A 228641-nucleotide genomic window follows, 5' to 3' on the forward strand; every position below is an offset into this window, starting at 1 on the left:
CGCCGCCGGTGAAGGCGAGGCCCGCGGCGGTCAGGGCGGTCTTACGGATCAGATCGGTACGCATGATGGCGTGCTCCTCTGCATCGGGGGTGCCCACACCACACACCTGGGGGTGTGGTCGTGCGGGAAAGTTCGAGGGGATGTTCTTGCCCGGCGACCCGCAATGGGGGTCGGCGTCGGGACAGGGTGTAACGGTCCGCGGTGGCGGGTCATTCCGCCTACCCGCCGGCCGGCTGTGCTGCTGGGCCGTGCGGGGTTGGCCGTTGTGGTGCTCGGCCGTGCGGGGGATGTAACCGGGGCGACCTGCCGGATGTTCCCTGGCGGCTGCCGCGCCCCACGACCCGAGAGTCGCGGTGGCATGCCAGGTATAACGACCCCGGCCGGCCCCCGATTCCGCCGCCGGGGTGGCCCCGACCACCCGACACCCGGGGTCAAACCCGACAACCCGCCCACCCCGCCCAGCCGGAAAACCGGACAGGCCGGCCACGACGGCGTGATCGACTCGGGTTCACGGAAAACGCGGTGTCCGGGTGCCGGGGATACCCCGACATCATGAAAGCCGAGTGGATCATGCTCGACCGCGCCCCGCAAGATCGTGCTCGATCCAGGAAGCAGGCCCCTCCCGACGCTGCGAGGCCACTACATCCAGGATCTAGCACGATCATGGGGCGCGACCGCCCACTCAAGGGACAAGCGAGGACAGCCGGCGTGAATGGTCGGCTGAGCGCCGGGTGGGCCGGTCCGAGTCGGGGGTCAGGGGGTGGCGGTGTCGGGTTGGGGCACGTTGCGCTGTGTCGGAATGGTTGGCGTGGTCGGCCAGGGGATCTCGGGCGCGCGGTGGAAGGTGATCCCGGCTGTCGTCCAGCGCGGGCCCTGGCCGGCCAGGCGGTCGCGGAAGGCGGCCCAGTCGTGGCTTGCCCGGGGTGACCAGCCCAACTCGGCGATGGCCGGGAGGCGGGGCAGGAGCAGGAGCTCGATGTCGGCCAGCGAGGTGACCGATTCGGTCCAGAGCGGGGCCTCCACACCGAGCACGGCCTCGGCGGGTACGCCGGCGACGTGCGTACCCGGATCCCAGTCGTAGGCCTTTCGTACGTCGATGAGGCCGGCCCAGTCGTGCCCGATCGGGGTGTCCGGGGCGTACTTCATGTCCAGGTAGGCGTGGTTTCCGGGGGAGAGGATCAGCCGGGCGCCGCGGCGTACGGCGTCGACGGTGGTGGGGTCGTCTTCGCCGTTCGTGCCCCACCACTGCAGGACTCGCCCGTCGAGGTGGGCGGCGGGTGCGAGCTGGTGCCAGCCGACGACGGTCTTGCCGAGGTCGGCCACGATGCGCTGGACCCGCTCGACGAAACCGGTGTAGACCTCGCCCTTCACCTTGAACGCCTCGTCGCCGCCGATGTGCAGCCAGGGGCCGGGGGTGAGCGCGGCGACCTCGCCCAGCACGTCTGCGACGAAGTCGTACGTCCGCTCGTCGGCCGGGTCGACGTAGCTGAAGCCGACCTCGGTGCCGGTGTACGGCGGTGGTGCGATCTTGTCGGGTGCCAGCTCCGGGTACGCGACCAACGCCGAGTTCGTGTGCCCCGGGAGGTCGATCTCCGGTACGACGGTGATGTGGCGGTCGGCGGCGTAGGAGACGATCCGCGCGTAGTCGGCCTTCGTGTAGTGCCCGCCGGGGCCGCCGCCGACCTCGGTCGTGCCGCCGACGGCGGTCAGCTTCGGCCAGGAGTCGACGGTGATCCGCCAACCCTGGTCGTCGGTGAGGTGCAGGTGCAGGTGCAGGTGGTTGAGCTTGTAGCGGGCCAGGTGGTCGATCACCCGCAGCACGTCCTCGACGGCGAAGAAGTGCCGCGCGACGTCGAGCATCGCGCCCCGGTAGGGGAAGCGGGGTGCGTCGGTGATGGTGCCGCCGGGCAGCGCCCAGCGTTCGGTGACCGGGGTGGGGTTCTCGATCGACGCTGGTAGTAGCTGGCGCAGCGTCTGTACGCCGTAGAAGAGGCCGGCGGCGGTGGTGGCGGTGACGCGTACCCCGTCGGTGGTGGTGTCGAGCCGGTAGCCCTCCGCTCCGAGGTCGGCGCCGTCGTCCAGCACCAGCGCGATGCCAGCCGCGGGTTCCGGCGTGGTGGCGTCGGTCACCGGCAGCGGGTAGCCGGTGGCCGGACGCAGGAGCTGGGCGAGCTGCTCGGCGACCGCCAGCGCGGCGGGGTCGGCGCTGGCCACGATGACCGCTTCGGCCGGGAGGACCCAGTCGGCGGCCGGGTCCGGCTGGACCTGCCGCGGGGCGGGGACGACGTCGGCCAGCCGGTGCGGGGCCGCCGGGGCGAGCAGCGAGCCCGCGGTCTGCTCGGCCGCGCGCGCCAGCGTGGCCGCGTCCGGTTCCCCCGCCGGCAGCGGCGCGGGGACGGCGGTGGGGCCGGGGGAGGGGATGGTCGACACGGCGGCGACTCCGGGGGGTGTATTCGCGTCGGTTATGGCAAAAGTGAGGTTCACCGGCTGGCGTGGCGTCAAGCGTACGACGCTCGGCCGGGATGCGTGATGGTGCGCATGGAAGCGTTCCCAAAAACCGGTACGAACACGGATAGTCGTGATGGCTGTGCCAATTGTCACCGAACGGTCCCAGGTCACTCGATGTTCGCTTAACCTTCGCCCACCGATCGGCGTTGACCCCGGGATTACCGGCGGTCCGTCCCGGGGAAGAAGAAAACTGAACCTTCGTTAAGTGTCAATCCGGCGCGTGTGTTGTGGAGGCTCTGGTGGCAGCGCAAGAGACCGTCGATCACAAGTACGTCTACGACTTCTCCGAAGGCAACAAGGACCTCAAGGAACTGCTCGGCGGCAAGGGGGCAAATCTCGCCGAGATGACCAACCTGGGCCTGCCCGTCCCACCCGGCTTCACCATCACCACCGAGGCCTGCCAGGCGTACCTCGCGACGGGACGGGAGCCGGATGGGCTCGCCGGGCAGATCGAGTCGCACCTGGAAGCGCTGGAGCGCGCGATGGGCAAGCGTCTCGGGGACCCGCAGGACCCACTGCTGGTGTCCGTCCGCTCCGGTGCCAAGTTCTCCATGCCCGGCATGATGGAGACCGTCCTCAACGTCGGCCTCAACGACCAGAGCGTGGAAGGACTAGCACGACAGGCGGGAGGCTCGGCTGGCCAGGCCGCCTCCGGCGGCGCAGACAGGTTCGCCTGGGACTCCTACCGGCGACTCATCCAGATGTTCGGCAAGACCGTCTGCGACGTGCCGGGTGAGGAGTTCGAGCACGCGCTCGACGAGGCCAAGCACGCCAAGGGCACCCACAACGACCTGGATCTGGACGCCGACGACCTGCGCGGGCTTGTCGACGCGTACAAGAAGATCTTCTTGAAGCACACCGGCCGGGAGTTCCCGCAGCAGCCGCGCGAACAGCTCGACCTGGCCATCCGCGCGGTCTTCGAGTCGTGGAACGCCGAGCGCGCGGTGCTCTACCGCCGCCAGGAGCGGATCCCGGCCGACCTCGGCACCGCGGTCAACGTGGTGACCATGGTCTTCGGCAACCTCGGGCCCGACTCCGGCACCGGCGTCGCGTTCACCCGCGACCCGGGCAGCGGCGCGCAGGGCATCTACGGCGACTACCTGGCCAACGCCCAGGGTGAGGACGTGGTCGCCGGCATCCGCAACACCGTGCCGTTGCAGGAGTTGGAGCAGCTCGACAAGTCCTCCTACGACGAGCTGCTCGGCATCATGGCCCGGCTGGAGGAGCACTACAAGGACCTGTGCGACATCGAGTTCACCATCGAGCGCGGCAAGCTGTGGATGTTGCAGACCCGGGTCGGCAAGCGCACCGCCGCCGCCGCGTTCGTCATCGCCGGGCAACTCGTCGACGAGGGTCTGATCGACCTGGACGAGGCGCTGCACCGGGTCAACGGCGCGCAACTGGCCCAGCTGATGTTCCCGCGTTTCCAGCTCGACCACGAGTTCCAGCCGGTCGCCAAGGGCATCGGTGCCTCGCCCGGCGCGGCGTCCGGCACTGTGGTCTTCACCTCCGCCCGGGCCGTCGAGCTGGCCGCCGAGGGGAAGTCGGTCATCCTGGTGCGCCGGGAGACCAACCCGGACGACCTGAACGGCATGATCGCCGCGCAGGGCATCCTCACCTCGCGCGGCGGCAAGACCAGCCACGCCGCGGTGGTGGCCCGGGGCATGGGCAAGACCTGCGTCTCCGGAGCCGACGAGATCGAGGTGAACGTGCCGGCGAAGCGGTTCACCGTGGCCGGGCGGACCGTCAACGAGGGCGACGTCGTGTCCATCGACGGCACCACCGGCAAGGTCTACCTCGGCGAGGTACCGGTCATGCCATCGGAGGTCGTGCAGTACTTCGAGGGCAGCCTCGACCCCGAGCACATCGACAACGCGCTGGTCCGGGCCGTACACCGGATCATGACGCACGCCGACGGGAAGCGGCGGCTCGCGGTCCGCACGAACGCCGACACCGGCGCGGACGCGGCCCGGGCCCGGCGCTTCGGCGCCGAGGGCATCGGGCTGTGCCGCACCGAGCACATGTTCCTCGGCGATCGGCGGGAGCTGGTCGAGCGGCTGATCCTGGCCCGGGCCCCGGGTGAGCGGGAGGCGGCGCTGGCGGCGCTGCTGCCGTTGCAACGGGCCGACTTCGAGGAGATCTTCCGGGAGATGGACGGCCTGCCGGTCACCGTCCGACTCATCGACCCACCGTTGCACGAGTTCCTGCCGCCGTTGGAGCAGCTCGCCGTCAACGTGGCGGTCGCCCAGGAACGCGGCGAGGACGTGGCCAAGGAGGAGGCGCTGCTCGCCGCCGTCCGGCGGATGCACGAGGAGAACCCGATGCTCGGGCTGCGCGGCGTACGCCTCGGCCTGGTCATCCCCGGCCTGTTCGCGATGCAGGTCCGGGCCATCGCCGAGGCGGCGGTCAGTTGCGCCCGTAACGGCGGCGTGGCCAAGCCGGAGATCATGGTGCCGCTGGTCGGGGCGGTGCAGGAGCTGGAGACGGTTCGCGCCGAGGCCGAGAAGATCATTGCCGAGGTGGTCGGGGACAGCGGCGTCGAGGTGCTGATCGGCACCATGATCGAGGTGCCCCGGGCGGCGCTGACCGCCGGGCAGATCGCCGAGGCAGCCGAGTTCTTCTCCTTCGGCACCAACGACCTGACCCAGATGGGCTGGGGCTTCTCCCGCGACGACGTCGAGGGAGCGTTCTTCTGGCGCTACCTGGAGCTGGGCATCTTCGGCATCTCGCCGTTCGAGTCGATCGACCGTGACGGCGTCGGCCGGCTGGTGCGGATCGCCGCCGAGGAGGGCCGGGCCGCCCGCCCCGGGCTGAAGCTCGGCATCTGCGGTGAGCACGGCGGCGACCCGGACTCGGTGCACTTCTTCCACGAGGTCGGCTTGGACTACGTGTCCTGCTCGCCGTTCCGGGTGCCGGTGGCCCGGCTGGAGGCCGGTCGGGCGGTCGTGGAGAGCGGCGGGTCGGACAGCCGCTGACGCACGTCGGCGGCGGCCTGGTCACCCGGGTCGCCGCCGGCGCTCAGATCGGCGGGCGACGCCAGGTGGGTCGGGACGAGCGGCGCAACTGCGCCGGCAGCGTTGCCATCGGGGTACGCGTGGCAAGCGGGGCGTGCGCGTCCGGCACCGAGGTAGCGCCGATGCCTCCGCCGCGAACGTCCAGGAACGAGCCCGCCCGACGGGCCACCGCCCGCGCCTCCTCGTGCAGCGCCTCCAGGTCCCCGGCCGTCGACACGGTGACGAGGGTCAGCAGGGCGCTGCGCCCGGCCGGGTAGGTCACCACGCAGCCGGCGGTGGTGGACACCACTGACTCCCGGAACTCACCCCGCCGGACGGTGTCGGCCACCCGGTGACCGAGCCCGAAACTCGCGGCGGCGAGCGCGGCGAGATGGGTGGCGTCGGTGCTCGGAAGGTCGCTGGAGATGAGCAGGCCGTCGGTGCCCGCCAGTACCGTCCCGGCGATGTCGGGTCGCCGCTGGCGCAGCCCGCGTAGCTCCGTTCCCATCACCGTGTCTGCGTCCACGAGCGTTACCCCTCACCGGTTGGCTCTGCGTATCGGTCGGCTGGTCACGTTCCGCGCTGGGAACGCTACCGCTGGCCACTTCCGGCCGCGAGCCCGTAACCCTCGGCGATCGGTCGGCAACTGCGAGCCAATCGGTGGTTGTGTGCCCTTCGTCGATGCGTCGTGAGCGGGTCGAGCAACGGGGGCGGGCGTAATCTTGGCTCGCTCGCACACGGCCGATTGGGCGCCGCGTCGAACGGGAAGAGGTGACTGCATGACCAGTGTCTGGGAGAGCCTGACTGTGGACGCCCGCGATCCGGCCCGACTGGCCCGTTGGTGGGCCGAGGCGCTCGGCTATCAGGTCGTCACCGAGACTCCGAGCGGCGTGGAGATCCGCCAGTCCCCGGACCAGTTGCCCGCCCTGTTCTTCGGCCCGGTGCCCGAGGGCAAGGAGCGCAAGAACCGACTGCACCTCGACCTGCGCCCCGCCAACCAGGAGGCCGAGGTCGAGCGCCTGGTCGACATGGGCGCCCGGCACGTCGACATCGGTCAGGGCGACGTCGAGTGGACGGTGCTGAGTGATCCGGAAGGCAACGAGTTCTGCGTCCTGCGTGAAAAGTAAGCCGGGGGCGGCGGACGCGCGGTTGGTCGAGGAGCCGCCCAAGGACACCGGGCACCGCCGGTCGCCGTACGAGCGCGACCGGGCCCGGGTGCTGCACTCGGCGGCGTTTCGCCGGCTGGCCACCAAGACCCAGGTGCACACCGCCGGCACGGACGACTTCCTGCGTACGCGGCTGACCCACTCGCTGGAGGTCGCGCAGATCGCTCGGGAGATGGGTGCTCGGCTGGGCTGCGACCCGGATGTGGTGGACGTCGCGGGGCTCGCGCACGACCTCGGGCACCCGCCGTTCGGGCACAACGGCGAGGCTGCGCTGGACCTGCTCGCCACGCCGTGCGGTGGCTTCGAGGGCAACGCGCAGACCCTGCGGGTGTTGACCCGCCTGGAGGCGAAGGTGCTCGCTCCGGACGGCTCGTCCGCCGGGCTGAACCTGACCCGGGCGTCGCTGGACGCGATCGGCAAGTACCCGTGGCCGCGCCGGCCGGGGGAGCGCAAGTTCGGGGTGTACGCCGACGACCTGGCCGTCTTCGACTGGATCCGGGCCGGCGCGCCCGGCGACCGGCGCTGCCTGGAGGCCCAGGTGATGGACTGGGCGGACGACGTCGCGTACTCGGTGCACGACGTGGAGGACGGCATCCACGGCGGCTACGTCACGTTGCGCCCGCTGCTCACCGACGCCGACGAGCGCGCCGCGCTCTGCGCCGACGTGGCCGCCGCCTACTCCGGCGAGTCCGCGGCGGACCTGACCGAGGTGCTCGTCGACCTGTTGGCCGGTCCGCTGCTCGCCCCGTTCGCCGGGTACGACGGCAGCCATCGCGCGCAGGTCGCGCTGAAGGCCACCACCAGCGGGGTGACCGGGCTGTTCGTGTCCGCGGCGGTGGCGGCCACGGAGGAGCGCTTCGGGCCGGGCCCGCACCGCCGCTACGCCGCCGACCTGGTGGTGCCTCGCCTGGTCCGGGCGCAGTGCGCCCTACTCAAGGGCATCGCGCTGCGTTACGTGATGCGTCGCAGTGGCTTCCGGGGCCGATACGAGCGGCAGCGGACGATGCTGGCGGAGCTGGTCGCCGCGCTGGTCCGGCGTGCCCCGGAGGGGCTCGACCCGATCTTCGGCCCGCTGTGGCGGGCCGCCCCGGACGACACGGCCAGACTGCGCGTCGTGATCGACCAGGTCGCCTCGCTCACCGACCCGGCGGCGGTGACCTGGCACACCCGGCTGGTTGGCGGAGGCACACCGCCGACCGGCCACGAGCCAGCTTAGGCTAACCTAACTGACATGACGGAACGCCCCAGGAACGTCACCTCGGCCCGGGTGCTGCGCACCGAGCGGCCCACCCCGCACCTGATCCGGCTCGTCCTCGGTGGGGACGAACTGGTTGGCCTGCCGGTGGGCGAGTTCACCGACCACTACATCAAGGTGGTGTTCCCGCAGCCGGGTGTCGCGTACCCGCAGCCGTTGGACCTCGCCGCGATCCGCCGCGACCTGCCCCGGGAGCAGTGGCCCCGGCTGCGCGCGTACACGGTGCGGCGCTGGGACCCGCTGGCCGGAGAGTTGACCGTCGACGTGGTGCACCACGGCGACGAGGGGTTGGCCGGCCCGTGGGCCGCCGCGCTGCGCCCCGGTGACCCGGTGCACTTCGTCGGCCCCGGCGGGGCGTACGCCCCGAACCCGGACGCGGACTGGCACCTGCTGGTCGGTGACGAGAGCGCCCTACCGGCGATCGCCGCCGCGTGCGAGCGCCTACCGCTGGGCGCCCCGGCCCACGTCTTCGTGGAGATCGCCGACCCGGCCGAGGAGCAGAAGCTGCTCAGCCCCGGGGCGGTCGAGGTGACCTGGCTGCATCGCGGCGACCGCCCGGTGGGCGAGGCGCTGGTCGAGGCGGTGCGGGCGTTGGAGTTCCCGGCCGGCAAGGTGCACGCGTTCGTGCACGGCGAGGCCGCGTTCGTCCGGGACCTGCGCCGGCTGCTGCGCGGCGAGCGGGGCATACCGCTCGGGCAGCTCTCCATCTCCGGCTACTGGCGGCGTGGCATGGACGACGAGGGTTGGCGCTCCACCAAGGCCGACTGGAACCAGCAGGTGGCGGCCGAGGAGACAGGCAACCCGGCGCCTGCCGCGGCGGCCTGAGCGCCGCTCACCCCTCGGGCGTCCGGTTCGACTCGCCGGCCCTGGCGAGTCGACGGCTGAGCAGCACGGCGTATCCGACGATCGCCACGGCGAGCAGGGACAGCATCAGCCTCGGCTCGTGCACCGTCCCGGTGATCACGCTGACCGAAACCACCCCGTAGACGGCGATCGCCAGCCGGGCGAGACTCGGTCGGGTCCACAGCCAGTACAGGGCCAGGCCGCACACCGTCCAGATCACCATCGAGGCGGCCAGCAGCAGCCGCAGCTCCAACGGCAGTCGCGGCGCGTCGGCGTCGACCAACCGGACCACCTGCCCGAGCGCCCAACCGAGCAGCAACAGTGCACCGCCGAGCGGAATGTGCAGGTAGCTGTACGCCTGCCCGCCCCGCAGATGACTCTGGGTCAGTCGGGTGGTGACGAAGGTGGTGTAGACCCACCAGACGGCCGCCGGGATCAGGAAGGCCAACCCGGCGGTGAGGATCATGTGGGGCGGTGGGTGGTCGGGCACCGCGAAGAGCAGGCTGGCCAGGGCGCTACCCAGCACGATGATCGTGAATTGCCCGATCCGTTCCGGCAGGTGCCGGTTGTCCACCGGCCAGCGGTTGAGCCAGCGCGCACCGACCCAGGGCGTGGCCAGTTCGATGACCATCGCGACCACCCACAGCACCGGGCGCTGCCGGGTGGGCACGGTCAGCGAAACCAGCCAGATCAGCCAGCCCGTCCCGAAGCCGATCAGGTAGATCGTCGTCACCAGGCGGGCCATCGAGCTGGTCGGCCGGGCGCGCAGGTACAGCAGGAGCAGCACCCCCCGCACGATCAGGTACCCGACCGGCAGAAGCACGCTCTCCGGCACCTCGTCGACGCCGAGCGTCATCGCCCCCGCGCCGACCAGCGCGAAGAGCACCAGCACCCGGTGCAGCGCGTCGTCCGGGTCGAACCGGGTGTCGTAGAAGACCTGACCCACCCAGGCCCACTGGATCACCACGAACAGCCCGATCACGGCCACCACGGAGTGTGGGGACGGGGTCGGGTCGACGCCCAGCCGGGCCACCACCGCCGCCAGCGCGTACACGAAGATGAGGTCGAGGAAGAGCTCCAACCAGGTGGCGTGGCGGTGTCCGGCCTCGTCCGCTGGCGGGGCCTGTCCGCTCAGCCCGATCCGACCGGCCAGCCATCTGGGCAGGCGGGGGAGGCCGGTCCGTACCCTGCGCATCTGGTCATGGTCCCCGCGCGGACCCGGCCTGCGGGCCGGAACCGCCCAGCCCGCAGCGGCCGCCGCCACACCGGCGTCCCCCGGCCGGCGTGTCGTCGGTCCGGCAGGGCAGGATGTACGGCGAGGGGGTGGCGCATGGCTGGGCGGATCCGGGACGAGGACATCGCACTGGTCCGGGAACGCACCTCGATCGGGGATGTGATCTCCGAGACGGTCACCCTGAAGTCCGCCGGCGGCGGCAACCTCAAGGGTCTGTGCCCGTTCCACGACGAGAAGAGCCCGTCGTTCAACGTGTCCCCGGCCCGCAACGTCTGGTACTGCTTCGGCTGCGGGGCCGGCGGGGACGCGATCAAGTTCCTGATGGACGCCGACCACCTCAGCTTCGTGGAGTCCGTCGAGCGGCTGGCCGGCCGCGCCGGCATCCAACTGCGCTACATCGAGGACGACAAGGGCACACCGCGCCCCCGCCCGCAGCAGGGTCAGCGGCAGCGCCTGGTCGCCGCGCACGCCGCAGCCGTCGAGTTCTACCGCGCGCAGCTCAGCACCGCCGGCGCCCGGCCGGCACGGGAGTTCCTGGCCCGCCGGGGCTTCGACCGGGCCGCCGCCGAGCGCTACGGCTGTGGTTTCGCGCCCGAGGGCTGGGACCTGCTCACCAAGCACCTGCGCCAGCAGGGCTTCACCCACCAGGAGCTGGTCACCGCCGGGCTGTCCCGGGAGTCCCGCTCCGGCACCCTGATCGACAGGTTCCGCCGTCGGCTGCTCTGGCCCATCCGCGACCTCGCCGGCGACGTGATCGGCTTCGGCGCGCGCAAGCTCTTCGACGACGACGACGGCCCGAAGTACCTGAACACCCCCGAGACGCCGATCTACAAGAAGTCGCACGTGCTCTACGGCATCGACCAGGCCAAACGGGAGATCGCCAAGCAGGGTCGGGCGGTGATCGTCGAGGGTTACACCGACGTGATGGCCTGCCACCTCGCCGGGGTCACCACGGCGGTGGCGACCTGCGGCACCGCCTTCGCCGCGGACCACATCTCGGTCCTGCGTCGGCTCCTGTTCGACAGCGACGAGGTGGCCGGCGAGATCATCTTCACCTTCGACGGCGACGCCGCCGGGCAGAAGGCCGCGCTGCGCGCCTTCGAGGACGACCAGCGCTTCGTCGGGCGCACGTTCATCGCGGTCAGCCCGGACAACATGGACCCGTGCGACCTGCGGCTGGCCAAGGGTGACCTGGCGGTGCGTGACCTGGTCGCCCGCCGCGAGCCGCTCGTCGACTTCGCGCTGCGACACGTGATCAGCCGCTTCGACCTGGACACCGTCGACGGCCGGGTCGAGGCGATGCGGCACGCCGCGCCGCTGGTCGCGCGACTCAAGGACCGGGAAAAGCGCCCCGAGTACGTCCGCAAGCTCGCCATGGACCTCGGCATGGAGATCGAGCCAGTGCAGCGGGCGGTGCTCGCCGCCGGCAACACCGCCCCAACCGGCGCCCGCGACGCCGCCCCCGCCGCCCGGCCGACCTCGGCCCGCCCCGAGCCGGCGGTGGACAGCCCGCAGTCGATGGTCGAACGGGAGGCGCTCAAACTCGCCCTCCAGCAACCCGTCCTGGCCGGGCCGATGTTCGACGCGGTCGAGGCCACCGAATACCGGCACCCGGTGCACGTCGCGGTGCGCACGGCCATCGCGGCGGCCGGTGGGGCCGCGTCGGCGACCGGCGGCGCGGTCTGGATCGAGTCGGTCCGCGACGCGTGCGACGACCTGGCGGCCGCGGCGCTGGTCGGTGAGCTGGCCGTCGAACCACTGCGGATCGACGGCGAACCGGACCCACGCTACGTGGGGATCACCATGGCCCGGGTGCAGTTCGGGTCGGTGACCGCCCGGGTCCGGGACCTCAAGTCACGCATCCAGCGGATCAACCCGGTCAACAACAAGGACGAGTACTTCGCCGCCTTCGGTGAGCTGCTGTCCCTGGAGCAGCACGCCCGGGCGCTGCGCGAGCAGGCCGCGGGAGGCCTCTAGATGGGACTGTTCAGCCGTAAGCCGAAGCTGCCGCCGGCCGACCGGCCGCCGCTGACCGCTGACGAGCGGGTGTTGGCCTGGGCCGCCGCCGGCAACGGCGAGGGCGACGGGGTGGTGGTCGCCACCAACCTGGGGTTGTGGCTGCCCGGTCGAGGGCACCGGCTCGGCTGGCACACCATCCTCAAGGCGGTCTGGTCCGGCCGGGAGCTAACCGTCACCCCCGCCGAGCAGCTCGTCGAGCGGGACGGCTACACGGTGGTCGCCGACGGTCCAGCCGAGACGTACCTGCTGCTCGACCCGGGCGAGTTGCCGCACCAGGTGCGGGCCCGGGTGACCCGCTCGGTCGCGTACACCGAGCACCAGCCGGTGCCCGGCGGCGCGGCGCGGGTCGCGGCCCGGCGCGTGGCCGGGGTCGACGGTCTGACCTGGACGGTCCGACTCGACCCCGGCACTCCGGCGGACGACGAGGCCCTGCTCGCCGAGACCGACCGGCTGGTCGGCGTGGCCCGCGCCGCCACCGCGCCGGCCGACGTCTGACTGGCCGGGTCAGTTCGCGCCGAGGTCCTTCAGCGCCTTCTCGGCGCCGCGGTGCAGCGGCACCGGGTCGGTCTTGCGGGCGGTCTCCAGCGAGATGCCCCGGGCCGCGGGGTTCGCCTGGGCCAGCGTGTCCCGCTTGTCGAAGACCGTCCGGGTGATCGCGCAGGCGACGTTGGCGTCCAGGTTTTTGCGGACCAACAACACGTTGGGTACGACGATGGTCGGGGTGTCGGTCGCCGTCCGGTACGCGTCCCGGCCGATCGTCCCGGCCTGGTAGGCGGGGCTCAACGCGGTCATCTTCGGCAGCAACGGCGAGATGTCGACGAACTTCACCGAGTCGCCGGCCGTGGTGAACAGGTCGGTGAGGCCCCCGGTGGGCAGGCCACCGGACCAGAAGAAGCCGTCGACGCTGCCGTCCTTGATCCCCTCGACCGTCTTGGTCAGGTCCAGTCGCTGCGCCCGGATGTCCTTGGCCGGGTCGAGACCGGCGGCCTCCAACAGCCGGTTGGCGATCACCTCGGTGCCGGACTTCGGTGAGCCGGTGGAGATCCGCTTGCCCCGCATGTCGGCCACCGAGGTGATCCCGGAGTCGTTGCGGACCACCACCTGCGTGTAGTTGTCGTAGATGCGGGCCAGCGCCTCCACCGGCTGCGGCGCGGTGAAGCTGCCCTTGCCCTGCACCGCGTTGACCGCCGTGTCGAAGAGCGAGAACGCCACGTCGTACTGGCCACCGACCAGTTGCTCGACGTTCTGCACCGAGGCGCCGGTCTCGGCGGCGGTGCCGGTGAGCTTGCCGCCGGTCGTCCCGGACAACTGCCCGGCCAGGGCGTTGCCGACCACGTAGTAGACGCCTGTCGCGTTGCCGGTGGCGATGCCGACGCGGGTCTCCTTGGTCACCTCGCAGGTGACCTCGCTGGCCGTGTCGTCAGTGGCCGCGCCGCCCTGCTGACCTCCACAACCCGTGACGAGGGCGAGCACGCTCAGGCCCGCCGCGAGCCGTACGTCGATTCGTCTCACAGTTGTTCCTCCACAGGGTTGGCTGGTGATCCGGACGATGACCGGCCGGCGCGTCGGATGAACACACCCGCCGCCGCGACGGCGGCCAGCGCCGCGCCGACCGTGACCGGCACGGGTTCGAGCCAGAGCAGGGTGACGCCGGCGAGGGCGCCCAGCACCCGTTCCGGGGCGCCGGCCGGGCCCACGCCGGGCAGCCAGCCACCGGCGGCGACGGCGAGCACCGCCACGCTGAGCGCGGTGACCACGGCGGCGAAGGCGATCCGCTGGATGCCACCGATGCCGAGCAGGCCGAGGCCGGCCGGCGTGATGACGAACGCGATAGGGATCAGGTACGCCGGCAGCGCGTACCGCAGGGTCTGCCACATGGTCGGCACCAACCGGCCGCCGGTGACCGCGGCGGCGGCCACCGCGGCGAGCGCGGTCGGTGGGGACACCTCGGACAGCACCGCGAAGTAGAAGACGAACATCGCCGCCGCCGGTGCGGTGACGCCCAGGTCGAGCAGGGCCGGACCGACGATCACCCAACCGATCACGAACGACGCGGTGACCGGCACGGCCAGGCCCAGCAGGGTGAGCGCGACGGCGGCGAGCAGCGCGGTGAGCACCAGCACCAGCGTCGGGTCCGAGGTGGCCGCCTGCGCCCCGCCGATCAGCAGCGCCGCCGCCTGCGGCCCGAGGCCGGTCTTCGTGGTGGTCGCCGTGATGATGCCGGCGGCGGCGCAGACCGCGGTGACGGCGAGGACTCCGCGTACGCCGGTGACGAGCGCGGTCACCAGCCTGGCCGGGGTGAGCCGGTGGGTACGGTCCAGGAACGACAGCGCGACCGTGAGCAGAATGGCGAAGACGACAGCCCTCGTCGCGGACACGCCGACCGCCAGGAACACGATGATGGCGATCAGCGAGGCGAAGTGGTAGCCGAACCGGGCCAGCAGCCGCCAGGGCGAGCCGACGTCGATCACCACCGGGCGTACCCCGGAGCGGCGGGCGTCGATCTCCACGGCGAGCAGGATGCCGAGGTAGTAGAGCACCGTTGGCACGGTTGCCCAGCCCAACACCTGGAGGTACGAGACGCCCAGGTACTCGGCGATGATGAACGCCGCCGCACCCAGGGTGGGCGGGGAGAGGATCGCGCCCACCCCGGCCGCGGCCAACATGCCGCCGGCCCGCTCCGGCGGGTAGCCGGCGCGACGCAGCAGCGGCCAGGTGACCGCGCCGATGCTCACCGTCGTCGCCGCGCCGGAACCGGAGACGGTGCCGAGCAGGAAGCCCGAGGCCACCGCCGTCCGCCCGGCGGCGGTACGCGAGCGCCGGAACGCCGCGGCCGACAGCTCGACGAAGAACCGACCGGCCCCGGACAGCTCCAGCACCGCGCCGTAGATGGTGAACAGCACGATGTACGAGGCGGCCACGTCGAGTGGCGTGCCGTAGAAGCCGCTGTCGGAGTTGTAGAACGCGTCGACAAGTTGACTGAAGTCGAGCCCGGCGTGCGCGACCGGCCAGGACTGCGGCAGCAACCCGCCGTAGTAGCCGTAGCCGAGGAACAGCAGGCAGACCGCGGGCAGGATCCAACCGGTGGTGCGTCGGCAGGCTTCGAGCAGCAGGAGCAGCAGGACGGTGCCCAGCACCAGATCCGTCGGTGCCAGCAGGCCCTGCCGGTCGAGGAACGCGTTGTAGCCGCCGCCACCGCTGCCGATCCGGATCGGCAGGACGGGATAGAGACAGGCCGCGACCGCCAGGACGACCAGAACCCAGTCGGTCACGGTGGGCCGCGCCGAGGCCGGTCGTCGCCGGGCGCGTAGGCGGGTCGGCAGCCGCAGGTCGGCCGGGTAGGCGAGGAAGACCAACGGGAGTACGCCGGCCAGGAAGATGATCAGGTAATACTTGCTGCCCTGCGACAGCGGGCGGAACACCTGCCACAGGGCGAGAGCGCCGACCGCCAGCGCCGCCGCGGTGAGGAGCAGCCCCGCCGGCCCGGAGAGCACCCGTCCCGGCTTCTCGTCCTCGAACTGGGCGGCCAGGTCCCGGGTCGCCCGCTCGGCCACGCTCGGCTCGCTCGGGTCGGGCTCGCTCGGGTGGGCCTTGCTTGGGTCGGGCTCGGTCGCGAGGGTGGTGGGGTTGGGCGGGTGGGTGCCGTCGCGTTCACCGGGCTCCGTCGGCTCGGCTTCCGGTCGTGGTCGGGGTGGCCCGCCGCCGGGGCTCGCTGCGGGCCCATCAACGGGAGAGTTGGCTGGTCGGGCAGGTAACGGCGAACCATCGGGCGAGCTGATGGGCGACACAAAAGGACGATACACGTCGATTGGCTGACGGGTGGGGCATCGATCGGCGTTTCGCCGCCGGTGGTACGGACACCGGGGTGACCGGCTGGTCGTCGGCGGATATTTGCGTGGAGGGCTGTCGGACCGGGCGGTTAGGGTCGGGCGGTGACTTCGGGGCGACCACTTATTCAGGCTCGCGGGCTGGTGAAGCGGTTCGGCGATTTCACCGCCGTGGACGGCATCGACGTCGAGGTGCGCCCGGGTGAGGCGTTCGGATTCCTCGGGCCCAACGGCGCGGGCAAGTCGTCCACCATGCGGATGGTCGGCTGCATCTCCCCACCCAGCGGAGGTGAGCTGCGCATCCTCGACATGGATCCGGTGGCTGACGGGCCGGCGATCCGGGCGCGCCTCGGGGTGTGCCCCCAGCTGGACAATCTCGATCCGGAGCTGACCGTCCGGGAAAACCTGACCGTCTACGCCCGCTACTTCGGCATCTCCCGGCGGGCGGCCCGGGAGCGCGCCGCCGAGCTGCTCGACTTCGTCCAGTTGACCGAGCGGGCCGACAGCAAGGTCGAGCCGCTGTCCGGTGGCATGAAGCGTCGGCTGACCATCGCCCGCGCGCTTGTCAACGATCCGGAGATCGTGCTGCTCGACGAGCCGACCACCGGGCTCGACCCGCAGGCCCGGCACCTGGTGTGGGAGCGGCTGTTCCGGCTCAAGCAGCAGGGCGTCACGCTGGTGCTCACCACGCACTACATGGACGAAGCCGAGCAGCTCTGCGACCGCCTGGTGGTGATGGACGGCGGCCGGATCGTCGCGGAGGGCTCACCCCGGGCGTTGATCGAGCAGCACTCGACCCGTGAGGTGGTCGAGCTGCGCTTCGCCGCCGAGTCGCAGGAGCCGTTCGCCGGCAAGCTCGACGGGCTGGGGGAGCGGGTCGAGGTGTTGCCCGACCGGGTCCTGCTCTACGTGCCGGACGGCGACGCGGCGGTCGCCGAGGTCACCGCGTTGGGGCTCCAGCCGGCGAACGTGCTGGTCCGGCGCAGCGGCCTGGAGGACGTCTTCCTGCACCTGACCGGCCGCACCCTGGTCGACTGACCGCCCCCGATCACCGCTCGACTGTCTTTGATCTTGGGCGTAACATCGCCGAGCCGAATCAGTGAACTCACCGAGTCGGCTTCCGACCACGGGGGGTTTCATGTCCGATCTGGTGACCGCCAACCGACGTCAGGCCGGGCTCACCGCCCTCTACCTGGGCATCTTCGCGATGGTCTGGTTCAGTGTGCCGGCGGCGGAGCAACCGCTGCGTGCCCTGCTCGTGGTGGGCAGCCTCGTCGCACTGCTCACCGCCGTGCTGGGTGGCGTGCTGTTCGCCCGACTGCGGGGTGCCGGCAGCCGTCGGGACCGGGCCGCCGACCGCCCGTACGTGCTCATCGTCGTGGCCGAGTTCGCGGCCGCCGGGCTGGGTGCGGCCGTGCTGGTCGCCGCCGGCTGGTCCGAGTACGTTCCGGTGCTGGTCTGCCTGGTGGTCGGTCTGCACTTCTTCCCGCTCGCCCCGCTCCTGCGGGATCCGCTGCTTCGCCCGCTCGGTGTCGCGCTGTGCCTGGTGGCGGCGCTGGGGCTCGTCACCGGTCTCGCCTCGGGGGTCTCCGCCGGTCTGGTGGTCGGCGTCGGCGCGGGATTGGTGCTGCTCGGTTACGCCGTGCAGGCGCTGGTCCGCGGTTACCGACCGGCCTGACCTGCTGCCAACGAATCGCCGTTCAACGGGCGCGGGCCCAGGTGATGAATCGGTCGGTCAGACGGTCCTGACCGGCCTGGCCGGCGAGGTCCCCAGTCGCCTCGTACAGCAACGTGGCGAGGTAGATGAGCAGGCCGATCCGGTTCTCGCGGTACTCGCCGAGCAACGCCAGTCGGGCCGGCGAGCAGGGCCACGCCGCGCCGCAGGTCCGGCAGCGCCAGGACGGGCGGGCCGCCACGTGTGGGCGGTACCGGGGCATCAGTGCCCGCCACCGTCACGAGCCGACCAGGTGAGCCGCACGAGGGAACCTCCATCGGGTGGGTGGGGAGCGCCCCGGATCGGGGGGTCACGGGGCGCTCCCGGCCTGGTTCCGCCCGCCGTCTGATCCTGTGAGCGGTTCCGCTGCGTGACAGTCTGGTGAGCATCCGACTACGGTGGGAGGTTCCGCACGCCGACGACCAGCGCGTACGGCGGTCGGCCCGGCGCGGTACGGGAATGTACGGAGGTTGTCCGTGGAGAGTTCGTCCATGCTGGAGCACTTCGCCGAGGAGCTGCGGCTGGCCCGGGCCACCAGCGGGATGTCGCAGACCGCGCTGGCCGAGGCGTTGAGCTATTCCGGGGCGCTGGTCGCCAAGGTGGAGACATCCGAGCGCCGGCCGAGTCTGGACTTCGCGCGCCGGTGTGACGCCGTGTTCGGGGCCGACGGCCGGTTCGAACGCATCCAGCGGCGGATCAGCCGGGAGGCCGTGGTGCCGTGGTTCCGCGACTGGGCCGGCGTCGAGCAGGAGACCACCGCGCTGCGGTGGTTCGAGCCGCTCTACGTGCCGGGCCTGGTGCAGACCGAGGGGTACGCCCGCGCCATCCTGGCCGGTGCCGGGCTCTTCGCGGCGGACGAGGTCGAGCAGCAGGTGACCGCCCGGCTCGATCGGCAGGACGTGCTCACCCGGGACCGGCCGCCGCTGCTCAGCGTGGTCGTCGACGAGTACGCGTTGCGCCGCCACATCGGCGGGCCGGAGGTGATGCGCGAGCAGTTGCGTCACCTGGTGAAGCTCGGCTCGGCCCTGCCGCGGGTCCGAATCCAGGTCGTGCCGCTGTCCGCCGGTGCGTACGCTGGGCTCGATGGTCCCTTCGTGATCGCCACCACCGCCACCGGTGAGGACGTCGTCTACCTGGACGGGCAGCGCCACGGGCAGGTGATCGACCGCGCCGAGTACGTCCGGCAGATGGTCGAGGTGTGGGAGTCGATCCGGGGTGAGGCACTATCGCAGCAGCAGTCCCTCGACCTGATCACGGAAGTGGCGGAGACATGGAGCTGACCGGCGCCCGCTGGCGCAAGAGCACCCGCAGCAACGGCAGCGGTGGTGCCTGTGTCGAGGTCGCCGCCAACCTGCCCGGGCTGGTGGCCGTCCGCGACTCCAAGGACCCGGTCGGTCCGGTGTTGGTCTTCCCGCCCGACGCGTGGCGCGCGTTCGTCGGGTCCGACACCGTTGGCCGGTAGCTAGCGGCCACGTCACCTAGATCCACTCGGCTTTCAGGAAGTCGCGGCATCGCGGTGGCGTTGACACCGCGACTTTCAGGAAGCCGAGTCGATCAAGGTTGACGCCGCGACTGGGCGACGCCGTGACCGGGCGACGCGGGGAAACCCGGGCGACACGTCGGCCGGGTCGTCGTAGGGTGACCGGCGGTCTGTCGTACCCCGGGGGTAGACAGGTCGTGGTGGCCGACGCGGCGGGCGGGGTGGTCGGGTGAGTGTGACGAGGTCGGCGCGGTTCCCATGGGTGCCGGCGTACGCGGTGTTCGAGCACTACCTGGTGGGTCTGCGGCGCACCTGGCGGGCCGGGGTGTTCTCCTCGTTCCTGCTGCCGGTGCTCACCGTGCTCGGCTTCGGGCTGGGCGTCGGCGCCTACATCGACCAAGGCGTCGGCGGGGTGCGTTACCTCGACTGGCTGGTCCCCGGGCTGATCGCCTCGACCGCGCTCCAGGTGACAGTCGGAGACTCGACCTGGCCGGTGTTCAGCAACTTCCAGTGGGTCAAGACCTACTTCGCGCAGGGCGCGTCGCCGCTGCGGGTGGGTGACATCGTGGCCGGGCACCTGGCCTTCGTGCTGTTCCGGGTGCTCACCACGATTGCGGCGTTCCTGCTGGTCACCGGGCTTTTCGGGGCGTTGCGGTCGCCGTGGGCGGTGGCCACCCTGCCGGTGGTGGCGTTGCTCGGGCTGGCCGTCGCCGCGCCGACCTTCGCGTACGCCGCGTCGGTGTCGAGCGACAGTTGGCTCGCGATGCTGTTCCGGTTCGCGGTCATCCCGATGACGCTCTTCGCCGGGGTGTTCTTCCCGGTCGAGTCGTTACCCGAGGCGCTGCGCTGGCTGGCGTACGCGACGCCGTTGTGGCACGCCGTGGACCTGTGCCGCGCGGCCACGCTCGGCGTCGCCCCACAGTGGTCGATCGCCGGGCACCTGCTCTACCTGGCCGCCTGGGCGGTCGCCGGCTGGTTGCTGGCGGTGCGCGCGTTCCGGCGCAAGCTCGTCGTCTGACGAACCTGAACAGCAACTCGTCGTCTGAAGAGCAAGCAGAGAGGGTGTCGTGGTCACGCTGATCCTGCCCCGACTGGTCGACGTCTCCGCCGCGTCCCGGCGTTCGGCGTCGGTGGTCGAGCGCAACGTCGCGGCGCTGAAGTCGGTCTACTGGCTGCTGCTGCTCTCCGGTTTCGTGGAGCCGCTGCTCTACCTGCTGTCCATCGGGGTGGGTGTCGGCGCGCTGGTCGGTGACCTGCCGCTGCCCGACGGGCGGCTGGTCTCGTACGCCGAGTTCGTGGCCCCGGCGATGCTGGCCTCCTCGGCGATGACCGGGGCGCTCGCGGAGACCACATTCAACTTCTTCGGCAAGATGAAGTACATGAAGCTGTACGACGGGATGATCGCCACCCCGGTACGGCCGTTCGAGATCGCCCTGGGCGAGTTGGGTTGGGCCATGCTGCGGGGCAGCGCCTACTCGGCGGCGTTTCTCGGGGTGATGGTCGCGCTGGACTTGACCAGCGTCACCCGCGCGTTGACCGCCCTTCCGGCCGCGGTGCTGGTCGGGTTCGCCTTCGGGGCGCTCGGCATGGCGATCTCCACCTTCATGCGCAGCTGGCAGGACTTCGACCTGATGGGCTCCGCACAGTTCACGCTCTTTCTCTTCTCGGGCACCTTCGTGCCGGCGCAGGCCTATCCGACAGTGCTGCACTGGCTCGTGGAGGTCACCCCGCTGTACCGGTCGGTGCACCTGATCCGTGGCGTCGCGCTGGGCGGCGGTGGCTGGCTCTGGCTGCTCGACGTGCTCTACCTGCTGGCGATGGTGGCGGTCGGCCTGCTGGTGGCTTCCCGCCGAATGGCGAGGTTGCTCTACAAGTAGGGGTTACCCGCGCCCGTCGACGGGGCATGTCCGGAGGTGACACCGCCGACCAGGAGGAGGGGCGATGGCCTCGGACGAGTCTTCCGCCCAGCGTGAGCGTGATCCCGCCACCACGCCGGTCGGGCCCGACGCGGGCCCGGACAGCCCCACCGACCTGCCCGGCAGTGGGTGGAAGGCGGCGTTGCGCCGGACGATAAGCGAATTCCAGGACGACAGCCTGACCGACTGGGCGGCGGCACTCACCTACTACGGGGTGCTGTCCATCTTCCCCGGCGTGCTGGTGCTGATCTCCCTGCTCGGCCTGCTCGGCGAGAGCGCCACGGAGGGCGTCAAGGACACCGTCAACCAGGCGGTGCCGAACGACAGCATCCGGCAGATCATCACCGAGGCGATCGGCACCGCGGACAAGAACGGTGGCCTGGCCAGCCTCGCCGCGATCATCGGTCTGGTGGCGGCGTTCTGGTCGGCTTCCGGCTACATCGGCGCGTTCATGCGCGCTTCCAACACCATCTACGACGTGCCGGAGGGCCGGCCGATCTGGAAGACCCTGCCGATCCGACTCGGCGTCACCGCGGTGATCGGGGTGCTGTTGCTGGCCAGCGCGGTGATCGTGGTCTTCACCGGCCGCCTCGCCGAATCGGTTGGTGACGTGATCGGGCTCGGCTCGACGGCGGTCGCGGTGTGGGACATCGCCAAGTGGCCGGTGCTGCTGGTCCTGGTCAGCCTGATGTTCGCGATCCTCTACTGGGCCTCACCGAACGCGCGGCACGGCGGCTTCCGCTGGGTCAGCCCGGGCGGGGTGCTGGCCGTGGTGATCTGGCTGGTGATCTCCGGCCTGTTCGCCTTCTACGTGAGCAACTTCGGTTCGTACAACAAGACGTACGGGACGCTGGCCGGGGTGATCATCTTCTTGGTCTGGCTCTGGCTGAGCAACATCGCGATCCTGCTGGGGGCGGAGTTCGACGCGGAGTTGGAGCGCGGTCGCGCCATCTCGGCCGGCCACGCGGTGGACGACGAGCCGTACGTCGAGCTGCGCGACGACCGCAAGCTCAAGAAGAAGCGCAACGCCGGGGGTCGCCGCTGACGGTCCCGCGCCAAACGCCCCGCCACCGAGGATCGGCTGGCGGGGCGTTTGCGTGTCCGTCGATGGAACTGGGGGCGAGGGGCCATGGGCGGTCCGTGATCCTTTCCTTGATCGACTAGTAGCTTTTGTTCTTTCGGACAAAAGTTGGTCGCAAAACGGTTGAAGCTCTGGACAGGCGGCGTAGAACGCTCTTACTGTGTCGGACACAACACATCGGCATTGCGTCGATGTGAACGCTGCCAATGAAGAGGGGGCCCCGGGTGCGCACCGTCGACCCCCTACACGTGCGACTTTTGCGGTTGCTCCGCGACGAGGGCGCCGTGTCCCGGGCCGAGCTGGGCGACCGACTCCAGATGCCGCGTCCGCGCATGCTCGCCGAGCTGGATCGCCTGGTGACACTGGGTTACGTCGCCGAAGCCGGGCTCGCCGCATCCCGAGGTGGGCGTCGCTCGACGCTCGTCGAGCTGAACCCGAAGCTCCGCTTCGCCGCCGTCGACCTCGGTGCCAGTTCGATGGACGTCGAGGTGGTCAACGGCCGCCTCGAACCGGTGGCCCACTACGCCGAGGCAGCCGACATCCGCAACGGCCCGAAGGTGACCCTGCAACGGGTCAACGAGCTGCTGCACAAGGCCCGGGTCGACGGCGCCTACGAGCGACTGGACGCGGTCGGCATCGGCGTGCCCGGCCCGGTCAGCTTCCGCGACGGCGTTCCGGTCTCACCACCGATCATGCCGGGCTGGGACCGGTACCCGGTGCGTGAGCTGCTCAGCCGGGAGCACGGCTGCCCGGCGGTGGTCGACAACGACGTCAACATCATGGCGATCGGCGAGCGGCACGGCGGGGTGGCCCACTCGGTGGACGACTTCCTCTTCGTGAAGATCGGCACCGGCATCGGGTGCGGCATCTACCTCACCGGCGAGGTCTACCGGGGCACCGACGGCTGTGCCGGCGACATCGGCCACATCCAGGTCGACTCGCACGGTCCGATGTGTTCCTGCGGCAACGTCGGCTGCCTGGAGGCGCTGTTCAGCGGTGCCGCGCTGGCCAAGGACGCCGCTGCCGCCGCCCGCAGTGGGACGTCTCCGGCGCTGGCCGAGCGGCTGGCCCTGCGCGGTGTGGTGACCGCGCTGGACGTCGCCGAGGGCGCCGTCGAGGGCGACGTGACCTGCATCCAGCTGATCCGGGACGGCGGACGGCGGGTCGGCGGCGTGCTCGCCGGCCTGGTCAGCTTCACCAACCCGTCGATGATCGTGATCGGCGGTGGGCTGGCCCAGCTGGGCCACATCCTGCTCGCCGAGATCCGCAGTGTGGTCTACCGCCGGTCACTGCCGCTGGCCACCGGCAACCTTCCCGTCGTCCTGTCCGAGCTGGGCGGCCGTGCCGGTGTCACCGGCGCGGCGGTGCTCGCGAGCGACGTCGCCTTCGGGGAAGCCGCATGAAGCTGTTCGAGATTCCGTCGTGAGCGAGGAGGAGACTGTGGCTCTGCCCGAGGATGACCCCGCCACCGCGTCGGCCGAGGCCGTCGCCGAGGCGCCGCTGGTCGAGGCTCCCGCCGACACCGTCGCGGGCGAGGTGGTCCTGCGCCTCACCGATGTGGTGAAGACCTTCCCCGGCGTACGCGCGCTCGACGGCGTGCAGCTGGAGGTGCGTGCCGGCGAGGTGCACTGCCTGCTCGGGCAGAACGGCGCCGGTAAGTCCACCCTCATCAAGGTGCTCGCCGGGGTGCACCAACCGGATTCCGGGCAGGTGGAGTGGCGGGGTGAGCCGGCCACGTTCACCAACCCGCAGGCCGCCATGAAGGCCGGCATCGCCACGATCTACCAGGAGCTCGACCTCGTCGAGGATCTGTCGGTCGCGGAGAACGCGTTCCTCGGGCACGAGTACCGCAGCTTCGGGTTCGTCCGGCGCGGCCGGATGGCCCGGCACACCCGGCAGATCCTCAGCCGGCTCGGCCACGGTGAGATTCCGCCGGGGCGGATGGTCCGGTCACTGCCGGCGGCGGGCAAGCAGATCGTCAGCATGGCGCGTGCGCTGTCGCACGAGGCCCGACTGATCATCATGGACGAGCCGAGCGCGGTGCTGGCCCACGACGAGGTCGGCAACCTGTTCCGGATAATCCGTGAGCTGACCGCGCAGGGCATCGCCGTCATCTACATCTCCCACCGGTTGGAGGAGATCCGCGAGATCGGCGACCGGGTCACCGTACTCAAGGACGGCCGGACCACGGCGGCGAACCTGCCGGCGCGCGACACCCCGACCCGCGACCTGGTGAGCCGGATGACCGGCCGCACCATCGAGTACGTCTTCCCGGACCGGCCGGCCGACGACTCCGCGGGCGCCGACCTGCTCCAGGTGGAGGGGTTGACCCGTACGGGCGAGTTCGCCGACGTCTCCCTGAGCGTGCGTGCCGGAGAGATCGTGGGCATCGCCGGGCTGGTCGGCTCCGGTCGTTCCGAACTGCTGGAGACGATCTACGGTGCCCGCCTCCCGGAGGCCGGCACGGTGCGGATGGACGGAAAGGCCCTGCGTCCCGGCGTCGGCGCGGCGGTTCGCGCCGGCATGGGGATGGCCCCGGAGGAACGCAAGAGCCAGGCGCTGCTGCTCGGCGAGCCGATCTACCGCAACGTCACGCTGGCCACCTTCGGTCGGTACGCGCGGCTCGGCTTCACCAACGCCAGCAAGGAACGCGCCGAGGCGGACCGGATCGCGGAGACCCTGGAGCTGCGGCCCCGGGACGTCGACCGGCCGGTACGCACGCTGTCCGGCGGCAACCAGCAGAAGGTGGTGGTCGGGCGTTGGCTGCTCGGCGGCACCAAGTTGCTGCTTCTCGACGAGCCGACCCGGGGCGTGGACGTGGGCGCCCGGGCCGAGCTCTACCAGGTCATCCGGGCATTGGCCGCTCAGGGCGTGGGGGTGCTGCTGGTCTCCAGCGAGGTGCCCGAGGTGCTGGGTCTGGCCGACCGGGTGCTGGTGATGCGGGAAGGGCGGGTCGTCCGCGAAGCCGCGGCCGGCGAACTCGACGAGAACACTGTGCTTGACCTCGTGATGGCGGGGTCCTTGATGGAAGGCGCACCGGCATGAGCGACGCGACTCCCACTCCCACCGCGACACCGGAGCGCCCGCAGCTTCCGGCGCAGTCGCCGCCGGTGGACCCGGCGGAGACGGCGGTGGCCCATAACAAGGCAGGATCCGGGGGCAAGCTCTCCTGGTGGCGGGGTGACGGTGGCGACGGCGCCAAGCGCAACCTCGGTCTGATCGGGGTGCTCGCCGCGCTCATCGTGGTCGGCGCGGTCACCAAGCCCGACCTGTACGGCGACCCGAACTGGGTCTGGAACAACGTCCTGGCCATCCTTCAACTGGCCTCGGTCGTCGGCGTGGTCACGGTCGGGATGACATTCGTGATCATCGGTGGTGGCATCGACCTGTCGGTAGGCGCGATCGTCGCGCTGGCCGGGGTCTGGTGCACCACGGTGGCCACCCAGAGCTACGGCGCCGGCGGCATGATCTTCGCCGCCCTCGCGGTCGGCATCTGCGTCGGCCTGGTCAACGGTGTGCTCATCTCGTACGGGCGGCTGGTCCCCTTCATCGCGACGCTCGCGATGCTGGTGGCCGCGCGTGGGCTCGCGGCGTCGATCTCCAACAAGCAGACCCAGGTGTCGAGCAGCACCTTCATCAACGACATCGCGGCGCGCAAGGTGATCGGGATCCCGATCCTCGTCTACATCCTCGGCGCGGTCGTGCTGGCCGGTTGGGTCGTGCTCAACCGCACGACCTTCGGCCGGCGGACCATCGCCGTCGGCGGTAACCCGGAGGCGGCGCGGTTGGCCGGCATCAACGTCCGGCGGCACACCATGCTGCTCTACGCGCTCTCCGGTCTCTGCTGCGGCATCGCCGCCATCATGCTCACCTCGCAGGCGACCTCGGCGCAGGCGGCGATGGCCAACCTGTACGAGTTGGACGCGATCGCCGCGGCGATCATCGGCGGGACGCTGCTCAGCGGCGGCCGGGGCACGATCGTCGGCTCGCTGCTCGGCGTCATCATCTTCGCCACCATCACGAACCTCTTCGCCATCAACGGCCTCTCCATCGAGGCGCAGAACATGGTCAAGGGCGGCATCATCGTCGCCGCCGTCCTGGTCCAGCAGTTCCAGTTCAAGTCAGTCACTCGGCTCCTCGCGCGGAACAGGGTCACCACCGCAACCTGACGCACCGCACCGTTGTCCTGGCGACGTCGAGAAATTCGACGCTGGCCGGGCCTCGCACACCCTCAATAAGTCAAATCCCGCTCCCAGGAGGTCATTCATGACCCAGCACAGTCGCGACCTGTCGCGCCGCCGGTTGCTCTTCGGTGGAGCCGCAGTGGGCGCTGCCACCCTCCTCACCGCCTGCACCAGCAACGACACCCCGGCCGCCAGCACGCAGACCAAGGCCGCCGGAAACAGTGAAGGCAACAACGCCCCCGGCAAGAAGGTCGTCATCGGCTTCTCCGCCCCGGCCGCCGACCACGGCTGGATGGGCGCGATCCACGCCAACGCCAAGGCGCAGGCCGCGGCGTACTCGGACGTGGAGTTCAAGGAGGTCGACGGTGGGTCGAACTCCGAGGCCCAGCGCTCCACGCTCGGCACGCTGATCGCCCAGAAGCCGGACATCATCGTCGTGCTGCCGCACGACGGCAAGGAGGTCAACGCCGTTGCCCTCCAGGCGATGCAGGCGGGCATCCCGATCGTGAACCTCGACCGGGCGTTCCCCGACGCGCTGGCCTCGCGGCTGGTCATCAAGGGCGACAACTACGGCATGGGCGTCTCGGCCGGGCACTACATCGGCAAGATGCTCAAGGACAAGGGCGTCGCCAACCCGGTCATCGGTGAGATCGCCGGTCTGGAGATCCCGCTGACCGTCGAGCGCAGCGAGGGCTTCAAGGCCGCCCTGGCGACGTACGGGTTCAAGGTGACCAACCGTCGCTCGGCCGAGTTCACCTCGGACAGCGGCCAGCGTGAGGCGTCCCAGCTGCTCCAGGCGCTGCCGAAGATCGACGCCATCTGGAACCACGACGACGACCAGGGCATCGGTGTGCTCGCGGCCATCAAGCAGGCCAACCGGTCGGAGTTCTTCATGGTCGGCGGCGCGGGCTCCAAGCTCGCGATCGACGCGATCAAGGCCGACAACACCGTGCTGAAGGCCACTGTCACCTACAACCCGTCGATGGCCTCCTCGGCGGTCTCGCTCGCGCGGCTCATCGCGCAGGGTCGGGGCCTGGGCGACCTGACGGAGCTGCAGGTGCCCAAGGAAGTGACCCTGGCCTCGGAGACGATCACCAAGGAGAACGCGAGCAGCTACGACAAGCTCGGGTTCTGACATACCGGGGGGAGACCCACCTTGTCCACGACAGACAAAGAACTGCGGGTCGGCATGGTCGGCTACGCGTTCATGGGCGCCGCGCACTCACAGGCGTGGCGCACCGTGAACCGCGTTTTCGACCTGCCGGCGCGGGCCCGGATGGCGTTGATCTGCGGCCGAGACACAGCGAAGGTGGCCGACGCCGCCGACACACTCGGCTGGGACGCGTACACCACCGACTGGCGTGACCTGATCAACCGGGACGATATCGACGTCGTCGACATCTGCACCCCGGGCGACAGCCACGCCGAGATCGCTCTCGCCGCGTTGGCCGCGGGCAAGCACGTCCTGTGCGAGAAGCCGTTGGCCAACTCGGTGGAGGAGGCACGGGCGATGACCGCCGCGGCGGACGTCGCCCGGGCCGCCGGAGTGCGGTCGATGTGCGGGTTCAACTACCGCCGGGTCCCCGCGGTCACGATGATGCGCCAGTTGGTCGCCGACGGACGGCTCGGGGTGATTCGACACGTCCGTGCGACGTACCTGCAGGACTGGATCGTGGACCCGCAGTTCCCGCTGGTCTGGCGGTTGCAGAAGGACAGGGCGGGCTCCGGCGCGCTCGGTGACATCGGTGCGCACATCATCGACCTGACCCAGTTCGTCACGGGTCAGCGGATCAGCGGCGTCAGCGCGGTCACCGAGACCTTCGTCAAGGAGCGGCCGTTGCCGGCCGAGTCGAGCGGTCTGGCGGCCTCGGTCGACGGCCACTCGGCGCCCACCGGGACTGTCACCGTCGACGACGCCGCGGTCTTCGTGGCGCGGCTCGACGGTGGCGCCCTGGCCACGTACGAGGCGAGCCGGTTCGCGACCGGCCGTAAGAACGCGCTGCGTGTCGAGATCAACGGCTCGCTGGGCAGCGTGGTCTTCGACCTGGAGCGCCTCAACGAGCTGGAGTTCTACGACGCGACCCGTCCGGCCGTGGAGCAGGGCTTCAGCCGCATCCTGGTGACCGAGGGCGAGCACCCGTACATGTCGGCGTGGTGGCCCCCGGGCCACATCATCGGCTACGAGCACTCGTTCACGCACGAGATGCGCGACTTCATCGAGGCGGTCGCCACCGGCGTCGACCCGACTCCCTCCTTCGCCGACGCGTTGCAGGTCCAGCTGGTGCTGGACGCGGTGGCCCGTTCGGCGGAGCTCGGCTCCTCCTGGGCCGAGGTGGAACCGACGCTGACCGCGGCGGTCGTCTGACACTGACCATCCGCGACGGCGGTGTTCGCACCGCCGTCGCCCGACCGGCTTTCCGAAGCCGACCGGCGAGGGACCAGCCACGGATTGCGCCCCGTGGCCGGGCCAGAGGTCGGCATCGGAGAGCGTGCAGCCGGGCCGTACGGCCCGGTGGCGCACGAGCAGGACGGTCGTCCGGTGCGACCGGACCGGGATTCCCCGGCCGCACCGGAGGACCGCCACCACCGGTGACGTTCCGGAGGACCTGATGACACCGCCCGCCGTCGCCCCCACCCGTACCGCACCCGCTCGCCGGTTCCCGGCGGGTCGTGGTGCGGTCGGTTCTCCGGTGGGCGCGGCGGCCTGAGACGCCCGGCCGGGGCATGCCAGACGCCCCGACCGGCCGGATGCGGGGGAGGCAGGGTCGAGACGCCGACCCGACCCTGCCTACCAGCCCCGTCTGCTCGCACCTGCCGGGATCCGGTCCGGCGTCGTCGCCGCCGACGCCGACGTCGGATGCCGGTGCTGTCCCGGTGCGGGGCGGGCGGACGGGGCCCATCCACCCGGCCCGAAACTTTCCGAAACCCGGCCGTATCTTTCCGAAACATATTCTGATATTCCTATATTTAGCGGTACCGACGGTTCCTCGTGGACGGGGAAGGAGCACCATGCGAACAGGTGTCTGGCTGGTAGGAGCGCGCGGATCCGTCGCGACCACCAGCATCGTCGGGGGGCTCGCGCTGCGGGCCGGCCTGGCCGGGCCCACCGGCTGCGTCACCGAGCTTCCCGAGCTGCGTGGCCCGGCCCTGCCGGCCTTCGCCGATCTGGTCTTCGGCGGTCACGACCTGGCCACCACCCCGCTGTGCAAGCGCGCCGAGGCCCTCGCCGACGCCGGTGTCATCCCCTGGCGGCTGGTCGCCGCGCTCCGCGACGAGCTGGGCGTCGTTGATCAGGAGTTGCGCCCCGCACCGACCGGCGTCACCCAGGCCGATCGGGCCGCCGCCGTGGTCCGCGACCTCACCAGCTTCCGCGAGCGACACGACCTGGACCGGGTGGTGGTGGTCAACGTCTCCGCCACCGAGCCGGCCCCGCGACCGCACCCCGGGCACGCCGACCCGGCCGCGCTGCGCGCCGCCCTCGACGGGCCGGACGAGGTGCTGCCGGTCAGCTCCCTCTACGCCTACGCGGCAGTGCTCGCCGGCTGCCCGTACGTCGACTTCACCCCCTCCACCGGGCTGCGGCTGCCGGCGCTGGCCGCGCTGGCCGAGGAGGCCCGACTGCCGTACGCCGGGCACGACGGCAAGACCGGGGAGACCCTGGTCAAGTCGGTGCTCGCGCCGATGTTCGCGATGCGCAACCTGGACGTGCGCTCCTGGTCCGGAACCAACCTGCTCGGCGGTGGCGACGGCGCCACCCTCGCCGACCCGGCCGCGAACGCGGCGAAGGTGCAGAGCAAGCAGCGGGTGCTCGGCGAGACGCTGGGCTACGTCCCGCAGGGCGGCACCCGCATCGAGTACGTGGAGGACCTGGGCGACTTCAAGACCGCCTGGGATCTGATCACCTTCAGCGGCTTCCTCGGCACCGGCATGCGGATGGAGTTCACCTGGCACGGCTGCGACTCCGCGCTGGCCGCGCCGCTGGTGCTCGACCTGGCCCGACTCACCGCCGCCGCGCATGCCGCAGGGCAGGTGGGGCCGCTGGCCGACCTGGGCTTCTTCTTCAAGGACCCGCTGGGCTCGCCCACCCACTCGCTGGGCGAGCAGTGGGCCCGGTTGAGGGCCTTCGCCCGGCACCTGCACGACGGCGGGGACGGTATCCATGACAACGTTGGCTGATCTCGCCGAGCTGGTCCGGGCACCGGCCGCGCTCTCGGTGCCCGGCGACGTGATCGCCGGAGCCGCGGCGGCCGGCGCGTTGAGCCCGCGTACCCCTGCCCTGGCCGGCGCGTCGGTGCTGCTCTACTGGGCCGGCATGGCCGCCAACGACTGGGCCGACCGGCGCCTGGACGCCGAGGAACGGCCCGAGCGGCCGATCCCGAGCGGACGCGTCACCCCGGCCGCCGCGGTCGGTCTCGCGGCGGGCCTCACGGCCGCCGGCGTGGGCCTGGCCGCCGCCGTGGGCGGTCGCCGCGCCGCCGCGCTCGCCGTGCCGCTGGCCGCCACCATCTGGGGGTACGACCTGCTGGCCAAGAACACCGCCGCCGGCCCGGCCGTGATGGCCGCCTGCCGGGGGCTGGACGTGCTGCTCGGCGCGTCCGGCGGCCGGATGGCCCGGGCGTTGCCGGCGGCGGCGACCGTCGCCGCGCACACCTGGACGGTCACCGCGCTGTCCCGCCGGGAGGTCACCGGCGCCGACGCCACCCTGCCGATGCGCACCCTCGCCGGCACCGCGTTGGTCGCCGCCAGTGCCGCCGTAGCCGTGCCGGGCACCCGACGCGCCGCCCCCCGAACGGCGGACCGGGCCGGGGTCACCGACCGGGCCGACGCGGGCCCCGAGGTCGCGGTACGCCCGGCTCGCAGCCGCTCGGCCACGATCGCCGCGGTGCTGCCCGCCGTGCTGGCCGGCTGGTACGCCGCCCGGTACGGCGCGGCCCAGGCCGAGGTCGTCCGCGACCCGTCGGCTGGACGGGTCCGCGCGGCCGTCGGCGCCGGGATCACCGGGCTGCCGGCCCTCCAGGGGGCCCTCACCGCGCGCGGTGGAGCGGGGCTGCTCGGGGTGGCCGTCGCGGCGGCCGCGCCGCTGGGCCGACGGTTGGCCCGGAAGGTCTCCCCGACATGAGCGTTCCCGAGCCCCGGCCGGGTGCGCCGGCCGCCGACGCCACGACGCTGCGCCTCGGGTACGGCACGAACGGCTTCGCCAACCACCGTCTCGACGACGCGCTCGCCGTCATCGCCGACCTCGGCTACGACGGGGTGGCGCTCACCCTGGACCACGACCACCTGGACCCGTTCGCGCCCGGGCTCACCCGCCGGGTCGCCGCTGTCGCTCGACGGTTGGAGTCGCTGGGCCTGGCGGTGGTCATCGAGACCGGGGCCCGCTACCTGCTCGACCCGTGGCAGAAGCACGCCCCGACGTTGCTGCACGACGACCCGACCCGGCGGATCGAGTTCCTGCGCCGGGCCGTGCGGATCGGCGCCGACCTGGGCGCGGAGGCGGTCTCGTTCTGGGCCGGTGTCCGACCCGAGGCGGTGTCACCGCAGTGCGCCTGGGACCGGCTGGTGGCCGGCTGCGCCACAGTGGTCGACGCGGCCGACACCGCCGGCGTCACCCTCGGCTTCGAACCGGAGCCGGGCATGTTGGTGCAGGACATCGCGGACTGGCGTCGGCTGCACGCCGCTCTCGACGGCCCGACGCGCTTCGGCATCACCCTCGACATCGGCCACTGCCGGTGCCTGGAGCCCTGGCCGGTGCCGCAGTGCGTCGCCGAGGTGGCCGGTCACCTGGTCAACGTGCAGATCGACGACATGCGCCGGGGTGTGCACGAACACCTGGAGTTCGGCGTCGGCGAGATCGACTTCCCGCCGGTGCTGGCCGCGCTGCGCGACGCCGGCTACCGCGGCCTGGTCGCCGTCGAGCTGCCCCGCGACTCGCACGCCGCACCCGCCGTGGCCGCCCGGTCGATCGAGTTCCTTCGTGCCGCCGCACTGGCCGGCCGCACGAAGGACGAACTGCCCGCAGACATTCCTGGGGTGCCTGCGTAGCAACAAGGGGAGGAGACGGGATGACACCGGATTCACTACGGGCCGCGCTGGGAGGCGTACCCGATCCCGATTGGCTGGACACGGCGCTGCGCCGGGTCACCACCGAGCCCACCGCGATCACCCGGCTCTTTCCCGCCGTCGGCCGACGCTGCGGTCGGGCCGCGCTGCCCGACGCCCCCGGCTGGACCGCCGACGACGCGGCCCGGGTGCTGCTGCTCACCAGCCTGCCCGGTGACCACGCGGCGTACGCCGAGCGCCTCTACCAGCACGGTGACGCGGCCGAACGACGAGCCGTGCTGCGCGCCCTGCCGCTGCTGCCGATCGGCGCCGACGCGGTGGCGTTGCTGCACGACGCGATCCGGACCAACGACACCCGGCTGGTCGCCGCCGCGCTCGGCCCGTACGCCCGGCACCTCGACCCGGCCGCCTGGCGACAGGCGGTCCTCAAGTGCGTGTTCAGCGGAGTACCCCTGGCCGCCGTGGCCGACCTGGACACCCGGGCGGACGGCGAGCTGGCCGCGATGCTGGCCGCGCTGGCCGCCGAACGGCACGCCGCCGGCCGGGAGCTGCCCGCCGACGCCACCGACCTGCTCGACCGGCTCACCGCCGCACTGCCCCGGGAGGCGTGAATGCGCATCTTCGACCCCCACATCCACATGACCTCACGCACCACCGACGACTACGAACGGATGGCCGCCGCCGGGGTACGCGCGGTGGTGGAGCCGGCGTTCTGGCTGGGTCAGCCCCGCACCAGTGCCGCCTCGTTCACCGACTACTTCGACTCGCTGATCGGCTGGGAGCCGTTCCGGGCCGGGCAGTTCGGGGTGCGCCACTTCGCCACGATCGCGCTGAACCCCAAGGAGGCCAACGACCCGCGCTGCCGCCCCGTCCTCGACCTGCTGCCCCGCTACCTGGACAAGGACGCGGTGGTGGCGGTCGGCGAGATCGGGTACGACTCGATGACGCCCGAGGAGGACGAGGCGTTCGCGGCGCAGCTCGCCCTCGCGGTGGCGTACGACCTGCCGGCGCTGGTGCACACCCCGCACCGGGACAAGGCGCGCGGCTGCGAGCGGACCCTCGCCGTGGTCGCCGAGTCCGGCATCGACGCGGGTCGGGTGGTGGTCGACCACCTCAACGAGGTGACCGTCAAGCTGGTCCGCGACAGCGGCTGCTGGTTGGGTTTCTCCATCTACCCGGACACCAAGATGACCCCGCAGCGGATGGTCGAGCTGCTGCGGGAGTACGGCACCGAACGGATGCTCGTCAACTCGGCGGCCGACTGGGGGCGCTCCGACCCGCTACTGACCCGGGCCACCGGCGAGGCGATGCTGTCGGCCGGCTTCAGCGACGACGACGTCGACAAGGTGCTGTGGCGAAACCCGGTGGAGTTCTACGGGCAGTCGGGGCGGCTCGACCTCAGCGACCTGGACGTCGCCGCCGCCGTGGACCCGCAGACCGGCAACTCGATCCTGCGCGGCGGCAGCTGATGCGGCTGCGACATGCCGGCGGCGAGACCGTCCACCTGGGCTACTGCACCAACGTGCACCCCGCCGAGGACCTCGCCGGCATCCTCGGTCAACTGGACACCTACGCGGTGCCGGTCCGCGAGGCGCTCGGCAGCGACCTGCTCGGGCTCGGCCTGTGGCTGGCCGCCCCGGTCGCCGCCGAGCTGGCCGCCGACCCGACGCTACGCCGCCGGTTGCGCACCGAACTCGACGCGCGCGGGTTGGAGGTGGTCACCCTCAACGGCTTCCCGTACGCGGCCTTCCAGGCGCCGGTGGTCAAGCAGGACGTGTACCACCCGGACTGGACCACCGAGCAGCGCCTGACGTACACCCTGGACCTGGCCCGGGTGCTCGCCGACCTGCTGCCCGACGACGCCGCCCGGGGCTCGATCTCCACCCTGCCGCTGGCCTGGCGGCAACCCTGGGACACCGGCCGGGCCGACGCGGCCCGACGCCGGCTGGACCAGCTCGCCGCCGGCCTGGCCACGGTGCAGCGCGACACCGGCCGCGAGGTGCGCATCGCCTTCGAGCCGGAGCCCGGCTGTGTGGTGGAGAGCACCGGTCAGGCGGCCGAGCTGCTGTCCGGGATGGACACCGACCGGCTGGGTGTCTGCGTCGACCTGGCCCACCTGGCCTGCGCCTGGGAGGAGCCGGCCGAGGCGTTGGACCGACTGCGGGCGGCCGGACTGCCGGTGGTGAAGGTGCAGGTCTCGGCCGCCGTCGAGGCCGCCGACCCGGAGGGCGGGGCCGAGGCGTTGCGCCGCTGGGTGGAGCCACGCTTCCTGCACCAGACCCGGGGCGCCGGTTGCGCCGGTCTGGCCGACCCGGCCGACCCGGCGTACGCGGCCGACGACCTGGACGAGGCACTGGACCGGGCGCTGCCCGGCCCGTGGCGGGTGCACTACCACGTGCCCCTGCACGCCCCACCCGAGGAACCACTCGGCTCGACCCTGCCGGTGCTCCGCGCGGCCTTGAGAGCGCTCTTCGACGGCCCGACCGCCGGGTGCGACCACCTCGACGTCGAGACGTACACCTGGGGGGTGCTGCCGGCCGCACGACGGCCCGGCACCGACGCGGAGCTGGCCGCCGGCATCGCCGCGGAGCTGGCCTTCGCCCGGGACGAACTGGTCGGCCTCGGGCTGACCGCAGAGCGAACCGTGAGCATGGGGGTGACGCGATGAGCCGGCGACTGGTGGTCCTCGACGTGGTGGGGTTGACGCCCCGACTACTGGCGCACATGCCTCGACTGCGGGGGGTCGCCGACGGCGGCTTCCGGGCCGAGCTGGGCACCGTACTGCCCGCGGTGACCTGCTCGGTGCAGTCCACCTTCCTCACCGGCGAGCCGCCCAGCGGGCACGGGATCGTCGGCAACGGGTGGTATTTCCGGGAGCTGGGCGAGGTGCTGCTGTGGCGGCAGCACAACGCGCTGGTCGGCGGGGACAAGCTCTGGCAGGCCGCCCGTCGGGCCGAGCCCGGCTACACCGTGGCCAACGTCTGCTGGTGGTACGCCATGGGCGCGGACGTCAACTGGACGGTGACGCCCCGCCCGGTCTACTACGCCGACGGGCGCAAGGAACCGGACTGCTACACCGACCCGCCGGAGCTGCACGACGCGCTCACCGGGCGGTTGGGCACGTTCCCGCTCTTCACCTACTGGGGGCCGACGGCCGGGCTGCCGTCGTCGCGGTGGATCTGCCAGGCCGCCGAGCAGATCCTCGCCGACGTGTCACCCGACCTGACCCTGGTCTACGTTCCGCACCTGGACTACGACCTGCAACGCTTCGGTCCCTCGTCGGCGCAGGCCGCCGCGGCGGCAGCCGAGCTGGACGCGGTGCTCGGCCCGCTCCTGGACGCCGCCCGGGCGCGGGACGCCACAGTGGTGGTGCTGTCCGAGTACGGCATCACCGACGTGTCCCGGCCGGTGGACGTCAACCGGTTGCTGCGCGCCGAGGGGCTGTTGCACGTGCACACCCAGGCGGGCATGGAGTACCTCGACCCGTGGACGTCGAAGGCGTTCGCGGTCGCCGACCACCAGATCGCGCACGTCTACGTCAAGGATCCGGCCGACGTGCCGGCGGTGGCGAAGCTCTGCGCCGGCCTGCCCGGGGTGGCCGAGGTGCTCGACGCCGAGGGCAAGGCCGCGCACGGGCTGGACCATCCGCGCGCCGGTGAGCTGGTGCTGGTGGCCGAGCCGGACGCCTGGTTCACCTACTACTACTGGCTGGACGACGCCAACGCGCCCGACTTCGCCCGGCTCGTGGAGATCCATCGCAAGCCCGGTTACGACCCGGCGGAGCTGTTCTTCGACCCGGCCAACCCCGGTGCCGCGAAGGCCCGCGCCGGGGTGGCCCTGGCCCGCAAGAAGCTCGGCATGCGCTACCTGATCAGCGCTGTCGGCCTGGACGCCGGCGCGCGGGCGGTGCGCGGCTCGCACGGGCGGCTGCCGGACGACCCGGCGGACGGCCCGGTGCTGCTCTGCTCCGACCCGAGCGCGGCCCGGGACAAGATCGCGGCGACCGAGGTCAAGGCGCTGCTGCTGGAGCTGGCCGGGCTGAGCCCCGGCGGTGCGGGCGGCTCGGGGGAGGGGGCATGACGGTCACCGTCGCGCCCACCGACGCCAGCGAGCTGCGGGCACGCTTCGACGCCGAACTGGCCGGGTTTCTCAGCCGGCAGGGCCCGGACTGGCCGGATGGAGCGCCGCGAGGCGTGTTCACCGCGCTGCAACGGTTCGTGCTGGCCGGTGGCAAGCGGTTGCGACCGCTCTTCTGCTACTGGGGCTGGCGCGGTGCCGGGGCGGCCGACGGCACCCCGATCGTGGTGGCCGCGGCGGCCCTGGAGCTGTTCCACGCGTTCGCGCTGATCCACGACGACATCCTGGACGGCAGCGACCGCCGCCGGGGTGAGCCGTCGGTGCACCGGCTCTTCGCCGACCTGCACGCCCGCTCGTCGTGGCGTGGTGACCCCGAGGCGTACGGCCGCAACACCGCGCTGCTCTGCGGAGACCTCTGCGCGGCCTGGTCGGATCAGATGTTCCACGAGTGCGGCCTGAGCACCGAACAGGTGCACCGGGGGTACGGCGTGTTCGCGCTGATGCGTACCGAGGTGATCGCGGGGGAGTACCTGGACCTGGTGTCGGGCGTGGGCGACGGCTCGGTGGCCAGCGCGCTCACCGTGATCCGGATGAAGGCTGCCCGCTACACCGTCACCCGGCCGTTGCAGATCGGCGCGGCCTTGGCCGGCGCGGGGCCGGAGCTGATCGCCGCGCTGGGCGAGTTCGGTGACCCGCTGGGTGACGCGTTCCAGCTCCGCGACGACGTCCTGGGCGTGTTCGGTGACCCGGCGGTCACCGGGAAGTCGGTCCTGGACGACCTGCGTGAGGGCAAGCCCACGGTCATGATGGCGCTGGCCCGCAGCGCCGCCGACCGGCCGCAGACCATCCGGCTGCGGGAGCTGTTCGGCAACCCGGCGTTGGACGCCGACGGCGCGGCGGAGCTACGCGACATCATCGAGGCGACCGGTGCGCGGGAGCGGATCGAGCAGATGATCCGGGTCCGCACCGAGGCCGCGCTCTCCGCCCTGCAGAGCGCCATGGTGGCCGACGAGGCCCGCGCGGCCCTGGTTGCGCTGGCCGGGCAGGCGATCGACCGACGCGCCTGACCGGCGACTTTCGATCAAATCGACAAAAGTTGATGCTGAACCGCCGGAAGGTATGGACACATCGACACGTGCGACTTAGTGTCGTGACCAACACGACAATGTTTCGTCGAGGTGAACCGGCGGCGCGGTAACCCATCGACCCCCATCACCGCTACGGCATCCGGCGCGACGGCGCGCGCCCGGCCTGGCAGTCACTCGTCAGGAAGGGACAGCACAGATGTCCATGAAGGACGCTCCCAGACAACGGTCCCGACGATGGTTCTCCGCCGGATCAGCGCTGCTGCTGGCGGTCGCCGCCGGCACGGTCACACTCGCCGCCGGGGCGGCCCCCGCCCAGGCGCACACCATCGTCGCCAGCGACTTCCAGCAGGTCGAGCTGGCCCGCGGTGTGACCGACATGGGTGAGCCGATGTCACTGGCGGTGCTGCCGGACCGCTCGGTCCTGCACACCGCCCGCAACGGCACCCTGCGCCGCACCGACGCGAACGGCACCACCTCCGTGGTCGGCACCCTGTCGGTCTACCAGCACGACGAGGAGGGGCTGCAGGGCGTCGGCGTCGACCCGGGCTTCGCCAGCAACCGCTACATCTACCTCTACTACGCCCCGCCGCTCTCCACCCCCGGCGGCGACGCGCCGGCCACCGGCACCGACTTCTCGGCCTTCGACGGGGTCAACCGCCTCTCCCGGTTCACCCTCAACTCGGACTTCACGCTCAACCAGTCCAGCAAGGTCGACGTCCTCGACGTCCCGGCCAGCCGTGGCATCTGCTGCCACGTCGGCGGTGACATCGACTTCGACGCCGCCGGCAACCTCTACCTGTCCACCGGCGACGACACCAACCCGTTCGAGTCGGCCGGCTACTCACCGCTTGACGAGCGGACCAACCGCAACCCCGCGTACGACGCGCAGCGCAGCGCCGGCAACACCAACGACCTGCGCGGCAAGATCCTGCGGATCAAGGTGAACGCCAACGGCACCTACTCCATCCCGTCGGGCAACCTGTTCGCCCCCGGCACGGCCAAGACCCGGCCGGAGATCTACGCGATGGGGTTCCGCAACCCGTTCCGGATCAGCGTCGACAAGGCCACCGGTGTGGTCTACGTCGGTGACTACGGGCCGGACGCCGGCTCCACCAGCTCCACCCGGGGGCCGTCCGGCCAGGTGGAGTTCAACCGGGTCGCCGCGCCGGGCAACTACGGCTGGCCGTACTGCACCGGCACCAACACCTCCACCGAGACGTACAACGAGTTCGACTTCGGCACCAACGCCAGCGGCGCGAAGTACAACTGCACCGGCGGGCCGACCAACAACTCGTTCCGCAACACCGGCCTGACCACCCTGCCGCCGGCCCAGCCGGCCTGGATCCGGTACGCAGGCGACGCCGGCACCCCGACCGAGTTCGGCGGTGGCTCCGAGTCGCCGATGGGCGGCCCGGTCTACCGGTACAACGCCTCGTCGACCTCCACCACCAAGTTCCCGCAGTCGTTCGACGGGCAGTTCTTCGCCACCGAGTTCGGCCGGGGCTGGATCAAGCCGATCCACGTCAACTCCGACGGCTCCCGGGGCACCATCGACACCTTCCCCTGGGTCGGCAAGCAGGTGATGGACTCGGCGTTCGGTCCGGACGGCGCGTACTACGTGCTCGACTACGGCACCGGTTACTTCAACGGTGACGCCAACTCGGCGCTCTACCGCTTCGACTACGTCGGCGGCGGCAACCGGGCGCCCACCGCGAAAGCCAGCGCCAACCGCACCTCTGGTGCCGCCCCGCTCGCGGTGACCTTCTCCTCGGCCGGCTCGTCCGACCCCGAGGGCGGCGCGTTGACCTACTCGTGGGCGTTCGGCGACGGGACCACCTCGACCGCTGCCAACCCGACGAAGACCTACAGCGCCAACGGCACCTACACCGCCACGCTGACCGTGCGGGACCCGCAGGGCGCCACCGGCAGCAGCAGCGTGCAGATCAGCGTCGGCAACACCGCGCCCACCGTCACGATCAACAACCCGGGCAACGGTCAGCTGTTCAGCTTCGGGGACACGGTGCCCTACAGCATCACGGTGACCGACCCGGAGGACGGCACCATCGACTGCACGAAGGTCAAGATGACCTACGTGCTCGGGCACGACCAGCACGGGCACCAGATCACCTCGAAGACCGGTTGCTCGGGTTCGATCACCATCCCGGTCGACGGTGAGCACGACGACGCGGCGAACATCTTCGCGATCTTCGACGCCGAGTACACCGACGCCGGTGGGCTGACCACGCACACCCAGCACACGCTGCCGCCGCGGCACCGCCAGGCCGAGTTCTACGGCACCTCGTCCGGTGTCAACGTGTTCAGCAAGACCCCGGCCGAGGGTGGCAAGACCGTCGGTGACATCAACAACGGCGACTGGATCGCGTTCCAGCCGTACCGGCTGGGCAACGTGACCTCGTTCAACGCCCGGGTCTCCTCGGCGGGTGCCGGTGGCACCCTCCAGGTCCGGGCCGGCTCGGCCACCGGCACGGTGCTCGGCTCGGCCACGGTCCCGGTGACCGGCGGCTGGGAAACGTTCACCACGGTCACCGGGACGATCACCAGCCCGCCGACCGGCACGACCACGCTCTACCTGACCTTCGCCGGGTCGGGCACCGGGGCGCTGTACGACCTGGACGCCTTCACCTTCGTCACCGGGACGCCCCCGGCCGGTGGGGCCGGGCCGATCACGGGCCTGGGCGGCAAGTGCCTGGACGTGCGCAACGCCGCCACCGCCGACGGCACGCAGATCCAGATCTACACCTGCAACGGCAGTGCCGCGCAGACCTGGGCGGTCACCCCCAACTCCACCATCAAGTCGTTGGGCAAGTGCCTGGACGTGTCGGGTGGCGCCACCGCCGACGGCACCAAGATCCAGCTCTGGACCTGCAACGGGACCGCGGCCCAGAACTGGGCCGCCCAGGCCGACGGCACGCTGCGTAACACGTCGTCGGGCAAGTGCCTCGATGTCTCCGGCAACAGCTCCGCTGACAGCACGGTGGTCCACCTCTGGACCTGCACCGCCGCCGCCAACCAAAAGTGGACCCTGCCCTGAGCTGGCTGGAGGGGCCCTTCGACAGCGCCTAGTGTGGTGCGAGGGGCCCCTCCTAACCGCAATTAGGAGAGCGATATGCGCAGACGCCTGCGACCCGTCCTCGGTGCGGCCATGGCCGCACTAGCCGTCATCGCCTGTACCACCCCGGCCACCCCGGCCAGCGCCGCCGACGCCCCCTACGACGTGCTGGTCTTCTCCAAGACCGCCGGTTTCCGGCACGACGCGATCCCGGTCGGCATCCAGACCATCCGCGACCTGGGCGCGGCGAACAACTTCACCGTCACCGCGACCGAGGACGCCGCCGCGTTCACGACGAGCAACCTCAACCAGTACGAGGCTGTCGTCTTCCTCAACACCACCGGCGACGTGCTCAACGCCAGCCAGCAGACCGCCTTCGAGTCGTACATCGGCTCGGGCCGCGGGTACGTGGGCGTGCACGCGGCAGCCGACACCGAGTACGACTGGCCGTTCTACGGCAACCTCGTGGGGGCGTGGTTCGCCTCGCACCCCGCGATCCAGCAGGCCAACATGAAGGTGGAGGACCGGGGTCACGCGGCGACCGCGCACCTGCCGCAGACCTGGATCCGCACCGACGAGTGGTACAACTACCGCACCAACGCCCGGTCGAGCGCTCACGTGCTGGCCACCCTGGACGAGTCGTCGTACTCCGGCGGCGGGATGGGCGCCGACCACCCGCTGAGCTGGTGCAAGAGCTACAGCGGCGGCCGGTCCTTCTACACCGGCGCGGGGCACACCCAGGCGTCGTACGCGGAGTCCGGGTTCCGGAACCACCTGCTCGGCGGCATCCGGTACGCCTCCGGTCGGAGCAAGGCCGACTGCCGGCCCGAGACCGGCTACACCCCGCTGTTCAACGGCTCGACGGCCGGTTGGTCTCAGGCCGGCCCGGGCAGCTTCACCAACTCCGACGCCACCCTGACCTCGGTCGGCGGCATGGGGCTGTACTGGTACAACGCCAAGCAGTTCACGAACTACTCGTTGAAGCTGGACTGGAAGCTGGCCGGTGACGACAACTCCGGCATCTTCATCGGGTTCCCACCGTCGAGTGACCCGTGGTCGGCGGTGGACAACGGTTACGAGATCCAGATCGACGCCACCGACGCGGCCGACCGCACCACCGGCGCGGTCTACACCTTCAAGTCCGCCGACATCGCCGCCCGTGACGCGGCGCTGAACGCGGCGGGGGAGTGGAACACGTACGAGCTGCTGGTCGAGGGCGAGCGGCTGCAGATCTTCCTCAACGGGGTGAAGATCAACGACTTCACCAACACCAACCCGGTCCGCTCGCTGGCCGGTCACATCGGCATCCAGAACCACGGCACCGGTGACGACGCCTCCTTCCGCAACATCCGGATCAAGGAGCTGGGCACCACGCCGCCGCCCACCGGCACGATCCAGGCCGAGGCGTTCAGCTCGGCCAACGGCGTCTCCGCGTTCACCAAGGCGGGCGCCAACGGTGGGCAGACCATCGGCTACATCGACCCGGGCGACTGGGCCGCGTACAACGGGGTCGACCTGACTGGGGTCACCTCGTTCACGTCCCGGGTCGTCTCCGGGGGCGCGGGTGGCACCATCCAGGTGCGCACCGGCTCGGCGACCGGCCCGGTGCTCGGCTCGGTCGCCGTGCCCAACACGGGCAGTTGGACGACCTACGCCAACGTCACCACGGCGCTGTCCAACGTCCCGTCCGGCACCCAGAACCTCTACCTCACCTTCACCGGTAGCGGCACGGGGCTGTTCGACGTGGACGACTTCACCCTGGTCAAGGGCAGCGGGGGCGGCACCGGGGTCGGCCCGATCAAGGGTCTCGCCGGCAAGTGCCTGGACGTGCGCAACGGCGCCACCGCCGACGGCACCCAGATCCAGATCTACACCTGCAACAGCAGCACGGCGCAGACCTGGACCGTGACGCCGAACTCGACGATCAAGGCGCTCGGCAAGTGCCTGGACGTCTCCGGCAGTGGCACCGCCGACGGCACCAAGATCCAGCTCTGGACCTGCAACGGCAGTGGCGCGCAGAACTGGGCGGCCCAGTCCGACGGCACCCTGCGCAACCCGTCGTCGGGCAAGTGCCTGGACGTCTCCGGCAACAACTCCGCCGACAGCACCATCGTGCACCTCTGGACCTGCCTCAACGCGGCCAACCAGAAGTGGACCCTGCCCTGACCGACTGAGCCTGGAGGGGCCGCCGCTTCCGGCGTCGGCCCCTTCGGGCACCCGGCCCGGGTGCCGACGTAGCCCGGCCGGCGTGCCCTGGCGGCCGACGCGACGGCGGGTCGGGAAGCGGTGTCCCGCACGAGCGTGATGCCTCTGAGTCATCTTGATGACTCAGAGGCATCACGCTCGTACTTATTCGCCCGCCGACCCGCGGATGCCCGCGGCCCGGCTCACAGCCGGCTGCCGTACCTTGACCTGCATGGGGTTGTTGGCGCAGTGGCGTGGGACGGTGCTGGCGCGGGGCCATCAGCTGCTCGGTGCGCTGGGCCGGCCTGACGAGCCCGACGACCCGTCCGAGCCGGCGCCCAGCCTGAACCGTCTCGGCGCGTTGGTGGAGGGCTTCACCGCCGGTCAACCGGTGCGGTGGTCCATGGCCGGGCAACCCCGGCCGCTGCCCGGCCCGGTCGACGTGGTGGCGTACCGGATCATCGAGGAAGCGCTCACCAACGCCTGCCGGCACGCGCCGGGCGCCCCGGTCGGGGTCCGCCTGCGCTACGACGCCGCGGGCATCACCATCGAGGTCCGCGACGAGGGCGCCGGTCCCACTCCGTCCGGCGGTGGCACGCCGGCCGCCGGTCGTGGTCTGCTGGGGGTACGCAGGCGCGCCGAGCGGCTCGGCGGCACGTTCTCGGCCGGCCCGCGCGCCGGTGGCGGCTTCACCGTACGGGCTGTCCTGCCCGCACCCGAGGAAATGATCGGATGATCGGCCGACCCCAGGGCTTCCCCGATGGGGTAGTGCGGAAATAGGGTGGGGGGCGGCTACCGTGCTGGTGGCCGGTGACCCGGTGGGAGGCGCAACCCGCCGAGCTCAGGTGTGTTCCGCACCCACCGGTGACCGCCCGCGTGCCGCGTACGTCCGGTCACCCTCGCCCCGGTCCGCACATGGAATCCCCATCACAACAGGGGAGAAGGACAATGGCGCGACCCATCACGCTCTTCACGGGCCAGTGGGCCGACCTTCCGTTCGAGGAGGTCTGCCGGCTCGCCTCCGAGTGGGGCTACGACGGTCTGGAGATCGCCTGCTGGGGCGACCACTTCGAGGTCGACAAGGCGCTCGCCGACGACTCGTACGTCGAGCGCAAGCGGGAGACCCTCGCGAAGCACAACCTTGAGGTCTTCACGATCTCCAACCACCTCGTTGGTCAGGCGGTCTGCGACCACCCGATCGACGAGCGGCACCAGGACATCCTGCCCGGCCGCATCTGGGGCGACGGGGAGCCCGAGGGGGTTCGTCAGCGGGCCGCCGAGGAGATCAAGGACACCGCGCGGGCGGCGGCGAAGCTCGGGGTGAAGACGGTCGTCGGCTTCACCGGTTCGTCGATCTGGCACACCCTCGCGATGTTCCCGCCGGTGCCGCCGTCGATGATCGAGCGCGGCTACCAGGACTTCGCCGACCGGTGGAACCCCATCCTCGACGTGTTCGACGAGGTGGGGGTGCGGTTCGCGCACGAGGTGCACCCGAGCGAGATCGCGTACGACTACTGGACGACGAAGCGGACGCTGGAGGCGATCGGCAACCGGCCCGCGTTCGGGCTGAACTGGGACCCGTCGCACTTCGTGTGGCAGGAGCTGGACCCGGTGAACTTCATCTTCGACTTCGCCGACCGCATCTACCACGTGGACTGCAAGGACGCGAAGGTGCGTACCGGGGATGGCCGGCGTGGCCGGCTCGCCTCGCACCTGCCCTGGGCCGACCTGCGGCGCGGGTGGGACTTCGTCTCCACCGGCCACGGCGACGTGCCCTGGGAGGACTGCTTCCGCGCGTTGAACGCGATCGGCTACACCGGCCCGATCTCAATCGAGTGGGAAGACGCCGGCATGGACCGGCTGGTCGGCGCCCCGGAGGCGTTGCAGTTCGTCCGCCGGCTCGCCTTCGACGCACCGAGCGCCGCCTTCGACGCGGCGTTCAGCAGCAAGGACTGACCGCACGTCGGACAGACCACGGGCCGGTCGCCCTGCGGCGACCGGCCCGTCGACGTGCGATGGGTCAGAGCGTGCTGGCGTTCGTGCCCGAGCCGGACGGCTTGGTGCGGGGGTTCGTGGACGACGGCGACCCGGAGGTCGTGCCGACCGTGCTGGTGCCCGCCTTGGCGCCCACGGTGGCGGGCGTGCCGGCGAACGCGTCGTCGGCGGCGGTCAGCTCCTGCTTGCCGGTGCTGCCGTTGCCGGTGCCCAGCTTCTCGCCCAGTTTGGTCTGGCCGAGCTTGTCCTTGCCCTCGCTGTAGAGCTTGTTGGCCTGGGCCTGCGCGACCCCGGCCGCCTCCTGGACGGTCGGGTGGTCGAGCACCTTGCGGCCCCGGACCACGAGCTCTTCGTACTTTTCCCGGCCGGCACGGGCGCCCAGGACGAATCCCGCAGCCAGCCCGCCAAGAAACATGATCTTTCCGCGCATGGCGGCTCCTTCCGTACCTGACGCGCCGTCGCCGCCGGCGAGTTGCCCCGTCGGAAGGCGACCTGTTCGCGCCTGCGTCCTCTGTCCGCAGCTAACTACCCATCCTGCTCTCCGCTCAAGCATGCTTGTGCCGGGATGGCGATTTACCCCTATTGTCAATGCGACGGCGGGGAGGGAACCCACTGGACCACCACCGGGGGAAGTCCTGTACTCTTGTCCCGTCGCACGGCGTCGGGGAGATCCGAAGTCGGGCGGAGCACGATCCCCTGTAGCTCAATTGGCAGAGCAGCCGGCTGTTAACCGGCAGGTTATTGGTTCGAGTCCAATCGGGGGAGCTTTTCCCACGTACGCCCGTCAGCCAACCGGCCGACGGGCGTTTTCGTGTGTGTGACCCGGTTTCACCCACCTGCGACCTGCTTGCCCGGCAGGATGGTCGATGTCGACTGAGGCTCCCGCTGCGTCGATTGATGCGTCGATCCTTGGGGTGAGTGCATGTCCGGACGAGGCGGCAAGGCCACGCTGATCGCGGTGGCGGTCGTGCTGGCCTGGCTGGTGATCGGCGGCGTGGCCGGCCCGTACGCGGGGCGCCTCAGCGAGGTCGCCACCAACGACAACGCCGCCTTCCTGCCCACCGACGCCGAGGCGACCCGCGCCCAGGACCTCGCCGGCGAGTTCGTCGACCGGCAGACCATCCCGGCGCTTGTCGTCTACGAGCGCCCCGCCGGGATCACCGACACCGACCGGCAACGGGTGAGCGCCGACGCCGCCCGGTTCGCCCAGATCCCCGGCGTGGTCACCCCCCTGCCCCCGCCCATCCCGAGCGACGACGGCCAGGCACTCCAGGTCGTCGTACCGGTGGACGACGCCGAGGGCGAGGAGATCGGCGCGGTCGTCGAGCAACTGCGCGACATCGCCGGCGGTGACCGGGGCGGCCTCACCGTGGACGTCGCCGGCCCGGCCGGCCTGCTCGCCGACCTGATCGAGGTCTTCTCCGCCATCGACGGACCACTGCTGCTGGTCACCCTGGTCGTGGTGCTGGTCATCCTGCTGATCGTCTACCGCAGCCCGGTCCTCTGGATCTTTCCGCTGCTCGCCGCCGGGATGTCGTACGCACTCGCCTCGGTCTTCGTCTACCTGCTCGCCGACGCCGACGTGGTCAAGCTCAACGGGCAGGCCCAGGGCATCCTCACCGTGCTGGTCTTCGGTGCCGGCACCGACTACGCGTTGCTGCTGATCGCCCGCTACCGGGAGGAGTTGCACCGGCACGACCGCCCGTGGGACGCCATGAAGACCGCCTGGAAGGGCGCCGCGCCGGCCATCATCGCGTCCGGCGGGACTGTCATCGTCAGCCTGCTCTGCCTGCTGCTGTCCAGCCTCAACTCCAACCGGGCGCTCGGCCCGGTCGCCGCCATCGGCATCGCCGCCACCCTGCTGGTGATGCTCACCTTCCTACCCGCGCTGCTGGTGCTCGGCGGGCGGTGGGCGTTCTGGCCCCGCCGGCCCCGAGCCGACCAGGCCGACCCGCGGGCCGAACACGGCATCTGGAGCCGCGTCGCCGGCTTCGTGGCCCGGCACGCCCGCCCGATCTGGCTGAGCACCGCCGTCGTGCTGGCCCTGCTGACGCTCGGCCTCACCCAGCTCGGCGCCACCACCCTCGGCCAGTCGGATCTGTTCACCCAGCGCACCGACTCGGTGGACGGCCAGGAGGTGATCTCCCGGCACTACCCGGCCGGCACCGGCAGCCCGGCCACCATCTTCACCACCGAGCAGACCGCCCGACAGGTCGCCCAGGTGGCGAAGGACGTGCCCGGCGTTGCCGACGTCCGCCCCCTCACTGCCGGCCCGCAAACCGGCCCGCCCGATCCGAGTGCCGCCCCGAAGGTCGTCGACGGGCGGGTGCAACTGGACGCGACCCTGGCCGACCCACCCGACAGCGACGGCGCCGAGCGGACCATCCGCGAGCTGCGGGTGGCCGTACACCAGGTGCCCGGCGCGGACGCGGTGGTCGGCGGCTTCACCGCGATCAACGTGGACACCTCGGACGCCGCGAAGCGCGACCAGAACGTCATCATCCCGGTGGTGCTGGTGGTCATCGCGGTGATCCTGGCCCTGCTGCTGCGTGCGCTGCTCGCCCCGCTGCTGCTCATCGCCACCGTGCTGCTCAGCTTCGCGGCGACCCTCGGCCTCTGCGCGCTGCTGTTCCGCCACGTCTTCGACTTCCCCGGCGTGGACTCGTCGTTCCCGCTGTTCGCGTTCGTCTTCCTGGTCGCGCTCGGCATCGACTACAACATCTTCCTGATGAGCCGGGTCCGCGAGGAGTCGGTCAAGCGCGGCACCCGCGCCGGGGTGCTCGCCGGCCTCGCCGTCACCGGCGGTGTGATCACCTCCGCCGGCATCGTGCTCGCCGCGACCTTCTCCGCCCTCGCCGTCCTGCCCCTGGTGATACTCGTCGAGTTGGGTACGGCCGTCGCGATCGGGGTACTGATCGACACCATCATCGTCCGGTCGCTGCTGGTACCCGCACTCGCGTACGACATCGGGCCGAAGATCTGGTGGCCGGGCCGGTTGTCCCGGGCGACCGGTGAGCGGGAGGCGCGCGGTGCTGGCTGAAACCGATGTGGTCATCGTCGGCGGCGGCCTGGCCGGCCTCGCCGCCGCCCGCCGGCTGCACCGCGCCGGCGTGCCCTGGCGGCTGGTCGAGGCCGACGGCCGGCTCGGCGGCCGGGTCGCCACCGACGTGGTCGACGGTTACCTCATCGACCGGGGCTTCCAGGTGCTCAACACCGCCTACCCCCGCCTCGGCACGCTGCTCGACACCGACCAGCTCAACCTCGGGTACTTCACCTCCGGTGTGCTGGTCCGCAAGGGCGACAACCTGCTGCGGCTGGTCAACCCGCTGCGCGAGCCGACCGGCGGGCCCGGCACGGCGCTCGCCGGCGTCGGCTCCCTGCTCGACCGGCTGCGCTTCGCCGCGCTCGCCACCGGCAGCGCCACCCTGCCCGCGTCCCGGCTGCTCGCCGCGCCGGAGACCAGCACCGAGACGGCGCTGCGCCGCGCCGGCCTCTCCGACGCGATCATCGAGGAGCTGCTGCGACCGTTCCTGTCCGGTGTGTTCATCGAACGGGAACTCTCCACCTCCAGTCACGTGCTGGCGATGGTGCTGCGCTCCTTCGCCCGCGGCCGGATCGGCCTGCCCGCCGAAGGTATGGCCGCGCTGCCCCGGGCCATCGCCGCACCGCTGCCCGCCGACCTGCTCGACCGGGACACCCCGGTCGCGGAGGTCACCTCGGGCCGGGTCCGCACCCAGGCCGGCGACATCCGCTGCCGGGCCGTCGTGGTCGCCGTCGACCCGCCCGCCGCGGCCGCGCTGCTGCCGGCCCTGGCGAGGGTACGCATGCACAGCTACACCACCTACTACCACAGCGCCCCCGAGCCGCCGCTCACCGAGCCGATCCTGCTCGTCGACGGCGACCGACGCGAACTCGTCGCCAACACGGTGGTGCTCAGCAACGCCGCCCCGACGTACGCGCCCACCGGACGGCACCTGATCGCCACCTCGGTGGTCGGCCCGACGGCCCCACCCGAGCCGACCATCCGGGCCGAGCTGACCCGGCTGTACGGCCGCTCCACCGCCGACTGGACCCACCTCACCACCGTTGCCATCCCGGAGGCGCTACCCGCCGCCCCACCGCCGCAGGGGCGGCTGCGCAAGCCGGTGGCGATGGGGGAGGGCCTGTTCGTGGCCGGCGACCACCGCGACAGCCCATCGATCCAGGGCGCCCTCACCAGCGGCTGGCGCGCCGCCGGCGCCGTGCTCGACGAGCTGCGCGCCGGCTGACAGGCGTACCCGAGCACGCTGTTATATTCCTGTTGCCCATCGTGCTGGTGCAGGCGTGGGCGCCGGCCGGCTCGGTGCTGGCTGCTGACCGCCGAGCGGGATAAGATCCGGCGCGGTGTTCGGGGCGGTAGCTCAGCCGGTTAGAGCAGGGGACTCATAATCCCTCGGTCGCGGGTTCGAGTCCCGCCCGCCCCACCAGCCGTTCTACCTGGTCAGCCATGCTGCCACCGACCCGGACGGACCGCATCAAGGTCCGGACCAGCGCCCTCAGGCCGCAGCAGCACGACCCGTAGCCCTACCGGAAGCCGGGCAATCCGGGACCTCGCCAGCCTCTTCACATACCGAGGATCACCGGGGGCCGCTGTCGTCCCTGCGGCCAGCTCCCGACAAGCCACACCCCGCACCGCAGCTTGTCGCCCGGCATTGTCCGCGCTCACGGTGCCAGGAGCCTGTTCAGCGCAGCGCCCAACTCAGCGGGGTCGCTGAACCGTATCGCGGTAATGCCCAACTCCTGGGCGCCGGCAACGTTCGCGGCCTTGTCGTCGATGAACACCGCCTCGCTCGGGGCGCTGCCCATCAGGTCAAGTGCCCGGTTGAACACGCCCGGATCGGGCTTGGTAGCTCCAAGCCGACAAGAAAAGAGCAGGGCATCGAAGCGGGAGGCAACCTGGGGGAGCACATCCGGGAGCGCATCCAGAAGCAGCGGATCATTGTCCGTGAGCAGGGCCGTTCGCAGCGGGCGCAGGCCGTCCACCAGTTCCAGCACCTGCGGATCCGGATCGAAGGCACGGCACCAGATCTCGTGGAGCTTCGCGAGATCCCCCCGGTATCCCAGACCCTCCCGAACTGTGCGGTGGATCTCCGCCGACGAGCCGAGGCCGCGATCCCACCGTTCGATGAGCCCGGACGCGTACAGCACGCTCTCGACCTGTTCGGCACTTACCCCACACGCCTCGCCGAGAGCGGCCAGTCGCAGTTCTGGACGGAACCGGCAGACCACACCTCCGAGGTCGAAGAAGATCACCTTTGGCGGCATGCGCTGACGATAGGCCCCACCACGCGTAGCGCGGCCAGTTCGCCCCAGCGCAGGATGCTCCGAAACGCGACGCGCGATTGTCAGGCGTGTCAGGACCAGTTGAACATTCGCACTGGCAGGAGTACGAGAACGACGGTCGCAGCGATGGCCAGCAGAACGCGCACCGTGCGAAGACCTCGCCACCACGGGATAACCCAGAGCAGCAACCACATGGCGCCCGAGATGACCACATGTGCGCCGACCACCCCGAGGCTGGTCTCCTCGCACATGTTTTCAGCGATGGCCTTCTTGCACAGCGCCGGCGGGCCGTTGTGGTCCACGAGGCTTCCCAACACCCCGATGAAGCAGGCCAATACTGGAGCCGTTACCAGGGTGAGCAGCGGCGTGACCAGCCACCCGGCGAGGTCACGGTGCCGGTCCACCAGCCGTCCCACTGGCGGAACGCTACAGCCAGACATCGACAATTCTCAAGCTGCTGATGCTTCGGCCCCCCCGCGCCAATAGACCCGGCAGGATGGTGGCATGGTCCAAGGCACTCGCGACGAGCTGATCGGGCGTTTGGCTGAGGCAGTCGGGGCCATCGCAGTCGCCCACCCGACGAGGGTTGCCGTCGACGGACCGCCCGCCGCCGGCAAGACCACCCTCGCCGACGAGTTGGCCGTCGTCCTGCGCGAGCAGGGCCGTGACGTCATCCGCGCCACGATCGACGATTTCCTCTTCCCCCGGGCGCAGCGCTATCCGCGCGGCGAGTACTCGGCCGAAGGCTGTTACCACGACGCCCACGACAACGACGCGCTGAACAGGGTCCTGCTCGATCCGCTCGGGCCGGAGGGGGATCGACGCATCCAACCCGCGGTCTACGATCGCGCCTCGGATGCCGTGCTGTCCCCGCCGGTCATGACTGCCCCGGCCGACGCCGTGCTCGTCTTCGACGGCGTCTTCCTCCTGCGCCCCGAACTGATCGACCGGTGGGACCTGCGCATCTTCGTGTCGACGGCACTGGAGAAGACAGTGGATCGTGCCCTGATCCGAGAGCGCCGGGCGTCAACTCGGGCCGACATCGAACGACGCTGGCGCGAGCGGTACATCCCCTCGCAGCAGCTCTACTTCGCTACGGCCCGCCCGACCCAGCATGCCGACATCGTCGTGCACAACGACGAGCCCCAGCGGCCGGTCTGGGAGACCGCCCGACGAGAAGCGCCGGCAGCCGGTGAGTGAGAGCCACGCCGATGGGAGATCCACATACTCGCCGAACGGCTCGATGAATCCATCCCAACCGTTCCAACTCAGCCGACGATGAGCAGCAACACCTGGTCGTCGCGGAGGTCGGAGATGCAGTCGCGCAACAGCCTCAACGTTTCCAGACCGGCTGTGCCGCTCTCCTCGAAGTCCATCCCCATCTCCTCGAAGTGGGCGACCAACTCCTCCTCGCGGTGCTGGGCGGGGTCGAGCTGATCCAATAGCCCTGGGGCGGGAGTGATGAGCGTGGTCAGGCCGTACGCGCTGGTGATGGCCTCCGACTCGGCATTGAACTCCGGCGGCTCCAGGTCGATGCCGCGCTCCTCCAGATAGGTCAGGACGTAGAGCATGCAGTACCCGGACCAGTCGTACTCCTGCCGCGTCTTGCTCCCGTGTTCCGCCAGGTACGCGCGGAACGACGATGGCGATGTGCGGGCCAGGCGGGTCAGCTCGGTGATGCCCTCCCTGGGGACCACTGTCAGTGACGCGATAGCAGACAACGCATCCTCCGTCGTACGACTCTGCCGCTCCGGCTTGCCGCCGGCTCGTCGGGCAGGCTACTGAGGGGGAGTGACGAGCACGCGGTAGGTGACGTGCAGGACGGTGCTTGCCGCACGCGCCGTCACATGTTCGAGGTTCAGCGGCGGGACGCCCTCGAACAGCCGCACGCCGGCGCCGAGGGTGGCCGGCACGATGTGCAGCCGCAGTTCGTCGACCAGACCGGCGGCGAGATACTGGTTGATGGTGGTGGCACCGCCGTGGATCGAGACGTCGCCGTCACCGGCCGCCGCGCGGGCCTGTGCGAGCGCCGCCTCGATGCCGTCGGTGACGAAGTGGAAGGTGGTGCCGCCCTTCATCGGCTGCGGCTCGCGCGCGTGGTGGGTGAGCACGAAGACCGGGGTGTGGAACGGCGGATCCTCACCCCACCAGCCGTTCCACTCCCGATCCCACTCGCCACGGATCGGGCCGAACATGTTGCGCCCCATGATGACGGCGCCGGCGGCGCCGATCTGGTCGACCTCGGCCCGGTTCTCGTCGCCGAAGTCGAACATCCAGGAATGCAGCCGGCCGCCCCAGCCGTCACCGCCGTCGTCACCGAACGGGCGTTCCTCGCTCTGGTTCAGCCCGGCCGAGTACCCGTCGGCCGATATGGTCTGGTCGACGATCACCTTGCCGTTACGTGTGGTCATTGCGCACTCTCCATCGACGTCGGTGTGTGCCGGGTAGTCAGCGTATGGCCGCGATGATCAGTGCGATGCCCACGCCGACGTCGACGACCGCGCAGAACTGCGCCCACGAGCGACTCACCACCAGGTTGACGCGGTAGTGGTAGGCGTCCCAAAGGCCGTGTGCCAGGAAGCCGACACCCGCCACTGCGGTGCCGACCTGCGGTTGCGTCGCCGCGGTCAGCAGAGTGATCGCGCCGAAGACCACCATGCCGGCCGTCTGCACCGAGAACGTCCGGACCGGGCTGAACCGACGTCGAGTTGCCGCCCAGACCCACAACGGCACCAACAGCAGTGTCATCCCGACCGCCGGGTCGACCGGCAGCGCGAGCAGCCGTGCCAGCAGGTGCAGGCCGGTCACCACGGCGCTCAGGATGACGAATGCCAGCCACGCGGTCCACGGCCGGCCGAGGGCGTACGCCATGAGGTAGATACCGGCCATGGTGGCCACCGCCGGCCCGAACAGCTCCGCCTGCTCGTTCACCAGGGCGATCACGGTGGCCGCACCCGCGACGACGACGAGCGCGACCGCGATCGGCCACCGGGCGGCCAGTCGCGGCCTGCGCACTGACGACTGTTCAGTCATGGCCACGATCCTGGCGGCATCGCCGCGATCGGCACCGTTTCGGATCGATCGTGTCCGAATCGCTGGGGCACTGGGCCGAAGCTCTGGCATCAACCAGTGGGAGCCGCCGCCCGCATCGTCCGGTAGCGGGACGGCGGCATGGCGTACCGGTCGACGAACGCCTGCCGCAGTGACTCCGGCGAGCCGAATCCGCATCGTCGCGCCACCGCCACCAGTGGCAGGCCGGTCGAGGCCAGCAGTTGCGCGGCGGCCTCCGTCCGCACCCGGCGCACGTAGCGTCCCGGCGTCTGCCCGAGGTGGTCGACGAACAGTCGGAACAGGTGACGCTCGCTGACGCCGGTGAGCCGGGCCAGCGCCGCGGTGCTCAGGTCGTCGGCGAGGTGGCTCACGATGTGGTCGCTGATCTCGCGGACCAGGACGTCGTCGGTGGTCCGGCGGGCCAGGAACATGCTCATCTGGGCCTGCCCGCCCGGCCGTTGCAGGTACGCCACCGTACCCATCGCCACGCCCCGGGCCAGCGCCGCCCCGTGATCCTCCTCGATGAAGGCGAGGGTCAGGTCCAGTGCGCTCGTCATTCCACCGGAGGTCGCGACGGTGCCGTCCCGGACGTAGATCGGGTCGGCGTCGACCCGTACGTCGGGAAACCGCTCCGCCAGCCGGTGGGCGTACATCCAGTGCGTGGTGGCCCGCCGGCCGTTGAGCAGACCGGCCTCGGCCAGCACCGTCGACCCGGTGCAGACCGACGCGACCCGCTCGGCCAGACCGGCCAGCCGCCGGACGTGGCCGACGAGGTGCCGGCTCGCCGCCGCCCGCTCATGCCCACGGCCGCCGGTCACCAGCAGCGTGTGCACCGGCCCGGTGAACCGTTCCAGGCTCGCCTCGCCCGCCAGTCGCAACCCGGAGTCGCAGGTGATGTCCCGCTGGCCGGGGGTGGCCAGGACGATCCGGTACGGCGGCGCGGCGCCGATCCGGTTGGCGATGTCGAGACTGGACGTGACGCAGGCGATGTCGAGCAGCTCGGCCCCGTCGTACCCGACGACGAGGATCACCCGTTCGCGCATTCCCACAGCGTAACTACCCCCTGGGGGTATTGGTAGTGCCGGCAGCCCGGCGGGCTGCTGCATCGTGTCCAGATCGCGACGAACAGACCGGGCTTGCCGGACTGGAGATTTAGCCTGATTCGGTGATGTCAATGGCTGGCACGGGCGTACGCGTCAGGCTGCTCGGGCCGGTGGAGGTGGTCGTCGCCGGCAGACCGCAGGCGGTGAACGGCCTGCGCCGCAAGGCGGTCCTGGCGACGTTGGCGCTGAACGTCGGCCGGGTGGTCAGCGTCGACCGGCTCATCGACGTGGTCTGGGGCGACCAGTTACCGGCCACCGCGGCGAACACGTTGCAGCGCCACGTCTCCTACCTACGCGGGGTGCTCGGCGAGCCCGGCTCGATCGTGGCGCGCCAGCCCGGCTATCTGCTCGACACCGGGCCGGACTCCACGGATGTCCAGGCCGCCGAGCGTCTCATCGAGCTGGCCCGACGCTCGACGGACCGGAACGAGCAGGTGGAGCACCTGACGGCCGCCATGGCACTGTGGCGGGGTCCACCGCTGGCCGACGTGGCCGGGTCGTCCTGGCTTGAGGAGCAGGCGGAACACCTGGCACGCGTGCGGTTGGAGGCCGAACGATCCCTGGCCGAGGCCCGGTTGTCCGTCGGTGAGCACGCCGGGCTGGTCCCCGGGTTGGAACGGCTCGTTCGAGAGCACCCCTTCGACGAGCACCTGCACGCGCAGCTGATGCTCGCCCTGTACCGCGACGGCCGACAGGGCGAGGCGGTCGCCACGTACCGGCGGCTGCGCGACAACCTGCGGGAGAACCTCGGCATCGACCCCGGTCCGCGGCTACGGGACCTGGAGTGTGCCATCCTGCGCCAGGACACCGCGCTCGCCGCACCTGCCCCGGCCGCGCCGGCACCGGTCGCGGCGCAACTGCCTCCTCCCGTACCCACGTTCACCGGACGCGACGCGCAGCTTGCCGCCCTCGACGCGCTCGTCGACCGGGGCGGCGCCGTCGTGGTGTCCGGGACCGCCGGCGTCGGCAAGACCGCGCTCGCCGTGCACTGGGCGCACCGCGCGGCCGCGCGCTTCCCCGACGGGCAGCTCTACGTCAATCTGCGCGGCTTCGACCCGGCGGCCACACCGACCGAGCCGGCGCGGGCGCTGCGCGGATTCCTGGAGGCGCTCGGCGTTCCGGTGGCACGGATGCCCAGCGACCCGGACACGATGGTGAGCCTGTACCGCACGACGGTGGCGGGCAAGCGTCTGCTGGTGCTGCTGGACAACGCGCGCGACGCGGAACAGGTCCGGCCGCTGCTGCCAGGCTCACCGGACTGCCTCGCGATCGTCACCAGCCGCGACCAGCTCATCCCGCTGGTCGTCACCGAAAGCGCCCAACCGGTGCCCCTCGACCTGCTGAGCCCCGGCGAAGCCCGCGACATGCTGGTCCGCCGGCTCGGGGAGCGCCAGGTCGCCGCCGAACCCGCGGCGGCCGACACCATCGCCGACCGCTGCGCGCGGCTGCCCATCGCCCTGGCCATCGTGGCCGCCAGAGCCGCCACCAACCGGCACTTCTCGTTGGCCGCCGTCGCCGGTGAACTGGGCGACCTGGACGCCTTCCGCGCCGGCGACGAGGCCACCGACGTACGGGCGGTCTTCTCCTGGTCGTGCCGGACGCTCAGCCCGCCGGCGGCCCGGCTGTTCCGGCTGCTGAGCCTGCACCCCGGCCCGGACGTCTCGGCCCCGGCCGTGGCCAGCCTGGCCGGCGTCGACGGGCAGGCGATCGGCCCGCTCCTCACCGAGCTGACCCGGGCAAACCTCTTCACCGAGCACACGTACGGGCGCTACGCGTTCCACGACCTGCTGCGTGCGTACGCGGCCGACCTCGCCGAGGAGGCTGAGCCACCGGCCGAGCGTCGTGCCGCCATGCATCGGCTGCTCGACCACTGCCTGCACACCGCCCACGCCGCCGACCTGGCACTGCACCCGCACTTCAGCGCGATCAGTCTCCCGCCGTCCCAGGCGGGCGTGACGCCGGAACGCCCGAAGAGCCGGTCGGCCGCCGCGGCGTGGTTCACCACCGAGGTCCCCGTCCTGCTCGCCGCCGTACCGCTCGCGGCGCGGTCCGGGTTCGAGGGACATGCCTGGCGGCTCGCCTGGGCCATGGCCGGCTTTCTGCACCGGCAGGGGCACTGGCAGGACTGGCTCGGCACGCAACGGATCGCCCTGGCCGCCGCGTCCCGCATCGGGGATCAGGCGGGGCAGGGCCACGCGCACCGCAGCCTCGGTCTCGCCTGCTCCCGCCTGCGCCGGTACGACGAGGCCGACGACCACCTGCGGCGCGCGTTCGACCTGTTCACCGACGTCGGCGACGACGCCGGCCGGGCGCACACCTGCCTGAACCTTGGCCAACTGGCCGAGCGGCAGGGGCAGCACCAGCAGGCGCTGCGCCACTCCCGGCGGGCGCTGACCCTGTTCAGGGGGGCCGGGAACCGGGCCGGGCAGGGGTACACGCTCAACGCGGTCGGTTGGCAGGAGGCGTTGCTCGGCAACTACCACCACGCCCTTGAATCGTGCGGCGAGGCGCTGCGGATGTTGCAGGAGGTGGACGACGTCCAGGGGCAGGCCGACACCTGGGACAGCCTCGGCCACGCCCACCACCAACTCGGGGACGACCGGCGGGCGATCGCCTGCTACGAGCACGCCCTCGAACTCTTCACGCAGGTCAACGACCGCTACGCCGAAGCGAGCACGTACGTCAATCTCGGCGGCAGTCACCGGTCCCTGGGCGACCTCGCCGCCACCCGCGCCGCGTGGCGCCGAGCCCTGACCATCCTCGACGAACTCGGCGATGCCGACGCCGACTCGATCCGCGCCGACCTCGAACAGCTCGACGCCACGCGGCTGCGCTGACGTACCCCGCTTTCCGCGCTGTTTCCGGGCCGCTTCAGCGCGGCCCGGCACTCTTCGGACACCAGTTTTTCCGCACCAGGAATGGAGCGTTCGATGAGTCGTTTGGCACACCGCCTCGCGGTGATCGGGGTGGTCAGCGGGACGGTGCTGGCCATGTCCTCCGCCGCCGTGGCCCAGACCGACAAGCCGCCGCAGAAGGGCGCCGACTGTGTGGTCCAGCACGTCAACGAGCGCGGCGAGATCGTCCGGACCGACACCGCGCCCGAAGGCCGGGAGTACGGCCAGTTCCGCTGCGTCGCCGGGAAGTGGACGTTCGCCTGGGCACCGTTCGGTGCGGACGACATGATCACGGCCAACGAGATTCAGATCGATCCGGCGGGTGGGGTCTCGGCCCGGCGGTTCACCGGCCCCGCGCTCGGCAACGACCTCACGGTTGGCGAGATCGCTGGCATCGCCCAGGCCGTCAGCGGCAGCCGAGAGGTGCTGGTCGACCGCGCGATCGTGGCGGTCGACGACGGCAAGGAGCGGACCCCGGAGCAGGTCGAGGCGCTGCTGGCCGGCAAGGACGACACCGGGGTACGGGTGCTGGACATCATCGAGAAGCCCAACGCCGCCATGTCGACGAAGGACGTCATCGACGAGGCCGGCGGCACCCCCGAGACGACAGTCGTCTACTTCAGCATCTGGGGCGCGATCAAGTCGGTGTTCGCCTGGATCGTGGACACGATCGGCGAGATCGGTGAGTGGATCGACGACCACTGCGACGTGGGTTCCCCGAACGACTTCGGCGACATCGTCACGTGTCGCTGGTAGCCCGTCCCGCCCCGCCGACACCGATCGACTGAGATGAGGACAGGATGACAACTCTGCGGGACATCAGCAGGCGCGCCACCATCGTCACGACCGCACTGATCGTCGGGCTGACGGCCTCGTACGCCCCGTCGCAGGCCGCCGACGGCGAGGCCCGGACAACGGTCACCGACCACCCCGGTGCCCCTGGCACGATGCTTCAACAGTTCGAGGACCTGACCGGCCGGCCCGTCGGCGACCTGGACAAGGTGCTGGCCGTCGACACCGGCGGTCGGAACCTCACCGGCGACCAACTCGAAGCGCTCGCCGCCGGCAAGGAGGTCGACGGGGTCAAGGTCGTCGGCACGATCCCGGGCAGCCGGGACGTCCTCGGCACCACCATGGCCGACCTCGCCGACGGGGCGTACGACGGCAGGGGCGACAACGGGACAGCGACCTCGCTGCTCTTCGCCTCGTCCACCCCCGACGGCCGGGAGTGGTGCCTCACCATGTGCGTCGCCTCGGGCAAGTCCATCTGGGAGTGCCTGCTGTCGCGTCGGACGGGCGAACTGATCCTCACCCTCGACCTCGCCGGCGCCACCACGGTCGGCGGGACGAAGGCCGCCTTCGAGAAGGCCAAGGGCGTCGCCGTCGACGGTCCATACACGGTGGACACACTGGTCGGTGATCGTGAGCCCTCGGCGGACGAGATCAAGGAACTCCTCGACGGCAAGGACATCGAGTCGATGCGCCGGGTGGCGACCGTGAACGGACCGGACCCCCAGTGGGCGCTGGCCGACATCGCCGAGAAGTCCGGCGTTGTGTACGCGAAGAACAAGGGCCACCTCTTCACTTTCAGCCTTCCGGTCCTCGGCAAGATCCTCGTGCTCTGCGACTCGAAGGATGGCGGGAAGACCTGGAAATGCTCGGCCTATTAATGGGGCGGGTTCTGACGGGTAGACCGTCGACGGTCCCGCTCCGCATCGACCTCCCTGGTCGACGCGGAGCGGGACTCCACGCTTGCGGCCATGACTACGACGCCTGGCGTGCGATCCTGCACTCAACCCCCGAGGCCGCCGGTGGCGTCTCACTCTGCGTCCGCTCATAGACGCGAGGTGGACGCGACCTGGAGGTGGCGTGAGTCGGCACGAGGACGACGAAGAGTTTCGGCTGTTCGTCCAACGACAGTGGGGATCGCTGCTCCGAACGGCCTACCTGCTGACCGGTGACCGGGGGACAGCCGAGGATCTGACGCAGTCGGCGTTGGAGAAGACCCATCGGCGCTGGGGTCGGGTGCTGCGCAGGGACGCGCCCGAGGTCTACGTACGCCGGGCGATGGTGAACACGGCGATCTCCTGGCGGCGTCGACGGCGGCCGCTGGAGGTGCCGCTGCTGACCGCCGACAGCCAGCCGACGCATGACGCGTACGTGCAGGTGGAACAGCGGCAACTGCTCCTCGCCGCGTTGCGGCGATTACCGCCCAGGACGCAGGCGGTGCTGGTGCTGCGCTACTTCGAGGATCTCAGCGAGGCGGACACCGCCAAGGTTCTCGGCTGCTCGGTCGGCGCGGTGAAGAGCCAGGCGTCGCGCGGGTTGGCCCGGCTGCGGAGCGACTTCGTCCCACCCGCCGCTCAGTCCCCGGTACGGCTCGAGGAGGAACTGGCATGACCGGAAGCTTCGCCAATTCGACGCTCAGTCCCGCGCTGCGGCAGGCCGCGCACGGTGTCGACGTACCCGAGGACCCCTGGCCCGGGTTCGCGCGTCGCGAGCGACGGCACCAGCGGACGCGGCTGGTCCGCACGGCGTTGGCCGTCGCGGTCGGGGTCGCGCTCGTCGGGGTTCAGTCCAACGTGGTTCCGCTGCCCGGATGGGCACCGGGCATCGCGGTCGCCGCCACTCCGACGGCGCTGCTCGACGCGCCACCGCGGGGAGCGCTGACCGAGGATCAGGCCTGGCTGGACGCGCTCCGGACGCGGATCAGCGCCGATCCGCCGGTGCGAGTCGACGCCCCGGTGGGTGAATGGAAGGTCGGCGATCGTGACCGGATCCGTCTGATCTACGGCAGTGACCAGCCGGGCCACCGGGTCGCGCTGGTCGCGGTGCCGCTGCGGTTCGGCCTGCTGACCAGGGAGGCACTGGTCTGGTACGTGGGTCCGGCCGGAGCCGGTGCCCAGCAGATGCGGTACGGCGGCCACAGCGAGGGTGACGACGACCCGGTGATGACGCTGATGCAGGCCTACCCCGACCGGGCCGGGTTCGCGGTCGCCGTCGGTCCGCCCGAATCCACGGTGACGATCAGTGGCGACCCCCGATACACATCGAGGGGGACGGTGGAGTACCAGGACATCGCCAGGGCGGACGGCGGCGGGGTCGGGTTCGCCGTGCTGCCTCCCGAACCCCTGCCGCACGAGCCCGTCGTCCGGGTCAGCCGCGGCGACCGGGTGTTCTTCCAGGGCGGCCTGGGCGGCGGCCCGTACGCCGGGCTCGACCCGACCGGCCCGGAGATGGACGCCCTGCTCACCGGCGCTCGCCGACCCGCCCGAGGTACGCCGCTCGACGACACCAACCTCCGCAACTTCGTCCATACGGCACTCCAGGACAGCCACCTCCCGGCCGCCGGCACGACCGTACGGCTGCGGTGGTCGGGTAGCGGGAACGGCCGGGCCGCCGCGCTGCTCACCGTGCAGCCGGCCGGCGGTGGAGTGATCGCGTACGCCATGCACGGCGACGATCGGACCGGCTGGTGGATCGACCTGCGGCTGCTGTTGCCGGCCGAGGGCGCCGACCAGCGACCGGTCGGCTGGCGGGTCCGGACCGAGGACGGCGCTCGGCCCCCCACCGGCGAGGTGCGGGTGATCGCCCCGCCGGACGCGGCCCGCGTCATGGTGACGGTCGGAGGCGCACCCCCGGCCACGGTCGCCCTCGACACGTCGAACGCCGGCAGCACCCGGGTGCCACCGGACCAGCCGGCCACTCTCACCGCGTACTCCAGGGACGGCAACGTCCTCGGGACCACCCCGCTGCCGCCGGTCGAGACGGACCGCGACGCGGGGGGTCTGCCGGGCGACAGCCCGGCCACCCGGGTGACACCCTGACGCAGCGACAGGCGGGCTGCCGAGCACTGAGTGGCCCGAACAACTCCGAACAGACCCGTGAGCAGCCAGGAAAGGGCGCGTCTGTTCGGAACAGGCATCGACCGTGGCGGACGCTGAGGTGGCGTCAATACGCTGAAGACCGGTCGCCCGGGACGCTGGCCAGCAGGGTTGGGTGACGAGTTTCGCCGATACGTGGGGCCCCAACGATTCGTCAGCGCTGTCGCCTATTCAAACGGCAGCACACACCCCTGGAGAGGGAGAGCTCATGCGAATCCGTCGACTTATCTACGCAACTGCCCTCGGAGCCATCCTGGCCGTCACCTGGATGGCCGCGCCAGCTCAAGCCGGTTGGAACTACCCCGGATAGTCGGCTTCGGGGGTGAATGCGGGCGGGCCGCTCCCACCGGGGCTGTGGCCCGCCCGACAAAGGATGACGTCGAGATCATCGCCTGCCGGTATCACTACGGCGACAAGTAGCAACTCGGAGCGCCGACTCAGGTAGGGCCATGAGAGCCGCCGCCGTCGCGTCAGCCTAGGGCTGGCGCACGTCCGGTCACGACGCGGCCGTCCGGATCTCCGTCCGGGTCGGGACGACGCGGTGGCGGCGGACCGGGTACAGCACCGGGTGCGCGATGCTCCAGGCGGCGCCCAGGCAGACGAACTCCTTGTACCGGGCCGCCAGCTTCCCGGTGAGGAGGGCCGGCCTGGCCCGGTCGTCGGCGGTCACGTACTGGATGATGCCGTCGCGGCGGCCGAGGCTGATGCACTGGTTGAAGTAGCGCAGCGGGGCCTTCGGGAACTTCGCCCGACCGGTAAGCCGTGCGGCGATGGCGTCGGCGGCCTGCCAGGCCATCGGGATGCCCGAGGCGCAGGACATCCGCAGTGGCTTCCCGCCCGGTCCTTCGGCGATCGCGGCGTCGCCCACCGCGTACACCTCGGGGTGTGAGACCGACCGCATGCTGGCGTCGACGATGATCTGCCCGGTCTCCGCGACCGCGAGGGTCGTGGCGGCGGCGATGGGGTGCACGGCGAAGCCGGTCGTCCAGACGGTCACCTGGGCCGGGATCTCCCGACCGTCGCGGGTGACCGCACCGGCCGCCTCGACCCGCGCGATGTCGGTGTGCTCGTGCACGGTGATGCCGAGCCGGTCGCAGACGCCGCGCAGGTGCTGCTGCGCCTTGCCGTTGAGCCAGTCGCCGAGACCGCCGCGGGCGGCGAGCGCGACATCGAGGTCCGGCCGGGCCTCGGCGATCTCGGTGACCGCTTCGAGGCCGGTGAGGCCGCCGCCGACGACGAGCACGGTCCCGCCGGCCGCGAGGTGGTCCAGGCGGTCGCGCAACCGCAGCGCCGAGGGCCGGCCGGCGATGTCGTACGCGTGCTCGACGACCCCGGGGACGCCATGGTCCGCGGCGGCGCTTCCGAGGGCGTAGACGAGCGTGTCGTACGCGATCTCGTCGGTGCCGTGGTCGTCGGTGAGCGCGACGGTCCTGCGGTCGGCGTCGACGGCGGTGACCCGCGCCAGCCGAGGCTTGACGCCGGTGCCGGCGTAGATCTCGCTCAGCGGGCGGCGCTTGAGGTCCTGGCCGGTGGCGAGTTGGTGCATGCGGACCCGCTCGACGAAATCCGTGTCGGCGTTGACGAGGGTGATCTCGGTGTCGTCCGGGTGCAGCCGCTTGGCGAGGCGCCCGGCGGCCATGGCTCCGGCGTACCCCGCTCCGAGGACGACGATGCGGTGCTTCATGGTGGCACTCCTGTCTCGGTGGTGGTCGCTTCCTGAACCGGACAGCGACGCGATTCCTGACAGGGGTCGGCTATGAGCTGGATCACCAGACGTGGAGGGTGGGCTCCTCGTGCTCGGAGGCGGACCACTGCCGGGTGGCGCGGACGAGCTTGTCGGGGTTGACCTGGTTGTGGATGGCCGTGACACCCTCGGGCGTCACCTCCAGCGACATCACGCCGATGACCCGGTCGTCGATCACGACCACCACCGCCGGAGCGCCGTTGGCGGTGGTGACGTACATGGCCGGGCTGCCACCGACCAGGTCCCTTTTGACGTCGGCGGGCTTGAACAGGCCCCGCAGGAACTTCGCCACCGCCAGCGCGCCGACGATCGGTGCGGCCCGGGCGGGGATCTTGCCGCCGCCGTCGGCGGTGCTCGTCGCGTCGTCGGTCAGCAACTCCACCAACCGCTGGATCTCGCCGTTGTTGGCCGCGGTGAGGAACTCCGCGACGATCTTCCGCGCGGCGGCCTGGTCGACCTCCGCGCGGGCCCGTTCGGCCGTGACGTGCTGCTTGGCGCGCCGGTAGGTCTGCTGACAGTTCGACTCGGTGATGCCGAGGATCTCGGCTATCTCACCGTGCGAGTAGCCGAAGGCCTCCCGCAGCACGTACACCGCGCGCTCGTTGGGCGACAACCGTTCCAGCAGGGTGAGCACCGCCATCGAGACCGATTCGCGCTGCTCGGCGGTGTCGAGCGGGCCGAGCATCCGGTCCCCGGCGAGGACCGGTTCGGGCAGCCAGGTGCCCACATAGGTCTCCCGCCTGGCCCGTGCCGAGGTCAGCTGATTCAGGCACACGTTGGTGAGGACCTTCGTCAGCCACGCCTCGGGCGTCTCGACGTGCTCCCGGTCGGCGCCCTGCCAGCGGAGGAAGGTGTCCTGGACGGCGTCCTCCGCGTCGCTGGCCGAGCCCAGCAGGCGATAGGCGATCGCCTCCAGGCGGGCCCTGGAGTGCTCGAACAGCTCGACCTCGTCCGGACTGAGCGGCATGGTTCGATAGTCAACCACGCGCGCGACCTGGAACGTGGCCACCACGGCTGTCAGGCAGATCGCCGCGGCGGCGATGAGCGGTGGGCGGGCGCCGAGGTGGACGGCCGCGGAGCCGAGCGGGATCGCCACGACGAGCGGTCCGAACATCGCGGTGTTGGCCGTCGCGGAGACCCGCCCCAGCAGCGCCGACGGCGTGTGGGTCTGCACCGCGGTCACCGCCGCGACCAGGGTCCAGGGCAGGCCGACGCCGGCCACCACCGCCCCGACGACAGTGGCCGGCCACCACGGCACGCAACGGGCCAGGCAGCCGATCGCGAACAGCGCCGTTCCGGCGACACCGACGGCGCCGGCGCCTCTCGCCGCGATGAGCCGACCGACGATCAGGCCACCGAGAATGGAGCCGGCGCCCTGCGCGCTGGCCAGCACCCCCAGGAACGTGGTCGGCAGGCGCAGAACAGTGACGACCATCGCGTAGATCCCCGCCGTCGTGAAGCCGGACATCGCGATCGACACCGCGGCGAGTACGACCGGCAGCCGTGTCGCTCGCTGTCCGAACAGGACCACCAATCCGGTACGCGGGCCACCGCCGCGTTCGGCGGGCTGGTCCGGGGGCGTCCGGTTCAGGCGGAGCGCCGCGTACAGGGTGGCGACCAGGACTGGCATGGCCGCGCTGAGGACGGCGACCGCGTGGCCGCCCCGCCACGCGTAGAGGCCGGCCCCGGCCAGGGGAGCGACGAGCTTCATGCCCTCCTGGGCGCTGGAGCGCCACCCGTTGACGTCACCGAGGTCGGTCGGTGCCAGCGCCGACGGCAGCAGCGCCGTCTCGCCGGCGTCGATCAGCACGTAACTGACGCCGTAGGCGCACGAGACGGCGAAGATGAGCCAGGTCTGGCCCGGCCCGCGTACCGCGAGGAGTGCCAGCAGGGCGGCGGCCAGCATGAGGTTGACGGCGATGACCAGCGGCCGCCGGGGCGCCCGGTCGAGCAGACCGCCCAGCCACGGACCGGCGAGCACCGGGGCGTACACGCAGAGCCCGGCGAGAGCGGCGAGGCTGGTGGAACCGGTGAGGTCCAGGATCCAGATGCCGGCGACCAGGGACATGGCGCTGCTGCCGAAGCCGGACAGCAGGGAGATCGCCACGAACAGGCCCGCGTTGCGACGCATGAGCACTCCGAGTTGAGTCGAGGTGACTCACATCCTCAAGCTTGAGCGAGAGGCAGGCAATGCCGCCGTGCCATGTCAACGAGCCGTTGACAGGGCGACGTCGAGTTTCGTCGCGGCGGTGCGGGCGGGCGCGGGCAGTCGCTCGCCCGCCTCGGCGAGATCGGTGGCGAGGTGCAGGGCCAACGCGTGCAGCGAGCCCGGGGCGGCATCCAGCGCGGCGTCCACCGTGCTCCGTACGAGGGCCGCTCGACGAAATCGGCTGTCCCACCGCTGATCGGCACCGATCCACCGGCCGAGGTCGGCCACCGCCACCCGCAACGCCGAGATCTGCGGGGGCAACCGAAGGTCGAGCTGCCGCCGCCGCGACCACCGCGCCGCCACCAGCCGTTGTCGACGCTGTTCGGCGGCCTGCCGGCTACCGAGGCCGAGTGCCGTCGCGATCTGCGCCCACGTCGCACCGTCGTGGCGCGCCCGGTCGATGATCTCCAGCTCCTGCTCGTCCAGACGGGCGCGGGTAGCGCGAACCTCCGCCAACCGAGCCAGCTCCGACGTCATCTGTCAACGTTACATTGACATCGTCGGGGACTCCTCAGTGATCGTCCGGGGTGCGCGGACCATGAACACGTCCACCGGATCCTCGGTGTCGAGCGTGAAACCGTGCCGCTCGTAGAGCCGCCGGGCCGGGCTGCCCCGCAGCACGTTCAGCCGGACCAGCGTGCCGTCGCGGTCGCACCGGTCCAGCAACTCGCGCAGCACTGCCGTGCCGATGCCACTGCCCTGCAATTGCGGGGCCAGGTAGAAGTGCTCCAGCCAGTGGGCGTCCGCGTCGGGCCGCAGCGCGACGCAGCCGGCGAACGCGCCGTCCACCTCGACAACCCAGGTGTACGCCGGTGCGAACCCGTCCCGCAGGCGCTGCCGCACCCGCTGCTCGTCGTACCGCCCGAGCCGCTCCAGGTCAGCCCGCAGCACCACCGCCCGCAACTCGGCCACCGCGTCGACATCCGTCACCGAGGCCGGCCGAAGCTCCCATTCCACCATGATCAATAAGCTATCGCGGCCCGGTGCTCCGGCCTTGGCGCAGGCCGGCGACGAGGAGGTCGACCATGCGACGGGCGTCGTAGCGGGGTTCGCCGGCGCCGATGCAGAGATTGCCGACACCGCGCAGCAACTCGAAGGCGGTCACGTCGGGGCGGATCTCGCCGGCCGTGGCGGCGGCGTCGAGCAGGTGGGCGCAGACCGGCACGAGGCGATCCAGGAAGTAGGCGTGCAGGGTCTCGAAGGCCGCGTTGTCGGACTGTAGCGCCTCGGCGAGGCCATGCTTCGTGACCAGGAAGTCGACGAAGAGGTCGATCCACTGGGCGAGGGCAGCGTGCGGCGTGCTGCTCTCGGCCAGCAGCCTCGGGCCAGCCGCCGCGCATGCCTCGACCTGGTGCCGGTAGACGGCGACGATCAGGTCGGCGCGGGTCGGGAAGTGGCGGTAGATCGTGCCCACACCGACGCCGGCCCGGGCGGCGATGTCGCGTACGGGCGCGTCCACGCCCGAGGTGACGAAGGCCGAGGCGGCGGCTTCCAGCAGCGTCGCCTCGTTGCGCCGGGCGTCAGCCCGCTTCCGCGGGGTCGATCCCCCCGACCCGCTGTCGATGTCGGCCACCGCGCCGTTACCCCCATCACTCGACTTGGCAAACGGAACCATGTTCCGTATCGTTCTTAGCGGAACATGGTTCCACTTGCTCAGGATGCCAGAGCGGGTGGGCCAGTGCCACCTCACCCTTCCAAGGAGGAACAGCCATGCAGTACCGCACCCTGGGGCGCACCGGCGTCCAGGTCAGCACCCTCGTGCTCGGTGCGATGAACTTCGGCAAGCTGGGGCACACCACCCAGAGCGAGGCGACGGCGATCGTCGACGCCGCGCTGGACGCCGGGATCAACCTGATCGACACCGCCGACATGTACAGCCAGGGCGAGTCGGAGGAGATGGTCGGCAAGGCCATCGCCGGCCGCCGCGACGACATCGTGCTGGCCACGAAGGCCGGCATGCCGATGGGCGACGAGCGCAACCAGCGGGGCAGCTCGCGCCGTTGGCTGGTCACCGAGTTGGACAACAGCCTGCGCCGCCTCGGCGTCGACCACGTCGACCTCTACCAGATCCACCGGTGGGACCCGACCACCAGCGACGAGGAGACCCTGGCGGCGTTGACCGACCTGCAACGGGCGGGAAAGATCCGCTACTTCGGCTCCTCAACCTTCCCCGCGTACCGCCTCGTGCAGGCCGAGTGGGCGGCGCGGGAGCACCACCTGAGCCGTTACGTCACGGAGCAGCCCAGCTACTCGATCCTGCAACGAGGGATCGAGGCCCACGTCCTGCCCGTGACCGAGCAGTACGGGCTCGGCGTGCTCGCGTGGAGCCCGCTCGCCTCGGGCTGGCTGTCCGGTGCGATCCGCGCCGGCCGGGAGATCACCACCAGCCGCTCGACGCTGCTGCCCGCCCGCTTCGACCTCAGCGTCCCGGCCAACCAGGCCCGGCTCGCCGCCGTCGAGCAACTGGCCACCGTCGCCGACCAGGCGGGGCTCACCCTGATCCAGCTCGCCCTCGGGTTCGTCACCGCGCACCCGGCGGTGACCAGCGCGATCATCGGCCCCCGCACCATCGACCACCTGCACGCCCAACTCGCCGCCGCGGACACCGTGCTCCCGGCCGACGTGCTCGACGCGATCGACACGATCGTCGCACCGGGGATCGACCTCGCCGCAGCCGAGAAGTTCGACACCCCGCCCGCCCTGCTCGACCCGGCGCGGCGACGTCGCTGAGCCTTCGGGTGCGGCGGTCGGCGTCGCTGGTCACCTAGGATGAGACTCATGAGCGCTGAGGCCGTCGGCATGCACATGCCCGCCGTTGTGACGCTCGACGACGTGGCGGCGATGAACGCCGCCGATCCGAACGGTCACCGCTACGAGACCAGCCCCGAGGGGGTCCTGTCGGTCATGCCGCCGCCCGATTCGGAACACGCCACGATCGCCAGTCGCCTCTTCGCCTGGCTGATCGTGGCGGGTTGGCCCGCCGAGCAGGTGCTTCAGGCAGTTGGTGTGCGCATCCCCGGACCGGACGGTGACGGTGGCCGTATTCCCGATCTGAGTGTCTGGCGTAAGCCGCCGTCCCGCAGCGTCTGGGCCGCGGTCGCCGACGTCGTACTCGTCGTGGAGATCGTCTCGCCGGGCTCGGAGGCGATGGACTCGGTTACCAAGGTCCGCGAGTACGCGTCGGCGGGGATCCCGCAGTACTGGGTGGTCGACCGGGACGGCGCGCAGACGGTCACCCTGCACCGGCTGAGCGGGGACGGCACCTACGAGGCGCGGGCACGGATGCCGCTGGCCTGGCTGCTCCAGACCGCCCCCGCCGACCATCTCGACTGAACACCAGCATCGACGGGGCCGGCCTGTCGTATCGTTCCGGGATGGCGCAGCCGGTGTGGGCGAACGGTGACGCGTACGAGGCGTACGTGGGTCGGTGAGCCGCCTGGTGGCGGTGGACTTCCTGCGCGGGTTGGCCGTGCCGTCGGGGCGGCGCTGGCTCGATGTGGGCTGCGGCACCGGGGCGCTGACCTCGACGATCCTCACCCACGACGAGCCCGTCGAGGTAACCGGCGTCGACCCGTCGGAGGGTTTCGTCGCGGTCGCGCGTACCCGGGTCACCGACCCCCGGGCGGCCTTCCAGGTCGGTGACGCCCGGGCGCTGCCGCTGCCCGATCACGTCGCGGACGTCGTGGTCAGCGGATTGACGCTCAACTTCGTGCCGGAGCCCGCACGGGCGGTGGCGGAGTTCGCCCGGGTGGCCCGGCCGGCCGGGGTCGTGGCCGCCTACGTCTGGGACTACGCCGAGGGGATGGCGATGATGCGGCACTTCTGGGCCGCCGCCGCACAGCTCGACCCCGCCTCGACGGAGCTGGACGAGGGGAACCGCACCACCGTGTGCCGGCCCGACGCGCTGCGCACGCTGTGGGAGCGGGCCGGGTTGCGGGACGTGTCGGTCTGGCCGGTCGACGTACCGACGACCTTCACCGACTTCGCCGACTACTGGACGCCGTTCCTCGGCGGTCAGGGGTCGGCGCCGGGGTACGTCGCGACGTTGGCCGAGTCCGACCGGACCGTGTTGCGGGAGTTGCTGGCCACCCGGCTGCCAGTCGAGCCGGACGGGTCGATCCGGCTCACCGCGCGGGCCTGGGCCGTGCGGGGCGCGACGCCCGAGTAGCCGTCCCGCCGAGCCTCGCCCGGCGCTGTCGCAAACCGGACAAGACGGTAAAGCCCCTGGTAGAGCACTGTTAGGGGCAGGTGGAGGTAGACGGGAGGCGGGCCACATCCCGATCCTCCGGCCCATCGGGGACGATGTTGTCCCCACCGGTGCCGCCCTCACCCAGCCCGGCCTCGACGCCGCGGCGGTCACGGCACAGAAGCCGTGCCGATCGCGCGAACGACAGGCCGTGGCTGCCACCGACACCCCTGCGGGCGCCCGCAGCGGTGCCTCCGCCCACCGGGACAAGGACGCCAGCACCGCCGGTAGTCAGGCAACACGGTCCGCCGGACGTGCCTACCGTCCCCGTGCCCCGCCGGCCTTTCGCACTGTGGACCCCGCTGGGGTCCGGCGTCGCTCAACCGCGCGCCGAGCCCTGGCGACCAAGCCAGAAAGGGCCCGACATGGCCGCTCCCACCGCGACCGCAGCCTTGAACGCATCCGTCTTCACGCCGGGCGACCAGATGCTGCTGACCGTCACCTACTCAGACGCCGACACCAAACCGCTGACCGTCACCATCGTGGTCACCGACGCGCAGGGCAACAGCAGCGCGCCGGTCAAGGTCACGGCGGTCATCGACCCGCTCACCGTGACCGTCACCGACAACTCCGGGCGTACCTGGACCCGGGTTTCCGACAACGGATCCGTGGCCGTGTATCGGTCGGTGGCGTGATGCCCCGGGTCACCGTCCAGGTCCGCGACGCCGCCGGCAACACCGCGACGGCCACCGCCGACTACAGCCTGGGCCAACCCGTGCTCGGCGGCTACTACCTGTCCGGCGGCGCCGATCCGACCTCCGACATGGCCGGCGGAAACTTCCGGTCGCTCACCCAGTACCGCAGCTTCGCCGACGGCTACATCTTCCCCGGCTACAACCGGCCCTGGCTGGTCAGCCTGGGCAAGGCCGGGGTGCAGATGAACATGGTCCTGGAGTTGAAGCACTACGGCGCTCCGAACTACGGACCGCAGAGCTTCGCGGTGGACGGCGCCAGCTACACCGTGCCGGCACCGACGATGACCATCCAGCAGCGGCCCGGCACGACCTGGCCGAGGGCGTACGGGTACAGCCAGGTGCTCAAGGGGCAGTGCGACGGGTTGTTCGCCCGCGCCCTGTCGCAGTACCGGACGCTCGGCTTCGGGGTGAACATCCAGCTCGCCTCGGAGTTGGACACCGATCACGAGTTCGGCACCACCGAGGACGGCAAGGCGTACACCTGGGTCGAGTCGGACGCTCGGGCGGTGCAGGCGATGAACTACATCCTGACGTGGTTCAAGGCGCGGACGCTGCCGGCCGGGACGACCTTCTCGGTGGGACTGGGCGGTTTCGACCGGGCCTGTTACCAGCGCACCCACCCGGAGTCGCTGATGTCCCGCCTCGACTATCTTCAATGGAACGCGTACGGCACCAACGCCAGCCACACCGCGCTGGCCCGGTTCCGTCGCACCAAGGACTGGGCGGTGGCGGATCTCGGCCCGGTGGCGCTGTCCCGGCCCGTGATCATCGCCGAGTGGGGGGTCAGGTTGGCCGAGATCCCGAACCAGGCGGCCTGGATCGCCACCGTCCCGGCGGCGATCGCCCAGCTCAACGCCGAGGGTGGGCCACGCATCGCGCGCACCAACTACTTCAACTCCGGGTGGGGCACCCTGATCCCGAAGGCGACCGGGTTGGCCGCGCTCCGCGAGGCGTACGCCAAGCGGCCGTACGTCTGAGTGACGCTGGCGGCTCGGTCGGCATCCTGCCGACCGGGCCGACCGGGGAACCCTATGCTCGGATCATGGAACTTCGGATCTTCACCGAGCCCCAGCAGGGCGCCAGCTACGACCAGTTGCTCGCGGTAGCCCGCTGCGCCGAGGACGCCGGTTACGGCGCGTTCTTCCGGTCCGACCACTACCTGATGATGGGTGACGTGAGCGGCGAACCCGGCCCCACCGACGCGTGGACCGCGCTCGCCGGCCTGGCCCGGGAGACCAGCCGCATCCGGCTCGGTACCTTGATGACCGCCGCCACCTTCCGGCTGCCCGGCCCGCTGGCGATCACCGTGGCGCAGGTCGACCAGATGAGCGGCGGCCGGGTGGAGCTGGGCATCGGCACCGGCTGGTACGCCGAGGAGCACAGCGCGTACGGCATCCCGTTCCCGCCGCTGGCCGAGCGGTTCGACCGGCTGGAGGAGCAGCTCGCCGTCATCACCGGGCTCTGGTCCACGCCGCCGGGGGAGCGGTTCGACCATGACGGCCGGTACTACCCGGTCCGTGACTCGCCCGCCCTGCCCAAGCCCGTGCAGCAGCCGCGCCCACCGATCCTGCTCGGCGGGACGGGCCCGAAGCGCACCCCTCGGCTGGCCGCCCGCTACGCCGACGAGTTCAACCTGCCGTTCGCCTCGGTGCCGGACACGGCGGCGCAGTTCGACCGGGTCCGCGCGGCCTGCGTCGAGATCGGCCGGGATCCGGCCGGGATGGTCTGGTCCAACGCCCTGGTGCTCTGCTGTGGGCGCGACGACGCCGAGGTGGCCCGCCGGGCCGCCGCCATCGGCCGGGAACCGGACGAGCTGCGGGCCAACGGTCTGGCCGGGACGCCCGCCGAGGTGCTGGACACCATCGGCCGGTACGCGGAGATCGGCAGCGAGCGGCTCTACCTCCAGGTGCTGGACCTCAGCGACCTGGAGCACCTGGAGCTGGTCGCCAGTGAGGTGATGGCGAAGCTCTGAGTCGGCCGGGCGCCGCCGGTCAGGCCCGGTGCGCGCCCGTCCCGACCGCGTTCCGGTCGCGCAGCACGGTGTCCAGCCGCCCGTCGCCGTCACTGTCCACATAGGTGATGTCCGGAATCCCGTCGCCGTCCACGTCGATCTGGACGACGTCGGCGACGCCGTCGCCGTCGAGGTCGGTGACCACCTCCACCGAGCCGTCCAGGTGGCGGGTCACGATCGACTGTGCGCCGGGGGCGCGCGGCGGCGGGCCGGGTGCCGGCACCGGCGTCGGGGCGGGCGCGGGCGCCGGTGTGGGCCGAGGACCGGGTGTCGGCGACGGGTGGCTCGGCAACCCGCCGGCCGGCGGCGCGCTGGCCTGCTCGACCCCGGTGCCGGTGGGGTCCAGCTCCTCCTCGGAGGGGAACACGTCGCCCCGCGGGGCCGGATCACGGTAGCTGCTCATGAGCGTAGGGTTCCCCGACGATGACGAGAACAACCGTGCCCGATCGACCGGTGTCCTCGGTGCCCGGTTTGGCGGAGGATGCGGGGACCGACGCCACGGTCATGAACGGGGGTCCGAGCGTGGAACTGCGCCGGAGTCGGGGCGCCCGGGTGCTCGCCCTGGTCTGCGTACTCGGTGGAGTGCTCTTGTTGGTCTATCCCAGCGACGGCGCCCTCCTACGGACGATCATCGCGGTGGGGGCGATCGCGCTCGGCGCGGTGGCGCTGGTCAGCGCGATGCGTCCGTTCCGCTTCGGAATCCACGCGGAGGGGCTCACCATTCGGCGGCCCGGCCTGCGTCGGGATATCCGGTGGGCCGAGGTCGACGTGCTGGTCCTCGACGAGCCGCCCCGGCGTGACGGCCATCCGGAGCCGCCGCGACTGCTGGTGGTTCCCGTGCCGGGAGTGACGATCGAGCCGGTGACCGCCCGTCATCCGCTCGACGGCCGACCCGCCGTCGAGTTACTCGTTCTCGACCAGGTCCGCGAGCAGCCCGAGCAGGTGTCCGCCGCGCTCACCCAGCATGCCGGTGGCCGATTCGTCGACCTGCTCGCGCTGCGTCGCGCCGCCTTCGACGCCCCGGCCCTCCCGGTCGGCCTGCGTGGCTACCAGATGGACCGGGTCGACCGGTTGATCCGGCGCGGGCAGGACGCCCTGATGTCCGGGGACGCGTCGACCCGGCAGGCGGCCCGGGGGGAGATCGAACGCGCCACCACGGCCGGTCTGCCGATCGCCCAGCGTGGCTACCACACGCTCCAGACGGATACGGTTCTGCACGCCCTCGTCGCCGCGTTGGCCGACCACGAGACCACCGATCGGGAGACCGCCACATGACCGCGCAGGGACCGCAGGCCGCGTCGACCACCGACGTTCCGCGCCGCAACTGGGCCGGCAACGTGCGGTACGCCGCGAAGGCGTTCCACCGGCCCACCTCCGTCGACGAGTTGCGCCGGCTCGTCGCCGGCAGCAGCCGGATCCGGGCGGTGGGCAGCGGGCACTCCTTCAACCGTCTCGGCGACACCGACGGCGACCTGGTCAGCCTCGCCGGGCTGCCCCCGGTCGTCGAGCTGGACCACGAGCGGGGGCAGGTCACCGTGAGCGGCGCGCTGCGCTACGGCGACGTCGCCCGACAGCTGCACACCCAGGGGTACGCGCTGGCCAACCTCGCCTCGCTGCCGCACATCTCGGTGGCCGGCGCGGTGGCCACCGCCACCCACGGCTCGGGCCAGACCCACGGCAACCTGGCCAGCGCGGTCGCCGGCCTGGAAATGGTCACCGCCGACGGCGATCTGCTCCGGGTCGACCGTGACACCGACACGTTCGCCGGCATGGTGGTCGGGCTCGGCGCGCTCGGCCTGGTCACCCGCGTCACCCTGGACGTCGTGCCGACCTTCGCGCTGCGCCAGTACGTACGCCTCGACCTCGACCGGACGGCGCTGGACGAGGCGCTCGGCTCGGCGTACAGCGTGAGTGTCTTCACCGACTTCCGTACGCCCCGGCTGCGCGAGGTGTGGCGCAAACAGCTGGCGGATCAGTCGCCGCCCCCGGCGGACTGGTTGGGCACCACCGCCGCCGAGCAGCCCCGGCACCCGGTGCTCGGGATGCCGGCGGAGAACTGCACCCCGCAGCTCGGCGAGCCGGGCCCGTGGCACGAGCGGCTGCCGCACTTCAAGCTCGGCTTCACCCCGAGCAGCGGCGACGAACTGCAGTCCGAGTACCACGTCGCGCGTACGGAGGCGGCCGCCGCGCTCGCCGCGCTGGACGACGTGGCGGACCTGATCGCCCCGGTGCTGCTGGTGTCCGAGCTGCGGACCGTGGCGGCCGACGAGCTGTGGCTCAGCCCGAACTACCGGCGCGACAGCTTCGTGCTGCACTTCACCTGGGTCGACGACACCGCCGCGGTGCTTCCGGTGGTGGCCGCCGTGGAGGAGCGCCTGGCCCCCTTCGCGCCCCGCCCGCACTGGGGCAAGGTCTTCGTCACCGACCCGGCCGAGTTGGCCGCCCGCTACCCGAGGTACGCCGACTTCGCCGCGCTCCTGGCCGACCTGGACCCGAAGGGCACGTTCCGCACCGACGCCCTGGACCGCTACTTTCCCCGCTGACCCACGCCGTGCTTCCCCGCTGACCCGGCCCGCGCCATAGCGCGGTGGCATGGGGTGGGTGGGATTGGTGGGGCGGAAGACCCCGGACAGACACTGATGGCTGTCGATGAGTCTCATCGGCCGGTTCCCCGTCCCGGGACCGTCGGCTCCACCCCTCGGAGCGAGACATGCAGCCCGTACCCGCCATCACCCCCGACCCAGTCGCCCGCCGCCTCCGTCGCGGTCTGCGGTGGGCGCTCGCCCTGGCCGTGCTCGGCACCGGACTGGGCGCCGCGCCGGCCGCCCATGCCGCCGCCAGCCCGTACGAGCGCGGCCCGGCCCCCACCGTGGCCAGCATCGAGGCCAGCCGGGGCGCGTTCGCCATCGCCCAGAGCACCGTCGCCGCCTCCAGCGTCAGCGGCTTCCGGGGCGGAACGATCTACTACCCGACCAGCACCGCCGAGGGCACCTTCGGCGCGGTGGCGATCTCACCCGGCTACACCGCCACCCAGTCCAGCGTGGCCTGGCTGGGGCCGCGCCTCGCCTCGCAGGGCTTCGTGGTGATCACGATCGACACGTTGTCCCGCTATGACCAGCCGGCCAGCCGGGGCACGCAACTGCTGGCGGCCCTCGACTACCTGACCAACACCAGCGGCGTGCGTACCCGGATCGACCGCAACCGGCTCGCCGTGATGGGGCACTCGATGGGAGGCGGCGGCAGCCTCTCGGCGGCGAACTCACGACCGCAGTTGCAGGCCGCGATCCCGTTGACCGGTTGGCACACAGTCAAGAACTGGTCCGGCGTACGGGTGCCGACGCTGGTGGTCGGCGCGGAGAACGACTCGGTGGCGCCGGTCTCGTCGCACTCGGAGCCGTTCTACACCAGCCTGCCGTCCACGCTGGACAAGGCGTACCTGGAACTCAACAACGCCAGCCACTCCGCGCCCACCTCGACGAACGTGACGGTCGCCAAGTACAGCATCTCCTGGCTGAAGCGCTTCGTGGACGACGACACCCGCTACGACCAGTTCCTCTGCCCCCCACCCCAAGCCTCAACAACCATCCAGGAGTACCGAGACACCTGCCCCCACGCCTGACCCCCGTCGTCTCTGCCCCTGCCTCCGCCTCGGTTGATCATGAAGTTATTGCCACTCGGCGCGGCGTGTCGGCGCAATAACTTCATGATCACCGGGAGGGGGTGGGGGTGCGGAGGGTGCTGCGTTGGACGGCGCGGCTGATGTCGCTGGGGGAGACGATGCCGGTCAGGTGGCCGTCTTCGGTTACCACAAGGGCTCGGCCGTCGGCACACTCGCTGAGCCGGGGGAGCAGGTCGTTGAGCTGTTCACCGGGCTGGGCCAGCACCAATTGGTCGGCTCGGCAGGCCACCTCGGCCAGCGTGGTCGATGCCCGCCGCTCCGGCGGCACGCCCCGTACCCGGTCGACGGTGACCAGGCCGGTCGGCCGGCCGTCGTCGGTCAGCGGCAGCGCCGAGTGCCGGTACGCGAAGAGGTAGTGATCGACGAAGTCCGCGACCGTCATCTCCGCCGACGCGGTCTGCGGCTGCGGGGTCATCACGTCGCCCACCCGTATGCCGCGCAGCGCGGTGCCGGTGCGGGCCTGCCGCTCCTCCATCCCGGCCGCCCCGATCAGGAACCAGCCGATCAGCGCCAGCCAGAGCCCGCCGAAGCCGACGCCGGACAGGAACTGCCACAACCCCAGGCCGATCAGCAGCACCCCCAGCACCCAGCCGGCCCGGGCGGCGACCACTGACGCTCGGGTCCGGTCACCGGTGGCCTTCCAGACCGCGGCGCGCAGCAACCGGCCACCGTCCAGAGGTGCGGCCGGCAGCACGTTGAAGATGGCCAGCAGCACGTTGATGCCCGCCAGCCACGCCACCGCCCCGAACAGCAGCCCGCCCTGCCCGGCCAGCGCCAGCAGCAACGCGATGGCACCGAAGAACGCTCCGATCAGCAGGCTGACCAGTGGGCCCACCCCGGAGATCCGCAGCTCCGCGCCCGGGTCGCGCGGCTCGCCCCGCAGCTCGGCCACCCCGCCGAACAACCAGAGAGTGATGCCGCCGACCTCCAGCCCGTTGCGCTTGGCCACCACGGCGTGCGACACCTCGTGGGCCAGCAGGCCGACGAAGAAGACCACCGCCGCGGCCAGCCCGGCGAGGGTGTACGCCACCGGCGAATGGTCGGGGTACGAACGGGGGAACTGGTTCGCGGCCAACCCCCACGCGATCAACGCGAAGATGACCAGCACGCTCCAGTTGACGCCGACCGGCACTCCCGCGACCCGGCCAAGCCGGAAACTGGCCCTCATCCCAGGCTCATACCCCTACTTAGTCTGCCCATGCCAGCCGACGAGGTGGCGTCTCGGTGGGTGTGATCGGTTGGCCGTGCCGAGCGAACATCTGCCCAAGTTCCGTCCGACCGCGCTCCACCACCTCGAGCAGGGGACCAGGGACGATGGTGTCCGGCAGCGGAGTGTCGGTGGTCAGGTCTCGAACGGAGATGGGGCGGCACAGCCACCGGTGCAGCGCCCGCCGATCGACGGCAGCCTTCTCCCGGTCGCCCAGCATCCAGACATCCGTCTTGTAAGGGGTGCTGTCCGTTCCCAGTGCGCTAAGGAGACCGGAATGGCGTACCAGGCAGGGGTAGCAGGCCCCGCAGTGGTAGTGCTCGGCACCCGGTCGGTCCCGAGGTGGGCGCCCACAGCTGATGGTGGAATGGGTGAGGGTCGCCGGAGCCAGACCGGCGTTCAGAGCCTGCTGGCAGACCTCGCCCTTGGTGAGGTGCAGGTACGGGTTGACGACGGTCACCCCGCCGCCGAGAGCGTCGATCAGGGAGTTGAGCAGATGCAGTGTCCCGGGATGCACAGATTTCGTGGAGCAGGCGGCTACCCGGGCAGAGGTAAGCGGTGGATTGACTGCGAGCTGCCCGTTCTCCGGTACGACCACCTGTGGGACCCCGTGGGCGGCGGCGAGGTAGATGGCGGTGGCTAGGTAGAGCAGCCCGCGGGTACGCGCAGATTTCTCCAGCTTCCTGGTGAGGCGGACCTGCTGCGACGCCTTGAGCTGTTCGATGTCGCGACGGGCCGAGCTCTCGATCGCGCTGAGAGTCTGGTCCTGCTGGCTGCCCCACTGAGGTTCGAAATAGGAGACGAGCAAGAGGGGGCCAGCCGCGACCTTGGCACGCTCTGCCGCCCACGCGGTGGAATCGAGCCCTCCGGAGAATAGGGCCACCTCTCCCACATCGGCGTAGGTGGTCCGTCCCTGCTGGGGCCACCTACGCCCGCCGGCCCGGACGTTGATCGTCCATTGATCCGCGCTCAACGTCTCCGCGAGGTGGGACAGCAGCCGCAGCGTCGGCGGGCTCCAGACGGAGGGGTTGACCACCTCCACGGACAGGTCGATCCTTCGGGTCCAGCCGTCAACCGCGCACTCGCGCAGCGACAGCTTGTCGGCCAGGTATACGGCTCGGGCGATTTGCAGCAGGTCCTGGGCCCAGTCCGGACGGTCCTGGGGCGCCTCGGCCAATTTCTGCAACCGCTCGTCGGCGTGCTCAAGCAGCGGCCACCCGATGGTCTCCCGCTTCCGGTCGGTGGACACTCCGGCCCGGGTCGCGTAGTGATACGCGAAGCTGGCCCGGCTCACGCCGCCAACTCCAGCCCGCTGTCGCCGAGCCCGAGGGCCTGAGTCACAGTGGTGGTCAGCAGGTCCTTGGCGACGTCGGCGAGCCGTGGTGGCTCGGGCCCACGTTTGACTGCCTCGGCACAGGGGTTGGGCAGCACCTTGACTACCTGATCGGCGACGAAGCCAGCCACCACGTCAGTCGGGTCGAGGATGACCAGTGCCGGTACGGCGATCTTGATGTTCTCCGCGATGAGAATGTGTACGAACTCGCCGACCACCTCACCGAAGAACGCCCGATACAACGCGCAGAACAGCTCGCCGGTGACTGGTCTTGGACGGCCAGGATCGGCGAGCGGTCCTTCCTGCGTCACCAGGTGTTCCGCGACGCGTCGGGCGGCGCGGCGGATGGCAGCGTCCACGATGAGTTGGCCATCGCCGGCGACCTGCCCGACGAACCGCCGGACGAATTCGTCGGCGTCACCTTGCGCAGCCAGCTCGCGCACCCGTGGAGGATCCGCTCGCCCGAGGCCATCGAGCAGCTCGATCAGCCGTCCGCCGGCCTGCTCCGCTGCCGCACGGATGCCGAACGCCTCCGGATCTGCGTTCAGGGCGTCTCGCAACGCTCGCTGGTACTGGGCCGCGATCGCCTCGGCGCACTGGTGGTCATGCCCGAGTAGTTGATCAGGCCGGCTGGTGGCGTCCGGCGTCCAGTTGCCCAGCCGGCCTTTGGCACCGGTCCAGCTGCCGTTTTTCGGACCTGGTAGACGGGTCGAGGTGCCCATGCCGACCTCCCGAGGGGTTGGGAAGGACGTCGAGCGAAGTCTATTGATACCCACAGTGTTTGGCCAGACGCACTACGTGCTCGGAGCGGTGGTCTCCGCTGATCAAGCGCCGAAACGGTAAAGTGCGCAGCCTGAGCCGGAACATGACGGCCGGGGCGGAAGGGTCGGCGCATGCGGGAGGATTCACCGCGCTGGGAGCAGATCAACTCCAGCTCGTACATCTGGGAGCAGGACGGTCTGCGCGAGCTGGCCGGCTACCTGCCCGACGCTGACCCGTACCACGTCTGGACGAACGTCGAGTTCGTCGGCGCCGACGGCTCGATCAACGAGGTCGACGCCCTGGTGTTGACCCCGAGCGGGCTCTACGTGCTGGAGCTGAAGCACTGGCAGGGGGAGATCCGCGGTGACGGCACCCAGTGGCTGCGCCGAGCGCCGAATTCGCGGCTGATCCCCGAGGACAACCCGTACATCCTGGCCAATCGGAAGGCGAAGCGACTGGCCAGCCTGATTCGCTACTACGCCAAGCAACACGGGCGGCAGCGTGAGACGCCCTATGTCGGGGCGGCGGTCTTCCTGCACGCGAAGGCGATGCGGGCCGACCTGGACGCGATCGGCAGCCAGCACATCTACGGGCTGGAGGGGCACGAATCCGGCCTGCCTGGCCTGAAGAAGCTACTGCTCGCCCTGCCGCGGAATCCGGACCATCTGGTGGACGAGGCGCGCGGCCGGGAGATCGTCGAGCTGGTGCGTGGCGCGAAGATCCGCCCGTCGGTGGCGGACCGCAAGGTCGGTCAACTGCTACTGCACCCGAAACCGTTCGCCGAAGGTCTCGGCTGGCAGGACTTCCTCGCCGGGCACGCTCTGGACACCTCGCTGGTGCGTCGGGTGCGGTTCTACCTGACCAGCCGGGCCGCCGAGCATGAGGTGCCAGCGATCCGCAAGGCAGCCGAGCGGGAGTTCCGCCTGCTGCAGGGCATCCATCACCCTGGGGTTGCCCGTGCACACGACCTGGTCGAGCATTCGTGGGGCCCGGCGGTCATCTTCGACCATCAGGAGGAATGGGTACGCCTCGACCAGTGGCTGCTGCGCCGCGGCGACGCGTTGACCCTGGCCCAGCGACTGCAGCTGGTGCAGGATCTCGCCGAGATCATCGACTATGCGCACTCCCGGCGGCTGGCCCACCGGGCGCTTTCGCCCCGGGCGATCTACGTCGGTAACCCGGACGCGCCGCGCCCGACGCTGGTGGTCACCGACTGGCAGACCGGCGGCCGGTTGGCCGGCACTACCCAGCTCACCCGGCTCGGCCCGTCGAGCGACCCGGCCAGCCTGGAGCTGTTCTTCGATGACGAGGTCCGCCGCTACCAGGCGCCGGAGGCGGAGAACGCCACCCGGCTGCCGGGCCACCAGCTCGACGTGTTCTCCCTCGGCGCGCTGGCGTACCGGATCTTCGCCGGGGCGGTGCCGGCCGCCACGCCGGAGGAGCTCGTCAACGCGGTTCGCGACAGTGGCCTGCACCTCGATGCTGCGGTGGACGGCATGCCGCACACGCTGGTCACCCTGGTCTACGACGCGACCCGGGGCGATCCGGCGCAACGGCTGCCCAGCGTCTCCCGGTTCCACAAGGACCTGGAAAAGGTCTGGGAGGAGCTGACCGCGCCTGAGCCGGAGCCGGTCGCCGACCCGCTCTCCGCCCACCGGGGTGACGTGCTCGACGGCGGCCTGGAGGTGAAGGACCGGCTCGGCTCGGGTGCCACCGCCGTCGCCTTCTTGGTCACTCGCGACGGGGAGTCGCGCGACCTGGTGCTGAAGGTCGCCCGCGACGAGCAGCATGAGGAACGGCTGACGGCGGAGGCGCGTACCCTCGCGCGGTTGAAGCACCCCCAGGTGGCTGCGCTGGTCGAAGGTCCGGTGCGGGTTGGCGGCCGGACCGCGCTGCTGATGGAGAGCGCCGGTACGCGGACCCTCGCCGAGGAGCTGCGCGGAGGCCGGCTGGCGTTGGACCTGCTGGAGCGGTACGGCCGGGATCTGCTCGACATCGTCAACTACCTGGACGGCCAGGGCGTCTGGCACCGTGACCTGAAGCCGGCGAACCTGGCGGCCCGGCCCCGGCCGAAGGACAAACAGCCGCACCTGTGCGTCTTCGACTTTTCGCTCTCGTCGGCCCCCGCCGACCAGCTCGGCTCGGGCACCGTCGGCTACCTTGATCCGTTCCTCGGTCCGCCGCGCCGGCTGCGCTACGACGCGGCGGCCGAGCGGTTCGCGGCGGCCGTCGTGCTCTACGAGATGGCGACGGGCGTGCTGCCCCGGTGGGGTGAAAACGCCAACCCGGTCGTGGTCAGCGACGAGGTCGCCCTCGACCCGGCGGCGTTCGACCCGGCGGTCGCCGACCGGCTGGTGGAGTTCTTCGGCCGGGCGTTGGCCCGGGACGCGGCGGCCCGGTTCGACACGGTCGACGAGATGACGGACGCCTGGCGGGCGATCTTCCAGCAGGTCCCGCAACCAGCCGTGACTCCGGTCGGCCCGGTGCCGGCGGCGGTGGGGCTGACTCGCGAGTCGCCGCTGGAGGTCACCGAGCTGACCGCCCGGGCCCGCTCCGCGCTGGAACGGCTCGGCCTGCACACCGTCGGCGAGCTGCTGGACGCGGAACCGTCGGCGCTGACCCGGGCCAAGGGCGTGCCGGACGCCACCCGCAAGGAGATCCTTGCCCATGCGCGGGCGCTGCGCGCCGTGCTGCCCGGCGGCAGCGAGTCGCCCGCGTTCGACGAGCAGCCCTTGGCGCAGGGCGTGGAGGCGCTCTGCGCAACCCTGCTTCCCGCCTCGACCTCCCGCAACCATCGGACGCTGGCCGTGCTGCTCGGGCAGACGCCCACCGACGACGGTGAGTTCCTGTGCTGGCCGGCGCAGAGCGAAGCGGCCCGGGCTACCGGCCGGAGCCAGCCACAGATCTCCAAGCTGCTCACTGCCCAGGCCAAGAACTGGCTGGGGGAGCCGGCACTGGAGGCGGTGCGCAACGAGATCGTGGCGCTGCTCGACGCCCGCGGAGCGGTGATGTCCGCCGAAGAGCTGGCCCAGGCGTTGATCGCCGCCCGCGGCTCCTACACGCCCGCGCCGAAGCGGCTGCCACAGGCGATCGGGCTGGTCCGCGCCGCAGTCGAGGCCGAGCTGAGTACCGGCGGGGACGCCCGGGTGGCCATCCACCGGTTCCGCACCTCCGGCACGGTCCTGGTCGGCCGGGAACCGGACGATCCGGCGTCCGACGTCACCGCCGCCGACTTCCTGGGGTACGTGGTGGAGCTGGGCGGCCGGGCCGTCGAGCTGGCCGGCGCCGATCCGCTGCCGACCCGGCAACGTGCCGTCGAGGAGCTGCGCCGGCTGCCCGTGCCGGCGGGGATGCCGGCCGTGGCCGACCTGCGGCTGTTGCAGCTCGCGGCGGCCGCCCGCAACGATCGGGTCGACGTCAACGCGCAGGGACAGCTCTACCCGGTGGGGATGCCGGCGGAGCGGGCGCTGCGGTTGTCGGTGGGCAGCCTGATCGGGCAGCGGCTCAGCGAGGAGCAGATCCGCGACCGGGTGCAGAGCCGCTTCCCCCGCGCGGAGCGGCTGCCGAAGCGGCCCGCGCTGAACGACCTGCTCGCCGCGGCCGAGGTACCGCTGACCTGGCACCCGCACGACCGGGTGTACGGACCGGCGACCACGACGGCGTCGGTGACCGGCACCCGGCTGGCCACCACCCACGCACCGCTGCTCGGTCTCACCGCCGCCGACGAGGTGGGAGAGAAGCTCACCTCCGCCATCGACCGGCGGGCCTTCCTCGCGGTGCTGGCGCCGCTGCGCCGGCTCGGGCCGGCCCGGCGGGCGCTGCTGGCCCGGCTGCCGCTGACCGAGGTGGACGTCACGGCGATCCTGCTGGACCGGCTGCGTGCGTTGGGCTTCCCGTGGGAGGCGATCGTGGCGGCAGACAACGGCTCGGCGCTGGACGCGGATTTCCGCAGCCTGGTGGACCTGGTCCGGCACCAGGTGGTGCCGGCGGTCAGCGCGGCGATCGCCGCCGCCGACGGGCCGGTGCTCCTCACCGAGGCGGCACCACTGGCCCGGTACGGGCAGCTCGGGCTTCTCCAGGAACTGGCCGACCCGACCCGGCCTCGGCCGGCGGCCCGGCTGCTGCTGGTGCCGGCGCGCCGCCCCGAGCCGGCGGTGCTGGATGGGGTGCAGTTGCCGCTGACCTCACCGGCCAGCCAATCGTTGTGGCTCGCCAACGACTGGATCGAAGGAACCTTCGAGGCAGCGCGTACGTCCTGACTGTCGTATTGCTGACATGCTGCGGGTCGGCGATTACTACTGTGGACTGCTACAAATCTTTGAATGCCCCTCAGCAAGATCGTGCTCGAGAACTACCGCTGCTTCCGGGACCGGCAGGAGATCGAGCTGGCCCCGGTGACAGTGGTGCTCGGCAAGAACAACTCGGGCAAAAGCGTGTTGACTCGGGCGCCGATGGTGATCGCGACGGGCTTCGGGACGACGACTACCGCGCCGCTTGACTTGGACCGACTCGAACCCCAGCCGGTGGACGGCTTCCCAGATTTGATCTTCGAGCAGAGCCCGCACGGCAAGTTTTTCCTCGGCTTTGATGTGGATGGGCCGACACCCTTCCAGATGGCCGCGACGATCCAGCATGTGGCCGAGAACCGCACCGCATTCGTCTCGGACCTGACGTTGCGCGCTTCGGACGTTGACGTCGTGCTTGCCTGGCAGCCTGCCTTCCACGTCGGTGACGGTCCATACTCATACGAAGTCCGCAGCTCTGACCGACCTTCTGCCATACGTCCTGTGGCATTCCAAGGTTTGTGCCCGCAAGCTGATGGCGTCCCGGAACTTCGGGACCTGCGGGGAATGGACCTTTCGCTCGGGCCGATCCGCTATCTCAGCGCTTACCGAGACCGGCCAGAGCGGCAGCACAGACTTCCGCTTGGGACGCCACAGAGGATCGGACAGCAGGGGCAGGGGACGCTGGGCATCCTTGCTCACGATCAGGAACGTGGTGGCGGCGACCTGCTGGGGATGGTCAATGAGCGTCTGCAGCTCATCGTGCCGGGCTGGCGTCTGGAAGAGATCGAAGCAGGCCCTCTCTGGTCCACGGTCCTGACTAGGCGAGGCAGCAGGGTGCGCGTCAATCTGGCGGACGCCGGCTCCGGCCTGGCTCAAATGCTGCCGATCCTCGTGCAGTGTGCGCTCGACGAGCAACGCGGTCGGAACGTAGCCGCACCGTTGCAAATCATCGAGGAGCCGGAGATGCACCTGCACCCCGCGGCACACGCCGAACTGGGAGACCTCTACCTGCGGACCGCGCAGGCCACCGGTACCCGATTCCTCATCGAGACCCACAGCGAGACCTTGCTGCTACGGCTGCGGCGCCGAATCGCTCAGGAGGACGTGCCCCCGAAGACTGTCGCGGTCTATGTGGTGGAGCAGCACGACGGCGCTTCGAACGTCAGGCGGGTGCACATCGACGACCTTGGCAATCTCGATGAGAGCTGGCCCGAGGGTTACTTCTCCCAGGACTACAGAGAAGTTCGGGCACTTGCGGCGGCGCAGGTGAAGCGGAGCCGGCATGCGTCTTGACATTGAGCCGGAGGTCTTTGCATCAGCGGATCCGGTAGCCACCATCGATTTGATCATCCTTACGCTCGACGGACGACATGAGTGGCAGCCTTCGTTGCCGGTCGCGTCGGCTGCCGTGCAGTTCGTCGCCCGCCAGGTGCCCGCTCTGTCCGAGTACATGCAGAAGGTGTTGGTGGAGGCTGCCAACCCGGCGACACCGGCGGCCGCGGTGGCGAAAGTTCGAGCAGGTGACCTCCGCGCCGTGCTGGCCGATCTGAGTAAGCCAGCGGTGCTGGTTGTGGAGAACCGGATCGGTGATGGCGGGTTTGTACGGGCGGTCGCGGCGGCGCTACGGGACCAGAGGATCGTCGATGCTCTGCGGGGCGACAATGACTGGTTACGGTTGAGTAACGGCGGAGGCTGCGGCCAGATGCCTGACCTCGCTGCTGAGGAGTGCCGGGCCTTCAGCATGCTGGTGCGAGTCGCTGTGCTGTTTGACAGCGACCGTGTGGAGCCCGACGAACCGAGCCCTCATCATGACAAGGTTGCCAAGTGTCGCGAGGCTGGGGTCCGTGAGGTGCACCTGCTCACTTGGCGGATGATGGAAAACTACGTCCCCTTTCCGGTGTGGGAACGACATTTCCCCGCCCGCAGCAACCAGATCGAAGAGCTACGCACCCGAATCCCGAGGCAGCGGGGCTACCAGAACCTCAAGGACGAATTCGGCAGGCGCAACATGCCTAAGCGGATGTTTCCGGACGATCTGCCGTTGACCGAGGAGGACTTCGCGGAGCTAGGCCCAGGGGTTGTGACGGAGCTGCGGGAGTTGCTCGCGATGATCCACCGGATCCTGTAGGACACTGACCCTCATGCGCAGCGACCAGAACGAGATACGACCAGATCCCACGGTCGTGCTCGTCGACGACCTGCTCACCGACATTGGTCGAGGGCGGGTTCGAGTGCCGGCCTTCCAACGTCCGTTCGTCTGGCGGCCCGGCCAGATGCTGGAACTCTTCGACAGCATTGAGCGTGGGTATCCCATCGGCAGTCTGCTGGTATGGCAGACGGACGAGGAGGTGCGGTCGCTGGATCACATCGGTGGCATGCCGATCCCCCCGCCTGCTGCAGGCGGTTCTATCTCCTACATCCTCGACGGGCACCAGCGCGTGTCCACCTTGTTCGGGGTGCTGCGGCACAGCCTCTCTTCGCGGGCCGACCAGGCGGAGCAGGACTGGATCTGGCGTATCTACCGCGACTTGCGCCATGACCCTCTGGTGTCGGAACGCTATCGCCACTACCGACCGGAAGGTCATCCGCCAAGCCACTTGCTGCCGCTGGCTGTGGTGATGCGGACGATGGACTTTCTGGGACATTTCCGACGTGTCGAGCTTCAGACGAAAGATCCTCGGCAGGTTGAGGAATTGATCCGGGAAGCCGAGGCGGTGGCGCAGCGGATCAAGAGCTACAAGTTGACCCTCGTACGTCTCCAAGGCGCCAGTTTGGACCAAGCAGTCAACGTCTACTCCCGGCTCAACCGCACCGGCACACGGATGGACCCGGATCAGATGGTTTCGGCGTTGACCTACAAGCATGCCCGGGCTTCACTAGCCGATCGCATCGATGAGATTGTCACGTCGATCGCCGAGACTGGATTCGGTGAGCTGCCTCGTATCGCTGTCTTCAGGGCAATGCTGGCCGTGGCCGGTGAGACGGACATCCTGTCTCCTCGCTGGGACGTGGTAGCGCGCGATCTCCAGAACCGGCTGCACAACTCCATCCCCGATACTGAGCGGGCAGTTGGGCTGGCTGTGCGTTTCCTTCAGACGGAGATTGGTTTACCGCTCGCCAGGCTTCTGCCCTACTCGCACCAGCTCGTTTTGCTTGCGACGTTCTTTCATCACACGCCAGAGCCGACGACCGCACAAGTCGATATGCTCCGAACCTGGTTTTGGGTGACGTCATGGACCAGCGCCTTCGGCGGTGCGACCTCGACGTTGCTGCGGCGGGCGTTGCAGGACGTGCGGGGCTACGCCCTAGGCTCGGGTGTTCTTCCCATCAGCGACGTCGGTGTTCAGCCCATGCCTGACGCTTTCAACCTCAACAGCGCACGTACCAAGGCGTATGTGATTTGGGAGCTGCTGGAGTTCCCCCGCCGGCTTGATGTCATGGGACAGCCCTTCGACGTGGTGAAGGTCTTAGCGTCCGGTGAGTCTCAGAGCTACCGCCAGGTTGCGCCGGGCGACAAGCGACCGGCGAATCGGCTTGTGATGCCAACCAGGCCGGAAGTGCGGCTGATCGACGCCTTGAAGAATCTCGACCTGTCCGCGGGTCAGCTCAGGGCCGATGCTCCGCGCGATCCCTGGTCGGATTTGCTGGAAAGAGCAGCTTCCGGGGGAAGGGCTATCTCCGCGACGGAGCGCGTGTTGCGGAGTCACGGCATCCCATTCAAGGCGTGGCGTCGACTCTGCGAGGGCAATAAGACCGTTTTTGTCGATGATCGTGCGGAATTTCTCAAGCAGCAACTACGAGAATTCGCGGCCGAGATTGGGGTCCGGCTCGGTGACAACCTGGAAGGCGTGGCTGATGACGACTCGGAGTAGTGGCGGTCGGGGCGTTCGGTCGTAGAATCTGGCGGTGATCGAGCTGAAGGCGTTGCAGGCGCAGGTCAAGGCCCTGGTGGAGGATCTGCGCGGGCGGGTGGCGGAGGTGCCGGGCCTGCGGGCGGAGCTGCGCCAGGAGTACGCCCAGGCGCAGGCTGCCGAGCGGGTCGGGGCAAACTTCGAGACCTGGCTCGACGACTTGCTCGATCAGGCGGCGGTGGCGTGGGTTCTGGGCTGCGTGTTCGTCCGGTTCTGCGAGGACAACGAACTGGTCGACGGGCTGTGGATCGGCGGCGCCGACCCGGCCGCGCCGGCCGAGCGGGCGGTGCAGCACCGGCAGGCGTACCTGATCGCCAACCCCCGGCACAACGACCGGCACTGGCTGCGGGAGGCGTTCGGATACCTGCGCGACCTCAAGGCCACCGGCAAGATCTTCGACCAGCACAACCCGGCGTGGCGGTTCGACATCTCCGGCCCGGCCGCCGAGGAGTTGAGCGACTTCTTCCGGCGGGGCGCCGGCCAGGAGTCGCTGCGACGCGACGACCGGAACACCCGCTTCCTGGGCGACCTCTACCAGGACCTGTCGACGCACGCGAAGAAGACGTACGCGCTGTTGCAGACGCCGGAGTTCGTGGAGGAGTTCATCCTCGACCGCACCTTCGAGCCGGCGGTGAAGGAGTTCGGCCTCGCCGCGACCAGCGTCATGGACCCGACCTGCGGCTCCGGCCACTTCCTGCTCGGCGCGTTCCATCGGCTGGTGGGCAAGTGGCAGGACCGGGAGCCGGGGACCGATGTGCGGATCCTCGCGGAGCGGGCGCTCGGCCAGGTGACCGGCGTCGACATCAACCCGTTCGCGGTGGCGATCGCCCGCTTCCGGCTGCTGATCGCCGCGATGAAGGTGTGCGGGCTATCCAAGCTGGAGCGCACGCCGGGCTTCCTGGTCCGGGTGGCGACCGGCGACTCGTTGCTGCCGTGGGGGGCGTTCAGCTCCCGCGCGCAGGGCGACCTGCTGGCCGAGATGGAAGGGCGGGAAGTCTTCGCGTACGAGAGTGAGGACGCTGACCTGCTCAGGGACTACCTGGCCGAGAACCAGTACACGGTGGTGGTCGGCAACCCGCCCTACATCACAGTCGCCGACGGCACTCGCAGCCAGCTCTATCGCAGCATCTATCCGACCGTATGCCACCGGCAATACGCGCTGACTGTGCCGTTTGCCAAGCGCTTCTTCGACCTCGCCAAGCGGTCCGACGAGCACGGGGAGGTGGCCGGGCACGTCGGCCAGATTACCGGCAACGCCTTCATGAAGCGCGAGTTCGGCAAGAAGCTCATCAACGACTTCTTCAATGGCAAGGTGGAGTTGACCGAGGTCATCGACACCTCCGCTGCGTACATACCCGGTCACGGCACGCCTACCGTCATCCTGGTTGGCCGGAACCGATACGCCAGTTCTCGCTACAGCTTGCCGATTCGTGCGGCACTCAGTGTGCGTGGTGAAGCTGTTCAGCCGGAGGTTCCCGCCGAGGGTAGGGTCTGGACAGCAATCGTGAACCAGATCGAGCATCCGGGCTCGGAGTCCGAGTGGGTCAGCGTCGCCGACCTGCCCCGCTCGCAGTTTGCTGCATACCCCTGGAGTCTTGCTGGAGGCGGCTCAGTGAGTCTAATGCAGTCATTGGCTCAGAGAAGTCGATTGGTTGACCGGATAGAGTCGATTGGCCGAACCACCGTGCTTGGCGAGGACGACGCTTGGATTTTGCCCGATCTCGCAACCGTTCGGCGACTTGGCGAATCTGATTTCGTGGAAGTTTTCGTCACTGGGGAGCAAGTTCGTGACTTCCGAATAGAGAAAGCTCCTTTTGCGCGGTCTCCCTATATGGATAAAGCACATTTGAAAGCCGTGCCTTCCAACCACTCATTAGTCGGGCGTTTGTGGCCGGTTCGCACCACGCTCCGGGCGCGTGTCATCTTCGGCATGACGATGATGGACAAGGGTCGGCATTGGTATGAGCATCTAGAAAACTATGCGCAGAGGCTGCGCGAGCCTCTGTCCATCGTTTTCGTTTTCGTGGCCACCCACAATCATTTTGTCCTTGATCGAGGCGGGAAGATTTTCAATCGACACGCACCCGTGATCAAGTTGCCGAAGGGGGCGACGGAGGATGACCACCTGCGGCTGCTAGGGGTGCTGAACAGTTCCACCGCCTGTTTCTGGCTAAAGCAGGTCAGTCATGACAAAGGCAGTCAGTCGGGTACCGGCGGATTCATGCACGATGAGTGGGAACGGTTTTTCGAGTTCACCGGTACTAAGTTGCAGGAGTTTCCGCTGCCGGAGGCGTACCCGTTGGAGCGGGCGCGGGAGTTGGATGGACTGGCGCAGCGGCTGTCGAGCCTGAACCCGGCGGCGGTCGCCGCGTCCGGGGTACCGACCCGGCAGCGGCTCGCGGAGGCCGACGTTGAATACCACTCGGTGCGGGCGCGGATGATCGCGCTTCAGGAGGAGTTGGACTGGGAGGTCTACCGGCTCTACGGGCTGATCGACGAGGATCTGACTTGCGCTAGCCCGCCGAAGCTGGCGTTGGGGGAGCGGGCCTTCGAGATCGTCCTTGCGGCCGGCGGGGCAGAGACAGTGTGGTTCAAGCGGCACGGGTCCAAGCCGATCGACCGGCCGCAGTCGCACTGGCCGGCGGAGTACCGTTCGCTGGTGGAGCGGCGGATCGCCGCAATCGGGTCCAACCGGCACATCGGGCTCATCGAGCGACCCGAGTGCAAGCGTCGCTGGTCCACCGACGGGTGGGAGAAGATGCAGTCCGCCGCGCTGCGTGACTGGCTGCTCGACCGGATGGAGGCATCGGAGCTGTGGGCCGGGCAGCCGACCCCGCTGTCGGTGGCGCAGCTCGCCGATCGTATTGGTAGCGACCAGGATTTCCGGGCGGTACTGGACCTGTGGATCGGGCACGACAACTACGACCTGACCAAGACCTTGGGTCTGCTGATCGCCGACGAGCATGTGCCGTATCTGCCGGCGCAGCGGTACAAGCCGTCCGGGCTGCGTAAGCGGGCCCAGTGGGAGCGCACTTGGGCGTTGCAGCGCCGGGAGGACGCGGGGCAGAAGGTCGACATCGAGGTGCCGCCGAAGTACTCCTCGGCGGACTTCATCCGGCCGTCGTACTGGCGGGCGCGCGGCAAGCTCGATGTGCCGAAGGAGCGTTTCATCTCGTACCCGCAGGCGGGGCGGGACAGCGACGGCAGCGAACTGCTCGGTTGGGCCGGGTGGGACCACTTGAAGCAGGCGCAGGCGCTCGCCACCGTCTACCTTGACCGGAGGACGCAGGAGGCGTGGCCAGCGCACCGGCTGCTGCCGCTGCTCGCTGGGCTGGTCGAGATCGAGCCGTGGCTGCACCAGTGGCACTCGGGTGAGGAGCCTGGCTTCCCCGGGTCGCCCGCCGAGTTCTTCTCCGACTTCATCAACGCTGAGCTGGCCCAGCTCAGCTCCGACCGCTCGGCGCTGATGTTGCTGCGGGGCGTGCCGGAGCTGCCGTGAGCATCAGGAATCCGGCATGATCCGTCGGTCGGCAAGTAGGGCGTAGAGGTAGCTGGGCCCGCGTACGACGTTGTTCAGTGCGCCGGGCCCAGCCACCGGCCACAGGCCCAGCGCGGCATTCAGCTGACTGCGGTGGATCCAATGGTTGGTGCGGTCGGTCAGCAGTCGGTCTCCGTCAACCGTGTAGTGAAACTTCAGCCCGCTGGCCGTTCGAAAGGTCTGACCGGCGTGCTCGGTGATCGCGGCCCAGACTTCATCGATGTCGTACATGGACGGCTCCCGCTCTACCCGCCGAAGGCGGACCAGTCGTTCTCCCACCGTGCGACGTTCTGCGGCTCGATCTTGGTGTGGCGGCTCTCCTTGTTGCGTGGCCTGACGCCCACCCGGGCCATGAACTGCTGGTGGCGCTGCCGCACGTCATGACGCAGTTCGTCGCCAGGTGCGATGAAGAACCGGGGGTGTTCCCCCGAGACGTCGACCAGCACGTACGTGCCGACAGTGCTGTCGGTGAACGTGTCGATATCCGCGATCATCCAGGCGCCCTTGCCGGCGACCATCACGGCGGCGCGGCAGCCATCGACGTCGACGAAGGTCTGCGCACCGGAGAGGCTCGCGCGGTGGCCACGTAGCAGGGCCTGACCGACGACCAGATGACGGCCGGCCTGGTGGGTCTGCTGATGAGTTGGCATCTTGTCCTCCCGAGGGTCCTTTTCACTTGTTGCTGCTGCGGCGCTTCCAACCTCGGCCAGAGTGCGCGGATCGCCATCGTCTCGGGTGACTGTGCACTTCCAAGCGGTTGGTGGACTATCCCTTGCTCCCGGCTCAGTCCAGCATCGACACCGAAAGCATGCAGCCGTCCGCTGACGTGACAACGGCCAGCGCCTCCTGCGGGCGGGTCCGCGAGCGGCCTGGCCTCAACACATATGGGGTTCTACCCGGTCGGCCCTCCAAGTAGAGGGCGCGGCGCTGCTCAAAGTCGCCCTGAGTGTCGCCGGCAACGGAGAGGAAATCTTCGGCTACGCCTGTCCGCACGCTTAGGTAACGACCGCCAAGGTTGATCAGGGAATTCTCGCAGCGGAACGAGGTCCCATCGACATCGACGACATCAACGACGTCGGACTCAACGGAATCCTGGGGGTTAGCAGCTTGACGGTCTGTTTGCAGTAGGTGCCCTGCTGGTTCCGGGGCCAAGCCGGCGAACGTGAAGAGACGGGCTCGGTCAAGATCCGAAACCTCACGTACCACCTCATCGCTGTTGACGGGAGTTGCGAGAGCCTCCGCCGAGATCCAGCTCGGATCCTCGTGGTTTCCGAAGCGTGGCCTTTCCCCTTCCTCCTCCATGGCGAACGCTGCCGCGATGTCGCCACGAGTCTCTTCATCGGGCTCGCCGACTTCCAAAGCGAATCCTTTAATCCTGCGTCCAGCCACACACGCACCAACCACGATGCGACGCATGTTTGCGCCGGTCACGGGTTTCGGTACGAGGACCTGTTGCACGCCACGGGCCAGTTGCAGGATGGTCGTCCGTCGCCCTGAGCTGTTGCCCTTGGCTTCAAGCACCACAACATCCGTCAAGTTCCCGCGGCGCATGTTGTACCAGAAGTAGTCGGGCTTGTGAGATCCCAAACCGCCGAGTGCAGGACCGAGGACGGCGTCGTAACTCACTGCGTCTGCGTCAACCACTTGGGCAGGCTCGGTAAGTATCAGTTGTTCCACCAGATCCGTGGCCACGGCGATCCCAAAGTGTTCCGAGAAGAGAGAGCGCTGATGGTTCCGTACCTGATTCGTCAGTGCCGAAAGTCGAAGGTCGGGACGCGCCTCCGCGAAGGCCCACAGATATCGAATGATGGCCCAGCGACTGGCGGTGCGGAGAGCCGTGAGTCCAGGTAGCCCACCAGCACCTGCTTGATGGAGACCCGGTAGGGCGCTCGTCGTCTTGCCAAGACCGAGCAGCAGATCCAGGGGACGGACGCTGCGAGTAGTTACTTCACTCTCTAGTTCCGGCAGCGGACGGATGTCCACCCTGCGCCCGGTCTTCTGCAGGACCGCATTGCTGACGACGTCAGCCAACTTCCAGGTCGACTCGACCTCGTATGTGCCGGATGTTGACAGAGCCGGCGGCTGGCCGCCCAGAAGGGGTGAGAACGCCATCCCCAGATGCTGTCACCGAAGCGGGCCGAGGCATAGATCAGACTAGGTCAGTTCGGAGGACGTTCGTATCGCGTGGGGCCTCCCCGTCAGTCCGTGCACCGCTCGGTAAAGCGGGCCGGCGCCGAGGGACCTTGGCTATTGCAGGCTGACTCTTCCTTGCTTGGCGGCGTGCAAAAAGGCGGTCCAGGTCTTCAGGGTGAAGGTCAGCACCGGGCCGCTCGGGTCCTTGCTGTCGCGCAGTGCGACCATGCCCGACAGGTTGTCGGCGACCTCGACGCAGTTGCCGGAGCCGTTGCTGCGGGTGCTCTTGCGCCAGGTCACCGCTGCCTGGTTGACCTCTTCCACCCGCGTCGTCCTCTCATAGCTCGTCAATCGCCCCCTGGATCAGGTCGCGTGACTCCCGGGCGCTGGCCGCCGTGGCGACCAGATGCTCGAAGACCCGGCTGTACTCCCTGACCTGTTGGCCTTCGAGGTAAAGGCTACCCGCGCGGGTTTCGACATAGACGACCCCCGGATCGGCCGGCTCGGGAAAGGTCAGCACGCTGAAGGCGCTGCCCATCGACCCGTATTCGCCTGCGCCGAACGTCAGGATCTGGATGGTGCGGCCGGGCCTGTCGGCCTCCTTGGCCAGCCGCCGCAACTGTGCCTGGAACGCCTCCGCACCGCCGATCGGCCGCCGCAGTGCCGCCTCATCGAGCACCACCCAGAGCTTCGGGGGAGTGTCGGTGTTCTGCCGGCGCATTCGCAGCTCTACCCGCCGATCCACCTCGTCGCCGGGGGCATCCGGATGCTCGGCACGGATGACCGCGCGGGCGCAATCAGCGGTCTGGAGCAGGCCGGGGATCAGTTGAGGCTCGAAGGCGCGGATCTCCGCCGCCTCGGCCTCCAGTCCGACGTAGACCTCGAACCAGTCCGGCAGCACGTCGTCGTACGCCTGCCACCAGCCGCGCTTGCGGGCGTCGCGGGCCACCTGAACAAGTGCGTCGACTTCGTCACCCTCGACGCCGTACAGCTCAAGGAGGCCGCGGGCGACCGGCGGCATGACGGAGACCTGGGCGTTCTCGATCCGGCTGATCGCCGACTTCGAGATGCCCACCTCCTTGGCGGCCTGGTCGGCGGTCATGCCGGTCTGCTCGCGGAGGCGACGAAGCGCGGCAGCCAGGCGTCGACGTCGGACGGTCGGACTTCCAGTCATAGTCGTCAGTTTGGCGTAATCGGACACGCTTCGCAACGACACACTCCCGAATCGGGAGTTGCATAAACTGCCGGCAGGCCTGCACGATGAGTGAGGCCCCGGATCGCATGAGTGACGAAAGGCGCTCACCTTCCTGGCTGCTCGACAGGCCCTGCTGTCGTACTGCTGATTGAAGGCTGCGGTGGCAGGTGCCGGGGTGGGTCCGCCGGTGCGGGGTGGGCCGGTGGGCCTACCCCATCCACAGGTCAATCTCGACGGTGAGAGGCAGGTCCTGTCATGCGCGTCTTCTTCCGGCGTGCCCGGAGTCGTCAGCGGTCGGTCAGCGGGCCGACCTGCTACCGCTCGGCGGCCTACCATCCGCTGCGGCCCTGGCAGGTGCGCGAGCGGGGTTTCCGGCCGACTCCGCTCGGACGCCGCGTGCTCGACCCGCAGGAGGTGCGAGAGTTCCTCGACCGGGTCGCCGGTGACCTGGCCGTGGTCTACGACGCGCTGGCGCAGAGCCGCCGGGAGACCGATCGGGTCAAGGACGCGCTGCGCCGCTGGCAGTCCGAGCAGGCCCGCGCCCGCAACGAGCGGGGGTACGACCGGTGACCGAGCGCTGGGTCATCCACCTGCCCGTGGTCGCCAGCGACCTGCTCTCCGCCCAGCGGCTCGCCCGGGTGGTGGCGCACTGGACGCACGTTCTGCCGCAGATCGACCCGGGCGGCACCACCGTGTCAGCGGAGGACGCGCAGAACGTACGCCACTGGGTCTTTTGCGACCGGCTGCTGCCCGGCGGCCGGCGCTGCGTGCTCCGGCCCGATCACGACGGCGGGTGTTCCCGGCGGTTCCGCCGGCGGTGAGCGCTGCGGTGGCGCTCCCATGATGTGTGCGGTCGCTCGACCGGCGGGCTGGGACCTGCGGCGATGACACCTTAGGATCGGCGGGTTGCCGGTGACGCCGGCCTCACGGGGCGCAAGTGCGAGGAGCGGTGATGACCCTGCTACGGGACGTGATCGACATTCCGACCTCGGTCGGCGACGGTGACTTCGTCGTCCGCGCCGCCGAGGGCGCAGACCTGCGCCGCTACGTGGTCACCGACCAGCTCCGGGACGACTTCGCCGAGGCGCTGCGCCGCATCGGCCACGCCGTCACCACCGGGCGCTCCCAGGCGATGTTCCTGCACGGTTCGTTCGGCTCCGGCAAGTCGCACTTCATGGCGGTGCTACGGGAGATCCTCCAGCACAACCCGGAGGCCCGCGAGGTGCGCGGCCTGGCCGAGCCGGTCCTCGCCGCCGACCCCTGGCTGCGCGACCGCAAGCTGCTCACCCTCACCTTCCACATGCTCGACGCGCGCTCCGTCGAGCAGGCCGTTCTGGAGGGCTACCTCAACCAGATCACCGCGCTGCACCCGGAGGCGCCCGTCCCCGCCGTACACCGGTCGGACGCGATGCTCGACGACGCCGCACGGCTGCGCCAGCGGATGGGCGACGACGCCTTCTTCGCGGCGCTGCGCGATGGTGGCGGCGCACCCGCGGCCGGCGGCGGCCTCTCACTCGCCGCGCTGCGCGCCCAGGCCGACGGCTGGACCCCGCAGAGCTACGCCGCCGCTGCGGCGGCGGTACCCGGCACCGAGCAGCGGGACCGGTTGGTCAGCGCGCTGACCAGCACGTTCTTCACCGGCGCGGTCCGCAGCGGGGAGTACCTCGACCTGGACACCGGCCTCGCAGTGATCACCCGGCACGCCAAGGCTCTCGGGTACGACGCGCTGGTGCTCTTCCTCGACGAGCTGATCCTCTGGCTCTCCACGAAGATCAGCGACCACACCTTCGTCAACACCGAGGGTGCGAAGCTCAACAAGCTCGTCGAGTCGGCCGACGCCACCCGGCCGCTGCCGCTGATCTCGTTCGTCGCCCGGCAGCGCAACCTGGAGGACTTCCTCGGCCCCCAGGTCGGCGGCACCGAGCGGGAGGCCCTCGCGCACGTCATGCGCAGCGTCCAGGGCCGCTTCGGTGAGATCGTCCTCGCCGACACCAACCTGCCCGAGATCACCGAGAAGCGGCTGCTCAAGCCGCTCACCGACGACGGCCGGGCGGTCATCGACAACGCCTTCGCCGCCGTGAAGGGCAACCGGGAGGTCTGGGACGCCCTGCTGCTCGGCGCCCAGTACGGCGACGCCGGAATCGGCTCCGACGCCGCCGCCTTCCGCAAGCTCTACCCCTTCTCGCCCGCCCTGGTCGCCACCCTGGTCGCGCTCTCCCAGGCGTTGCAGCGCGAGCGCACCGCGTTGAAGGTGATGACCGAGCTGCTCGTCGACCGCCGCGACACCCTGCGGGTCAACGACCTGATCGGGGTGGCCGCCCTCTTCGACCCCCTGGTGCTGCACGGCGAGCTGCCCGACCGGCCCAAGCTCAAGCAGCTCTTCCAGGCCGCCCGCACCCTCTACACCCAGAAGCTGCGCCCCATCCTGCTCAACCTCAACGGCATCACCGAAGATCAGGCGGCTGGCCACCAGCAGTTCCAGCTCGACGACAAGCTGGTCAAGACGGTGCTGCTCGGCGCGCTGGTCCCCGAAGTGCCGGCCCTGCACAACCTCACCGCCGCCAAGCTGCACGCGCTGAACTTCGGCTCGATCACCTCGCCGATCCCCGGCTACGAGCGGCAGATCGTGCTCAACCGGCTCAACCGGGTCGCTGACGGCGCCGGCGAGCTGCACCTCACCAAGACCCCCGACCCGGTGGTGTCGCTCAAGCTGCACACCGTCGACTACGACAAGCTGCTCGACCTGGTCCCCGAGGACGAGGCCACCACCACCGGCGTCCGGCAGCAGCTCATCCGGGAGCTGGTCACCGCGGAGATGGGCATCGCCGGCGCCGAGGGGCAGCTCGGTGAGCTGCTGCACTCCCGGGACTGGCGCGGCCGGCGGCACACCCTCCAGGTCAAGTTCGGCAACGTCCGCGACCCCGACACCATGCCGGTCTCCGCGCTGATCGCCACCGGCGAGGCGTGGCGCGTCATCATCGACTATCCGTTCGACCCACAGGGCTACGAGCGCAGCGCCGACCGCGCCCGGATCGAGCGCCTGGAACGCGGCTCCCGGACCGTCTTCTGGCTGCCCTACTTCCTCACCGACGAGCTGATGGGCAAGGTCGGCCAGCTTGCCAGGATCAACTACCTGCTGGGCAACGGCACCGGCGACCGGCTCAACTCGCTGGCCGCCGATTGGCCCCTCGCCGATCGGCAGCAGGGCCGGGTCTACCTCCAGCAGCGCCAGACCCAACTGCGCGGCACGCTGATCAGCGCCATGATGCAGGCGTACGGGTCGGCCACGTCGCGCGGCTCCGACGTGCAGGACGACGCCATCGGGGTGTTCCACACCCTCGCCGAGGGCCTGCACGTCGGCGACCCCCGGGGCGGCACCCTCGCCGAGGCGTTCCACAACCTGACCGGGGAACTCCTTGCCTGGTCCTACCCGGGTCGTCCGGCCATGCCGGACGACGAGAAGCCCGTCACCCGCAGCGAGATGACCAAGATCCTGGAGTACGCCCGGCTGGCCGCCGCCGACCCCGCCCGCGGTGTCAGCGTGCCCAACCCGGTTGACCAGCGCATCCTCCGGCGCGTCTGCAACAACCTGCGCCTCGGTGAGCTGATCGAAGGCCGCTACGTGCTCAACACGAGCACCTGCCGGTGGAGTCAACACCTGCTTCAGGCAGCCGCCAACGAGGGCTACACCGACCACTTCCCGGTGCACGTGCTGCGCCGGCTCATCGACGAGCCCGCCGCGTTCGGCTTCGACCGGGAGCTGCAAAACCTGATCATCGTCGTTTTCGGGCTGGAGCAGCAGCTCGCCTGGTACCAGCACGGCGGCAAGGTCGACGTGACCAACCTCGCCCTCGTGCGCGACGAGCTGGAGCTGCGCCACCCACCGATGCCCGACGAGCAGGCCTGGGCAGATGCGGTCCGCCGGGGCTCGGCGATCTTCGGCGGCGTGCTGCCCGTCTGGCGGACGCCGGCCAACCTCGGTGAACTCGCCGGAACGCTGCGCACGGCGGCGAGCACGCGCACGAAAGCCGCGCGCGACCTCGTCGAAGCACTGGAAGCCCACGCCGACGTGCTGGGCCTGGACACGTCGGCCCCGACCGGCCGGCTCGCCACCGCACGCCGCGCGGCCCGACTCGTGACCGAGCTGGCGACCGAGCGCGACGACGTGGTGCTGGTCGAAACGATTGCCCGTGCCGACCTGGGCGACGTCGACGACCAGGCCGTCGGGGAGCTGCTCAGCCAGGCGGGCACCATCCTCACCGCCATGGCCCGAGGCCACCAGTGGTCCCTGCTCCAGGCGATCTCGGCCCGGGCCGCCCACGACGAGCAGGCGCAGGCGATCATCGGGCAGCTCCGGGAGGTCGCCCGGCACCAGCAGCACGGGCAGGACCTGGTGGACGCCCTCCAGACGGCAGTCGACGCGTCGGCGGCGCTGCTCGCCACCAACCCGCCGCAGGGCCGCACAGACAACAACCCCGGCGGTACGCCGAACGGCGGGGGGACGATCCCCACCGTCACGGTCCCGGGGCAGCAGCAGCCCCGCGAGTCCGGCCCTGTCGAAGTGCCCGCGAATGGTGGCCCTGGCGGGCCGGGCCGTGCGGCTGAGATCGAGGGGACCGGTGGGGCCGGGCCGGTCGCGGTGGCCGGTGGTGACCGGCTGATCGTGGTCGCCCATCAACGTCGCGAGGTCGCCGATGCGGCCACCTGGGAGAAGGTAGCTGCCGAGATCGCGGCCGAGATCACCGCCGGGCGGCGCGTCACGGTCACCTGGGAGATCCGGTGACCGGCTCGGCGGCCAGCCGCGGCGCACACCGGCGAGCCGGCGCGGCGGGATCCGCGGCCGGTCGTAATGAGGTGGCATCGTGAGCGTGCCGGTCGGCGTGGCCCCGCCCGACGCGATCCGCCGCAAGGTCGAGGCGTGGCTGGCCGAGGACGACCCGGCGGACGCCATCGCGCTGACCGCCCGCCCCGACGGGCCGGCCGAAACGGTGCTCAGCATCAACGGCTGTCGGGTCCGGGTCGTCCCGTGTCCCACACCGCTGGCCGCCCGCGCCGCCCTGCACGACCGGGCCGACGGCGAACGGCTGGTCCTGTTGACCGAGTTGACCGACACCGAACTGGGCGACGGGGTCCTCGCCCACCTCAGCAAGCAGACCGTCCGCAAGATCGACCCGTGGGACCTGGTCCGGCAGATGTTCGGCGGGGTGGCCGCCCTCGACCCCACCCTGGTCCGGGTGGGACGCTGGGTCGCCAACGCGCTCACCGACAACGCCCCAACCGACGGCTGGCCCGCCCCGCCCGGCGCGATCCTCACCCGCGACCACGCACTGCGCAGCCTCACCTCCGAATTGCTCGACCTGCCACCCGCCGAACTCGACGACAGCGGCCTGGTGCAGTGGAGCACCGATGCCCGGCGGCAACTGCGCTTCACCCAGCTGCCGGAGGCCGTCGCCGACGGCATCACCGCGTACCTGGCCGGGACCGCCGGCCATGCTGCCGTCCCGATGATGGCCGCCGTACGCGCCGGACACGGCGTCGACGTCATCCCGCTGGGGCTGCTGGCCGGGCTGCTCTGGAGCGCCGGCTCCGGTGGCGCCGTCCAGGTGGAGGCGGCTGTCGGTCGTACCCGGCTGGAGCCCCGATTCGGTGGGCTCCGGCCCAGCCCGCAGCAGGCCGAGTCGCTGCACCAGGCGGCCGAGGCGTGGGTCTACCGGACTGTCGAGTCGGGTGACAACGGCCGGGACGAGGCGATGCGGATACTGCGCCGGGCCGAGGCGATCGCTGCCGAGATCGGCATCACGGCCATGCTCGGTGCCTCGACCGTCCTGCCCAGCGGATTCGTTCAGCGTCTGCGGGCCTTCGCCGACGCCGTACGGCTCGCCGTGCCGGCCAGTGGGTCGGCGCTCTCGGCGGCGGTGGCACGGGCACAGTCGGCCCTCTCCACGGTGGAGGAGCACCGGGCCGCTGAGCCGCGCCGGGTCGAGACCGCCCGGATGGCCGTCCGCCTGCTGCGCTGGCTGCACACCACCGACGGCCCGCCACCGACCACCCTGCTCGACGCGTTGCACCGGCAGGTCCGGCAGGACGGTTGGGTCGATAGGGCCCGCCTCGACGTCTTCGCCGGGGATCCCGACCCACAGGTCGCCGAGGCGTACCGACTGCTGCACCGGGCTGTCGACGCCCGACGCTCTCGGCACGACCAGCAGTTCGCCACGCTGCTCGCCGCCGCCAGCAGCGCCGAAGCGGAGCCCGGTGCGCTACTGCGCGTCGAAGATGTGCTCGAGCGGGTGGTCCAGCCGGTCCTCGACACCGGTCGCCGGGTGCTGCTGCTCGTCATGGACGGCATGGGTGTCGCCGCCGCGACCGAGCTGGCCGAGTCCGTCACCCGCAGCGGCGCCTGGGTGGAACTCACCCCCGATGGCGGCCCGCGCACGGGTGTGTTGGCGGCTTTGCCCACCGTCACCGAGGCCAGCCGGTGCAGCCTGCTGAGCGGGCGCATCGCTGCCGGCGGCCAGCAGGCCGAGCGGAAGGCCTTCCAGCAACGGTTCGCTGCCGGACGGCTGCTGCACAAATCGGCGTTGCGGGCCGGAGCCGGAGCGGCCCTCGACCCGGACGTGCTCGCTGTCCTCGACGACAAGTCGATCCGCCTGGTCGCCGCCGTCGTCAATACGATCGACGACGCGCTGGACCGCAGCGACCCGGGGACCACCGTCTGGGGCGACGACACCATCACCGCCGTCGGCGACCTGCTGACCTCTGCGGGCGACCCAGATCGAGTGGTCGTCATCGTCTCCGACCACGGCCACGTCGTCGACCGAGGCCCCGAGTCGATTACCCTGCCCAGCGCCAGCAATGAGAACCGGTGGCGACCGCCTACCGATCCGCCCGGTGACGCCGAGGTGGCCGTCGCCGGCAGCCGGGTGGCGCTCGGCGGCGGATCCGTCGTCCTGCCCTGGCGAGAAGAGGTGCGGTACGGGCCGCGCAAGGCGGGCTACCACGGCGGCGCAGCGCCAGCGGAAGCCGTCATCCCGCTGCTCGTGCTCATCGCCGGTGACGACTCCGCCGTGCCCGGCTGGGCCGGTGCGCCGGTGGCCAGCCCGGACTGGTGGCGCGAACCGCTGACGGAGAGCACATCCCTGCCAGCTGACCCCCCGCCGGCAACCCGGCGTCGCCCGCGCAAATCCGTCGAGCAGCAGACCGACGGTCTTTTCGACCTGATGCCGGCCGTCGTCGCGCCGGCTGCCGCACCGCAGCCGGTACCCACCGCGCCCGACCCGGTGGCGGCCCTGCTCTCCAGCGAGCGCTACGCCCAACGGCGTGACCCCCGGCTGCCCCTGGCCGACGAACGGGTCGCCGCGCTGCTGAACACGCTGATCGCCGGCGGTGACCGGGCGACCCTCGACACCCTCGCCGCCCGGTCCGGCGTACCGGCGCACCGGATCAATGGCACGATCACGGCGTTGCGTCGGCTCCTTCAGGTCGAGGGATATCCCGTGCTTACCCTCGACGCGGACGGCCGCACCGTTCACCTCAACCGCGCGTTGCTGATCGAGCAGTTCGAGCTGGAGCCGCGGTGACCGTGGAATTGTCGGCCCGCCGCCGCCGGGACATCGTCGACGCGCTGCGCCGCGGGGTAGTCCCGAGCAACGGACTCGACGCACTCGCGGTCGGGCTGGACCGGTTCACCACCGCGCTGGACGACGACCTGGAACGGGTCGCCAGCGGCGGGAGCGTCTTCAAGGCCGTGCGTGGCGAATACGGGGCCGGCAAGACGTTTTTCACGCGGTGGCTGGCCGAACGCGCCAAGCGACGGGGCTTCGCCGCCGCAGAGGTGCAGATCTCCGAGCTGGAGACACCACTGCACCGGATGGAGACCGTCTACCGGCGGCTGGTCGAACATCTCAGCACCGAGCAGTTCGCCCCAAGCGCCTTCCGACCCGTACTCGATGGCTGGATCTTTGCGCTCGAAGAGGACGTCCTCGCCGGCGGCGCGGTCACCGAGGACGATGCCGAGGCGCTGGACCGAGCCGTCGGCGAGTTGCTGGAACGCCGGTTGGGCGACATCTCGCGGAGCACCCCGGGCTTCGCCGCAGCCCTGCGCGGTTACCGAGCCGCCAGTGCCAGCGGTGACCACCTCACCGCCGACGGATTGGCAGCCTGGCTGGGTGGGCAGCCGTACGTCGCCGCGTCCGCGCGGCGGGCAGCTGGGGTCAAGGGCGACCTTGACCATTACGGCGCGCTGAGCTTCCTCCAAGGATTGCTTACCGTCCTGCGCGACAGTGGCCACCAGGGGCTACTACTGGTGCTGGACGAGGTCGAGACGCTGCAACGGGTGCGCTCTGACGCACGGGACAAGGCATTGAACGCCCTCCGACAGCTCATCGACGAGGTTCACGCGGACCGGTTCCCTGGACTCCTGCTGGTGATCACGGGGACGCCCGCTTTCTTCGACGGCCCACAGGGCGTCCAGCGCCTCGCGCCGCTCGCGCAACGTCTCGCCACCGACCTCGGCCCCGACCCGCGCTGGGACAACCCCCGCGCCACCCAACTGCGGCTATCCGGGTTCACTGTCGACGCCCTGGTGGAACTCGGCAGCCGGGTGCGAGATATCTACGCCAGCGCGCAGGTCGACGCTCGGGTGGACGACGACTACCTCGCCACACTGGCCCGGGCCGTCACCGGCGCGCTGGGGGGTCAGGTCGGGGTGGCACCCCGCGTCTACCTCAAGAAGCTCGTCGCGGACGTCTTCGACCGGGTGGACCAGTTCGCCGACTGGGAGCCGCGGCGGCACTACGCACTGGCCCTGCGGGCCGACGAGCTGACCGAGGTCGAGCGCAACGCTGCCGCTCGCGCCGACGACATCGAACTGACGCTCTGACGTGTTGCCAGACCTTGACCCGGTCGTGGTGCACCACGTGGTCAACAGCCTGGGTTGGCGAGACCTGCGTCCATTGCAGCGCGCAGCGATCGTCCCGGTGCAGGGTGGTCTAGATGCTCTCCTGCTCGCCCCAACGGCGGGCGGCAAGACGGAGGCCGCACTGTTTCCGCTGCTGTCCCGGATGGCCGCGCACCAGTGGACTGGTACGTCGGTGCTCTACCTCGCCCCGCTGAAGGCGCTGCTCAACAACCTGGAGCCTCGACTAGAGCAATATGCTGGTTGGCTCGGGCGGCGGGTGGCCCTCTGGCACGGGGACATCGGCGCCTCGCGGCGGCGGGCAGTGCTCTTCGAGCGGCCGGACATCCTGCTGACCACACCTGAGTCACTGGAAGCCATGCTGGTCAGCGCCAACGTCGACCACCGCCAGTTCTTCGCCGGTCTTCAAGCGGTGGTCGTTGATGAGGTGCACGCCTTTGCGGGAGATGACCGAGGTTGGCACCTGCTCGCCGTACTGGAACGCCTGACCCGGGTGGCTGGCCGGCCGCTGCAGCGGATCGGGCTCTCCGCCACCGTCGGCAACCCCGGCCACCTGCTCACCTGGCTCCAGGGCTCCGGTGCGGGTAGCCGGCCGGCTCAGGTCGTCGCACCCGAGGTGGTCCAAGTCGAGGGTGGCGCACCAGCGGGCGAGATCGAGCTGGACTATGTCGGCTCGCTCACCAACGCCGCAGCCGTGATCGCCGCCCTGCATCCGGGTGAAAAGCGGCTGGTCTTCTGCGAATCCCGGCAGACAGTCGAGGAGCTCGGACAACTGCTACGGGAGCAGGGCGTTACCACCTTCTTGTCGCATGCGTCGCTGTCCGTGGACGAGCGGCGCCGCGCGGAACAGGCGTTTGGTGAGTCACGAGACTGCGTCATCGTTTCAACCAGCACACTCGAACTCGGTATCGACGTCGGCGACCTGGACCGGGTGATCCAGATTGACGCGCCGGCCACCGTGGCGTCCTTTCTGCAGCGGCTGGGACGCACCGGTCGCCGTCCGGGAAGCAGCCGGAACTGCCTGTTCCTGACGCTCGGTGGCCAGCCGCTCGTGGAGGCGGCCGCGCTGCTCCTGCTCTGGTCGCGAGGTTGGGTGGAGCCGGTCACCGCACCGCCGGAACCTCGGCACATCGTCGCGCAACAGGTGCTCGCGCTCTGTCTTCAGGAGCATCGGATCGGTGCGGAGACCTGGATCCAGGCATGGAACGAGCTGCCGCCCTTTGAGAAGAACGCCCGACCGATCGTTCGACACCTCGTCGAGCACGGCTATCTGGAGCAGGACGAGGGCATGCTCTTCATCGGTCCCACCGCTGAGGAGCGGTTCGGCCGTCGTCACTTCATGGAGATGACGGCCGTATTCACCGGGCCGCCCGAGTTCACCGTCCTCCTGGGCCGTAGCGAGCTGGGTCGGATCGATCCCAGCCTGCTCACCGAGGAGGTCCGGGGCGAACGCCGCCTGCTGTTGAGCGGCCGGAGTTGGCGCGTTACGTACATCGACTGGCGCCGTCGGCGGTGTTTCGTCGAGCCTGCCGACGGCGGCGGACGTGCCCGTTGGACGGGCACCGGGTGGGCGTACCGCAGTCACGAGATCACCCGGGCGATGCGTGAGGTGCTGCTGGGAGCGGAGCCTCCGGTCGCCCTCACCCGTCGTGCGCTGACTCGCCTGGCGCGGGAGCGCGAGGAGAAACTGCACCTGGTGCACCCCGGTGGCACTGTCATTGTCCGCGAGGGCAGCGGTGACCTGCGCTGGTGGACCTGGGCGGGTTTCCGGACGAATGCCACGTTGACTGCCACGCTGGGCGAAGTCGTCGATCCGGTGGAGCGGTTCGACGGCAACAGCATCCGACTACGGGAAGACGTCACACCTGCGGCCTGGCGGGCACTCACCGCGGACGCCGCCACCCGACTGTGCCTGCCAGAGGTCAACGACAAGGCCCTGGACGGTCTCAAGTTCGGCGCCGCCCTGCCGAAACGGTTGGCCGCAGCCACGCTGGCTGCGCGCCTGGCCGACCCGGAGGGCGCTGCCGTGGTGCTGAACGAACCCGTACGGTTCGTCATCGTCTAGTAGTGGGTGCACTGGTTCCTCAGTGAGTATCGGCGATGGGCGGTTCAGCGGCGGGGGGTTTCGCTGGCGATGGTCGCCTCCCGGGGCAGGGCCGCCGCGCGCAGCGCCCAGTCCAGCGCGTAGTCGGCGATCTGCTCCCACCCGTCCTGCCCGACGGTGAAGTGTGATCGGCCGGCGAACTGCTCGTACGCCGTGAGAGCGCGGGACTTCTGGTACAGCCCGGCGTTGCTGCGGACCACCGACGCCGGCACCACGTGGTCGACCTCGCCGGCCATCAGCAGCAGCGGCGCCCGGTCGTTACGCCCGACGTCGACGCGGGCTGGCGAGCGCGGGTCGAGGTTGGCGAACGCACCCTCGAAGAACACCCGACCGGCGCCGGGGACCGCGTAGCGCTGCCAGGCCCGGTCGGAGTCCTCGCGGCTCATCGTGTTGCCGAAGGTGTAGGCGAAGTCGTCCTGGGTGAACGGGACGGCCTTGCCCCGATTGGCGGGGCTACGCAGGATTGGAAAGCCTGAGCGCAGTTGACTCAGCGGCACCTTGAGCACGCCCTTCACCGCCGCGGGATGCACACCCACCACCGCCGCGCCGAGACCCCGGTCGGCGAGGACCTGGGCGAACAGACCGCCGAACGAGTGCCCCATGATGATCGGTGGTCGGGGCAGCGCCCGGATGATCTTGTCGTAGTGCGCCACGATGGTGGCCATGCTCTGCTCGGCGATCGGGCTGGGGTCGTCGCGCAACTGCTCCACGGACCGGTCCATCCCGGGCCAGGCGGGGGCGATGACGTGCATGCCGCGCTCGGTGTACCGCTGGGCCCACCCCTCCCAGCTGCGCGGCGTCATCCAGAGTCCGTGGATCAGCACGATCGTGTCGACCTGACCCTGCGGCGTGGCACCCATCGCGTCCTCCCGGTGTCGCGGCGTTCGGCCGGCGGTTACCCGCTGCGGGGCCGGGAAACCCGGGAAACCCGCCCTGACAAATGTCACGGCCGGGGCGTGACGACCGCTCCGGGCATCGGGGTACGCGCCGCTGGAGCATCAGTGGCATGACCAGTACGCATCCGGCTGTCGAGTTGGACGGCCTCACCAAGAGCTTCGGCGCGGTCACCGCTGTCGACGGGTTGAGCCTACGGGTGCAGCCCGGCGAGGTGGTGGCGTTCCTCGGCCCGAACGGCGCGGGCAAGACCACCACCATCGACATGCTGCTCGGGCTGTCCCGCCCGGACACGGGCACCGTCCGGGTCCTCGGCGGAACCCCGGACGACGCGGTGGCCCGGGGCCGGGTCGCCGCCGTACTCCAGACCGGCGGGCTGCTCAAGGACCTCACCGTGGGCGAGACGGTCCGGATGACCGCCTACTTCTACCGGCACACCCGCCCGGCGGCGGAGGTGCTGGAGCGCGCCGGCATCACCGACATCGCCGACCGGGTGGTCGGGCGCTGCTCGGGTGGTCAGCAGCAGCGACTGCGCTTCGCGTTGGCCCTGCTGCCCGACCCGGACCTGATGGTGCTCGACGAGCCGACCACCGGCATGGACGTCGAGGGCCGGCGGGACTTCTGGCAGGCCCTGCGCCGTGACGCCCGGCGCGGACGGACGGTCATCTTCGCCACCCACTACCTCGACGAGGCGGACGCGTACGCCGACCGGATCGTGCTGGTCCGGCAGGGGCGGATCGTCGCCGACGGCACCACCGCCGAGATCAAGAACCTGGCCGCCGGCCGTACGGTGCGGGCCACCCTGCCCGGCGCCGACCAGGCCGCGCTCGCCGCGCTGCCCGGCGTGGACGCCGTGGAGGTGCGCGGCGACAGCGTGCTGGTGCGGACCGGCGACTCGGACGCGATCGCCCGGTACCTGCTGACCCGGACCGGCGCCCGGGACGTCGAGATCACCTCCCGCAACCTCGAGGACGCCTTCCTCGCCCTGACCACCGCGCAGACCGGAGCCTGAGATGACCACCGCGACCCCCACCCGAGCCGGCGTCACGGAGCCGGACCGTCGGCTGCCCGCACTGGGCGGGTTCGCCCCGGGCGCCCTGCGTATCGAGCTGCGCCGGGTGCTGCGCAACCGCCGCACCCTCGCCTTCACGCTGATCATGCCGGGCGTCTTCTTCCTCATCTTCGGCCTGCCGCAGGGCGGGCAGTCACTGGACAACGGTCGGCCGGTGACGGCGTACGTCATGATCAGCCTGGCCGTGTACGCGGCCATGGTGGCCACCACAAGTGTCGGTGGCGCGGTGGCCACCGAGCGGGCGCTGGGCTGGAGCCGACAGCTGCGGCTCACCCCGCTCCGCCCGGCGGCGTACGTGGCCACCAAGCTGATCACCGCGATGAGCCTCGGTCTGCTCGCCGTCGTCGTCGAGTTCCTGGTGGGTGCCGTGGCCGGTGTCCGCGTCCCGGCGTACGTCTGGCTGCTGTCCGGGCTCGCGGCCTGGCTCGGCTCGCTGGTCTTCGCCGCGTTCGGTCTCTTCATCGGCTACCTGGCGCCGGCCGAGAACGTCATGCAGATCATCGGCCCGGTGCTGGCGGTGCTGGCCATGTTCGGCGGGCTGTTCGTCCCGGTCGAGGTACTGCCGGACGTGCTCCAGCAGGTCGCGAAGTTCACCCCGGTGTACGGCATGGGCGTGCTGGCCCGCGCCCCACTGACCGGCGACGGGGTGAGCATGGCGGCGGTGGCGAACCTCGTCGTCTGGGCGCTGCTCTTCGGCGTCGGAGCGGCCCGGCTGTTCCGCCGGGACACCGCGCGGGTCTGACCGGCCGCGACCGTTAGCGTGAACCCGATGGACTCCCTGACGGGTCAACCCCGACCGGTGAGCCGCCGATGGCGGTTCACCGGTTGGCTGCTGGCTGGGGTGTGGCTGTTCTTTCTCAACGTGCCGCTCTCCACAGCGCTGCAGCAGCCGCAGCCGTGGCGGCGGATCGTCGGCGTCGCCACCCTGTTCGCTTTCGGCCTCGGCTACGTGCTGCTGTTCCAGTGGGCCCGTAACCTGCGCGAGCACCTCCGACCGATCCCTCCACGCCGCGCCGGGATCGCGCTGGTGGGGCTGGTCGTGCTGGGTTTGGCCAGCATTCCAGGCACCGCCGGGGACTGGACGGCGACGCTGGTGTTCGTGGCCGCGTCGGCGGTGTTCCTGCTGTCGGCGGTGCAGGCGCTGATCATCGTGGCGCTCTGCGCGCTGATCCCACTCGTGGGGGCCTGGCTGGTGCCGACCTGGACGGGGGAGAGCACTGTCACCTTCGCGGTGCTGCTCGCCTCGTTCGCCATGTTCGGGGTGTCCCGGCTAGCCCAGCGCAACAGCGAACTCCGCGCCGCCCAGCAGGAGATCGGCCGGCTCGCGGTCGCCGAGGAGCGGGCCCGCGCCGCCCGCGACCTGCACGACATCCTCGGGCACTCGCTCACCGTCGTGGCGATCAAGGCCGAGTTGGCCGGGCGGCTGATCGAGGTCGACCGGGACCGGGCCGCCGCCGAGATCGCCGAGGTGGAGGCGCTGGCCCGGGCCGCGCTGGCTGACGTACGACAGACTGTCGGGGCGTACCGCGAGGTCAGCCTCGCCGCGGAGCTGGCCGGCGCCCGCTCCGCGTTGGCCGCGGCGGGCATCGCGGCGGACGTGTCAGCGGAGATGCCGGACCTGCCGGTGGAGTGGGACCGGTTGTTCGGCTGGGCGGTACGGGAAGGGGTGACGAACGTGGTTCGGCACAGTGGGGCGCGGTGCTGCGTGATCCGGGTGCACCCGGATCGGGTCGAGATCAGTGACGACGGTCGTGGCCCGTCCACTCCGGACGCGAACGGGCACGGGCTGGTCGGCCTGCGGGAGCGGGCGCGGCGGCTGGACGCGGTGGTGACCGTCGGTCGTCGGCCGGCGGGTGACGGCTTTCTGTTGCGGGTGCACGCGCCGGGGGAGTCCCGGTGAGCGGCGGGTCCACGCCGATCCGGCTGCTGCTCGCCGACGACCAGGCGCTGGTCCGGGGTGCGCTGGCCGCCCTGCTCTCGTTGGAGGGGGACCTGACCGTGGTCGCCGAGGTCGGCCGGGGCGACGAGGTGGTGCCCGAGGCCCGCCGCAGTTCGCCGGACGTCGCCCTGCTGGACGTGGAGATGCCCGGCCTGGACGGGATCGCCGCCACCGCGGCGTTGCGGGCCGCGCTGCCGACCTGCCGGGTGCTGGTGGTGACCACCTTCGGTCGACCCGGCTACCTGCGTCGGGCGATGGAGGCGGGTGCGAGCGGTTTCGTGGTCAAGGACACCCCGGCCCGGCAGCTCGCCGACGCGGTCCGCCGGGTGCACGCCGGCCTGCGGGTGGTCGACCCGACGCTGGCCGCGGAGACCCTGGCCGCCGGGGTGAGCCCGCTGACCGAGCGGGAGACCGAGGTGCTGCGCACCGCACGCGGCGGTGGCACCGTCGCCGACCTGGCCAGGGCGCTGCACCTGTCCGAGGGCACGGTCCGCAACCATCTGTCGGCGGCGATCGGCAAGACCGGTGCCCGCAACCGGGCCGACGCGCTCCGGGTCGCCGAGCAGAACGGCTGGCTGCTCGGCGAGTGACGGCGCGTGCCGGCGCTCAGGCGGTCGGCGGCGGGGCGGCCAGTTGGTCGATCACGACGACGCTGCTGCCGGGACGGACCTCGGCGAGCAGTTCCCGTTGACCGCTGCGGGTCAGCCGGATACAGCCGTTTGTGGTGTTCTCGCCCAGCTCGTCGTCGTGGTACCAGGTGTGCACCCCGATGTGCGCCCCGCGCAGCCCGGACGGCACCGACTCCGGGTCGTCGGGCACCGAACCGAGGGCGTAGATGTCCACTCCGCCGTAGACCTCCTCCGGCGGTGGGGTGCGGCCCAGGATGAACGTCCGCCCGAGCGGGGTCTCCTGGCCCGACTGGCCGAGGCTGACCTCCCAGGAGCGCACCGCCTTGCCGGCCCGGTACCAGGTGAGCCGGTGGACCTTGCGTTCCACCACGATCTGGTCGCGCAGCGGCACCGTCTCGAAGCCCCCGGGAGGCAGCCAGGCGAGCCGTCGGTTGGCCGAGGGCAGCAGGACGGCCGTCCAGCCGGCACGCCGCTGGGCGATCGGCATGGTCAGCTCGACACCGTTGATTGTCGGTTCGAGAAAGGCGCGCGGCCGACCGCCGGGTGCGTCGTACGCGGCGATCCGTCTGGTCGGGTGCGCGCCGTCGGTCAGCGGCGTGACGTCCATGGTGTTCGGATCGGCGGGGAACCCTCCGGGCGCGGGGTCGTAGTCGACCACCGGCAGCCCGTCCGGGGCGGGCGCGGCCGGGGGGATCGACTCCTCCGGGCTCTGCTCCACACTGCTCGGCGTCGGGTCGGCTACCACCACGTTGCGGTCGTCGGGGGCCGTCGAGCTGGGGGTGAGGGCCTGGCCGACCAGCAGCGCGGTCACCAGCAGCGCGGGTACGCCGATCGCGGCGGCCACCCAGACGCCGCGACGATGGTACGGAGTCTTTCGGTCAAACGGCACGAAACCACTCTATGGTGGCGGATGCTTCGGGGCCCCCGGTTCGGCGAGAACCGCCGTCCGGAGGCCCCGGTCGAATCAGATTCGTGCGCCGATGTGGATGGCCACGGCGTCGTGCGCCGGCACGTTGGCCACGAACCAGCCGTTACCGTCCACCGTGATCACTGGTCCGCTGCACGTGCCGCCCGCGTACGTGCCGTGGATGACGTCGCAGTATCGGCCGGCGGGCAGCCCCGTGAAGTAGGAGCGGCCGTTCACCGCGGCATCCTCGTCGTTGACGGTGATGAAGCCCTTGCCGCTGCGGCTGAACGCGATGTGGTTGTTGCCGTTGTCGTACCAGTTGGCCACGCCGGCGCCCTCGGTGGCGTTGCGGAAGCCGACCATGTTCGCGATCACCGGCCAGCGGTGTTCGCACTCCCAGCCGGAGTAGCAGGTGGTGTTGAGCGTCTTGTTGGCACCGTCCGACGGTGGGCCGGCGTCCCGGTTGCTGAAGGTGTAGCTGGACATGACGGTCGGGGAGCCGTACGGCCAGGCCAGCATGAACGCGTTCGCCAGCGCGTAGATGCCCCGGTCGCGGTAGGTCAGCACCCCACCGGAGTCGCGCTGGGTGTCGTGGTTGTCGACGAACACCGAGGCCGGGCCGGTGGGCAGGTGACCCCAGCCCTCGCCGAAGTTGCGCAGGTACGCCAACCGCTCGGAGCGGAACACCCGGGCCAGGTCCTTGCCGTAGCGGAACTCGTGCACGTCGCCGTTGCCGGTGTACTCGGTCGGTTGGACCGGCTCGCCGGCGCCGTGGATGACCTCCTGCACGATGTACGCGGAGCGGGACAGCTTGCCCCTGATGGCGGCGATGTCGGCGGCCGGCATGTGCTTGCTGGCGTCCATCCGGAAGCCGTCCACGCCGAGTGAGAGCAGGTCGTTGAGGTACGAGGCGATCTTCGTACGCACGTAGTCCGACTCGGTCTTCAGGTCGGAGAGGTTGACCAGCTCGCAGTTCTGCACCTCGTACCGGTCGTTGTAGTTGGCGATGTCGTCGCCGCCGTTGCGCCCGCAGTGGTGGAAGTCCTGGGTCTGGTAGACGCCCGGGTAGTCGTAGTGCGAGTAGGCCGAGCCGGCCCAGCCGGTGCCGCCGTTGTCCTGACCGGACATGTGGTTGATCACCGCGTCGACGATCACCTTGACCCCGGCCGCGTGACAGGTGTTCACCATCGACTGGAACTGGGCCCGGGTGCCCTTGCGGGACTCGATCCGATAGCTGACCGGCTGGTACGCCAGCCACCACTGGTTGCCCCGCACGTGCTCCTGCGGGGGCGAGACCTGCACGTAGCCGTAACCCTTCGGGCCGAGGGTGCTCTGGCACTCGCTGGCCACCGAGGGCCAGTTCCACTCGAAGAGCTGGACGATGACCTTCTTGCCGCCGGGCGGGGCGGCGACGGCCGGGGGTGCCGTCACGGTGGTGGGGACGAGCAGGCTGGCGATCAGGCCGAGGGCGAGGAGCGCCGAGCCGCGTCGACGTCGGTGCATGGGGACTCCTGACGGGAGCGGGGGATGGTGGTGCGGTGGGGGAGTGCCGGCTTGCCGGAATCTTGCAAGCCTGGCTGAAATTTGCTGAAAGGTTACAAGCGTGTTGCAGGGACTGTCAATGCATGGACATTCGTCACTGTCCAGATCGCTGGGTGGGGGGCGGGCGCAACGCACGGCGGTGCCCCTCGGTTCGATTTCGGCCCAGAAATTTCCGTCAGCGGGTGATCCGCGCGCCCCGCCGGTCCGTACTGGATGGGGGAGCAGGGGTCGGCCGGTGGTACGCCGCCGCGAGACGATCGAGGAGCAGATGGCCCGGGCACAGCAGGACAAGAAGGCGGCGACCGTCCGGACCAGCGCCAGCAGTCGGGGGGTGCGCACCCCGTCCCGGTCGGCGGGCGCCCTGCTGATCGCGTCGGTGCTCGCCGCGCTCTGGGCGGCGATCATGCTGACCGGCGCCGGTCAGACGGCGTACGCGTATGGCTTCTTCTTCACCGAGTTCTTCGCCGGGGTGATCTCCCTGGTGGCGTTGAGCCTCACCGTGATGCTCGGCCTGCTCGCCACCGACCGGCTGGTGCTGCGCATCTCGCACCGGGTGCTGATGCAGTCGGCGCACCGGGCCACCGGCGTGTTGGGCGTGGCCGGGCTCGGCTTCCACGTCCTCACCAAGGTCGCCACCGGACGGGCGGCGGCGACCGACGCGCTGGTGCCGTTCGTCGGTGGCCGAGGGCTCTACGTCGGGCTCGGCACGGTGGCCGCACTGCTGATGGTCAGCGTGATCTGGACCGGCATCATCCGGGCCCGCTTCGCCGGCGTCGGTCCGAAGTGGCTGTGGCGCACGCTGCACTCCACCGCGTACCTGGCCTGGCCGTTCGCTGTCTTTCACGGCCTCAACGCCGGCCGGGCCGCGGCGCCCTGGGTGATGTTCAGCTACCTCGGCTGCATCCTGCTGGTGGTGCTGGCCCTGCTGGTCCGGTTCTCGGTCACCATCGGTCGGCGCAGCCGCGAGCAGCACCAGGCCGCGGTGCGCAACGCGGTGATGGCAGGCCGTGCCGAGGAGGCGAAGACCGCACGATCGCTGCTGGCCGGGTTGGGTCGGCGCAGCAAGGCCGCCGACAAGCGTCCCGCCTGGGCGGAGACCACCACCGCCACCTGGGCCGCACCGGCCGCGCGACGTGACCCCGAACGGTTCACCGTCCCGGTGGTGCCCGAGCCCGGTTCCCTCGTCGAGCCGACCCGGCCCAGCCGACGACGGCGTGACGAGGAGCCGGCCGCCCGCCGCGACACCGAACGGTCCTCGCGCAGCCGGCGGACCGAGGAGACCACGACCAGCCGATCGGCCCGCCGCAGCGTGGAGGACACCGGCACGTTCCGACGCGACGAGGAGGAGTTGGAGCCGGTGACCCGCCGGCGCGCCTCCCGCACCCGGGACGAGGACGTACCGACCGGCCGGCGACGCGCCGACGAGGTCACCGCTGAGCGGTCCCGCCGCCGGTCCCGCAGCGAGGACGACGGCAGCCGTTACTCGGCGCCGCCGCAGCCGACCCTCGCCGAGCCCGAGGAGCCGTGGGACAGTCCACGCCGCTGGCAGGCCGACGACCCCATCTCCGCCGGCCCCATCTCCGTCGAGCCGATCTCGGCCGGCCCGGTCTCCAGCAGCCCGATCTCGTCGGCGCCGCGCAGCGGCAGCGGCCGGCACAGCGCCGACGACGACCTGCCCGAGGAGCCGGACTACTGGCGTCCGCCGGCCCGGTACGTGCCGGACGAGGTGGCGCCGCCCGTCGACGACACCCCGACCCTTGTCGACCTGGCGTCCCGCCGTGCACGACGGGCAGCCGGCGAAGGTCGGTCCAAGCGCCGCAAGGCCAGCGCGGACGCGGTGGACGGGGCGTACTGGGCTGGGCTGCGGGGTGAGGCGAAGTGATGCGAACCGCCGTGCCACCGGTCGCCTGTGTGGGCGAACCCCGGCTCACCGCCGGCTTCGCCGAGTACGGCCGGCTCGACCTGCTCGCGCACGAGGAGGTGCACGGGCCGATCGGCCCGATGGAGCCGGCGCAACTACTCCAGCTCGCCGAGGGCATGCAGCTCAAGGGCAAGGGCGGAGCGGGTTTCCCGTTCGCCCGCAAACTGCGCGCGGTGCTGGAGTCCTGCGAACGGCAGGACCTCGCCGCCGTGGTGGTGGTCAACGCCACCGAGGGGGAGCCGGCCAGCTGGAAGGACAAGGTGCTGCTGACCCGCGCCCCGCACCTGATCCTGGACGGCGCGGCGCTGGCCGCGTACGCGCTGGACGCCGACGAGATCGTGATCGGCGTGGCGGACGACGGGGTCGGCCGGGACTCGCTGATGGATGCGCTCGAAGAGCGTCGGATGCCGGTGCAGACGACGATCGTCACCGTGCCGCACCGGTTCATCTCGGGCGAGGGCGGCGCACTGGTCAACGGGATCAACGGGCTGCCGCACATCCCGCCGGGCACCAAGAAGCGCTCCAGCGACTCCGGGGTCAGCGGCCTGCCCACCCTGCTGTCCAACGCCGAGACGTACGCCCAGCTCGCCATCGGCGCCCGACTGGGCCCGTACGAGTACGCGGCGCTCGGCACCGACGACGAGCCGGGCACCGTGCTGCTCACCGTGACCGGCGCGGCGGGCCGACCGGCGGTGGTGGAGTGCACCGCCGGCATGCCGCTGCGCGACGTCCTCGACCTGTGCGAGGTGCCGGACGTCCAGGGCATCCTGATGGGCGGCTACCACGGCAAGTGGATCACCCCGGAGGCGGCGGAGAAGGCCGAGGTGTCCCGCAAGGGGCTGGCCGCGGTCGGCGGCACCCTCGGCGCGGGCATCATCATCCCGCTCGGTGTCGACACCTGCCCGCTCGGTGAGGCCGCCCAGGTGGTGCGCTACCTGGCCGGCGAGTCCGCCGGCCAGTGCGGACCGTGCAAGATGGGCCTGCCGGACCTGGCCCGCGCGGTGGACCTGGCCGTCGCCGGCAGCCAACCGGCGGACGTGGTGCGCGCCGCCGCCGGCGAGGTGAAGGGCCGGGGCGCGTGCAGCCACCCGGACGGCACCGCCCGGTTCGCACTCTCCGCGATCGAGGTCTTCACCGAGGACCTGCGGCTGCACAGCACCGGTGACGGCTGTGGCCGACGGGTCAAGGGCGTGATGGGGCTGCCGGGCGCACCCGACCCGAACCCGCAAAAGCTCACCCTGGACTGGTCGCGCTGCGACGGGCACGGCCTGTGTGCGCACGTCGTACCGGACTTCATCCGGCTCGACGCGAACGGATATCCCGCCTTCCCGGCCACCCCCGTGCCGACCTGGCTGCGGGAGGGCGCGCTGAAGGCGGTCAAGGTCTGCCCGGAGCTGGCTCTCCGACTCGCCAAGGCCGAATAGCGAAGCCTCAGGCCCAGCAAGGGTCCCTTCCGGACCGGAACGGAGAAGGATGCGGATCGGCATGGCGTGGACAGGGGCCGGGCAGGTGCGCCGTGTCGCCACCGCCGGGGCGCTCGTGGTGGCCCTGCTCGGCGTTGCCGCCTGTACCGGCACCGCGCCGGGTGGGCCCACCGCCGGATCGGCCCCGGCCTCGACCGGCGCCCCGCCCACCCCGACCGGCACCCCGACCGGCACGCCGACCGGTGCCCCGCCCGCAGCGCAGGTCCCGGACGTGCTGCGCTTCACCGGGACCACCCTCGGCGGGGCCGCGTTCGACGCGGCACAGCTCGCCGGCAAACCGGTGGTGCTGTGGTTCTGGGCGCCGTGGTGCGCCACCTGCGCCAGCCAGGCCTGGACGGTGGCCGAGATCGCACCCCGGTACCGGGACACCGTGCCGATCGTCGGTGTCGCCGGGCTGGGCGAGCGGAAGGCCATGAAGGAGTTCGTCACCGAGTTCGACCTCGGCGCGACGCCGCAGATCGAGGACAGCAAGGGCGCGCTCTGGAAGCGGTTCAAGGTGACCGAGCAGAGCATCTTCGTGATCATCGACCGGAACGGCACGGTCGTCCACCAGGGCTTTCTGGACGGTGAGGCGCTCAGCGCCAAGGTCGCCGCACTGGCCGGGGCGTGACCGCCGCACTGCTGCTCGCGCTGACCGCCGGCATGCTCGGCGCGGTCAACCCGTGCGGCTTCGCGTTGCTGCCCGCGTACCTCTCGCTGTTGGTCGCCGGGTCGGACACCCGCGGCGCGGTCGGCCGCGCGCTCACCGCGGCGGCCGGGCTGACCCTGGGGTACGTGCTGGTGTTCGGCGCGTTCGGCCTGGCGCTCGCGCCGCTGGCCGGCTGGCTGCGGCCCCGGCTGCCGTGGCTGACCGTGGCGCTCGGCGTGCTGCTGGTGGTGGCCGGCTGCTGGTTGCTCGCCGGCCGGCGGCTGCCCGCCCCCGGCTGGTCCGCCCGGGCGCCCCGGCTCACCCGGTCCTGGCCGTCGATGGCGCTGTTCGGCGCGGCGTACGCGCTGGCGTCGCTCGGCTGCGCCATCGCGCCGTTCCTGGCCATCGTGGTGACCAGCCTCCAGGCCGGCTCGACCGGTGCGGGGTTGGCGCTGTTCGGCGCGTACGCCCTCGGGATGGGTCTGGTGGTCGCGGTCGCCGCGCTCGGGGTGGCGCTGCTGCGCGACGGCCTGGTGGCCCGGCTGCGCGTCGCCGGGGCGCTGGTGCCCCGCCTCAGTGGTCTGGTGCTGCTTCTCGCCGGCGGCTACGTCGCCTGGTACGGCTGGTACGAGCTGCGGCTAGCCGCCAACCGCCGCGACGCCCTGCACGACCCGGTCATCCGAGCGGCGTCCCTGCTACAACACACAGTGGCCAATGCCCTAGACACCATCGGCCCGGCCCTGCTGCTGGCCGCCCTGGCGGCCCTCCTACTGACCGCAGCCCTAACGAGACGCTCCCGCCGCCCCCGCGATCTTGCAGTTTCTGTCGCGACGAAAGCCGCGGAACCCCGCATTACGGGGACCGAAACTGCAAGATCGACGGGGGGAGGAGGGTCCGAGCTAGCGGGGGGTTAGGCGGTCGGTGCCTAGGCGGTCCTGGAGGACCTTGGGGATCAGGACGCTGCCGTCGGCCTGCTGGTACTGCTCCAGGATGGCCGGGAAGAGGCGGCTGGTGGCGAGCGCCGACCCGTTGAGGGTGTGCACGAAGCGCGTCTGCTTACCGCCCGGCTCGCGGTACCGGATGGCCGCCCGACGAGCCTGGTAGTCGCCGGCCCAGGAGACCGACGACACCTCCTTGTACTTGCCAGTGCTCGGCATCCACACCTCGATGTCGAGGGTCTTCTTCATCGAGGCGCTGGCGTCACCGGCCGAGAGCAGCGTGCGCTGGTAGTGCAGACCCAGCCCCTCGACCAGGCTCTCGGCGTGGGCGAGCATCTCCTCCAGCGCCGCGTCGGCCTGCTCCGGCAGGGTGAACTGGAAGATCTCCACCTTGTTGAACTGGTGCCCGCGCACCGTGCCGCGCTCGTCCGAGTGCGAACCGGCCGACTCGCGCCGGTAGCACGGGGTGTACGCGAACGCCTTCAGCGGCAGCTTCGGAGTCTCCAGGATCTCGTCCTGGTACGCGCCGAGGATCGCCGTCTCCGACGTGGGCAGCAGGAACTGGCCGCGCGGCGCGGACGCCGAGTCCAGGTGGTAGACGTCGTCGTAGAACTTGGGGAACTGCCCGGCGGCGAAGCCGGCCGAATCGAGCAGCAGGTGCGGCGGGAGCAGGAACTCGTAGCCGGCCTTGATGTGGTGGTCGACGAAGTAGTTGAGCAGCGCCCACTCCAGCCGGGCGCCGACCCCGGTGTAGATCCAGAAACCGGACCCACCGAGCTTGACGCCGCGCTCGTAGTCGACCAGGCCCAGCGCGCGGCTCAGCTCCACGTGGTCGCGGACCTTCTCGATCACCGGCGGCTCACCGAAGGTCTTCACGACCCGGTTGGCTTCCTTGCCGCCGGCCACGACGTCGTCGCTGGGCAGGTTGGGCAGCTCACTCATCGCGTCGCGCAGCCGGGACTGCACCTCGTCCAGCTGGGACTCCAGGTCGGCGAGCTGCTTACGCTCCGCCTCCGGAGCGGCGGCCTGCGGCTCCTCGCCGGCCCGCTTCGCCTGCGCGTACGCCCGGGCCTCGGCCTTGCGGCGCTGCCGCTCGGCGTCGATCTCCGTGATCAGGGCGCGGCGTTCCTGGTCGAGCCGCTGGATCTCGTCCAGCGCTCGGGTGACCTCGGCGGGATCCAGACGCTTCGCCAGCGCGGTCGCCACCGCCTCGCGATCCTTCCGGATCAACTCCATGTCGAGCATGCTGCTCCGTACGCCTCCGTCCGGGGTTCACAGGTGAACCACCAGATGCTACCGTCGCGGGCTTTTCGTCCCGGGACGGGGAGTGCTGGCCGCCGGCTCAGAGCCGGATCGGCATGAGCACCGAGTAGGTGTCCGCGTCGTCCGGTCGGCGTACGGCCAGCGGGGCAATCGGCCCGTCCAGCTCCAGCACCAGTTGCGGCGCGCCGGCCGCGTTCAGCGCGTCCAACAGGTAACCACCGTCCACCCCGACCCGCAGCGCGTCGGTGCCCAGGTCGGCGGCGGGGAGCAGCCGCAGCCCGCCCTGGTCGTCGACGCCGAGCACGGTGACCGCCCGGGTCGTGCCGTCGTGGTCGCGGGCGACAGTGGGGGCCGCCGGGTCGGCCAGCGCGGCGCGCAGCGTGGCCACGTCCACCGGGATCCGCCGCGCGGTCGGCCGCTCGCCGACGGCCTTACGCAGCAGCCGGTGGTAGTCCGGGAAGTCGTACGGCAGGGCGGTGCCGGTCAGCGTGCGGTCGGCCACCCGCACCCGCAGGTCCGCGCCCGCCACGGTCACCCGGACCGGCCAGGTGTCGGCGGTGTCGAGCAGGGGCCGGAGCTGGTCGACGAGGGCCACCGGCACGAACACCCGCACCGGCGTTCCATCGACGTCGGCCCCGGCCCGTGCCAGCGCGAGCCGGTACCGGTCGGTGGCGACGAGCCGGACCCCGTCGGGCTCCACGTCGAACAGCACGCCGGCGAGCATCGGCAGCTCCGGGTCGACGCCGACGGCGAAGCGCACCGCGTCGAGCGCGGCGGCCAGGGCGGCGGGAGAGACCAGGAGCGTGGTGGCGGCCGGCGGGGCCGGGTCCACCAGGGCTCGGAGCCGGTCGACCTCGCGGCGGGCGTCGCTGAGCCCGTCGGCGAGCCGGCGCAGGTGCGCGTCGAGCAGCTGGTGCACCACGGCGGGCTCGGCGCGTACCGCGGCGGCGATCTCCGGCACCGGCATGCCGATCCGGCGCAGCCCGGCCACCAGCCGGGCCGGGGCGATCTGCTCCTCGGTGTACCAGCGGTAGCCGGTCACCGGGTCGACCAGGGTCGGCTCCAGCACCCTTGCCGAGTCGTAGAAGCGCAGGGCGCTGACGGTCAGGCCGCTGGCCCGGGCCAGCTCGCCGATGCTGTGCAGGTCGCTCACGCTGGGCATCCTGCCCCCTCGACCCGGTTGAGGGTCAAGCCGAGGGCTCGAGCACCCGGAAGGTGAGGCCGGCCCGGACGAGCCGGTCGAGCAGCGCGTCACCCATCGCGGCGACCGGGGTCAGCTGGCCGGCGGTCGGCGGCAGCTCGTCGAGCGCCAGGCACAGCGCCGACTCGGCGAGCATCTTCGCCGTCTCGTCGTAGCCGGGGTCACCGCCGGCGACCTCGGTGACCACCCGCTGCCCGCCGCCGGTGCCGACGAACCGGACCCGGAACCAGGACGACGCCCGCTGCTGGGCGGTGGGCCCCTGCCCGGACGCGAGCCGGCCGAGCAGCCAGCGCCGGCTGGGCGGCAGCTTCACCAGCCCGATCAGCGCGCCGAGCCCGGCCGCGCCGGCCAGCACGGTGGGCAGCCGCTTCACCGCGGCGAAGTGCCGGTAACGGAAGTCTGGGCCGTACTCGGGACGGGCCGCGGCCGAGCGACGGACCACCTGCGGGTCGATGGTCGGTAGTGGCACGGTCCAGATGCCCAGCTCCGCCGAGCGGGCGAGCCGGCCGGGCACCGCCCGGACCCGCCGGTCGGTGGGGCGCGGCTCGACCGCCCGACGTTCCCGCGCGGCCCGGCTGGCCTGCCCGGTGCGGGAGAACGCGGTGAGCGCCGAGTGGTAGGTGCCGGCGGAGAACCGGCCGCCGGCGCGCACGTACCCGTCCACGGTGATCGGGACGTCGGCGGGCAGCTGCTTGACGGTGAACCAGGCGCCCAGGTCGTGCGGGATGGAGTCGAAGCCGCAGGCGTGCACCAGCCGCGCGCCGGTGCGTGTCGCCTCGGCGTGGTGACGCACGTACATCAGGTCGACGAACTCCGGCTCGCCGGTGATGTCCAGGTAGTCGGTGCCGGCCCGGGCGCAGGCCGCGACCAGCGGCTCCCCGTGGTGGATGTACGGGCCGACGGTGCTGGCCACCACCCGGGCGCTCTCCGCCACCGCCCGTAGGGAGTCGGCGTCGGTCACGTCGGCGGTGAGCAGCGGCAGGTCGGCCAGGCCCGGGTCGATGGCGGCGAGCCGATCCCGTACGGCGGCGAGGCGCTGCGGGTTGCGCCCGGCCAGCGCCCAGCGCAGCCCGGCCGGCGCGTGTCGGGCCAGGTATTCGGCGGTCAGGCCGCCGGTGAACCCGGTCGCCCCGAACAACACCACGTCGTACGTTCGCTCGCCAGTCATCCTCGGAGTCTGCCATTCGTGGTCGCCGATCAGCGATCACGAGGAGGCGGTCAGGGCGTGAACACGGCGCGCACGCAGCCGTCGGCCCGGTCCCGGAACAGCGCGTACCCCTCGGGGCCCCGCGCCAACGGCAGTCGGTGGGTGGCCAGGTGTTCCGTCCGCAGCTCGTCGCGGGCCATCCGGTCCAGCAGCATCGGCACGTCCCGCAGATCCGGCCGGCCAGCGCCGCGCAGCGTGAGCCGCCGTTCGGTCAGCGCACCCAGCGGGAACGCGTCGACGAACCCGCCCGTCCCGCCGAGCACCACCACCACGCCGCTCTTGCGACACGCGTGCACGGCCTCCCGCAGCGCGTCCGGTCGGTCGGCGTGCTGGCCACCGAACCGGTCGGCGATCGACCGGGCCGGCGGCGGGCCGACCGCCACCACACACACGTCCGGCCCGCGCCCACCGCTGCGGTCGCGCAGCTCGGCGGCGACGTCGGTGCGGCGGTAGTCGAGCGGTTCGGCGCCGGAGTGCCGCTCGGCCATCCGCAACCGCTCCTCGTGCCGGTCCACGACCAGCACCCGGGCGGCGCCGCGCAGCACCGCCGCCCGGGCGGTCAACTGGCCCACCGCCCCGGCGCCCCAGATCGCCACCACGTCGCCGGGGCGCACCGCACCCAACTCGGTGGCGAGCCAAGCGGTTGGCGCCACGTCCGCGGCGAACACCGCCCGGTCGTCGTCGACGGCGTCCGGCACCCGGAAGGCGCTCACGTCGGCGTAGGGCACCCGCACGTACTCGGCGTGGCCGCCCGCGAAGCCGCCCGCCGCCCTGGGCCGGCCGAAGCAGCCAGTGTCCGAGCGGGCCCAGTCGGGATCGACGCTGGCCAGGTCGGCATGGGCGTTGTCGCAGCAGGAGTGCAGGCCCCGGCGGCAGTACCAGCAGCCGCCGCAGGCCACGCTCGCGCCGACGACCACCCGATCGCCGGTGCGGTGTCGGCGGACCCCGGGGCCGACCTCGACCACCTCGCCCAGGAACTCCGCGCCGAGCACGTCGCCGGCCCGCAGCAGCGGGTGCCGGCCGGCCAGCAGCGGCAGGTCACCTCCGCAGGTGGCGCTGCGCCGGACCCGGACGATGACGTCACGTTCGTTGCGCAGCTCCGGGTCGGGCACCTCGCGTACCCCGAGCTCGCCGGCGGCCTCCCAGCACAGCGCCCTCACCCGTGGGCCTCGGGGCGGTCCAGCGCGGAGCGGTCCGCGCGGAGCACCTCACCGGCCTCCACCCGTTGCTTGATCTGGCGCAGTGTCCGGCGGACCAGCAGACCCGGGTCGTCACCGACTAGGTGCGCGGCCAGCCCGGTGGGCGGGGTGACGCCGGCCCGCGGCCGGGCGGCCAGTTCGGTGCCCCGGTCGCCGGGCGCCGGCCGCACCCGCACCTCGACCGCCCCGTCCAGGCGGCGCAGCGGCTCCGGCCAGCGGCCGTCGGGAAGCACCTGCTCCGGCGGCCGGTCGACGGTCACCACCTCCCACCGGGCCGGCGCGGCGGGGTCGCCGTCCGCGCCGGGCCGGCCACCCCGACGGGGTACGCGCAGCAACCGTGCCGCCCCGGCCCGCGCCGCGCCGCCGAGGGCGGGTCCCGCCCGCGCCAGCCGTCCCATCGGTACCACCCGTCCTCCCGGTCCACGTCCCCCGATCGTCGGTCCGGGTCGGGTGAAGCGCGCTCGCCCGGAAGGGGTGAACCGGCCCGCGCCGGGTAACCGCTCGCCGACCGGGGGCGGAGCGCGTGGTGGGGGTGGGGCTGGGTGCCGGAACAGAATCGCGTACAGGTAGGGGCACCGGGGCCACGGCTGTTGGCGTCCCGGCTGACGCCGGCCGTGCCGCCGGAGCCGGTGGTGGCCCGGTCCCGCCTGCTGCGCCGGTTGGACGAGGGCAGCGCGGGACCGGTCACCCTGGTGGCCGCCCCCGCCGGCTGGGGCAAGACCACCCTGCTCGCCTCCTGGGTACGGCTGGGCGGCGCTCCGCCCGACGTCGAGCCGGGCGCGGTCGTGCCCGACTCCGGTGACCTGTCGGTTTCGTCCGCCGACGACCCGATCTCGGCGTGGATGTCGGTGGAGGCCGGCGACGACGGGGACCGGCTCTGGGCGTACCTCGCCGCGGCGTTGGGGACGGCCACCGGGTCGGCGGAGGGCGGCCCGTTGCCCGACCGGCCGCCGCGCCCCGACCAGCTGGAGGCGCTGGCCGCCACGCTCGCCGCCGCCGACCGGCCGGTGCTGCTGATCCTGGACGACCTGCACCGGGTCGCCGACCCGGCGGCGTTGACCGGCCTGGAGTTCCTGCTGCGCCATGCCGGGCGGCGACTCCGTCTGGTGATCGGCGCGCGGGCCGGACTGCACCTGCCACTGCACCGGCTCCGCCTCGCCGGCGAGCTGACCGAGATCGGCCCGGACGAGCTGGCGTTCACCGACGACGAGGTGGCCGACCTGCTCACCGCCCACGCCGCCGCGCTGCCGGCGACCGCCGTGCGGCGGTTGCGTGAGCGCACCGGCGGCTGGCCGGCCGCGCTGCGCATCGCGGCCCTGGCGGTAAGCGGACAGCCCGACCCGGAGCGCTGGGTGGGGCAGTTCGGCGGAGACCAACCGGAGATCGCCGGCTACCTGCACGAGGAGGTGCTCGCGACGCTCGACCCGGCCCAGGAGGACCTGCTGCGCCGGACCGCCCTCGTCGACACCGTCTGCGCCGACCTGGCCGAAGCCCTGACCGGTCGTACCGACGCCGGGCAGGCGCTCGCCGACCTGGCCGGGGCCGGTGGTCTGCTGCACCGGGAGGACACCCGGCCGCCCTGGTACCGGTGCGAGCCGCTCCTCGCCGACCTGCTCCGCGCCGACCTGGCCCGGTTGCCCGCCGACGAACTGCGCGAGCTGCACGTCCGGGCCGCCGACTGGTACGCGGGTGAAGGCCGGCCCGCCGACGGTCTGCGGCACGCCCTGGCCGCCGGCCGCTGGGACCTGGCCGGTGACCTGTTCGTCGCGCACTGGCCCGAGCTGGCCCGCTACGACCGGGACCCGGTGCACGCCCCAGCACCATCGCCACCGCCAGCGGAGGTGATCCGCGCCGACCCGGAGGTGGCGTTGGCCTGCGCCGCCGAGCGCGCGTACGCCGGTGACCTGCCGGCCGCCACCGGTCACCTGCGGGCCGCCGCCGAACACGCCGCGGGCCTACCGGTGCCGCGCCGGGACCGGTTCCTGCGGTTGGTCACCGCGCTGGAGCTGACCGTGGCCCGCCTCGCCGACGACCGTGCCGAGGCCCGGGCCGCCGCCGCTCGCCTGTTGCGCACCCGCCCGGCGGGAGCCACGCCGACCCGGGTGCCGACCGGGGTGGCCGGTGTGCCGACCGGGGTGGCCGGTTCCGCTCCGACGGCCGGCGGTGGCGGCGCGGCCGACGACCTGGACCTGCGGGCGTTCACCGGCACCGCGCTCGGGTTGGTCGAGTTGGCCGACGGTGCGCTGCCCACGGCCCGGTTCGTCCGGGCCCGAGCGGCGGCTCGGGAGGCCGGCCGACCGCGTACCGAGCTGGTCGGCACCAGCCGCGCCGCGCTGCTGCTCGCGGTGCGTGGCGAGCTGCGGGCGGCCGAGCAGGCGGCCCGGGACGCGCTCGGCATGCCACCCAGCCGGGGCTGGTCCTGTCGGCTCGACTGCGGCTACGCGTACCTGGCCCTCGCCGTGGTGGCGCTGCTGCGGGACCAGCCCGAGGAGGCCACGGCGAACCTCGCCCTCGCCCTTCCGGCGCTCGACGTGGCGGGCGGCTGGGCCGGCAACCCCGAGATGGGCGACGACCGGCTGGCCGCTGCCCCCGACGAACCGGTGGCGGCGGCGGTGGCCGCGCTGTGCCGGGCGCAGCTGCACCGCGACTCCGGCGACCCGGCGGCCGGCCAGCGGCTGCTCGTCCGGGCCCGGGAGGCGCTGGCCGGCCGGCCCGCCGCCGCCGAACTGACCGGTCTGCTGCGGGCCGCCGAAGCCGACCTGCGTGCCGCGCGGGGCGACCTGGACTCCGTCCGTGACCTGCTGGCCGGCGCCGCCGACGAGGGTGCCGACCCGGTGCTCGCGGTGACGTTGGCGAAGGTGCGGCTGCTGGCCGGCGACCCCGCCGCCGCCGAGCGGACCCTGCCGGACTGGCAGGCGCCGGCGGCCACGGCCTGGCCGCTACCGGTACGTCTGGACGCCGGTCTGCTGGACGCGGTGCTGGCCGAGCGCGCCGGGGACGGGCGTCGCGCGGGTCGAATCCTGGAACAGGCGCTCGACCTGGCCGGCCCGCAGGGCTGCCGAAGGGTGTTCACCCGGGCCGAGCCACCCGTGCGGGACCTGCTGGCCGCACACCTGGACGCGGGCACCGCGCACTTCGCGCTGGTCAGTGACCTGGTACGGGGCGCGGGGCAGAGCACCCCGGGGCCCGCCGCCACCCCGCGAGGCGCCCTCGACGAGCCGCTCACCGAGCGGGAGCTGACCATCCTGCGCTACCTGCAGAGCATCCTGTCCAACGTGGAGATCGCCAGCGAGTTGTCCCTCTCGGTCAACACGGTGAAGACCCACGTCCGCAACATCTACCGCAAACTCGACGCCACCCGCCGGCGTGAAGCGGTCCGGCGGGCGCGCGAGTTGCGGCTGATCTGAGCGGGTCAGGCGTTGGCGGCGGCGTCCGCGGCCGTCAGCAGGTCGGGCAGGTCGTACCCGCCGTCGTGCCGAACGCCGTTGACGAACAGGGTGGGGGTGCCGTTCACCCCACTGCGGATGCCCCCCACGAAGTCCCGGCGCACCCGGTCCGCGTGCGCACGGTTCTCCACCTCGGCGTTCAACTCGTCCGGCGGCAACCCGACCTGCTCGACACCGAGCGAGAGGTGCACCGGGTCGAGCTGGTCCTGATGCTCGTAGAGCCAGTCGTGCATCTCCCAGAACCGGCCCCGAACCCCGGCGGCCTCGGCCGTCTCGGCGGCGCGTTCGGCGTACGGGTGCACGTTGGCGATCGGGAAGTAGCGGTAGACCAGCCGGACGGTGTCGGCCCGCTGCCGCAGCAACTCGTGCAGGTTCGGGTACGCGGCACCGCAGAACTGGCACTGGAAGTCGCCGTACTCGACGATCGTCACCGCCGCGTCGGCCGGCCCCCGGATGTGGTCGTCGGTGGTCACCGGGTCCCGAAGCCGGGCGGTGACCTGCAGTGGCGTGCTCATCCGGCCATCACCTTCCGATCGGCGGCGAGTTGGTCCAGCGCGTCGAAGATGCCGTCGGCGCCGGGGTTGACGTCGGGCGGCGACAGGTAGCTCCAGGCCACATTCCCCGCCGGGTCCAGCACCACCAGCGCCCGGGCCGCCTCACCGTTCGACATGTACGCACCGTAGCGGCGCGCCACCTCGCCCTTCGGCTCGAAGTCGGCCAGCAGCGGGAACTCGATGCCGCGGCTCTCCGCGAACGCCCGGTGGGACCAGATGCCGTCGACCGACAGGCCGAGCACCACCGCCTGGTACTGGGCGAAGACGGGTGCCGCCGACTGGTAGAGCGACATCTGGTCACCGCAGACCGGGCTCCAGTCGGCGGGGTAGAAGGCGAGCACGACCGGCGTGCCACGGAACTGCTCAGGCCCCAGCAGAGCCCCGTCCGGGGTGGCCGGCAGGGTGAAACCGGGCGCGGCGCGCCCCGGTTGGATCAGCCCGTTCGGATCACTCATGCCACCAGCCTGCTCCCGGGGTGGGTGAGGTGGCCTCACCCACCCCGGGTGGTTCCGCGCCTGTTCAACGCCCACCGAGCGGGCGCCCGCGCCCGCTCAGCGCAGCACCGGTGCGACCGCGATGTCGTTCTGCACCTCCCGGATGCCCGGCGCGGACCAGGCCACCTGCTCGACCTCGGCCCGTTCGGGCATCGAGTGCACCAAGCCGGCGAGTATCGCGGTGTCGCCGTGCACCCGGACGCTGATCCGTTCGGCCTCGGTCGCTCCGGCCCGGGCGAGGGCGTCGACGATCCGGTCGGCCAGGTTGCGGCCGTCCGGCGCGGTGGCAGGTCGGACGGTGATGCCGTTGCTCACCCCGCGTACGCCGGTCAGCCGGGCGACCGCGCGTTCGGCGGCTCGGCGCTGGTACTCCCACTCGACGTCACCGTGCAGCGTCACCCAGCCGGCCGAGACGGTGACCTGGAGCTTCTCGATGGGTACGAACGCGTCCCACTCCAGCCCGTGGCTGGCCGCGGCGGCCAGGTCGCTGTCGGCGCGCTCGGTGCCGTTGGTGAGCTGCACCGCCACGTCGTTGGCGACCGCCCGAACCGAGGTGACCCGGTGTGCGGCCCGTTCGGCGGCCCACTTCTTGGCGTAGCTGTCCACCCGGCCGGTCAGGGTGACGACGCCCTCGGCGACGGTCACGCCGATCTCGTGCGGCTGCACCCGCGGTTCCCAGGTCAGCTCGTCGAGCACGGCGGACTGGATGTCCTGGTCGGTGCGGTTGATCTCCGCGATGGCCATCTGTCCCTCCTCCGCTGTTCCGTGGCGGACCGGGGTGGTGGCTGCGGCCGGAGGTCCGCCCTGCTGCGATCCTGCCGCCGCTGGGGGTGAGCCGCCCTCGCCCGGAACGGGTGACGGCGTGGCCGGACCAGCGCGGCACGGGCGCGGACATAGGACGAACATCGATGATGGGAGCGCTTCCAAAGCGAGCGGATTTCGGTTACGGTAATCGCGTTCCTCGATCGCGGGAGCCGTCGCGTCGGGTGGTGGAGCCGGGGCAGTTCCGTCCGTTCCCGTCGTCGTGCTCGTCCCCCGGGCCACGGCGTCGGCCAGGCGATCGACCCCGTCCCCCGGGGTTCATCCCGAGCGGAACCGGGACCCGGATCACCACCTGTACACCGGTCCGCCGGGCCGCCTGAGGGGTCCGGCACCCGGCGGACCGGCCCACCCACCCACGCGCCTACCCACCCTCGCTGATCATGGAGTCGTGGTGGGAGAAATGCTCGTTACCGCCACACTCGTCCACCACCACAACTGCATGATCGACGCGGGCGGACGGCGGACGTGCGAAGGCGGGCCCCGCCCGACCTGGGTCGAGCGGAGCCCGTGGCGGTGCTGTCGTTCAGATGGCGGGGGAGTTGGGGCGGTCGACGTCGACGAACTCCACGTCGTCGACGGCACGGTCGTCGCGGCTGCCAGCGGCCCGCGCGGCGGAGCCGACGGCCCAGCCGACCGCCGCGCCGACGAGCGCGGCGCCGATCAGGAGCGTCCACGGCAGTGCCGGCTGGCGGCCGGCGAGCGCGTCGAAGGCCAGCGAGGCGCGGCGTCGCGCCTCCTCGGCGGCGGATCCCACCAGGTCACCCGCCCCGTCGGCGAGGTCGCTGCTGTTCTGGCGGGCCGAGCGGGCGGTGTCCCGCACGCTGTCTCCGGCATAGCTGACGGCCGAGAGCAGGTGCTCCCAGGCCTGGTCCGCGATCCGCTCCGGCTTGCTGCGGCGGTCCAGCAGGTTGGTTCCGAACATCGTGGTTACCTCCTCGGGTGCCGAAGCCGCCGGCCACTTCGGACTTCGGCGTCTTTCCAGCGCGTCACGGTGTCGCCTACCCCGCAGTGCCCCGCGTCAGCCGAACGCAAACCCCGACCACCGCGGAGCACCGGCAGCTCGGCACGCCAGAACTCGACGCGCCACCAACTCAGCGCACCGCCGACACGGCGACGCCCCGGGCGAAGTCGTCGTCGTCATCGTCATCGTCGTCTCCGCCGCCGAAACCGCAGGCCAAGACAAGGGCGAGCAGGACGCCGACGCCGGCCAGGCCGGCAAGTCGCTTGATCATCGAAGATCCTCTCCGTCGCGGTGGTGTCTCCCGGCCGATGCTAGGGCGCGTCGGCAACCATGGGCGCGATCCGCACCGGCCGGCTGTGGGCGACACGCCGAGGGCACACGGGGCAGGCGTACGTGATGGGCCGGTTGTCGGGTGCCCCGGGTCCGGACCGCTACCCTGGTTCGGCGGCGCGTCGGTCACGACCGATCGCCGATGGGTCAAATAACAAAAAGTCTTGAGTAATCAGATACTGAAAAGTACGGATATGGGCGGCTTTGTGGGTCCGGATCCGCGAATTGCTCATCCCGAGGGGTGGCGACCGAGGCCGTCGGAGGAATACTCTCGGTCGCGGCCCGCGTACTGATGAGGCGCCCGGGGGACGGGCGGGTGGAGGTGCTCGCGTGAGCCTGTCGATCGTGAAGTCGGTTCTGTCCGGTGGTGTCGTGGAGATCGCCCCGCGGGGCGAGATCGACGTCGACACAGCGTACGAGGTGCGCGAAGCGATCGCGGAGGTGCTGGCCAAGGGCCGCCCGCTGCGCATCGAACTCAACATGAGGCTGGTCACCTTCATCGACTCCGTCGGCATCAGCGCCATGGTGGCCGGCTTCCAGACAGCCGAGGTCAGCGACGTCAAGCTGGTGGTCACCGAACCGAGCCGGTTCGTGCACCGGCAGCTCTGGGTGACCGGCCTGCTCGGCCTCTTCGGTGCCCCGGAGCCCTACTTCGCCGGCGCCGCCACCCCCGAGGTGCTGCCCGGCGCCTGAGCGCGCCAGGCCTCCTCGTCAGGGCTGCTCGTCCAGGCCGGTCAGGTCGATGTCGGTCGCCTCGGTGACCGCTCGGATGGCCGTCACCGACGCGTACCCGGCGGCCAGCAACGCCACGTCCGTGCCGGGCTGTGCGGCCTGCCCCGGCTCCTCCAGTGAGGTACGGACGTACCCGTGGCCGGATTCGGCCACCGTCATCTGCACCTGACCGAAGCTGGCCAGGCTGCCTCGCCGTACCCCGCGCAGCTGCCCGTGCGGCAGGTCCGGGGCGTTCACGTTGAGCACGCTCTCCAGCGGCGCGGAGGTCAACCGGGGGAGCAGGTCCAGGGCGACCCGAGCGGCGGTGTCCCAGTGCCGCTCGGCGTCGCGTACCCGGGCGGCGGCGTCCACCGCGGCACCACCGCTCGCGGCCGTCGCCGCACCGGCCGAGAGCACGTCGAGGGAGACCGCCATCGCCCGGCAGCCGTTCGTGGCGGCGGTGAACGCGGCGCCCACGGTCCCGGAGTGCAGCACCGCCCGGCCGGCGTTGGCGCCCCGGTTGACACCGGAGAGCACCACCGACGGCGGTGGGCCGAACGCCCCGTGCAGGGCGATCAGCGTGATGAAGCCGGGGGACCCGGCGACCCCGTACGCCGGCACCCCCGCCAGGTCCGACAGCGGGTGGTCGTTCACGACCACTCGCCCGTCGCGCTCCATGGCGCTCATCGCGGCGCTGGTGCCGCTCGCCTCCTCCATCGGCGCGGCGACCACCACGTCCAGGCCCCGCTGCCGGGCCGCCCAGGCCAGCGCCTGGATGCCCGGTGCCGCGATTCCGTCGTCGTTGGTGATCAACACCCGCAGGGTCATCGCTCGACCACCCGGTCGGCCAGCTCGTCCGGGGTGGTCCGCTCCTGTTGCCGGCTGTCCGCCGGCACCAGCCGGACCCGGTCCACCAGGCCGGTGATCGAGTCCAGTCGCCCGGTGCCCAGGCCGTGCCGGGTCACGTTCAGCGCACCGGCGGCGGCGCCGGTGCGGATGGCGGTCCGGATGTCCCCGCCCCTGGCCACGACGGCCGCCACGCCGGCGGTCATCGAGTCGCCCGCCCCGCGCGGGTCGGCGGCCTCCAACCGGGGCATCTCGACCTGGAACAACTCCCCGTCGATGAGCGCCAACGCCGGCTGGTCGGCGCGGCTCACCACCACCGTCTCGGCGCCGCCCGCGTGCAGCTCGTACATGGCCCGGGTCAGTTCCGCGCTGTCGTCGCTGCGGGCGCGGCCGTCGCGGATCAACTCCTCGTGACTCACCTTGAGGAAGAACACCCCGCTCTCCAGCACCGAACCGAGGTGGTCGCCAGAGAGGTCGACGACCACCCGTCCGCCGTTGGCCCCGAGGTCGGCGGCGAAGCGTCGGTACAGGTCGGCGGGTACGAGCCATGGTTCGTTCGGCCCACTGAGGATGCTCACCGGCGCCCGTAGGCCCTCACCGAGGGCGAGGTTGTACAGCTCGTCGATCTCGTGCCGGCTCAGCGGCTGCCCGGGCACGTCGGCGATCTCCTGCCGGGAGCCCTCCCGGCGATCGTGCACGTACCCGCCGCTGCCGGAGTCACGGACCACCACCTTGAGGTCGACGCCCTCGCTGACCAGCAGCGGCTCCAGCACCTGGCCGATCTCACCGCCGAGGGCGGCGCAGAGCACCACGTCGACACCGAGGGAGATCACCATCCGGGCCTGCCAGACGCCCTGCCCGCCGGGGTGCAGGTGCAGCTCAGGGTGGTCGTTGGGCTGCTCCACGGTCACCGTCAGCTGTGGAGTGGGCGCGAAGACCATCACGTGCCCACTCATCGGTCGTCGCCGTTCATGCTGGCCGCCCTCCGGCACCTTCGGAAGATTTTGTACTAACCGACCTTAATGGCGCAGGTAGTGGCAGGTCGTGCCATCGACCCGGTCCGGGCGCGGCGCTGGGGGCCGTCGGGCGTTGCCAGCCAGACATCGGTACGGGACGATCGGGCGACCAACGACGGCGGGAGACGGTGTGCTCAGCAGCGATACCTTCAGCTACACCGTCCAGGCCCGGTGCTCACCCGCCGAGGCGGCGGCTCTGCTCAGCGACCTGACCCGGCAGGGTGAGCTGCACCCACTGATCGTCCGGGTCCGCCGGGTGCCGCCCCGGCCCGGCGCCCAGGCCAGCTACACGATCAACGACCGGTTGGCGGCCGGCCCGCTACGCTTCCGGACGACCTACCACGCGGACGTGCTGATCAGCGAGGCCGACGAGATCGTCATGGTGGCCCGCCAGTGGCCAGCCACCACCGTGCGCAACCACACCCGACTGCGCGCCGAGGCGGACGGCCTAGTCCGCATCGACGTCGAGATCACCCTGACCGCGCCGACGCCGCTGTTCCGCTACGCGTTCCGCCAGGCCCGAGCCGCTCACCTCGCCCTCGCCACCCGGCTGGGCGCGGCCCTAGACCGCACCAGCAACCCCCCGCCCACCTGACCCGCCGCCCCGAGGGCGTGCGGCCCCACCGCGCCGATCTTGCAGTTTCGGTTGTCGGTATCAGTGAGATGCCCCAAATGTCGGCACAGCAAATGCAAGATCGCGGGGCAGGGCGGGCACCTAGGTCGTGGTTGCAGCGCGATCACGGTTCGTGCGGGTGGTTCGGGCGGCGGGGCGTCGGCCCCACGGCTTGTAGGTGGACAGCACCGTCGCGATGATCATCAGGCTGGTCGACACCGCCGGCGCGATGACGAGGTCGGCGCGATCGCGTGCGGGCAGGGCCGCGCCGACCGCCCCGGCGTGGCGCAGGTTCGGCAGGAGCAGGAACAGCACCAGCCCGACCATCACCGTGGTGAGCACGAGCTTGACCATCACCCAGCGGTGGCGCAGCAGGCCCCACGGGGTGAGCAGCGAGCTGGCGACTCCGATCAGCCAGACCAGGACGCTCAGCGGCGCGAACAGCACCGTGCCGACCAGGGCCGTGACCGGATAGACCACCGCCGGGTCGGCGCCCCGCTGCACCGCGATGCCGAGGGTGAGCAGCACCAGATCGGTGCCGAGCCAGCCGAGCGAGGTGACGAGGTGCAGGGCGAGCAGGGCCTTGCGGGTAGTGGGTCGGATCCGAGGCATACCGCGATGCTGCCCGCCGACGCCGGCCGGGTCGTCCGACGAGCGACGACATCAGGGGTACGCCCGGCGACGTAGCCCGGCCCCGGACGCACGTGATGCCTGTGAGTCATCACGATGACTCACAGGCATCACGACCGTGGGTCAGTAGACCGACAGGTGTACGTGGTTGGTGTGGTCGGTCGACGGGGTGCCGTGCGCCCCGCTGTACGACTTCCACCCGCTGCTGGGCAGCCAGATCTGCTTGTACCAAATCACGTAGAGCACGGCGAGCCGGTCCGCGTTGCGGATGAAGTACGCGGCCAGGTTGTTGCCGTAGGTCTTGTCGCCACCGGTGGCGGCTCCACCGAAGCCGCCCTTCTGTGCCGCGAAATCGCAGGCCCGGCCCTTCGGGTGTTCACCGGAGCCGCTGGGGCGGTGGCACGAGACGTACCGGGTGAAGCCCGCGGCCTTGGCCTGGTTGAGGGCGTGCAGGGTACGTGGGGTGATGCAGCCGCTGGCCGGCGTGGGGTCGTTGACGCTGCACGACTCGGAGGGCCAGGAGCCGTCGGAGTTGCGCGGCGCGGCTGTCGCGTTGGCGCTGGAGGTGCCCCGGTTGGAGCCGGTGTCGGCGGTGGTCTGCGGCTTGGGCGCGGTGGCCACGGTCAGGGCCCGTTCGGCCTGTTCCTTGCGCTTGGCCATCACCGCGACCTGCTTGCGTTGTTCGTTGATCTCGCCGTCCAGGGCGACCCGGGTGCGGTTGGCCTGGTCCTTGCTCTTCAGCAGGTCGCGCAGCACCCTGTCCTCGTTGGCGGCCACCGCGTCGAGCGCGGCGGCCCGGTCCATGAAGCCTTCGGGAGTGTTGCTGTTGAGCAGCGCCGACATCGCGCCGAGCCGGCCGGTGCGGTACGCCACTTCGGCAATCTCGCCGACCTTGCCGCTGCGCTGGTCGATCTCGACCTCGATGGTCTTCAGCTGGGTGGCGAGCTGCCGTTGCCGTTGTACGGAGGTGTCCAGGGCGCGCTTCGCGTCCAGGTAGCCCTTGCTGGCCGCCTCGAGTTGGGCGCGCAACGTCGGGGTGCCGCCCTCCTCGTCGGAGTCGGGTGCGGCGGCCCGCAGGCCGGTCGGGGGAGCGGCCGAGGCGGTGCCGGCCGGAAGCGCGACGCCGAGGGCGAACATCGCGACGATCAGGGCCGCCAGTCGGGCGGCGGGTGGTCGTGCTGGTGCCACTGCGCATGTCCTTCCGTCAGCCGCCGACCGGGTTAGCTGACGGGTTCGGGACGGAAGATCCCTACCGCTGACGCGGATGCACCCCAGAAACATGGTTCCCCGGTTCGCCCAGCTGGGCGATTAGGCGGCGACCACCACCGGCGCCGGGAGGGCGCCGCCTGGTGGAGGCCGGGACCGAGCCTACCGGTGCCGGTGGGGCGGCTGCAGCCATTGTGACGGACGGTGCGTGCGTCAGCACGGAAAATTACCACAAAGTCGAGCAATGCTCCGAAAAGGCCCGTCACCACTCGATGGAGCCACACGCTCCGGAGGCGGCGCCGGGCTCGATCTGCAACGTCGCGTGCTCGATGCGGAAGTCGTCGTGCAGGGCCGTACGCGCCGCGGTGAGCACGGCGCCCACCTCCGCGCCGGGTGCCATGGTCAGGTGCGCGGAGGCCACCTCCATGCCCGAGGTGAGCGTCCAGACGTGCAGGTCGTGCACCTCGACGACACCGGGGACCGCGGCCAGTCGGTCGTGCACGGCGGTCACCTGGAGGTGCTCCGGGGCGGCCTGCACCAGGATGCGGATGGCGGCGCGGGCCAGCCTCCAGGTGCGCGGCAGGATGAACACGCCGATGGCGACCGCGACCAGGGGGTCCGCCCACCACCAGTCGGTGACGCTGATGAGCAGCGCCGCACCGATGACGCCGAGCGAGCCGAGCAGGTCGCCGAGCACCTCCAGGTAGGCGCCCTGGATGTTGATGCTCTCCCGGGCCCCGGCGCGCAGCAGGGCGAAGGCGGCGATGTTCGCGAGCAGGCCGAGCACGGCCACCGCGAGCATCGGACCGGCGATGACCTGGTGCGGGTCGCCGAACCGGCGGATCGCCTCGATCACGACGTAGATCGCGACGCCGGAGAGCAGGACGGCGTTGGCCAGCGCGGCGAGCACCTCGAGCCGGTAGAGGCCGAAGGTGCGCTGCGGGTCGCCGGTGGCCCGGCGGGTCGCCGTGATCGCGGCGAGCGCCATCCCGATGCCGAGCACGTCGGTGAACATGTGCCCGGCGTCGGAGAGCAGGGCGAGCGAGCCGGTGTGCAGGGCGGCCACCGCCTCGACCACCATCAGGGTGGCGAGCAGACCGAATGCCGCCCAGAGGCGACCCCGGTGCTGGTGTGCGGCATTGGCGACGGACCCATGGTGGTGGTCATGACCTGCGCCCACGAGAACCACCTTCCGCCGCTGGTCGGGACCCGGTCAAATGTATGCTCACATCGCTATGTATGCAAGTGTACGGGCAGCGCCTTCCGCCGGCGGCGGTCCGCGCAGGTCAGCCGGTCGGGTCGATCGTGGTGAGCCGCTGGGTGGCCCGGGAGAGCGCCACGTACAGGGTGCGTACCCCGGCGCCCGGATCCGCCCGGATCTCGCTCGGGGCGACCAGCACCACCCCGTCGTACTCCATGCCCTTGGCCTCCAGGCTGGTCACCACCTGCAACCTCGGCGCGCCGAGCGCGCCGAGCCAACCGGCGACCTCGTCCCGGCGGGGGACCGGCGTGATCACCCCGACCGTGCCCTCCACCTCGGCCAGCAGGCCGGCGGCGGCCTCCACGGTCGCGGTCTCCAACCCCGTCGCGGGCACCACCAGCTCGACCGGCTCGACCCCGGTGGAGCGGACGGCGGTCGGCAGCGGCAGGTCCGGGTAGAGCCGACGGATCTCCGCCGCCGCCACCGCGAAGACCTCCGCCGAGTTGCGGTAGTTCGTGGTGAGCGTGAAGTCGTGCCGCTTGCGCCGGCCCAGCGCCTGGTCGCGGGCTCGGGTCAGCTCCTCCGGATCGCCGGTCCACGCGGTCTGCGCGGGGTCGCCCACCACGGTCCAGGAGGCCAGCCGGCCGCGGCGACCGATCATCCGCCACTGCATCGGCGAGACGTCCTGCGCCTCGTCCACCACCACGTGCGCGTACTCCCGGTAGTCCTCCGGGCGCTCGCGGGCCGCCGCGCGGGCGGCCCGCTGCCGCTCGCCGAGGGTGCTCAGCTCGCGGACGCCACCGGCGAGCTGGAACGGGTCGCGTCGCGCCTTGGCCGGCTGCGCGGGCTTGCCGAGCAGCGCGTCCAACTCGTCCAGCAGCGCCACGTCGGCGATGGTCAGCCCGGCCGAGTCCAGGTTCCGGTACGCGGCGTCGAGCAGCCGGATCTCCGCCGAGGAGAGGATTCCCCCGGCGTACCGGCGCAGCCGGTCCGGCTGCGCCAGCCAACCGAGCACGTGCCGGGGGTGCAGCCGAGGCCACCACGCCTTGAGGAACTCCCGGAACTCCGGCCGCTCGGCGATCTCCGCCTCGAAGGCCGGCTGCTCCGGCAGTCGACCGCTGCTCAGCTCGCGGGCCTGCGCCCAGAGCGCGGCGAACACCCCGTCGAAACCGGCCCGGCGCACCTCGTTGCGCCGCGCGCCGCGTTGCAGCGCGCGGTCCCGGATCCGATCCAGCGCGGCCCGGTCCAGCCGCAGCAGGGTGCCCCGGTAGAGCAGCCGTAGCTCACCCGGGCCGCCCGGCACCGCGTCGCGGGCCGCCCGCTCCAGCACCCGGCGCATCCGCAGCGAGCCCTTCACCGCCGCCACCTCGGGCGGGTCGGGGCGGGTGGCGGTCATTCCCGGGAAGAGGGTGCCCAGCGAGTGCAGGGTCGCGGTGTCCTCACCGAGCGACGGCAGCACCGAGCCGATGTACTCGACGAAGACCGACGACGGGCCGACCACCAGGATGCCGCCGCCCGCGTAGCGGCTGCGGTCGGAGTACAACAGGAACGCGGCCCGGTGCAGGGCGACCGCGGTCTTGCCGGTGCCCGGACCGCCCGCGACGATCGTCACCCCGGAACCGGGAGAGCGGATCGCCTCGTCCTGCTCCCGCTGGATGGTCGCCACGATGTCGCGCATGCCCCGGCCGGTGGCCTTGGACAGGGTGGCCAGCAACGCGCCGTCACCGACGACAGTCATCCCCTCCGGGGCGGCGGTCGGGTCCAGCAGGTCGTCCTCGATCCGGGTGACCCGCTCGGCGCGGGACTGGATCGTGCGCCGCCGCACCACGTCCAGCGGCTGTGCCGGGGTGGCCTGGTAGAAGGCGGCGGCGGCCGGCGCGCGCCAGTCGACGACCAGCGTGACGGCGTTCTCGTCGCGGATCCCGAGTCGCCCGACGTGCAGCACCTGGCGGTCGCGCAGGTCCAGCCGGCCGAAGACCAACCCCTCGTGCTCGGCGTCCAGGGTGTGCCGCCGCTGCGCCGCGTGGAAGACCAGCGCGTCGCGCTCGACCAGAGCACCGTGCGTACCCACCCGCGCCATCCGGTAGCCGTCGCGCTCGGCGCGGACGGCCGACTGCCGCAGCTCGGCCAGTCGGGCGTACACCCGGTCGAGGTGTCGTTGCTCGACGGCGATCTCCTGCTCCAGGCCGGTCTGGTCGGTCAACGCACGCTCCTTCAGAGGTCGCCGGCAGGCGGCGGGAACCGCGCGGGCCAACCGAGAAGAGTACGGCCCCGGGCCCGACCCGCCGCGCCCGAGGTGCGCGAACGTGCTCAGGCAGCCGTCTCGGCAGGGGTCGTGGCAGGGTGGGCCGACGGCGGTTCCGCGAGCACCCGCCGCAGCACGCCGGTGAGCGCGGCGTTGACCTCGTCCGGGCGTTCCATCATCAGCATGTGCCCGGCGCCCGGGCAGACGGTCAGCTCGGTGGCCGGCAGAGCGGCCGCGATCGACTCGGCGCACGGCGGCGGGGTCAGCCGGTCCCGGTCGCCGACCAGGGCGGCGGCCGGCAGGTGGGCCAACGCGGCGAGGGTGTCCAGTCGGTGCTGGGTGCCGATCGAGGCGCGGAACCCGCCGATCGAGCGCAGCGAGGCACGAGCCACCGCCGACGTGACCAGGCGGATGTCGGCCGGCTCGCAGCGGTCACCGAACAGCATCCAGCGGATGCTCGGTTGCAGCGCGTTCAGCAGTGCCCGGGGCGCGCGCCACGAGCCACACCGGGCCAGCACGCCGGCGCCGGTCGTCTCGGCCAGCCGGATCAACCGGGCGATCCGCGGCGAGAGCCCGTAGACGGTGTGCGTGTGCCCCTCGGCGGTGGTCGAGACGAAGACCAGGCCGGCGGTACGGGCGGCGAAGTGCGCGGGGTGACGGTGGGCGTACTCCATGATCGTCATGCCGCCCATCGAGTGCCCGACCAGCACCACCGGGCCGGTCGGCGCCACCGCGTCGATCACCGCGGCCAGGTCGTCACCCAACTGCGCCAGGGTGGCCGTGGGCAGCGCCATGCAGCTGGACCGGCCGTGCCCCCGCGCGTCGTAGGCGACCACCCGCACCGCACCGTCGAACGGCGCCTCCGCGAGCGCGTCGACCTGCCGGTGCCAGGCGCGCCCGTCCAGCGTCCAGCCGTGCAGCAGGATGGCGGTGACCTGGGCGTCTGTCGGACCCGTCGCCTCGACGTTGAGCCGTACACCGTCCGGCAGGCCGACCTCGAACCGCTCCGGCATCGCCACCTCCCCAGGGCCGCCCAGTACCACCAGCACCGGGATACCCGGCGGTAACACCGGCTACCCGCCATGACACCACGCCAATCGCGCCGTGGCGAACATTCCCGTCCTCGCCCGTGCTGGACGGCGGCGGGCCAAGCTGAACGGCATGGGTTCGTCGGGAGCGCCCATGGGCGCGACGTCGGGGCAGGGGCGGCAGGCCGGCGGTACGCCCCGCGCCGCGCTGGCCGACCTGCTCGCCGGTAATCGGCGGTTCGTCAGCGGCCAGCCGGTGCACGGACACGACGTCACGGCCGCCGCCGCGGCCTCCGGCGACCAGCAGCCGTACGCCGTGGTGCTGGGCTGTATCGACTCCCGGGTGCCGCTGGAGGCGATCTTCGACCAGACCTTCGGCGCGATCTGCGTGATCCGTACCGGGGGACACGTGCTCGATCGCGCGGTCTGCGGCTCGATCGAGTACGTGGTCGGCCAGCTCGGCGTACCGCTGGTGATGGTCCTCGGCCACGAGCGGTGCGGCGCGGTGCAGGCCACGGTGGAGGCGCTGCGCACCGGGCAGCGTCCCGGAGGGTCGCTGGCGCACCTGGTGGACGAGATCGCCCCGGCGGTGACCGAGGCGGGGATCGACGATCCGGCGGTGCAGCCGCTGGCGATCCGCCGGCACGTCCGGCGCACGGTGCGCACCCTGCGCCAGGACGACCTGCTGGCCGGGCCGGTGGCCGCCGGCCGGGTGGCCGTGGTCGGCGGACTCTACGACCTTGCCACCGGCGAGGTTGCCCTGCTCGATCCAGGCTGACCCGGCCCCGGATACGCGAAACCGCCCGCCGGGAACTCCCGGCGGACGGTTCGGTTGGTGCGGTGGGGGCGGGCTCAGCCCTCGAAGACGCCGGCCGCGACCAGGCGCTTCTCGGTGGCCTCCCAGCCGTCACCCGGGTGGGTGGCAGCCAGGTTGTTGATCTCCGCCCGGATCTTGGCGGCGTGGCCGGCGGCGGCCAGCACGCGGATCTCCTCGACGAAGGCGTCGGAGTCCGTGCGCAGGTGCGCGGTCTTGCCGTTGGTCAGGTTCCGCACGTAGGCGTGCTTGCCGCCGTTGAGCGGGATGAGGTACTTGAACTCGCCCAGCACGCTGAGGGCGCCACCCTGGCCAGCCTGGCCGGCCCGGACGGACGCGCGCGCGGTCTTAGAGGTGTTGCTCGCCACGGAGGTACTCCTTGCAAGACGTACGGGAGGACTGGACGTCCGGGGGCTGTGTGCGGGTCGTACGTGACTCGGCCCGCGAAGGTGTAACGCGGCATAAGCCGCCGGTGGAACTGTACAGGACCACGACATCATGCTGGTCGTCGCGGTGTCCTGAGAGGCAACGGCGACCACCCGTCCGGCTATTCCAGCCGGCGTTTTTTCCGATTCCCTGGCGCACCACGCGTCACAGGAGTCATCATGTGTTGCAGCAGCCACCTGGGTGGACGAGGTCGTAGGGGAAGACGCACCTCGCTCTCCGGGAGGTCACCGTGCCAACGCGTGGCGTCGTATACGTCCACTCGACCCCGCTCGCCGTGTGCTCACACGTCGAGTGGGCGATCGCGCGCGTCCTAGCCGCGCCGGTCAACCTGCAGTGGACGGCTCAGCCCGTCGACCCCGGCGCACGCCGGGCCGAGTGCGGGTGGACCGGTCGTCCGGGGACGGGCGCCGAGCTGGCTGCTGCCCTACGGCAGTGGCCCATGATCCGTTTCGAGGTCACCGAGGAGCCGAGTCCCGGTGCCGATGGTGAGCGCTTCATGTACGTGCCGGCCCGTGGCCTGTTCCGGGCAACGGTCGGCGTGGCCGGCGACATCCAGCTCGGCGAGGACCGACTTCGGGCCCTGATGGCGGCGTCCCGGGCGCCGGAGGCGCTGGCGCACGCCCTCGACAAGGCGCTCGGCACGGCGTGGGACGCTGACCTGGAGCCCTACCGGTACGCCGGCGACGGCGCCCCGGTGACCTTGCTCACTCGGGTCGGCTGACCCGGCCGACGGGCCGCTGGCCGTACGCCGTCGAACCGGTGACGACCGGTAAGGTCAAGTTGCCCCGATAAGGGGGAAGCTGGTGGGATGGGCGGCGTGTCGAATCGCCCGTGGCGCGCCAGCGTCGCTGTCGCCGCCCTGACCGCCCTGCTCGTCTCCGGCTGCTCAGGTGACCCGGAGCGCCCCACCCCGACCCCGAGCCCGGTCGGCACGTCCGCGGGCCCGAGCGTCCCGGCCGCGCCGCCGGCCAGCGACCCCGCCAGCCGTGCTGCCGCGCTGGTCGCGACGCTGTCCGACGAGGATCTGGTCGGCCAGGTGCTGATGCCGTACGCCTACGGCGACTCGGCGACGAAGGTCTCCGCCGGCTCGGCGGCCGGTAACCAGGCCCTCGCCGGGGTCGACACCCCCGCCGACATGATCGCCAAGTACCGACTGGGTGGCCTGATCCTGGTCGGCTTCAGCGCCGACGACCCGACCAAGGGCAACCAGGAGACCACGAACGTCGACAATCCGAAGCAGGTGCACGAACTCACCACCGGGCTGCGTGCCGCCGCCGGTCGGCTCGCCGCCGGTCCCGCGCCGCTGCTGATCGGCACCGACCAGGAGTACGGCGTGGTCACCCGGGTGACCGACGGGGTCACCGTGCTGCCCAGTGCCCTCGCGGCCGGCGCAGCCGGTGACCCGAAGCTGACCGAGGCCGCCTGGCGGGCCGCCGGGACCGAGCTGGCCGCGATGGGCATCAACATCGACTTCGCCCCGGTGGCCGACGTGCTGGCCACCCGCAGCACCGTGATCGGCTCCCGGTCGTACGGCGCCGACCCGAAGCAGGCCGCCACGCAGGTGGGCGGCGCGGTCCGGGGTCTCCAGGCGGCCGGGGTGGCCGCCACCCTGAAGCACTTCCCCGGGCACGGCCACAGCGCCGACGACTCGCACAAGGACCTTCCGGTGCTCACCCAGAGCGCAGCGGCGTTGCAGAGCGGCGCGTGGCCGCCGTTCACCGCCGGAATGGACGCCGGCGCGATGGCCGTGATGTCCGGTCACCTGGACGCGCGCGCGATCGACCCGGGGACCCCGGCGACGTTCTCCCACAAGCTGCTCACCGACGTGCTGCGCGGCCAACTCGGCTTCAAGGGCGTGGTGATCACCGACGGCATGAACATGCCGCCGGCGAAGCGCTGGGCCCCCGGCGAGGCGGCGGTCCGGGCGCTCAACGCCGGTAACGACCTCATCCTGATGACCCCGAACGTCGGCCAGGCGTACGACGGGCTGCTCGCCGCGCTGCGCGGCGGATCGCTGCCCCGGACCCGACTGGTCGAGGCGGTCACCCGGGTGCTGACCATGAAGTTCCAGCTCGCGGAGTTGCCGGCGGCGCAGATGTCCACGCTGAACACCCCGGCGCACCGGGCGGCCGCCGACGCGCTGGCCACCGCCGCCGTCACCGTGCTGCGGGGCGCCTGCGGCACAGCGGTACGCGGGCCGGTCACCGTCACCTCGTCCGGCGGTCGGGACGGCACCCGGGCCACGCTCACCGCCGCACTGACCGCCGCCGGGGTGCAGGTCAAGCCGAGCGGCGGCACGATCGTGCACCTGGTGGGCTACGGCGACGGGGCCAGCGACCTGCGCCCCGACGCGGCGGTCACGGTCGCCATGGACACCCCGTACGTGCTGGCCGACGCGAAGTCACCGACGCTGCTGGCCACGTACTCCTCCAGCCGGGCGTCGATGACCGGCCTGGCCGCCGTGCTCGCCGGCAAGGCCCGGCCGGGCGGCCGTTCCCCGGTGGCCGTCCGTGGACTGCCCGCGACCACCTGTCGCACCTGACCGGCGCTCGTCATCGGCCACCCCGCCGGCCACCCGGCGCGGACGGATCAGCGCCCACCCTCGGCCGTCGGCCGGTCGGTGCGGTCTTCGCCGGCCGGCTCGGGGCAGGGCGGGGCGTCCGCTTCCGGCTGATCGGCCGGGCGGCGAGTCGCCGGTGGGCGCAACAACCGCAGCGGCGTACCCCCGACCGTGGCCGGTGACATCGGTGGCGGGTCGGCGCTGGGCGCCGTGCGGCCGAGCAGCGCCGCCAGCCCGGCCCGGGTGGCGACGACCAGCAGCCGATCGGTGCGCACCAGGGGCCGGCGTTGCGGCAGTGACCAGATGGTCTGCCCAGCCCGCCCAGTCCGCATCGCGATCACCCGAGCCTCGCGCGGGCGGCTGACCTCCGGACAGGAGCGCCCCTCCAGATCCGAGCCGGCTCCGACCGGCAGTTCGGCGACCAGCAGGACGCGCCGGCCCACCGAGATCGTGTCGATCACCTCGCGGCCCATCATGGCCGCGGCGAACGCCGGAGCCGCCAGGTACGAGACGCTGCGCGAGTGGTTGATCCCGAAGGCGCGCTGCACCCGCTGAGCGAACCCCTCGTCGAACAGCCGCAGCACGACCCGCAGCGGAGCCGCCACGCCGCCGTTCGCCGCCCTGTGCAGCGAACGCCCGAGCAGTGCGGTCTCCAGGTTCGTCACGTCGTCGGCACAGAGCACCACCAGCGCCCGGCAGGTCGACACGGACGCCGCCCGCAACGTCTCCGGGCTGGTCGCGTCGCCGATCAGGAACGGCAGGCCCAGCTCGCGGGCCACCGCCACGCCACGGGCCGTCGGTGCTCGGTCCACCGCCACCACGGTCACGCCGAACGAGTGCAGTTCCTGGATCACGCGGGTACCGATGTTGCCCAACCCGACCACGATCACGTGGTCGTCGAGCGGTTCGGTGAGCCGACCGGCCGCGACCGCCAGCCGGGCCCGTACCACCGAGTCGACCACCAGTGCGGTCACCGTGGGGACCAGGGCCACCCCCATGATCACCAACAGCAGGGCGGTGAGCTTCTCCACCGGTGACCCGGTCGGATCCGCGTCCGCGCTGCCCAGGGCGGTGAGCACGGTCAGGTAGCCGGCCTCAACCGGGTCCAGGTTCCGGGCCTGGCCGAGCAGCACGCTGCCGACGGCGAGCAGCGTGGCTGAGGCGCCCAGCGCCCAACGCAGGCGTCTGCCGAGAATCAGCCGGGCGGTCTGCAGCAGCTGGCGGCGAGGCCGGGCCCGGACAGGACGCTGCCGGCCGTACGCCCGCACCAGCACGAGATCGGCGGAGTCCTCATTCTCGGGCAGCGTGATCGGCTCGAGGCCGCTGGTGTCGGCGAGCGCGCAGACGACGTCCGTGGTGGCCGGGTCGAGCGCGTCCCGGCTCGCCGTCCGCAGCAACTCGTCGTCCGGCAGACGGAGGAAGGTCGGCGTGTCGTCGCCCAGGGTGGCCGCGACGAACGCGGGCGCGGCGATCTCCGAACCGGACAGCACCGCGCAGTCGCCGAGCATGGTGGCCACGCCCTCGCCGAGGACCGGGTTGAACAGTCGAACGACGATCCGTACGTCCGGGTCGAACTCCCGGATGATCAGCGCGGCATCCACGTTGGCCACGTCGTCGGCGCTGACCAGCGCGACCGCCGCCGCGGCCCGTACGCCGGCCCGGTCCAGGACCTCGGCGGTCAGCCGGCGAGCCACCACCACCTCGGGGCGTGAGCCCGGCGCGTCAGGGTCCGACGCGAGCTCGGCGATGTCCGGTGCGTGGTTGTCGGACAACGATGGAAGTAGGACGGTGACCGCGACGCCGTGCCGGTCGACCAGTTCGGTGATCAGTCGGCGGGCCAGAGCGTTGTCGCCGCAGACCACGAACCGCCGACCGGGCTCCGGCTCGATGCCGTCCGCGCTGTCGTCGGGCGCGCCCGCATGGTAGCTGTCGCTGACCAGGCGGCCGGTCCCGCGCGATCCGGTGCGGAAGCATCGCCCGGGGAGCGGTTCGGCGCGACGGGACCCAGCCGCGCTCGGGGCGACCTCACTCGCCCTTCGTGAGCCCCCGCACCGCGAGCCGGTACGCCGGCAGCACGTCGGTCCGTTCGGTGATCAGCCCCTCGTTGACCGCGAAGACCAGCGTCTGTCCCGCCGACTGGACGGCCAGCGCCCAGTTGCGCGACTCCTCCTCGACCAGCGGGTTGGTGGCGAGCCAGGTCATCTCGGTGGCGTCGAAGCCGCCGGCGCGGAGGTCGCGGAACTGTTGGCCGGCGACCGTCTCCCCGGCCCCGGCGGCGAAACCCTCCAGTGCGGCGCGCGGCGCGACCGTCGGCGAGTCCGCCGCCCAGATCCGCAGGAATCCGCCGCCGGCCTGCCGGCCGTCCACCTCGCAGCGCACGGTGGTGCCGCCGCGCTTGGTGAGCGCCTCGCCGACCAGCTCGGCCAGCTCGTCCTTGGGCGGCTCGATTGCCTTCGCCGTCCACCCGTCGGCCAGCGGAAACGACACCGGTACCGGGCAGGGGGAACCCGTGCCGCCGGTGGTGCCGCTGGGCGACGCCGGGGTCGTCTCGTCGTACCAGGGCTCGCCCGTGGCCTGTGGGGCCGGGCCGCCGGCCGCGGGCCCGGTGGGGGCGGCGGCGTCGTCGCCGCAGCCGGCCAGCAGGCCGAGGGTGAGCGCCGCCGACACGGCGACGCGGGTACGAGTGTCCATGGTGGTGATCCCCGTCAGTCGATCTTCAGTCGGCCCATCTAAGCCGTGCGTTCTCTCGACGTCAATCTGGATCGGTGTGCCCGCGCGGCGGTAATCGGGTCGCCCCCGCGCCGGTCGGTCTGACAGCCTCACCCCATGGGAGCGGCAGAGGGATTCCGGCACGTGCAACGGGCGGACGGAACTGTGGTGATCACCCACCACGGCCGGGTCGCCGGCACGCTGCGCGGCGCTCGGGCCGCGGAGTTCCTGGCCGAGGTCGACGACGACCCGCAGTTGGTGATGGCCCGCTGGACCGGCAACTACCGCCACGGCAACGAGCGCACCGCGAAACAGCACCCCCGCAACCGGGGCTGAACGACGCAAGGGCCCCTCCTCGACGAGAGGAGGGGCCCTTGCGGAGGGTCTCAGGGGCGGGCGAAGACGAGCGCCACGTTGTGGCCACCGAAGCCGAACGCGTTGTTCAACGCGGCCGGGATCTCCATGTGGCGGGCCTTGTGCGCGGCGACATCCAGGGTGAGGCCCGGCTCCGGGTCGTCGAGGTTGATCGTCGGAGGGACGACGCTGTCGCGGATCGCCAGGATGGTGGCGATCGACTCCAGCGCACCGGCCGCACCGAGCAGGTGACCGGTCATCGACTTCGTCGCGGACAGCACCGGGTGGTCGCCGAGCGCCTTGTGCAGCCCGCCGATCTCCAGCATGTCCCCGACCGGGGTCGAGGTGGCGTGCGCGTTGACGTGCACGATGTCCCGCTTCGCCACGTCCGCGTCCGCGATCGCCTTGGCGATGGCCCGGATGGCGCCCTCGCCCTCGGCGTGCGGCTGCACGATGTCGTACGCGTCGGAGGTGATGCCGGCGCCGGCGAGGCGCGCGTACACCCGGGCACCGCGGGCCGCGGCGTGCTCGGCCCGCTCCAGCACCACGATGCCGGCACCCTCGCCGAGGACGAAGCCGTCCCGGCCCCGGTCCCAGGGGCGGGAGGCCCGCTCCGGGTCGTCGTTGCGGGTCGACATGGCCCGCATCGAGCTGAAGCCGGCGATCGGCAGCGGGTGGATGACCGCCTCGGTGCCGCCGGCCACCACCACGTCGGCCCGGCCGGAGCGGATGATGTCCAGACCGAGGGCGATCGCCTCGGCGCCGGTGGCGCAGGCGCTGGCCACCGAGTGCACGCCGGCCTTGGCGCCCAGCTCCAACCCGACCCAGGCGGCCGGACCGTTCGGCATCAGCATCGGGATGGTGTGCGGGGAGACCCGCCGTGGCCCGGAGGCCTCCAGGATGTCGTCCTGGGCGAGCAGGGTGGTGGCACCGCCGATGCCGGAGCCGACGCTGACCGCCAACCGCTCCCCGTCGAGGTCGGAGCCGGCCAGGCCGGCGTCCGCCCAGGCCTGCTGCGCCGCGATGATCGCGATCGCCTCGGAACGGTCCAGGCGGCGCAGGCGGACCCGGTCCAGGACCTCGGACGGCTCCACGGCCAACTGGGCGGCGATCCGGACCGGCAGTTGCTCGGCCCACTCCTGGGTGAGGGCACTCACCCCGGAGCGGCCGGCGAGCATTGCGTCCCAGGTCGACGCGACGTCCCCGCCAAGCGGGGTCGTCGCGCCGAGCCCGGTGACGACGACGTCAGGACGACTCATGATCAGGACTGCGCCGCGATGTAGCTGACAGCGTCGCCGACGGTCTTGAGGTTCTGCACCTCGTTGTCCGGGATCTTGACGCCGAACTTCTCCTCGGCCGCAACCACGACCTCAACCATGGAGAGCGAGTCGACGTCGAGGTCGTCGGTGAAGGACTTCCCCTCGGCCACGTCGTCCGGGTTCACCCCGGCAACCTCTTCGAGGATCTCGGCGAGGCCGGTGGTGATCTCGTCACGGGTCATTGCGGTTGGTTCCTTTCATCGGGGTTCTCCGGCGGTCGGCGTCGCCGACCGCCACTCCTCGACGCGTACGCGTCCGAGGGGGTCATCAGGGGCAGCGGACGACCTGACCGGCGTAGGTCAGGCCACCGCCGAAGCCGAACAGCAGCACCGGCGCGCCCGAGGGCACCTCCCGGCGCTCGACCAGCTTGGACAGGGCCAGCGGCACGCTCGCCGCGGAGGTGTTGCCGGACTCGACGATGTCCTTCGCGATGATCGCGTCGGGGATGTTGAGCCGCTTGGCGATGCCGTCGATGATCCGGGCGTTGGCCTGGTGCGGCACGAACGCGGCCAGCTCGGACGGGTCGACCCCGGCCCGCTCGCAGGCCTGCAGGGCGAGCGGCGCGATAGCGGTGGTGGCCCAGCGGAACACCGCCTGCCCCTCCTGCTGGATGTACGGGCGCCAGCCCTCGATGCGGACCGCGTCACTCTTGTCCGGCACCGAGCCCCAGACCACCGGGCCGATGCCGGTCGGCTCGTCGTCGGCGGTGGCGGAGACCACCGCGGCACCGGCCCCGTCCGCGAAGATGATGCAGGTGGAGCGGTCGGTCCAGTCGGTGAAGTCGGACAGCTTCTCCGCGCCGATGACGATCGCGTTGCGCGACGCCCCGGCCCGGATGGCGTGGTCGACGGTGCCCAGCGCGTACGCGAAACCAGAGCAGGCGGTGTTGAGGTCGAAGGCGCCCGGCGCGGTGATGCCCAGCTTGGCGGCGACCCGGCAGGCCACGTTGGGGCTGCGGTCGATGGAGGAGCAGGTGGCGACCACGACCAGGTCGATGTCGGCGGCGGTCAGGCCCGAGTTGGCCAGCGCCTTGCCGGCGGCCGCGGCGGCCATGTCGGCGACCGTCTCACTGTCGGCGATCCGCCGGCTGACGATGCCGACCCGGTCGCGGATCCACTCGTCGTTGGTGTCGACGAGCTGGGCGATGTCGTCGTTGGTCACCACCCGGGAGGGCTGGTAGTGCCCCATCGAGACGATGCGACTGCCAGTCATGAACGACCTCCGATACGGGCGATCAGGTCCCGTGCGGCCGGCAGGTCGTCCGGGGTGTTGAGGGTGACGATCTCCGGGGCGCCGTCGCCCTTGAGTTCCCGCTTGACCAGGCCGGCGAGGGTGCCGGCCGGGGGCAGCTCGATCACGCCGGTGACCCCGAGGTCGGCCAGCGTACGCATGCACAGGTCCCACCGCACCGGTGCGGTGACCTGACGGACCAGGCGCTGCACCATGGCCGCGCCGTCGTCGACCGCGGTGCCGTCGAGGTTCGACAGCAGGGTCCGGGCCGGGTCGGCGGGGGTGATCCCGGCGGCCTCCGCGGCGAGCGCGGTCTCGGCCGGAGCCATGTACGGGGTGTGGAACGCGCCGGCCACCTGGAGTCGGATGATCCTGGTCCGAGCGGGCGGCGCGGCGGCGAGCTTGTCGAGCCCGTCCAGGGCGCCCGCGGCGACGATCTGCCCGGCGCCGTTGCGGTTGGCCGGGTAGAGCCCGTTCGCCTCGATCGCGGCGATCACCTCGTCGGGGTCACCGCCGAGCACCGCGGCCATTCCGGTCGGCTCCAGCGCGCACGCGGCGGCCATCTCCCGACCGCGTACACCGGCCAGGGTGATCGCGGCGTCGGCCGACAGCACTCCGGCCAGGGCGGCGGCACCCAACTCGCCGACGCTGTGGCCGGCGGTGAGCGCGACGCCGTCCAGCGGCAGCTGCTCGGCCGCGAGCAACGCCGCGGCGACCAGCAACGGCTGGGTGCGGGCGGTGTCCTTGATCTCGTCGGCGTCGGCGGCGGTGCCCAGGTGCAGCAGGTCGACCCCGGCCAACGCCGACCACTCGCGCAGTCGCGCCTCAGTGCCGGTCAGGTCGAGCCAGGGGGTCAGGAAGCCGGGTTTCTGAGAACCCTGGCCGGGACTAAGTACGGCGAGCACGCCTATGACTCTCCCGGATAAAGGCGGGTAACGCGGTGCCGCCTTCGACCAAACCACACTAGGACCTTTGGAGGTTTCCTACAAAGATCGGCGGGGATCATCCTCGGTTTGGACGGATTTCCGGGTAGCCGGGGTCATTGTCTGAGTTGGGACCGGCGAGACGAGCGGGACAACCGGATCCAACCGACCCACGGTCAGCGCGACCTGGAGGGCGAACGCGTCCCGCGGCGACAGTGGGGAGAACCCGGTCACCTCGGCGATCCGGCGCAACCGGTAACGCACCGTGTTCGGGTGCACGAACAGTGCCCGGGCCGCGCTCTCCAGAGTGCCACCCGCGGCCAGGAAGGCGTCCAGGGTCGCCAGCAGTTCCCCACCGGCGCGCACCAGTGTCGCGTACACATCATGGCGTAGCCGCCGACGGGCCTCCGCGTCGCCGGCGAGGGCCCGCTCCGGCAGCAGATCCGCGGCCGGCACCGGCCGGGGCGCGCTGGGCCAGGCCGGCGCGGCCCGAAAGCCGGAGAGCGCGGCCCGTGCCGACTCGGTCGCCTCGTCCAGGCTCGGTACGGCGGGACCGACCACCACCGGGCCGTCCCCGAACGCGCTCAGCAGCTTCGCCGTGGCGGTCAGCGGGTCCGGTGCCCCACCCAGCACGATCACCAGCCGGTCGCCGTGGACGCCGCCGATCACCTCCACGCCGATCCGGCGGGCCTGCCGGTAGACCACGTGCAGCACCGCGGAGACCTCGCCGCCGGGCGACCGACCGACCGCCACCGCAACCGGCGGCGCGTCCGTCCAGCCGAGCGCGGCGGCCCGACTGGCCAGGACGTCCGGCGAGTCACCGCGCAACAGCGCGTCGACCAGCAGCGCCTGCAACCGGGCGTCCCAGGCGCCGCGCGACTCGGCGGCCCGCGCGTACACCCGGGCGGCGGAGAACGCGATCTCCCGGGAGAAGCGCAGCACCGCCTCGCGCAGTTGCTGCTCCTCGCCCTCGGCGGCCAGGTGCGACACCTGCTCCTCGACCACGTCAATCGTCACCTTGATCAACGCCACGGTCTGCTGGAGGGTGATCGACCGGGCCAGCGCCTGCGGGGCGGCGGCGAAGACCTCGTCCGACACCTCCTGGGTGCTGTCCGCCGTGCCGCCACCCTCGCGCAGCCACTGCACCAGCGACCTCGCGCCCGCCTGGGCGACAAGCATCACCCAGGAACGCTGATCGGCCGGCAGCGCCCGGAACCAGGGCAGCGTCTCGTCCATCCGGGCCACGCTGGAGGTGGCCAACGCCCCCGCCGATCGTTCGATCCGGCGCAGCGTGGCCGACAGCTCCCCACCGCCCGGCGTGCTCACCGCCCTAGCCTGACACGTCGTGAGCAGGCCAACCACGTCGGCACCGGTCCGCCGGCCACCGTCGGCGCGCCCACCGGGCCCCTCTCACTGGTGCGGGGGAGGGGGCAGGCCCACCTCCTGGGCCAGGATCGCGGCCTGCACCCGGCTGCGCAGGTCCAGCTTCGCGAGGATCCGGCTCACATGCGTCTTGGTGGTGCTCTCCGCCAGCACCAGCCGATCGGCGATCTGCTGGTTGGACAGGCCCAACCCGAGGCAGGCCAGCACGTCGCGCTCGCGTGGGGTGAGGGTGTCCAGCGTGGCCCTGGTGTCCGCCGACGCGCCCGGCGCGGTGGCCGCGAACGCGGTGATCAGCCGGCGGGTCACCGTGGGCGCGATGAACCCGTCGCCCCGCGCCACCGTCCGCACCGCGCTGACCAGGCCGTCGGCGTCGGTGTCCTTGAGCAGGAACCCGGCCGCGCCGGCCCGCAACGCCCCGAAGACGTACTCGTCCAGGTCGAAGGTGGTGAGCACCAGCACGTCGGCGAGCCCGTCGGTGACGATCGCCCGGGTCGCCGAGATCCCGTCCCGGTGCGGCATCCGCACATCCAGCACCGCCACGTCGGGGCGCAGCTCCCGGCACAGGCGCACCGCGGCGTCGCCGTCGGCGGCCTCGCCGACCACCTCGACGCCCGGTGAGCCGTTCAGGATCAGGGCCAGCCCGGCCCGTACCGCCGGCTGGTCGTCCGCGAGCACCACCCGTACCGTCGCCGCGCCCGCGTCGCCCGGTGGCCGCGCCGGCCCGGTCACCCGCCCTCCCCGGTGGGCAGGGCCGCCCGCACCTGCCAGCGACCGTCGTGTGGCCCGGCGGTGAACCGGCCAGCCAGCAGGGTGGCCCGCTCCCGCATACCGATCAGCCCGGCCCCGGCGCCCGGCAGCCCGGCCCCGTCGCGGCGGACCGGGTTCTCCACCGTCAGCACCACCTCGGCCGGCCGGTACGCGATCGTCAGGTCCGCCTCACCCGTTCCGTGCTTGAGCGCGTTGGTCAGCGACTCCTGCACGATCCGGTACGCGGCGAGGTCCACCCCCACCGGCAGCGCGCCGGGCGTGCCGTCAGTCCGGAACCGCACCGTGAGGCCGGCCGCCCGGACCCGCTCGACCAGTCCGTCCGCCTCGGCCAGCCGCGCGGTGACCACCTCCGGCGTGGCCGGGCCGCCGCTGGTCCCGGGCTCGCGCAGCACCTCGATCATCTGCCGCATCTCCGCCAGCCCCTGCACGCTGCTCTCCCGGATCACCCGTAACGCCGACTCCACCTGACCCCGATCCAAGCCGGGCACGGACAGCACAGCGGTGGCGTGGATGGCCACCGCGCTGAGGTGGTTCGCGACCACGTCGTGCAACTCCCGGGCCATCCGGGCCCGTTCCGCGCTGACCGCCTGCCGGCGGTCCAACTCGACCAGCCGGGCGGTCTGCTCGGCCCGCGCCCGCTCGGCGGCGGCCTGGTCGCGGTACTGCCGCACACTGATCCCGGTCAGCACCGGCAGCAGCCCGACGAGCACCACCAGCACCCCGAGCGCCGCCCCGCTCCACTGGCCGTACCCGAGCACGCCGACGACCGCCCCGACCAGGCTCAGCGCCACGGCGATCCGCAGCAACCACCGCCACAGCCGGGGCGGGCCGTACACGCAGGCGTCGTAGAGCACCTGCGTGTAGACCAGGAGCGTGCCCAGCGAACTGCCCAGCACCGTGTCGACCACCAGCGCGCCCGTTCCCACGGCCAGGCTGGCGCGCGGCGCGACCCGGCGCAGGCCGACGGCGACGCACACCGCCACCAACGGCGGCAGGAACAGCGCCGACGGCACGTCCGCGTTCGAGCGGACCTGCGGTTGCCAACCCAGCGTGTACAGCACCAGACCACCGGCCAGCGACGCGCCGGCCAGCACCACGTCACGGCCGAGAGTGCCGGAGTCGAGCCACGGTGGCGGACGCATGCCCCGATCCCACCACAGCCGTCGCCCGCCGAACTCCGACCGGGGGAGGACGCCGACGGCACGGTCATGCGCCGAAAGGGGTACGCCGACCGCTCCGGCCGCGGGTGCGCCCTCGGCCGTCGGAGCGGCGGGTGAACGGTCCGGGAAGAAGCTGTGAACTGCGCAACCGGGTCCCGCGCTCCCCGTCGTCGTGGTGGACCGGCTGGCCCGGACCCCGGGTACGCTGCGCGCGGCCCGTCGGTCCCGGCCAGTACGGTGACAGGGCACCTCGGGGAGAGCACCCGAGGGTGGGACGAGCGTGAGGAGACCGGGGATGGCGCACGGGGAGGCCGAGCACGGCTGCGCCCAGGGCGAGCCCTGCCGGCCGGGGCACCACGACCCGCAGGCGGCTGGCAAGCACCGCCGGGCGGTCGGCGGCTCACCATCGCACCCGGCGGAGCCGCTCGCCGGCCGAGCCGATGATGACATCCCGCTTCCGCGTCAGCGCTCCACCGATCCCACCGACCTCGCCGAGCCCGACTCGGACGTGCCCGCTGGTTGCCTCAGCGAACTTCCCGGCTGGGCCGGGGCGCACCGGCACGGCGCGGTCCGACCTCGGCCGCGGGCCACCCGACGGGAGCGCCCACCGCGCCGCTGGTGCTGATCGCCGCGACGCACCCGCCGATCAGCGAGTGCGTCGGGTCAGCGCGTGCGCCAGTTCAGCGCGTGCGGCGGCGGATCAGCAGGGCGATCCCGGCGAGGCCGACCGTGATGGTCAGCATCACGCCGACGTTGAGCAGCAGCAGGCGTTGCAGGTCGCCGAGCGCCTCGTCGAGGTCTTTCGCCGGGTCGAGCGTGTCCTCCGGGAGCACCCGCTCGCCGCCGCCCGCGCCACCGCTGACCGTGTCGAACTGCCGCTCCAGCGGCACACCGGCGGTGCGCAGGGTCTCGGACATGCTGAGCCGACCCAGGAACCAGCCGGCGCTGGTCTTGCGGCCGTCGGGCTGCTTCGCCGGCCGGTAGACGCGGGGGCCGCCGATCGCCTTGGGATAGAGGTCGTACGTCTGCTTCGGCGTCTCGCCGGCGAGCACCACGACCGTGTACTTCGGACCGAGGTTGGCCGCCTTCGGACCGGTCGGCATGCCGGTGCGAGCGAGGAAGTTGACCTGGTCGATGACCGCGCCCACGAGGGCGGGCTCCTTGTCCGCGTGCATCCGCAGCGGCGCGGACAGCCCCGTGCCGGTGATGTCCACTCCGGCGGGTGCCGGCTTCGGCGCCGCCGAGGCCGAGCCGGCGGTGCCAAGCGACAGCAGCGCCGCCGCCAGCGTGCCCGCCAACACGGCGACTAACCGCCTCATGTGTCGGACCATCCCGCCTCCTCGCCCCGTTCGATGGATGGCTTCGTCGTGACGTCCGGACCGACCTGCCGGTGTGACATCGACCAGATGGTCGCGCCCACTCCTACAGACTCCGCAGAACGTCGATGAGTTGCAGCTTTTGGAACAGTATTTGGAACTATCTGCGATCTCTGCTCGACTAATGAGGAGCCGTTTGATCAGCGGGCGGATCGTACCCTTACGGAGGGGTTCATGGGGGGCAGGGTTACACGTACGGCCCGGGTCGTGCCAGTGGTGCTCGGCGTGGCGTTCGGTGTGTCGTTTCTGGTGCCGGCGACACCGGCCGCCGCCCACAACGAACTGACCGGCAGCAACCCGCGCGACGGCGCCCGCGTGGCGGCGGCACCGGCCCGGGTCGAGCTACGGTTCCTCGCCAAGCCGTCGCCGACCACGACGAAGATCACAATAACCGGACCGGACAATGTGGTCGCTGGCGGGACTCCCGCCTTCGACGGCAGTCGCGTGCGGGTGCCGTTCAAGCCGGCCGCCGCGGGGCTCTACATCGTCGGCTACCAGCTCGCGTCGTCCGACGGGCATCCGGTGAAGGGCGAGGTGCGGTTCACCCTCACCACCGGCACCGCCGCAGACCCGTCCGCCTCGCCGTCGGCGGCCGTCGGCGCCAGCCCGGCAGCGTCGCCCTCGGCTGACGCGCCGGCCGTCGGCGTACCCTCCGCCGGGCCCGCTTCGGCGACACCCGGTAGCTCGACGGCCTCCCCGGTGCCGGCGGCGTCGGAGCAGTCCGACTCCGGCGGTCGCTGGTGGCTCTGGGCGCTCGGCGCCCTGGTCCTGCTCGCCGCGCTAGGAGCCGGCCTCGTGTTGCGCCGCCGACGCGGAGCCCAGTGATCAACGGAGCGGAGCGCACTGCGCTCCGCTCCGCGATCTTGCACTTGCTGTCCCGACACAAGGGGCCATCCCACTCATGTCGACAACCGAAACTGCAAGATCGGCGCGGTTGTCCTTCGTCAGACCAGGCGCAGGCGGGCGGCGCGGATCCGGGTCAGGGTGCGCTCGCGACCGAGCACCTCCAGCGACTCGAACAGCGGCAGACCCACGGTGCGGCCGGTGACCGCGACCCGCACCGGCGCCTGCGTCTTGCCGAGCTTGAGGCCTCGCTCGGCACCGACCGCCTCCAGCGTCGACTTCAGCGACTCGGCGTCCCAGGACTCCAGCGCCTCGAACGCCGTGACCGCGTCGTCCAGTAGCTCGGCGGAGCCGTCCTTCATCGTCTTGGTCCAGGCGGCCTCGTCGATCAGCGGCGAGGCCAGGAAGAGGAAGTCGACGTTCGGCACGATCTCGCTGAGCACCGCGATCCGCGTCTGGGCCAGCGGCGCCACGGCGGCGAACGCCTCGGCGTCGAACTCCTCCGGCTGCCACGGCGGCGGCGCGATGGTCCCGGTGCCGGTCAGCCACGGCTGGCAGGCGTCGATGAACTCGGCCACCGGCAGCGCGCGAATGTACTCACCGTTGAACGCGCGCAGCTTCTTCTCGTCGAAGAACGCCGAGGAGAGGTTGACCTCGTCCAGCCGGAACTCGTCCTCGATGACCGACCAGGGAACGATCTCCCGGTCGCCGGAGGGCGCCCAGCCGAGCAGCATGAGGTAGTTGCGCATCGCCCCGGCGAGGTAACCCTCGTCGCGGTACGCCTCCAGGGCGACCTTGTCCCGGCGCTTGGAGAGCTTCTGCCGCTTCTCGTTGACCACCACCGGCACGTGCGCCCAGATCGGCGGCTTGACCCCGAGGGCTTCCCACAGCAGCTGCTGCTTGGGCGTGTTGGGCAGGTGCTCCTCGGCCCGGATCACGTGGGTGATCCCCATGGTCATGTCGTCGACGACGTTGGCCAGCAGGAAGACCGGCGAGCCGTCGCCCCGGGCGATGACGAAGTCCTCGATGAGCTTGTTCTCGAAGGTCGGCTCACCGCGGATCAGGTCGACCACCACCGTCGTGCCCTCGTCCGGCGTACGGAAGCGCAGCGCGTGCCCCGGGCCCGGGCCGAGGCCACGGTCGCGGTGGTAGCCGTCGTAGCCCTGGTACTGCGAGCCGGTGCGGGCCTGCACGTCCTCGCGGGTGCAGTCGCAGTAGTAGGCGCGGCCCGAGTCGTACAGGCGGGCGGCGGCGGCCCGGTGCTCGCCGGCGTTCGCCGACTGGAAGTACGGGCCCTCGTAGCTGCCCCGGGAGATCCCGATCCAGTCCAGCGCGGAGAGGATGCCCTCGGTCCATTCGGGCTTGTTGCGCGCCGCGTCGGTGTCCTCGATGCGCAGCACGAACACGCCGCCCTGCTGCTTGGCGTAGATCCAGTTCTGCAGCGCCGAGCGGGCGCCGCCGACGTGGAACATACCGGTCGGGGAAGGGGCGAAGCGCACACGTACTGTCACGTCCCCCAGCCTACGGCGGTACGCGACTGCTTTCCGCCACCGCCCCCGCCCTGGCTCACGGCACCGAGCGGATCTTGACGACCAGGGCGCTGCCGAGCAGGGTGACCACGGCGGTGACCGCGTAGAGCGTGGGATAGCCGCCCAGGTACACCACGAGCGGGGCGGAGAGCGCCGGGCCGAGCACCTGCGGCGCCGAGTTGGCGATGTTGATGACGCCCAGGTCCTTGGCCCGGTCGGTGGCCCGGGGCAGCACCTGCGTGATCAACGCGGCGTCCACCGAGAGGTAGACGCCGTAGCCGGCGCCGAGCAGCAGCGCCGCGACGATGGCCATCGGCCAGACCGGCGCGACCGCGAGCAGCAGCGCCGCCACCGCCATGATCAGCCCGGAGACGATCACGTAGATCTTGCGGCGGCCGGACCGGTCGGACAGCCGGCCGGCGACCACCGCGGTCAGCATCATCCCGAGCGTGTAGAGCAGGATCAGCACCAGCAGGCCGCCCTCGGGGTCGGGGTGGCGCACCCCGTCGGTGAGGAAGTACAGCAGGTAGAGAGTGCCCAGGGCGTTGCCGAGCTGGACCAGGAACCGGGTGATCCAGGCCCAGGCGAAGTCCGGGTGCTGGCGGGGGCTGATCCACATCGAGGCCAGCAGCGCCCGCGTCCGGATCGCGGGCCGATGGGTACGCGGCAGCGGTTCGTCGGGGGTGAGCAAGGCGAACGGGAGTGACAGCAGCAGGACGGCCACGGCGATGGCCAGGTAGCCGGCGGCGTTGCCGGTGACCACGGCGGTGACCAGCACCGCGCCGAGCACCAGCCCGAGCGCCTGTGGGATGCCCACCCAACCCGAGACCCCGCCGCGCTGCGTCACCGGAACCCGGTCCGGAATGGCGGCACTGAGGCTGGCCAGCATCGCGTTGAAGCAGACCTGCGCGGCGACCCAGGCGAGGGCGACCCCGAGGATGGTCCGCTGCTGGGCCAGCAGCACCAGGGCCGCCGCGCCGAGCACGGCCCCGCCCGCCGTCCAGACGTGCCGACGACCGAACTCGCGGCCGGCGATCCGCAGGCAGGTTCGGTCGGAGAGGGCGCCCGCGAGGGGGTTGGCCAGCACCGCCGCCAGCGCGCCGAGACCGGTGACCACGGCCAGCATGTTCTCCTTGCCGCCGGGCGCGATCTGCTCGATCTGCTGGGGCAGCAGCACCTGGATGGGCGTGAAGAACGCCATCCACACGCCGAGGTTGGCCGCGAAGATCAAACCGATCCAGCCGCGCCGCACCGGCACCGTCGGCTCGGCGAGCGCCGCCGGCAGCGACGCCGGCGTCGGGTCGAGGGTGGTCACCGCGCCGACCCCGGGCGGCTGGCCGCGATCACGTCGCGCAACCAGGTGTACGACGACTTCGGCGTACGGGTCTGGGTGGCGTAGTCGACGTGCACCAGACCGAAGCGTTTGGTGAACCCCTCGGCCCACTCCCAGTTGTCCAGCAGCGACCAGACGAAGTACCCGCGGACGTCCACCCCGTCGTCGATGGCGGCCCGAACCGCCCGCAGGTGCCCGTCGAGGTACGCGATCCGCTCCGGGTCGGCCACCCGCCCGTCGGCGTCGGGTGCGTCGTCGTACGCGCAGCCGCTCTCGGTGATCTCGATGGGCGGTAGCGCGTCGCCGTACGTGTCGCGCAGCCAGCCGAGCAGTTCGCGCAGCCCGTCGGGGGCCACCGGCCAGTCGAAGGCGGTACGCGGGTAGCCGTCCAGCGGCACGAGGTCGAATGGCAGGGGTGAACCCTCCTCGGCCGCCCGTACCCCGGTGGGGTTGTAGTAGTTGACCCCGAGCACGTCGATCGGCGCGGCGATCGTGTCCAGGTCGCCGGGGTGGATGACGCTCGGGTCGAAGCCGGGCAGCTCCGGGTAGCCGCGGCCGAGCAGCGGGTCGGTGAAGAGTCGGTTGTGCAGAGCCTCGTACGCCGCACCGGCGGCCCGGTCGGCGTCACGATCGCCGAGCACCCGCACCGGCGAGTAGTTGTTGGCGATCGCCACCGGGCTGGCGGTGTGTGCCCGCAGCGCGGCGACCGCAAGCCCGTGCCCGAGCAGTTGGTGGTGGGCGACCGGGAAGGCGTCGAACAGGAGCATCCGGCCGGGGGCGTGCACGCCCATGCCGTAGCCGAGGCTCATGTGGATGAACGGCTCGTTCAGGGTGATCCAGAGCCGGACCCGGTCGCCGAGGCGGGCGGCGGTCTTCTCGGCGTACTCGGCGAACCGGGCGGCGGTGTCGCGGTGCAGCCAGCCGCCGGCGTCCTCGAGGGGTTGTGGCAGGTCCCAGTGGTAGAGGGTGGCCACCGGGTCGACCCCGGCGGCCAGCAACTCGTCCACCAGGCGGTCGTAGAAGTCGAGTCCGGCCACGTTGGCCGGACCGGCGCCGGTGGGCTGGACCCGAGGCCAGGCGACGGAGAACCGGTACGCGGAGACGCCCAGGCCGGCCAGCAGCGCCACGTCCTCCGTGTACCGGTGGTAGTGGTCGCAGGCCACCGCACCGCTGCTGCCGTCGCTGATCACGCCGGGGGACTGGGCGAAGGTGTCCCAGATGGACGGAGCTCGGCCGTCGGCCGTGGTGGCGCCCTCGATCTGGTGGGCCGATGTGGAGACGCCCCAGCGGAAGCCGGTGGGGAACTGGGGCATCGGTGCGGTCGACATGCGCCCTCCCGGTCAACGTGAAACGTGTTCGGGACTTTAGGGCGCTCTCGATGAATGCGCCATAGGCCGGCCTGGCGCATTCCGCAATGGTTGATCGGCGTGTCTTTTTCCGAACCCGTCCAGGTAAGTCCGATTTAGCGCATAGAGTGCCGATATCGTGGGATGTCCTCACCGGAGGAAAGACGGAAATGATCCTCGTGGAACGCAGTGCGCACGTGGCGGCGCCAATTGAAGTGGTCTGGGATGTCGTGCAGCGGGCCGAGCAGTTGCCGGCCTGGCTGGCCGGGGTCCGCGCGGCCGAAGTGCTCTCGGGAGAGGGCTTCGGACGGCGACAACTGGTCCAGGCGGGGCGCGGCTCGGCGCATGAGGCCGAGGTGATCGCCTACCAGGAGCCGACGCTGATCGGCTGGCGGGAACGGGCCAAGGGCGCCGGTGCTCGGGCGGAGGCGCGCACCGAGATCTACGTCCAGCTCACCGGAGACGATGAGGAGGGCGGGACCATCGTGCGCCTCATCGTGGTCCGCTGGCCGGCCGGCCCGGTCAAGGCGGCCCTGCTGCGCCTCGGACTGCGTCGGGTCGGCGCCGACCTGGAGGACTCGCTGGCCCGGCTCACCGACCTGGCCGCCGTCGGCTGACGAGCGCATCCTCCCGGCGTCACCCGCGACGGCGGTGGTCCGGATCCCCGCCAGGGCCCCCGGACCACCGCCGCTTCTCCGCTGCCCCCGCCCTCCGTTGCGGCCGATCATGGAGTTGTGGTGCCCGGCGCGAGGTGACTCGACCGCTTCGTCCCCCACCACAACTCCATGATCGACCCGAGCGGGGGGTGGGTCGTAGCGAACAGAAGGGCCCGGCGCGCAAGCGCCGGGCCCTTCCGATCGTGCTGGAATTAGCTGTCGCCGCCGGTCTCGCCGACCGGGGCGGCGTTGACGTCGTCGATCGCGTACTTCTTGGCGGCCTCGGCCGGCACCGTGGTCGCCACCGCGCCGCTGCGGGCGAGCTGCCGCAGCGTGGCCACCACGATCGACTCCGCGTCGACGTGGAAGTGCCGGCGCAGCGCGTGCCGGGTGTCCGACATGCCGAAACCGTCGGTGCCGAGCGACGTGTAGTCGCCGGGTACCCAGCGGGCGATCAGGTCCGGTACCGCGCGCATGAAGTCGCTGACCGCGACCTTCGGCCCGTCCGCGTCGGCCAGCTTCTGCTGGATGTACGGAACCTTCGCCTCGGCACCCGGGTTGAGCAGGTTGTACTCCTCGGTCTCCACCGCGTCGCGGCGCAGCTCGGTCCAGGAGGTCACCGACCAGACGTCGGCGCCCACCCCCCAGTCCTGGGCGAGCAGCTGCTGGGCCTTGAGCGCCCACTGCATCCCGGTGCCCGAGGCGAGCAGGTTGGCCTTCGGGCCGTCGACCTGCGGTGCCGGCGAGTAGCGGTAGATGCCCTTGAGCAGGCCCTCCACGTCCACGTCGGCCGGCTCGGCCGGCTGCAGCGTCGGCTCGTTGTAGACCGTCAGGTAGTAGAAGACGTTCTCCTGCGCGTCCCCGTACATCCGGTGCAGACCCTGCTCCAGGATGTGCGCGATCTCGTACGCGAACGCCGGGTCGTACGCGACCACCGCCGGGTTGGTGGCGGCGATCAGCAGCGAGTGCCCGTCCTCGTGCTGGAGGCCCTCACCGTTGAGCGTGGTCCGACCCGCGGTGGCGCCGAGCAGGAAGCCCCGGGCCATCTGGTCGGCCGCGGCCCACAGCCCGTCGGCGGTCCGCTGGAACCCGAACATCGAGTAGAAGATGTACATCGGGATCATCGGCTCGTCGTGCGTGGCGTACGCCGAGCCGGCCGCGGTGAACGAGGCCACCGAACCGGCCTCGTTGATCCCCTCGTGCAGGATCTGCCCGGTGGTCGACTCCTTGTACGACAGGAACAGCTCCCGGTCGACCGAGGTGTAGCGCTGGCCGTGCGGCGAGTAGATCTTCGCGGTCGGGAAGATCGAGTCGAGACCGAAGGTGCGGGCCTCGTCCGGGATGATCGGCACCCAACGCTTGCCGAACTCCTTGTCCTTCATCACGTCCTTGAGCAGACGGACGAAGGCCTGCGTGGTGGCCACCTTCTGCTTGCCCGAGCCGCGCTTGATGTCGGCGAACCGCTCCGGGCCGGGGATGGCCAGTCGCTTCGTGCTGGTCCGCCGGGACGGCAGGTACCCGCCGAGCTGCTCGCGCCGCTCCTTGAGGTACGCCAGCTCCTCGGACTTCTCGCCCGGGTGGAAGTACGGCGGCAGGTAGGGGTTGTCCTCCAGCGCCTTGTCCGGGATGTCCAGGTAGAGCCGGTCGCGGAAGGTCTTCAGGTCCTCCAGCGTGAGCTTCTTCATCTGGTGGGTCGCGTTGCGGCCCTCGAAGTGCGAGCCGAGCGTCCAGCCCTTGATCGTCTTCGCCAGGATGACTGTGGGCTGACCGGTGTGCTCGGTGGCCGCCTTGTAGGCCGCGTAGAGCTTGCGGTAGTCGTGCCCACCCCGCTTGAGGTTCCAGATCTCGTCGTCGCTGAGCGGCTCGACCATCTTGCGGGTCCGTGCGTCACGGCCGAAGAAGTGCTCCCGCACGTACGCGCCGGACTCCGCCTTGTAGGTCTGGTAGTCGCCGTCGGTCGTGGTGTTCATCAGGTTGACCAACGCGCCGTCGGTGTCCGCGGCGAGCAGCGGGTCCCACTCACGGCCCCAGACAACCTTGATCACGTTCCAGCCGGCGCCCCGGAAGAACGCCTCCAGCTCCTGCATGACCTTGCCGTTGCCCCGAACCGGCCCGTCCAGCCGCTGGAGGTTGCAGTTGATCACGAAGGTGAGGTTGTCCAGCTCCTCGCGGGCGGCCACGCCGATGGCGCCCAGCGTCTCCGGCTCGTCCATCTCGCCGTCGCCGAGGAACGCCCAGACGTGCTGCTGGGAGGTGTCCTTGATGCCGCGGTGCTGCAGGTACCGGTTGAACCGGGCCTGGTAGATCGCGTTCAGACCGCCGAGGCCCATCGAGACGGTGGGGAACTCCCAGAAGTCCGGCATCAGCCGAGGGTGCGGGTACGAGGGCAGCCCACCACCGGGGTGCGACAGCTCCTGGCGGAACCCGTCGAGCTGGTGCTCGCTGAGCCGCCCCTCCAGGAACGCCCGCGCGTACATGCCGGGGGAGGCGTGGCCCTGGTAGAAGATCTGGTCGCCGCCGCCCGGGTGGTTCTTGCCCCGGAAGAAGTGGTTGAAGCCCACCTCGTAGAGCGACGCCGAGCTGGCGAAGGTGGAGATGTGCCCGCCGACGCCGATCTCCGGGCGCTGCGCCCGGTGCACCAGCATGGCGGCGTTCCACCGGACGTACGCCCGGATACGCCGCTCGACGTGCTCGTCACCCGGGAACCAGGGCTCGCGCTCCGACGGGATGGTGTTGATGTAATCGGTGGTGGTCAGGGGCGGAACCCCGACCTGGCGCTCACGGGCCCGCTCCAGCAGGCGCAGCATGACGTAGCGGGCGCGTTTGGCGCCGCGTTCGTCGATGACACCGTCAAGCGACTCGACCCATTCGCTGGTCTCTTCAGGGTCGATGTCCGGAAGCTGGCTCGGTAGGCCGTCGCTGATCACCGGGCGCTTGCGTTCCGTAGCCACAGGCGTTCCCTCGGTTGTGTGTGGGATAGGTCTCTAGCGCCATCCTGCCCCCTGGTGGCACCCGTCGTCACGTCTAGGTCCCCCCGACGCGATGCTGAACACAGGTACTCGCCGGTAACTTAGCGCGACGACCGGACCGAACCTGAGCGGTTTGACCGCCACTCCTACCGTCACCACCATGAACGGACGCCCTGTCGCGGTCGCCGCGAGCATGATCGTTGTCGGGACAGCCGGCCTGGTCATCGGCGCGGTCGCCCTCGTCTCCGGCACCAACTGGCCGATGGTGGGACTGGTCGCCCTCGGCGTACTGCTGGTCGTGCTCGGCGCGGCCCTGCTGCGGCAGACGAACCGCGCGGCCCGTCGGACCGGCCGCCGGCGCCATTCAGAGACAGACGGCGCCGGGTACGGCCTCTACGCCGGGCCGACCGGGGACGTCGGTAGCGGTTGGCACGTCGACCGCCAGCGGGACGGCGACCACGACCGCTCCGACGGTACGGAACCGGTCGGCGGCAGCACCGACTCGGGCGGCGGCTGGTCCGGCTGGGGCTGGTCCAGCGGTGACTCCGGCGGAGGCTCGTCCGGTGGGGGCTGGTCCGGCGGTGACTCCGGTGGGGGCTGGTCCGGCGGCGGCGACTCTGGTGGCGGTGGCGGCAGCTCCTGACCGCACCCTGCGGCAGAATGCGACGTATGCGCAGCGACGTGATCACCGTCCAGACCGGGTCCCGGCCGACCGTCCGGGACATCACCGCGGAGGCCCAGCAGTTCGTCTCCGGCGAAAGCGACGGCCTGCTGCACGTCTTCGTGCCGCACGCCACCGCCGGCCTGGCGATCATCGAGACCGGGTCGGGCTCCGACGACGACCTGCTCAGCGCGCTGGGCGACCTGCTCCCCGCCGAGGACCGCTGGCGGCACCGACACGGCTCGCCCGGCCACGGCCGCGACCACGTGCTGCCGGCGTTCATCCCGCCGTACGCCACCCTGCCGGTGCTCGGCGGCCAGCTCGCGCTCGGCACCTGGCAGTCGATCTGTCTCGTCGACACCAACGGCGACAACCCGACCCGCCAGGTCCGCTTCTCCTTCCTCCCCGCCTAACCGCCCGCCGGCGGGCCGCGCCCACCCTCCGCCCTGCGCCCCGCGCCCCGCGAACGCCCTGCGCACCAGGCGCCGCGCCTGCAAGATCGTGCTCGATCCTGGATGTAGTGGGGTTGGGGGCGCGGGAGGCCACTACATCCAGGATTTTGCGCGCGGCGCAGGGCCGCCGCCCCCGTCTGCCGGCTGATCGCCACCTCGCGCAGTCCGTCGCCTTGTCAAGATCCACGCAACATCAGGGAACCTGCTGCCTCAACCCGTGCTGAGACAGCAGTTTCCCTGATGTCGCGTGGGCAGCGGCTTACGTGGATTCGGCGAGGCGGGCTGCGGCGGGGCTGCGGCGAGGCGGGCTGCGGGGTGACCGGGCTGCGGCGGGGCGGGGCTCGGCGAGGCGGGCTGCGGGGTGGCGAGGCTGCGGGGTGGCGGGGCTGCGGTAGGGCGGGGCTGCAAAGTGGCGGGCCGGGCGGGCTGAGCGGGCCGGGCTGCGGACCGGTGTGGTCCGCCCATGCCCGTCCGGACGGTGTGCCCGGCCCTGATCGCTGAGCTGGCCGCACGGGCGTGCTGCGTACGATGTGGTCGTGACGCGGCAGGTGGGTTCCGTGGGCAAGCCGGTGGATCGGGCCGGTCTCGCCGTCGATGTGGTGCGGCGGATGGCGCACGTCACCGACGCGCTGCGGCATCGGCAGGGCTCCGCGTTCGCCGAGTTGGGGCTCACCCCGGCGGCGGCCCGGGCGCTGCAGGAGTTGGACCCGGACCACCCGCTGCCGGCCCGGGATCTCGCCGGTCAGCTGGGTTGCGACCGGTCGAACGTGACGGTGCTGGTCGACAAGCTGGAGCAGGCCGGGCTGGTCGAGCGCCGCACCGACCCGACGGACCGGCGGCAGAAGACGCTGCTGGTGACCGGGGAGGGTCGGGTCGTGCGGGCCCGGGTGATCGAGGTGATGTCCGACTCCCGACTCCTGTCCGGGCTGAGTGACGGGGAGCTGAACACCCTTCGTGAGCTGGTCTGGAAGGTGTCCGACGGCGGTTGTCCGGAGTCCTGCGGGCCGGAGTGAGCGCAACCCCGACGGCCGTGTCCCACTGGGCGAGCAGGGCTTCCGTCGGTAATGCTGTCCGACGTGACCACCCCGCAAGATCTCGACGACCGGTTCCGGGAGACGCTGGCGGCGCTGCCCGCCGCCGAGCGGCGGCGTGACCCCGCCGACCCGGTCACCGACGACGCTCCACTGACCGGCGCGCAGGTGCTGGACCTGTTCGACGCGCAGGTGACCAGCCGGCAGCTCGACCTGGCCGGGCGCTGGTTGCGCAGTTTCGGGGAGGGTTTCTACACGATCGGCTCGGCGGGGCACGAGGGCAACGCCGCGGTCGCCGCCGCGCTGCGTCCCACCGATCCGGCGTTGCTGCACTACCGCTCGGGCGCCTTCTACTGCCTCCGCGCCGCCCAGGCCGCCGCCGACCCGGCGCTGACCCCCGACCCGGTGCAGATCGCCGACGCGGCCCGGACCGCCGACTCCGAGCCGACCGTCCACGGCGCATCGGCCCACGAACCCGAGTCGACCGCGGGTCCGCGGGCGTCAGAGCCGTCCGGGACCGAGCCGACCTCGGCGACCGGGGCTGCCACCGGGTTCGAGGCGTACGCCGACGCGGCGCGGGACGTGCTGCGGGGGATGGTCGCGTCCAGCCTGGAGCCGATCGCCGGGGGCCGGCACAAGGTGTTCGGCCGGGCGGATCTGGCCATCGTGCCGACCACCTCCACCATCGCCTCGCACCTGCCCCGCGCGGTCGGGATGGGACTGGCCGTGGAGCGGCTACGCCGGTTGGACAGCGTCGGGCGGCGTACCGGGGCCGGGGTGCGGGTGGGTAGCGGCGCGGGCGCCGCGCACGCCCCCTGGCCACCGGACGCGATCGTGGTCTGCTCCTTTGGCGACGCCTCGGTCAACCACGCCAGCGCCACCGCCGCCTTCAACACCGCCGGGTGGTACGACCACGCCGGGCTGCGGATCCCGGTGCTCTTCGTCTGCGAGGACAACGGGTTGGGCATCAGCGTCCGCTCGCCGGAGGGTTGGGTCGAGGCGACCCTGCGGGCCAAGCCGGGCATCCGCTACTTCAGCGCGGACGGGGCCGACCCGGTGGGGACGTACGCGGTGGCGGCGGAGGCCGCGGCCTGGGTACGCCGCAACCGGCGGCCGGCGGTGCTGCACCTGCGCACCGTACGGCTGATGGGGCATGCCGGGGCGGACGCGGAGTCGGCGTACCGGAGCCCGGCCGAGCTGGCCGAGGACCTGGACCGGGACCCGGTGGCCGCCACCGCGCGGCTGCTTGTCGACGCCGGGGTGGCGACCGGCGAGGAGCTGTTGGCCCGGTACGACGAGACCGGCTGGCAGGTACGTCGGCTGGCCGAGGAGGTGCTGGGCGAGCCGAAGCTGGCGTCCGCGGCCGACGTGGTCTCGGCGTTGGCGCCCCGGCGCCCGGTGCGGGTGGCGCGGGCGGTGGCCGACGCCGCGGCGCGGGCCAGTGGGCCCGGCGCGGGCGCGCGGGAAGAGGCGTTCGGTGGCAAGCCGCCGGAGCTGGCCGGGCCGATGACGTTGGCGCAGAGCATCAACGCCGCACTCGCCGACGGGATGCTCGACCACCCGCAGATGGCGGTCTTCGGTGAGGACGTGGCCGCCAAGGGCGGTGTGTACGGGGTGACAAAGGGGCTGCGTGACCGTTTCGGGGCGGCCCGGGTCTTCGACACCCTGCTCGACGAGACGTCGGTGCTCGGGCTGGGCCTCGGTGCCGGGCTGGCCGGGATGCTGCCGGTGCCGGAGATCCAGTACCTGGCGTACCTGCACAACGCCGAGGACCAGCTGCGCGGTGAGGCGGCCACGATGCGGTTCTTCTCGCAGGGGGCGTTCCGCAACCCGATGGTGGTGCGGGTGGCGGGCCTGGCGTACCAGGAGGGGTTCGGCGGGCACTTCCACAACGACAACTCGGTGGCCGTACTCCGGGATGTGCCCGGTCTGGTGGTCGCGGTGCCGGCGCGGCCGGACGACGCCGCGCCCATGCTGCGAACCTGTCTGGCGAGCGCGGCGGTGGACGGCAGTGTCTGCGTGTTCCTGGAGCCGATCGCGCTCTACCACACCCGCGATCTGTACGCGGAGGGTGACGGTGAGTGGCTGGCCGGCTATCCGGAGCCGGGCGGGTGGGTGGCCGGGCACGTGCCGATCGGACGGGCCCGGGTCTACCGGGTCGGCTCGGCGGACGACCTCACCATCATCACCTTCGGTAACGGGGTGCGGATGTCGCTGCGGGCCGCGGCCGTCCTCGCCGAGGAGGGGGTGGGCACCCGCGTGGTGGATCTGCGGTGGCTGGCCCCACTGCCGGTGGCGGACATCATCCGGGAGTCCTCGGCGACCGGTCGGGTGCTGGTCGTGGACGAGACGCGCCGCTCCGGCGGGGTCGGCGAGGGCGTGATCGCCGCGCTGGTCGACGCCGGATATGTCGGAGCCGCACGTCGAGTGGCGGGAGTTGACTCGTTTGTACCATTAGGTCCGGCAGCACTTCACGTACTGGTCTCCGCGGAAGCCATTACCGACGGTGCCCGTACGCTGCTGGCACGGTAAATTCCGTTCCACCCGGTGCGCCACTTGCGCGCAGACGCACAACTGTGTGGACTTTGCCTGACGGCGTCGCCGACGCCGCGAGCAGGGACGAGATGAGGAGGCACGCGACAGTGAGCGCGACCGCTGGTCAGGCCGCCGACGGGGTACGCAGCCTGGCGGACCGGTTCGGGATCGAACCGGGGATGGTCGTCATGGAGATGGGGTACGACGACGACGTCGACCAGGATCTCCGAGACGCCCTGACCGACCGCTGTGGAGATCTGGTCGACGAGGACACCGACGAGGTGGTCGACGCCGTGCTGGTGTGGTACCGCGACGGCGACGGTGACCTCTTCGAGCTGCTCGTCGATGCCCTCGGCCCGCTGGCCGACAACGGCGTCGTGTGGCTGCTCACCCCGAAGGCGGGGCGCGAGGGGCACGTCGAGCCGAGCGAGGTCGCGGAGTCCGCGCCCACCGCCGGCCTTCAGCAGACCTCGACCGTCAACGCCGGCCGGGACTGGAGCGGCGCACGTCTGGTGCTGCGTCGAGGGGCCAAGGCCAAGAAGTAGCCAGCGCCGCTCCGCTCGCCCGACGGTCCGCCCACCGCCGGGTTGCAGGCTGCGCCGTTCACCCGGCTCGACGCGAGGAGAGTTCGCATGCCCATCGAGGTTGGTACCGAAGCGCCGGACTTCGTACTCAAGGACCAGAACAACCAGGAGGTCCGACTCTCGGACTTCCGGGGCAGGCGCACCGTGCTGCTGGTCTTCTACCCGCTCGCCTTCACCGGCACCTGCCAGGGCGAGTTGGGCGAGGTGCGCGACAACCTCGGCGACTACGTGAACGACGACGTCCAGGTGCTGACCATCAGCGTCGACTCGGCCTACAGCCACAAGATCTGGGCCGACCGTGAGGGCTACCAGTTCCCCATGCTGGCCGACTTCTGGCCGCACGGCGCCGTCGCCCAGGCGTACGGCGTCTTCAACGACGTGGCCGGCTTCGCCAACCGGGGCACCTTCGTCATCGACAGGACCGGCGTGGTCCGGTTCGCCGAGATGAACGGCCCGGGCGAGGCCCGCGACCAGCAGGGCTGGCGCAAGGCCATCGCCGAAGCGACCACCTGACCGGGGTACGCCGTGCGCCCGGGTCGGTGGCGGGCAGGTAAGCTTGCCAGCCACCGGCCCGCCACAGGGCGATCCGGGCGCGTAGCTCAGTGGGAGAGCACTCGCCTTACAAGCGAGGGGTCGCAGGTTCGAAACCTGCCGCGCCCACACGTTGACCAGCAAGTGACGAGGGCCGCCGGATGCCGGCGGCCCTTTTTGTCGTCTCAGTCGGCCTTGCACAGCGAGCCGGCGAGGTCTGTCTGGCCCGGCGGGACACCCGCGAATCGGTAGCGGGCTCGGGTGTGGCCCGCGCTGCCAGATCCGACTATGGCCAGAGCCTTGGCGGCAATCTGACACGAAGAATCCTCGGTGAGGCCCGTACGGTAGAAAGACAGGCTCTGGTGGGACCGAACCTAGCGATACCCGAGCGGACCGGCATGGAGAGAGGGTTCCAGAAATGGCGCTGGTGTCGTGTCGTGAATGTAGCCACAGAGTGGCGGATAGCGCGCCAAAATGCCCCAACTGCGGTGTGGTGTCGCCCGGCGGTCAAGCGCGGCTTGAGGTCCGGAGAGTGGCACGGGTGCAAGGGAAATGGGTGCCATTGGCGGTGTGGATCGACTCCGACCACGTGGGAGATCTCGGCGGCGGCGAGAGCGTCACTCGCCTGGTCACGCCGGGCCTTCATCGCATCCGTTGTCAGTTGCAGCAGGGCCACCTCCAGGCAGGAGAACAGGAGGTCGACGTTCCGGCCGGCCGCCATCTCGTGGTCACCGTGGCCACCAGCCGGTGGAATGGGAAGCCCAGCTTCACGCCGGAGTTGGCCTGAAACACCAGCTCGCTCAGGCCGGTTGGTGATCCCTCCACGACTGAACCGACTTCTTCCTCATCCGCAGAGCGGACCCGAGGACGCCCACGCAGCTCAGCGCGGGGCAGACCCACCAGTCCCCCGGGTCTGGCCCGCCCTTCTGAGTAAAGGCCAGCACGGCCCACACGAGGCCGAGGAGATATCCACCGAAAACACCGAGTAGCGGTGCCCAGTGTTGATCCCCATGCTTCGGCGCTCGCGACGGAACAAGGTACAGGCAGCCGGCGACCGCAATGAGTCCGAAAATGCCCGACCACTGCAGGAGTTCCCTGAGCCCGCCTCCCTGGTCCGGCGAGAACTGAGAGCCGGCCCAAATCTGGGTAACGAACGAGGCCACCAGGTAAAGAATGCTCCAGGCCACCGCCATCCGCAGCGTGGCCTGCACCTTGAACGACCCGAGCCTGAACTGGTCGTGCGACCGGTCCAGCAAGACTGAGGTCACACCTACCGCATCTCGCCCGAAACTCCACCAGGCCCACAGGGTGCTCACTACCAGAAATGTTGAGACCACCAAGGAAGGGGAGCCGAACAATAGCCCCAAAAACCATTCAATAACAGAGTCAGGCGTCGGTGGCTCGCTCATTTTCGAAGTGTGTCACGCCCAACTGCCGCGAGATAGGGGCCGGGACCGACCGTCCTGATCAGCCGGTTGCGAGCCTGCGGAGTCTGACGTGATCAGGTGATGAAAAGTAGGTCAGCAAGGCGCCCGGTGCCTATTTCTCATCACTTGATCATGTGAACCAGGGGAGGCGTCAGCGCCCAGTGGGCGGGACCGAACCGGTAACGCCATGATGGGCGGGTGCAGGACACCGTCGCCGTCGCGCTCATCACCTCTCTGTCCACTCTGGCCGCCGCCGCCCTGACCGGGCTGGTCGGCGCGCTCAGCACCCGTCGGCAACTGGCCCACCAGCTCACCGTCGCCCGGCAGGAGAGCGTCGAGCGCCGGGCCACTCGTCGGCACGAGCTGCGGCGGGACGCGTACGTCCGGTTCCTGAGCGCCTGCGACCAGGCGTACCGGCAGTTGGACCGACGGTGGCTGGACGTCGGCGGGAGTGAGCCGGTGCCCGGCTACGACGAGGCGTACGCGGCGATGCGCGCCGTGGACGAGGCGTACAACCTGGTGTTGCTGGAGGGCCCGACGGAGGTCGCGGCGGCCGGCCGGGCCGTGTTGACCAGCCTCACCGCGGAGTACGCCGACCAGCGCCGGTTCGGTGACGAGCCGGGCGACGGGAGCGCGCCGCTGCGGGACCGGCACCGGGAGCGCTGGCTCGCGGCGATCGAGGTACGGACGAATCGCCGGATCTTGTTCGTTGACGCGGTACGCCCGGTGTTGGATCCGGACGCCGCTCAGTAGTCGGTGGCGGACGCCCGCCGATCGTCGAGCCACCGCCGGGTCCGTCCGCGGGTGCCGTAGAGGACCGCCCCGGCGACGAGCACCGTCACCAGTGCCGTCCAGAGCCAGAACCGCCCGCCCACCCCGCCCGGTGGCTGCGCGTCGCGGACCCGTCCGCCGCGGATCACCTGATCGGCGACGTCGACCGCGTTTACCTGGGCGGGCGCGGTCAGCACGGTCCGTGGCGCGGTGGCACCGGGCGTGAGCGACAGCACCCGTACGCTGCTCGCCTGCTCTGCGGTCGCGGGCGGCCCGGTCTGCTCCTCCAGCGGACGCTCGGGCGCGTCACCGTCCTGCTGATGGGCGGCCACCAGCGCCGAGCCGTCCGGTGTCCAGCCGAGCAGCCGGACGGAGACCATCCCCGTCACGGCGGGCAGGCGTAGTGGCTCACCGTCGCGCCCGGTACGGGGGTCGACCTGGCGCAGTGTCCAGTCGCCGGTGGCCGGCCGTCGGGTGGCCAGCGTCAGCGTGGTGCCGTCGGGGCTCCAGGCACCCTTGCCGGCCAGCCAGGATTCGTCGGGCAGGAGGAACGACGAGAGTTCCCGACCCTGCACGTCGACCACCGCGACGGTGTGGCCGTACTGGTAGGCGAGTCGGCCGGGGGCGGCGGCGACGGTCGATCCGAAGCGCGCCTCCTGCGCGCCGGACGCCAACGTGGTCCAGCGCCCACCCTCCAGCGGGGCGATGCTCAGCACCGACGTGTAGGTGGCTCCGTCGAAGGCGACCGGCACCTCGTCCCGGACGACCAGCGACGCGCTGTCGGCGAACCAGCCGACCGGCGTGCTCGCCACGGTGTTGGTGACGCTCGACGTCAGGTGCCGGGTCCGGCCCGTGACCAGGTCGACGACGTCGACGCCGGGTTCGCCCTGGTCGCCGTCGGGTCGGGCGAGGTGCCGGCCGTCGGGGGAGAGGTGGATTGACTCGCCGGCCGCCGCGTCCCCACCCGCGCGCACGATCCGATAGCGGTCGGAGTCCCCGCCGACCAGCCCGACGATGCTCGTGTCGAACCAGCCGCGCAGGCGTGGCGCGGGGCCGCTGAAGATGACCGAGGCGGACCCGAGCCGGGGACGGTCGGTGACGTGCAGTGCGCCGATCGGTGGCAGGCCGAGCCGGTCGGGCAGCGCGGCGTCCGCGGCGGCGGGGTCGAGGGCAGGGGTACGGGTCAGCGGCACCGCCACCCCGGCCAGCGCGAGCAGCACCACCGCCCCGGCAGCGGCGGCCAACCGGCGGCGGCGGGAACGACGGGCGGTGGCGAGAGCGCGCTCGTACACGGGGTAGGTGCGCACGTCCTCGGCAGTGGACCGCAGCGCGTCGCGGAGTCGGACGGTCATCGGGTGCTCCTCTCCGGGGTGTCCTGCACCAACTCCGGAGCGACGGCTCGCAACCGGCGCAGCCCGTCGTGGCCGTGTCGCTTCACGGTGCCGATCGAGCAGCCCAGCGCCTCGGCGACCTGGGCCTCGGTCAGGTCCTCGTAGTAGCGCAGCACGATCACCGCTCGCTGACGGGGGCTGAGCTCGCGCAGCGCCGCGTTCAGGGTCAACCGCAGCGTGGTGGCCTCGCTGTGATCCACGTCGGCCCGTTCGGTGGGCGCCGGCTCCAGCCGCTCGACCAGCCGACGGCGCCGCCACCAGGAGATCTGCTGGTGGTACATGACCCGCCGAACGTACGCCTCCGGGTTGCCGTCGCGGACGCGCCGCCAGTGCCGATAGGTCCGGGCGAGGGCGGTCTGCACCAGATCCTCGGCAAGCTGGTGATCACCGGTGAGCAGGTACGCGGTCCGGCACAGCGCCGGCGAACGATGCACCACGAACTCGTGGAACGACTCGACCATGCCCACCCCCTCGCACAGGAGAAACGCCTCCCGCCCGTGAGATGGTTGAGGGGCCGGGCGGCACCGGATGGCGCGGCGACGCCGCCCGGGCTCCTCAGCTGGTGAAGCCGCCGTCCACGTTGACCACCGCGCCGGTCACGTAGCCGGCCTCGGGGCTGGCCAGGTGCGCGACGGTGGCCGCGATGTCGGCGGGGCGAGCGTACCGGCCGACGGCGGTGAATCCGCTGATCGCCGCCGCGTTCGGTCCGTCCGCCGGGTTGGCGTCGGTGTCCGTCGGCCCGGGGTTGACCAGGTTGACGGTGATGGCCCGTGGGCCCAGCTCACGGGCCAGGCCCCGGGTCAGCCCGACCAGGGCGGTCTTGCTCATCGCGTAGAGCGTCAGCCCGGGAAAGACCGCCCGTTCACCGACGTTGCTGCCGATGCTGATGATCCGTCCGCCGTCGCCCAGGTGCCGCAGGGCCGCCCGCGCGGCGACGTACGGTGCCCGGACGTTGACCGCGATGGTCTGCTCCAGCTCCGCCGGGCCGAGTTCGTCCACGGCGCCGACCAGGAACACCGCGGCGTTGTTCACCAGAATGTCCAGCCGACCAAGTTCGGCGGCCGCCCGGTCGACCGCGCCCTGCACGGCGGCCGGGTCGGCGCCATCCGCCTGGATCGCCAGCGCCCTCCGGCCCAGCGCCTCGATCTGCTTCACCACCATCGCAGCCCGCTCGGCGTCCTGCCGGTAGGTCAGCGCCACGTCGGCCCCGTCCTGTGCCAGGCGCAGGGCGATGCCGGCTCCGATGCCCCGGGAGCCCCCGGTCACCAGGGCGACCTTGTCGTTGAGTGTCGTCGTCATGCGAACGATCATGTGGCCGTGCCGACGTCCTGTCTGGCGGTCATCGGACGCCTCGCTCCGACCGCCAGGTCCGATCCCCGCGATCCTCAACGGCCTGCCGACCCGGCGGGCCGCCATGATCCGCGCAACTTCACTGATCCTGCTGCCTCACCAGGCGACGAGACAGCAGGATCACCGAAGTTGCGCGGACCTTGCGAGGTGGGGGAGGGTGGGGCGGCGACTCGGGGAGCGTGGTCATGGAACTGGCAGGCATTGGCGCGGTGCTGTTCGACATGGACGGCACCCTTGTCGACTCCGACGCCGCCGTCGAGCGGGCCTGGGAGCGGTGGGCCGCCGAGTACGCCGTCGACCCGGCGTCGGCGTTGGCGATCGCGCACGGCAGCCCGGCCGACCGGACCATCCGCCGGCTGCTGCCCGAGCTGGACGAGGCGGCGGTCGCCGCTGCCGCGGCCCGGCAGTTGGCGTTGCAGTACGACGACCTGTCCGACGTGACGGCCACCCCGGGGGCGCACGAGCTGCTGAACGCGCTGGGCCGGTTGGGGTTGCCCTGGGCGGTGGTGACCAGCGCCGACAGGCGGCTCGCCGAGGCCCGGCTCGACGCCGCCGGCATCAAGGCACCGGTGCTGGTCACGGTGGAGGACGTCAGCGTCGGCAAGCCGGACCCGGAGGGATATCTGCGGGGCGCGGCGCTGCTGGGCGTACCCGTGGGGCGTTGCCTGGTCGTCGAGGACGCCGAGGTCGGTCTGCGGGCCGGGCGGGCGGCCGGGGCGATGACCGCCGCGCTCAAAGGGCTCGACGGCGACCTGCGCCTGCCCGATCTGGCCCAATTGGCGCACCAACTGGAGTCGGCACCCACGGTGCCCTGATCAGGGTCACCGTCAGCCACGGGCAGCGGGTAGCCGAGCCGTCCGCCCCGGCGTGGAAACCATTGGCGTGTCCGGGCCGGTTCTGCTGCACTACCCGCTGCCGACGACGAAGGGGGAGACGCGGTGGAGTTGACGCTGAAGCCGATGACCGCACCGGAGCTGGACCGCCTGCTGGGGTCACTGGAGCAGGGGTACGCCGAGGACCTGGTGGCGCACCGGCGGATGACCCCGGAGGCGGCCCTCGAGCGGTCGGTCACCCAGATCCGGGAGTCGCTGCCGGCGGGGGTGGACACCGAGGGGGCGCTGCTGCGCATGGGCCGGGTCGGCGACACCGAGGTCGGCTGGATCTGGGTGACCCTGCCCACGGCCTCCGCCCCGGACCAGGCCTGGATCCACAACATCGAGGTGCACGAGGAGCACCGGGGACGCGGGTACGCGCGCCGGATTATTCAGCTCATCGAGGCCGAACTCGCCCACCTCGGCGTGCCCGAGTTGGGGCTGAACGTCTTCGGTACGAACACCGTGGCGATCGGCCTCTACCGCAGTCTGGGCTTCGAGGTCACCTCGCAGCAGATGGCGAAGCGCCTCACCCCGGCGAGCTGACCCGCCGGCGACCCCCAGGGACGGGTCCCCTCGGCAGGACTGTTCACCTGCCCAGCGGGAAACCGGCGCGGACCGCACCTGGGGAGGAGCGACGGATGACGCATGGCGCCGGACTGACCATCGGTGTGCTCGGCTCGTACGGTGGACGAAACCTCGGCGACGAGGCGATCCTCACCGGCCTGCTCACCGATCTTCGCACGCAGGAACCGAACGCCCGGATCATCGTCTTCTCGCGGAACCCGGAGCACACCCGGGCCGCGCACCCGGACGTCGAAGCGGTTCCCTGGGAGGGCGTGAGCCGTACCGACTCCGCCCTGGTCCTGGCCCAGCTCGACCTGCTCATCCTCGGCGGCGGCGGCATCCTCTACGACCGGGAGGCCCGCCGCTACCTGCGGGTGGTCCGGGTCGCCCAGGAGCGAGGCCTGCCACTGATCACGTACGCGGTGGGGGTCGGGCCGCTCAGCGACGGGGTGGACACCGGCATGGTCCGGGAAACCCTCTCCAGCGCGACCCAGGTGACCGTCCGGGACCAGGAGTCCCGGATGGTGCTGGAGGAGGCCGGTCTACTCAACCCCATCACGGTGACCGCGGACCCGGCGTTCCTCCTGCAACCGGAGGAGTTCCCGGCCCACCTGCTGGCCGAGGAGGGTGTGCCGGTCGGCAAACGGTTGGTCGGGATCAGCGTGCGGGAGCCGGGCCGGGCCGCCGAACGCCTCGACGTGGATGGTTACCACCGGCTGCTGGCCCAGATCGGTGACTTCCTGGTGCACCGGATCGACGCGTACGTGCTGTTCGTGCCGATGGAACGCGACGACATCCGGCACTCCCACGGGGTGCTGTCGCACATGGTCGCCGCCGAGCGGGGCCGAATCCTGCACGGCACCTACACCCCGCAGCAGGTGCTGGGGCTGATGCGCCACTTCGACCTGGCCGTCGGCATGCGCCTGCACTTCCTGATCTTCGCGGCGATGGTCGGTACGCCGTTCCTGCCCCTGCCGTACGCCGGCAAGGTCTTCGACCTGGCCCAACGGCTCGGTGTGCCGGCGCTACGTGGCGTGGAGCGGGAGGTCGAGGGGCCGCTGCTGGCCGAGGTCGACCGACTCTGGGACGAGCGGGAACAACGCGCCGAGGCCACCGCACGGCGGGTGGCGGAGGTGTGCGATCAGGCGCGGGGCACCTCGGAGGTCACCCGTGGCGTCTTGGAGAGCCTGCGCAGTCAGGCCCTCACCCGGGTCTGAGTGGGCGGTCACACCGCCGGCCCGGTCCACCGGTAGCGCCACTCGCGGGCCTCCTCGCGGGCCGTCTCCAACTCGTAGATCTGCGCGTCGGCCAGCCCACCGGAGCCGAGGTGATGGTGGGTCAGCGGCGGCCGGCCGTTGCTGTCCAGTTCGACGGTGATGGTCTGCCCGTCCGCCGTGCCGCCGACGAGAGGGATCTGCACGGATGAAGCCATGCGCCCATCCTGCCCGGCGTAGCGCCCGCCCGCAGCGGATAGCGGGGCAGCGGGGGACCCAGCCGGTGACTAGGGTCGGCGGATGGAGCAGACGATCGATCCCACGCTCGGTCCGGTGCTCGCCCGCACCGGCGACGAGCGCGCCGTCCTGACCGCGTTCCTCGACTTCCACCGGGCCGTGCTGCTGCGCAAACTACGCGGTCTCTCCGACGCCGACGCCCGCCGACGGCTGGTGCCCTCGGCGACCACGCTCGTCGGCCTGGTCAAGCACCTGACCCTGGTCGAACGGAACTGGTTTCCGACCCTGCTGGCCCCCGAGCCCGGCGACGTCTACCTGACCTCGGCGGAGGACGCCGTCGCCAGTTTCACGCTCGGCGACCAGGAGACCGTCGCCGGGCTCACCGAGGCGTACGAGCGGGCCTGTGCCCGTTCCCGGGAGGTCGCCGCGAGCGCGGACCTCGACCACGTGGTGCCACACCCGCAGCTCGGTGAGGTGTCGGTGCGCTGGGTCCTGGTGCACATGATCGAGGAGACGGCCCGGCACGCGGGCCACGCCGACATCCTGCGCGAGTTGACCGACGGCGAGTCCGGCGCGTTCTGAACCCCGGGTCGGCGCAGACCGTCAATTGGTGGGCAGCAGGCCCGGCGGATACTCCATCCCGTCATGCGTACAGGCCGCAGCGGCAACCCGCGCGGCGTACCGGGCGGCACGCTCCAGTGGCTCGCCGCGCAACCGGCCGGCGATCAGGCCGGCCGCGAAGGCGTCGCCCGCCCCGTTGCTGTCCACCACCGGCTTTCCCGGTGCGGCGGGTGGCACCGGCACCGCGGTGCCGTCGCCCGGGTACAGCTCGGCGCCGTCCGCGCCGCGGGTCACCACCACCGTCCGGGGCGCCAGCGTGCCGGCGAGCGACGCGGCCCGGTCGCCCAACCGCACCCCGCTCAGCAGAACCACGTCGGCGACCTCGACGAACGGCTGATGGTAGGCGTTCTCGCCGTCCCAGTCGTGCAGGTCGGTGGAGAGCGCCACGCCCGCCGGAATGGCAGCCCGCACGGCGGGCAGCAACGGCACCGCCCAATCCATGATCGAAAGGTGTACGTGCCGGGCGTCGCGGACCAGCGCGGCCACCTCGGTGGCGGGAAACGGCGGAGCACCCTGCCATGGGCGCGGGTCGTACAGCGACGTGCGCCGCCCACCCGGGTCCACCAGGTTCACCGATCGGCGGGTGCCGCCCCGGTGCTCGGCCAGCAGCGCCGGCACGTCGGCCCGGGCCAGCGCCGCCCGGACCAGCTCACCGGCCGGATCCGCACCGAGGGTGTCGACCACCAGCACCCGCAGGCCGAGCGCCCGGGCGGCCAACGCCACCCCCGCACCGGTGTTGCCGATCCGCAGCTCGATCGGCTCGACGGTGTGGGAATCGGCAGCCGGTAGCGGCAGCGCGGGCACCCGAACCCGCACATCCACCCCGAGCCCGCCAAGGACCAGCAGATCGACCACGACGCCGACGCTACCGTTGCCGCTCAAGCCTCTCCAGCGCCACGCGATCGTGCACGTTCGGTGGGGAACAACCGGGCACCACTCGCAGAACGCCGACACGAACTGTGAGATCGCACAGGTGGGGGGCGTCGGTCCGGTCAGCGGTGCCGCCTATCCTGGGCGCGGGCGGCGACGAGGGGGAGCAGGTGCTGGTCATCCACGGGCTGTGGTTGCCCGGCGACAGCTCGACCGGCGGCCTCGCCGTCTGGGCCGAGGACAGCACCGCACCGGCTCCCGCGCCGCGGTCGGGCCGACCCGCCCGGGAACGCCCGCACCCCTTTGCCGCCGGGCACACCGACCTGGCCGCCGTCCTCGCCGACGCCGCCGAGCCGACCCGTCCGGACACCGCGCTGCTCACCCTGCCCACCCTGGCGGGCGCGCCGACCGACTCACCCGAGCTGATCCGGACCACCGTCGCACCCGCGCCCCGCGGCCGGCTCACCCTGGCCGGGTGGCGGGTCCCCATCCTGGTGTACGCCCCGGACGACGCCCTGTCGCTGCTGCAAGCCCTGGACGACGTCCCGGCGGTGTCCGGGGCCACCCTGCGGCATCTCGCCGAGCTGGCCGACTTCGCCGCCGACCTGGTGACCCGTGGCCGCGTCCTCCCAGGCGTACGCACGACGACGGCCGACCACACACCCGGGGCCGACGTGCCGGTGGCGTCCGGCGCTGCCGCGCAGGCGGTGTGGCGTCCGCTGCTGACCGGCACCGACGCGGCCTGGGCGCGGTCGCTGGCGCTGGCCCTGCCACCCGCCGCCCGAGCCGCCGTCGTGCCGCCCGCCACCGCCGCCGCTGCTCAGGTGCCCACCGGGAGCGCCGCCACCTCCGCTGCGGCGACCGTCGCCTCGGACGGGCGTGAGGTGAGCGCCGCCGCGCTGGTCGCGGATGCGCTCGACGCGTTGACCGACGCCGCCGCGCGGGCCGCCCTGGCGACCACCACGCTGGCCCGGGGACTGCGCCCGGGCGGTCCGGCACCGGCCTGGTTGGCCGCGCTCGCCGGCCCGCAGCGGGACTTCACCATCGACCCGGCCGGGCTGGCCACCCTCTCCGCCGAACTGGACGCGTGGCAGCGCGACGCCGCCGGCGGCCCGGTGCGGGCCAGCTTCCGCCTGGTGGAACCGGCCCCCGACGAGGTCACCGAACCGATCCTGGCCACCCGGGCGGCACCCGCCGACAGTGCGCCGGCACCCGCCGACAGCGCGCCGGTCGAGGCGGCCGGTGGCGGGCGTTGGCGGCTGGAGTTCGGGTTGCAGGCCGCGGACGAGCCCGGCCTGCACGTCGACGCCGGGGAGGTCTGGCGGGCGCCGGGGGCGCTCGGCGGCCTGGCGGGCCGTACGACCAGTCCACAGGAGACGCTGCTCGCCGAGTTGGGCCGGGCCAGCCGGCTCTGGCCGGACCTGGACGCCGCACTGCGTACTGCCACCCCCGAGGCGATGGAACTCGACGTCGAGGGGGCCCACCGGTTCCTCAGTGCGGGCGCCCCGGTGCTGCACGCGGCTGGTTTCGGGGTGCTGCTGCCGTCCTGGTGGCAGCGTCCGTCGGCGCGCCTGGGCGCCCGGTTGCGGGCTCGCAGCCGCACCGCCCCGGGCACGGTGGGTGGCGCCGATGCCGGTGTCGGTCTGGACGCCCTGGTCGACTACCGCTGGGAGATCGCGCTCGGTGACCAGCCGCTGTCCGCCGAGGAGTTGGCGGCACTGGCCGAGATGAAGACCCCGCTGGTCCGGCTCCGCGGCCGGTGGGTGGAGTTGGACCCGGGGCGACTCGCCGCCGGTCTGCGCCTGCTCCGTTCCGCGGGCGAGTTGACCGTCGCCGATCTGCTCCGCCTCGGCCTGGCCGACGGCGAGGCCACCGGCGCGCTGCCGGTGCTGGAGGTGACCGCCGACGGGGCGCTGGGCGACCTGCTCGCCGGCGCGGTCGAGCGGCGGCTCACCCCGCTGGACCCGCCACCGGGCTTCCAGGGGACGCTGCGGCCGTACCAGCAGCGGGGACTGGCCTGGCTGGCGTTCCTGCGCTCACTCGGCCTGGGCGGCGTGCTCGCCGACGACATGGGGCTGGGCAAGACGGTGCAACTGCTCGCGCTGTTGGCGGGGGACCCGCCGGAGGCCGGGCCGACCCTGCTGGTCTGTCCGATGTCGCTGGTCGGCAACTGGCAACGGGAGGCGGCGCGGTTCACCCCCGAGCTGCGGGTGCACGTACACCATGGTGCTGAGCGGGCGCGGGGGGCGGAGTTCACCGCTGCCGCGCACGGCGCGGACCTGGTCCTCACCACCTACTCGGTGGCCGCCCGCGACGCCGCCGACCTGGCCGGCATCGACTGGCACCGGGTGGTGGTGGACGAGGCGCAGGCGATCAAGAACGCGTCGACCCGGCAGGCCGAGGCGGTTCGCGCGCTGCCCGCCCGGCAGCGGGTGGCGGTGACCGGTACGCCTGTGGAGAACCGCCTCGCCGACCTCTGGTCGATCATGCAGTTCGCCAACCCGGGTCTGCTCGGGCCGGCCGCGACGTTCCGCAAGCGGTTCGCCGAGCCGATCGAGCGGCACGGCGACGCCGAGGCCGCCGAGCGGCTGCGCCGGATCACCGGCCCGTTCGTGCTGCGCCGGCTCAAGACCGACTCGTCGATCATCTCCGACCTGCCCGAGAAGCTGGAGATGGAGGTGCTCTGCAACCTCACCGCCGAGCAGGCCGCGCTGTACCGGGTGGTGGTCGACGACATGCTCGCCCGGATCGAGACCAGCGACGGCATCGAGCGACGGGGCCTGGTGCTGGCCACCATGACCCGGCTCAAGCAGGTCTGCAACCACCCCGCCCAACTGCTGCGCGACGGCTCACCGCTGGAGGGCCGCTCCGGCAAGCTGGCCAGGCTCACCGAGATCCTGGAGGAGGTGCTGGCGGCGGGGGAGCGGGCGCTGCTCTTCACCCAGTACGCCGAGTTCGGCGCGATGTTGCGTGGTCACCTGTCGGCGCGGTTCGGCCGGGAGGTGCTGTTCCTGCATGGTGGCCTCGGCAAGGCCGAACGGGACGCCCTGGTGCAGCGCTTCCAGTCGGCCGAGGGTCCGCCGCTGTTCGTCCTGTCCCTCAAGGCCGGCGGCACCGGGCTCACCCTGACCGCCGCGAACCACGTGGTGCATGTGGACCGGTGGTGGAACCCGGCGGTCGAGGACCAGGCCACCGACCGGGCGTTCCGGATCGGGCAGCGCCGACGGGTGCAGGTGCGCAAGTTCGTCTGCGCCGGCACGGTCGAGGAGAAGGTGGCCGCGTTGATCGCCGACAAGCGCAGCCTCGCCGAGCGGGTCGTCGGCACCGGCGAGCAGTGGATCACCGAGTTGTCCACCGGCCAGTTGCGGGACCTGTTCGCCCTGGAGGCCGGGGCGGTGGTGGAGTGAGCGAGCAGAGCACCGACCGGTTCGCCGACTACGGGCGCCCCCGTAAGGTCGACGGCGGTCTGCGGGCGCGCAGCGCCCGGGGCGCCATCGGCCGGTCCTGGTGGTCGCGGCGTTTCCTGGAGGTGCTGGAGTCGTTCGCGCTCGGCACCCGGTTGACCCGGGGCCGGTCGTACGCGCGGGCCGGTCAGGTGCTCACCCTCGACATCACACCCGGGCGGGTGAGCGCGGTGGTGCAGGGCTCCCGGCCGCAGCCCTACCAGGTGTCGATCGGGCTGAAGCCGTTCCCGGCCGCGCTCTGGTCCCGGATCGAGACCGAGCTGGCCGGGCAGGCGTTCTTCAGCGCCCGGCTGCTCGCCGGGGACCTTCCCGACGAGCTGGAGGAGCTGTTCGCCGCCGCCGGCGCGCCGCTCTTCCCGGCCGCCGTGGACGAGTTGACCCAGCGCTGCAACTGCCCCGACTTCGCGGTGCCGTGCAAGCACCTCGCGGCGACGTTCTACCTGCTGGCCGAGGCGTTCGACGCGGACCCGTTCGAGCTGCTGCACTGGCGCGGTCGGTCCCGCGCGGAGTTGCTCGACGAACTCCGCGCCCGGCGCGCCGCGGCCACCGGTGCCACCGTGCCGATCGACCCACCGTCCGAACCGGACGATGTCGTGTCGACAGTGGACGTCGTGGCGCCGGTCGGCGCCGCCCGCGCGCTCGCCGGGCTGTCGGCGACGCCGCTGGCGGAGACGGCGGACCGGTTCTGGTCAGCGCCGGTGCCGCTGCCGGATCGACCGCCCCGACTGGTGACCGGCACCGACCTGCTGCTGCGCCAGCTCGGTGCGCCGGCCCCGGCCATCGGTGGGCCGGGACTGCTCGAACGGTTGCGCCGCGCGTACCGGGCGTTCGGCCCGGCCGACCGGTGAGCTGTCACGCCCACCGGTTGAGCAGCCTCGTCGAGCGGTTGAGCAGTCACGTCCAGCGGCGGCGGAACCGCCACATGATCGCCGCGTTGGCCACCAGCACCACCGCGCAGATCGCGCCGGTCAGTCGACCGGCGAACACGGCTATCGCCGGTAGCGACGCCCACAGCACGATGGTCAACAACATCAGGTAGCGGCCCCTGCGGGCCCGGGCCCGGTGGTCCAGCCGGTTGAAGAAGGCCGGGTCACTTTCCCGGAGCTGACGGGTGATCTGGTCGAATCTGCGCTGATCCTCTTTGCTGAGCATGGCGCTGCCTTCCCCTCACGCGTTCAGCGGTTCGGCGGCATACCCGCTGCGGTGACGGCTCACGCTCACCCGCTGTCGCTACTTTTCCTCCACGCGAGGGCGTCTCATGTCCGGCTTACCTGAACCTTAAGTTTGCCTTTGGTGGTGAACGACGCCGAAACTGTCGCGTACGGCGCCGTGGTCCGATCCGTGCTCGGCTGCCGCACGTACGCCCTGCTGGGAAGGTCTGCCGGCCGGTCCGCCCCACCGCCCGCCGCCGAGGTCGCGCTGAGCGCTGTCTTAAGTGCCCTCTCGGGTGTGTTCCGGCCACCTTGAAGGGCCCTGGGGCCTTGGTTACCTTGCCGTAGCAACCCCCTCAGGCAACAGTCGCCGCACCTGCCGCACCTGCCCGGTAGCAGCTTCCGGCGCTCATCAGAAATCGGGATTGGTACATGGCCGACCAGAATGTGCCACCACGTCGACCGCGGGACGACCGCGGTTGGGACGGACGCCAGCACCACAGCGCTGACGGCTACGGCGACCCCAACACGCCGGCGCCCTACGGCTACGACTCGCCCCACCCCCACCAGGACGGCTACGCCGCGCCGGCCGACCCGCGTCAGCAGTACACCGACGGGTACGCACACGCCGGACAGCCGGCACCCGCCCCGCGCGGCCCGCAGTGGGTCGGCCCGGAGGGCCTTGGCCGTCCGGCCCCGGCACGCCCGGCCGGCACCGGACTGCCCACCATCGACGATGACGACGAGCCGGGTCGCAAGGTCGGCCGACGTAAGGCGATGGTGGCCCTCGGTGGCACCGCCGCCGTCGTCGCCGGTGGCGCGGCGCTCGCCATGACCCCGCAGTTCCGTGGCCTCTTCGGCGACGAGGCGGCGGCCGGCGACGCGACCGGCAGCACGGTGACCGACGGCACCGCGGCGCGGCCCAGCGGCCAGCAGCCCAGCACGGTGCGTACCTACACCGAGCAGAACGAGAGCTACATGGGCTCCCGGGCCGGTGAGGCGCTGAAGAAGAACGCGCCGGCCGGTGGCCGGACCTTCTCCGGCCCGGCCGCGGCCGCGGCGGCGACCAAGGTGACCGTGAAGACGGTGCTGTCCAAGGACCCGATCCTGCACCTGGCCCGGCGCGCCACCTTCGGCCCGACGCCCGCGGTGATCGCCGACATCAAGCGCGAGGGCATGGACGCCTGGATCCGCGCGCAGTTGGACCCGGACAAGCTGGAGCCGACCAAGGGCGAGCTGAAGCTCGCCGAGCTGCCGACCCAGAAGCTCTCCGTGCAGCAGCTGCGCGACCAGCGGGACAAGCTCAACGAGCAGGACGCCCAGCCGGAGCGGGAGATGGTCGACGCCACCATCGCCCGGCAGATCTGGTCCAAGCGCCAGCTGTTCGAGGTGATGGTCGACTTCTGGAACGACTTCCTGCACGTCGCCGCGGACTTCGACGGCGGCGAGGTGTACCGCAACTCGTTCGACCAGGACGTCGTGCGCAAGCACGCGCTGGGCAGCTACCCGGAGATGCTGGTCGCCGCGAACAAGCACCCGGCGCTGCTGATCTACCTGAACCAGAAGGACTCCCGCAAGGACGCGATCAACGAGAACCTCGCCCGGGAGAACCTCGAGCTCTACTCGGTCGGCGTCGACGGCGGCTACAAGGAGCCGGACGTCCGGCAGGCCGCCATGTTGCAGACCGGCCGCGGCGTCGACGACAAGGGCAAGTACGTCTTCCGCCCCGAGCAGCACTACGTCGGCAAGGTGAAGATCCTCGGCTTCACCCACGCGAACAACTCGGCCGACCCGAAGAAGGCCGAAGCAGCGATCGACGCGTACATCACCTACATCGCGACGCACCCGTCGACCGCGAAGTACGTGGCGCAGAGCCTGGCCACCCGGTTCGTCTCGGACACCCCGCCGAAGTCCCTGGTGGACCGGCTGGCCAAGACGTACACCACCAACAAGGGCATGATCAAGCCGGTCCTGATGACGCTGTTCTGCTCCTCGGAGTTCTGGGCCGGTGTGGGCCAGAAGGTGCGCCGGCCGATGGAGTACCTGGTCGCCACGTACCGCACCCTGGGCGTCTCGCCCGAGGCGTCGCCGAAGCACAACAACGGCGACAGCAAGCGCACCGCGTACGCCCGGGGGCTGCGCCAGATCCACGACAAGATGCGCGAGCTGGGCCAGTCCCCGATGGGTCACCCGACCCCGGACGGCTACCCGGACGTCTACGTCGCCTGGACCTCGGCTGGCACCATGGTCAACGGCTGGAACGAGGCGGGCGAGATCCTCGCCGGCTACCGCACCACCTTCACGTACACGGCGCCGGAGAAGCTGGTCGCCAAGGCGCCGGCGACCGCCGGGGCGTACGTGGACGCGCTCTCCCTGCGGCTCGTGGGCCAGAAGTTGAGCACGCGGGAGAAGAACCTCATCCTCGGCGTGGCCGGTGTGACGGCGACCGCCAAGGTCGACGCCACGTTCAACGGGGCCATCACCGCCGTCGCGCGGGCGATCCTCGCTTCCCCCCAGCACCACCTCCGGTGAGGCACCCGATGGAGAAGACTGTGTACAACTCTTTCCCCCTGCACCCCGAATGCCCCGACGTGCGACGGCTGGCCGACAACCCGGCCGAGGCGTTGCTGCGCGCCGAGGCGGACATCGTCGCCGCCGAGAACGCCGCCGAGTTCGACAGGTACCGCACCCTGGAGAACCTGGAGGAGGCCCAGCAGGACGGTCGCGGCGTCACCCGGCGGACCTTCGTCGCCGGTGCCGCGGCCACCGCCACCGCGCTGGCCACCGCCCAGTTCGTCACCACCTCGGCGTCGTTCGCGGCGACCAAGACCGGCACCCTGATCCACGTCTTCCTCTACGGCGGGCTGGACGGGCTGAGCCTCGTGGCACCGGACAACGACCCGGTGCTCAACAAGGCCCGTCCCGACCTGCTGCTCGGCAACGACTCGCTGGCCCTGGGCCGCGGCTTCAAGCTGACCAGCGCGTTCAAGCCGTTGGAGAAGTGGCTCAGCGCCGGTCAGCTGGGCTTCATCCCGGCGGTCTCGGACGAGCGGCTGTCCCGCAGCCACTTCCAGGCCGCGGACGCCTGCAACCTGGGCGGGCTGCCCAACGAGACCGGCGGCCGGGGTTGGCTCGACGGTCTGGTCGACAACCTGGGCAAGGGCACCGCGTTCCGCAGTGTCGGCGTCGGCAGCACCCTGCCCCGCTCGCTGGTCGGCAACAACGGCGCGATCTCGCTGAACAGCGTCGGCTCCCTGCGGCTCAACGGTGACGACCGGTTCCGGGCCGCCACCGAGAAGGCCATCAAGGGGCTCTTCACCGGGATCAACCACCCGGTCGAGGAGGCCGTGCAGGAGGGCATGGGCGCGCTGGCCACCGCCCAGCGGCTCGCCGCCAAGCCGTACCAGCCCGCCGAGGGCGTCAAGTACGAGGGCGTCGGCGGCGCGTTCCAGCAACTCGCCCAGCTGATCAAGGGCGGCGCCAACGTGCGGGTCGCCACCGTCGGCATGGGTGGCTACGACACCCACGAGAACCAGGGCACCCGCGAGGGCGGCCAGCTGTACCGCCGGCTGAACGAGCTGGCCAGCGCCATGGCCGCCTTCTTCACCGACCTCGGCCCGAAGGCCGCCGACGTGACGATCATGGTGTCCAGCGAGTTCGGGCGCCGGGTCGGCTCCAACACCGGCGGCACCGACCACGGGCACGGCGGCGTGGTCACCCTGCTCTCCGGCAAGAAGCTGGCCGGCTCGCTGCTGGGCACCTGGAACGGCCTGGACAAGCTGGACTCCGGTGACGTGCCGGAGTACAACAACATGTTCAACGTCTACGGCGCGGTGGCGCAGGGCCGGTTCGGGCTCACCAACGCGGAGGTCGACAAGGTCTTCCCCCGCCAGAAGTACGCCCCGATGAAGCTGTACGCGTGACGCATTCGCACACCCACGCCGCCGGCCGTCGTACCGGGACCTCGTCCCGGCACGGCGGCCGGTCGGCTGCGCCCGTACCCCCGCAGATCCCGGCCCGGCGCGGACCCGGCGGCCGACGGTTGCTGGGCGCGCTGCTGCTGGTCGGCCTGCTCGCCAGCGTGCTGCCGTGGTGGCTGGGCACCCCCGCCGGGTCGCTGCGCAGCACCGCGGCCACCGTCACCTCGGCCGGCCGGATCACCGGCCTGGTCGCCGGCTACCTGCTGCTGGTGCAGGTGCTGATGATGAGCCGACTGCCGGTGCTGGAACGGTGGATCGGCGGCGAGCACATGGCCCGCTGGCACCGGGACATCGGTGCCACCCTGCTGGTCACCGTGCTGGCGCACATGTCGTTGATCCTCGTCGGCTACGCCGACCTGCGTAACCAGTCGATCCTCGCCGAGGTCGGCACGTTGCTCGGCGACTACGAGGACATGCTCTCGGCGTTCGTCGCCACCGGCATCATGATGCTTGTCGGGTTCAGCAGCGTCCGGGCGATCCGACGGGCGTTGCCCTACGAGCTGTGGCACCTGCTGCACCTGTCCAGCTACCTGATCCTGCTGCTCGGCTACGGTCACCAGTTCACCCACGGCGCGCAGCTGTACAAGCCCGGTCCGGTGCGCACCGGCTGGATCGCGCTGTACCTGCTGGTGGTCGCCGCCCTGCTCTGGGGCCGCGTGATCGCGCCGCTGGCGTTCAACCTGCGCTACAAGCTGCGGGTCGCCGACGTGGTCGCCGAGAGCCCGGACACCATCTCCATCTACCTCACCGGTGAGCGGCTCGGCCGGCTGGCGATGCTCGGTGGCCAACACTTCCGGTGGCGGTTCCTCACCCGGGGCTGCTGGTGGCAGTCGCACCCGTTCTCCGTCTCCGCCGCCGCCAATGGCCGCTGGCTGCGGGTGACCGTCAAGGTGGTCGGCACCCACACCGCCGACCTACGCGACCTGGAACCGGGCACCCGGGTCTGGGCCGAGGGACCGTCGGGCACCTTCACCGCCGCACACCGGCTCCGCGAGCGGGCGCTGCTGATCGCCGGTGGCAGCGGCATCACGCCGATCCGGGCCATGCTGGAGGAGTTGCCTCCGGGCGCCGCGCTGATCTACCGGGCCCGCACCCCGGCCGACGTGCTCCTCAGCCGCGAGTTGGACTGGCTGGCCCAGGAGCGCGACACCTCCGTCTGGTACGTCATCGGCTCCCGCGACGACCCCGGCCCCCGCCAGCTGATGAGCCCGGACGGGCTGCGGCAACTGGTGCCCGACGTGGCCCGGCGCGACGTCTACCTGTGCGGGCCGCCCGGGTTGGTGGAACAGTCGGTGCGTGCGCTGCGGCGGGCCGGCGTGCCCCGACGGCAGATCCACCTGGCCACGTTCGAGCTGTAGGAAGGGCATCCCCATGCGTCGCGCGCTCCTCGCGATCACCGGCCTGGCCGCCAGCACCACCGCGTTGGTGGTGTTCAAGGGCTCGCCGGGCACCACCCAGGTCGCCCAGAACCTGCCGACCGCCCAGCCGGTCAACCCCTCCGGGCCGGGCACCGATCCCAGCGCCGCCCCGGATGCGCCGGGCACCGATCCGGCGGGGGGAGCGCCGACGCCGTCCGGTAGCACCAAGCCGTCGACCTCGCCCAAGCCCGGCAAGACCACCGCCCGCCCGTCGAACACCAGGACGACGAAGGCCCCCAGCGCACCTCGAACCACGACCAAGGCACCCCAGTCGACCACCCGCCGGGTCACCGGCAACGGCTTCGAGAACGAGTACGGGTACGTGCAGGTGCAGATCGTCGTCTCGGGTAACCGGATCGTCGAGGCGGTCGCGTTGTCGTTGCCCAGCGGGGGTGAATCCGACATCCACAGCGGCGACGTCCGCAACCGCTACGACGGCGGCGGCGGCGAGGTGGTGCAGAAGCAGAACGCCAGCCTCAACACGGTCTCCGGGGCCACCGAGACCAGCAACTCCTACAAGCAGTCGCTGCGGTCCGCCATCGAGCAGGCTTTCTGACGTGCGGGCCACGCTGACCCGACCCGGGCTGTGCCGGGTCGAACAGATCATGGGTACGGCCATCACCCTGGACCTCGCCGACGATCTGCCCCCGGCGACCCTGCGCGAGCTGGCGGACGAGGTCTTCGCCTGGATGCGCGAGGTGGACGCGCGGTTCAGCACCTACCAGCCGGACAGCGAGGTGTGCCGCTTCGACCGGGGTGAGGTGCTGCTCTCCGAGGCGTCCGCGGACCTGCGGTACGTGCTGGAGACCTGCGCCGACCTGTGGGGCGCCACCGACGGGTTCTTCGACGCGTACGCCACCGGTCGGCTCGACCCGTCCGGCTTCGTCAAGGGCTGGGCGGCTCAGGTCGCCTCGGACCGCCTCGTCGCCGCCGGTGCCGTCAACCACTGCGTGAACGCCGGCGGCGACGTACGGGTGCGGGGCCTGTCGCCGTCGGGGGAGCCGTGGCGTATCGGCATCCGGCACCCGTGGGACGCGATGGCGGCCTGCCTGGTGCTCAGCGGTACCAACCTGGCCGTGGCCACGTCCGGCGTGTACGAGCGGGGACGGCACGTGCTGGACCCGCGCCGGGGCGCCCCGGCCAGTGGCCTGCGTTCGGTGACCGTGGTCGGCACCGACCTCGGGGTGGCCGACGCGTACGCCACCGCCGCCCTCGCCATGGGCACCCCCGGCCTCAACTGGCTGGCCCGCCTGGACGACCACACCCACGCGGCGATAACCGACAACGCCCGCCAGTACCACTCCGTCGACCTCCCGCTGACCGACTAGCCCCCTGCCGCAGGCCCGCCCCTAGCGCAGGGGGCGGTGGGTGCCGGCCGGGCGGGAGCCGGTGGGGCGTGGGCGGCCGGGCCGGGAGCCGGACGGTCGGGTGCCGGCCCAGCGGTGCCGTGGGTGGCTGCGTCGGGGCGGCTCGGTGCCGCCGGGATGAGACGCTCTGTCGTTGGTGGACATCGTTCCCCCGTTCGTGGCGCGCGTTCGCACCGTCCCCCTGTCAACGAGGACCGGCGTCCCGGCGACGCTGTCGGGCACCGGATCGAATCGTCGACCGGGCCGGTCTCACATGCCTCGTCGGGGCAGCGGCAGGTGACCGGGGAGCAGGTCGGGGGCGAGCGTCACTCCGGCGGCGCGCAGCGCCCCGATCAATGTGTTCTGCACGAGGTACGAGTCCGGAAGCTGCCAGCGCGCCTGCTCCGGGGCGACCGCCCAGCGGACCGTGCCCTCCGGCAGCCGGGTGGGTGGCGCGGGGATCCACGAGCCCGGCCCGTGCCGGACCACGTGGAAGCAGTGCTCCAACTCCGGCCGGAGCGGGTCGCCGGGGCGGACCAGGAACATCCACCGCCCGGTGGGCGTGACCAGCACCGGTCCGCGTACGCCGGTGCCGGCCGGGTGGATCTGGACCGCGTCGAGCACGTGCCGGCCGAGGTGGGCGGGCACCTCCAGAACGTCGAAGGCCCGGCCGGTGGGCAGCAGCACCCCGTGCGGTCGGCTCCGCCACCAGGTCGCCACCCGGGCCGGGTCGGCGCTGGCGGCCAGTTCCCAGTTCTCCAGGGCGGGATGGCAGCCCACTGTGGGACAGCCGGCCCGGCCGCAGACGAAGCGGCTGCGGGCCAGACAGGCACCCGGGGTGACCTCCCAGCCGTGAACGGCGTAGCGGATGGCGACCCGCCGCAGCCGGACCCGTTCCAGCGGCGACAGTTCGGCAACGCGCGGTCCGACATTCCCCCACATGTGTGCCAACTCCTCTCGTCGGGCCCGGCGTTCGCCAGGTCGCATGTCGAGCACCGTCACTGCCGTAACCCACGATCGTTGAGGTTGACGAACGGCTCGTGCAACTTGCACGAAAAGTACGAGGACTAGCTGTACGGCTGACGTACATCCTGTGCGACCAGCGAAAACCTGAAGATGAACGGCAGTCGCCGTACCCGCGGACATCGCTCCGACTCGATTGGTCGTCGGTGGCAGGGGAGGATGGGGAGATGGACGAGCTACCCATAGGACGGCGAGTGGCCTACTGGCGGGGGCGACGCAAGATGTCGCAGCAGGTCTTCGCGGACCGGCTGGGCAAGTCCAAGAGCTGGGTGGACAAGGTCGAACGCGGCGTCCGCCGGTTGGACAAGTTCTCCGTCCTCTACGAGATCGCCGACATCCTGCAGATGGACGTGCAGCTGCTGATGGGCAAGGATCCGGAGCGGCGCGCAGACGCCCTCAACTGCATCGACCAGGTCGAGGTGCAGGAGATCCGGGCGGCGCTGGAACGCTACGACTCGATGAGCGCGTACTTCGACGCGGCGCCGTACCCGCCGCCGATGGACGACATGCGCAAGGCCGTCAACCACGCCTGGCTCACCTACCAGTACGGCCGCTACGGAATGCTCATCCGGGCCCTGCCCAAGCTGCTGCGCGACGCCCAGGCGGCCGACGCCGCGTACGGCGGTGACCAGGCCGCCGAGGCGGCCCACCTGCTCGGGCAGGTCTACCAGATCGCCTCCTCGGTGCTGCGCAAGCTCGGCGAGTGCGAGCTCGCCTGGTTGGCCGCCGACCGGTCGATGGCGGTGGCCCAGCGGGCCGACGACCCGCTGCTGGCCGGGATCGCCACCACCCGGGTGTGCAACGCGCTGGTCGCGATGGGGCGGGCCCGCCCCGCACTGGAGCTGAACGTCCAGATCGCCAACCGGCTGGCACCGGGTGGGAGCAACGAGGTCTCCCCGGCCCGCCTCTCCGTCTACGGGATGCTGCTGCTCCAGGGCGCGATGGCCGCGTCCCGCATCGGTGACTCGGCCAGCGTCGACGATCTGATCAACTGCGCGCAGGAGGCCGCCAACCTGCTCGGCGGCGACCACAACCACTACTGGACGTCGTTCGGCCCGACAAACGTCGAACTGCACCGGGCCGCCGCCGCGGTGGAGCTGGGCGACGGCGGGCGGGCCGTGGAGGTGCACCAACTGCGCATCGCGGAGCCCTCCTTCAACGCCCTGCTGCCCGAGCGGCGCGCCCACCACCTGCTCGACATCGCCCGCGGGTACGCCCAGATAGGTGACGTGGCGAACGCCGGGGAGATGCTGCTGCTCGGTGATCGGCTCGCCCCGTCGGAGATCCGCTGCCGGCCGATCGCGCACGAGGTGATGTCCGACATCCTCCGTCGCACACGTGGTGCGCCGCCTTCTCCGGTAGCGGAGTTGGCTGAGCACATGGGAGTAGGGGTATGAGCGCGGAGCCGGTCTGATGGCCGGTGCAGCGCGCAACAGCGGGCACCGCGAGGTGCTCTACGTCATCGCCTGCGGTTCGCCGCTGGCCCGGCACGTCGGTCGTCTGGTCGACCTCGCCCAACAGGACGGTTGGGACGTCTGCGTGGTCACCACGCCGGACGGTGCGAAGTTCGTCGACCAGGCGGCCCTGATCCGGCAGACCGGCCACCCGGTGCGGACGCACTACAAGAATCCCGGTGACCCGGACGTCCTGCCGCCCGCCGACGCCATGATCGTCTGCCCGGCCACCGTCAACACGGTGAACAAATGGGCGGCCGGGATCACCGACACCCTGGCGCTCGGGCTGTTGGTCGAGGCCCAGGGCAAGGGCGTCCCCATCGTGGCGGTGCCGTACACCAACGCGGCGATGGCCTGCCACCCGGCGTTTCGGGCCGGGGTGGCCCGGTTGGCCGAGTGGGGTGTCACGGTGCTCTTCGGCGACGATGTGATCGCTCTGCACCCGCCCGGAACGGGGGAACAGCACACCCACGCCTTCCCCTGGGCGATGCCGCTGGCGGCGCTGCAGACCGTCTCCTGGAGCGCCGCCTAGCGCGTCCGGCGGATCCTCCGCCCGACGCGGCCGAGAGCCGGGTGTCACCGCTCGGTGGCCTCCACGCCGGTAAGCTGGCCCGCCGTGAGCACAAGCGGATCCGCCCCCACGGTCAGCGACGTGGTGGCCGAGCTGGAACGGCGCTTTCCGCCGGTCTGGGCGGAAGAGTGGGACCGGGTCGGCCTGGTGCTCGGCGAGCCGGCCGCCCCGGTCCGCCGGGTGCTCTGCGTGGTCGACGTGGTGCCCGAGACGGTCGACGAAGCCCTCGCCGCCGAAGCGGACATGATCGTCGCGCATCACCCGCTGCTGCTGCGCGGGGTGTCGTCGGTCGCCGCGACGACCTTCAAGGGGCGGATCATCCACCGGTTGATCCGGGCCGGGGTGGCGCTCTACGCGGCGCACACCAACGCCGACGTGGCCTCCCCGGGCGTCTCCGACGCCCTCGCCGCCCGGTTCGGGCTCACCGGTCTGCGCCCGCTACAGCGGCCCGCGCCCGGCTCGCCCGCCCACGGCGACGACAGGGGTTTCGGCCGGATCGGCGAGCTGCCCGAGCCGATGACCCTCGCCGAACTGACCCGGCACGCCGCCGCGGTGCTCCCCGTCACGTCCTGGGGAGTTCGCGCGGCGGGGGATCCCGGGCGTATGGTTCGTACCCTCGCCGTCAGCGGCGGGTCGGGGGACAGCTTCCTCGGCGCCGCGACCGCCGCCGGGGTGGACGCGTTCCTCACCGCCGACCTGCGGCACCACCCGGCCGGCGAGCACCTCGCCGCCGATGGTCCCGCCCTGATCGACGCCGCCCACTGGGCGACCGAACGACCGTGGCTGGACGACCTGGCCGCCTTCCTCCGGGAGGCGCTGGACGTCGAGACGCTGGTGTCCGACCTGGACACCGACCCGTGGACCGTGCACGCCGCCGCACCCGTTGTGGACGACAAGGAGCCCGACCGTGAAGGCTGACCCTCAGGTGCAGCGCCGCCTGCTCGACCTCCAGGCGATCGACACCAACCTCGCCCAGCTCGCCCACCGCCGGCGTTCGCTGCCCGAGCGGGCCGAGCTGGAGTCGCTGGCCCGGGAGCTGTCGTCGATGGAGGACGAGCGGGTCCGCGCCCAGGTGGCGGTCGACGACCTGGACCGGGACATCGCCCGGCTGGAGAAGGACGTCGAGCAGGTCCGGGCCCGCAAGGAGAAGGACGAGAACCGGCTGGCCGCCGGCACCGGCCCGGCCCGCGAGCTGGAGGCGCTCCAGCACGAGCTGGTCTCGCTGAAGCGTCGCCAGGGCGACCTGGAGGACGCCGAGCTGGAGCTGATGGAGCAGCGGGAGACCGCGCAGGGCGTACTGGACGGCGTGGAGCAGCGGCTGGCCGAGACCCGGGACAAGCGGGCCGCGACCGAGCAGCGCCGCGACGAGGCGCTGGCCGAGATCGCCAAGGAGGAGGAGTTCAAGCGGGGAGCCCGGCAGCCGCTCGCCGCCGACCTCCCGAGCGAGCTGGTCACCCTCTACGACAAGATCCGCGCGGACACCGGGCTGGGTGCCGCCCTGCTCACCGCGGGCCGCTGCGGCGGGTGCCGCCTGGAGCTGTCCGGTGCCGACCTGGCCCGGATCCGCAAGGCCGCCCCCGACGACGTGGTCCGCTGCGAGGACTGCCGACGGATCATGGTCCGCACCAACGAGTCGGGCCTGTAGGTCGTGGCGCCGCGCGTCGTCTCCATCGAGGCCGACGGTGGGTCCCGGGGCAACCCCGGCCCGGCCGGCTACGGCGCCGTGGTGCGCGACCCGGAGACCGGCGAGGTGCTCGCCGAGCGCTCCGAGTCGCTCGGCACAGCCACCAACAACGTCGCCGAGTACCAGGGCCTGATCGCCGGGTTGACCGCCGCCGCCGAGCTGGGCGCCGCCGAGGTGGACGTCCGGATGGACTCCAAGCTGGTGGTCGAGCAGATGTGCGGCCGGTGGCAGATCAAGCACCCCGGCCTGCGGCCCCTCGCCGCCCAGGCCGCCGCGCTGGTGGGCCGGTTCACCGCGGTCCGGTTCAGCTGGATCCCGCGCGAACAGAACCGGCACGCCGACGCCCTCGCCAACGCCGCCATGGACGCCGCCGCAGGCCGTCCCCCGGCGACCGCGGCCCCCGCCCGCCCTGCGACGACTGCGGCCGCCGGCCAGCCCTCGACGACGCCGGCCGTTCCGATCGTCGGCAGTGACCCGGCCACCGCGCCGGCCTCCTGGGAGCCGCGGCCGAGCTTCACCGCCACCCGGCTGATCCTGGTCCGGCACGGCGAGACCCCGTACACCGAGCAGCGGCGCTACTCCGGGCGCGGCGACGTGCCGCTCTCCGAGCGTGGCCGGGCCCAGGCCCGCGCCACCGGCGCCCGGGTGGCCGAGCTGGCCCCGTCCGTCGGGGCCGTGCTCAGCTCACCGCTGTCCCGGTGTACGGCCACCGCGGCGTCGATCGCCGGGGCGCTCGGCGGCGACGTGCCGGTCCGCACGGACGACGACCTGATCGAGTGCGACTTCGGCCAGTGGGAGGGGCGCACCTTCGCCGAGGTGCGCCAGCAGTGGCCGGGGGAGATGGACGCCTGGCTCGCCTCACCCCGGATCGCGCCGCCGGGCGGGGAGTCGTTCACCCACGTCGCCGAACGTGCGCACCGCGTCATCAGCGGGCTGCTCACCGCGTACCCCGGTGAGACCGTGGTTGTCGTCTCGCACGTCTCGCCGATCAAGCTGGTGCTGCGCGACGCCCTCGCGGCCGGTGACGGCTTCCTGCACCGGCTCTTCCTGGACGCGGCCGGCATCTCGGTGCTCGACATGTGGCCCGACGGCGGCGTGGCCGTGCGTACGGTCAACGACACCGCCCACCTCTCCAAGATCGACTAATTCCCATCTGTCGGGAGGGTTTTGGCGTGCGGGCCTGAACCTGTGGGGAACCTGTTGACAGTGGTCGGACCCCGAACCAAGATCGGTTCGTGCGAAGCGTTCACCTGACGAAGCGGGGTCACATCGACCTCCTGCGCGTCGCCAGCGCCGCCTGTCGACGCTCCATCTGACGCCGGGTTCCTCCCTCCCTCTCGCACGCTGCAGGCGTTTCCCATCCCCGCTGGTCTCCGGCCCCGCGGCGCGTCCGCCTGCGCGTACCCCTCCGACAGGAGATCCGTTCATGCTGTCCGCACGACGTTTACGCCGGCTCACCGCGACCGCGGTGAGCAGCGTCCTGCTCGGGACCGTGGTCCTGACCGGACCGGCGTCCGCCACCTCGCTGCCCACGGTGCCGCCGACCCCCGTCGACCTCTCCGACGTGCGGGGCTACCCCCGGCAGAGCACCCTCCCGGTCTGGCCGGACAACCCGGCCGACGCGTCCATCCCGATCGGTGTGACCCCGTACGACGAGATCGCGCCGAAGCTGAACGCGCTCCAGCGGGCGAGCGACCGGGTCTCCGCCCGGGTCGCCGGGAAGTCCGCCGGCGGCTACGACCTGTACGCCGTCACCGTGACCGCGCCGGAGAGTCGCGCCGAGGCGCGGCAGCAGGGGACCTGGAAGCGGCGCATCGAGGACGAGCCCGCCCAAGCGCAGCGGGACCGCAGGTTGCTCGCCGGCTACAAGACCCCGCTGTTCGTCAACGCCAACATCCACGGCAACGAGTGGGAGGGCACCGACGCGGCGCTGCGGGTCATCGAGGAGTTCGCCACCGACCGCAGCCCGGAGGTCGCCGAACTGCTGCGACGCAACCGGTTGGTCTTCAACATCACCTCGAACCCGGACGGTCGAGTCGCCGGCACCCGGGCCAACTCGGCCGGCTACGACCTCAACCGCGACCTGACCATCGTCGCGCAGCCGGAGACCAACCTCATCCGTGACCTGATCATCGACACCAAGCCGATCATCACGTTGGACCTGCACGGTTACGTCAACCCGACCCTGCTGCACCCCAGCACCCCGCCGCACAACGTCAACAACGAGTACGACCTGTACATCAAGCACGGCCTGCCCAACGCGTTGGCGATCGAGGAGGACCTGCGCGGCCTCGGATACCCCGAGACCCAGCGGGCCAGGATCCCGTTCCGCGACGACGAACCGGGCGTGTGGGACGACTTCCCGCCGATCTACGTGCCGTCCTTCGCCATGTTGCAGAGCAGCATCCCGTACACCATCGAGGCGCCGCTCAACCCGCGCGGCAGCACGCTCACCCCGGCCGAGCGGGTACGCCGCTCCGGTATCAACACCGACGTGCACGAGGTGGCGATCCGCACCTCGCTGCGCTACATCCAGGAGCACCGGGCCGAGGTGCTGCACGACCAGGCCGAGGTCTACCGCCGGGGCCTGGCCGGTGAGCCGTTGCGCGACATCCCCGACGGCTACGTGCCGGGCTGGGGGCAGGAGGACAACTACCACACCACCTTCCCCCGGGCGTACGTCATCCCGAGCGGCACCGGGCAGCGCTCCGAGCCGGCCGCGGCCCGCCTGGTCGATCTGCTGATCAGCAGCGGTGGCCGGGTGTGGCGGGCGAAGCAGGCGTTCACCGCCGGCGGAAACCGCTACCAGGCCGGCTCGTACGTCGTCGACCTGCACCAACCCAAGCGCGGCCTGGTCAACTCGCTGCTCGAACCGGGCGCGGACATCACCGACCGGGTCAACGACCTCTACGCCGGGCCGGCCGCCTGGAGTCAAGGGCTCACCTGGGGCGCCACAGTGGACACCGTGTGGGACACCCTGCCCCGGGTACGCCTGGAGCGGACCTACGACGGTCGGGCCGAGGGCACGCTGCCCGCCGGTCGGTCCGACCTGCGCCTGGATCTACGTGACGCCGCCGACCTGCTCGCGGTGAACTCGCTGCTCGCCAAGGGCGTCGAGGTCCACCGACTCGCGGACGGGTCGGTGGTCGTCCCCGGCACCCCGGCCAACCGCAAGCTGGCCGGTGCCGAGGTCCGAGCCCACGCGGTCAAGTTCGAGCGCGCGCCGGCCGGTTGGCGGGGCACCCGACTGGACCGGATCGTGGTCGGCTATCTCGGTTCGGTCGAGGAGCGCGACACCCTCGCCGACCTCGGCTTCGAGGCGCGGGCGCTGACCGCCGCGACGCTGAGCAGCACGTTGACCGAGGACGTGGACGTCCTGCTGGTCGCCGACAACGTCAACCTGGCGAACCTGACCGCCGAGAACCGGGCGGCGCTGGATCGCTTCCTCGCCCGGGGCGGCGGTGTGGTCGGCCTGGGCACCGCCGGGGCGTCCTTCAGCAACGCCGCGACGCTGCTGACCGTGACCGCCACCGCCGGGCCGAGCCTGGCCAGCGGGGTGGCCAACATCGTCAACAACGGGGGACCGGTCACCACCTCCGCCATTCCGCACGCGTTCATCAGCCAGCCCGTCTGGTTCACCGGTCTGGGCGCGGGCGTCGAGGTTGAGCAGTCGTACGCCGCCGACCCGCTGCTCTCCGGCTGGTGGGCCACCGACGGCGCCAACGGGCAGGCCGCGGCGGCCAACCAGGCCAGCATCGTCCGGAGCGTCTCCGCCGCCGGAAACGGCGTGGTGCTGTTCGGCACCGCCCCGACGTTCCGCCTGCACCCGAAGGGCCTGCAGCCGCAGCTCGGGCGGGCTCTGCTCTGGGCGGCGCAGCGCTGACCCCGGCTGGGTGAGCCAGCGACCAGCCGACGTGGGGCCCGGGTGCGAACCGCACCCGGGCCTTACGCCGTCAACGGCCGCCGCACCTGCTCATCCATCAAGCGATCCGGGCACGCCGTTCGGCGCAGGCGGCCGGCCGTTCGGCGCAGCACCCTCCGGACGGGCAAGGTGACCGCCATCACAGAGTCGTAGCCTCCGGCCGTTACATCGGAAGCCACGACTCCCCGGAGGTGTGTCAGATGGCTGCACCCGAACCGGAGGCGCCGACCACGGCGCCAACCAGGGCGAAGGACCACAGCCCCTGGAACTGGTTGCTCTTCATCCCCATCGTGGTGCCGCTGATCCCGGCGTTCTTCAATGGCGACTCGCCCCGGGTCTTCGGCTTCCCGCGCTTCTACTGGCTGCAACTGGCCTTCATCCTGCTCGGCGTCGGCACCACCACGTTGGTCTACCAGATGACGAAGAAGCGGGGTGGTCGGTGATGTGGCGTGACCATTTGACCGAGATCATCGTCTTCTCAGTGCTGTTCCTCCTGGTCAGCGTGATGGGCTTCGTGGCCGCCCGGTGGCGGGCACCGAAGGACATGGCGCACCTGGACGAGTGGGGGCTGGGCGGGCGCAGCTTCGGTGGCTGGATCACCTGGTTCCTGGTCGGCGGTGACCTCTACACCGCGTACACCTTCGTGGCGGTGCCGGCGTTGATGTTCGGTGCCGGCGCGGCCGGGTTCTTCGCCGTGCCGTACACCATCGTCATCTACCCGCTGGTCTTCCTGGTGCTGGTGCGGCTCTGGTCGGTGTCGCACCGGCACGGGTTCGTCACGCCGGCCGACTTCGTCCGCAACCGGTTCGACTCGCCGGTGCTGGCGCTGCTGATCGCGATCACCGGCATCGTCGCCACGATGCCGTACATCGCGTTGCAGCTGGTCGGCATCGAGGCGGTGCTCAAGACGATGGGCGTCACCGGCGACAACGCGCTGGCCCGGCACCTGCCGATCATCATCGCGTTCGCCATCCTGGCCGCGTACACCTACCAGTCGGGGTTGCGCGCGCCCGCGCTTATCGCGTTCGTCAAGGACAGCCTGATCTACATCGTCATCCTGGTGGCGATCGTCTACCTGCCGTACAAGCTGGGCGGCTGGGGTGACATCTTCGCGGCCGCGGACGCGAAGTTCGACGCCTCGCCCAACCCGAACGACGGCATCCTGCTCAACGGCAACAACCAGCTTCAGTACGTGACGCTGGCGCTCGGCTCGGCGTTGGCGCTGTTCCTCTACCCGCACAGCATCACCGGTGTGCTGGCCAGCAGGAACCGTGACGTGATCAAGCGGAACATGTCGGCGCTGCCCGCGTACAGCCTGCTGCTCGGGTTGATCGCGCTGCTGGGGTACATGGCCATCGCGGCCGGCGTGAAGCCGCTGCCCGGCAACTCGGCCGGCAGTGTGGACAACAACACCATCGTCCCGCTGCTCTTCGACCAGCAGTTCCCGGACTGGTTCGCCGGTGTCGCCTACGCGGCGATCGGCATCGGCGCGCTGGTGCCCGCGGCGATCATGTCGATCGCGGCGGCGAACCTGTTCACCCGCAACATCTACAAGGAGTACCTGAAGCGGGACGCCTCCCCGGCCCAGGAGGCGAACGTCTCGAAGATCACCTCGCTGGTGGTGAAGGTCGGCGCGGTGGCCTGCATCGTCTTCCTCGACCCGCAGTTCTCCATCGACCTCCAGCTCATCGGTGGCGTCATCATCCTGCAGACGCTGCCGGCGGTGGCGCTGGGCCTCTACACCCGCTGGTTCCACCGCACCGGCCTGATCGCCGGCTGGGCGGTCGGCATGGGGTTGGGCATGTGGATGCTCTACCAGGTGGCGAGCCCGACCCGGAAGCACTTCGGCGGCTCGGCGTTCCCGCTGTCGGAGTTCGGGTTCGACACCACCCGGACGATCTACGTCGGCATCGTCGCGGTGGCGGTCAACCTGGCCGTGGCGGCGCTGGTGACGCTCGCGCTGCGGGCCGCAAAGGTCGACGAGGGTGTCGACGGCACCGAGCCGGACGACTACTTCGCCGACGAGGGCGACCCCCGGGTCACCCCGGGCGCCGACCGCGACGCCGACTCGGCCCGCGAGCCGGTCGCCTGACCCCGTTTCCTGTTCAGGTCTTCTGTTCCCGCTCCCCGAGCGCCCGCCGCGAGGCCGGCGCCCGGGGAGCCCAGGGGCCCCGCTGCGAGTCATTGACCCCCAACGTCGTGCTCGATCCCTGTTGTAGTGGTCTAGGGCGGCGGGGAGGCCACTACATCCAGGATGTTGCGCGATCTTGGCGGTTGGAGGAACCGCGCATCGACCTTCCGCGTCGATCATGAAGTAGTGGTGCCCGGATGATGACGATTTGCAGCCTTCCCTTCCCCACCACGACTCCATGATCGACCGGGCCAGGCCAGGCCAGGCCAGGCCAGGCCAGGCCCGGCCGGGCCGGGCGGGTGTGTGGGTTAGCGGGGGCGGTTGCGGTTTATCAGGGCCTGGTTGAGGCGGCCCAGTAGTGCTGCCAGCGTGGAGCGGTCCTCGGGGCTCCAGTCGGCCAGCATGTCGCCGTAGAGCCGGGTACGGGCGGCCTGGACGACGGCCATCCGCTGGAGACCGGCCGGGGTGGGGGAGATGACCGTGCCGCGGCCGTCGGACGGGTCCGGGGTACGGGTGATCAGGCCGTCGCGCTGAAGCGCGGACACCTGCCGGGTGACTGTCGAGCCGTCCAGGTTGAGCCGGGCGGCGAGCGCGGAGACGTTCTGCGGGCCGGCGTCGGCCAGGTGGCGCAGGATGACGTACGCCGCGCGGTCCAGCACCCGGTGCTCGGCGGTGCCGGTGGCCCGCCGGGTGGCCTCGCCGAAGCGCATCAGCAGGGCCACCTCGGTCTCGATCCGGCCGAGGGTGCTGCTCTCGTCATGGTCGTCGCTCATAGCTGTATGATACAGAATAAGTACCTGTACGATACAGCTATCTGAGGAGTCGGAGTGGATCGGCGTTCCGAACCGAACCGCAGTGCCATCTACGCCACCACGCTGGTGGCCTTCCTCGCCATCGCCGGCATCGCCGTCGTCGACCCGATCCTGCCCGCCATCGGCGAGGCGATCGGGGTCACCGCCTGGCAGGTCGAGCTGCTGTTCACCGCGTACATCGCGGTCATGGCCCTTGGCATGATCCCGGCGACGCTGGCCAGCGGCCGGTTCGGCTTCAAGCCGGTGCTCATCACCGGCGTCTCCGTGGTTGGCCTCGCGGCGATCCTCGCCTCGTTCAGCGACAACATCGTGCAGCTGTCCGTGCTGCGCGGCGTCTGGGGGCTGGGCAACGCGATGTTCTTCGCCACCGCCATGGTGGTGCTGGTCAACCTGGCCATCGACCGGGAATGGGTGGTGGGCCTCTTCGAGACCGCCCTGGGTCTCGGCTTCGCCGTCGGACCGCTGATCGGTGGCCTGCTCGGCGAGGTCAGCTGGCGGCTGCCGTTCTTCGTCTGCGGCGTCTTCATGGTCCTCGCCCTCGGCGTGGCCTCCCGCAAGCTCCGCGAACCCTCCAATCGGCAGGTCCCGGTACGCGTCGGCCAGATCTTCGCCACCTTCCGCCGGCCGGCGTTCATCGCCCTCTGCGTGGTCACCGCCGCGTACAACTTCGTGTTCTTCGTGGTGCTCGGCTACACGCCGCTCTTCCTCGGCCTGGACGTCATCCCGCTGGGGCTCGCCTTCACCGGCTGGGGGCTCGGCCTGGCCGCCGGCATCATGGTCATCGGTCACCGGCTGGCCCACCGCATCGGCGCGGTACAGACCGTCGGCGTGGCCATCGCCGGGCTGCTGGTCTGCATGGTCCTCTTCGCCACCTCCACCAGCACCGCCGAGGCGCTCGTGGTGCTGGTGCTCGCCGGGCTCTGCATGGGGCTGGCCAACGCCAACCTCACCGACCTGGCGCTCGGCCTCGGCTCCAGCGACCGGCGCGTCGCCACCGGCGCGTTCAACCTGGTCCGCTGGGGCGCCGCCGCGCCGGCACCGATCATCTCCGGCAAGCTCGCCGAGCAGTCGCTGGCGCTGCCGTTCTGGGTCGGCTTCGGGGTGCTCGCCGTCGGCGTGCTCGTCTACCTGGCCTTCGCGCACCTGATGGCCGCCGGCTACGGCGAGCGGGTCCTCTGGTCCCGCTGGAACCGCGCCGCCGCCGACACCGAGCACACCGCCGAGGAGCCGGTAGGCGAGGCCTACTGACTGAGGCTCGTCTCCAAGATCCGCGCACTTTCGGGGAAACTGCTGCCTCAACGCTGATGGAGGCAGCACTTTCCCTGAAGTTGCGCGGATCTTGGCCTCGGGCGCCCGTCAGTTCAGGGCGCGCCAGAGCAGGTAGAGGCCGATCGTCGTACCGAACACCACGATCACCGTCTTGAGCACCACCGGCGGCAGCCGGCGGACGAGCCGGGCGCCCGCGTACCCCCCAATCAGGGTGGCGGGCGCGACCACCGCGACGGCCGCCCAGTTCAAGGGGCCGAACAGGGCGAACACCACGAGCGTCGTGACCCCCACCACCGCCGACAGCAGGTTCTTGATCGCGCTCACCCGGGCCAGGGTCGCGTCGAGCACGAGGGCCAGCCCGGCCACCAGCATCACCCCGAGCGCCGCACCGAAGTAACCGCCGTACACCGCACCGAGCGCGACCATGGTCTGCACCGCGATCGTCCGCCGGCGTGGCGACAGGTCCCGGGGGTGACCGACTAGCCGGCGCAGCGGGTCCTGGAAGGCCAGGACCGCTGTCGCGCCGAGGACCAGGAAGGGTACGACCAACTCGAACGCGCGGGCCGGAGTGGCCAGCAACAGCAGCGCCCCGAGGATCGTGCCCACGATGGTGGTGGGCACGAGCGTGGCCAGCGCGCGGGGGCGCGGCAGATCCTGTCGGCTGCCCGCCACGCTGGCCAGGTAGCCGGGGAAGACGGCGACGGAGTTGCTGACGTTCGCCGGCACCGGGGGCAACCCGATCGCGATCATCGCCGGAAAGGTGATCAGCGAGCCGCCACCGGCCACCGCGTTGACCGTGCCAGCGGCGAGACCGGCGGCGAGCAGCAGCGCGGCGTGGGAGAGATCCATAGCCCCACGAGGCTAGCCGCCGCCCTACGGCACGCATTCGCCGGACCGTTCTTGAGCTGCGCGATCTTGCCTAGGCGGGGTGGCAATACCGGCAGCACCCTCGTCGTTAGGATGAGAGCGCGACGGACGAGTCGACCGGGCGGCCGCGTCGGCGGGCTTCGGCCCGCCGCCGAGGAACGTCCGGACTCCACAGGGCAGGGTGGTTGTTAACGGCAACCCGGGGCGACCCGCGGGAAAGTGCCACAGAAAACAGACCGCCGACCCCAACGGGGACGGTAAGGGTGAAACGGTGGGGTAAGAGCCCACCAGCACCCCGGGTGACCGGGGTGGCTCGGTAAACCCCACCCGGAGCAAGGCCAAGCAAGGGCCGTCACCGCAAGATGACGACCCGGCGCAGACGCTTGAGGGCTGCCCGCCCGATGTCTGCGGGTAGGCCGCTGGAGCCTGCCGGCAACGGCAGGCCGAGATGGATGGCCGCCGCCGGCGCAAACCCCTCGGGGTACGCGCCGCGCACAGAATCCGGCGTACAGGTCGACTCGTCCGTCGCCCACCAGCTCAGAGGGCTGACCATGGCTTTGGCTGGCCGTTTGTTGAATGCCCATTGGTTGACGTTGGTCATCGTTGGGTGGCGGGTGACGGCCTGAGCGCTTGCTCAATTGGGCCTCGCCTCGACGTCGCGCGCCTTTGCCGTCTGCGGGCCCTTTCCGGGCCGGTGCCTCGGGCGTGAGTCGATGGCCGACGGCTGGACGCCCCTCGCGCCCCGGCGGTGGAGCTAGTGCCCCAGCGATCCGGCGGCAAGTCAGCCCTGGTGTTGGTGTTGGACTGCACTTTCAAGCTGCCATGGGTGATCACTCGCGTGGCTGGAACTGCTCCAGGGATGACATGACTTCCACCTCCTGCCCTGGCTGAATTCTGCCGCTTGGTTGTCTATGACAACAGCGAACCGGGTAGTGGCAGAAGCAGGATTACCTGCGACGGCTGCTCTTCGTTCGGCCTATCCCGCCCATAGAAGCCGCAATTTCGTTGAGTCGGTGCCGAGCCCATTGGGTCAAATCGTGCTGGTTCCCAAGTGTAGCCCGGAGCCCTCGAAAACCGTGTTCGGCCATACGACGTGCAGGCATCTTTTGCTTCAGGGCCGCAAGGGACATTGCAAGATTTACTGCCGAGACCAGCGTGTCGGGATGGTCTTCGCCTAGCACGCGCTGCCGCCGCTCGAGCACGTCCTCTTCCATGCGCCGCGCCCGCTCAAACTCGCCAAGGCTGTAGAGGGTGAAGGCCAGGTTGCTGACGGCGTTCACGGTGTCGGGATGGTCTTCGCCCAGCACGCGCCGTCGCCACTCCAGCACCTCGTGATGCATCTGCCGCGCCCGCTCCAACTTTCCCAGCCGGCCGAGGGCGGAGGCCAGGTTGCTGACGGCGCTCACGGTGTCGGGATGGTCTTCGCCCAGCACGCGCTGCCGCCGCTCCAGCACCTCGTGATGCATCTGCCGCGCCCGCTCCAACTCGTTCAGCCGCCCGAGCGTGGAGGCCAGGTTGCTGACGGCGCTCAGGGTGTCGGGATGGTCTTCGCCCAGCACGCGCTGCCGCCGCTCGAGCACGTCCTCTTCCATGCGCCGCGCCCGCTCCAACTCGCCGAGGCTGTAGAGCGTGGAGGCTAGGTTGCTGACGGCGCTCACGGTGTCGGGATGGTCTTCGCCCAGCACGCGCCGTCGCCACTCCAGCACCTCGTGATGCATCTGCCGCGCCCGCTCCAACTCGTTCAGCCGCCCGAGCGTGGAGGCCAGGCTGCTGACGGCGCTCACGGTGTCGGGATGGTCTTCGCCCAGCACGTGCCGCCGCCGCTCGAGCACGTCCTCTTCCATGCGCTGCGCCCGCTCAAACTCGCCGAGGCTGTAGAGGGTGAAGGCCAGGTTGCTGACGGCGCTCAGGGTGTCGGGATGGTCTTCGCCTAGCACGTGCCGCCGCCGCTCGAGCACGTCCTTCTTCATGCGCTGCGCCCGCTCAAACTCGCCGAGGCTGTGGAGCGTGGAGGCCAGGTTGCTGACGGCGCTCAGGGTGTCGGGATGGTCTTCGCCCAGCACGCGCCGCCGCCGCTCGAGCACGTCCTCTTCCATGCGCCGCGCCCGCTCAAACTCGCCGAGGCTGTGGAGCGTGGAGGCCAGGTTGCTGACGGCGCTCACGGTGTCGGGATGGTCTTCGCCCAGCACGCGCCGCCGCCGCTCCAGCACGTCCTTCTTCATGCGCCGCGCCCGCTCAAACTCGCCAAGGCTGTGGAGCGTGGAGGCCAGGCCGCTGACGGCGCTCACGGTCTCGGGATGGTCTTCGCCCAGCACGCGCCGCCGCCGCTCCAGCACGTCCTCTTCCATGCGCCGCGCCCGCTCAAACTCGCCGAGGCTGTGGAGCGTGGAGGCCAGGCCGCTGACGGCGCTCACGGTGTCGGGATGGTCTTCGCCCAGCACGCGCCGCTGCCGCTCCAGCACGTCCTCTTCCATGCGCCGCGCCTGCTCAAATTCCCCGAGGCTGGACAGCGTTCCGGCCAGGTTGGCGGCGGACCTGAGGGTGTCAGGGTGGTCCTTGCCCAGCACGCGCTGCCGCCGCTCCAGCACCTCCTGATGCATCTGCCGCGCCTGCTCATGCTCGCCCCGAGCATGTAGGACGACGGCGAGGTCGCTAGTTGATCGAAGGGTGTCGGGGTGGTCCTCGCCCAGCGTCGGTCGTTGGCGGGCCAGGGTGTCCTCGATCAGCTGTCGTAGTTGGTGGAGTTTGCCTAGATCCCTGTATGCCCAGACCAGTTCCGTGGCAGCTTTCAAGGTGTGAGGGTGGTCTGGTCCGAGCGCTTGACGCCACCGTTGGTAGAGATGGTCGGCCAGTCGCTGCGCTGGTAGGGCGTCGCCGCGAACGATTAGGAAGACGATTGCCCTGCATGCCAGGCCGCGAAGAGCAGAACTGTTCGACGAAGCCGGATCGGCTGCTAGAAGGTGGGGCAGCAGGCGAGCCCAGCTTGGCCAAGCGGCTGGATCACGTGGGTTACCGGGCTCGGCCATGCTGAGCACGGTCTGGATTCGTGTCCGGAGCTGATCGACTGCGACAGGGGCCAACTGGTCGCGCAGGACGGCCTGCACCAGTCGGTGCACCGTGATGCCCTCCACGGAAACCTTGGCCAACCCGTAGTCACCAATGCGGGCGATGCTGCGGCGTCGCGCCAAGGGTTTGCCGATGACCGCCGCCAACGGAACCAAACCCCACGAGTCATCCTCGGTTACTGCCTCAAACTGCACAATCGCGGCCAGCAACTCCACGGGCACCGGCTCCGGGGCCAGGAACGCACACAGCCGGAGCATCGCCAAAGACGCGGGGTCGATGTCGGCGAGCCGGGCGGTGCTCACCGCAATCGTGGCAGCCAGGGAGCGAGGATAGCTGACGGGGCGACCCTCACCGAGCACCTCGCCTGCCTGACCGGTCAGGGCTTGTCGGTACTCATGCGTCGACATGCCGGTTTCAGCCAAGAAACTGGCGGCCTGCACCAGTGCTAGTGGAAGGTCGCCCAGGGCATCGGCCAACTCATCGGCTTCAGCTCGGTTCAGCATCGGGTGGTGGGCGGTCAATAGAAGAATCGACTCTGCTCTTGTTAACACGTCGACCTCAACCGCCACAGCCAGCTGGTTCCAGCGCTGGTGCCGAGAGGTAATAATGGCATGCCCTGGCCCCCCGGGCAGCCATTGACTAATGTCGTCTGGTGACTCGGCATTGTCGAATATCAGCAGCCATCGGTCACGGCTGCGGAGGTAGCTTTTGACCTTGCGAGCTGCGGTCACACTGTCCGCATCTGAGGCCACCATGCCGAGGCTTACACCAAGCGCGGTGTACTGCTCACCGATCAGCCCGGCCTGTTCAGCCGATATCCACCACACCACGTCGTAGTCCGCCGCGTGGCGATAGGCATACTCAATGGCGAGCTGAGTCTTACCAATTCCCCCCATGCCATGGAGGGCCTGCACCACCGCCGGGCCACCCGAACTCAGTTGCTCACGCAAGCGCGTGAGTTCACGTTGTCGCCCGGCGAAACCAGGGTTACGAGGACCCATGTTCCACACAGCGGGTAGAGCTCCAGCAGCACGCTCGCCCGGCGACGCTACTGGTGGGTCCTCTCCAACCGGTGTCCTCTGAGCGGGCGGGGCATGCAAGAAGACGTTCAGTTGATTGCCCGAGCCCTGTGCTCCAGTGTTGCCCTGGTCTGTGGTCCATACCGCCTGCGTCACAGCAGATGCCGGCGTCACCAGTGCTCCCGCGACGTCCGCGCCCGCCTCAGCGCCGGTCGCCGTCACGCTTGGCCGCCGCGGTTGCCGAACACGTTCGTCTGTTGACCGTGGCCTTGCACGACCTGCTGACTCTGGTCAAAGGCGATTGCGTGCTGAACCACATGGCCCGCTGAATTTGTCCCCTTAGCCGCAGCAATCTGCTCAACCAGAGCATGCAGGTCCTCGGCAGCCTCTGGATGATCGCTCAACAAGTCCTCCAAGCGCGCCGTCCATACCGCTTGCTGTTCTAGCCGCACCCGCTCATCCTGGGAGCTGGCAGCTTCCAGCACGGCACGAGTGCGCTCCAACCGCTCTTCGATAGCAGCGGCCTGACTCTGATCGCCTCGCCCGAACAACTGAGCGAATCCACGCTTGGCCAACTGCCAGCCGTCTGTAGCTACCGCGCCGACCAATGCCGCGCCACCAGCGCCTGCCAACGCCCCCAACGCCTCCGCCAGCACAACGACCTCCAAATTGGTCAGCAACCCGTGCCGTTAGGGATATACGATCTGCGCCGTTAGTGGAACCCCCGACTAGTTCACCAACGGTCGGACACCCGACAAGTCCCGCCAGGGCTTCCGTTGCCTCACACCCCAGGCCTACTTTGTCTGACACTGACATTGCCGAAGTCCGTGAGCATGCGGGCGGGTGAAGTCCACCGAGCTGGCCGGGCTCGGCCCCGAAACCTTCCGGTCAGGCAAGTCTTGAGACGGACAACCGGTAGCTGGCTTTGTTCTCCTCGTGTGGAGTAGCGACACGCTGAGGCTCACTCGAGCGCAGCTAGCGCTGCGCTCGCGGGGCACGCCACCTCAACCCTCGCACCGCGCATCGGGTACTGGGCGCTTCCGCCCGGCTGGAGCCGTTAGGGCTGCTCCAGAACCTGAGCGACGAACGCCCGCCAGGCCGCCGGACCGAAGATGAGTGCCGGGCCGGCGGGGTCCTTGCTGTCCCGGACGCCGACGACGCCGGGCAGGTTGTCGGCGACCTCGACGCAGTTGCCCCCGGACGATCCGCTGCGTCGGGACTTGCGCCAGATGGCGTTAGTGAGGTCCATGATGGCTGTGCACTTCCTTCATCAGCTCGTTGGACTGGCGACGTGGGAGTGCTTCGTTCCTCACGTTCTCCCACCTCGTCTGAAGAGTATGGAGCCCATCTTCGTTGTCGACCACGATCCCGCCTAGCTGATTTTCGAGGTGCCCGACCCAGGTCCCGTCACCGGCCCGCGCCAGCGCGAACGGCCCGGACAACCCGATGTGGAGGCCGGCACCCGCTGGGATCACGTGGACGTGAACGTGGGGCAGCTCGGCGACGGTGATGAGGTGGGCGACCTGCTCGGCCATGATGCCGGCGTACTCGTCGCCCGCGCGGCGGAGCGTGGACTCATCCAGCACGGCCACCACCTGCGGCGGCGTGTCACCGGTGAGGATCTTGTGTCGGCTCATGCGGGCGCTTACCTGCTGGTCGACCTCGGTGGCGGACATGAGGTCGTTCAGGCGCATCACGACGCGGGCGTAGTTCTCGGTCTGGAGTAGGCCCGGAATCAGTAGTGGCTCGAAGAGACGAAGCTGTCGTGCGCCACGCTCGGCGTCCAGCCACGGCAGGAACCATGACGGTGCGCCGAGTTTCACCACCAGGCGTCCGAACAACCCGTCGTTGCTGAAGGCGCGGTCCGCTCCCCGGATGAAATCCATCGTCAGCGCTCGGGTGCCGCTCTCCACGGCGCTGACGTGTGAGGCGCTGAAGCCCGCTGCCCGGCCGAACGACTCTTGCGTCATCCCGGACGCTCCACGAGCACGGCGGATCTCGCTCACGATGAAGTCCGCGAGAGGGCTCGGCACGTCAGCCATACAACTCTCCTCAAATTGGAGATCGACTACCCGAGGTGCCACACGTCTGGAGCTGTTCTGCCAGCTCCGGCCCGGACACCTGGAACGCCTTCCGAGCGTAGTGGCCTCCACAGCAGAGTGTCACCAGGCGGCGCGGCTGGCAGGCCCACGAGATCCGGTGGCCGCGTTCGTAACGGGGCCGCTCCTGACGGGCGAGCACTCACGGGAGCGGCCCCTTCCCAACGGCACCAAGGGGAGACCGTGTCCGACGACAAACCCGAGAAGATCGGGAAGATGCAGGCCGGTGACGTGGTCTACCTGACCACCGCGGCGAGCGTGCAGTTCCTGCGCCCGATCTTCGTACGCGTCATCCGCGAGCTGCCCGAGCGGCAAACGTACGACGGATGGGTCTGGATTGAAGGCTATGAGCTGAACGCGGTCGGCGACGCGATGGCGCGGCGCGAGCTGTACGTGATGCGCGCGGGCGTGCGGTTGCAGGCCCTGCCCGTCACACCGACCAGGCCAGCCAAACGCCGCCGAACTCCGGTGCGGGTCGGATGACCGCCCGCCCTCGCCCGCACCTGCCGATGCGCCCGGCGTGGTTGTGCCGCAACTGCGCCGCGCCCTGGCCGTGCAGCCCGGCGCAGCTCGCCCTCATAACCGAGTTCTACGGCCATTCGATCGCGCTGGCGTTCTACCTGGCCGCCTCGATGCAGGAGGCGATCGACGACGTGTACGGCCTGGGCCTGCGCCCGGACCTGCCGTCGATGCACGCCAGGTTCCTCGGCTGGCTGTCGCTGGTCCGCCGGCCACACCGGTAGCCGGGAAAAGAACCGGCCGGGTGGGTCGCTCCCACCCGGCCGGCAACCGGATCCCTAAAACGTCAGTGCTTCTTGAACACCGGCATGGTGTCCAGCGTGGTGGTGATGTTCTGCGTGGTGCCGCCCCGGTACGTCTTCCTGGTGAAGATGTCGGTCCAGCTGTTGCCCGGCGGGAACCACACCGACGTCGTGGCGGTGGTGCCGGGCGTCGTCACGGGTGCCACCAGGTAGTCCGGGCCGTAGAGGTACTCGGAACCGGCGGTGGCGTACGCGGCCTGCTCATTCGGGTACGCCAGGTACATCGAGCGGACGATGGGCGTACCCGTGCGGGTGGCCTCCTTGGCGGCGGCGTAGGTGTACGGCAGCAGCTTCTCCCGCAGGTTCAGGAACTTCTTCGCCGATGCGTTCGCCTCCGGGCCGTACTGCCAGGGCAGCCGGTCGCTGTGGTTGGAGTGCAGCCGGTCGATCGGCTGGAACGTGCCGAACTGGACCCACCGGGCGTAGAGGTCGTCGGGCAGCTTGGTGCTGCCCGGTTCGGTGCCCGGCTCCCGCAGGCCGCCGGTGTGCCCGCCGATGTCGTGGCTGACCGCGGCCAGCCCGGTCGAGGCCGACTCGCCCGGCGTGTAGCCGACCTCCATCTGCAGGGTCGACCAGTCGGAGGTGGTGTCGCCGGTGAAGTGCAGCGTGGTGCGCTTGTCGGCCCACGGGCCGGTCGACACCGGGGTCGGGCTGCTGTAGCCGCCGGCCTGCAACGAGCCGTACGCCCGGGAGAAGGCGAAGCCGGTCTTGTCGGCGTACTGCTGGTTGATCCATGCGTCCGCGGTCACCCCGGCGAGCGAGGACTTCGTGTTGTCGCAGCACCAGTCCAGCCACCAGAGGTCCGGGCCCTTGGTGCCCTTCGGCAGCATCCCGTCGTGGAGCTGCATGTACGCCTTGAGCTGGTCCGGGTCGCCGAAGTCGAACGCGTAGCAGTCGGGACCGCCGTTGCAGCCGACGCGCTGGAGCTTGCCCTTCGCGGTGGCCTGCGCCTGCGCGAACTTCGGGTCCGAGCCGAGGATGCTCGGGTGGATGTTGATGCCGGTGTGTAGGCCCTGCTTCCTGGCCCAGTCGAAGAACGCCTTCGGGTCGGGGATCCGGGTGGGGTCGATGCTCCAGCCGTTCCACTTGTCCGGCGCCTTGACGTCGGTGTCGAGGACGAGCACGTCCAGTGGCACGCCCTCGGCCTTGGCCCGGGTCACCAGGTTCTGGAACTCGGTGGCGGTGCGGTCGTAGTACTCGGAGTACCACACCCCGTACGCCCACTTCGGCAGCAGCTTCGTGGGCCCGGTCAGGGTCGACAGGTCCAACAGAGCGCGGGTGAAGTCCTGCCCGTACGCGAAGACGTAGCCGTCCTGCTCGGCGGCGGGCCGGGGCTTGGTGTCGCTCAGGGCCGAGGCCGAGTCGTCGAGCAGGTACCAGCCGTCCTGGTAGAGCAGGCCCGGTGCGGTGAGTGCGGAACCGGTGACGCCGTCCAGGCCCCGGCGGTAGCCGCCGAGCGGCGCGTGCGGGGCGAGCAGCGGGGAACCCTTGCTGGTGACGGCGACCGTGTCCACGTTGACGTTGCAACTGGCGTCGGTGGGGCAGCCCAGCGCCACGGTGTTGGTGCCGCGGTCGAGGTGGACCGGGACGGAAACGGTGTTCCAGTAGTCCCACCCGCTGGTCGGTGGAAGGGTCGCCGTGACCGGCGCCGCCGTTCCCGCCGTGACCGACATGGTGCGCGCCTGGCTCGGCTGGGCGCCGGCCTGGCCGTTGGCGTACCGGATCTGCACCTGGTAGTCACCCGCCGAGGGAACATCCGTCACGGTGAGCGCGTCGGCGGACGTGGTGCTCTCCAGCCCGGCCAGGAATCCCGTACCGGAAGCGCCGTTGTGGTCGTTCGCGGGCCTCGCGCCGCCGGTCAGCGCGCCGGTCTCGGCCTCGCCCAGCGTGCCGAACCGCAGCGGCTGCGGCTCGGGCGGGGTCGGCGCCGGGAACGCGTCACCCGGGTTGACCACCGCGAGGCTGTCGACGTTCACGTTGCCGGAGTCGTTGGCACCCCGCACGACGCTGATCTCGTGCCGGCCTGCGGTGAGGTCGACCGGAACGCTGGCCAGGCCCCAGGTGTCCCAGTTCGCGGTGGGCGGCAGCGTCAGCGTGCGGCCGGCGTCGCCGTCGACCTGGACCGTCAGGGTCCGGGCCACGTTCTGGCCGTCGCCGCCGGTGCTGTTGGCGTAGCGGACGGAGAGTTGCTTCGTGCCGCCGTCCGGAGCGTCGAGCGCGAACGTGACCGAGTCGCCGGACGAGGCGAAACCGGCCGCGAAGCCGCGTCCGGTGAATCCCTGGTGGTCGGTGGCCACGCCGGGGCCGTTCAACTGCAGCGCCTCGGCCTCGCAGAGCGCGCCGAACGCGCAGGCCGGGGCGGTGTGGCCGGCCCAGGGCTGGCCCTGCACGGTCTGCTTGCCGGCCTTGAGCTGCACGGTGAGGTTGTCGGCGGTGAACGCGCCCGAACCGACCCGGTAACGCAACGTCATCGCGCCGGTGTCGATGGTGAGCCAGCCGTGGTCGACGTGCTTGGTGAAACGCGTACGGGGGAAGTCGTCGCGCCCGATGGCGTTGAAGGTGGCGGCGTCGGTGAACCTGCCGTCCTTCTGGTACTCGGTGCGGATAAGGGTCGGGGACAGCACCTCGAAACGTGCGTTGCCCGACCGTACGGCTTCGTCCTGCGCCCGGCGGTGGTTGGCCTGGGCCGGCGCGGACGGCGCGAGCGCCAGCCCCGTGATGAGGATGCCGATGGCGGCGGCTGCTGTCGCGCTGCGACGGGGTGAGTTCCGATAGAGCAAGATGCGCTCCTCGTCTCATATGGAGGAAATGAGTCGATGACAACGCTGTCACCCACCCGAAACGCATGTCAACGGACCTCGAAGGGTGTCCCTTCTCTCTTTCGTCAGCGGCGAGGAGGGCGTGGGCGCGGATCGCCAGGGTGATCCAGCGGTGCGTCAGCGGGCGAGTTCGTCCTCGACGAACGCGGGCCTTGCGAGCGTGATCGCCGGGATGGCCGCCACGAGGGCGACAGCGAGCAGGAACAGCAGCGGCAGGGTCCACCCGCCGCTCACGTCGTGCAGCAGCCCGACGAGCAGCGGACCGAGCGCGCCGAGCGCGTACGCGACCCCCTGGGCGAAGCCGCTCAGCGCGACGGTGCCGCCGTGGGTTCGGGTGCGAACGTTGATGAGCACGAGGCAGACCGGGAACAGGATCGACCCCGAGCCGATGAGCAGCACCCAGAGCAGTGTGAGTGTGGCGGGCGCGAGCAGCAGGCCGAGGTAGCCGAACACGAAGCTCGCGACACCGGCGGCGATCAGCCAGCCGACATCGCGCAGCCGCGCGACGAGTAGGGGCGCGATGAATGCGCCGGGCACGCTGATGATGCCGGTGACGGCGAGCAGCACACCGGCCTCGGTCGGCGTCGAACCGGCGATGTCGCCGAGGATCTCGGGCAGCCAGGCGAAAGCCGCGTAGGTGCAGATCGTGCTGGTCGAGAACACGACGGTGATCGACAGGGCCACGCGTGACCGCCACAGTCGCGTGACGAGGGCGGAAGGCGCGGACTCGACGGCGACGGCATCCGAGCGTCGCTGGCGGCGCTCCCGCGCGATGATGACGAGCCACGGAACGAGCGCGACCACCGAGGTCACCGACCAGATGCCGAGCAGGAACCGCCAGCCGATCTGCTCGGCGACCGGAGCGGCGACCGCGGCGGGCACGGCCGTGCCCACGCCCACGACGCAGACGTAGACGGCGGTCAGCAGCGCTACCCGGTCGGGGAAGTAGCGCCGCACGATCGGCGGCAGCAGCACATTGCCGATGCCCGTACCGGCGAGCGCGACGACACTGCCGACGAGCAGCACCACGAAGCCCGGGGCAAACGCGCGCACGAGATGGCCGAGGGTCATGAGCAGCAGCGCGAGCACGATGCCGCCGTCGAGGCCGAAGCCACGGGCGACGCGCGGCGCGATGAACCCGGATGCCGCCAACAGGATCGGTGGCAAGGTGCCGAGCAGCCCGACGCCGATGTTCGATATCGGGATGTCCACCCTGATGTCGCCGAGGATCGGCGATATCGTCGCCACCGCCTGGCGCAGGGTGAATGCGACGAGCACGATGCCCAGCAGCGCGGCAGTGCGTCCCGCCCACAGCGGAAGGCTGCGGTGCTCGGACACCCCCCGAGCCTAGTACTCCATCCGGAGATGTTGACCTTGGGTCAGCCGACACGTCAGGTGGCGAGACGCGCCTTGAAGGTTCCCGGGATCACCGTCGGAAGGTACGGCGGGTGCGGAGGACCGAGGCGCGGCGGTGGTTGCCGCCCGCCGCCGCCGGGGCTCGGTCAGCAGCGGGGGCGGTCGAGTGGTGCGGCGGCACCCGCGAGCGCTTCGACTGTCGTCGTCGGTGCGGCCGACTCCGCCGGTGTCGGTGTGGGCGCGGTGGTGGGGCTCGGCGGGGCCACGGGTGAGCTGCTGGGCGTGGGGGAGGCGCTGGCGAGGGTGGCCGTGCTGCGTTGCACCTGCTTGGTGACCAGCCGAATGCCGGTGGCGGTCGCCTGGCGTCCGTACACGTCGGTGACCCTGATGCTGTAGGGCCCGGGGCCGATCCCGCCGTCGATGGTCCAGTGGTTGTCGCTCTGCCGGGCGGCCTTGCGGAAGCCGCCACCCGGGCCCTTCGCCTCGACCGAGCGGAGTGGGTTGCCGTGGTTGCCGACCTGCACCGCGAACCAGTATTTCGAGGCACCGCCCTTCATCCGGAAGGTGAGGCCTCCGTCGAGCGGCGGGTTCACCACCGCCCGGTACGTCACGGATGCGATGCCCTGCGACCGGTCGGCGATCCGGGTGAACGCCTCGGTCGAGAGGTCGATCTTGCTGGGCCCGCAGCCGCCGCACTGGTCCATCACCATGACCCGGACCTTGCCCTTCGGGCCGCTCACCTCCAGGTAGCTGCCGCAGGCCGCCGATCCGGAGTACTGGGACGCGCCGAGGGCCACGTAGAGCCGGTCCGCCGGCGGGCCCGGGAAGGAACAGTTGCCGCCCGAGCGGCCCGCGTCGTAGAAGCTGGCCTTTCCCTTGTGGACGGCGTTGCCCGTCGGCGGCGCGGCGCAGGCCGGGGTGGCGCCGCCGCGTACGGCGAGGGTGATGCCGAGGACGGCGGCCAGGGCGGTGACCCCGGCGCCGGCCAACCAGTGTCTGACCCGCCGACTCAACCGAGGTGTGCCGTTGTTGCTGGCCGGGGTGTCGTCGTCGGGGGCCGTGCCTGGTGCCGTCACGGCGCCTGATGTTGCCGCACCGTGCTGTGGCAGCGCAAAGTCGTCCCACCGATCGTCACTCGCCGGATCGGCGGGGGCGCAATCCGTTGAGGGCGGTGGCGACGACGAGGTCGACGTACTCGGCGGTGAGCGGCCCGCTGCGTTGCAGCCAGCGGTTGAGCACCGGCCCCCAGATCATGTCCACCGCCACACCGAGGTCGACGTCGTCGGCGATCTGGCCCGCCTCCTGGGCGCTGCGCAGGCGTTGCCGCTTGGCCTCCTTCAACGGCCCGTCCAACCGTTCGGCGTACGCCGCCGCCAGCTCGGGGTCGAGCGCCATCTCGGTGGCCAACGCGCGCATCGGTTGCTCGTACCGTGGGTCGTTCATCTCCTCGACCGTGGCGTGCAGCACCACTGTCAGGTCCGCCGCCAGGTCGCCGGTGTCCGGCAGGGTCGGCGGCCCGCCCTCGGTGGCCTCGCTGAGCATGAGGAAGGCGTCGAAGATGACCGCGCCCTTCGAGGGCCACCAGCGGTAGATGGTCTGTTTGCCGACGCCGGCCCGCGCGGCGATGCCCTCGATGCTGAGCTTCGCGTACCCCATCTCCTGAAGCAGGTCGAAGGCCGCAGTGAGGATGGCGCGTCGGGAGGTCTCTCTCCGGCGGGCCGTGTTCGGCGTCATGAGGCAGAACCATACCAGCAACGAGACGAACCGTCTCGTCTTGACGGTGGTGGCGGGGCGGGCCTAGTCTTCTGGCATCGCGAGACGGACCGTCTCGTCTTGAAATGGTGGGGAGACGCACATGCGTACCTGGTTCATCACCGGTGCCAGCCGCGGCCTGGGCCGCGCCTTCGCCGACGCCGCGCTCGACCGCGGCGACCGGGTGGTCGCCGCCGCCCGGACCATCGCCCAGGCCGACTTCGACGAGAGGTACGCCGACCGGTTGCTGACCCTGACCCTCGACGTGACCGACCGGGCGGCGGTCGTCGCCGCCGTGAACACCGCCGTCGAGCACTTCGGGCGGCTCGACATCGTCGTCAACAACGCCGGCACTCTGTCCATGGGCATGATCGAAGAGTTCACCGAGGCCGAGGCGCGTGCCCAGTTCGAGGTCAACCTCTTCGGCGCGCTCTGGGTCAGCCAGGCCGTGCTGCCGCACCTACGCGCCCAACGGTCCGGCCACATCGTGCAGGTCTCCAGCATCGCTGCGCTCGGCGGGTTCCCGAGCACCGGCCTGTACAGCGCGAGCAAGTTCGCCCTGGAGGGCATGAGTGAGGCCCTGGCGATGGAGGCCGCAGCCTTCGACATCAAGGTCAGCATCCTGCAGCCGGGCGGATACTGGACCGACCTCTACACCAGCGTCCGCGCCACCACCCCGACGGACGCCTACGCGCCACTGCGCGCCGAGCTGGAACGGCAGTGGGCGGAAGGCTCGATCGACAGCGAGCCCCGGCTGGCCGCCGAGGCGCTACTGCAACTGGTCGACAGCGACGACCCGCCGCTGCGGCTCCTGCTCGGCAGCATGGTGTACGACCTGGCGTTCGACATCGCCCGGCGGCGGATGGACACCTGGGCGGGCTGGGAGCAGGTCAGCCGCGCCGCCGAGCGCGCCGTCGCGGCCCCCGCCAGCTCGTAGCTGGCCCACCCGGGGCGGGCCACGACCGGCACACGCCCGCGCTCACTCGCCCCAGTCGAGCTGATGATCGGGTACGCCGACAGTCCGGCCGTGCTCCACGGCGGCCTCTCTTCCCGCGCGGTCACCCTTGGTGTAGCGGAAGACGCGCCCAGGGAAGACGACCACGTGGTCATCTCCGACCTCGAAGTCCGCGTACCAACCTTGATCGCTCACCAGGGCCCCAGCCAGCGCGGCCGCCACCTCGTCGGCTGCTTCGTCGGGTGCCTCGAAATCCAGGAAAGTCCAGACGCTCGGCTGCTCAGCCGACGTTGAGTCAGATACGTCGTGTCTGCCTACACGAACGACGTGTAGCGACGGTATGCGCACATCGACGCCGACACGGAGGCTTTCGGTCAGTAGTCGTCCCCGCAACATCGACCGACCTTCTCATGTGGACGGGCGTCGGGGACACCCTGATGGTCGGTGTGTCGAACGATGTTCGGGAGGGCGCCAAGTAAGTGGCAACTTCGCCAACCATCGCGGTCGGCCGACACTAGGCTCCGAGATATGGCGGCGGCGTGCCGAATCGTTGGCACATAGGTCCGGGCAGCCTTCACCGATGCTTTCTCCTCGCGAGGCGCAAACCTAGACGGAGAGGAAACACGCATGGCCGTCAAAACCAAGACTCGTCCGGGCACCACGGAGATTCGGCCGTTCTCGGTCGACATTCCCCAGGCCGACCTCGATGACCTGAAGAGGCGCATCAAGGCCACTCGCTGGCCGGACAAGGAAACGGTGGACGACCAGTCGCAGGGCGTGCCACTCGCGACGATTCAGGCCGTCGCCCGCTATTGGGAAAATGAGTACGACTGGCGCAAGGTCGAGGCGCGGCTGAACGCCGTACCGCAGTTCATGACCACCATCGACGGCGTGGACATCCACTTCATCCACGTGCGCTCGAAGCACGAGGACGCGCTGCCGCTCATCGTCACCCACGGGTGGCCCGGGTCGGTGATCGAGCAGGTGAAGATCATTGAGCCGCTCACCGATCCGACGGCACACGGCGGGAGCGCGTCGGACGCCTTCCACCTGGTGATCCCGTCGCTACCCGGCCACGGTTTCTCCGGTAAGCCGACCGAGCCGGGGTGGAACCCTCAAAAGATCGCAACCGCCTGGACCGAGCTGATGAAGCGTCTCGGCTACAACCGGTTCGTCGCGCAGGGCGGCGACTGGGGCGCGGTCATCGTCGACCAGATGGGCATCCAGGCGCCTCCGGAACTGCTCGGCATCCACACCAACATGCCCGGTGCGATCCCACCCGAGATCGACCTGTTGTTCCAGGGCGACACCACCGGCGCGAACAACGCCATGGGCTCGCTGCCGTCCGGCCTCTCCGACGACGAAGTGCGTGCCGCCGAGGAAGCCAACTACGTCTGGAAGCACGTCGCGTACGCCCTCATGATGGCGACACGTCCGCAGACCCTGACCGGGCTGGCGGATTCTCCGGTCGGCCTGGCCTCCTTCCTGCTCGACCACGACGCGAAGAGTCTGGCCCTGATCGCGCAGGTCTTCGACGGCGCCAAAGCGGGCCTCACCCGCGACGACATCCTGGACAACATCTCGCTCTACTGGTTGACGAACACCGCGATCTCCGCGGCCCGTCTCTACGCGGAGAACAAGCTGTCGTTCTTCGCCGCCAAGGGCGTGAAAATCCCGGTCGCCGTGAGCGTCTTCCCCGACGAGCTGTACGAGGCCCCGCAGAGCTGGGCCGAGCAGGCGTACTCGAACCTCATCTACTACAACAAGCTCGACGTGGGCGGGCACTTCGCGGCCTGGGAGCAGCCGAAGATCTTTTCCGAAGAGCTTCGCACCGCCTTCCGGTCGCTTCGCTAGATGGCCGTGCACCTGCCCCCGCTCAGCGGGGCGGTCGAGTGGCTCAACTCCGAGCCACTCGGCCCCGCCGACCTGGGTGGGCGCGTCGTCCTGGTCAACTTCTGGACGCTGACCTGCATCAACTGGCTGCGCCAGGAGCCGTACGTGCGTGCCTGGTCGCAGGCCTACCGCGACGACGGGCTGGTCGTCATCGGGGTGCACACCCCGGAGTTCGCATTCGAGCACGACGTCGACTGGGTGCGGCGGGCGGTCGCGGCCCGATCGATCGACTACCCGGTGGCGGTCGACAACGACTACACGATCTGGCGCGCCTTCGCCAACCAGTACTGGCCGGCGCTCTACTTCGTCGACGCCGACGGCGTCATCCGCGACGAGCACTTCGGTGAGGGACGCTACGAGCAGTCCGAGCGGGTGCTCCAGCAACTGCTCGGCATCGAGCGCGCACCCGTACCGGTCAAGGGGCTCGGCCCGGAGGCGGAGGCCGACTGGACCAACCTGCGCACGCCCGAGACGTACCTCGGTTTCAGTCGCGGCGAACACTTCGCGTCGCCCAACGGCCCGGCGCTCGACGAACGCCGCGGCTACCAGGTGCCGGCGAGCCTCGGCCTCAACCAGTGGGCGCTGGCGGGGGAGTGGACGATCGGGTCGGAGAACGTCGTGCTCGACGAGGCCGGCGGCGGCATCGCGTTCCGGTTCCACGCCCGCGACGCGCATCTCGTGCTGGCCCCCGGGGCCGGTCGGTCGATCCCGTTCCGGGTGCTGCTCGACGGCGCGGCTCCCGGCCCGTCCCACGGCGTCGACGTCGACGAAGCCGGCAACGGCGTACTCCAGGACGGCCGCCTCTACCAGCTCGTCCGCCAGGACGGCGCGGTCGGTGAGCGGACCCTGGAGATCACGTTCGGCGAGCCCGGCGCCGAGGCGTACGCCTTCACCTTCGGCTGACGCGCGCCCACCCCGGCGCGCGGCAGCGGATAGTGTCGACTGCTGTGATGACGCCCGAGATCACCATCGCCACCCCAGCAGATCGTGAGGCGGTGGTCGGTTCGCTGGTCGCCGCGTTCGTCAAGGACCCCGTCCTGCGGTGCCTGTTCCCCGACGAGGAAACCTATCCCCGGTACGCCGCCGCCTTCTTCGGTCACCTCTTCGACAAGCGGGTGCACCGGTCGTCGATCTGGACGATCGGTGGCGGCGCGTCCGTCGCCATCTGGGAGCCGCCGGTTGACGCCCCGGTTGACGCCCCGGCCGTTGCGCCGCACGTCGACCCCGGGTCGCCGGAGGAAGCGCGATACCCCGCCGACGTGCTGGCCCGGGTTCAGCACTACGACGACGTCGTACACGCCGCCCTGCCGACGTACCCGTTCTGGTACCTCGGTGTCCTGGGCACCCACCCCGACAGCGCCGGACGCGGTTGGGGTCGTGCCGTCATGCGGGCCGGGCTGCGTCGCGCCGCCGCCGACGGCCTGCCGGCGATCCTGGAGACCAGCAACCCGGGCAACGTGGATCTGTACCGTCGCGCCGGCTGGGAGGTGGTGGGCTCCCTGTCGGAGCCCGTGCCCACCTGGATCATGCAGCAGCCGGCCCGCTGAGAAGTCACGGTCGGTGGTGACGCACGGCCCGGTTCCGGTGGCTTGCATCCACGCCCACCGCAGATCTTGGACAGTTTCCGTTAGCAGCTAACGGAAACTGTCCAAGATCTACGTGACCTTCGGCGACGACGGACTCCCACGTCCGTGGCGGCTCGCCCACCAGGCCGGCGTCGACCTGTTCGGGGGTGCCGTGAAAGCGCTGCACCACGTCTTGCGGATACTCGGCCACGTCAACCTCCTCGGGAAGCAAAGTCCGCCAGGCTACGACACGACGACCGGTGCGGCCGTACCCGACCGATGCGGGCATCGGATGTCGGGTGGGCCACGACTCCCGCCGCCTAGCGTCGGTGCTCGAAAGGAAAGGAGGCCCGGGTGTTGGATCGGCTCAACGAGGCCCTGGCGTACATCGAGCGGCACCTCGACCAGAAGATCGAGGTGGCCGAGCTGGCGCGGATCGCGCTGACGTCGGAGTACCACTTCCGGCGGCTGTTCTCCGCACTGGCCGGCATGCCGCTGTCGGAGTACATCCGTCGGCGTCGGCTCACCGTCGCCGGCGCGGACGTACTGGCGGGGGAGCGGACGTTGCTCGACGTCGCGGTGCGCTACGGCTACGGCTCCACAGAGGCGTTCGCCCGTGCGTTCCACGCCGTGCACGGCGTGGGGCCCGGAGAAGCTCGGCGTACGGGGGCAGCGTTGCAGGCCCAGCCCCGGATGTCCTTCCGACTCACCGTCGAAGGGAGCGGCAGCATGGAGTACCGAATCGTCGACAAGGACGCGTTCGCGCTGGTGGGGCGAAAGGCCCGGGTCCCGCTGGTGCACGAGGGGATAAACCCGGCGATCGTCGCGTTCATCCGGAGCATCGACACGGAGACGACCGGGCGGATCGAGGCGCTCTCCGATCAGGAGCCGAAGGGGATCGTCAACGTCAGCGACAACCTCGCCGACAGCCGGCAGGAGGGCACCGAGCTGGACTACTGGCACGGTGTGGTGACCAGCGCCGCGCCGCCGGAGGACCTGGACGCGCTGCCGGTGCAGGCCGGGTCGTGGGCGGTGTTCACCACGTCCGGTGCGTTCCCGCAGGCGGTGCAGTTCCTGTGGCGTGACGTGTTCACCCAGTGGTTCCCGTCCAACCCGTACCGCAGCCGACCCGGACCGGAGATCTCCCGGGTCCGGGTGTCCGCGGACGGCACCCAGGCGGACGCCGAGCTGTGGATTCCCGTCGAACGGGTGCCCACCCCTATGTAGAGTTCCGATACAGTGGTCGGATGCGGATGACGATTCCGGTCGCGAAGGTGCTCGCGGCGCTGCTCGCCGAGCCCGACGAGCAGCGCTACGGGCTCGACCTGATGCGACTGACCGGCCTGCCCAGTGGCACCCTCTACCCGGTGCTGCACCGGCTGCAGGGGGCCGGCTGGCTGGCCGCCGACTGGGAGGCGATCGACCCGGTCGCGGCCGGCCGGCCGGCCCGCCGCTACTACCGGCTCACCGCCGAAGGGGTGACGCAAGCCCGCCAGGCACTCGCCGACCTGCGGGCCGCGATCCCCGACGGTCGCCGCTCGTGGGGCGGCACCGAGCCCACCGGAGCACCGGCGTGGTGACCCGCCGGGTCGCCGAGCTGCTGTTGGAGTTGGCCGCGCGTCGCTGGCCGGCCGATGTCCGCGACGACCTGCGCCGCGAGTGGGCCGCCGAGCTGCACGTGCTCGCCGCGAGCGGTCGCTGGACGACGATGGTGGGCTTCGCGGTCAGTCTGGCCGTCAGCCGCGCCGGCGCCCCGATCGTCGACCGCACCCTGATGCGTGGTCGGGCCGGCCGCACCGTCGCCGCACTACTGCTGTCCCCGATCGCCTGCGTCGGGATTGTGCTCGTCAGCGCGTACACCCTGTACCCGATTCAGCGTTGGTTGATGTCCGAGACCTTGTCCGACCGTACGCAGAAGCCTCTCTGGACGGCGCTCACCCTCGGGATGGCGCTGCTGCTGGCGGTGTTCGCCGCGCGTTGGGCCCGGCACACCGCACTCGATGGTCCGCTGCGCATCGCGGTCGGCGTGGTGCTCCCCGTCGGGGTGGCAGCGGTTCCGTTCGTCTACGTCATCTATCCGGACCGGCCTTTGGCTGCCGTACCCGGTCTCCTGCTGTGGCTGCTGGGCCTGACGCTGGCGGTCTGGGCTGCGGCGAGCCTCGCCGCCCGGGGTCGACTCCGCGCGGCCTGGTGGGTGGGCGTCGTCGGCGCCCTTGTCGCGGCCGACCTCGCGGTGATCCTCGCCATCGCCGGCACGGTGCCAGGCGGTTTCAGCGGCCCCCCGCTGTCACCGGACACCGTCGACGGGATCTCCGCGCCGCTGTGGCTCTTCGTCTCCTGGACGGAGTGGAACTTCGGCCTTCCCCGGCCGGTCCAGTGGGAGATCATCCTGATCAGCGAACGGCTGTTGGTGGAACCGATGTTCTACCTGGCCTGCACGCCGTACGCGCTCGCGTACGCCATCCGGGCGGCCCGGTCCGCGCCCACCGCGCCGGTGGCTCTGGCACAGACGAGCAGCGCCACGGGCTGGGCATACAAGGCGAGCGGAAAGCCCCACCGGGGTCCCCGAGCGGCGAACGGGTGAGGACAACGGGAGCAAGCGGAGCGCCGGCATGGTGACCCGCCGGATCGCCGAGCTGTTGCTGGGGCTGGCTGCCCGCCGTTGGCCGACCGACGTCCGCGACGACCTGCGCCGCGAATGGACCGCCGAGCTGCACGTGCTCGCCGAGAGCGGCCGCAGGACGGCGATGGTCGGCTTCGCGGTGAGCCTGGCCGTCAGCCGGGCCGGCGCCCCGCTCGTCGACCGCAACATGATGCGTCGGCGGGCCCGGCGTACCGCCGCCGCCCTGCTACTGGCCCCGCTCGCCTGCGCCGGCATCGTGGTCGTCAGCGCCCTGGCCATGAGTCAGGTCTACACCTTGCTGTCGATGCGGGTGAGCTGGTCGACCGCGGCGCAGTTGCCGCTCTGGTCGACGCTGACCGTCGGCCTCGCGGTGCTGTTGGCGAAGTACACAGCACGGTCGGCCCGGCACACCGCGCTGCAGGGCCCGCTGCGTATCGCACTCGGCGTGGTGCTCCCCGTCGGTGTGGCCGCACTCGGGCTCATGTCCGTCCTCAACGGCAAAGTCTTCGGCAGCTTCGTACCCGGTCTGCTGCTCTGGTTGGCTGGTCTGACGCTGGCCCTCTGGGCTGCGGCGGGCCTCGCCGCCCGGGGTCGGGTTGGCGTCGCCTGGGCGGTTGGCGTCGTCGGCGCGCTCGTCGCCGCCGACCTGGCCGTGATCCTCTTCGTGGTCCAGACCATTCCGGGGCCGGGCACCGTACCGGCCGACGCGATGACACCGGACAGCGTCGACCGGATCTCCGCGCCGTTGTGGCTCTTCGTCTGCTGGACGGACTGGAACTTCGGCCTGCCCCGCCCCACGTCGTGGGAGATCTTCCTGATCACCGACCAACTGTTGCTGGAGCCGATGTTCTACCTGGCGTGCTCGCCGTACGCGCTCGCGTACGGCATCCGAGCGGCCCGGTCCGCGCCCGAGCCGGTCGCCCTCGCGCCGACCCCGGTGTGAACCTCAGTCGGGTACGTCGTCCCACGTCGTACCCGGCTCCAGGTAACCGGCCAACTGGTTCTCGCGCAGCGCGTACGCGATGACCAGCAGGGCGTGCTTGTCCAGCTCGGGCAGCCGGTCCAACGGGAACCACCCCACGGCCAGCGACTCGTCGTCGTTGACCCGGGCGGTGCCGGCCACCAGCCGGCACAGGAACCCCAGGTTCAGGTATTCGCACCGGTCCCCGTTCGGGTACGTGTGCGGGTGCGACACCGCGCTGGACATCCGCACCGGCGCGACGTCCAGGCCCGTCTCCTCGCGCACCTCGCGGACCAGCGCGGTGGCCGGCTGCTCGCCCGGCTCGACGAAACCGCTGACCACCGACCAGCGCCCGTCGTCGGCGCGCTGGCCGAGCAACAGTTCACCGGCGTCGTTGCGGACCACCGCGCTGACGCTCGGCAGCCAGAGCAGGTCGTGGCCAACGTGCTTGCGCATCCCCACGATGTAGTCCGGAATCGCCATCCGGCGATCATAGATGTGCCCCCGCCGCGGGGCTCACCTGCGCATCTTCTGGTCTTCCAGTCCCACGCGTTTCGCCATTTCGGCCCGGCAAACGCAATGCATATCTACTGTGGAGATCGTCGGCGACTTGTGCGATCCGGTGGCGGCCGGCCGGTTCGCGGTGCACAGTGATTCCCATGAGCGACAGCGGACGTGGTGGGCAGTTCTACTGGTGCACCCGGCATCACCGGGTCGAGACGGACGCCGACGTGTGTCCGGCGAAGCACGTTCTCGGCCCGTACGACTCGGCAGCCGACGCGGAGAACGCCCTGCAACGGGTGCAGGAGCGGAACGAGGCGTGGGATGCCGAGGACGCTCGTTGGGCCGGGGAGGACAGATAGGCGGCGCGGGACGGCTCGCGCCGAGGTATTTCGTGCTCCGCGAGGACGCACGCGAGAGCACGTCCCCCGAGGAGGGAACCACGATGGCCGAAGCACAGCAGGCCACCAAGCGCCCGGCCGCCCGACGCACCACCGCGAAGAAGACCGCCGCGGCGGAGCGGAACACGGCGGCGAGCCGGACCACCCCCGTTCGCAAGTCCACCACGGGTGCCGCGAAGGCACCGGCCCGCAAGGCCGCCGGCGGGGCGGGCCGCGCCCCGGCCAAGAAGACCACCACGGCGGCCAAGAAGGCCCCCGCGAAGAAGGCCACGACCACGACCACCGCCGCGGCCAAGAAGGCGCCGGCGAAGGCCTCGACCACCACCCGCAAGACGACCACCGCCGCCAAGCGGGCCCCGGCGTCGACGGCGCGTAAGACCACCGCCGCCGCGAAGAAGACCACCGGTACGGCGAAGAAGACCGTGAGCGCGGCGAAGAAGACCACCACCTCGGCGGCGAAGAAGACCACCGCCGCCGCGAAGGCCCCGGCGCGCAAGGCCGCGACGACGGCACCGGCGCGGAAGACCGCCGCCAAGGCACCGGCGCGCAAGACCGCGACCAAGGCGTCCGCCGCCAAGAAGACAGCGACGAAGAAGGCCACCGCCAAGAAGGCCCCGGCCAAGAAGACCGCGTCCACCCGCCCCAGCGGCGGCGCGCGTAAGGCTCCGGCCAAGAAGGCTCCGGCCGCGAAGGTGACGGGCACCTCGTCGACCACCGCCCGCAAGGCGGCCGCGAAGAAGGCCCCGGCGAAGAAGACCGTCGCGGCCAAGGCGCCGGCCCGCAAGGTGACCGCCCGCAAGTCACCGGCCCGCCCGGTCGCGGCCCGAGCCACCGCCCCGAGGGGTACGCGCAGCGCCGCTCGGAAGGCGACCGGCTGAGCGCGGGCCACCCCTCGCCGGGCGGATTTCTCGGCCGCTCACCGGAAGCGGATCACCCGTGGCACTGTCAGGATTGACCCGTGGTCATCCGACGCGTACTCGCGCCCCGCATCGACTTCGGCGCGTTGCGCCGCGAGCTCGGCCTGTCCGAGGAGTTCCCGGCCGACGCCCAGCGTGAGGCCGACGAGGCGGCCGCGGCACCGCCGCGGCCGTCCGTCGACCGCACCGACATACCGTTCGTCACGGTCGACCCCGCCACCTCGCGGGACCTGGACCAGGCGATGCACCTCGCCCGCCGCCCGGGTGGGGGCTACCGGGTGCGGTACGCGATCGCCGACGTCGCCGCCCACGTCACCCCCGGTGGGGCGTTGGAGGCGGAGACCTGGCGGCGGGGGCAGACCATCTACCTGCCCGACGGGAACGTGCCGCTGCACCCGCGCACCCTCAGCGAGGGCGCCGCGAGCCTGCTGCCCGACGACGACCGGGCCGCGGTGGTGTGGACCATCGACCTGGACGCCGACGGCGGCACCGTGGCCGTCGAGCTGGAACGCGCCCTCGTGCGCAGCCGGGCCAAACTCGACTACACCGGGGTGCAGGCGGCAGCCGAGGCCGGGCGGCTACCCGACCCGATCGCGCTGCTGCCGGAGATCGGCGACCGGCTGACCGCCCGTGGGTTGCGGCGCGGGGCCATCAACCTGCCGTTGCCCGAGCAGGATCTGGAGCCCGACGGTGAGGGCTGGCGGCTGGTGCTGCGCGCGCCGGCGCTGATGGAGGAGCACAACGCGCAGATCTCCCTGCTGACCGGGATGGCCGCCGCCGACATCATGCTGGGCGGTCGGGTCGGCCTGCTGCGGACGATGCCGGCGCCCAAGCCGGAGGCGGTGCAGCGGCTGCGGGCCGCCGCCGCGCCGCTGGGCGTGCACTGGCCGGACGACGTGGGCCCGGGGCAGGTCATCGCCGGTCTGGACGCCGCACAGCCGCGCGCCGCCGCGTTCATCGACCAGGCGGCCGAGCTGATGCGCGGTGCCGCGTACACCGCCTTCGACGGGGAGCTGCCGGAGCAGCCGGAACATGGTGGCGTGGCGGCCGCGTACGCGCACGTGACGGCGCCGTTGCGGCGGCTGGCCGACCGGTACGCCACCGAGGTCTGCCTGGCCCTGCACGCCGGCCAGCCGGTGCCCGACTGGGCCCGCACCGCGCTGCCCCGGCTGCCAGAGGTGATGGCGAGCACCGACCGGGTGGCCTCGGCGGCCGCCCGTGGCGCCGTCGAGTTGGCCGAGGCGGCGGTGCTGGAGCACCGGGTGGGCGAGACCTTCGACGCGGCCGTCCTCGACGTCGACGCCCCGCCCAACGGCAAGTCCCGGCCCCGACCACCCGGTGGCACCGTCGCGCTGGACGCCCCACCGGTACGCGCCCGCTGCCACGGCCAACTTCCCCTCGGCGAACGGGTCCGGGTCCGCCTGGTCACCGCCGACCCGGCGGCCCGCACCGTCCTCTTCGAGCTGGCCTGACCGGGCCGCCGGCTCTGGCGCGGTCCTCGCCGGCGCGGCCGGCCGGTCCTCGCCCGCTGGCGCGGTCGTTGGCGGCAGCGGGGATTCTCACAACGCTCGGCGCTGCTGACCTACCGAGCGGTTTGCGAGGATGAGGCCATGGCATACGACGCGAGCACGCTGCCCGACGTGTCCGGGCTGACGGTCGGCATCATCGGCGGCACCGGCGACCAGGGGCGGGGCCTCGCCTACCGCTTCGCCCAGGCCGGCCAGACGGTGCTGATCGGGTCCCGGTCGGCCGAGCGGGCCGCCGAGTCCGCGGCCGAGATCGCCGCCCTGCCCGGGGTGCCGGCCGGCGGCAGCGTCACCGGTGCGGCCAACGACGAGGTGGCCCGGCGCAGCGACGTGGTGATCATCGCGGTGCCGTGGGACGGGCACGCCGCCACCGTCGCCGCCCTCGCCGAGCCGCTCGCCGGCCGGATCGTCGTCGACTGCGTCAACCCGCTCGGCTTCGACAAGCAGGGCCCGTACGCGCTGACCGTCGCCGAGGGCAGCGCCGTGCAGCAGGCTGCCGCGTTGCTGCCCGACTCCCGGGTCTGCGCGGCGTTCAACCACGTCAGCGCTCCGCTGCTGGCCGACCCGGAGGTCGACCGGATCGACCTGGACGTGCTGATCTGCACCGAGGACCGCGAGCTGGTCGACATCGTCGGCGCGCTCGCCGCCCGGATCCCCGGGATGCGGGGCATCTACGCCGGCCGGTTGCGCAACGCCCACCAGATCGAGGCGTTCACCGCCAACCTGATCGCCATCAACAAGCGGTACAAGGCGCACGCGGGCATCCGCGTCACCGACCTCTGACCCGAGCGGCGTGATCCGCTCCGGTTCCATGAAGTCGCGGTGTCCCGGTGTCCGGGACACCGCGACTTCGGCAAAGCCGAGTGGATCACGCCGTGCTCGGTACTAGAAGGTGTGTTCGGCGGCCGGGAACTCGCCGCCGCGGACCTCGTCGGCGAAACGGCGGGTGGCGTCGGTGAGGGCGCCGGCCAGGTCCGCGTACCGCTTGACGAAGCGGGGGGCCTTACCGGTCCGCAGCCCGGCCATGTCCTGCCAGACCAGCACCTGCGCGTCGGTGTCCGGGCCCGCGCCGATGCCCACCGTGGGGATCGGCAGCTCGTGGGTGATCCGCTTGGCCACCTCGCCGGGCACCATCTCCAGCACCACCGCGAACGCGCCCGCCTCCGCCACCGCCCGTGCGTCGGCCAGCACCTCGTCGGCGGCGTCGCCTCGGCCCTGCACGCGGTAACCGCCCAGGGTGTGCTCGCTCTGCGGGGTGAAGCCGATGTGCGCCATCACCGGGATGCCGGCACCGACGATCGCGGCGATCTGGGCGGCGTTGCGGCGGCCACCCTCCAGCTTCACGGCGTGACAGCCACCCTCCTTCATGAACCGGACGGCGGTCCGCAGCGCCTGGGCCGGACCCTCCTCGTACGAGCCGAACGGCAGGTCACCGACGACCAGCGCCTGCCGGGTCGCCCGCACCACGGCCCGGACCAGCGGAAGCAGTTCGTCGGTGGTGATCGGCAGGGTCGTCTCGTAGCCGAACACGTTGTTCGCGGCCGAGTCGCCGACCAGCAGCACCGGGACACCGGCCTGGTCGAAGATCGACGCCGTGTACTGGTCGTACGAGGTGAGCATCGGCCACCGCTCGCCGCGCTCCTTGGCGGCCATCAGGTCGCGGGTGCGGACCCGTCGGGTGGCCGGGCCGCCGTACAACGCGGTCACCTCGTGCGGAGTGGACTCCACCATCTCTGTCTCCCTTCCTCGAGGCCGCCTGCGCGGTCCCCGGGTTCCGTCGCGATCGTCGCACCGGGAGACGGGGTGACGGCAGGGCCCAGTGCAAGATGTCACTCCAACCCCGCCCGAGGTCGCGGCGTCGCAACCGTGCGGCGCCCGCGCGGCGGTGCCGGGCCGCGCCACCGACCCGGCACCCCCAGGGGTACGGCTCAGCCCTGCTCGCGCCACCGGTTGGTGATCGGCAGACGGCGGTCCCGACCGAACGCCTTCATGGAGATTTTCGTGCCCGGCGCCGACTGCCGTCGCTTGTACTCGGCGGTATCCACCAACCGCAGCACCTTGTCCACCACCGCCGGGTCGTGACCCGACTCGATCAGCCCGTCGCGGCCGAGGTCGCCGTCGACGTACCCGATCAGGATCGGGTCCAGGACGTCGTAGTCGGGCAGGCTGTCACTGTCGAGCTGGCCCGGGCTCAGCTCGGCGCTCGGTGGCTTGCCAATCGAGTTCTCCGGGATCGGGGCGGTCTCACCGCGGCGCGCCGCGTCCCTGTTGCGCCACTTCGCGAGCCGCCAGATCAGCGTCTTCCAGACGTCCTTGACCGGGTTGAAACCGCCCACCGAGTCGCCGTACAGGGTGGAGTAGCCGACCGCCAGCTCACTCTTGTTGCCGGTGGTCAGCACCAGGTGGCCCTCCTGGTTCGACAGCGCCATCAGGATCACGCCACGGACCCGGGCCTGCAGGTTCTCCACGGCCACGCCGGACAGCGACAGGTTGGCCAGGAAGCCGTCGACCATCGGCTGGATCGGCTCGACGCGGTAGTCCAGGCCGGTGCGCTTGGCCAGGTCGGCGGCGTCCTCCCGGGAGTGCTCCGAGGAGTGCTG

201 protein-coding genes, 3 tRNA genes, 1 other RNA gene, 3 pseudogenes and 1 riboswitch (1 of these 209 running past the window's edge) are annotated in these 228641 nt (G+C 71.3%); of the genes and pseudogenes, 123 read left to right on the forward strand and 85 right to left on the reverse strand.

Annotated elements, in window-relative coordinates:
* Positions 1 to 753: 753 nt before the first annotated feature.
* Positions 754 to 2430, reverse strand: a complete 1677-nt coding sequence (locus tag ACIBD9_RS09865) for a beta-N-acetylhexosaminidase (RefSeq protein WP_396716215.1) — start codon at positions 2428 to 2430, stop codon at positions 754 to 756.
* A gap of 317 nt (positions 2431 to 2747) precedes the next feature.
* Here ACIBD9_RS09865 and ppdK point away from each other — a divergent pair, with 317 nt between their 5' ends.
* Positions 2748 to 5483: a pyruvate, phosphate dikinase gene (gene ppdK / locus ACIBD9_RS09870; protein ID WP_396716217.1), complete on the forward strand. Its 2736-nt coding sequence runs from the start codon at positions 2748 to 2750 to the stop codon at positions 5481 to 5483.
* A gap of 43 nt (positions 5484 to 5526) precedes the next feature.
* On the opposite strand, the gene ACIBD9_RS09875 is transcribed toward ppdK, so the two are convergent.
* The gene (locus ACIBD9_RS09875) at positions 5527 to 6027 is read right to left on the reverse strand and encodes a roadblock/LC7 domain-containing protein (RefSeq protein ID WP_396716219.1); all 501 of its coding nucleotides are present in this window, start codon (positions 6025 to 6027) and stop codon (positions 5527 to 5529) included.
* Between the two features lie 253 nt (positions 6028 to 6280).
* Here ACIBD9_RS09875 and ACIBD9_RS09880 point away from each other — a divergent pair, with 253 nt between their 5' ends.
* The 3 genes from ACIBD9_RS09880 to ACIBD9_RS09890 are packed head-to-tail and all read left to right on the forward strand — an operon-like array spanning position 6281 to position 8747.
* A complete protein-coding gene (locus ACIBD9_RS09880) occupies positions 6281 to 6628 on the forward strand; it encodes a VOC family protein (RefSeq protein WP_396716221.1) in 348 nt (115 codons plus the stop codon).
* Positions 6618 to 7883, forward strand: a complete 1266-nt coding sequence (locus ACIBD9_RS09885; RefSeq protein WP_396716223.1) for a deoxyguanosinetriphosphate triphosphohydrolase — start codon at positions 6618 to 6620, stop codon at positions 7881 to 7883. The genes ACIBD9_RS09880 and ACIBD9_RS09885 overlap by 11 nt, the downstream gene beginning before the upstream one ends.
* Positions 7884 to 7898: 15 nt before the next feature.
* Entirely contained in the window at positions 7899 to 8747 is an 849-nt protein-coding gene (locus ACIBD9_RS09890) for a siderophore-interacting protein (RefSeq protein ID WP_396716225.1), read from the forward strand.
* Positions 8748 to 8754: 7 nt separating this feature from the next.
* Here the strand turns inward: ACIBD9_RS09890 and ACIBD9_RS09895 are convergent, their stop codons facing one another.
* On the reverse strand, positions 8755 to 9960 hold the full coding sequence (locus ACIBD9_RS09895) for a low temperature requirement protein A (protein ID WP_396716227.1): 1206 nt from the start codon (positions 9958 to 9960) through the stop codon (positions 8755 to 8757).
* A gap of 113 nt (positions 9961 to 10073) precedes the next feature.
* Here ACIBD9_RS09895 and dnaG point away from each other — a divergent pair.
* Together dnaG and ACIBD9_RS09905 are read left to right on the forward strand one after the other, a co-directional pair.
* A pseudogene (gene dnaG / locus ACIBD9_RS09900) lies at positions 10074 to 11976 on the forward strand (DNA primase).
* On the forward strand, positions 11977 to 12513 hold the full coding sequence (locus tag ACIBD9_RS09905; RefSeq protein WP_396716229.1) for a hypothetical protein: 537 nt from the start codon (positions 11977 to 11979) through the stop codon (positions 12511 to 12513). It begins immediately after the preceding pseudogene.
* A 9-nt stretch (positions 12514 to 12522) separates the two neighbouring features.
* Here ACIBD9_RS09905 and ACIBD9_RS09910 read toward each other — a convergent pair whose 3' ends face one another.
* Positions 12523 to 13530, reverse strand: coding sequence for a TAXI family TRAP transporter solute-binding subunit (locus tag ACIBD9_RS09910; protein WP_396716231.1), 1008 nt, complete (start codon positions 13528 to 13530; stop codon positions 12523 to 12525).
* Complete coding sequence (locus ACIBD9_RS09915) at positions 13527 to 15572, reverse strand: TRAP transporter permease (RefSeq protein ID WP_396716233.1); 2046 nt, start codon at positions 15570 to 15572, stop codon at positions 13527 to 13529. The genes ACIBD9_RS09910 and ACIBD9_RS09915 overlap by 4 nt, the downstream gene beginning before the upstream one ends.
* A 378-nt stretch (positions 15573 to 15950) precedes the next feature.
* Between ACIBD9_RS09915 and ACIBD9_RS09920 the strand changes: the two genes are divergently transcribed.
* Positions 15951 to 16883, forward strand: a complete 933-nt coding sequence (locus tag ACIBD9_RS09920; protein WP_091408968.1) for an ABC transporter ATP-binding protein — start codon at positions 15951 to 15953, stop codon at positions 16881 to 16883.
* Between the two features lie 100 nt (positions 16884 to 16983).
* Positions 16984 to 17523: a hypothetical protein gene (locus ACIBD9_RS09925; RefSeq protein ID WP_396716235.1), complete on the forward strand. Its 540-nt coding sequence runs from the start codon at positions 16984 to 16986 to the stop codon at positions 17521 to 17523.
* A gap of 22 nt (positions 17524 to 17545) precedes the next feature.
* On the opposite strand, the gene ACIBD9_RS09930 is transcribed toward ACIBD9_RS09925, so the two are convergent.
* Complete coding sequence (locus ACIBD9_RS09930) at positions 17546 to 17782, reverse strand: flavin reductase (RefSeq protein ID WP_396716237.1); 237 nt, start codon at positions 17780 to 17782, stop codon at positions 17546 to 17548.
* A 253-nt stretch (positions 17783 to 18035) separates the two neighbouring features.
* On the opposite strand from ACIBD9_RS09930, the gene ACIBD9_RS09935 reads away from it, so the two are divergent.
* The 22 genes from ACIBD9_RS09935 (at position 18036) to ACIBD9_RS10040 (ending at position 44655) form a co-directional block, all read left to right on the forward strand.
* Positions 18036 to 18839 carry a Scr1 family TA system antitoxin-like transcriptional regulator gene (locus ACIBD9_RS09935; protein WP_396716239.1) on the forward strand — a complete coding sequence of 268 codons (804 nt, stop codon included), beginning with the start codon at positions 18036 to 18038 and terminating at the stop codon, positions 18837 to 18839.
* Complete coding sequence (locus tag ACIBD9_RS09940) at positions 18830 to 19021, forward strand: DUF397 domain-containing protein (protein WP_396716242.1); 192 nt, start codon at positions 18830 to 18832, stop codon at positions 19019 to 19021. The genes ACIBD9_RS09935 and ACIBD9_RS09940 overlap by 10 nt, the downstream gene beginning before the upstream one ends.
* A 247-nt stretch (positions 19022 to 19268) precedes the next feature.
* On the forward strand, positions 19269 to 20057 hold the full coding sequence (locus ACIBD9_RS09945) for an ABC transporter permease (RefSeq protein ID WP_396716244.1): 789 nt from the start codon (positions 19269 to 19271) through the stop codon (positions 20055 to 20057).
* Between the two features lie 49 nt (positions 20058 to 20106).
* Positions 20107 to 20916 (forward strand): ABC transporter permease, encoded by an 810-nt coding sequence (locus ACIBD9_RS09950; protein ID WP_387172055.1) that lies wholly within the window; start codon positions 20107 to 20109, stop codon positions 20914 to 20916.
* Positions 20917 to 20980: 64 nt separating this feature from the next.
* Positions 20981 to 22000 carry a YihY/virulence factor BrkB family protein gene (locus ACIBD9_RS09955; protein WP_396716246.1) on the forward strand — a complete coding sequence of 340 codons (1020 nt, stop codon included), beginning with the start codon at positions 20981 to 20983 and terminating at the stop codon, positions 21998 to 22000.
* A gap of 260 nt (positions 22001 to 22260) precedes the next feature.
* A complete protein-coding gene (locus ACIBD9_RS09960) occupies positions 22261 to 23439 on the forward strand; it encodes an ROK family protein (RefSeq protein WP_238661839.1) in 1179 nt (392 codons plus the stop codon).
* Positions 23440 to 23572: 133 nt separating this feature from the next.
* Complete coding sequence (locus tag ACIBD9_RS09965; protein ID WP_396716683.1) at positions 23573 to 25081, forward strand: sugar ABC transporter ATP-binding protein; 1509 nt, start codon at positions 23573 to 23575, stop codon at positions 25079 to 25081.
* Positions 25078 to 26205, forward strand: a complete 1128-nt coding sequence (locus ACIBD9_RS09970) for an ABC transporter permease (protein ID WP_366631372.1) — start codon at positions 25078 to 25080, stop codon at positions 26203 to 26205. The genes ACIBD9_RS09965 and ACIBD9_RS09970 overlap by 4 nt, the downstream gene beginning before the upstream one ends.
* A 97-nt stretch (positions 26206 to 26302) precedes the next feature.
* Positions 26303 to 27355 carry a substrate-binding domain-containing protein gene (locus ACIBD9_RS09975; RefSeq protein WP_387172051.1) on the forward strand — a complete coding sequence of 351 codons (1053 nt, stop codon included), beginning with the start codon at positions 26303 to 26305 and terminating at the stop codon, positions 27353 to 27355.
* A 54-nt stretch (positions 27356 to 27409) separates the two neighbouring features.
* Positions 27410 to 28585 (forward strand): Gfo/Idh/MocA family protein, encoded by a 1176-nt coding sequence (locus ACIBD9_RS09980; protein ID WP_396716685.1) that lies wholly within the window; start codon positions 27410 to 27412, stop codon positions 28583 to 28585.
* Between the two features lie 644 nt (positions 28586 to 29229).
* A complete protein-coding gene (locus tag ACIBD9_RS09985; RefSeq protein ID WP_396716249.1) occupies positions 29230 to 30396 on the forward strand; it encodes an inositol-3-phosphate synthase in 1167 nt (388 codons plus the stop codon).
* Positions 30380 to 31339 carry an SCO3242 family prenyltransferase gene (locus ACIBD9_RS09990; RefSeq protein WP_396716251.1) on the forward strand — a complete coding sequence of 320 codons (960 nt, stop codon included), beginning with the start codon at positions 30380 to 30382 and terminating at the stop codon, positions 31337 to 31339. The genes ACIBD9_RS09985 and ACIBD9_RS09990 overlap by 17 nt, the downstream gene beginning before the upstream one ends.
* The gene (locus ACIBD9_RS09995) at positions 31336 to 32262 is read left to right on the forward strand and encodes a sugar phosphate isomerase/epimerase family protein (RefSeq protein ID WP_396716253.1); all 927 of its coding nucleotides are present in this window, start codon (positions 31336 to 31338) and stop codon (positions 32260 to 32262) included. Before ACIBD9_RS09990 ends, ACIBD9_RS09995 begins: the two co-directional genes overlap by 4 nt.
* Positions 32263 to 32282: 20 nt before the next feature.
* Positions 32283 to 32891: an EboA domain-containing protein gene (locus ACIBD9_RS10000; RefSeq protein WP_387172044.1), complete on the forward strand. Its 609-nt coding sequence runs from the start codon at positions 32283 to 32285 to the stop codon at positions 32889 to 32891.
* Positions 32892 to 33749: a TatD family hydrolase gene (locus ACIBD9_RS10005; protein WP_396716255.1), complete on the forward strand. Its 858-nt coding sequence runs from the start codon at positions 32892 to 32894 to the stop codon at positions 33747 to 33749. It abuts the gene before it with no gap.
* Entirely contained in the window at positions 33749 to 34948 is a 1200-nt protein-coding gene (eboE, locus tag ACIBD9_RS10010) for a metabolite traffic protein EboE (RefSeq protein ID WP_396716257.1), read from the forward strand. The genes ACIBD9_RS10005 and eboE overlap by 1 nt, the downstream gene beginning before the upstream one ends.
* A complete protein-coding gene (locus ACIBD9_RS10015) occupies positions 34945 to 36360 on the forward strand; it encodes an alkaline phosphatase family protein (RefSeq protein ID WP_396716259.1) in 1416 nt (471 codons plus the stop codon). The genes eboE and ACIBD9_RS10015 overlap by 4 nt, the downstream gene beginning before the upstream one ends.
* Positions 36357 to 37424, forward strand: a complete 1068-nt coding sequence (locus ACIBD9_RS10020; RefSeq protein WP_396716261.1) for a polyprenyl synthetase family protein — start codon at positions 36357 to 36359, stop codon at positions 37422 to 37424. Before ACIBD9_RS10015 ends, ACIBD9_RS10020 begins: the two co-directional genes overlap by 4 nt.
* A gap of 217 nt (positions 37425 to 37641) precedes the next feature.
* The gene (locus ACIBD9_RS10025) at positions 37642 to 40497 is read left to right on the forward strand and encodes a PQQ-dependent sugar dehydrogenase (RefSeq protein WP_396716263.1); all 2856 of its coding nucleotides are present in this window, start codon (positions 37642 to 37644) and stop codon (positions 40495 to 40497) included.
* Positions 40498 to 40572: 75 nt separating this feature from the next.
* Complete coding sequence (locus ACIBD9_RS10030; RefSeq protein WP_396716265.1) at positions 40573 to 42681, forward strand: ThuA domain-containing protein; 2109 nt, start codon at positions 40573 to 40575, stop codon at positions 42679 to 42681.
* A 250-nt stretch (positions 42682 to 42931) separates the two neighbouring features.
* Positions 42932 to 43435, forward strand: a complete 504-nt coding sequence (locus tag ACIBD9_RS10035) for a sensor histidine kinase (RefSeq protein WP_396716267.1) — start codon at positions 42932 to 42934, stop codon at positions 43433 to 43435.
* Positions 43436 to 43647: 212 nt separating this feature from the next.
* Positions 43648 to 44655 carry a sugar phosphate isomerase/epimerase gene (locus ACIBD9_RS10040; RefSeq protein ID WP_088949630.1) on the forward strand — a complete coding sequence of 336 codons (1008 nt, stop codon included), beginning with the start codon at positions 43648 to 43650 and terminating at the stop codon, positions 44653 to 44655.
* Between the two features lie 64 nt (positions 44656 to 44719).
* On the opposite strand, the gene ACIBD9_RS10045 is transcribed toward ACIBD9_RS10040, so the two are convergent.
* Complete coding sequence (locus ACIBD9_RS10045; RefSeq protein ID WP_334509634.1) at positions 44720 to 45124, reverse strand: hypothetical protein; 405 nt, start codon at positions 45122 to 45124, stop codon at positions 44720 to 44722.
* Positions 45125 to 45386: 262 nt separating this feature from the next.
* On the opposite strand from ACIBD9_RS10045, the gene ACIBD9_RS10050 reads away from it, so the two are divergent.
* The 4 genes from ACIBD9_RS10050 to ACIBD9_RS10065 all read left to right on the forward strand — a co-directional run bounded on the left by ACIBD9_RS10050 (position 45387) and on the right by ACIBD9_RS10065 (position 49160).
* A tRNA-Asn gene (locus ACIBD9_RS10050) sits at positions 45387 to 45459 on the forward strand.
* A gap of 157 nt (positions 45460 to 45616) precedes the next feature.
* Entirely contained in the window at positions 45617 to 47734 is a 2118-nt protein-coding gene (locus tag ACIBD9_RS10055; protein WP_396716269.1) for an MMPL family transporter, read from the forward strand.
* On the forward strand, positions 47724 to 48962 hold the full coding sequence (locus ACIBD9_RS10060; RefSeq protein WP_396716271.1) for an FAD-dependent oxidoreductase: 1239 nt from the start codon (positions 47724 to 47726) through the stop codon (positions 48960 to 48962). Before ACIBD9_RS10055 ends, ACIBD9_RS10060 begins: the two co-directional genes overlap by 11 nt.
* 121 nt (positions 48963 to 49083) lie before the next feature.
* A tRNA-Ile gene (locus ACIBD9_RS10065) sits at positions 49084 to 49160 on the forward strand.
* Between the two features lie 235 nt (positions 49161 to 49395).
* Here the strand turns inward: ACIBD9_RS10065 and ACIBD9_RS10070 are convergent.
* Both ACIBD9_RS10070 and ACIBD9_RS10075 read right to left on the reverse strand, forming a co-directional pair.
* On the reverse strand, positions 49396 to 49998 hold the full coding sequence (locus ACIBD9_RS10070; RefSeq protein ID WP_396716273.1) for an HAD family hydrolase: 603 nt from the start codon (positions 49996 to 49998) through the stop codon (positions 49396 to 49398).
* An 89-nt stretch (positions 49999 to 50087) separates the two neighbouring features.
* Positions 50088 to 50432 carry a hypothetical protein gene (locus tag ACIBD9_RS10075; RefSeq protein WP_396716275.1) on the reverse strand — a complete coding sequence of 115 codons (345 nt, stop codon included), beginning with the start codon at positions 50430 to 50432 and terminating at the stop codon, positions 50088 to 50090.
* A gap of 88 nt (positions 50433 to 50520) precedes the next feature.
* On the opposite strand from ACIBD9_RS10075, the gene ACIBD9_RS10080 reads away from it, so the two are divergent.
* Positions 50521 to 51216, forward strand: coding sequence for a cytidylate kinase family protein (locus tag ACIBD9_RS10080; protein ID WP_396716277.1), 696 nt, complete (start codon positions 50521 to 50523; stop codon positions 51214 to 51216).
* 68 nt (positions 51217 to 51284) lie between these two features.
* Here the strand turns inward: ACIBD9_RS10080 and ACIBD9_RS10085 are convergent, their stop codons facing one another.
* The 4 genes from ACIBD9_RS10085 to ACIBD9_RS10100 all read right to left on the reverse strand — a co-directional run bounded on the left by ACIBD9_RS10085 (position 51285) and on the right by ACIBD9_RS10100 (position 54110).
* A complete protein-coding gene (locus ACIBD9_RS10085) occupies positions 51285 to 51737 on the reverse strand; it encodes a hypothetical protein (protein WP_396716279.1) in 453 nt (150 codons plus the stop codon).
* Positions 51738 to 51794: 57 nt separating this feature from the next.
* Positions 51795 to 52427, reverse strand: a complete 633-nt coding sequence (locus ACIBD9_RS10090) for a dihydrofolate reductase family protein (protein ID WP_396716280.1) — start codon at positions 52425 to 52427, stop codon at positions 51795 to 51797.
* 37 nt (positions 52428 to 52464) lie between these two features.
* Positions 52465 to 53049, reverse strand: a complete 585-nt coding sequence (locus ACIBD9_RS10095; RefSeq protein ID WP_396716282.1) for a hypothetical protein — start codon at positions 53047 to 53049, stop codon at positions 52465 to 52467.
* Positions 53050 to 53138: 89 nt separating this feature from the next.
* Positions 53139 to 54110: a GlxA family transcriptional regulator gene (locus tag ACIBD9_RS10100; protein ID WP_396716284.1), complete on the reverse strand. Its 972-nt coding sequence runs from the start codon at positions 54108 to 54110 to the stop codon at positions 53139 to 53141.
* Positions 54111 to 54235: 125 nt separating this feature from the next.
* Here ACIBD9_RS10100 and ACIBD9_RS10105 point away from each other — a divergent pair, with 125 nt between their 5' ends.
* The 5 genes from ACIBD9_RS10105 (at position 54236) to ACIBD9_RS10125 (ending at position 60891) form a co-directional block, all read left to right on the forward strand.
* Positions 54236 to 57007: a BTAD domain-containing putative transcriptional regulator gene (locus ACIBD9_RS10105; RefSeq protein WP_396716687.1), complete on the forward strand. Its 2772-nt coding sequence runs from the start codon at positions 54236 to 54238 to the stop codon at positions 57005 to 57007.
* A gap of 93 nt (positions 57008 to 57100) precedes the next feature.
* On the forward strand, positions 57101 to 57820 hold the full coding sequence (locus tag ACIBD9_RS10110) for a hypothetical protein (protein ID WP_396716286.1): 720 nt from the start codon (positions 57101 to 57103) through the stop codon (positions 57818 to 57820).
* Positions 57821 to 57864: 44 nt separating this feature from the next.
* On the forward strand, positions 57865 to 58734 hold the full coding sequence (locus ACIBD9_RS10115) for a hypothetical protein (RefSeq protein ID WP_396716288.1): 870 nt from the start codon (positions 57865 to 57867) through the stop codon (positions 58732 to 58734).
* Between the two features lie 199 nt (positions 58735 to 58933).
* Positions 58934 to 59464, forward strand: a complete 531-nt coding sequence (locus ACIBD9_RS10120) for a SigE family RNA polymerase sigma factor (protein ID WP_396716290.1) — start codon at positions 58934 to 58936, stop codon at positions 59462 to 59464.
* The gene (locus tag ACIBD9_RS10125) at positions 59461 to 60891 is read left to right on the forward strand and encodes a hypothetical protein (RefSeq protein ID WP_396716292.1); all 1431 of its coding nucleotides are present in this window, start codon (positions 59461 to 59463) and stop codon (positions 60889 to 60891) included. The genes ACIBD9_RS10120 and ACIBD9_RS10125 overlap by 4 nt, the downstream gene beginning before the upstream one ends.
* Before the next feature lie 553 nt (positions 60892 to 61444).
* Here the strand turns inward: ACIBD9_RS10125 and ACIBD9_RS10130 are convergent.
* The 6 genes and pseudogenes from ACIBD9_RS10130 to ACIBD9_RS10155 all read right to left on the reverse strand — a co-directional run bounded on the left by ACIBD9_RS10130 (position 61445) and on the right by ACIBD9_RS10155 (position 66516).
* Positions 61445 to 62632, reverse strand: a complete 1188-nt coding sequence (locus tag ACIBD9_RS10130) for an NAD(P)/FAD-dependent oxidoreductase (protein ID WP_396716294.1) — start codon at positions 62630 to 62632, stop codon at positions 61445 to 61447.
* Between the two features lie 82 nt (positions 62633 to 62714).
* Positions 62715 to 63659, reverse strand: a complete 945-nt coding sequence (locus tag ACIBD9_RS10135) for an RNA polymerase sigma-70 factor (protein WP_396716689.1) — start codon at positions 63657 to 63659, stop codon at positions 62715 to 62717.
* Between the two features lie 42 nt (positions 63660 to 63701).
* A pseudogene (locus ACIBD9_RS10140) lies at positions 63702 to 64823 on the reverse strand (MFS transporter); the annotation flags it as partial.
* Positions 64824 to 64898: 75 nt separating this feature from the next.
* Complete coding sequence (locus ACIBD9_RS10145) at positions 64899 to 65378, reverse strand: hypothetical protein (protein ID WP_396716296.1); 480 nt, start codon at positions 65376 to 65378, stop codon at positions 64899 to 64901.
* 9 nt (positions 65379 to 65387) lie between these two features.
* Complete coding sequence (locus ACIBD9_RS10150) at positions 65388 to 65861, reverse strand: GNAT family N-acetyltransferase (protein WP_396716298.1); 474 nt, start codon at positions 65859 to 65861, stop codon at positions 65388 to 65390.
* A 10-nt stretch (positions 65862 to 65871) separates the two neighbouring features.
* Positions 65872 to 66516 (reverse strand): TetR/AcrR family transcriptional regulator, encoded by a 645-nt coding sequence (locus ACIBD9_RS10155; RefSeq protein WP_396716300.1) that lies wholly within the window; start codon positions 66514 to 66516, stop codon positions 65872 to 65874.
* A gap of 95 nt (positions 66517 to 66611) precedes the next feature.
* On the opposite strand from ACIBD9_RS10155, the gene ACIBD9_RS10160 reads away from it, so the two are divergent.
* From ACIBD9_RS10160 to ACIBD9_RS10185, 6 genes are all read left to right on the forward strand, one after another.
* Positions 66612 to 67631 carry an aldo/keto reductase gene (locus ACIBD9_RS10160; protein ID WP_396716302.1) on the forward strand — a complete coding sequence of 340 codons (1020 nt, stop codon included), beginning with the start codon at positions 66612 to 66614 and terminating at the stop codon, positions 67629 to 67631.
* A 48-nt stretch (positions 67632 to 67679) separates the two neighbouring features.
* Complete coding sequence (locus ACIBD9_RS10165) at positions 67680 to 68234, forward strand: Uma2 family endonuclease (protein WP_396716304.1); 555 nt, start codon at positions 67680 to 67682, stop codon at positions 68232 to 68234.
* A 94-nt stretch (positions 68235 to 68328) separates the two neighbouring features.
* Positions 68329 to 69069, forward strand: a complete 741-nt coding sequence (locus tag ACIBD9_RS10170; protein ID WP_396716306.1) for a class I SAM-dependent methyltransferase — start codon at positions 68329 to 68331, stop codon at positions 69067 to 69069.
* Between the two features lie 443 nt (positions 69070 to 69512).
* Positions 69513 to 69782: a hypothetical protein gene (locus ACIBD9_RS10175; protein ID WP_130403486.1), complete on the forward strand. Its 270-nt coding sequence runs from the start codon at positions 69513 to 69515 to the stop codon at positions 69780 to 69782.
* Positions 69782 to 70819, forward strand: a complete 1038-nt coding sequence (locus ACIBD9_RS10180; RefSeq protein WP_396716308.1) for a hypothetical protein — start codon at positions 69782 to 69784, stop codon at positions 70817 to 70819. The genes ACIBD9_RS10175 and ACIBD9_RS10180 overlap by 1 nt, the downstream gene beginning before the upstream one ends.
* A 65-nt stretch (positions 70820 to 70884) precedes the next feature.
* Entirely contained in the window at positions 70885 to 71814 is a 930-nt protein-coding gene (locus ACIBD9_RS10185) for an LLM class F420-dependent oxidoreductase (protein WP_396716310.1), read from the forward strand.
* Positions 71815 to 71833: 19 nt separating this feature from the next.
* Here the strand turns inward: ACIBD9_RS10185 and ACIBD9_RS10190 are convergent, their stop codons facing one another.
* Entirely contained in the window at positions 71834 to 72256 is a 423-nt protein-coding gene (locus ACIBD9_RS10190; protein ID WP_396716312.1) for a hypothetical protein, read from the reverse strand.
* A 20-nt stretch (positions 72257 to 72276) separates the two neighbouring features.
* Here ACIBD9_RS10190 and ACIBD9_RS10195 point away from each other — a divergent pair, with 20 nt between their 5' ends.
* From ACIBD9_RS10195 to ACIBD9_RS10205, 3 genes are all read left to right on the forward strand, one after another.
* Positions 72277 to 73128, forward strand: coding sequence for a hypothetical protein (locus tag ACIBD9_RS10195; RefSeq protein WP_396716314.1), 852 nt, complete (start codon positions 72277 to 72279; stop codon positions 73126 to 73128).
* Positions 73125 to 74396 carry an FAD-binding protein gene (locus ACIBD9_RS10200; protein ID WP_396716316.1) on the forward strand — a complete coding sequence of 424 codons (1272 nt, stop codon included), beginning with the start codon at positions 73125 to 73127 and terminating at the stop codon, positions 74394 to 74396. Before ACIBD9_RS10195 ends, ACIBD9_RS10200 begins: the two co-directional genes overlap by 4 nt.
* A gap of 167 nt (positions 74397 to 74563) precedes the next feature.
* Complete coding sequence (locus ACIBD9_RS10205) at positions 74564 to 75472, forward strand: alpha/beta hydrolase (RefSeq protein ID WP_396716318.1); 909 nt, start codon at positions 74564 to 74566, stop codon at positions 75470 to 75472.
* An 88-nt stretch (positions 75473 to 75560) separates the two neighbouring features.
* Here the strand turns inward: ACIBD9_RS10205 and ACIBD9_RS10210 are convergent, their stop codons facing one another.
* From ACIBD9_RS10210 to ACIBD9_RS10220, 3 genes are read right to left on the reverse strand one after another with little or no spacing between them, the layout of a single operon-like run.
* Complete coding sequence (locus ACIBD9_RS10210) at positions 75561 to 76700, reverse strand: site-2 protease family protein (RefSeq protein WP_396716320.1); 1140 nt, start codon at positions 76698 to 76700, stop codon at positions 75561 to 75563.
* A gap of 19 nt (positions 76701 to 76719) precedes the next feature.
* Positions 76720 to 78033 carry a 7-cyano-7-deazaguanine synthase gene (locus ACIBD9_RS10215; RefSeq protein WP_396716322.1) on the reverse strand — a complete coding sequence of 438 codons (1314 nt, stop codon included), beginning with the start codon at positions 78031 to 78033 and terminating at the stop codon, positions 76720 to 76722.
* Positions 78030 to 78794 (reverse strand): hypothetical protein, encoded by a 765-nt coding sequence (locus tag ACIBD9_RS10220; protein WP_396716324.1) that lies wholly within the window; start codon positions 78792 to 78794, stop codon positions 78030 to 78032. Before ACIBD9_RS10220 ends, ACIBD9_RS10215 begins: the two co-directional genes overlap by 4 nt.
* Positions 78795 to 78965: 171 nt before the next feature.
* Here ACIBD9_RS10220 and pglW point away from each other — a divergent pair, with 171 nt between their 5' ends.
* From pglW to pglX, 5 genes are all read left to right on the forward strand, one after another.
* Positions 78966 to 83093: a BREX system serine/threonine kinase PglW gene (pglW, locus tag ACIBD9_RS10225; protein WP_396716326.1), complete on the forward strand. Its 4128-nt coding sequence runs from the start codon at positions 78966 to 78968 to the stop codon at positions 83091 to 83093.
* A 63-nt stretch (positions 83094 to 83156) separates the two neighbouring features.
* Positions 83157 to 84413 (forward strand): DUF3696 domain-containing protein, encoded by a 1257-nt coding sequence (locus tag ACIBD9_RS10230; protein ID WP_396716328.1) that lies wholly within the window; start codon positions 83157 to 83159, stop codon positions 84411 to 84413.
* Positions 84403 to 85248 (forward strand): hypothetical protein, encoded by an 846-nt coding sequence (locus ACIBD9_RS10235; protein ID WP_396716330.1) that lies wholly within the window; start codon positions 84403 to 84405, stop codon positions 85246 to 85248. The genes ACIBD9_RS10230 and ACIBD9_RS10235 overlap by 11 nt, the downstream gene beginning before the upstream one ends.
* Before the next feature lie 13 nt (positions 85249 to 85261).
* A complete protein-coding gene (locus tag ACIBD9_RS10240; RefSeq protein ID WP_396716332.1) occupies positions 85262 to 86992 on the forward strand; it encodes a DUF262 domain-containing protein in 1731 nt (576 codons plus the stop codon).
* A gap of 34 nt (positions 86993 to 87026) precedes the next feature.
* The gene (gene pglX, locus ACIBD9_RS10245; protein ID WP_396716334.1) at positions 87027 to 90530 is read left to right on the forward strand and encodes a BREX-2 system adenine-specific DNA-methyltransferase PglX; all 3504 of its coding nucleotides are present in this window, start codon (positions 87027 to 87029) and stop codon (positions 90528 to 90530) included.
* Positions 90531 to 90533: 3 nt separating this feature from the next.
* Here pglX and ACIBD9_RS10250 read toward each other — a convergent pair whose 3' ends face one another.
* The 5 genes from ACIBD9_RS10250 to ACIBD9_RS10270 form a co-directional block, all read right to left on the reverse strand.
* Positions 90534 to 90800 (reverse strand): hypothetical protein, encoded by a 267-nt coding sequence (locus tag ACIBD9_RS10250; RefSeq protein ID WP_396716336.1) that lies wholly within the window; start codon positions 90798 to 90800, stop codon positions 90534 to 90536.
* A 14-nt stretch (positions 90801 to 90814) separates the two neighbouring features.
* Positions 90815 to 91219, reverse strand: coding sequence for a hypothetical protein (locus tag ACIBD9_RS10255; RefSeq protein ID WP_396716338.1), 405 nt, complete (start codon positions 91217 to 91219; stop codon positions 90815 to 90817).
* 133 nt (positions 91220 to 91352) lie between these two features.
* Positions 91353 to 92681: a hypothetical protein gene (locus tag ACIBD9_RS10260; protein ID WP_396716339.1), complete on the reverse strand. Its 1329-nt coding sequence runs from the start codon at positions 92679 to 92681 to the stop codon at positions 91353 to 91355.
* 135 nt (positions 92682 to 92816) lie between these two features.
* A complete protein-coding gene (locus tag ACIBD9_RS10265) occupies positions 92817 to 93026 on the reverse strand; it encodes a DUF397 domain-containing protein (protein WP_396716341.1) in 210 nt (69 codons plus the stop codon).
* A 13-nt stretch (positions 93027 to 93039) separates the two neighbouring features.
* Positions 93040 to 93876, reverse strand: coding sequence for a helix-turn-helix domain-containing protein (locus tag ACIBD9_RS10270; protein ID WP_396716691.1), 837 nt, complete (start codon positions 93874 to 93876; stop codon positions 93040 to 93042).
* A gap of 276 nt (positions 93877 to 94152) precedes the next feature.
* Between ACIBD9_RS10270 and ACIBD9_RS10275 the strand changes: the two genes are divergently transcribed.
* From ACIBD9_RS10275 to ACIBD9_RS10300, 6 genes are all read left to right on the forward strand, one after another.
* Positions 94153 to 94467: a DivIVA domain-containing protein gene (locus tag ACIBD9_RS10275; protein ID WP_396716343.1), complete on the forward strand. Its 315-nt coding sequence runs from the start codon at positions 94153 to 94155 to the stop codon at positions 94465 to 94467.
* On the forward strand, positions 94464 to 94718 hold the full coding sequence (locus ACIBD9_RS10280) for a hypothetical protein (RefSeq protein ID WP_396716345.1): 255 nt from the start codon (positions 94464 to 94466) through the stop codon (positions 94716 to 94718). Before ACIBD9_RS10275 ends, ACIBD9_RS10280 begins: the two co-directional genes overlap by 4 nt.
* A gap of 131 nt (positions 94719 to 94849) precedes the next feature.
* Positions 94850 to 98680, forward strand: a complete 3831-nt coding sequence (locus ACIBD9_RS10285; RefSeq protein WP_396716347.1) for a phage resistance protein — start codon at positions 94850 to 94852, stop codon at positions 98678 to 98680.
* Between the two features lie 79 nt (positions 98681 to 98759).
* A complete protein-coding gene (pglZ, locus tag ACIBD9_RS10290) occupies positions 98760 to 101474 on the forward strand; it encodes a BREX-2 system phosphatase PglZ (RefSeq protein WP_396716349.1) in 2715 nt (904 codons plus the stop codon).
* A complete protein-coding gene (brxD, locus tag ACIBD9_RS10295; RefSeq protein ID WP_396716350.1) occupies positions 101471 to 102775 on the forward strand; it encodes a BREX system ATP-binding protein BrxD in 1305 nt (434 codons plus the stop codon). The genes pglZ and brxD overlap by 4 nt, the downstream gene beginning before the upstream one ends.
* Before the next feature lies 1 nt (position 102776).
* Positions 102777 to 104876, forward strand: a complete 2100-nt coding sequence (locus ACIBD9_RS10300; RefSeq protein WP_396716352.1) for a DEAD/DEAH box helicase — start codon at positions 102777 to 102779, stop codon at positions 104874 to 104876.
* 44 nt (positions 104877 to 104920) lie between these two features.
* Here the strand turns inward: ACIBD9_RS10300 and ACIBD9_RS10305 are convergent, their stop codons facing one another.
* Positions 104921 to 105775 carry an alpha/beta hydrolase gene (locus tag ACIBD9_RS10305; RefSeq protein WP_396716354.1) on the reverse strand — a complete coding sequence of 285 codons (855 nt, stop codon included), beginning with the start codon at positions 105773 to 105775 and terminating at the stop codon, positions 104921 to 104923.
* Between the two features lie 146 nt (positions 105776 to 105921).
* Here ACIBD9_RS10305 and ACIBD9_RS10310 point away from each other — a divergent pair, with 146 nt between their 5' ends.
* From ACIBD9_RS10310 to ACIBD9_RS10325, 4 genes are read left to right on the forward strand one after another with little or no spacing between them, the layout of a single operon-like run.
* Positions 105922 to 106821, forward strand: a complete 900-nt coding sequence (locus tag ACIBD9_RS10310; RefSeq protein ID WP_387171964.1) for an ABC transporter ATP-binding protein — start codon at positions 105922 to 105924, stop codon at positions 106819 to 106821.
* Between the two features lies 1 nt (position 106822).
* Positions 106823 to 107623 (forward strand): ABC transporter permease, encoded by an 801-nt coding sequence (locus ACIBD9_RS10315; protein ID WP_387171963.1) that lies wholly within the window; start codon positions 106823 to 106825, stop codon positions 107621 to 107623.
* A gap of 27 nt (positions 107624 to 107650) precedes the next feature.
* Positions 107651 to 108781 carry a histidine kinase gene (locus ACIBD9_RS10320; RefSeq protein WP_396716356.1) on the forward strand — a complete coding sequence of 377 codons (1131 nt, stop codon included), beginning with the start codon at positions 107651 to 107653 and terminating at the stop codon, positions 108779 to 108781.
* Positions 108778 to 109410 (forward strand): response regulator, encoded by a 633-nt coding sequence (locus ACIBD9_RS10325; protein WP_396716358.1) that lies wholly within the window; start codon positions 108778 to 108780, stop codon positions 109408 to 109410. The genes ACIBD9_RS10320 and ACIBD9_RS10325 overlap by 4 nt, the downstream gene beginning before the upstream one ends.
* 16 nt (positions 109411 to 109426) lie before the next feature.
* Here the strand turns inward: ACIBD9_RS10325 and ACIBD9_RS10330 are convergent, their stop codons facing one another.
* Both ACIBD9_RS10330 and ACIBD9_RS10335 read right to left on the reverse strand, forming a co-directional pair.
* Positions 109427 to 110338: a L,D-transpeptidase family protein gene (locus tag ACIBD9_RS10330; RefSeq protein WP_396716360.1), complete on the reverse strand. Its 912-nt coding sequence runs from the start codon at positions 110336 to 110338 to the stop codon at positions 109427 to 109429.
* 75 nt (positions 110339 to 110413) lie between these two features.
* Positions 110414 to 111859, reverse strand: a complete 1446-nt coding sequence (locus ACIBD9_RS10335; RefSeq protein ID WP_396716362.1) for an alpha-amylase family glycosyl hydrolase — start codon at positions 111857 to 111859, stop codon at positions 110414 to 110416.
* Between the two features lie 274 nt (positions 111860 to 112133).
* Here ACIBD9_RS10335 and ACIBD9_RS10340 point away from each other — a divergent pair, with 274 nt between their 5' ends.
* The 4 genes from ACIBD9_RS10340 to ACIBD9_RS10355 all read left to right on the forward strand — a co-directional run bounded on the left by ACIBD9_RS10340 (position 112134) and on the right by ACIBD9_RS10355 (position 116845).
* Complete coding sequence (locus ACIBD9_RS10340; RefSeq protein WP_396716364.1) at positions 112134 to 113780, forward strand: hypothetical protein; 1647 nt, start codon at positions 112134 to 112136, stop codon at positions 113778 to 113780.
* Complete coding sequence (locus tag ACIBD9_RS10345) at positions 113780 to 115243, forward strand: NADH-ubiquinone oxidoreductase-F iron-sulfur binding region domain-containing protein (protein ID WP_396716366.1); 1464 nt, start codon at positions 113780 to 113782, stop codon at positions 115241 to 115243. Before ACIBD9_RS10340 ends, ACIBD9_RS10345 begins: the two co-directional genes overlap by 1 nt.
* A gap of 61 nt (positions 115244 to 115304) precedes the next feature.
* Positions 115305 to 115913 carry a TlpA family protein disulfide reductase gene (locus ACIBD9_RS10350; protein WP_396716368.1) on the forward strand — a complete coding sequence of 203 codons (609 nt, stop codon included), beginning with the start codon at positions 115305 to 115307 and terminating at the stop codon, positions 115911 to 115913.
* Positions 115910 to 116845: a cytochrome c biogenesis CcdA family protein gene (locus tag ACIBD9_RS10355; RefSeq protein ID WP_396716370.1), complete on the forward strand. Its 936-nt coding sequence runs from the start codon at positions 115910 to 115912 to the stop codon at positions 116843 to 116845. Before ACIBD9_RS10350 ends, ACIBD9_RS10355 begins: the two co-directional genes overlap by 4 nt.
* On the opposite strand, the gene serS is transcribed toward ACIBD9_RS10355, so the two are convergent.
* The 5 genes from serS to ACIBD9_RS10380 form a co-directional block, all read right to left on the reverse strand.
* Positions 116831 to 118114 carry a serine--tRNA ligase gene (gene serS / locus ACIBD9_RS10360; RefSeq protein WP_396716372.1) on the reverse strand — a complete coding sequence of 428 codons (1284 nt, stop codon included), beginning with the start codon at positions 118112 to 118114 and terminating at the stop codon, positions 116831 to 116833. The genes ACIBD9_RS10355 and serS overlap by 15 nt on opposite strands.
* 97 nt (positions 118115 to 118211) lie before the next feature.
* Positions 118212 to 119294, reverse strand: a complete 1083-nt coding sequence (locus ACIBD9_RS10365; RefSeq protein WP_396716374.1) for a MerR family transcriptional regulator — start codon at positions 119292 to 119294, stop codon at positions 118212 to 118214.
* Positions 119295 to 119319: 25 nt separating this feature from the next.
* Positions 119320 to 120501 (reverse strand): saccharopine dehydrogenase family protein, encoded by a 1182-nt coding sequence (locus ACIBD9_RS10370; protein ID WP_396716376.1) that lies wholly within the window; start codon positions 120499 to 120501, stop codon positions 119320 to 119322.
* Between the two features lie 50 nt (positions 120502 to 120551).
* Positions 120552 to 121700 (reverse strand): alcohol dehydrogenase catalytic domain-containing protein, encoded by a 1149-nt coding sequence (locus ACIBD9_RS10375; protein WP_396716378.1) that lies wholly within the window; start codon positions 121698 to 121700, stop codon positions 120552 to 120554.
* Positions 121697 to 122137 (reverse strand): hypothetical protein, encoded by a 441-nt coding sequence (locus ACIBD9_RS10380; RefSeq protein ID WP_396716380.1) that lies wholly within the window; start codon positions 122135 to 122137, stop codon positions 121697 to 121699. The genes ACIBD9_RS10375 and ACIBD9_RS10380 overlap by 4 nt, the downstream gene beginning before the upstream one ends.
* A 144-nt stretch (positions 122138 to 122281) precedes the next feature.
* On the opposite strand from ACIBD9_RS10380, the gene ACIBD9_RS10385 reads away from it, so the two are divergent.
* Complete coding sequence (locus ACIBD9_RS10385; protein ID WP_396716381.1) at positions 122282 to 125146, forward strand: LuxR C-terminal-related transcriptional regulator; 2865 nt, start codon at positions 122282 to 122284, stop codon at positions 125144 to 125146.
* A 5-nt stretch (positions 125147 to 125151) separates the two neighbouring features.
* On the opposite strand, the gene ACIBD9_RS10390 is transcribed toward ACIBD9_RS10385, so the two are convergent.
* The 5 genes from ACIBD9_RS10390 to ACIBD9_RS10410 all read right to left on the reverse strand — a co-directional run bounded on the left by ACIBD9_RS10390 (position 125152) and on the right by ACIBD9_RS10410 (position 128287).
* Complete coding sequence (locus ACIBD9_RS10390) at positions 125152 to 125700, reverse strand: DsbA family protein (protein ID WP_124771723.1); 549 nt, start codon at positions 125698 to 125700, stop codon at positions 125152 to 125154.
* Entirely contained in the window at positions 125697 to 126194 is a 498-nt protein-coding gene (locus tag ACIBD9_RS10395; RefSeq protein WP_396716384.1) for a redoxin domain-containing protein, read from the reverse strand. Before ACIBD9_RS10395 ends, ACIBD9_RS10390 begins: the two co-directional genes overlap by 4 nt.
* A 96-nt stretch (positions 126195 to 126290) precedes the next feature.
* Entirely contained in the window at positions 126291 to 126977 is a 687-nt protein-coding gene (locus tag ACIBD9_RS10400; RefSeq protein ID WP_396716386.1) for a BON domain-containing protein, read from the reverse strand.
* A 601-nt stretch (positions 126978 to 127578) separates the two neighbouring features.
* Positions 127579 to 127977 (reverse strand): hypothetical protein, encoded by a 399-nt coding sequence (locus tag ACIBD9_RS10405; RefSeq protein ID WP_091409235.1) that lies wholly within the window; start codon positions 127975 to 127977, stop codon positions 127579 to 127581.
* Positions 127978 to 128146: 169 nt separating this feature from the next.
* On the reverse strand, positions 128147 to 128287 hold the full coding sequence (locus ACIBD9_RS10410; RefSeq protein WP_238670080.1) for a hypothetical protein: 141 nt from the start codon (positions 128285 to 128287) through the stop codon (positions 128147 to 128149).
* A 389-nt stretch (positions 128288 to 128676) separates the two neighbouring features.
* Between ACIBD9_RS10410 and ACIBD9_RS10415 the strand changes: the two genes are divergently transcribed.
* Positions 128677 to 129039, forward strand: a complete 363-nt coding sequence (locus ACIBD9_RS10415) for an STAS domain-containing protein (RefSeq protein WP_030330302.1) — start codon at positions 128677 to 128679, stop codon at positions 129037 to 129039.
* An 18-nt stretch (positions 129040 to 129057) separates the two neighbouring features.
* On the opposite strand, the gene surE is transcribed toward ACIBD9_RS10415, so the two are convergent.
* Entirely contained in the window at positions 129058 to 129885 is an 828-nt protein-coding gene (gene surE, locus ACIBD9_RS10420; protein ID WP_396716388.1) for a 5'/3'-nucleotidase SurE, read from the reverse strand.
* The gene (locus ACIBD9_RS10425) at positions 129882 to 130859 is read right to left on the reverse strand and encodes a PfkB family carbohydrate kinase (RefSeq protein ID WP_396716390.1); all 978 of its coding nucleotides are present in this window, start codon (positions 130857 to 130859) and stop codon (positions 129882 to 129884) included. Before ACIBD9_RS10425 ends, surE begins: the two co-directional genes overlap by 4 nt.
* Before the next feature lie 190 nt (positions 130860 to 131049).
* On the opposite strand from ACIBD9_RS10425, the gene ACIBD9_RS10430 reads away from it, so the two are divergent.
* Complete coding sequence (locus tag ACIBD9_RS10430; RefSeq protein ID WP_396716392.1) at positions 131050 to 131514, forward strand: SRPBCC family protein; 465 nt, start codon at positions 131050 to 131052, stop codon at positions 131512 to 131514.
* A 120-nt stretch (positions 131515 to 131634) separates the two neighbouring features.
* Here the strand turns inward: ACIBD9_RS10430 and ACIBD9_RS10435 are convergent, their stop codons facing one another.
* The 5 genes from ACIBD9_RS10435 to ACIBD9_RS10455 form a co-directional block, all read right to left on the reverse strand.
* Positions 131635 to 132144, reverse strand: coding sequence for a hypothetical protein (locus ACIBD9_RS10435; RefSeq protein WP_396716394.1), 510 nt, complete (start codon positions 132142 to 132144; stop codon positions 131635 to 131637).
* A gap of 141 nt (positions 132145 to 132285) precedes the next feature.
* Positions 132286 to 133350, reverse strand: coding sequence for a coiled-coil domain-containing protein (locus tag ACIBD9_RS10440; protein WP_396716396.1), 1065 nt, complete (start codon positions 133348 to 133350; stop codon positions 132286 to 132288).
* A 5-nt stretch (positions 133351 to 133355) separates the two neighbouring features.
* Positions 133356 to 133487: riboswitch (cyclic di-AMP (ydaO/yuaA leader) on the reverse strand.
* Positions 133488 to 133630: 143 nt separating this feature from the next.
* A complete protein-coding gene (locus ACIBD9_RS10445; RefSeq protein ID WP_396716398.1) occupies positions 133631 to 134548 on the reverse strand; it encodes a cation diffusion facilitator family transporter in 918 nt (305 codons plus the stop codon).
* 106 nt (positions 134549 to 134654) lie between these two features.
* The gene (locus ACIBD9_RS10450) at positions 134655 to 136772 is read right to left on the reverse strand and encodes a HelD family protein (RefSeq protein ID WP_396716400.1); all 2118 of its coding nucleotides are present in this window, start codon (positions 136770 to 136772) and stop codon (positions 134655 to 134657) included.
* Positions 136773 to 136879: 107 nt separating this feature from the next.
* Positions 136880 to 137827 (reverse strand): alpha/beta fold hydrolase, encoded by a 948-nt coding sequence (locus tag ACIBD9_RS10455; RefSeq protein ID WP_396716402.1) that lies wholly within the window; start codon positions 137825 to 137827, stop codon positions 136880 to 136882.
* A gap of 169 nt (positions 137828 to 137996) precedes the next feature.
* Between ACIBD9_RS10455 and ACIBD9_RS10460 the strand changes: the two genes are divergently transcribed.
* Positions 137997 to 138620, forward strand: coding sequence for a carbonic anhydrase (locus ACIBD9_RS10460; protein ID WP_396716403.1), 624 nt, complete (start codon positions 137997 to 137999; stop codon positions 138618 to 138620).
* 74 nt (positions 138621 to 138694) lie between these two features.
* On the opposite strand, the gene ACIBD9_RS10465 is transcribed toward ACIBD9_RS10460, so the two are convergent.
* Positions 138695 to 139024 carry a hypothetical protein gene (locus tag ACIBD9_RS10465; protein ID WP_030330285.1) on the reverse strand — a complete coding sequence of 110 codons (330 nt, stop codon included), beginning with the start codon at positions 139022 to 139024 and terminating at the stop codon, positions 138695 to 138697.
* 308 nt (positions 139025 to 139332) lie between these two features.
* Between ACIBD9_RS10465 and ACIBD9_RS10470 the strand changes: the two genes are divergently transcribed.
* Both ACIBD9_RS10470 and ACIBD9_RS10475 read left to right on the forward strand, forming a co-directional pair.
* Complete coding sequence (locus tag ACIBD9_RS10470; RefSeq protein WP_091409261.1) at positions 139333 to 139824, forward strand: DUF3145 domain-containing protein; 492 nt, start codon at positions 139333 to 139335, stop codon at positions 139822 to 139824.
* An 87-nt stretch (positions 139825 to 139911) separates the two neighbouring features.
* Positions 139912 to 141645 carry a glycoside hydrolase family 3 protein gene (locus ACIBD9_RS10475; RefSeq protein ID WP_396716405.1) on the forward strand — a complete coding sequence of 578 codons (1734 nt, stop codon included), beginning with the start codon at positions 139912 to 139914 and terminating at the stop codon, positions 141643 to 141645.
* Between the two features lie 47 nt (positions 141646 to 141692).
* On the opposite strand, the gene ACIBD9_RS10480 is transcribed toward ACIBD9_RS10475, so the two are convergent.
* On the reverse strand, positions 141693 to 143525 hold the full coding sequence (locus ACIBD9_RS10480; protein WP_396716407.1) for an NAD-binding protein: 1833 nt from the start codon (positions 143523 to 143525) through the stop codon (positions 141693 to 141695).
* A gap of 163 nt (positions 143526 to 143688) precedes the next feature.
* On the reverse strand, positions 143689 to 144354 hold the full coding sequence (locus ACIBD9_RS10485; protein ID WP_396716409.1) for a lipoprotein: 666 nt from the start codon (positions 144352 to 144354) through the stop codon (positions 143689 to 143691).
* 135 nt (positions 144355 to 144489) lie between these two features.
* Here ACIBD9_RS10485 and ACIBD9_RS10490 point away from each other — a divergent pair, with 135 nt between their 5' ends.
* Complete coding sequence (locus ACIBD9_RS10490; protein WP_030488757.1) at positions 144490 to 144708, forward strand: hypothetical protein; 219 nt, start codon at positions 144490 to 144492, stop codon at positions 144706 to 144708.
* Positions 144709 to 144758: 50 nt separating this feature from the next.
* Here ACIBD9_RS10490 and fabF read toward each other — a convergent pair whose 3' ends face one another.
* From fabF to ACIBD9_RS10525, 7 genes and pseudogenes are all read right to left on the reverse strand, one after another.
* Positions 144759 to 145985: a beta-ketoacyl-ACP synthase II gene (gene fabF, locus ACIBD9_RS10495; protein WP_124855678.1), complete on the reverse strand. Its 1227-nt coding sequence runs from the start codon at positions 145983 to 145985 to the stop codon at positions 144759 to 144761.
* 2 nt (positions 145986 to 145987) lie between these two features.
* Positions 145988 to 146227, reverse strand: coding sequence for an acyl carrier protein (locus tag ACIBD9_RS10500; RefSeq protein WP_030330276.1), 240 nt, complete (start codon positions 146225 to 146227; stop codon positions 145988 to 145990).
* A gap of 85 nt (positions 146228 to 146312) precedes the next feature.
* On the reverse strand, positions 146313 to 147257 hold the full coding sequence (locus ACIBD9_RS10505) for a beta-ketoacyl-ACP synthase III (RefSeq protein WP_091409280.1): 945 nt from the start codon (positions 147255 to 147257) through the stop codon (positions 146313 to 146315).
* A 5-nt stretch (positions 147258 to 147262) separates the two neighbouring features.
* A pseudogene (locus ACIBD9_RS10510) lies at positions 147263 to 148180 on the reverse strand (ACP S-malonyltransferase); the annotation flags it as partial.
* A 78-nt stretch (positions 148181 to 148258) separates the two neighbouring features.
* Positions 148259 to 149560 (reverse strand): PucR family transcriptional regulator, encoded by a 1302-nt coding sequence (locus tag ACIBD9_RS10515; protein WP_396716412.1) that lies wholly within the window; start codon positions 149558 to 149560, stop codon positions 148259 to 148261.
* 48 nt (positions 149561 to 149608) lie between these two features.
* Positions 149609 to 150310 carry a response regulator gene (locus tag ACIBD9_RS10520; protein ID WP_396716414.1) on the reverse strand — a complete coding sequence of 234 codons (702 nt, stop codon included), beginning with the start codon at positions 150308 to 150310 and terminating at the stop codon, positions 149609 to 149611.
* Positions 150307 to 151491: a sensor histidine kinase gene (locus tag ACIBD9_RS10525; protein WP_396716416.1), complete on the reverse strand. Its 1185-nt coding sequence runs from the start codon at positions 151489 to 151491 to the stop codon at positions 150307 to 150309. Before ACIBD9_RS10525 ends, ACIBD9_RS10520 begins: the two co-directional genes overlap by 4 nt.
* A 313-nt stretch (positions 151492 to 151804) precedes the next feature.
* Here ACIBD9_RS10525 and ACIBD9_RS10530 point away from each other — a divergent pair, with 313 nt between their 5' ends.
* A complete protein-coding gene (locus ACIBD9_RS10530) occupies positions 151805 to 152134 on the forward strand; it encodes a hypothetical protein (RefSeq protein WP_396716418.1) in 330 nt (109 codons plus the stop codon).
* Between the two features lie 55 nt (positions 152135 to 152189).
* On the opposite strand, the gene ACIBD9_RS10535 is transcribed toward ACIBD9_RS10530, so the two are convergent.
* Entirely contained in the window at positions 152190 to 152840 is a 651-nt protein-coding gene (locus ACIBD9_RS10535; RefSeq protein WP_396716420.1) for a hypothetical protein, read from the reverse strand.
* Between the two features lie 219 nt (positions 152841 to 153059).
* On the opposite strand from ACIBD9_RS10535, the gene ACIBD9_RS10540 reads away from it, so the two are divergent.
* Positions 153060 to 153710, forward strand: coding sequence for a copper resistance protein CopC (locus ACIBD9_RS10540; protein WP_396716422.1), 651 nt, complete (start codon positions 153060 to 153062; stop codon positions 153708 to 153710).
* A gap of 119 nt (positions 153711 to 153829) precedes the next feature.
* Here the strand turns inward: ACIBD9_RS10540 and gltX are convergent, their stop codons facing one another.
* The 3 genes from gltX to ACIBD9_RS10555 are packed head-to-tail and all read right to left on the reverse strand — an operon-like array spanning position 153830 to position 157918.
* A complete protein-coding gene (gene gltX, locus ACIBD9_RS10545) occupies positions 153830 to 155239 on the reverse strand; it encodes a glutamate--tRNA ligase (protein WP_396716424.1) in 1410 nt (469 codons plus the stop codon).
* Positions 155240 to 155294: 55 nt separating this feature from the next.
* Positions 155295 to 156572 carry an MFS transporter gene (locus ACIBD9_RS10550; protein ID WP_396716426.1) on the reverse strand — a complete coding sequence of 426 codons (1278 nt, stop codon included), beginning with the start codon at positions 156570 to 156572 and terminating at the stop codon, positions 155295 to 155297.
* Positions 156569 to 157918: a GH1 family beta-glucosidase gene (locus ACIBD9_RS10555; protein WP_396716428.1), complete on the reverse strand. Its 1350-nt coding sequence runs from the start codon at positions 157916 to 157918 to the stop codon at positions 156569 to 156571. Before ACIBD9_RS10555 ends, ACIBD9_RS10550 begins: the two co-directional genes overlap by 4 nt.
* Before the next feature lie 188 nt (positions 157919 to 158106).
* Between ACIBD9_RS10555 and ACIBD9_RS10560 the strand changes: the two genes are divergently transcribed.
* Positions 158107 to 158553: an SRPBCC family protein gene (locus ACIBD9_RS10560; RefSeq protein WP_396716429.1), complete on the forward strand. Its 447-nt coding sequence runs from the start codon at positions 158107 to 158109 to the stop codon at positions 158551 to 158553.
* Between the two features lie 251 nt (positions 158554 to 158804).
* On the opposite strand, the gene aceE is transcribed toward ACIBD9_RS10560, so the two are convergent.
* Positions 158805 to 161543 (reverse strand): pyruvate dehydrogenase (acetyl-transferring), homodimeric type, encoded by a 2739-nt coding sequence (gene aceE / locus ACIBD9_RS10565; protein ID WP_396716431.1) that lies wholly within the window; start codon positions 161541 to 161543, stop codon positions 158805 to 158807.
* A gap of 178 nt (positions 161544 to 161721) precedes the next feature.
* On the opposite strand from aceE, the gene ACIBD9_RS10570 reads away from it, so the two are divergent.
* The 8 genes from ACIBD9_RS10570 (at position 161722) to ACIBD9_RS10605 (ending at position 168142) form a co-directional block, all read left to right on the forward strand.
* Positions 161722 to 162204, forward strand: coding sequence for a hypothetical protein (locus ACIBD9_RS10570; protein WP_396716433.1), 483 nt, complete (start codon positions 161722 to 161724; stop codon positions 162202 to 162204).
* A gap of 26 nt (positions 162205 to 162230) precedes the next feature.
* Positions 162231 to 162635, forward strand: coding sequence for a YjbQ family protein (locus ACIBD9_RS10575; protein WP_387171886.1), 405 nt, complete (start codon positions 162231 to 162233; stop codon positions 162633 to 162635).
* Between the two features lie 647 nt (positions 162636 to 163282).
* On the forward strand, positions 163283 to 163687 hold the full coding sequence (locus tag ACIBD9_RS10580) for a MarR family winged helix-turn-helix transcriptional regulator (RefSeq protein WP_396716693.1): 405 nt from the start codon (positions 163283 to 163285) through the stop codon (positions 163685 to 163687).
* 51 nt (positions 163688 to 163738) lie between these two features.
* Complete coding sequence (locus tag ACIBD9_RS10585) at positions 163739 to 166237, forward strand: thiamine pyrophosphate-dependent enzyme (protein WP_396716435.1); 2499 nt, start codon at positions 163739 to 163741, stop codon at positions 166235 to 166237.
* Between the two features lie 110 nt (positions 166238 to 166347).
* Positions 166348 to 166785, forward strand: coding sequence for a DUF3052 domain-containing protein (locus tag ACIBD9_RS10590; protein WP_030330240.1), 438 nt, complete (start codon positions 166348 to 166350; stop codon positions 166783 to 166785).
* Between the two features lie 87 nt (positions 166786 to 166872).
* Positions 166873 to 167337, forward strand: coding sequence for a peroxiredoxin (locus ACIBD9_RS10595; RefSeq protein WP_238657275.1), 465 nt, complete (start codon positions 166873 to 166875; stop codon positions 167335 to 167337).
* 75 nt (positions 167338 to 167412) lie between these two features.
* A tRNA-Val gene (locus ACIBD9_RS10600) sits at positions 167413 to 167484 on the forward strand.
* Positions 167485 to 167887: 403 nt separating this feature from the next.
* Entirely contained in the window at positions 167888 to 168142 is a 255-nt protein-coding gene (locus tag ACIBD9_RS10605; protein ID WP_396716437.1) for a hypothetical protein, read from the forward strand.
* Positions 168143 to 168155: 13 nt separating this feature from the next.
* Here ACIBD9_RS10605 and ACIBD9_RS10610 read toward each other — a convergent pair whose 3' ends face one another.
* Positions 168156 to 168764: a hypothetical protein gene (locus ACIBD9_RS10610; RefSeq protein WP_396716439.1), complete on the reverse strand. Its 609-nt coding sequence runs from the start codon at positions 168762 to 168764 to the stop codon at positions 168156 to 168158.
* A 216-nt stretch (positions 168765 to 168980) separates the two neighbouring features.
* Here ACIBD9_RS10610 and ACIBD9_RS10615 point away from each other — a divergent pair, with 216 nt between their 5' ends.
* On the forward strand, positions 168981 to 169535 hold the full coding sequence (locus tag ACIBD9_RS10615; protein WP_396716441.1) for a hypothetical protein: 555 nt from the start codon (positions 168981 to 168983) through the stop codon (positions 169533 to 169535).
* On the opposite strand, the gene ACIBD9_RS10620 is transcribed toward ACIBD9_RS10615, so the two are convergent.
* From ACIBD9_RS10620 to ACIBD9_RS10630, 3 genes are all read right to left on the reverse strand, one after another.
* On the reverse strand, positions 169529 to 170905 hold the full coding sequence (locus ACIBD9_RS10620) for a hypothetical protein (RefSeq protein WP_396716443.1): 1377 nt from the start codon (positions 170903 to 170905) through the stop codon (positions 169529 to 169531). The genes ACIBD9_RS10615 and ACIBD9_RS10620 overlap by 7 nt on opposite strands.
* A complete protein-coding gene (locus ACIBD9_RS10625) occupies positions 170902 to 171405 on the reverse strand; it encodes a SigE family RNA polymerase sigma factor (protein WP_396716445.1) in 504 nt (167 codons plus the stop codon). Before ACIBD9_RS10625 ends, ACIBD9_RS10620 begins: the two co-directional genes overlap by 4 nt.
* Before the next feature lie 94 nt (positions 171406 to 171499).
* Positions 171500 to 172243 carry an SDR family NAD(P)-dependent oxidoreductase gene (locus tag ACIBD9_RS10630; RefSeq protein ID WP_396716447.1) on the reverse strand — a complete coding sequence of 248 codons (744 nt, stop codon included), beginning with the start codon at positions 172241 to 172243 and terminating at the stop codon, positions 171500 to 171502.
* 236 nt (positions 172244 to 172479) lie between these two features.
* Here ACIBD9_RS10630 and ACIBD9_RS10635 point away from each other — a divergent pair, with 236 nt between their 5' ends.
* The 3 genes from ACIBD9_RS10635 (at position 172480) to ACIBD9_RS10645 (ending at position 174950) form a co-directional block, all read left to right on the forward strand.
* A complete protein-coding gene (locus tag ACIBD9_RS10635) occupies positions 172480 to 173109 on the forward strand; it encodes an HAD-IA family hydrolase (RefSeq protein WP_396716449.1) in 630 nt (209 codons plus the stop codon).
* 123 nt (positions 173110 to 173232) lie between these two features.
* Positions 173233 to 173712, forward strand: coding sequence for a GNAT family N-acetyltransferase (locus ACIBD9_RS10640; protein ID WP_396716451.1), 480 nt, complete (start codon positions 173233 to 173235; stop codon positions 173710 to 173712).
* Between the two features lie 95 nt (positions 173713 to 173807).
* Positions 173808 to 174950 carry a polysaccharide pyruvyl transferase family protein gene (locus ACIBD9_RS10645; protein ID WP_396716453.1) on the forward strand — a complete coding sequence of 381 codons (1143 nt, stop codon included), beginning with the start codon at positions 173808 to 173810 and terminating at the stop codon, positions 174948 to 174950.
* 8 nt (positions 174951 to 174958) lie between these two features.
* Here ACIBD9_RS10645 and ACIBD9_RS10650 read toward each other — a convergent pair whose 3' ends face one another.
* The gene (locus ACIBD9_RS10650; RefSeq protein ID WP_238657264.1) at positions 174959 to 175165 is read right to left on the reverse strand and encodes a hypothetical protein; all 207 of its coding nucleotides are present in this window, start codon (positions 175163 to 175165) and stop codon (positions 174959 to 174961) included.
* Positions 175166 to 175247: 82 nt separating this feature from the next.
* Between ACIBD9_RS10650 and ACIBD9_RS10655 the strand changes: the two genes are divergently transcribed.
* Positions 175248 to 175766 carry a DinB family protein gene (locus ACIBD9_RS10655; RefSeq protein ID WP_396716455.1) on the forward strand — a complete coding sequence of 173 codons (519 nt, stop codon included), beginning with the start codon at positions 175248 to 175250 and terminating at the stop codon, positions 175764 to 175766.
* A gap of 21 nt (positions 175767 to 175787) precedes the next feature.
* Here ACIBD9_RS10655 and ACIBD9_RS10660 read toward each other — a convergent pair whose 3' ends face one another.
* Complete coding sequence (locus ACIBD9_RS10660; protein WP_396716457.1) at positions 175788 to 176660, reverse strand: carbohydrate kinase family protein; 873 nt, start codon at positions 176658 to 176660, stop codon at positions 175788 to 175790.
* 185 nt (positions 176661 to 176845) lie between these two features.
* Between ACIBD9_RS10660 and ACIBD9_RS10665 the strand changes: the two genes are divergently transcribed.
* Together ACIBD9_RS10665 and ACIBD9_RS10670 are read left to right on the forward strand one after the other, a co-directional pair.
* Positions 176846 to 180082, forward strand: coding sequence for an SNF2-related protein (locus tag ACIBD9_RS10665; RefSeq protein ID WP_396716695.1), 3237 nt, complete (start codon positions 176846 to 176848; stop codon positions 180080 to 180082).
* The gene (locus ACIBD9_RS10670) at positions 180079 to 180987 is read left to right on the forward strand and encodes an SWIM zinc finger family protein (protein WP_396716459.1); all 909 of its coding nucleotides are present in this window, start codon (positions 180079 to 180081) and stop codon (positions 180985 to 180987) included. The genes ACIBD9_RS10665 and ACIBD9_RS10670 overlap by 4 nt, the downstream gene beginning before the upstream one ends.
* 46 nt (positions 180988 to 181033) lie before the next feature.
* Here ACIBD9_RS10670 and ACIBD9_RS10675 read toward each other — a convergent pair whose 3' ends face one another.
* Entirely contained in the window at positions 181034 to 181291 is a 258-nt protein-coding gene (locus tag ACIBD9_RS10675) for a DUF3040 domain-containing protein (RefSeq protein ID WP_091409372.1), read from the reverse strand.
* A 431-nt stretch (positions 181292 to 181722) separates the two neighbouring features.
* On the opposite strand from ACIBD9_RS10675, the gene ACIBD9_RS10680 reads away from it, so the two are divergent.
* From ACIBD9_RS10680 to ACIBD9_RS10700, 5 genes are read left to right on the forward strand one after another with little or no spacing between them, the layout of a single operon-like run.
* Positions 181723 to 183822 carry a DUF1800 domain-containing protein gene (locus ACIBD9_RS10680; protein ID WP_396716461.1) on the forward strand — a complete coding sequence of 700 codons (2100 nt, stop codon included), beginning with the start codon at positions 181723 to 181725 and terminating at the stop codon, positions 183820 to 183822.
* A gap of 8 nt (positions 183823 to 183830) precedes the next feature.
* The gene (locus ACIBD9_RS10685) at positions 183831 to 185213 is read left to right on the forward strand and encodes a DUF1501 domain-containing protein (protein ID WP_396716463.1); all 1383 of its coding nucleotides are present in this window, start codon (positions 183831 to 183833) and stop codon (positions 185211 to 185213) included.
* Positions 185210 to 186628, forward strand: coding sequence for a ferric reductase-like transmembrane domain-containing protein (locus ACIBD9_RS10690; protein WP_396716465.1), 1419 nt, complete (start codon positions 185210 to 185212; stop codon positions 186626 to 186628). The genes ACIBD9_RS10685 and ACIBD9_RS10690 overlap by 4 nt, the downstream gene beginning before the upstream one ends.
* Positions 186629 to 186641: 13 nt before the next feature.
* Complete coding sequence (locus ACIBD9_RS10695) at positions 186642 to 187244, forward strand: FMN-binding protein (protein WP_396716467.1); 603 nt, start codon at positions 186642 to 186644, stop codon at positions 187242 to 187244.
* 49 nt (positions 187245 to 187293) lie between these two features.
* Positions 187294 to 188016, forward strand: a complete 723-nt coding sequence (locus ACIBD9_RS10700) for an FAD:protein FMN transferase (protein WP_396716697.1) — start codon at positions 187294 to 187296, stop codon at positions 188014 to 188016.
* Positions 188017 to 188304: 288 nt separating this feature from the next.
* On the opposite strand, the gene ACIBD9_RS10705 is transcribed toward ACIBD9_RS10700, so the two are convergent.
* Positions 188305 to 188976, reverse strand: a complete 672-nt coding sequence (locus tag ACIBD9_RS10705; protein WP_354972126.1) for a bifunctional DNA primase/polymerase — start codon at positions 188974 to 188976, stop codon at positions 188305 to 188307.
* 248 nt (positions 188977 to 189224) lie between these two features.
* Here ACIBD9_RS10705 and ACIBD9_RS10710 point away from each other — a divergent pair, with 248 nt between their 5' ends.
* From ACIBD9_RS10710 to mctP, 9 genes are all read left to right on the forward strand, one after another.
* Positions 189225 to 190454 (forward strand): helix-turn-helix domain-containing protein, encoded by a 1230-nt coding sequence (locus ACIBD9_RS10710; RefSeq protein ID WP_396716469.1) that lies wholly within the window; start codon positions 189225 to 189227, stop codon positions 190452 to 190454.
* 16 nt (positions 190455 to 190470) lie between these two features.
* Positions 190471 to 191043: a flavoprotein gene (locus tag ACIBD9_RS10715; protein ID WP_238661198.1), complete on the forward strand. Its 573-nt coding sequence runs from the start codon at positions 190471 to 190473 to the stop codon at positions 191041 to 191043.
* A gap of 120 nt (positions 191044 to 191163) precedes the next feature.
* Positions 191164 to 192000, forward strand: coding sequence for a Nif3-like dinuclear metal center hexameric protein (locus ACIBD9_RS10720; RefSeq protein WP_396716700.1), 837 nt, complete (start codon positions 191164 to 191166; stop codon positions 191998 to 192000).
* Complete coding sequence (locus ACIBD9_RS10725; RefSeq protein WP_396716471.1) at positions 191990 to 192727, forward strand: zinc ribbon domain-containing protein; 738 nt, start codon at positions 191990 to 191992, stop codon at positions 192725 to 192727. Before ACIBD9_RS10720 ends, ACIBD9_RS10725 begins: the two co-directional genes overlap by 11 nt.
* A 3-nt stretch (positions 192728 to 192730) precedes the next feature.
* Positions 192731 to 193912 (forward strand): bifunctional RNase H/acid phosphatase, encoded by a 1182-nt coding sequence (locus ACIBD9_RS10730; RefSeq protein ID WP_396716473.1) that lies wholly within the window; start codon positions 192731 to 192733, stop codon positions 193910 to 193912.
* Between the two features lie 89 nt (positions 193913 to 194001).
* Positions 194002 to 194082 carry a putative leader peptide gene (locus tag ACIBD9_RS10735; protein WP_350874228.1) on the forward strand — a complete coding sequence of 27 codons (81 nt, stop codon included), beginning with the start codon at positions 194002 to 194004 and terminating at the stop codon, positions 194080 to 194082.
* A 110-nt stretch (positions 194083 to 194192) separates the two neighbouring features.
* On the forward strand, positions 194193 to 196649 hold the full coding sequence (locus tag ACIBD9_RS10740; RefSeq protein WP_396716475.1) for a M14 family zinc carboxypeptidase: 2457 nt from the start codon (positions 194193 to 194195) through the stop codon (positions 196647 to 196649).
* A gap of 239 nt (positions 196650 to 196888) precedes the next feature.
* Positions 196889 to 197131, forward strand: coding sequence for a DUF3311 domain-containing protein (locus ACIBD9_RS10745; protein ID WP_238661636.1), 243 nt, complete (start codon positions 196889 to 196891; stop codon positions 197129 to 197131).
* Entirely contained in the window at positions 197131 to 198780 is a 1650-nt protein-coding gene (gene mctP, locus ACIBD9_RS10750) for a monocarboxylate uptake permease MctP (protein WP_387171842.1), read from the forward strand. The genes ACIBD9_RS10745 and mctP overlap by 1 nt, the downstream gene beginning before the upstream one ends.
* Before the next feature lie 347 nt (positions 198781 to 199127).
* Here the strand turns inward: mctP and ACIBD9_RS10755 are convergent, their stop codons facing one another.
* Positions 199128 to 199592, reverse strand: a complete 465-nt coding sequence (locus ACIBD9_RS10755) for a MarR family winged helix-turn-helix transcriptional regulator (protein ID WP_396716478.1) — start codon at positions 199590 to 199592, stop codon at positions 199128 to 199130.
* A gap of 54 nt (positions 199593 to 199646) precedes the next feature.
* Between ACIBD9_RS10755 and ACIBD9_RS10760 the strand changes: the two genes are divergently transcribed.
* Complete coding sequence (locus ACIBD9_RS10760) at positions 199647 to 200879, forward strand: MFS transporter (RefSeq protein ID WP_396716480.1); 1233 nt, start codon at positions 199647 to 199649, stop codon at positions 200877 to 200879.
* A 108-nt stretch (positions 200880 to 200987) separates the two neighbouring features.
* Here ACIBD9_RS10760 and ACIBD9_RS10765 read toward each other — a convergent pair whose 3' ends face one another.
* On the reverse strand, positions 200988 to 201749 hold the full coding sequence (locus ACIBD9_RS10765; protein ID WP_396716481.1) for a sulfite exporter TauE/SafE family protein: 762 nt from the start codon (positions 201747 to 201749) through the stop codon (positions 200988 to 200990).
* Between the two features lie 127 nt (positions 201750 to 201876).
* Here ACIBD9_RS10765 and rnpB point away from each other — a divergent pair.
* Positions 201877 to 202292, forward strand: an RNA gene (gene rnpB / locus ACIBD9_RS10770) — RNase P RNA component class A.
* 422 nt (positions 202293 to 202714) lie between these two features.
* Here rnpB and fxsT read toward each other — a convergent pair.
* The 4 genes from fxsT to ACIBD9_RS10790 all read right to left on the reverse strand — a co-directional run bounded on the left by fxsT (position 202715) and on the right by ACIBD9_RS10790 (position 207894).
* Positions 202715 to 205834: an FxSxx-COOH system tetratricopeptide repeat protein gene (fxsT, locus tag ACIBD9_RS10775; RefSeq protein WP_396716483.1), complete on the reverse strand. Its 3120-nt coding sequence runs from the start codon at positions 205832 to 205834 to the stop codon at positions 202715 to 202717.
* A gap of 236 nt (positions 205835 to 206070) precedes the next feature.
* Entirely contained in the window at positions 206071 to 206532 is a 462-nt protein-coding gene (locus ACIBD9_RS10780; protein ID WP_396716485.1) for a hypothetical protein, read from the reverse strand.
* A gap of 377 nt (positions 206533 to 206909) precedes the next feature.
* Positions 206910 to 207101, reverse strand: a complete 192-nt coding sequence (locus ACIBD9_RS10785; protein ID WP_396716487.1) for a DUF397 domain-containing protein — start codon at positions 207099 to 207101, stop codon at positions 206910 to 206912.
* Positions 207088 to 207894: a helix-turn-helix transcriptional regulator gene (locus tag ACIBD9_RS10790; protein ID WP_396716489.1), complete on the reverse strand. Its 807-nt coding sequence runs from the start codon at positions 207892 to 207894 to the stop codon at positions 207088 to 207090. The genes ACIBD9_RS10785 and ACIBD9_RS10790 overlap by 14 nt, the downstream gene beginning before the upstream one ends.
* 240 nt (positions 207895 to 208134) lie before the next feature.
* Between ACIBD9_RS10790 and ACIBD9_RS10795 the strand changes: the two genes are divergently transcribed.
* Together ACIBD9_RS10795 and ACIBD9_RS10800 are read left to right on the forward strand one after the other, a co-directional pair.
* Positions 208135 to 208434: a hypothetical protein gene (locus ACIBD9_RS10795; RefSeq protein WP_396716491.1), complete on the forward strand. Its 300-nt coding sequence runs from the start codon at positions 208135 to 208137 to the stop codon at positions 208432 to 208434.
* Complete coding sequence (locus tag ACIBD9_RS10800) at positions 208431 to 208694, forward strand: hypothetical protein (protein WP_396716493.1); 264 nt, start codon at positions 208431 to 208433, stop codon at positions 208692 to 208694. Before ACIBD9_RS10795 ends, ACIBD9_RS10800 begins: the two co-directional genes overlap by 4 nt.
* A gap of 62 nt (positions 208695 to 208756) precedes the next feature.
* On the opposite strand, the gene ACIBD9_RS10805 is transcribed toward ACIBD9_RS10800, so the two are convergent.
* From ACIBD9_RS10805 to ACIBD9_RS10820, 4 genes are all read right to left on the reverse strand, one after another.
* Entirely contained in the window at positions 208757 to 211552 is a 2796-nt protein-coding gene (locus ACIBD9_RS10805; RefSeq protein WP_396716495.1) for a TIM-barrel domain-containing protein, read from the reverse strand.
* A gap of 156 nt (positions 211553 to 211708) precedes the next feature.
* Positions 211709 to 212929: a CynX/NimT family MFS transporter gene (locus tag ACIBD9_RS10810; protein ID WP_396716497.1), complete on the reverse strand. Its 1221-nt coding sequence runs from the start codon at positions 212927 to 212929 to the stop codon at positions 211709 to 211711.
* Between the two features lie 164 nt (positions 212930 to 213093).
* Positions 213094 to 214023 (reverse strand): expansin EXLX1 family cellulose-binding protein, encoded by a 930-nt coding sequence (locus tag ACIBD9_RS10815; protein ID WP_396716499.1) that lies wholly within the window; start codon positions 214021 to 214023, stop codon positions 213094 to 213096.
* A 55-nt stretch (positions 214024 to 214078) separates the two neighbouring features.
* Entirely contained in the window at positions 214079 to 214681 is a 603-nt protein-coding gene (locus ACIBD9_RS10820; RefSeq protein WP_396716501.1) for a TetR/AcrR family transcriptional regulator, read from the reverse strand.
* 121 nt (positions 214682 to 214802) lie between these two features.
* On the opposite strand from ACIBD9_RS10820, the gene ACIBD9_RS10825 reads away from it, so the two are divergent.
* Positions 214803 to 215636, forward strand: a complete 834-nt coding sequence (locus ACIBD9_RS10825) for an SDR family NAD(P)-dependent oxidoreductase (RefSeq protein WP_396716503.1) — start codon at positions 214803 to 214805, stop codon at positions 215634 to 215636.
* Between the two features lie 42 nt (positions 215637 to 215678).
* On the opposite strand, the gene ACIBD9_RS10830 is transcribed toward ACIBD9_RS10825, so the two are convergent.
* Positions 215679 to 215849, reverse strand: coding sequence for a hypothetical protein (locus ACIBD9_RS10830; RefSeq protein ID WP_396716505.1), 171 nt, complete (start codon positions 215847 to 215849; stop codon positions 215679 to 215681).
* A gap of 432 nt (positions 215850 to 216281) precedes the next feature.
* On the opposite strand from ACIBD9_RS10830, the gene ACIBD9_RS10835 reads away from it, so the two are divergent.
* The 7 genes from ACIBD9_RS10835 (at position 216282) to ACIBD9_RS10865 (ending at position 222678) form a co-directional block, all read left to right on the forward strand.
* Positions 216282 to 217508, forward strand: coding sequence for an epoxide hydrolase family protein (locus ACIBD9_RS10835; RefSeq protein ID WP_396716507.1), 1227 nt, complete (start codon positions 216282 to 216284; stop codon positions 217506 to 217508).
* A complete protein-coding gene (locus tag ACIBD9_RS10840; RefSeq protein WP_396716508.1) occupies positions 217509 to 218450 on the forward strand; it encodes a redoxin domain-containing protein in 942 nt (313 codons plus the stop codon).
* Between the two features lie 47 nt (positions 218451 to 218497).
* Positions 218498 to 219094, forward strand: a complete 597-nt coding sequence (locus tag ACIBD9_RS10845; RefSeq protein WP_396716510.1) for a GNAT family N-acetyltransferase — start codon at positions 218498 to 218500, stop codon at positions 219092 to 219094.
* Between the two features lie 372 nt (positions 219095 to 219466).
* On the forward strand, positions 219467 to 220339 hold the full coding sequence (locus ACIBD9_RS10850) for a GyrI-like domain-containing protein (protein ID WP_396716512.1): 873 nt from the start codon (positions 219467 to 219469) through the stop codon (positions 220337 to 220339).
* Positions 220340 to 220359: 20 nt separating this feature from the next.
* Positions 220360 to 220692, forward strand: a complete 333-nt coding sequence (locus ACIBD9_RS10855) for a PadR family transcriptional regulator (protein WP_396716517.1) — start codon at positions 220360 to 220362, stop codon at positions 220690 to 220692.
* Entirely contained in the window at positions 220686 to 221696 is a 1011-nt protein-coding gene (locus ACIBD9_RS10860) for a hypothetical protein (RefSeq protein ID WP_396716519.1), read from the forward strand. The genes ACIBD9_RS10855 and ACIBD9_RS10860 overlap by 7 nt, the downstream gene beginning before the upstream one ends.
* Before the next feature lie 28 nt (positions 221697 to 221724).
* Positions 221725 to 222678, forward strand: coding sequence for a hypothetical protein (locus ACIBD9_RS10865; RefSeq protein ID WP_396716521.1), 954 nt, complete (start codon positions 221725 to 221727; stop codon positions 222676 to 222678).
* A gap of 3 nt (positions 222679 to 222681) precedes the next feature.
* Here the strand turns inward: ACIBD9_RS10865 and ACIBD9_RS10870 are convergent, their stop codons facing one another.
* Positions 222682 to 223179, reverse strand: a complete 498-nt coding sequence (locus tag ACIBD9_RS10870; RefSeq protein ID WP_396716523.1) for an NUDIX hydrolase — start codon at positions 223177 to 223179, stop codon at positions 222682 to 222684.
* 176 nt (positions 223180 to 223355) lie between these two features.
* Between ACIBD9_RS10870 and ACIBD9_RS10875 the strand changes: the two genes are divergently transcribed.
* The 4 genes from ACIBD9_RS10875 (at position 223356) to npdG (ending at position 226824) form a co-directional block, all read left to right on the forward strand.
* On the forward strand, positions 223356 to 223559 hold the full coding sequence (locus ACIBD9_RS10875) for a hypothetical protein (protein ID WP_109820768.1): 204 nt from the start codon (positions 223356 to 223358) through the stop codon (positions 223557 to 223559).
* 83 nt (positions 223560 to 223642) lie between these two features.
* Positions 223643 to 224476 carry a histone gene (locus ACIBD9_RS10880; RefSeq protein ID WP_396716525.1) on the forward strand — a complete coding sequence of 278 codons (834 nt, stop codon included), beginning with the start codon at positions 223643 to 223645 and terminating at the stop codon, positions 224474 to 224476.
* An 80-nt stretch (positions 224477 to 224556) separates the two neighbouring features.
* Positions 224557 to 225987 (forward strand): RNB domain-containing ribonuclease, encoded by a 1431-nt coding sequence (locus tag ACIBD9_RS10885; RefSeq protein ID WP_396716527.1) that lies wholly within the window; start codon positions 224557 to 224559, stop codon positions 225985 to 225987.
* Between the two features lie 138 nt (positions 225988 to 226125).
* Positions 226126 to 226824, forward strand: a complete 699-nt coding sequence (gene npdG / locus ACIBD9_RS10890; RefSeq protein ID WP_396716529.1) for an NADPH-dependent F420 reductase — start codon at positions 226126 to 226128, stop codon at positions 226822 to 226824.
* A gap of 102 nt (positions 226825 to 226926) precedes the next feature.
* On the opposite strand, the gene panB is transcribed toward npdG, so the two are convergent.
* Together panB and ACIBD9_RS10900 are read right to left on the reverse strand one after the other, a co-directional pair.
* Complete coding sequence (gene panB / locus ACIBD9_RS10895) at positions 226927 to 227772, reverse strand: 3-methyl-2-oxobutanoate hydroxymethyltransferase (protein ID WP_396716531.1); 846 nt, start codon at positions 227770 to 227772, stop codon at positions 226927 to 226929.
* A gap of 197 nt (positions 227773 to 227969) precedes the next feature.
* Positions 227970 to 228641, reverse strand: the 3' portion of a protein-coding gene (locus ACIBD9_RS10900; RefSeq protein WP_396716533.1) for an NAD+ synthase. It continues 1086 nt past the right edge of the window; 672 of the gene's 1758 nt are visible here — the last part of the coding sequence; its start codon lies off the right edge, out of view; it ends in the stop codon at positions 227970 to 227972.

Origin of the sequence: Micromonospora sp. NPDC050784 (assembly GCF_044456765.1) — a bacterium.
Taxonomy (GTDB): domain Bacteria; phylum Actinomycetota; class Actinomycetes; order Mycobacteriales; family Micromonosporaceae; genus Micromonospora; species Micromonospora foliorum.

What these genes read in the sequence shown, in the direction of transcription:
- ACIBD9_RS09880 (WP_396716221.1), top strand. Translation starts at nt 6,281, where the DNA reads ATGACCAGTGTCTGGGAGAGCCTGACTGTGGACGCCCGCGATCCGGCC.
- ACIBD9_RS09890 (WP_396716225.1), top strand. Translation starts at nt 7,899, where the DNA reads ATGACGGAACGCCCCAGGAACGTCACCTCGGCCCGGGTGCTGCGCACC.
- ACIBD9_RS09895 (WP_396716227.1), bottom strand. Translation starts at nt 9,960, where the DNA reads ATGCGCAGGGTACGGACCGGCCTCCCCCGCCTGCCCAGATGGCTGGCC.
- ACIBD9_RS09905 (WP_396716229.1), top strand. Translation starts at nt 11,977, where the DNA reads ATGGGACTGTTCAGCCGTAAGCCGAAGCTGCCGCCGGCCGACCGGCCG.
- ACIBD9_RS09925 (WP_396716235.1), top strand. Translation starts at nt 16,984, where the DNA reads ATGTCCGATCTGGTGACCGCCAACCGACGTCAGGCCGGGCTCACCGCC.
- ACIBD9_RS09930 (WP_396716237.1), bottom strand. Translation starts at nt 17,782, where the DNA reads ATGCCCCGGTACCGCCCACACGTGGCGGCCCGCCCGTCCTGGCGCTGC.
- ACIBD9_RS09940 (WP_396716242.1), top strand. Translation starts at nt 18,830, where the DNA reads ATGGAGCTGACCGGCGCCCGCTGGCGCAAGAGCACCCGCAGCAACGGC.
- ACIBD9_RS09955 (WP_396716246.1), top strand. Translation starts at nt 20,981, where the DNA reads ATGGCCTCGGACGAGTCTTCCGCCCAGCGTGAGCGTGATCCCGCCACC.
- ACIBD9_RS09970 (WP_366631372.1), top strand. Translation starts at nt 25,078, where the DNA reads ATGAGCGACGCGACTCCCACTCCCACCGCGACACCGGAGCGCCCGCAG.
- ACIBD9_RS09975 (WP_387172051.1), top strand. Translation starts at nt 26,303, where the DNA reads ATGACCCAGCACAGTCGCGACCTGTCGCGCCGCCGGTTGCTCTTCGGT.
- ACIBD9_RS09980 (WP_396716685.1), top strand. Translation starts at nt 27,410, where the DNA reads ATGGTCGGCTACGCGTTCATGGGCGCCGCGCACTCACAGGCGTGGCGC.
- ACIBD9_RS09985 (WP_396716249.1), top strand. Translation starts at nt 29,230, where the DNA reads ATGCGAACAGGTGTCTGGCTGGTAGGAGCGCGCGGATCCGTCGCGACC.
- ACIBD9_RS09990 (WP_396716251.1), top strand. Translation starts at nt 30,380, where the DNA reads ATGACAACGTTGGCTGATCTCGCCGAGCTGGTCCGGGCACCGGCCGCG.
- ACIBD9_RS09995 (WP_396716253.1), top strand. Translation starts at nt 31,336, where the DNA reads ATGAGCGTTCCCGAGCCCCGGCCGGGTGCGCCGGCCGCCGACGCCACG.
- ACIBD9_RS10000 (WP_387172044.1), top strand. Translation starts at nt 32,283, where the DNA reads ATGACACCGGATTCACTACGGGCCGCGCTGGGAGGCGTACCCGATCCC.
- ACIBD9_RS10005 (WP_396716255.1), top strand. Translation starts at nt 32,892, where the DNA reads ATGCGCATCTTCGACCCCCACATCCACATGACCTCACGCACCACCGAC.
- eboE (WP_396716257.1), top strand. Translation starts at nt 33,749, where the DNA reads ATGCGGCTGCGACATGCCGGCGGCGAGACCGTCCACCTGGGCTACTGC.
- ACIBD9_RS10015 (WP_396716259.1), top strand. Translation starts at nt 34,945, where the DNA reads ATGAGCCGGCGACTGGTGGTCCTCGACGTGGTGGGGTTGACGCCCCGA.
- ACIBD9_RS10020 (WP_396716261.1), top strand. Translation starts at nt 36,357, where the DNA reads ATGACGGTCACCGTCGCGCCCACCGACGCCAGCGAGCTGCGGGCACGC.
- ACIBD9_RS10025 (WP_396716263.1), top strand. Translation starts at nt 37,642, where the DNA reads ATGTCCATGAAGGACGCTCCCAGACAACGGTCCCGACGATGGTTCTCC.
- ACIBD9_RS10030 (WP_396716265.1), top strand. Translation starts at nt 40,573, where the DNA reads ATGCGCAGACGCCTGCGACCCGTCCTCGGTGCGGCCATGGCCGCACTA.
- ACIBD9_RS10035 (WP_396716267.1), top strand. Translation starts at nt 42,932, where the DNA reads ATGGGGTTGTTGGCGCAGTGGCGTGGGACGGTGCTGGCGCGGGGCCAT.
- ACIBD9_RS10040 (WP_088949630.1), top strand. Translation starts at nt 43,648, where the DNA reads ATGGCGCGACCCATCACGCTCTTCACGGGCCAGTGGGCCGACCTTCCG.
- ACIBD9_RS10045 (WP_334509634.1), bottom strand. Translation starts at nt 45,124, where the DNA reads ATGCGCGGAAAGATCATGTTTCTTGGCGGGCTGGCTGCGGGATTCGTC.
- ACIBD9_RS10055 (WP_396716269.1), top strand. Translation starts at nt 45,617, where the DNA reads ATGTCCGGACGAGGCGGCAAGGCCACGCTGATCGCGGTGGCGGTCGTG.
- ACIBD9_RS10070 (WP_396716273.1), bottom strand. Translation starts at nt 49,998, where the DNA reads ATGCCGCCAAAGGTGATCTTCTTCGACCTCGGAGGTGTGGTCTGCCGG.
- ACIBD9_RS10080 (WP_396716277.1), top strand. Translation starts at nt 50,521, where the DNA reads ATGGTCCAAGGCACTCGCGACGAGCTGATCGGGCGTTTGGCTGAGGCA.
- ACIBD9_RS10090 (WP_396716280.1), bottom strand. Translation starts at nt 52,427, where the DNA reads ATGACCACACGTAACGGCAAGGTGATCGTCGACCAGACCATATCGGCC.
- ACIBD9_RS10095 (WP_396716282.1), bottom strand. Translation starts at nt 53,049, where the DNA reads ATGACTGAACAGTCGTCAGTGCGCAGGCCGCGACTGGCCGCCCGGTGG.
- ACIBD9_RS10100 (WP_396716284.1), bottom strand. Translation starts at nt 54,110, where the DNA reads ATGCGCGAACGGGTGATCCTCGTCGTCGGGTACGACGGGGCCGAGCTG.
- ACIBD9_RS10105 (WP_396716687.1), top strand. Translation starts at nt 54,236, where the DNA reads ATGTCAATGGCTGGCACGGGCGTACGCGTCAGGCTGCTCGGGCCGGTG.
- ACIBD9_RS10110 (WP_396716286.1), top strand. Translation starts at nt 57,101, where the DNA reads ATGAGTCGTTTGGCACACCGCCTCGCGGTGATCGGGGTGGTCAGCGGG.
- ACIBD9_RS10115 (WP_396716288.1), top strand. Translation starts at nt 57,865, where the DNA reads ATGACAACTCTGCGGGACATCAGCAGGCGCGCCACCATCGTCACGACC.
- ACIBD9_RS10125 (WP_396716292.1), top strand. Translation starts at nt 59,461, where the DNA reads ATGACCGGAAGCTTCGCCAATTCGACGCTCAGTCCCGCGCTGCGGCAG.
- ACIBD9_RS10130 (WP_396716294.1), bottom strand. Translation starts at nt 62,632, where the DNA reads ATGAAGCACCGCATCGTCGTCCTCGGAGCGGGGTACGCCGGAGCCATG.
- ACIBD9_RS10135 (WP_396716689.1), bottom strand. Translation starts at nt 63,659, where the DNA reads ATGCCGCTCAGTCCGGACGAGGTCGAGCTGTTCGAGCACTCCAGGGCC.
- ACIBD9_RS10145 (WP_396716296.1), bottom strand. Translation starts at nt 65,378, where the DNA reads ATGACGTCGGAGCTGGCTCGGTTGGCGGAGGTTCGCGCTACCCGCGCC.
- ACIBD9_RS10150 (WP_396716298.1), bottom strand. Translation starts at nt 65,861, where the DNA reads ATGGTGGAATGGGAGCTTCGGCCGGCCTCGGTGACGGATGTCGACGCG.
- ACIBD9_RS10155 (WP_396716300.1), bottom strand. Translation starts at nt 66,516, where the DNA reads ATGGTTCCGTTTGCCAAGTCGAGTGATGGGGGTAACGGCGCGGTGGCC.
- ACIBD9_RS10160 (WP_396716302.1), top strand. Translation starts at nt 66,612, where the DNA reads ATGCAGTACCGCACCCTGGGGCGCACCGGCGTCCAGGTCAGCACCCTC.
- ACIBD9_RS10165 (WP_396716304.1), top strand. Translation starts at nt 67,680, where the DNA reads ATGAGCGCTGAGGCCGTCGGCATGCACATGCCCGCCGTTGTGACGCTC.
- ACIBD9_RS10175 (WP_130403486.1), top strand. Translation starts at nt 69,513, where the DNA reads ATGGCCGCTCCCACCGCGACCGCAGCCTTGAACGCATCCGTCTTCACG.
- ACIBD9_RS10180 (WP_396716308.1), top strand. Translation starts at nt 69,782, where the DNA reads ATGCCCCGGGTCACCGTCCAGGTCCGCGACGCCGCCGGCAACACCGCG.
- ACIBD9_RS10185 (WP_396716310.1), top strand. Translation starts at nt 70,885, where the DNA reads ATGGAACTTCGGATCTTCACCGAGCCCCAGCAGGGCGCCAGCTACGAC.
- ACIBD9_RS10190 (WP_396716312.1), bottom strand. Translation starts at nt 72,256, where the DNA reads ATGAGCAGCTACCGTGATCCGGCCCCGCGGGGCGACGTGTTCCCCTCC.
- ACIBD9_RS10195 (WP_396716314.1), top strand. Translation starts at nt 72,277, where the DNA reads ATGACGAGAACAACCGTGCCCGATCGACCGGTGTCCTCGGTGCCCGGT.
- ACIBD9_RS10200 (WP_396716316.1), top strand. Translation starts at nt 73,125, where the DNA reads ATGACCGCGCAGGGACCGCAGGCCGCGTCGACCACCGACGTTCCGCGC.
- ACIBD9_RS10205 (WP_396716318.1), top strand. Translation starts at nt 74,564, where the DNA reads ATGCAGCCCGTACCCGCCATCACCCCCGACCCAGTCGCCCGCCGCCTC.
- ACIBD9_RS10210 (WP_396716320.1), bottom strand. Translation starts at nt 76,700, where the DNA reads ATGAGGGCCAGTTTCCGGCTTGGCCGGGTCGCGGGAGTGCCGGTCGGC.
- ACIBD9_RS10220 (WP_396716324.1), bottom strand. Translation starts at nt 78,794, where the DNA reads ATGGGCACCTCGACCCGTCTACCAGGTCCGAAAAACGGCAGCTGGACC.
- pglW (WP_396716326.1), top strand. Translation starts at nt 78,966, where the DNA reads ATGCGGGAGGATTCACCGCGCTGGGAGCAGATCAACTCCAGCTCGTAC.
- ACIBD9_RS10230 (WP_396716328.1), top strand. Translation starts at nt 83,157, where the DNA reads ATGCCCCTCAGCAAGATCGTGCTCGAGAACTACCGCTGCTTCCGGGAC.
- ACIBD9_RS10235 (WP_396716330.1), top strand. Translation starts at nt 84,403, where the DNA reads ATGCGTCTTGACATTGAGCCGGAGGTCTTTGCATCAGCGGATCCGGTA.
- ACIBD9_RS10240 (WP_396716332.1), top strand. Translation starts at nt 85,262, where the DNA reads ATGCGCAGCGACCAGAACGAGATACGACCAGATCCCACGGTCGTGCTC.
- ACIBD9_RS10250 (WP_396716336.1), bottom strand. Translation starts at nt 90,800, where the DNA reads ATGTACGACATCGATGAAGTCTGGGCCGCGATCACCGAGCACGCCGGT.
- ACIBD9_RS10255 (WP_396716338.1), bottom strand. Translation starts at nt 91,219, where the DNA reads ATGCCAACTCATCAGCAGACCCACCAGGCCGGCCGTCATCTGGTCGTC.
- ACIBD9_RS10260 (WP_396716339.1), bottom strand. Translation starts at nt 92,681, where the DNA reads ATGGCGTTCTCACCCCTTCTGGGCGGCCAGCCGCCGGCTCTGTCAACA.
- ACIBD9_RS10270 (WP_396716691.1), bottom strand. Translation starts at nt 93,876, where the DNA reads ATGACTGGAAGTCCGACCGTCCGACGTCGACGCCTGGCTGCCGCGCTT.
- ACIBD9_RS10275 (WP_396716343.1), top strand. Translation starts at nt 94,153, where the DNA reads ATGCGCGTCTTCTTCCGGCGTGCCCGGAGTCGTCAGCGGTCGGTCAGC.
- ACIBD9_RS10285 (WP_396716347.1), top strand. Translation starts at nt 94,850, where the DNA reads ATGACCCTGCTACGGGACGTGATCGACATTCCGACCTCGGTCGGCGAC.
- ACIBD9_RS10305 (WP_396716354.1), bottom strand. Translation starts at nt 105,775, where the DNA reads ATGGGTGCCACGCCGCAGGGTCAGGTCGACACGATCGTGCTGATCCAC.
- ACIBD9_RS10310 (WP_387171964.1), top strand. Translation starts at nt 105,922, where the DNA reads ATGACCAGTACGCATCCGGCTGTCGAGTTGGACGGCCTCACCAAGAGC.
- ACIBD9_RS10315 (WP_387171963.1), top strand. Translation starts at nt 106,823, where the DNA reads ATGACCACCGCGACCCCCACCCGAGCCGGCGTCACGGAGCCGGACCGT.
- ACIBD9_RS10320 (WP_396716356.1), top strand. Translation starts at nt 107,651, where the DNA reads ATGGACTCCCTGACGGGTCAACCCCGACCGGTGAGCCGCCGATGGCGG.
- ACIBD9_RS10335 (WP_396716362.1), bottom strand. Translation starts at nt 111,859, where the DNA reads ATGCACCGACGTCGACGCGGCTCGGCGCTCCTCGCCCTCGGCCTGATC.
- ACIBD9_RS10345 (WP_396716366.1), top strand. Translation starts at nt 113,780, where the DNA reads ATGCGAACCGCCGTGCCACCGGTCGCCTGTGTGGGCGAACCCCGGCTC.
- ACIBD9_RS10350 (WP_396716368.1), top strand. Translation starts at nt 115,305, where the DNA reads ATGGCGTGGACAGGGGCCGGGCAGGTGCGCCGTGTCGCCACCGCCGGG.
- serS (WP_396716372.1), bottom strand. Translation starts at nt 118,114, where the DNA reads ATGCTCGACATGGAGTTGATCCGGAAGGATCGCGAGGCGGTGGCGACC.
- ACIBD9_RS10365 (WP_396716374.1), bottom strand. Translation starts at nt 119,294, where the DNA reads ATGCCCAGCGTGAGCGACCTGCACAGCATCGGCGAGCTGGCCCGGGCC.
- ACIBD9_RS10370 (WP_396716376.1), bottom strand. Translation starts at nt 120,501, where the DNA reads ATGACTGGCGAGCGAACGTACGACGTGGTGTTGTTCGGGGCGACCGGG.
- ACIBD9_RS10380 (WP_396716380.1), bottom strand. Translation starts at nt 122,137, where the DNA reads ATGGGACGGCTGGCGCGGGCGGGACCCGCCCTCGGCGGCGCGGCGCGG.
- ACIBD9_RS10390 (WP_124771723.1), bottom strand. Translation starts at nt 125,700, where the DNA reads ATGAGCACGCCACTGCAGGTCACCGCCCGGCTTCGGGACCCGGTGACC.
- ACIBD9_RS10395 (WP_396716384.1), bottom strand. Translation starts at nt 126,194, where the DNA reads ATGAGTGATCCGAACGGGCTGATCCAACCGGGGCGCGCCGCGCCCGGT.
- ACIBD9_RS10400 (WP_396716386.1), bottom strand. Translation starts at nt 126,977, where the DNA reads ATGGCCATCGCGGAGATCAACCGCACCGACCAGGACATCCAGTCCGCC.
- ACIBD9_RS10405 (WP_091409235.1), bottom strand. Translation starts at nt 127,977, where the DNA reads ATGTTCGGAACCAACCTGCTGGACCGCCGCAGCAAGCCGGAGCGGATC.
- ACIBD9_RS10410 (WP_238670080.1), bottom strand. Translation starts at nt 128,287, where the DNA reads ATGATCAAGCGACTTGCCGGCCTGGCCGGCGTCGGCGTCCTGCTCGCC.
- surE (WP_396716388.1), bottom strand. Translation starts at nt 129,885, where the DNA reads ATGACCCTGCGGGTGTTGATCACCAACGACGACGGAATCGCGGCACCG.
- ACIBD9_RS10425 (WP_396716390.1), bottom strand. Translation starts at nt 130,859, where the DNA reads ATGAGTGGGCACGTGATGGTCTTCGCGCCCACTCCACAGCTGACGGTG.
- ACIBD9_RS10435 (WP_396716394.1), bottom strand. Translation starts at nt 132,144, where the DNA reads ATGCCTCGGATCCGACCCACTACCCGCAAGGCCCTGCTCGCCCTGCAC.
- ACIBD9_RS10455 (WP_396716402.1), bottom strand. Translation starts at nt 137,827, where the DNA reads ATGCCGGAGCGGTTCGAGGTCGGCCTGCCGGACGGTGTACGGCTCAAC.
- ACIBD9_RS10460 (WP_396716403.1), top strand. Translation starts at nt 137,997, where the DNA reads ATGGGCGCGACGTCGGGGCAGGGGCGGCAGGCCGGCGGTACGCCCCGC.
- ACIBD9_RS10475 (WP_396716405.1), top strand. Translation starts at nt 139,912, where the DNA reads ATGGGCGGCGTGTCGAATCGCCCGTGGCGCGCCAGCGTCGCTGTCGCC.
- ACIBD9_RS10485 (WP_396716409.1), bottom strand. Translation starts at nt 144,354, where the DNA reads ATGGACACTCGTACCCGCGTCGCCGTGTCGGCGGCGCTCACCCTCGGC.
- ACIBD9_RS10490 (WP_030488757.1), top strand. Translation starts at nt 144,490, where the DNA reads ATGGGAGCGGCAGAGGGATTCCGGCACGTGCAACGGGCGGACGGAACT.
- fabF (WP_124855678.1), bottom strand. Translation starts at nt 145,985, where the DNA reads ATGAGTCGTCCTGACGTCGTCGTCACCGGGCTCGGCGCGACGACCCCG.
- ACIBD9_RS10500 (WP_030330276.1), bottom strand. Translation starts at nt 146,227, where the DNA reads ATGACCCGTGACGAGATCACCACCGGCCTCGCCGAGATCCTCGAAGAG.
- ACIBD9_RS10505 (WP_091409280.1), bottom strand. Translation starts at nt 147,257, where the DNA reads ATGACTGGCAGTCGCATCGTCTCGATGGGGCACTACCAGCCCTCCCGG.
- ACIBD9_RS10525 (WP_396716416.1), bottom strand. Translation starts at nt 151,491, where the DNA reads ATGCGTCCGCCACCGTGGCTCGACTCCGGCACTCTCGGCCGTGACGTG.
- ACIBD9_RS10530 (WP_396716418.1), top strand. Translation starts at nt 151,805, where the DNA reads ATGGCGCACGGGGAGGCCGAGCACGGCTGCGCCCAGGGCGAGCCCTGC.
- ACIBD9_RS10535 (WP_396716420.1), bottom strand. Translation starts at nt 152,840, where the DNA reads ATGGTCCGACACATGAGGCGGTTAGTCGCCGTGTTGGCGGGCACGCTG.
- ACIBD9_RS10540 (WP_396716422.1), top strand. Translation starts at nt 153,060, where the DNA reads ATGGGGGGCAGGGTTACACGTACGGCCCGGGTCGTGCCAGTGGTGCTC.
- ACIBD9_RS10555 (WP_396716428.1), bottom strand. Translation starts at nt 157,918, where the DNA reads ATGTCGACCGCACCGATGCCCCAGTTCCCCACCGGCTTCCGCTGGGGC.
- ACIBD9_RS10560 (WP_396716429.1), top strand. Translation starts at nt 158,107, where the DNA reads ATGATCCTCGTGGAACGCAGTGCGCACGTGGCGGCGCCAATTGAAGTG.
- ACIBD9_RS10570 (WP_396716433.1), top strand. Translation starts at nt 161,722, where the DNA reads ATGAACGGACGCCCTGTCGCGGTCGCCGCGAGCATGATCGTTGTCGGG.
- ACIBD9_RS10575 (WP_387171886.1), top strand. Translation starts at nt 162,231, where the DNA reads ATGCGCAGCGACGTGATCACCGTCCAGACCGGGTCCCGGCCGACCGTC.
- ACIBD9_RS10580 (WP_396716693.1), top strand. Translation starts at nt 163,283, where the DNA reads ATGGCGCACGTCACCGACGCGCTGCGGCATCGGCAGGGCTCCGCGTTC.
- ACIBD9_RS10585 (WP_396716435.1), top strand. Translation starts at nt 163,739, where the DNA reads ATGCTGTCCGACGTGACCACCCCGCAAGATCTCGACGACCGGTTCCGG.
- ACIBD9_RS10595 (WP_238657275.1), top strand. Translation starts at nt 166,873, where the DNA reads ATGCCCATCGAGGTTGGTACCGAAGCGCCGGACTTCGTACTCAAGGAC.
- ACIBD9_RS10610 (WP_396716439.1), bottom strand. Translation starts at nt 168,764, where the DNA reads ATGAGCGAGCCACCGACGCCTGACTCTGTTATTGAATGGTTTTTGGGG.
- ACIBD9_RS10620 (WP_396716443.1), bottom strand. Translation starts at nt 170,905, where the DNA reads ATGACCGTCCGACTCCGCGACGCGCTGCGGTCCACTGCCGAGGACGTG.
- ACIBD9_RS10625 (WP_396716445.1), bottom strand. Translation starts at nt 171,405, where the DNA reads ATGGTCGAGTCGTTCCACGAGTTCGTGGTGCATCGTTCGCCGGCGCTG.
- ACIBD9_RS10630 (WP_396716447.1), bottom strand. Translation starts at nt 172,243, where the DNA reads ATGACGACGACACTCAACGACAAGGTCGCCCTGGTGACCGGGGGCTCC.
- ACIBD9_RS10635 (WP_396716449.1), top strand. Translation starts at nt 172,480, where the DNA reads ATGGAACTGGCAGGCATTGGCGCGGTGCTGTTCGACATGGACGGCACC.
- ACIBD9_RS10645 (WP_396716453.1), top strand. Translation starts at nt 173,808, where the DNA reads ATGACGCATGGCGCCGGACTGACCATCGGTGTGCTCGGCTCGTACGGT.
- ACIBD9_RS10650 (WP_238657264.1), bottom strand. Translation starts at nt 175,165, where the DNA reads ATGGCTTCATCCGTGCAGATCCCTCTCGTCGGCGGCACGGCGGACGGG.
- ACIBD9_RS10655 (WP_396716455.1), top strand. Translation starts at nt 175,248, where the DNA reads ATGGAGCAGACGATCGATCCCACGCTCGGTCCGGTGCTCGCCCGCACC.
- ACIBD9_RS10675 (WP_091409372.1), bottom strand. Translation starts at nt 181,291, where the DNA reads ATGCTCAGCAAAGAGGATCAGCGCAGATTCGACCAGATCACCCGTCAG.
- ACIBD9_RS10680 (WP_396716461.1), top strand. Translation starts at nt 181,723, where the DNA reads ATGGCCGACCAGAATGTGCCACCACGTCGACCGCGGGACGACCGCGGT.
- ACIBD9_RS10685 (WP_396716463.1), top strand. Translation starts at nt 183,831, where the DNA reads ATGGAGAAGACTGTGTACAACTCTTTCCCCCTGCACCCCGAATGCCCC.
- ACIBD9_RS10695 (WP_396716467.1), top strand. Translation starts at nt 186,642, where the DNA reads ATGCGTCGCGCGCTCCTCGCGATCACCGGCCTGGCCGCCAGCACCACC.
- ACIBD9_RS10700 (WP_396716697.1), top strand. Translation starts at nt 187,294, where the DNA reads ATGGGTACGGCCATCACCCTGGACCTCGCCGACGATCTGCCCCCGGCG.
- ACIBD9_RS10705 (WP_354972126.1), bottom strand. Translation starts at nt 188,976, where the DNA reads ATGTGGGGGAATGTCGGACCGCGCGTTGCCGAACTGTCGCCGCTGGAA.
- ACIBD9_RS10710 (WP_396716469.1), top strand. Translation starts at nt 189,225, where the DNA reads ATGGACGAGCTACCCATAGGACGGCGAGTGGCCTACTGGCGGGGGCGA.
- ACIBD9_RS10715 (WP_238661198.1), top strand. Translation starts at nt 190,471, where the DNA reads ATGGCCGGTGCAGCGCGCAACAGCGGGCACCGCGAGGTGCTCTACGTC.
- ACIBD9_RS10740 (WP_396716475.1), top strand. Translation starts at nt 194,193, where the DNA reads ATGCTGTCCGCACGACGTTTACGCCGGCTCACCGCGACCGCGGTGAGC.
- ACIBD9_RS10745 (WP_238661636.1), top strand. Translation starts at nt 196,889, where the DNA reads ATGGCTGCACCCGAACCGGAGGCGCCGACCACGGCGCCAACCAGGGCG.
- mctP (WP_387171842.1), top strand. Translation starts at nt 197,131, where the DNA reads ATGTGGCGTGACCATTTGACCGAGATCATCGTCTTCTCAGTGCTGTTC.
- ACIBD9_RS10755 (WP_396716478.1), bottom strand. Translation starts at nt 199,592, where the DNA reads ATGAGCGACGACCATGACGAGAGCAGCACCCTCGGCCGGATCGAGACC.
- ACIBD9_RS10765 (WP_396716481.1), bottom strand. Translation starts at nt 201,749, where the DNA reads ATGGATCTCTCCCACGCCGCGCTGCTGCTCGCCGCCGGTCTCGCCGCT.
- fxsT (WP_396716483.1), bottom strand. Translation starts at nt 205,834, where the DNA reads ATGGGTCCTCGTAACCCTGGTTTCGCCGGGCGACAACGTGAACTCACG.
- ACIBD9_RS10785 (WP_396716487.1), bottom strand. Translation starts at nt 207,101, where the DNA reads ATGGACCTCACTAACGCCATCTGGCGCAAGTCCCGACGCAGCGGATCG.
- ACIBD9_RS10790 (WP_396716489.1), bottom strand. Translation starts at nt 207,894, where the DNA reads ATGGCTGACGTGCCGAGCCCTCTCGCGGACTTCATCGTGAGCGAGATC.
- ACIBD9_RS10800 (WP_396716493.1), top strand. Translation starts at nt 208,431, where the DNA reads ATGACCGCCCGCCCTCGCCCGCACCTGCCGATGCGCCCGGCGTGGTTG.
- ACIBD9_RS10820 (WP_396716501.1), bottom strand. Translation starts at nt 214,681, where the DNA reads ATGACGCCGAACACGGCCCGCCGGAGAGAGACCTCCCGACGCGCCATC.
- ACIBD9_RS10825 (WP_396716503.1), top strand. Translation starts at nt 214,803, where the DNA reads ATGCGTACCTGGTTCATCACCGGTGCCAGCCGCGGCCTGGGCCGCGCC.
- ACIBD9_RS10835 (WP_396716507.1), top strand. Translation starts at nt 216,282, where the DNA reads ATGGCCGTCAAAACCAAGACTCGTCCGGGCACCACGGAGATTCGGCCG.
- ACIBD9_RS10840 (WP_396716508.1), top strand. Translation starts at nt 217,509, where the DNA reads ATGGCCGTGCACCTGCCCCCGCTCAGCGGGGCGGTCGAGTGGCTCAAC.
- ACIBD9_RS10845 (WP_396716510.1), top strand. Translation starts at nt 218,498, where the DNA reads ATGACGCCCGAGATCACCATCGCCACCCCAGCAGATCGTGAGGCGGTG.
- ACIBD9_RS10855 (WP_396716517.1), top strand. Translation starts at nt 220,360, where the DNA reads ATGCGGATGACGATTCCGGTCGCGAAGGTGCTCGCGGCGCTGCTCGCC.
- ACIBD9_RS10865 (WP_396716521.1), top strand. Translation starts at nt 221,725, where the DNA reads ATGGTGACCCGCCGGATCGCCGAGCTGTTGCTGGGGCTGGCTGCCCGC.
- ACIBD9_RS10870 (WP_396716523.1), bottom strand. Translation starts at nt 223,179, where the DNA reads ATGGCGATTCCGGACTACATCGTGGGGATGCGCAAGCACGTTGGCCAC.
- ACIBD9_RS10875 (WP_109820768.1), top strand. Translation starts at nt 223,356, where the DNA reads ATGAGCGACAGCGGACGTGGTGGGCAGTTCTACTGGTGCACCCGGCAT.
- ACIBD9_RS10880 (WP_396716525.1), top strand. Translation starts at nt 223,643, where the DNA reads ATGGCCGAAGCACAGCAGGCCACCAAGCGCCCGGCCGCCCGACGCACC.
- npdG (WP_396716529.1), top strand. Translation starts at nt 226,126, where the DNA reads ATGGCATACGACGCGAGCACGCTGCCCGACGTGTCCGGGCTGACGGTC.
- panB (WP_396716531.1), bottom strand. Translation starts at nt 227,772, where the DNA reads ATGGTGGAGTCCACTCCGCACGAGGTGACCGCGTTGTACGGCGGCCCG.